This is a genomic window from Demequina sp. (assembly GCA_024707205.1).
In the GTDB taxonomy this organism is placed as follows: domain Bacteria; phylum Actinomycetota; class Actinomycetes; order Actinomycetales; family Demequinaceae; genus Demequina.
In genome coordinates, this window is record JANQAD010000001.1 from 1421473 (window position 1) to 1644514 (window position 223042).

The window sequence follows — 223042 nt, forward strand, 5'->3', positions numbered from 1 at the left end:
TCGCGGTGGTGCGAGCGCTCGCGAGCTGCTTGACCTCGCGGCGCACGTGCAGGACGCCGTGGCCCGGGCGTGGGGGATAGCCCTCACGCCCGAGCCGGTGGTCGTTCCCTAGCCGTCGGCGGCGATTGCCTGGAGGATGTCCAGGCGGGACGCTCGCCACGCGGGCCAGATGGCCGCGAGGACGCCCGCGATGGCTGCGAGCACGGTGTAGACCGCCAGCCAGACCCACGGGATCGCAACGCGATCGAAGCCCTGATCCTTGAGCGACAGCACCAAGGCGGAGCCAAGGCCGACGCCAAGGATCATGCCCAGGATGGTGCCGAAGATCGCCATCACCATGGATTCGATGGTCACCATCCGCCACACGGAGCTGCGCTTCACACCCACAGCGCGCAGCAGGCCGATCTCGCGGGTGCGCTCAGTGACGGACAGCAGGAGCGTGTTCGCCACGCCGAGCAGCGCGATGAGCAGCGCCACCATCAGAAGCGCGGAGATGGTCGCGAGGATGAAGTCGATCGCCGTGGACGCGAGCTGAGCCAGCTGGTCGGGCCGTTGCAGGATCACCGTGGGGAAGTTCTCTGAGAGCGCGTCCGTGAGGGTGGTCTGCATCTCGTCCACATCGGTGCCGTCATCGAGCTTGACCTGCGCCTGGGCGATGTCGACGTCGCCGACGAGCGACTCACCCGTGTCCCAATCGACGAAGAAGTTCGCGTCGCCGTCGGCGTTGTACAGGCCCTTGACCTCGAGGTCTTGGGTGCCCGCCTCACCGGTGAGCTCCACGTGATCGCCGACCTTGACGCCGAGCGCCTGGATGGTGGAGTCGATGAACACGCCGCCCTTGACAGCAGTGAACTCGGGTGTGGTGTCGTAGTCGAACACCTGCACGGCGAGGTCGGGGTCGGTGATGCCGACGGAGTACGTCTCGCCCTCGTACTTGACGTAGCCGAGCCCAAGCGGCGCGACGAAGTCGACGCCGGGCGTGTCCTCGACGAGCTTGACCGCGTCCGGCGACACGAAGCCCTGCGCGTCAACCATGAAGAATTCGGCCTTGATCTGGCTGAACTCGCTCGTGACGAGCGACTTGAGGGACTCGGTGAAGGTAGCCGTCAGCGCGAGCAGCATGACGCCGATCATGAGCGCCGCCGCCGTGTTGGAGGAGCGTCGCGGCTCGCGGTGGATGTTGTTCGCCGCGAGCTTGCCGTCGACGCCCATCCACGCGGTGAGGACGCCCCGCAGGCCAAAGGCGAGCGGCACCAGTACCTGCGCCGCGAGCAGCGTGGCACCGAGGATCAGCAGCACCGCGCCAACGCCCACATAGATGTAGGGCCGGTCGAGCGAGGCGTACAGGCCCGTCGCCACCGCGACCGCGCCGAGCAGGAGCATCGCCCCGCCAACGATGTTGCGCCGTCCAAGCGGCTTGCGGGAGTCCGTGGCGGCCTCTCGCAGCGCCTCCATGGGGGAGATCCGCGAGGCATGGATGGCCGGCGCGATCGCCGCGCCGATCGTCACCAGCATGCCGAGCACGTAGCTCCACAGCACGCCGGCCACAGGCAGCCCAACCGCGCCGAAGATGTCGGCGCCCAGCAGCTTCACAAGCGCCGTGGCGCCCAGGGCGAACAGGTAGCCGATGCCGATGCCAACGGTGGTCGCCACGATGCCCACGATGACGGCCTCGAGCAGGATCGTGGTGCGCACCTGGCTGCCCGTGGCGCCGATCGCGCGCAGCAGCCCGAACTCCCGGGTCCGCTGCGTCACGATGATGCGGAACGTGTTGACGATGATGTACGCGCCAACGAAGAGCGCTACGAGGGCGAACACGATCGCGAAGATGTTGATGTAGTTGAAGATCGTGTCGAACTGACTCATGAGGTCGTCGGCCTTCTGTCGGCCCGTGACAGCGTGTGTGCCCTCCGGCAGCACCTTGGTGATCGCGGCGGCGACCTCCTCATTGTCGGCGCCGTCCTTGGTGACGATGCTTATCCCCTGGAAGCCGGGCTCGCCCGTGAGCGTGTGCGCCGCGGCGTCCGTGATGTACGCGAGGGTCGCGCCCTGAAGGTTGTTGTCGTCCCCAAATCGGACGGTGCCCACCAACGTGAACTCGTGGACGCCGTCGGACGCAGCGACCCTAACCGCGTCGCCTATCGCGTACCCGAGCCGCGTGAGCGAGTCGATGTCCATGACGATCTGGTCGTCCGCCTCGGGCCCGTGACCGTCGACGATCGTGGAGCGATCCAGCTGTGGGTCGCCAGACCAGTTGAAGAGCTGGGTGGGTCCGCCGCCAAAGGTGGGCGCAGCGTCGGGGTCCTTAGGCATGATGGTCGCCTGCACCTGCACGGAACCGACGGCCCTCTCGACGCCGTCGACCGCCTGCACGGCGGCCACGTCGTCGGCTGTGAAGATCGCGTCACCCTCCTGGAAGGGCTGATCACCGCCAACGCTCGCGTTGGGGTCCTGCTCCACGATGATGTCCTGACCGGCGTAGATGTCCGTGAAGAGCTTCGTGAAGCCATTGCGGAGCGAGCCGGTGAACGTGAAGGTCGCGGCCACGAGTGACACGCCGAGCGCCACGGCTATCGCGGTGAGGATGAGCCGTCCCGGCTTCTGCCGGACGGACTTGACGGCAAGTCTGAACACGGGTCAGCGCCCCATCTGCTTCATGCGGTCGAGGACCTTCTCGGCGGTCGGCTCGCGCATCTCGTCGACGATCACGCCGTCGACGAGGAACAGGATGCGGTCGGCATACGACGCCGCGGTCGGGTCGTGCGTGACCATCACGATGGTCTGGCCGAACTCCTTGACGGCACGGCGCATGAACCCGAGCAGCTCCGCGCCGGAGCGCGCGTCGAGGTTTCCGGACGGCTCGTCCGCGAAGATGATCTGCGGGCGCGAGACGAGCGCGCGCGCCACCGCGACGCGCTGCTGCTGCCCACCGGAAAGCTGCGCGGGCAGGTGGGTGAGACGGTCCCCGAGCCCCAGGATGCCGATGATCTCGTCGAACCACTCGGGGTCCACCTTGTTGCCTGCGATGTCGATGGGCAGAGTGATGTTCTCCTTCGCGGTGAGCGAGGGGATGAGGTTGAAGGACTGGAACACGAAGCCGATCAGGTCGCGGCGCACCTGGGTGATCTGCGCCTCGCTCAGCGAGGTGATGACCGTGCCCGAGATCGTGGACTCGCCGGCGGTGAGCCGGTCGAGGCCCGCGAGCGTGTGCAGCAGCGTGGACTTGCCGGAGCCAGAGGGGCCCATGATCGCCGTGAACTCGCCTTTGGCCATGTCCACGTTGATGCCGTTGAGGGCGCGAACCGCCGCTTCGCCGGAGCCGTAGTCCTTGTACCCGCCGCGCATGCTCGCGGCGATCTCGATCTGTGCTGGTGCGCTCATCAGAAACTCCTCTTGTGGTGTGCTGCGTCAAGTCTGTCCGACGCCGTGCCCGCGGGCTATCGTCCGCGGGGATGGTTCACCGATCGTTCGCATGGGGGACGCCCCCCAAGGGATTCGCGCCTTGCGCTACGCGCCCGGAACCACAATCCCCGACTCGTACGCCTCCACCACCGCCTGCACGCGGTCGCGCACGCCCAGCTTGGTGAGGATGTGGCTCACGTGCGTCTTGATGGTGGTCCCGGACACGAACAGCTCGCTCGCGATCTCGGTATTGGACAGCCCGCGCGCCATGAGCCGCAGCACCTCCAGCTCGCGATCGGAGAGGTCGCCTATTTCTTGCGCTTGGATGGGCACACGGCCCGACGCTGTGGTTGAGAACCGCTCGATCACTCGCCTCGTGACCTCGGGAGCGAGCATCGCCTCACCGCTCGCGACCACGCGGACCGCGTTGACCAAAGTGTCGCCGTCCGCGCTCTTCAGCAGGAAGCCCGAGGCGCCAAGCTGCAGCGCCTCGTAGACGTGCTCATCGTCGTCGAAGGTGGTGAGGATGACGACGCGCACGTTTGGGCACTCGGCGAGCACGGCTCGCGCGGCGGAGATGCCGTCGAGTTCCGGCATGCGGATGTCCATGAGGATCACGTCGGGGTGGGTGGAGGTCGCGAGCGCCACGGCCTCTGTGCCGTCCCCTGCCTCGCCGCAGACGGTGATGTCCGGCTCGGACTCGAGGATCATGCGCAGGCCCGCGCGCACCATCGCCTGGTCGTCCACGAGCCCAACGCGGATCACGACTCACCCCCAGTGAGAGTGCCGACCTCGCGGGTCTTGCCTGGCAGCGGCCGCATCGTCGGCAGCAGGGCCCTCAGCCGGTAGCCGCCGCCCGCCGCCGGCCCAATGTCGAAGGCGCCGCCGAGCGCCTCCACGCGCTCGCGCATCCCCACCACGCCGTGCCCTCCCGAAGGCGAGGGATCCGCGGAGGCGCCCCGGCCGTCGTCCCGTACCTCGATGGTGACGGAATCGGGGGCCTTGCGCACCTCAACGGTGGCGGAGGCGCCAGGGCCGGCGTATTTCAGCGCGTTCGTGAGCCCCTCCTGGATGATGCGGAACGCGTTGAGCTCCACGCCCGCGGGCACCGCGGCGTCGCCCGTGATGACGAGCCGCACGGGCATGCCGGCCTCGCGCACCTGGCGGGCGAGCGCCGGGACGTCCGCGAGCGAGGGGGCGGGCGTCAGGCCTTGGGTGCCGGCGGCGTCGGCCCTGAGCACCCCGATCATGCGCTGCATCTCATTGAGACCGCTGCGGCCGGCCGCGGAGATGGTGGTGAGCGCCTCGGCGATGCGGGGGTCGGCGTCGGCGGCGAGGCGGCGAGCGCCCTCCGCCTGGAGCGTCATGACGGTCATCTCGTGCGCTACGACGTCGTGGAGCTCCCGCGCGATGCGGGCGCGCTCGGTCGCGACGGCAGTGCGGGCGGCGTCCGCCGCGGCCTGCTCCTGGCGGGCGTGCACGCGCTCCAGCTCCGCGGTTCGCTCCGCGCGGTCGCGCTCCACGAACCCGAGCAGCAGCGGCAGCACGGTGCCGAACGCGACCGACATGAGCGCAGGCCACGCGACGGTGTCCGTGAACACCAGGCCGACCCCGGTCCACCCGAGCAGCAGCGCGCCAATGACGCTCGCCTGCACGATAGCCGCGCGCCTGGGCAGGTAGGCGGCGAGCCCGTAGATGCCGATGAATGGCGCTATCACCGCGAGTGAATCGGGGTAGCCGAGGCCCTGGACCACGATCCAAACGGCGGTGGTGCTCCACGCCACGGCCTTGGGGTAGCGCTGGCGCCACACCAAGGGCAGCACCTGGACAACGATGAGCACGACCCCCAACGCGTCCCACTCACGCTGCCCACCCTGCGGCTCGGAGGTGCGCGCCACGATGCTGACCGCCGTCAGCAGCAGCACGCTCGCCGCGATGAGCGCGTCCGCGAGCCGCGGGATCTTCACTCTCACCGCCTCAGCCTAGGCGCGGCCGCGTCAGCGGTCCTCTGGGCGCTGCCAGCGGAACGTGCGCACCGCCCAGATGGTGCCGACCACGAACCACAGCAGAAGGACCACCGCCGTCATCCCGTGCTGCCAGCTGCCGCTCGCCTCGGCCGTCTCGAACTCCGGTGGCAGAAAGACCGAACGCATGCCCTGTGCGAGCCACTTGAGCGGGAACACTGAGGCCACGTGCTGCAGGAACGTCGGCACCTCGGTGAACACGATGAATACGCCCGAGATGAATTGCAGGAACAGGGTGACCGGCGTGAGGATCGCGGAGCCGGCCCGAGCGTTGCGCAACAGCGAGCTCATCGCTATGCCGAGCGCAACCGACGCCGCCGTGCCCAGCAGGAACACCCAGGTGAAGGTGACCCAAGCGTCGGCCGTCGTTGGCAGATCCACGTCGTAGAACGCGACCCCAACCCAAATCAGCGCGGCGAGCTGCACCACGGAGATGAACAGCACCTGCGTCAGCTTGCCCGCGAAGAACGCGGTGGTGGGAAGCGGGGTGCCGTGCAGTCGCTTGAGGATGTCGGCGTCGCGGTCGGTGGAGAGTCCCAGCGCGAGCGACTGGAAGCCGGTGTTCATGATGCCGCTCGCGATCATGCCCGCGAGGAAGTACTGGCTGAAGCTCACGCCCTCGCCCACGTCCTGGCTGCCGAAGATCGACCCGAACACCACGAGCAGGAACACGGGGAACGCGAAGATGAAGATCATCTGCTCGCGCGAGCGCAGGAACTCCTTGAGTTCCACGCGCGTGCGGTCCACCGCGATGGACGTCCAGGTTGGGCGGCTCATTCGGCACCCCCGATGATCTCGAAGTAGACGTCCTCGAGGCTCGGCTTGGTGACGCTGAGTTCCGCGACCTCGCCAGTGGTGCGCGCGAGGAGCTCGCGGAGGGTTGCCGTTGGGGTCGGTGTCACGGCCCGACGCTGCTCGCCGTTCTCCCTCCACGTCACCACCGCGTCGGTTGCGCGGGCGCGAAGGCCCGCCGGGGTGTCGAGCGCGGCAACTTTGCCGTCGTTGATGATCGCGATGCGATCCGCGAGGTGCTCGGCCTCGTCGAGGTAGTGGGTGGTCAGCACGATCGTGGTGCCGCCCTCCCTGAGCGACTCGATGAGGGTCCAGAACTGGCGGCGGGCCTCCGGGTCAAAGCCGGTGGTCGGCTCGTCGAGGAACACGAGCTCGGGGCTGCCGACCACCGCGAGAGCCACGTCGAGGCGGCGCCGCTGTCCGCCGCTGAGGGTGCGGGGCTTCGCGTCCGCCTTCTCCTCGAGGCCAACGGCGTGCAGCAGCTCGCTTGCGTCCTTGGGGTTCGGGTAGAGGCGGCCCATGTGCGTGATGGCCTCGCGGGGCGTGAGCGCCAACTGGTCCGAGGTGGTCTGCAGCATGATCCCCAGCCGCTCGCGCCACTCGCGGACGGGCTTGGCAGGGTCGTGGCCCAGCACGGCGACGTCGCCGCCCGAGCGCTGCCGGAAGCCCTCAAGGATCTCGACCGTGGTGGACTTGCCCGCCCCGTTGGGCCCAAGGAGCGCGAAGACCTCCCCTTGGCCGATGCTCAGATCAAGCTCATCGACGGCTGCCTTGTCGCCGTACTGCTTGCGCAGCCCAGTGACCTCAATTGCGGTTGTCATAGGTCCGACGCTATCGGGGCTTTGGCGCAACCGTCGTCGTCCGCACGGGTGATTCGCAGCTCGTTCTACTGGCCGATCGCTGACCTACCGCGCGCGACCGCGCTGGTAGTTTCTTCGCATGCCCCAAGACTCTCAGCAGGAGCCTCGGGGCGGACTCGGCTGCCTGTGGGTGGTGCTCCTCGTGAGCGCGCCGTTCGTGCTGCTGGTGGCAATCGCGGTGTTCATACAGAGCGACGACGCTGCCTGGCGCCTTTGGGCGCTTGCGCTGCTCGCGCTCGCGCTCGCGGCTGCGCTGGGCTCCGTGTGGGTGCGGCGCATTGCGATGCGGCGGGCGAGCGATAGGCCTGCCGACCCGGCGGCGCGGCTGCGCAAGACGTTTGGCTCCAAGCGGCTGCAGGCCACCGTTGCCGCGCCCAACCCTGTTGGCGGTTCGCTCGCGCCCGCCTACGTGAGCGCGCCCTCTTCGTCCGATCTCACCACCGTTGGGGGCATCGCGGCCGGCGATGGGCGCATTCCGCGGGGACTGACAGTGGGATGGGTTCAGAATGGCGCGGAACTGCCGCGGCTCGACCTCTATTCGGCGAGCTTCGACGTCGAGCTGGCCCGCGCCGTGTCCGGCGAACTGGTGCCGGTGCAGCACGGCGACCTCATCGACGCCTGGCTCGTAGGGGCGGATCAGGCGGGCGCGCTCGCGCGCCTGATGGGGACCCTCTGCTCGCGGCCCTCAACACTCACGGCGAGCGGGCCATCGCGATCATCTTTGACGGGTGGGGCGTCACCTCGTTCTCCGACGACCCCGACGAGTTGGACCCGCTAGAGGCCATCGGCACGGCGGTGGGGATGCGGGGCGCGCTGCCGGATTCGCTGTACCGGCGCCGCGACGGTGCGGCGGAGCGCGACCCCGTGCTCGCGGGGCTCAGCGCCAAGACGGCCAGGCGCACCGCTGCGCTCGGCGCGCTCTCCAGCGAGGGCAGTGTCAAGGCGCAGTGGCAGGGGCTGACGATGGCGGGAGTGTTCCTCACCATCTTCTGCGTGGGCGCCCTGGGCGCGCTGTTGCGCGAGTCCGGAAATGCGGCCACGGGGACAATCGCAGCGCTGCTCTGCGGTGTCTTGGCCGGCGGCGCGCTCGCCGCAGTGTCGATCGCGGCGACGGTGAGGCTGGATCGGCGTCAGCGGCGGGTGGCCTATGAGGTGCGTCGTGCCGCGCGGGAACTCTCTGCTCGCTACCGCGCGCGCATGGTCTCCGGCGAGGAGGGATGGTCCCGCCCCCGTTCGGATCCATCGCTCGGCTGATCGCCTCTCCGGGCGCGGCGGGAACCCTCGACGGCATGGCGTTCGGCATGGCCTTCATGTCCGGCGATGTGGGCGTCGGTCGGCTCAGGGCTCGCACCTTCACGTCGCGCGTGGTGTGGGTGGAGGTCGAGCGACCCCTGCCCCCCGTGACATTCGTGCGGGAGGGGCTCTCGGAGCGCATGCTCGCGATCCTCGGCGGAGCGGATGTTGACGTCGAGTCGGCCGCGTTCAACGCGGCGTGGAGGGTGCGCGCTCACGACCCCCGGTTCGCGCACGCGATGCTGCAGCCAACGTTGATCGAGATGCTCGTTGGCGTGACCGAGCCGGGCATCGCGTTCCACATCGACGGCAACCGTGTGGCGGTGTGGGATGACGCGACCGTTGGCGAAGCCGACCTCGTCGGGCGCGCGCGGCTCGTCAGCGAGTTCGCTTCCCGCGTCCCTGCGTTCGTGGCGCAGGACTGGAACGCGGACCGCGCCTGACCGCGTGCTGTCGCGTCGTCTTCCTGCGTCCGCGCGAGCGGATCGCAAGACCGCCCTCAACCCTCCGCGAGAAGCCGCTGAATGCGCGCGACACCCTCAACCAGGTCGTCGTCGCCGAGCGCGTAGCTGAGGCGCACAAACCCGCTGGGGCCGAACGCCTCGCCGGGGACCACGGCGACCTCAGCCTCCTCGAGGATGATGGTCGCGAGGTCCGCGCTCGAGGTGACGTCGCGGCCGCAGATGGTGCGGCCGATGAGGCCTTCGACGGAGGGGTAGGCGTAGAAGGCGCCCTTGGGGGTGGGGCAGACCACGCCGTCGATCTCGCGGAGCATGTCGACCATGGTGGTGCGGCGTCGGTCGAAGGCCTTGCGCATGAGGTGGACGTCCTCAAGGCCGCCCTCGAGCGCCGCGATAGCCGCGCGCTGTGAGACGTTCGCGACGTTGGACGTGAGGTGGGACTGGAAGTTGGCGGCGGCCTTGGTGACGTCGCTGGGCGCGATCATCCAGCCGACGCGCCATCCGGTCATCGCGTAGGTCTTGGCCACGCCGTTGAGCACGACGGTCTGGTCCGCGAGTTCCGGGACCAGCTTGACGATGGGGGAGAAGACGGCGTCGTCGTAGGTGAGGTGCTCGTAGATCTCGTCGGTGAGCACCCAGATGCCGTGCTCGAGCGCCCACTCGCCGATCGCCTTGGTCTGCTCCGGGGAGTAGACCGCGCCCGTGGGGTTGCTTGGAGAGCAGAAGAGGAGGGCCTTGGTGCGCTCGGTGCGCGCGGCCTCGAGCTGCTCCACAGTGACGAGGTAGTCCTGGTCTGCGCCCGCGAAGACCTCTACGGGGGTGCCGCCCGCGAGCGCGATCGCCTCCGGGTAGGTGGTCCAGTACGGGGCAGGGAGGATGACCTCGTCGCCGGGGTCAACCACAGCGGCGAAGGCCTGGAACACGGCCTGCTTGCCGCCGTTGGTGACGATGACGTTGGCGGGGTCGATCTCGTAGCCGGAGTCGCGGAGGGTCTTGCGCGCGATGGCCTCGCGGAGTTCCGGGAGGCCGGTGGCGGGCGTGTAGCGGTGGTTCTTGGGGTCCCTAGCAGCCTGCACCGCGGCCTCGACGATGAAGTCCGGGGTGGGGAAGTCCGGCTCGCCCGCGCCGAAGCCGATGACGTTCTTGCCTGCGGCCTTGAGGGCCTTCGCCTTGGCGTCCACGGCGAGCGTGGCGGAGGGCGCTATGGCGGCGAGGCGTGCGGATACTCGGCGAGCAGGAGCGGTCATGCGGCCATTGTTCCACGGGTGCCTTCGTTGATTTCCAAGGGTCTCGGTGACCGAAGTGACAGGTGGGGCATCTTGGGCCCCAAGTTTCGTTCACACTAGTTGCATCCGTCACCGAGACCCTTGATTGTCTTGCGTCCACAGGGGGCTGGGGTCGGGAGGTTCTCCCCAGTTCGCGCTGAGGTTGGTTGTGCCCGCCCCACCGTCCCGGCAGATTCGCTCCCATGGATCCCGTCGCAGTCCTCGCCAGCCTTGGATTGGTCGCAAGGCGCAAGGAGCTGCTCGCGTGCGGCCTGACTGACAAGGATCTGATGGCGGCCGTGGCCGCCGGCAGGGTGCTGCGACCACACCGTGGCTGTTTCGCACTTCCGGACGCATCCTGGAGCCGCATCAAGGCGAAGGTCATGTCGGCTCAGCTGACATGCCTGAGTGCGCTGCGCGCGCTCGATCTCCCGCTCCTTGAGCCCTACACGGGACTGCATCTCGCCATTCCCCCACACCGGGGATTCGTCCAGGGCGACAAGCGCCTTCGCGAGGGGCTGCGGTTTCATCGGACCGATAACGCGGTGAGTCCGGGAGTTGTCGCGCCAGTCGCGACCGTGTTGGACCACCTCGGCCTCTGCGCTGCCCCGCTCACTCAGTTGGCCGCTATCGATGCTGCGATGCACGACGGTCTCCTGACCGAGCCGCAGCTCGCGGCCTTCTCGGCTACGCCGCTGCACAGACTGCGTTGGCTGGAACGTCACGCCGAGCCAAGAACGCAGTCACCCCGCGAAACGAAAGTGCGACTTGAGCTCTTGGCGGCGGGACTCGCAGTGGAGCCCCAAGCCGAGATTCCGGGCCTCGGCCACGCGGACCTTCTCGTGGAGCACGTCGTGGTTGTCGAGTGCGACGGGTTTAGCTTCCATGGCAATGAGGCCGCATTCAACGAGGACCGCAGGCGAGACCGGGTATGCGAGATGCTCGGCCTCAGTAGATTGCGGTACACCGGTGCGGAGGCATTGGCCTCCAAAGGCGAGATCGCCGCTGACGTGAAGCGCATGCTCTCCCTGCGCCAGCGACAATCAAGGGTCTCAGGGACTGGAGTGGCGGGTGTTGACTGACCTGGCCCCAATCAGGTCCCAACCTCACCTTCAGTCCCAGCGCCCCTTGATTGTCAGACCCCCGTTCGCATCCAGCCCCAAAACCACGTACACTGGCAAGTCGGCGATTGACATTCGTCATGATGGTTCGCGCCCTTGCGAGCCCCGTGACACGTGAAGAGAGCCTCGGGGCCCAACCCCCGAAGGGCAGTGGCGCAATTGGTAGCGCATCGGTCTCCAAAACCGACGGTTGGGGGTTCGAGTCCCTCCTGCCCTGCGTTTGCGGGCGATTCCCGCAGAGCAACTCAGCACAAGCAAAGGACGTTCGGTGAGCGAGAGCGCTGTTACGGAACACGAAGAGAAGGGCCCGCACCGCAAGCACAGCGAGCGCCGCAACATCTTCGGACGCATCGCGCTGTTCGTGCGCCAGGTGATCGCCGAGCTCAAGAAGGTCGTCACCCCGTCGCGCGAGGAGACGCTCCGCTACATCTGGATCGTTCTCGGCTTCGTGCTGGTGATGATGCTGATCGTCGGTGTTTTCGACTTCGTTCTCGGCTTCCTTGCCGACAAGGTCTTCGGCGGCTAAGGCCGCCGACTGTTAGGAGAGATTCGCGTGTCTGACCAGACTGCAGACGGCGTCGTGGACGTCGAGGATGTCGTCACCGACGATGTCGTCACCGACGATGTCGTCACCGACGATGTCGAGACGCCCGACGCTGCCCCCGAAGAGGTCGTCGAGACGCCCGACGCTGTGGCTGAGGAAGCCGCCGACGTCGCCGAGGCTCCGGCCGAGGAGGCCGCCGACCCCGCCGCTGAGTTCCTCGCCGAGCTCCGCGCTCGCGAAGGCGACTGGTACGTGGTGCACAGCTACTCGGGCCACGAGAAGCGCGTGAAGCAGGCGATCGAGCACCGCATCGAGTCGCTCCACATGGAGGACTACATCTTCCAGGTCGAGGTCACGATGGAGCAGGTCACCGAGATCAAGGGCGGCCAGCGCAAGCAGATCACGCGCGTGCGTATGCCCGGATACGTCCTGGTCCGCATGGACCTCACGGACGAGTCGTGGGGCGCCGTGCGCAACACGCCTGGCGTGACGGGCTTCGTGGGTCACGCCCACCAGCCGGTGCCGCTCACCCTCGACGAGGTCGTCTCGATGCTGGCCCCGCCGGAGGTGCAGGCCTCCGCCCAAGGTGAGGAAGCGTCGGCCGCCGCGAAGACGATCGAGGTTGACTTCCAGGTCGGCGAATCGATCACCGTCATCGACGGCCCGTTCGCGACGCTGCCCGGCACCATCTCCGAGATCTCGGTGGAGTCCCAGAAGCTCCACGTTCTCGTCTCAATCTTCGGCCGGGAGACTCCGGTCGAGCTGTCCTTCAACCAGGTCCAGAAGATCTAGTCGAGACAGCGCCACCGCGGCCGCCAGCCGCGACAGCTAAGAAAGTAAGGACCCAAGAATGGCACCCCCCAAGAAGAAGGTTGCCGGCCTGATCAAGCTCCAGATCCAGGCTGGTATGGCGAATCCCGCCCCGCCCGTCGGCCCCGCACTGGGCCAGCACGGCGTGAACATCATGGAGTTCTGCAAGGCCTACAACGCGGCCACCGAGTCGCAGCGCGGAAACGTGATCCCCGTGGAGATCACGGTCTATGAAGACCGTTCCTTCACGTTCATCACCAAGACCCCGCCGGCCGCAGAGCTCATCAAGAAGGCCGCTGGCGTCGCCAAGGGCTCCGGTGTCCCGCACACGCAGAAGGTCGGCTCGCTGACCGAGGCGCAGGTGCGCGAGATCGCCGCCCAGAAGATGGAAGACCTCAACGCCAACGACATCGACGCCGCCGCCAAGATCATTGCCGGCACCGCGCGCTCGATGGGCATCACGGTCTCCTAAGGCCGCACCCAAGAGAAAGAAAGTGGACGGGTCGCGCTGACCCACTGCCCACGACTGCACAGGAAAGAGAAGCAGATGACCAAGCGCTCCAAGGCTTACAACGACGCCGCACAGCTCGTTGACCGCAGCCAGCTCTACACCCCGCTCGAGGCCGTTCGCCTCGCGCAGAAGACGTCCTCCAAGAAGACCGACTCGACCATCGATGTCGTCTTCAAGCTGGGCGTTGACCCTCGTCACGCGGACCAGATGGTCCGTTCCACCGTCATCCTTCCGCACGGCACCGGCAAGACCGCTAGGGTCCTGGTCTTCGCCAACGGCGAGAAGGCAGACGCCGCCCGCGAGGCCGGCGCCGACATCGTCGGTGGCGACGAGCTCATCGATGAGGTGGCCGGCGGCCGTCAGGACTTTGACGCCGTTGTCGCCACCCCGGACCTCATGGGCAAGGTCGGCCGCCTCGGCCGCGTGCTCGGTCCGCGTGGCCTCATGCCGAACCCCAAGACGGGCACCGTGACGATGGACGTGGCCAAGGCCGTGTCCGACATCAAGGGCGGCAAGATCGAGTTCCGCGTCGACAAGCACGCCAACCTGCACACGGTGCTGGGCAAGGCGTCCTTCGGCGACGAGAAGCTGCTCGAGAACTACAAGGCCGTCCTCGACGAGGTCCTGCGCGCCAAGCCGTCCTCCTCGAAGGGTCGCTACATCATCAAGGCGGCGATCTCCGCGACGACCGGCCCCGGCATCCCCGTGGACGCGCTCGCCAAGGCGGAGTAACCAGAGCTGCAACGCTTGAGGCCCGGCCCCTGCTCTTGGGGGGCCGGGCCCTTGCGTTTCCCGTGCGAGGCCCGACGCCGTGGCCGGCCCGCGGTGGCGACGCGCTGGTTGCCGACGCACCCCAGCGTCGGGTAAAGTAGACGAGCCCAAGACCGCCGGTCGTCGGGCCCAGGCAACTGGGAACGGCCGAAGTTCTGAGAAATCAGAAGTCCTGCGTAGGTGAACCGAAGTGCCCAGCTGGCAACAGCGTCGGGCATACACGGCCTCGCCTGCGCGAGGCCTTTTGCATTTCCTGGAGCGGGCAGGCGGTCAACGTCCAGGAAGGATAACTATGGCGACGCCAGAAAAGGTGGCCGCGGTAAGCGAGCTCGCGGACAACTTCCGCAACTCGACCGCCGTGCTGGTCACCGAGTACCGCGGCCTGACCGTCAAGCAGCTTGCATCGCTGCGCGGCCAGCTTCGTGGTACCGCGACCTACGCGGTTGCGAAGAACTCTCTGACGGCGCTCGCGGCCAAGGACGCCGGTGTTGAGGGAATTGATCACCTCTTCGTCGGCCCCACGGCCATTGCATTCGTCACCGGTGACCCGGTGGAGGCTGCAAAGGGTCTTAAGGCTTTTGCCAAGGGGAACGACAAACTCGTCATCAAGGGCGGCGTTCTCGAAGGCAAGGCGATCTCTGCTGAAGAGGTCCTCAAGCTGGCCGACCTCGAGTCCCGCGAGGTTCTGCTCGCCAAGGCTGCAGGCGCTATGAAGGCGTCGCTCTTTGGTGCTGCATACCTGTTCCAGGCGCCACTGTCGAAGGCAGTGCGCACCGTTGACGCCCTGCGCGAAAAGCAGGATTCCGCGGCCTAACGCCGCGCGGCGCAAGCCGCACCCCAGAACCCACTGCTTTCACGCAGGCAACAAGTAAAGGAAACACCATGGCTAAGCTCAGCACCGCCGAGCTCATCGACCAGTTCAAGGAGCTTTCGCTCATCGAGCTCTCCGAGTTCGTGAAGGCGTTCGAGGAGACCTTCGAGGTCACCGCCGCCGCTCCGGCCGCCGTTGCGGTTGCCGCCCCCGCCGGTGGCGGCGCGGACGCCGAAGAGGTTGAGGAGAAGGACTCCTTCGACGTCGTTCTGGCCGCCGTTGGCGACAAGAAGATCCAGGTCATCAAGGAGGTCCGTGCCCTCACGAACCTCGGTCTTGGCGAGGCCAAGGCGCTCGTCGACGAGGCCCCCAAGACGGTTCTCGAAGGCGCCAAGAAGGAAGACGCCGAGAAGGCCAAGGAGGTCCTCGAGGCCGCCGGCGCCACGGTCGAGCTCAAGTAACTTCAGCTCTGCTTCAGAGGCCGGGTCGCTCCGATAGGGCGGCCCGGCCTTTGCGTTCCCCACGGGTTGACTCTCAAGGGTCGCGGTGACGCATGTGACGCATGTGAAGGAGTTGGGTTGGGGCGCCGCCCCATCCGCACCACCCGTCCCAGCGACCCTTGTTTGTCTCTCAAGACGGCCCGACGCTGGGGTGGGCTTATCCACAATCGTTGCCACAGCGTCGGGCTGGGGGAGTAGGCTTGTGCGCTAGGCGAGAGCCTCTCGGCGTGGCGACTGGACGATGGAGTCCAGGGCTGGACAATGCCGCGCGCGTCGGGTAGGCTAGCGATTTGCGCTGTCTAATGCCCTGCCCTCATATGCCTACCTTGCGTGCGCCTGCTATCTGGCAGTAACGCCCTGGGATCCGGTGGAGCCGTGGATTCGACTCGTGTCTCGCACGAACAAAAGGGAAGGACCCCCCCCTTGGCTGCCTCGCGCACCGCTACCGCCACTGACAACCGCACCGCTTCAAACCGCGTTTCCTTCGCGCAGATCTCCGAACCCATCGAGGTTCCAAATCTGATCGGTCTGCAGACCGAGAGCTTTGACTGGCTCCTGGGAAACACCGCCTGGAAGGCTCGCGTCGCCGCCGCCAAGAAGGCGGGCCGCAACGACGTTCCAGAGGTCGCCGGCCTCACCGAGATCTTCGAGGAGATCTCCCCGATCGAGGACTTTGGGCAGACGATGTCCCTGTCCTTCCAGGATCCGTACTTCGAGGAGCCCCGCCACACTCCCGACGAGTGCAAGGAGAAGGACTTCACCTTCGCCGCGCAGCTCTTCGTGACGGCGGAGTTCATGAACAACACCACGGGCGAGATCAAGTCGCAGACCGTGTTCATGGGTGACTTCCCGCTCATGACGGACCGCGGCACGTTCATCATCAACGGAACCGAGCGCGTCGTCGTGTCGCAGCTCGTCCGCTCGCCGGGCGTGTACTTCGAGCGCACCGCGGACAAGACGAGCGACAAGGACATCTTCACCGCGAAGATCATCCCCTCGCGCGGCGCATGGCTCGAGTTCGAGATCGACAAGCGCGACGCCGTCGGCGTCCGCGTGGACCGCAAGCGCAAGCAGTCGGTGACCCTGTTCCTCAAGGCGCTCGGCATGAGCGACGAGGAGATCGCCGAGGAGTTCAAGGACTTCCCTTCGGTGCTCGAGACGCTGTCCAAGGACACCGTTCACGGGCACGAGGAGGCGCTCGTAGACCTCTACCGCAAGCTGCGCCCGGGCGAGCCGCCAACGGTCGAGGCCGGCCAGAACCTGCTCGACAACTTCTACTTCAACCCCAAGCGCTACGACCTCGCGAAGGTGGGCCGCTTCAAGCTGAACAAGAAGCTCGGCGTCGGCAAGGAGCTCGGCGACTCTGTGCTTGGGCTCGACGACATCGTCGCGACCATCAAGTACATCTCCGCCGCGCACGCTGGCCACACGACGCTCGCCGCCAAGTCCGGTGACGTGCGCGTGGAGACCGACGACATCGACCACTTCGGCAACCGTCGCATCCGCGCCGTGGGCGAGCTCATCCAGAACCAGATCCGCACGGGCCTCTCCCGCATGGAGCGCGTTGTGCGTGAGCGCATGACTACGCAGGACGTCGAGGCGATCACGCCCCAGACGCTCATCAACACCCGTCCGGTCGTGGCCGCGATCCGTGAGTTCTTCGGTACGTCGCAGCTCTCGCAGTTCATGGACCAGAACAACCCGCTCGCGGGTCTGACCCACAAGCGTCGCCTCAGCGCGCTCGGCCCCGGCGGTCTCTCTCGCGACCGTGCGGGCATGGAGGTCCGTGACGTTCACCCGTCCCACTACGGCCGCATGTGCCCCATCGAGACCCCTGAAGGCCCCAACATCGGCCTCATCGGCTCGCTGGCGTCGTTCGGTCGCATCAACCCGCTCGGTTTCGTGGAGACCCCGTACCGCAAGGTCGTCAAGGGCAAGGTCACGGACCAGGTCGACTACCTCACGGCCGATGACGAGGACCACTTCGTCATCGCTCAGGCCAACGCGGCGCTCGACGCGAAGGGCTCCTTCTCGGAGGCCCGCGTGCTCGTCCGCTCCCGTGGCGGCGAGGTCGAGTTCGTGCCCGCAGAGGCCGTGGACTACATGGACGTCTCCCCGCGCCAGATGGTGTCGGTCGCGACGGCCCTGATCCCGTTCCTCGAGCACGACGACGCCAACCGCGCCCTCATGGGCGCGAACATGCAGCGCCAGGCCGTGCCGCTCGTCCGCTCCGAGGCGCCGCTCGTCGGCACCGGCATGGAGCGTCGGGCCGCCGTGGACGCCGGTGACGTTGTCATCGCCACCAAGGCTGGCGTCGTCACCGAGGTCTCCTCTGACCTCGTGACGGTCGCGAACGACGACGGCACCACCGGCTCGTACCGCATCGCCAAGTTCGAGCGCTCCAACCAGGGCACGAGCTACAACCAGCGGGTTGTCGTCGACGAGGGTGACCGCGTCGAGGTCGGCTCCGTGATCGCCGACGGCCCGGCCACCGACAACGGTGACCTCGCCTTGGGCAAGAACCTGCTCGTGGCCTTCATGTGCTGGGAGGGTCACAACTACGAGGACGCGATCATCCTGTCGCAGCGACTCGTGCAGGACGACACCCTCTCCTCGATCCACATCGAGGAGCACGAGGTCGACGCCCGCGACACGAAGCTCGGCCCGGAAGAGATCACCCGCGACATCCCGAACGCCTCCGAAGAGGTCCTTGCGGACCTCGACGAGCGCGGCATCGTCCGCATCGGCGCGGAGGTTCGCGCCGGTGACGTCCTCGTCGGCAAGGTGACGCCGAAGGGCGAGACTGAGCTGACCCCTGAGGAGCGCCTGCTTCGCGCGATCTTCGGCGAGAAGGCGCGTGAGGTGCGCGACACCTCGCTCAAGGTGCCCCACGGCGAGTCCGGCACGGTCATCGGCGTGCGCGTCTTCACGGAGGAGGACGGCGACGACCTCCCCGCGGGCGTGAACCAGCTGGTGCGCGTGTACATCGCTCAGCGACGCAAGATCCAGGAGGGCGACAAGCTCGCCGGCCGCCACGGCAACAAGGGCGTCATCTCGACGATCCTGCCCGTGGAGGACATGCCGTTCCTCGCGGACGGCACGCCGGTCGACGTCATCCTCAACCCGCTCGGTGTGCCCGGACGCATGAACGTCGGCCAGGTGCTCGAGACCCACACGGGTTGGGTTGCCAAGAACGGCTGGGACGCGACGGGCGCCAAGGGCGAGTGGACCAAGAAGCTCCCCGCCGGCGCGGTCAAGTCGGAGCCCGGCACGCCGGTCGCGACCCCCGTGTTCGACGGCCTCGGCGAGGACGTTCTCGAGGGCCTGCGCGCCCACGTGAACCCCAACCGCGACGGCGACCGCCTCGTCGGCGACGACGGCAAGGCGCTCCTGTACGACGGCCGCTCCGGCGAGCCGTTCCCGGAGCCCGTATCCGTTGGCTACAAGTACATCCTGAAGCTCCACCACCTGGTGGACGACAAGATCCACGCCCGCTCCACTGGCCCGTACTCGATGATCACCCAGCAGCCGCTCGGTGGTAAGGCGCAGTTCGGCGGTCAGCGATTCGGCGAGATGGAGGTGTGGGCACTCGAGGCGTATGGCGCCGCCTACGCGCTCCAGGAGCTGCTCACCATCAAGTCCGACGACGTTCCCGGCCGCGTGAAGGTCTACGAGGCGATCGTCAAGGGCCAGAACATCCCCGACCCCGGCCTGCCAGAGTCGTTCAGGGTGCTCATGAAGGAGATGCAGTCGCTCTGCCTGAACGTCGAGGTGCTCGGCGTTGATGGCCACGTCATCGACATGCGCGAGACCGAGGAGGACGCCTACCAGGCGGCCGAATCGCTCGGCATTTCCCTGTCCAGCCGCCCCGATGCTTCCAGCGTCGACGAAATCTGACAAAGACTTAAGAAGAGGAATTCCTAAGAATGCTTGACGTCAACGAGTTCGGCGAACTGCGCATCGGCCTGGCGACCGCGGAGGAGATCCGCGAATGGTCGCACGGCGAGGTGAAGAAGCCTGAGACGATCAACTACCGCACCCTCAAGCCGGAGAAGGACGGTCTTTTCTGCGAGAAGATCTTCGGTCCCACCCGTGACTGGGAGTGCGGCTGCGGCAAGTACAAGCGTGTCCGCTACCGCGGCATCATCTGCGAGCGCTGCGGCGTCGAGGTGACCCGGTCCAAGGTGCGCCGCGAGCGCATGGGACACATCGAGCTTGCCGCTCCCGTCACCCACATCTGGTACTTCAAGGGCGTCCCGTCGCGCCTTGGCTACCTCCTTGACCTGGCGCCGAAGGACCTCGAGAAGGTCATCTACTTCGCCGCGTACATGGTCACCGAGGTGGACGAGGACGGCCGCCACGAGGACCTTCCGCAGCTCCGCAACGAGCTCGAGGTCGAGAAGAAGCGCATCGCGAATGCGCGCGACAACGACATCAACACCCGCGCCGAGAAGCTCGAGAAGGACATCGCCGAGCTTGAGGCCGAGGGTGCGAAGGCCGACGTCAAGCGCAAGGTCAAGGACGGCGCGGAGCGCGAGATGGCCAACATCCGCAAGCGCGCCGACGGCGAGATCGAGCGTCTCGATGCGGTCTTCGACCGCTTCGCGAACCTCAAGGTCCAGGACCTCGAGGGCGACGAGCTGCTCTACCGCGAGCTCTCGCGCCGCTACGGCTCCTACTTCAAGGGGTCGATGGGCGCGGAGGCCATCCAGAAGCGCCTTCAGGACTTTGACCTCGAGGCCGAGGCCGAGAGCCTGCGCGACATCATCGCCAACGGCCGTGGCCAGCGCAAGGTGCGTGCCCTCAAGCGCCTCAAGGTGGTCAACGCGTTCCTGACGACCACCAACAGCCCCGTTGGCATGGTCCTCGACGCCGTCCCGGTGATTCCGCCGGACCTGCGCCCCATGGTGCAGCTCGACGGTGGTCGCTTCGCCACGAGCGACCTGAACGACCTCTACCGCCGCGTCATCAACCGCAACAACCGCCTCAAGCGCCTGCTGGACCTCGGTGCCCCCGAGATCATCGTGAACAACGAGAAGCGCATGCTGCAGGAGGCCGTTGACGCGCTGTTCGACAACGGCCGTCGTGGCCGCCCTGTCACGGGACCCGGCAACCGTCCGCTGAAGTCGATCTCCGACATGCTCAAGGGCAAGCAGGGTCGCTTCCGTCAGAACCTGCTCGGCAAGCGCGTCGACTACTCCGGCCGTTCGGTCATCGTGGTCGGCCCGCAGCTGAAGCTGCACCAGTGCGGTCTGCCAAAGCAGATGGCGCTCGAGCTCTTCAAGCCCTTCGTCATGAAGCGCCTCGTCGAGCTCAACCACGCGCAGAACATCAAGTCCGCCAAGCGCATGGTGGAGCGCAGCCGCCCCGAGGTGTGGGACGTCCTCGAAGAGGTCATCACCGAGCACCCCGTGCTGCTGAACCGCGCCCCCACCCTGCACCGTCTCGGCATCCAGGCGTTCGAGCCTCAGCTGGTTGAGGGCAAGGCCATCCACCTGCACCCGCTCGTGTGTGGCGCCTTCAACGCCGACTTCGACGGCGACCAGATGGCCGTGCACCTTCCGCTGTCTGCGGAGGCGCAGGCGGAGGCCCGCATCCTGATGCTCTCGAGCAACAACATCCTCAAGCCGTCGGACGGCCGCCCGGTGACCATGCCCTCGCAGGACATGATCATCGGCCTGTACCACCTGACGCTTGCCAAGGATGGGGACAAGGGCGAGGGTCTCGCGTTCACGTCCGAGGCCGAGGCCATCATGGCCTTCGACGCCGGCCAGATCACGCTGGGCTCCAAGATCACCCTTCGTGTCGACGGCGAGACCGTTCCGCCCGTAGAGGTGGAGCTTCCCGCCGATCACGTCGAGGGCGAGCCGTTCCTCCTCGAGACGACGCTCGGTCGCTCGCTGTTCAACGGCCTGCTCCCGGTGACGTACCCGTACGTCAACCGCAACGTGGACAAGAAGGTGCTTGGCGACATCGTCAACACCCTCGCCGAGCGCTACCCCAAGGTCGAGGTTGCCGCCTCGCTTGACGCGCTCAAGTCCGCCGGCTTCCACTGGGCCACGCGCTCGGGTGTGACCATCGCCATCGGCGACGTCGCTACGCCCCCGAACAAGCAGCAGATCCTCGACCGCTACGAGGGTCTGGCCGCAAAGGTCCAGGACCAGTACGACACCGGTCTGATCACCGACGACGAGCGCCGCCAGGAGCTCATCGAGATCTGGACTCAGGCGACCAACGAGGTCGACCGCGCCATGCGGGAGAACTTCCCCGAGCACAACACGGTGTACACCATGGTGGGCTCCGGTGCTCGTGGAAACTGGATGCAGGTGCGTCAGATCGCCGGTATGCGCGGCCTCGTGGCGAACCCGAAGGGCGAGATCATCCCGCGCCCCATCAAGTCCAACTACCGCGAGGGCCTGTCGGTGCTCGAGTACTTCATCGCCACCCACGGTGCCCGCAAGGGTCTCGCGGACACGGCGCTGCGTACCGCTGACTCCGGCTACCTCACGCGTCGTCTCGTGGACGTGTCCCAGGACGTCATCGTGCGCGAGGAGGACTGCGGCACCGAACGCGGCCTCGCCATGCCGATCGTCGAGCCGGGTACCACCACCGAGCACGAGCGTGTGGCGACCTCCGTGTTTGCCCGCACCCTGGCGTCGGACGTTGCCGACGCCAAGGGGAACGTCATCGCGAAGGCCGGCTCGGACATCGGAGACGTGATCCTCGACGCGCTCATCTCCGCGGGCGTCACCGAGGTCAAGGTGCGTTCGGTGCTCACGTGTGAGTCCGCCGTCGGGACCTGTGCCAAGTGCTACGGCCGTTCGCTCGCCACCCGCGAGCTCGTCGACATCGGCGAGGCCGTCGGCATCATCGCCGCGCAGTCCATCGGCGAGCCCGGCACCCAGCTGACGATGCGTACGTTCCACACCGGTGGTGTGGCTTCGGCCGACGACATCACGCAGGGTCTGCCGCGTGTCCAGGAGCTCTTCGAGGCCCGCACCCCAAGGGTGAGGCCCCGATCTCCGAGGTCACCGGCGTGCTCAAGGTCGACGACTCTGAGGCGACCCGTCGCCTCGTGGTCACGCCCGACAACGGCGACGACCCCATCGAGTACCCCGTGACCAAGCGCGCGCGCCTCATCGTTCAGGACGGCGAGCACGTGGAGGTGGGCCAGCAGCTCATCGCCGGTGCCGTCGACCCGAAGAACGTGCTGCGCATCCTCGGCCCGCGTGCCACGCAGAAGCACCTTGTTGACGAGGTGCAGAACGTGTACCGCTCGCAGGGTGTCGAGATCCACGACAAGCACATCGAGGTCATCGTGCGGCAGATGCTGCGTCGCGTGACCGTGCTCGACTCCGGCGACACCTCGCTGCTGCCGGGAGAGCTCGTGGAGCGCTCGCGCTTCGAGGACGCCAACCGCGCAACGGTCACGGCAGGCGGCAAGCCCGCGTCGGCCCGTCCGGAGCTCATGGGCATCACGAAGGCGTCGCTCGCGACCGAGTCGTGGCTGTCCGCGGCCTCCTTCCAGGAGACCACGCGCGTGCTCACCGAGGCGGCCATGTCCGGCCGTTCGGACTCGCTGCTGGGCCTCAAGGAGAACGTCATCATCGGAAAGCTCATCCCCGCCGGTACGGGCCTTGCCCACTACCGCGGTGCGACCATCGAGCCCACCGAGGAGGCGAAGGCCAACCTCTTCCCGACCTTCGGGTACGAGGAGTGGGACGGCCAGTTCTTCTCCGAGGGCACCGGCGAGGCGGTTCGCCTCGAGGAGTTCGACTTCCCGCGCGACTAGTTCCCGCTGGATGCGCAAAGGCCCGGCCCTGGTTCTCCAGGTGCCGGGCCTTTCGCGTTGCACGGCCCGACGCTGCGGCTAGCTCCCCGCGGCCCTCACCATGGGTGGGGAGGTGAGGTCCTGGGTGATCCACAGCCGCTCAGTGGTCGAGTCGCTCGCGTCGAGATCCACGTCCCCGGACTCGGCGCCCACCGGGCAATAGACGAAAGCCGCGTCGGCCTCATCCACCGAGGCCCCCACTGTCGCCCGCCAGCAGCCGCCGAGGTTCGCGGGGAAGCTGAAGTCAAGGGGCAGGGGATCTGCCCCTGCTTCGGTGTCCGGCGGGAACACGTAGATCGGGCCGCCGGAGGCGTCGGAATCTGAGACGGTCACCGTCGGCAGGTCCACCGTGACGCATCCCAACTCGTCCGCCTCGTCCACCGGGCACCAGTCGCCATTGGCCGCCGCAAGCCCCACAGGTGCCGGAGTCCCCAAACTCGACGACGGCGTCGGGCTCGCATCAGGCACGGGCTCGAGGCCGAACTTCACCACCCACCACGCCACGCCCGCCACGCCGGCAAGAACGGCCAGCACGCCGACCCAGCCCACCCAAGGCCGCAAACCCCCGTTGGTTGCCATGCGCCCATTCAACCGTATGCCCGACGCTAGGGTTGGGTCATGCCCGCGCGTTCCGTCAAAGTTCCGGTTCGGTGGGGAGACCTCGACGCGTACGGCCACGTGAACAACGTCGCGATCTTGGGGCTGCTCGAGCAGGCGCGCGTGCAGGCGTTCTGGGACCCGGGCGCTCCCGTGCTGCCGCCCCTCGCCGCGGGCACGCCCGTGCAGGTGGTGGTGGCGGACGCCCACGTCACCTATCGGCGCGCCATTCCGTACGTGCAGGCTGTCGACGTCGCCGTGACGGTGCCGCGGATCGGCGGGGCGAGCTTCGTGATCGAGTACGAGATCACGCTCAACGGCGAGGTCGCGGTGACTGCGACGACCACCTTGGCGCTCATCGACGTCGCCACGTGGAGGCCCTTGCGCCTCGACGCGGAGCAGCGCGAGCGGCTCTCCGCGTTCGCTCCAGGGCCGATGCCGTAGAATAGGTGAGCCGGAAACTTCGGTGAGCTAAGCGTCGGGCGTGCTAGCACGCGCCCATTACTTTGACGTTCAGGCGCGTCGCGGGTATCGTAGATACTCGTGCCCGCGCCGTCGGGCTCTCGCGCGCGCCCTCGCCGGTGCGCCACCACCAAGGTGCGACACGCCCGGGCGCGGGGGTCGTACACACGACAGATTTGCAACACATACGAACACGGAGAAGTAGTGCCTACGATTCAGCAGCTGGTCAGGAAGGGTCGCCACCCCAAGGCGTCCAAGACCAAGACCCCGGCCCTTCAGGGCAGCCCGCAGCGCCGTGGCGTGTGCACGCGTGTGTACACGACCACGCCGAAGAAGCCGAACTCGGCGCTTCGCAAGGTCGCGCGCGTGCGCCTCTCGCACGGCGTTGAGGTCACGGCCTACATCCCCGGTGAGGGCCACAACCTGCAGGAGCACTCGATCGTGCTCGTCCGCGGCGGTCGTGTGAAGGACCTCCCCGGTGTGCGCTACAAGATCGTGCGCGGCTCGCTCGACACGCAGGGCGTGAAGAACCGCAAGCAGGCTCGCAGCCGCTACGGCGCGAAGAGGGAGAAGAAGTAATGCCTCGCAAGGGACCGGCGCCTCGTCGTCCGATCATCAACGACCCGGTGTACGGCGCCCCCGTCGTCACCCAGCTCATCAACAAGGTGCTGCTCGATGGCAAGCGCTCCGTGGCTGAGGCCATCGTGTACGGCGCCCTTGAGGGTGTTCGCGAGAAGTCGGGGCAGGACCCCGTCGTCGTGCTCAAGCGCGCGCTCGACAACATCCGCCCCGCGCTCGAGGTGAAGAGCCGCCGCGTCGGTGGCGCCACCTACCAGGTGCCGGTCGACGTTCGCCCCATTCGCGCGACGACCCTCGCGCTGCGCTGGCTCGTCGACTTCGCGCGCAAGCGTCGCGAGAAGACGATGACCGAGCGCCTCATGAACGAGATCCTCGACGCCTCCAACGGCCTTGGCGCCGCTGTGAAGCGTCGCGAGGACATGCACAAGATGGCCGAGTCGAACAAGGCGTTCGCGCACTACCGCTGGTAGTCGCCGCCTCGTTCGACTTACCGAACAACTTTAGGAGAACCCCCAGTGGCACAGGACGTGCTGACGGACCTCAAGAAGGTCCGCAACATCGGCATCATGGCGCACATCGACGCCGGCAAGACCACCACGACCGAGCGCATCCTGTTCTACACGGGTGTCAACTACAAGATCGGTGAAACCCACGACGGTGCGTCGACGACGGACTGGATGGAGCAGGAGCAGGAGCGTGGCATCACGATCACGTCCGCTGCTGTGACGTGCTTCTGGGCCAACAACCAGATCAACATCATCGACACCCCCGGTCACGTGGACTTCACGGTCGAGGTGGAGCGTTCGCTCCGCGTGCTCGATGGCGCCGTTGCCGTGTTCGACGGCAAGGAGGGCGTTGAGCCCCAGTCGGAGACCGTGTGGCGTCAGGCCGACAAGTACGACGTGCCGCGCATCTGCTTCGTCAACAAGATGGACAAGCTGGGCGCGGACTTCTACTTCACCGTCGACACCATCAAGTCTCGCCTTGGCGCACGTCCGCTCGTCATCCAGCTGCCCATCGGCGCTGAGAACGACTTCGTGGGCGTCGTCGACCTCGTCGAGATGCGCGCCCTCGTGTGGCCCGGCGACGCCAAGGGCGACGTGACCATGGGCGCCAAGTACGAGATCGAGGCCATTCCTGCGGACATGCAGGCGAAGGCCGAGGAGTACCGCGCCGAGCTCATCGAGGCCATTGCCGAGTCGAGCGACGAGCTGCTGGAGAAGTACCTCGGCGGCGAGGAGCTCACGGTTGAGGAGATCAAGGCGGGCATCCGCAAGATGGTCATCGCCTCCGAGATCTACCCCGTGCTGTGTGGCTCCGCGTTCAAGAACCGTGGCGTCCAGCCCATGCTCGACGCGGTCGTGGACTACCTGCCGTCGCCGCTCGACGTTCCGGCGATCGAGGCGCACGACCCCCACGACGCCGAGAAGGTCATCGAGCGCCACGCCGACGCCGCGGAGCCTTTCTCCGCTCTCGCCTTCAAGATCGTCGCGCACCCGTTCTTCGGCCGTCTGACGTACATCCGCGTCTACTCGGGTCACCTCGAGTCCGGCGCGCAGGTCGTCAATGCGACCAAGGGCAAGAAGGAGCGCATCGGCAAGATCTTCCAGATGCACGCCAACAAGGAGAACCCGGTCGACTCCGTGACCGCCGGCCACATCTACGCGGTCATCGGTCTCAAGGACACCACCACTGGTGACACCCTGTCGGACTCCGCGCACCAGGTCGTGCTCGAGTCGATGACCTTCCCTGAGCCCGTCATCTCGGTCGCGGTTGAGCCCAAGACCAAGGGCGACCAGGAGAAGATGTCGACGGCCATCCAGAAGCTCGCCGAAGAGGACCCCACGTTCCGCGTGCGCCTCGACGAGGAGACTGGCCAGACCATCATCTCCGGCATGGGCGAGCTGCACCTCGACATCATCGTCGACCGCATGAAGCGCGAGTTCAAGGTCGACGCCAACGTCGGCAAGCCGCAGGTCGCGTACCGCGAGACCATTCGCAACAAGGTCGACAAGCACGACTACACGCACAAGAAGCAGACGGGTGGCTCCGGCCAGTTCGCCAAGGTGCAGATCTCGCTCGAGCCGCTTGCTGCCGATTCCGAGGTTCAGTACGAGTTCGTGAACGCCGTCACCGGTGGTCGCGTGCCGCGCGAGTACATCCCGTCTGTCGACGCCGGTATGCAGGACGCGATGCAGGTTGGCGTTCTCGCCGGCTACCCCATGGTGGGCATCAAGGCCACGCTGCTCGACGGTGCGTACCACGAGGTCGACTCGTCCGAAATGGCGTTCAAGATCGCCGGCTCGATGGCCTTCAAGGAGGCCGCGCGCAAGGCGAACCCCGCGCTGCTCGAGCCGATCATGGCCGTCGAGGTCCGTACGCCCGAGGAGTACATGGGCGACGTCATCGGCGACCTCAACTCGCGCCGTGGCCAGATCCGTTCCATGACGGATGCTGCGGGCGTGAAGGTTATCGATTCTTTGGTGCCGCTGTCCGAGATGTTCGGCTACGTCGGCGACCTGCGTTCCAAGACGCAGGGTCGCGCGGTGTACTCGATGCAGTTCGACAGCTACGCCGAGGTTCCTCGCAACGTTGCCGAGGAGATCATCGCAAAGACCCGGGGCGAGTAGTCCCACCGGTTGAAAACAAGAAACAATAACGACCAGTAGGATTGACGCCCCGTAGGCGCCACAAACTACCCGAGTCTCAGAACAGAGAAATTCCAGGAGGAACCCATCATGGGCAAGGCCAAGTTCGAGCGGACCAAGCCGCACGTGAACATCGGCACCATCGGCCACGTTGACCACGGCAAGACCACGCTGACTGCCGCGATCTCCAAGGTGCTGCACGACAAGTACCCGGACCTCAACCCCTTCACGCCTTTCGAGGACATCGACAAGGCTCCCGAGGAGCGCGAGCGCGGTATCACCATCAACATCGCCCACATCGAGTACGAGACCGAGAAGCGTCACTACGCTCACGTGGACGCCCCCGGCCACGCCGACTACATCAAGAACATGATCACCGGTGCCGCTCAGATGGACGGCGCGATCCTCGTGGTCGCGGCGACCGACGGCCCGATGGCCCAGACGCGTGAGCACGTGCTGCTCGCCCGCCAGGTTGGTGTTCCCTACCTCCTCGTGGCCCTCAACAAGTCCGACATGGTCGATGACGAGGAGATCCTCGAGCTCGTCGAGATCGAGGTGCGCGAGCTCCTCTCCTCGCAGGGCTTCGACGGCGACAACGCCCCCGTTGTGCGCGTGTCCGCCCTCAAGGCGCTCGAGGGTGACCCCGAGTGGACCAAGACGGTCCAGGACCTCATGGACGCCGTGGACGAGAACGTCCCCGAGCCCGTCCGTGACATGGACAAGCCCTTCCTCATGCCGATCGAGGACGTCTTCACGATCACCGGTCGTGGCACCGTCGTCACCGGCAAGGTGGAGCGCGGCAAGCTGAAGATCAACTCGGAGGTCGAGATCCTCGGCATCCGCGAGCCGCAGAAGACGATCGTCACCGGCATCGAGATGTTCCACAAGAGCATGGACGAGGCGTGGGCCGGCGAGAACTGCGGTCTGCTTCTCCGTGGCACCAAGCGCGAGGACGTGGAGCGCGGCCAGGTTGTGGTTCAGCCCGGCACCACCACGCCCCACACGCAGTTCGAGGGCAAGGTCTACATCCTGGACAAGTCCGAGGGTGGCCGCCACAACCCCTTCTACACGAACTACCGCCCGCAGTTCTACATCCGCACCACGGACGTGACCGGCGTGATCTCGCTGCCCGAGGGCACCGACATGGTCATGCCCGGTGACACCACCGAGATGACGGTTGAGCTCATCCAGCCCATCGCGCTGGAAGAGGGCCAGGGCTTCGCGATCCGTGAGGGTGGCCGCACCGTCGGCTCCGGCACGGTGACCAAGATCCTCAAGTAACTTCCCGTTACTGACGCGCGAGGGCTCCCGGCTTAGGCCGGGGGCCCTCGTTGCGTTTGTCATCCTGCGCGCAGTCGCAGGACCCCCGTGTAGCTTGTCATCCCGCGGCCGCGGAGCGGATCGCAGGACCGGCCATCGTACCCGACGCTGTGGTAGCGTCCGATTTGTCGGTTACGACCGGCACGGGGGACCCAAGGGGGGTCTCGCGGACATTCATGTAAAGGGGGCGTAATGTCATTGCGACACACACGCACATATCGCACAGGGGGGGGCGTGCTCACTGGCGCCGCGGTCCTGTGTTAGTTGGGCTTGACGCCGGCGTCGGCCGACGAGCCGGATCCGCTTGACGCGGTTGCCGCCATAGCGCCAACGGTGTTCACGGACGCAATCGTTGTGGAGACCGACGAGGTGACCGCAGTCGACCAGGTAGATGTGGTGGTTCCTTCGGACCCAACGGACGGTATCTCGCTCGACGCGCAAGGATCCGGTGTTTTCAGCATCGGCTTGCCATTCGCCGACGATGCCCGACTGGTCCCTGACGGCGAGCACCCGTACTTCGACAACGGCAACGGCAGTTCCACGGTGCCGCTGGTCAAGGACGACGGCACCGTCCAAATTCTGACCACGATCGACAACTCGGACGCGCCGTCAAGCTTCTCCTCCCAGCTTGACCTCCCCGCAGGGGCAACTCTCACGCTCACCCGCAATGGTGGGGCCAAAGTGGTCACCGACAACGGCGTTGTCACCGCGACAATCGCTGCCCCGTGGGCACTCGACGCGCGCGGTCGTGCCGTCGAGACCCACTACGCAGTCGTGGGCCAGACCCTCGTCCAGGTACTTGACTTTGACTCGGACACCGTGTTTCCCGTCGTTGCTGATCCCAAGGTCACGAGTGGAATCATCTCGGGCACTTCGTACTACAACAAAGCCGAAACTAAGTCGATCGCGCAGGCACAGACGACGGGCGTAATCGCAGCTTGCATCGCGGCGGGTGCCGCCGGCGGCCCAATTGTGGCTGCTGTCGTCGGAGTGAAGTGCGCCACCGTGGTGGTTCCCATGCAGTACACCGCGAATCTCGCGGTGAACAGCAACAAATGTCTCGCGATGAAGATCTACTACGGTACGACTATCCTGACGTTCAGCACGTACTCGGGAGGTAACTGCAAATGACAAGCGAGAGACCGTCACCCCCGCCGTATCGTGGGCTTCATGTTCGGCCACTCTTCCAAGGTCCTCTGAAGGCTTGTGTCACGAGCGTGTTGGTTCTTGCCACGATCGTGGGACTGGCAACGGCATTACAGGGCTCGTCGGTGGGGAACGCTATCGCCACCGCGGCTGGCCTCCTCCTCTTCGGTTGGGTCATCATGCTCCAGCGCCGAGAATACGTTCGACGCGGATTGAGGTGGCCCGCGTAGTGCACGAAGGGATGCGACACCACCGAGATGACGGTTGACCTCGTCCAGCCCATCGCGCTGGAAGAGGGCCAGGGCTTCGCGATCCGTGAGGGTGGCCGCACCGTCGGCTCCGGCACGGTGACCAAGATCCTCAAGTAACTCCCCGTTACTGACGCGCGAGGGCTCCCGGCTTAGGCCGGGGGCCCTCGTTGCGTTTGGGGCCATCCTGCGACCGCGAAGCGGATCGCAGGACCCCCGCGCGGGTTCCTGACGGACGATCGCCCCGGTGGTCCATCACGAAGCAACAAGGGTAGGTCCCTGACGGACGGATGGAGCATTCTCCCGCAACTGCGGGCAGCCGGCCGCGGCCTCGGGCGGAACGCAAGCCCCCGCGGCCTCCGCCCGACGCTGTGCTAGCGTCACGTTTGTCGGCTTTGGTCGACCTTTGGGGACTCTACGAGCCAGCGGCTCAGGAGCGGGGGTATTCAGGTGACCATTTTCGGCATCGCGTTGAGCCTTGCCCTTTGTCTGATCTCGGCAACGCTTCAGAACATCTTGCCGTTGCGGGGATTCGTCTGGCGGCAGGAACATGGGCGGCCGATCATGGCGGCGCAAGGGGTGATGACGCTGGTGCTCGTTGCCGGGCTCTTGTGGAGTGCGGAAACTGAGTTCGCGGCGCTGCTCATGGCCGGGTGGCTCGGCGGTCTCGTCATCGGGTTCCTCATAGCGGCGTTGCGTTCGCTGCGCTCTGGAGAGCCCGGCGGACAGGTGGCCGCATCTTCGGCTCCGGCGCGGTGACCAAGATCCTGAACTAACGTCGCTTGCTGACGCGAGGTCCCCAAGCTGCGGCCGACGACCTCGTTGCGGTTGGGGTCGTCCCGCGGACGCGAAGCGGATAGCAGGACCCGCCGAGTGGCCCGGTGTACGTTGGCGCCAAGCAACAAAGGGGGTCGTGATGGACGCCGAGACGTGGCGCAGGTTCGCGAATCAGGCGGGGCTGTGGTTGCTAACGGTATTCGCGGCGTACGGGGCGTTGTTCTACGCGGGTCTCGCCATGCCGTCGCTGCCGATGGCGCTGCTCACGGTGGCGATCGGATGGGTCGGCACCTGGGTTGCGCTCAGGATCAACCCCACCTACTACGATCGCAATCGCGCCACACGCGAGCAGCGCACCAACTGATACCGGCGTCGGGCATGCCCGACGCCTCGGTGCCTCAAGAGGGGGAGCCATGATTCGCGGCCTGTTGGGCGGTTCGTTCTGGGTCCGCGCCGCCATCGACGCGTGCATCACCGTGCTTTGTGCCTTCGCCGTCCAGGGCTTCATGTACACGATCGGCCATCCATGGCCGTCGGACAAGCTGCTGTGGGTGGCGGTCCTGACATGGCTGGTGACGGAGTTCAAGCGCCTTGCCGACGTCGTCTCCAAGCGAAGGGGCGCGGCGGGCGCTGACTGACACCAGCGTCGGGCATGCCGACGCTGTGGTCACCCTGAGCGCCCGACCCGCGGTTTGCGCACGCACGCCCGTTCTGGCACAATATTCAGGTTGCCCTTTTGGGCGGCCACCACTCACCCACGAATCGCCGTGAAAAACCGGCTGGGGTGTGCGCGCGTCGATGATGCGCGACACGCCCGAGCGCGGGGGTCGGGGGTGAGGACCACAGCTTTACGAGAGAAAAGGCAGGCACGCCATGGCGGGACAGAAGATCCGCATTCGGCTGAAGAGCTATGACCACGAGGTCATCGACTCTTCCGCCCGCAAGATCGTCGAGACGGTCACGCGCGCTGGTGCGTCGGTGGTGGGCCCCGTCCCGCTGCCCACGGAGAAGAACGTGTTCGTTGTCATCCGTTCTCCCCACAAGTACAAGGACTCCCGCGAGCAGTTCGAGATGCGCACCCACAAGCGCCTCATCGACATCGTGGACCCCACGCCCAAGGCTGTCGACTCGCTCATGCGTCTCGACCTGCCCGCGGACGTGAACATCGAGATCAAGCTCTAAGCCCGTAAGGACTACATCACCATGACTACCACTTCCAATGCCCAGCGCGCCGTGACGGCGCTGCTCGGTACGAAGCTGGGCATGACTCAGGTGTGGGACGAGGCTGGCCGGATTGTTCCGGTCACCGCCGTCCAGGTTGACACCAACGTCGTGACCCAGGTGCGGAACGCAGACCGCGACGGCTACGAGGCCGTGCAGCTCGCGTTCGGCGCTGTCGACCCGCGCCGCGTGACCAAGCCGCTCGTGGGCCACTTCGAGGCCGCCGGCGTCACGCCGCGTCGCCACGTTGCGGAGGTTCGCACCTCCAACGCGGCCGACTACTCGCTCGGCCAGGAGATCGCTGCGGACGTGTTCGAGGCCGGCCAGAAGGTCGACGTCACGGGCACCACCAAGGGAAAGGGCACCGCGGGTGTCATGAAGCGCCACGGCTTCAAGGGCGTCAGCGCCTCCCACGGTTCGCACCGCAACCACCGCAAGCCGGGCTCCATCGGTGGCGCGTCCACGCCTTCCCGCGTGTTCCGCGGCCTCAAGATGGCCGGCCGCATGGGCAACGAGCGCCGCACAATCCAGAACCTCACGATCCACTCGGTTGACGCCGAGAAGGGCCTCGTGCTGATCAAGGGCGCCGTCCCCGGCGCCAAGGGCGGGATCGTGCTGATCCGCTCCGCCGTGAAGGGTGCGTGATCTCCATGGCTGAACTCACGATCGACGTGGTCGACGCGAAGGGCAAGAAGACCGGCACCGCCGACCTTCCCGCCGACATCTTCGACGTTGACGCCAACGTCCCCCTGATCCACCAGGTTGTCGTGGCGCAGCGTGCGGCCGCCCGCCAGGGCACGCACTCGACCAAGACGCGTGGCGAGGTCTCCGGCGGTGGCCGCAAGCCGTACAAGCAGAAGGGCACCGGCCGCGCCCGTCAGGGCTCGATCCGTGCGCCCCAGTTCGCCGGCGGTGGCACCGTTCACGGTCCCCAGCCGCGCGACTACTCGCAGCGCACCCCCAAGAAGATGAAGGTCGCCGCCCTCCGCGGTGCCCTCTCCGACCGGGCCCGCGCCGGCCGCGTGCACGTCCTCAAGGACGTCGTCGCCGGTGACGTGCCCTCCACCAAGTCCGCCCTCGCCGCGATCAGTGCCCTCACGGCCGGTCGCAGCGCCCTCGTGGTGCTCGAGCGCTCCGACGCGGTCGCCTGGAAGTCGCTGCGCAACGCGGCCGACGTCCACGTGCTCGCTGTGGACCAGCTCAACACCTACGACGTGCTCGTGAACGACGACACCGTGTTCACGGCCGGCGCGCTCGAGGCTTTCGTTGCCGGTCCCGCGAAGGGCAAGTCCGCGAAGGCCGTCGCGACCGAGTCCGAGGTCGAGGAGGCCTGAGATGACGCAGATCAACAAGAACCCCCGCGACGTTCTCATCCGACCCATCGTGTCGGAGAAGAGCTACTCGCTCATGGACGAGGGCAAGTACACCTTTGAGGTGGCTCCGGGCTCCAACAAGACCGAGATCAAGATCGCGGTCGAGAAGGTCTTCGGTGTGAAGGTCCAGTCCGTGAACACCATCAACCGCAAGGGCAAGGTTCGCCGCACCCGCTTCGGAATGGGCAAGCGCAAGGACGTCAAGCGCGCCATCGTCACCCTCGGTGCCGGTGAGACCCTCGACATCTTCGGCCAGGTTGGCTAGGTAAGGAACAGACATGGCTATTCGCAAGTACAAGCCGACGACGCCGGGCCGCCGTGGCTCGTCCGTCGCCGACTTCGTCGAGGTCACCCGTTCGGAGCCCGAGAAGTCGCTGACCCGCCCGCTGCCCAAGAAGGGTGGCCGCAACAACACCGGTCGCATCACCACCCGTCACCAGGGTGGCGGCCACAAGCGCGCCTACCGCGTGATCGACTTCCGTCGTCACGACAAGGACGGCGTGCCCGCGACCGTTGCGCACATCGAGTACGACCCCAACCGCACGGCGCGCATCGCCCTTCTGCACTACGCGGACGGCGAGAAGCGCTACATCATCGCCCCCGACAAGCTCGGCCAGGGCGACCGCGTTGAGGCCGCCCCGGTGCCGACATCAAGCCCGGCAACAACTTGCCGCTGCGCAACATCCCCACCGGTACGGTCATCCACGCGATCGAGCTCAAGCCGGGCGGCGGCGCGAAGATCGCCCGCTCCGCCGGTGCGTCGGTGCAGCTCGTCGCCAAGGACGGCCCCTACGCCCAGCTGCGCATGCCGTCGGGCGAGATCCGCAACGTCGACGCGCGCTGCCGCGCCACGATCGGCGAGGTTGGCAACTCCGAGCAGTCCAACATCAACTGGGGCAAGGCCGGCCGTATGCGCTGGAAGGGCAAGCGTCCTACCGTGCGTGGCGTCGTCATGAACCCGGTGGACCACCCCCACGGTGGTGGTGAGGGCAAGACCTCCGGTGGTCGCCACCCGGTCAGCCCGTGGGGCAAGCCCGAGGGCCGCACCCGCCGTCCCAACAAGGAAAGCGACAAGCTCATCGTGCGTCGCCGCAAGACCGGCAAGAACAAGCGATAGGGAGCCCTGTTATGCCACGCAGTCTGAAGAAGGGCCCCTTCGTCGACGACCACCTGCAGAAGAAGGTGGACGTTCAGAACGAGGCCGGTACCAAGAACGTCATCAAGACCTGGAGCCGTCGGTCGGTCATCACGCCCGACTTCCTGGGTCACACCTTTGCCGTGCACGACGGCCGCAAGCACGTCCCGGTGTTCGTCACCGAGTCGATGGTCGGCCACAAGCTGGGCGAGTTCGCCCCCACGCGCACGTTCAAGGGCCACGTCAAGGACGACCGCAAGGGCCGCCGCTAGGCGCCCGCGCGAGAGAAATAGGAGTCAGATATGGAAGCCAAGGCGCAGACGCGGTACCTCCGCGTGACCGCCCAGAAGGCTCGCCGCGTCGTGAACCTGGTCCGTGGTCAGAACGCTCTCGAGGCAGCCACCGCGCTGAAGTTCCAGCCGCAGGCCGTCGCGACCGACGTGCGCAAGCTCATTGAGTCCGCCGTCGCCAACGCGCGTGTCAAGGCCGACGCTGCCGGCGAGCGCTTTGACGAGCGTGACCTGGTCATCAAGGAGATCTTCGTTGATGAGGGACCGACCATGAAGCGCATCCAGCCGCGCGCTCAGGGCCGTGCCAACCAGATCCTGAAGCGTTCGAGCCACATCACTGTTGTCGTCGCGACCCCGGTCGCCGTCAAGGAAGGGGCCAAGTAATGGGTCAGAAGGTCAACCCCCACGGCTACCGCCTGGGCATCACGACCGACCACCGTTCGCGCTGGTTCGCCGACTCGACCAAGAAGGGCGAGCGCTACCGCGACTACGTGGACGAGGACGTCAAGATCCGTCAGCTCATGGCCAAGGGCCTCGAGCGTGCCGGCGTGTCCAAGGTGGAGATCGAGCGCACCCGCGAGCGCGTGCGCGTGGACCTCCACACCGCGCGTCCCGGCATCGTCATCGGTCGCCGCGGCGCCGAGGCGGACAAGCTGCGCGCGAGCCTCGAGAAGCTCACGGGCAAGCAGGTTCAGCTCAACATCCTCGAGGTCAAGAACGCCGAGATGGACGCTCAGCTCGTTGCCCAGGGCATCGCCGAGCAGCTCGCTTCGCGCGTCTCTTTCCGTCGTGCCATGCGCAAGGGCATCCAGTCCGCGCTTCGCGCCGGTGCCAAGGGCATTCGCGTGCAGTGCTCCGGCCGCCTTGGCGGCGCTGAGATGTCGCGCTCCGAGTTCTACCGCGAGGGTCGCGTGCCGTTGCACACGCTCCGCGCGAACATCGACTACGGCTTCTTTGAGGCCCGCACCACGTTCGGCCAGATCGGCGTGAAGGTGTGGATCTACAAGGGCGACATGACCGAGAAGGAGTGGGCTGCCGAGCAGGCCAAGGCCCCGCGCCCGCAGCGCACGGGCCGTGGCGAGCGTGGCGACCGTCCCGCTGGCCGTGGCGCTCCCCGTCGCGACTCCGCTCCCCGTGCCGACGAGGCCCCCGTGGCCGAGGTCGCCGCGGCCGACGCTGGCAAGGAGGGCTAAGCCATGCTTATTCCCCGTCGAGTCAAGCACCGCAAGCAGCACCACCCGGGACGTTCCGGCGCTGCGACCGGTGGCACCCAGGTGACCTTTGGCGACTTCGGCATCCAGGCTCTCGAGCCCGCGTATGTCACGAACCGTCAGATCGAGGCGGCTCGTATCGCCATGACGCGTCACATCAAGCGTGGCGGAAAGGTGTGGATCACCATCTACCCCGACCGCCCGCTCACCAAGAAGCCCGCCGAGGTCCGCATGGGCTCCGGTAAGGGCTCCCCCGAGTGGTGGATCGCCAACGTCAAGCCGGGCCGTGTCATGTTCGAGCTTGCCGGCGTGCCGGAGGAGCTGGCCCGCGAGGCCATGCGCCGCGCCCAGCACAAGCTGCCCATGAAGACCCGTTTTGTGACCCGTGAGGGTGGTGACATCTGATGGCTATCGGTACTAAGGACCTCGCTCCGGCCGAGCTCGACGTCATGGACGACGAGCGCCTCCTCGAGGAGCTCAAGAAGTCGAAGGAAGAGCTGTTCAACCTTCGCTTCCAGTCCGCAACGGGCCAGCTCGAGAACCACGGCCGCCTCAAGGCGGTCAAGCGTGACATCGCCCGCATCTACACGATCCTGCGCGAGCGCGAGCTCGGCATCAGGACCGCGCCGAGCGCGAAGGCCGAGTAAGGAACACACATGGCTACCAAGAAGCACACGACGGCCACGACCGAGCACCGCGCGTATCGCAAGACGCGCCGCGGTTACGTGACGTCAGACAAGATGGACAAGACCATCACCGTGGAGATCGAGGACCGCGTCAAGCACCCGCTCTACGGCAAGGTCTTGCGCCGTACCAGCAAGATCAAGGCCCACGATGAGGCCAACACCGCCGGCATCGGCGACCTCGTTGTGGTGATGGAGACCCGCCCGCTGTCCGCTTCCAAGCGGTGGCGCCTGGTCGAGATCGTCGAGAAGGCCAAGTAACTAGGTTCGACCAGGCTCGCTCGACACGAGCGAGAACCAGACGACAGGAGACACAGACATGATTCAGCAGGAGTCGCGACTTCGCGTCGCCGACAACACGGGTGCCAAGGAGATCCTCTGCATCCGTGTGCTCGGCGGCTCGCACCGTCGCTACGCCGGCATCGGCGACACGATCGTTGCCACCGTCAAGGATGCAATCCCTGGCGGCAACGTCAAGAAGGGCGACGTGGTCAAGGCCGTCGTCGTGCGCACCACCAAGGAGCGCCGCCGTCCCGACGGTTCCTACATCCGCTTCGACGAGAACGCAGCGGTGATCCTCAAGAACACTGATGGTGACCCTCGTGGCACCCGCATCTTCGGCCCGGTTGGCCGCGAGCTGCGCGACAAGAAGTTCATGAAGATCATTTCGCTCGCGCCGGAGGTGATCTAGTCCCATGGCGAAGATCAAGAAGGGCGACCTCGTTGTCGTCATCGCGGGCAAGGACCGCGGTCAGCAGGGTCGCGTGCTCGAGGTCCTCAAGGACTCCGACCGCGTGATCGTCGAGGGTGTTCAGCGCGTCACCAAGCACATCAAGCCGGGTACGCGCCGTGACCAGCAGTCGGGCGGCATCGTCCACATCGAGGCTCCGATTCACGTCTCGAACGTCATGCTGGTTGACCCGTCGACCAAGAAGGGCACCCGCGTCGGGTACCGCATCGAGCAGGTCGAGCGTGACGGCCGCACGCGCACTCAGCGCGTCCGCGTCGCCAAGCGCTCGGGTAAGGACGTCTGATGGCTACCGCGACTACCACCCAGCCGCGCCTCAAGGCCAAGTACCGCGAGGAGATCGCTCCCGCGCTCATCTCCGAGTTCGGTCACTCCAACGTGAACCAGGTCGCCGGTCTGACCAAGATCGTCGTCAACATGGGTGTCGGCGAGGCCGCGCGTGACTCGAAGCTCATCGAGGGCGCCATCGCCGACCTCACCGCGATCACCGGCCAGAAGCCGCAGGTCACGAAGGCCCGCAAGTCCATCGCGCAGTTCAAGCTGCGTGAGGGTCAGCCCATCGGCGCCCACGTGACGCTGCGCGGCGACCGCATGTGGGAGTTCCTCGACCGACTGCTGTCGATCGCGCTTCCCCGCATCCGTGACTTCCGTGGCCTGAACCCCAACCAGTTCGACGGCAACGGCAACTACACGTTCGGTCTCAACGAGCAGTCGATGTTCCACGAGATCAACCAGGACAAGATCGACCGCGTGCGCGGCATGGACATCACCATCGTCACGACCGCGACCACGGACGACGAGGGTCGCTCGCTGCTCACGCAGCTCGGCTTCCCGTTCAAGGAGAAGTGACATGGCAAAGACTGCCCTCAAGAACAAGGCGGCCAAGAAGCCCAAGTTCCCCGTTCGCGGATACACCCGGTGCCAGAAGTGCGGTCGCCCGCACTCGGTGTACCGCAAGTTCGGCCTTTGCCGCGTGTGCTTCCGCGAGATGGCGCACGCCGGCGAGCTGCCCGGAATCACCAAGAGCAGCTGGTAAATCACAACGCCGCAGGTCCCCAGGGAAACCACGGCGAGAAAGAGTTCAACACTCATGACAATGACTGACCCGATCGCAGACATGCTCACGCGTCTGCGCAACGCAAATTCGGCGTACCACGACACCGTGTCGATGCCTCACTCGAAGCTCAAGGCGAACATCGCCAAGATACTCGAGGCCGAGGGCTACATCGCCGGCTCGTCTGTGGCCGACGCCGAGGTGGGCAAGACGCTCACCCTCACCCTCAAGTACGGCCCCAACCGCGAGCGCTCGCTCGCCGGTGTGCGCCGCGTCTCCAAGCCCGGCCTTCGCGTGTACGCGAAGTCGACGAACCTTCCCAAGGTTCTCGGCGGTCTCGGTGTTGCCATCCTGTCCACCTCCTCCGGTCTGCTCACGGACCGCGAGGCCGAGAAGAAGGGCGTCGGCGGCGAGGTCGTCGCGTTCGTCTGGTAAGCGGGAGGCACACACATGTCGCGCATTGGAAAGATCCCCGTAGCGGTCCCCGCAAGCGTGGATGTCACGATTGACGGCTCCGAGTTGACGGTCAAGGGCCCCAAGGGCACCCTGACGCACACGGTCGCCGCCCCGATCACGGTCGAGAAGTCCGAGCAGGGCCTCGAGGTGAAGCGTCCTAACGACGAGCGCCTCGCGAAGTCGCTGCACGGCCTCACTCGCACCCTGGTCGCCAACATGGTCACGGGCGTGACCGACGGCTACGAGAAGAAGCTCGAGATCGTCGGCACCGGTTACCGCGTGGCGCTCAAGGGCTCGGACCTCGAGTTCGCCCTTGGCTTCTCGCACCCCGTGGTCGTCACGCCGCCCGCGGGCATCACCTTCGCTGTGGAGAGCCCCACCAAGTTCTCGGTGGCAGGCATCAGCAAGCAGCAGGTGGGCGAGGTTGCGGCCAACATTCGCAAGATTCGCAAGCCTGAGCCGTACAAGGGCAAGGGTGTCCGCTACGCGGGCGAGCAGGTTCGCCGCAAGGCCGGAAAGACGGGTAAGTAGCCATGAGCATCACAGTCAAGGGCAAGGGCAAGGCGATTCAGCGTCAGCGTCGCCACTTCCGCCTGCGCAAGAAGATCTCCGGCACGCCGGCTCGTCCCCGTCTCGTCGTGACCCGCTCGTCGCGTCACATGTTCGTGCAGGTCGTCGACGACACGCTGGGCAAGACCCTCGCGTCGGCCTCGACGCTCGAGGCGGACGTGCGTTCGCTCAAGGGCGACAAGACGGCCAAGGCGAGCAAGGTCGGCCAGCTGGTCGCCGAGCGCGCGAAGGCCGCCGGCATCGAGGCCGTCGTGTTCGACCGCGGTGGCAACAAGTACCACGGCCGCGTTGCGGCTGTGGCCGACGGCGCCCGAGAGGGCGGTCTGTCCCTGTAGGGGCGGGCCGGAACAGGTTTAGAGGAAAACTATGGCTGACAACAACACCGGTCGCCGCGACAACAATCGTCGCGGCCAGGAGCCGGAGAACAAGTTCGTCGAGCGCGTCGTCACCATCAACCGCGTCTCCAAGGTCGTGAAGGGCGGTCGCCGCTTCAGCTTCACCGCCCTTGTGGTCGTTGGCGATGGCGAGGGCAACGTCGGCATCGGCTACGGCAAGGCGAAGGAGGTGCCTGCCGCCATCTCGAAGGGTGTCGAGGAGGCCAAGCGCTCCTTCTTCCGCGTGCCGCGCATCCAGGGCACCATCCCGCACGCCGTGCAGGGTGAGGCCGCGGCCGGTGTCGTGTTCCTGCGCCCCGCGTCCCCCGGTACCGGTGTTATCGCCGGTGGCCCGGTGCGCGCGGTGCTCGAGTGCGCTGGCATTCACGACGTGCTGAGCAAGTCGCTCGGCTCGTCGAACGCCATCAACATCGTTCACGCGACGGTCGACGCGCTCAAGCGCCTCGAGCGTCCCGAGGCCGTGGCCGCGCGCCGCGGCAAGAGCGTCGAAGAGGTCGCCCCCGCGGCGATGCTGCGCGCTCAGGCTGCAGGGGTGAAGTAATGGCTCGCCTGAAGATCACCCAGAAGCGTTCAATCATCGGCGTGAAGCCCCAGCACCGTGAGACCGTGCGTTCGCTCGGCCTCAAGCGCATTGGGGACATTGTCGTGAAGGAGGACCGTCCCGAGATTCGCGGGATGGTCAAGGCGGTCAACCACCTGGTTGCCGTGGAGGAGGTTGACTGATGGCTGAGGAGAAGACCCCCGCCACCAAGAAGGCGCCGGCCAAGAAGGCCGACGCTGCCAAGGCTGACGCTGTGAAGGCTGAGAAGCCCGCTGCCAAGAAGGCGCCGGCCAAGGCTGCCGCTGACAAGGCTCCGGCGAAGGCTGCCGCCCCCAAGGCCGCTGCTGAGAAGGTCGCTGCCCCCAAGGCTGCCGCTGCCAAGAAGCCCGCTGCTAAGGCTGAGCCCAAGGCCGAGCCGAAGGCTGCTGCCAAGGCGCCTGCAGCGTCGGCCGCTGCCAAGAAGCCGGCTGCTGCGAAGAAGCCTGCTGCCAAGCCCGCGGAGGGCGAGGACAAGGCTTCGACGCTCAAGCTGCACCACCTGCGTCCCGCCGCTGGCGCGCACACCAAGAAGACCCGCGTGGGTCGTGGTGAGGCGTCCAAGGGCAAGACGGCCGGTCGTGGCACCAAGGGCACGGGTGCCCGCTACCAGGTGCCCGCGCACTTCGAGGGTGGGCAGACGCCCATTCACATGCGCATCCCCAAGCTGCGTGGCTTCAAGAGCCCGTTCAAGGTCGACTACCAGGTCGTCAACGTGGGTCAGCTCTCCGAGCTGTTCCCCAAGGGCGGCAAGGTGACGAAGGCCGACCTCGTCGAGAAGGGCGCCGTGCGCAAGAACCAGCCCGTCAAGGTGCTGGGCGACGGCGATATCTCGGTCAAGGTGACCATCGTCGACGCTGACCGCGTTTCGCAGTCCGCGAAGACCAAGATCGAGGCCGCGGGCGGCGCGGTCAACGAGGGCTAGAGTCGGATGCCGGGCCCGTCCCACTGATGGGGCGGGCCCGCACCGGCACCTCGGTGCCCCAAAACTGGAGGATTCATGTTCAGCGGTTTCATCAGTGCGTTCCGCACGCCGGACCTGCGCAAGAAGCTGCTGCTCACCCTTGGCATCATCGCGATCTACCGCCTCGGCGTCGCGATCCCCACGCCGGGCGTCAGCTACTCGAACGTCCAGTACTGCGCCAGCACCTCCGCTGGAAACTCCGCGCTCGACATCCTCAACCTCTTCGCCGGCGGGGCGCTGTTGCACCTGTCGATCTTCGCGCTCGGCATCATGCCGTACATCACCGCGTCGATCATCGTGCAGCTGCTGCGCGTGCTCATTCCGCGCTTCGAGACGCTGTACCGCGAGGGCCAGGAGGGTCAGGCGAAGCTGACCCAGTACACCCGCTACATCACGGTTGGCTTCGCGGCCCTGCAGTCCGCGGCCTACGTGACGATGGCGCGTAACGGCGTATTCTTCCCCGGCTGCGCGCAGCCCATCATCCCCGACGAGTCGTGGCAGACCATCACGGTCATGGTCCTCACGATGACCGCCGGCACCGTGTTTGTGATGTGGCTCGGCGAGCGCATCACTGAGCGCGGCGTCGGCAACGGCATGTCGCTGCTGATCTTCACGTCGATCGCCGCGGCCTTCCCGCAGAACATCTCCGCCATCTGGCACTCCTCGAACGGCCCCATGAACACGCTGCTCCTCGCGCTGCTGCTGTTCGTGGTCATCTCGGTTGTGGTGTTCGTGGAGCAGAGCCAGCGCCGCATCCCGGTGCAGTACGCCAAGCGCGTCGTCGGCCGCCGCACCCTTGGCGGTTCGTCCACCTACATCCCGTTGAAGATCAACATGGCTGGTGTTATCCCCGTGATCTTCGCCTCGTCGCTGCTGACGCTGCCTCAGGTCATCTCGCAGTTCTCGGGGCAGGACCCCGCCGACTGGGTGGTGTGGATGAACAACAACATCGCCGACCCCAAGTCGCCGTGGCACATGCTGCTGTACATCCTGCTGATCATCTTCTTCGCGTACTTCTACACGGCCATCACGTTCAACCCGGACCAGGTTGCCGACGACATGAAGAAGTACGGCGGCTTCATTCCCGGCATTCGCCCCGGAAAGCCGACGGCCGACTTCCTCGAGTACGTGCTGTCCCGCATCACCGCGGCAGGCTCGCTCTACCTGGCCATCGTCGCGCTCGCGCCCATGCTCGCATTCGTCATGATGGGGGTGTCCACGAACATCCCGTTCGGCGGCACGTCGATCCTGATTCTCGTCGGCGTGGGTCTCGACACGGTCAAGCGCATTCAGTCGCAGCTTGAGCAGCGCCACTACGAAGGGTTCCTCAAGTAATGCGGGCCATCCTTCTTGGCCCCCCCTGGAGCGGGCAAGGGCACTCAGGCGGCACGCCTCGCAGAGCGCTACGGCATCCCCGCGATCTCCACGGGAGACATCTTCCGCGCCAACGTCAAGGGCGGCACCGAGCTGGGTCAGGAGGCCCAGAAGTTCATGGACGCGGGCCAGCTGGTCCCGGACTCGGTGACGAACGCCATGGTGCGCGATCGCCTCGCTCAGCCCGACGCTGCGGCTGGCTTTCTGCTCGACGGTTACCCGCGCACTTCGGACCAGGCCGTTGAGCTCGACGCGATGCTCGCGGACCTTGGCACGCGGCTCGAGCGGGCAATCGAGCTCACCGCTGACTTCGACGTGGTGACCGAGCGCTTGTTGAAGCGCGCGGAGCTCGAGGGCCGTTCCGATGACACCGAAGACGTGATCCGCACGCGGCTCGAGGTCTACGCGACGGCGACGGCCCCACTTACCGCGTACTACTCGGGCCGTGGCCTCCTCGTGCAGGTGGACGGCATCGGCGAGGTCGAAGACGTCACCGCGCGCATCATCGCCGCGCTGTCCTGATGGGCATCCAGTACAAGACTGAAGACCAGATGCGCACCATGGTGCGCGCCGGTCTCGTTGTTGAGGCCGCGCTCGCGGCCGCCCGCTCCGCGGCCGTCGTTGGCGCCACCACCGCCGATGTCGACGCCGCCGCCGCGCGCGTGATCGCCGAGCGCGGCGCCACCAGCAACTTCCTCGGGTACCACGGGTTCCCGGCGACCACCTGCGTCTCCGTCAATGACGAGGTGGTGCACGGCATCCCCGGCGATCGCGTCCTCGCCGACGGCGACGTAGTGTCGATCGACTGCGGCGCGATCATCGACGGATGGCACGGCGACAGCGCGATCACCGTGGTGCTCGGTGACGCCCCGGACCCCGCGGACGTCGCGCTCAGCGACGCGACGCGGACGGCGCTGTGGGCGGGTATCGCGGCGCTTTCCACCGCGAAGCGGCTCAACGAGGTGGGCGCCGCCATCGAGGACGTCGCCGACGCGGCCGGCCTGTACCCCATCGAGGGCTTCGTCGGCCACGGCATCGGCACGGAGATGCACCAGGAACCCGATGTCATGAACTACCGCGTCCGGGGACGTCTCGCCAAGGTGCAGCCGGGCATGTGCCTCGCGATCGAGCCGATGTTCATCCGTGGCACCGATCAATCGCTAACCCTGGCCGACGAGTGGACCGTCGTCTCCGCGGACGGCTCGCGCGCCGCTCACTGGGAGCACTCCGTCGCGATTCACGAGGACGGCATCTGGGTGCTCACCGCGTCCGACGGCGGGGCGGAGGGCCTCAGCGCGTTCGGCGTGGTTCCGGTCCCGATCCCGTAGCGGCGCTGCGCTGCGCGCCCACCCGCGCCCACCCGCACACCGGCCCCGCTTCAACAGCCCTGACCACTCAGAGGCACTGTGACCTGGCCCAGGGGCGCCGAAGGCCCTCTGAGTGGTCAGGAGTGTTGGAGGCGGCGCGATTCGGTCGATGTCGGATAGTTCACAGCCCCACCCTTGTTAACACGCCGGTTACCTGGGGTGGCGCCCCCCGCAATAACCCGGCCCTAGCGTCGGGCATGCAACGGGGCCTCAACCCGAGGCCCGCGCGTTTGGGGGCCGAGATGGCACGAGGATTCAACTACGCACCGGGAGCGAGCGCCGAGGTGCAAGAGGCGTCGATGTCCACGCTCGACAAGCAGCGCATCGGCGAGCTGGGCTCGAGCCGCAACGCGCTCGTCAGGGCCGCGATTGCCGCGCGAACGGACTGCCCGCTCGGGCTCATGGTCACGCTCGCCCATGACTACTCGGCGGAGGTGCGGGCGGCGATCGCCCGCAACGGCTCGGCGCAGCGGACCGTCATGGCGTACCTCAGCGCCGACCGTTCGGTGGAGGTCGTGACGGCGCTGCTGGAGAACCCCAGGCTTCCGGCAGAGATCCTCGAGGAGCTCGCGTTCCACAGAAAGTCGCAGATCCGCACGGTTGCGGCGGCGAGACTGGATCGGGGGCTCGCGGAGCCCCAGGTGTCGACCGAGGACTCCCACACCCCTGAGCTCGCCGAGCACGTGATCCCCGTGCAGCAGCGCCTCACGGCGGATGGCATGCCGATTCCCGAGTTCGAGCCGGTCAACGTGGTTGACATTGCCACGAGGACGCCGGTCCTGGCGACCCCGACAGCCGCCCCGACGCGCACGGCCCCGGTGCGAGGGTTCAAGCCCAAGGAGTGACTGATATTCGCGCGCGATTCCGGGGCATGCGAGCGCGATCTGTGGGACTATCAGAGGGTGGCGACTGAGTGGCTGGCTGAGGCGGGACGAGCCCCCGTCGATCTCGATTTCGGAGCCCTCGCGAGGGCCAAGGACCCGTCCGTTCCGGCAAGCGAGTTGCTGTCGCTCGCGGTGAGCCGCGACTCCTCCGTGCGCGCCGCGGTCGCGGCGCGGCCAGACTGCCCTGCTGGCGCGCTCATCTCGCTCGGTCACGATCACCGACCTGAGGTGCTGCTCGCGCTCATTTCCAACCCGCGCACCCCGTCGTCTGTGGTGCGCAACCTCGCGGATCACCGCGTGCAGCAGGTCGCCGACGCGGCAGAGCAGCGGCTTCGCAGTATCTACGCCTAGCGGCCCACGGTGCCGCCTGAGCGCGGCTAGCACGAATCGTGCGTCTGGGGCAAATACCCGTTCTGTGAGTCGCATCACATTTCCGCGACCGGCGCGTAATCCGCTGTTAATGTCATCCCTGCGGACCTGCGCGACATGCGCACCGAAGCTGAGGGCTCGTACGAAATTGCGTTTGAGGGAACGTCGTGCGAGTTGGCGGATTGAACCTAGAAACTGAGGACAACTCACATGAACAAGACAACTAAGGCTGCCGTGGCTACGGCCACCGGCATCGTACTTCTCCTGGGCGGCGCTGGCTCGCTCGCGTACTGGACCGATACGGCCAACACCGGCGGCTCCGCAACCACCATCAACGCGGGAACTCTGCAGCTCACGGCCGTTAACGTCGGCACGTGGACTAAGAGCTTCAACGGCGGTGCCTCGAGCACCGTCACGCCGGGCACCTTCCTGATGGTTCCGGGAGACACGCTCGTCTACACCCAGACCTTCAATGTCAACGCTCGAGGCCAGGACCTGATTTTCACGATCGCGCCGACCGACCCGACTCTGGGTGGCGCGCTCGGCACCTCCACGGCCGTGACGAAGACCTTCTCGCCCCCCGTCTTTACGAGCTCTGACTCGTCCATCACCGGCACCGCCGGCAAGTACACGATCGCGACGGCTGCCAACGGGATCGGCACCGGAACCATCACCGTGACGTGGACCATCGCGTGGCCGTTCGCCAACGCGCCCGCGACCGACAACGGGCTCAAGAGTGCGGCGCTCACGCTGACTACCGGCGCGGTCGTCCTGACTCAGGTCGCTTCCTAGCATCGACGTGGTGTGGGGTCCGCCTCGGCGGGCCCCACACCCGCTAGTCATTTCCAGCTCGTACTGAGGCCAGAGGTGGAGTTTCCGATGAAACCGGACGCATCGTCGTGCGGTGAGGGTAGCGGAACGGGGGAGGGGGCCGCGGCCCACCGCCGAAAGTTCCGTGCACCCCGCGCACGCTCGCTCTTGGCGACGTCCGGCGCGCTCGCTGGCGGGGTGTCACTAGCGGTGCTCGGCGCCGGCGTCAGTTTCGCCTACCTCAACTCGGCCGCCACGTCCGGACAGGCGACGACGGTTACGGCGGGCAGCTCGGGCCTGAACCTGCAATACGGCTCTGGCACGGCCGGGTCATCAGTGACGATCCCCGCATCCGCCTTCCAGAACATGCTTCCGGGGGACGTCGTCGGCGTGCAGATCAACGTCATCAACGTTGGCCAGGTTCCCCAGACGATCGGCGCGGCAGTCAGCGCCACCAACGCTTGGGAGATCAGGATCGCCGCGGGCACGTGCCCGGCGACGGTGATTGCCGGCGCGGCACTGACCACCACGAGCGCTGGCGCAATTCCGCTCGCCCTGGGGGCCACCCAGTCCATTTGCGTGCAGGCGGCCCTGCCGTCGGGCGCAGCCTCAGGAAGCGAGAACACCGCCGTCACGTTCACTGTCAACTTCACCGGAACGCAATCGCCAACGTGAGCATCCTCTCCAAGCTGAACCGCCGCGTCGCTGCCGTGGCGGCCGTTGGCGTGTTCGCCGCATTGGCGGGGGCGTCGGCCTCTTGGGGGTACTGGACCACGCAGGGAGCCGCGACTGTAACGGTGGACTCCGCGGACCTCACCATCACGACCGCGAACTTCTCCACCGTGAGCAAGACATTCGGCAATCAGACGCTCGTTGGCACCGGCAGCGTGACGGTCACCAACTCCACTGTCAGCACGAGTGCGCAGAAGGGAGTGGTGACACTCAACTTCAGCGCCGCCGGCTCCACCGCCGCGCTGCGCGGCAACTTCAGCTTCGTCGTCTGGCTCTCGACTACGGCAAACCCCTGTACAGACGCGGCCACTGCAGGCACCGCCCTGGTGACGAGCAACTGGAACACGGGAGGTTCATACACGACGGGTACGGCCGGAGCATTCAGCGTCGGCGAGTCCCGAACGTACTGCGTGCGCACCACGATCGCGAACCCGGCGACCGCGTGGCCCTCAACCGGGACTGTGACCATTACCCCGCGGGTAGCGGGGTCCATCGCGCTGGGGAACTACTCCGGCGCTGCGACGGCGCTCACCGCTACACAGACCACCCAGTACCTCTTCCCGGTGACGACTCCGAACACGGCGTCAACCGCGTGGTTCTACATCCACCGCGTATTCACCAACGCCGCGGCAACCAACTACTGCGCGGACCTCGAGGGCGGCGACGGGCCTAATGGGATCGGGTGGCCGTGCAAGACGGGCGGGACCACGAACCAGTCCTGGGGCTTTGAAGCAGTGAGCGGCAAGGCCGGTTACTACACGATCAGGTCCAACATCACGGCCGCAACGGTGCTGCAGCAGAACTCCACCGGTGTTCCCGTAACGTCCGCTTCCTTCGCGAGCGGACAGGTCAACCAGCAGTGGATGCTTCAACAGACCGCTACCAACTATGTGGGCGCCACGGCGACCCGCGCGTTCTACCAGATCGTCAACGCGTCCACCGGTCAATGCCTCACCTACGCTGCCGTCAACGGCACCACCGCTGCGCTCAACCAGTTGCAGATGGCGAATTGCGATGGCACCGCCTCGCAGCAGTTCCTCGTGGTACGGACAATGTTCTCAGCTGTGAATGGCGGCACGAATACCGTGTCGTGTGCCTATGCGAATCCGAATTTCACCGTGACGTTCAGCGCAGCCACGCCTGGCATGCGCTACGAGATGCGGCGCGGGACCACCGTGGTGAGTTCCTCGACCTTCGGCGCGGGGGGCACCGGCACCGTCGTGGTCTCGTTCGATGATGCCGCCGATGGGGCCTTTGACATCTACGAGGACAGTAACGCTACGGGAGATGCCGGGACCCTCGTTGCAAGCGGCACCATCAATAAGGGCAACAGGGCCAGTTCCGGAACTAACGCCTGCACGGTCACCGGCCTGGGGCAATGACCCAACTCGCCCGCACTGTCGCGAACGCTGCGGCGCTCGCGGCCTTGGCGGTGATCGTCGCGCTGCTAGCGATCGTGCTCGGCGCGCCGACCGCGTCTGCCGCCAACCCGCCCATCGCGATTTCCGACGACGGAGTCGCCTACGGCGACTCGTTCCCCGGCAATCTCTACGACGGCGTCCTCCTGATCCCCGGAGCGTCGGCCTCACGGGCGTTCTGGGTCATGAACACGGGCCCGAGCAGCGCGAACCTAGCGATCAAGCTCATCGGCGTGGAGTCCGCGAGCCCCGACTTCCTTGCAGCGATCACGATCACGGCGAGCGCGGGCAGCCACACGGGCAGCGCTCTGTTCTCGAGTGCGGGCGACTGCGTGTCTCTGATCCACGGCGTGCACTTGGCGCCCGGAGAGAGCGCCAAGGTCAGCACCACTCTCGCGATGTCGAACGTCTCAGGGACCACGGGTCAGGGCGCTCAAGCGGCGTTCAACCTGGGCGTCAACCTCACGAGCGACGATGTGCCCGCGCCCACCGGCTGCACGGCCAGCCCCAACCCCACCCCCAACCCCAGCCCGGCGCCAACGCCGGGTCCCACCTCCGGCGGGCCGGACTCTGGAGGAGGCGGGACGGTTGTCATTCCTGGCCTGCCAACGCAGCCGACAGACCCCGGGGCGACCCCAACTGCGACGCCTACGCCATCCGTGTCGCCCAGCCCCAGCGCCAGCCCCGAGCCCGGCGAGCCGAGCGAACCGGGCAGCGGCGACGTCCCCTGGAACACAAAGCGGCTATATCAGGAGTGGTTCGTGGCGGCTTGGGTGATCGAGTTCATGCTTGGTGGATACTTCGCGTGGAGGCATGCGCGCAGGCGAGAAGGCGAAGGGATCAGGTCATGAGCGAAGAGGTGGCGCCGAAGAAGGGGGGCAGCATCTTCAAGGGCATTGCTCAGGGCATCAGCTGGGTGGTGCTGCTGTTCCTGATCGTCGTGGCGATGGCCGTCATCGTGGTGCCCGCGCTCACGCACTCAACGCCCTACACGATCCTGACGAGCTCGATGGTCCCCACCTACCCGCCCGGCACGCTCGTCATCGTGCGGCCGGTGGCCGTCGACGACATCCACATCGGCACAGTCGTCACATATCAGCTTGAATCCGGCAAGCCTGAGGTCGTCACGCACCGCGTGGTCGCGATCAATCAGCCGAATGTCCCCGACGGCGAGGCCACCTTCATCACCAAGGGAGACGCCAACGACGTCGCGGACGAGAACCCCGTTCAATACGTGCAGATTCGGGGCGCGGTCTGGTACTCGGTGCCGTACATCGGCTGGATCAACAATGTCGTGAACGGAGACATGCGCTCTGTGGCCATCCCCATCATCGCGGGCCTGCTGTTCATCTACGCCGGCTACCAATTCGTGAGCGGGCGCATCGAGCGCAGCCGAGAGCGGAAGGCCGCAAAGGCGACCGATACGGCCGACTAGGCCCAGCGTCGGGCCCGACGGCGGGCTTGAGCCGTGCGGGAAAGTGCCGTATAGTGGTCGGTCGGGCCATTTTCGTGTGCCCACATTCCCAACCAACAACGTTAGTGGAGTCATGGCCAAGAAGGACGGCGTCATCGAGGTTGAGGGCACCGTGGTCGAGGCACTGCCGAACGCGTCATTCCGTGTGGAACTGACGAACGGTCACCTCGTCCTCGCTCACATCTCGGGAAAGATGCGCCAGCACTACATCAGGATCCTCCCCGAGGACCGCGTAGTGGTGGAGCTCAGCCCCTATGACCTGTCGCGTGGCCGCATCGTCTACCGCTACAAGTAAGAAAAGAACCATGAAGGTTAAGCCCAGCGTCAAGCCCATCTGCGACAAGTGCAAGGTGATCCGACGGAATGGCCGAGTGATGGTCATCTGCGAAAACCCGCGCCACAAGCAGCGTCAGGGCTAGACAACAACTGAAGACCTCGCTTGAGGCAAGGCAGTGACCCTCGGCTCGGAGGCCGAGGCCCGCGCAAGACCAGCGGGACGCCTCAAGCGTCAGACCTCCGACTACTGATTGGTATCAGAGAGAAAAATGGCACGCATCGTCGGCGTCGATATCCCGCGCGAAAAGCGCATGGAGATCGCGCTCACCTACATCTACGGCATTGGCCGTACCCGTTCACAGCAGATCCTGGCCGCTACCGGCATCAGTGCTGATCTGCGCGTCAAGGACGCCACCGACGAGCAGCTCGTCGCGCTCCGTGACTTCATCGAGGCGAACTTCACCGTTGAGGGTGACCTGCGCCGCGAGGTTCAGGCCGACATCCGCCGCAAGGTCGAGATCGGCAACTACCAGGGCCTGCGCCACCGTCGCGGCATGCCCGTCCGTGGCCAGCGCACCAAGACCAACGCGCGCACCCGCAAGGGCCCCAAGAAGACCGTCGCCGGAAAGAAGAAGTAAGCCATGGCCGCTCCCACGCGCAAGCCGCGCAAGAAGATCAAGAAGACCGTCGCTCACGGTCAGGCGCACATCAAGTCCACGTTCAACAACACGATCATCTCCATCACGGACCCCTCGGGTGCCGTGGTGTCGTGGTCGTCCTCCGGTCAGGTCGGCTTCAAGGGTTCGCGCAAGTCCACGCCCTACGCCGCGCAGATGGCCGCCGAGGCTGCCGCCCGCCGCGCCCAGGAGGCCGGCATGAGCAAGGTTGACGTGTTCGTGAAGGGCCCGGGCTCCGGTCGCGACACCGCGATCCGCTCGCTGACGGCCGCCGGCCTCGAGGTGACGTCCATCAAGGACGTCACCCCTCAGGCGCACAACGGCTGCCGCCCGCCCAAGCGTCGCCGCAACTAGTTTTTTTCCGGACGTCCGACGCTGTGGTCACCACAGCGTCGGGCCCCGGCTTTTCCCACAACCTCATAGTGAACCCGCGGGACGGATCCCCCGCGGGTGCGAGCATCAAATAGTGGATGCTCGGAAAGGAAACAACCGTGCTTATTGCACAGCGTCCCACCCTGACCGAAAAGGTTCTCTCGGACAACCGTTCGCAGTTCTCGCTGAAGCCGCTTGAGCCCGGCTTTGGCTACACCCTCGGCAACTCCCTCCGCCGCACCCTGCTCTCCTCGATCCCCGGCGCCGCGATCACCTCGGTGCGCTTCGAGGGCGTGCTGCACGAGTTCACGACCATTGACGGCGTCAAGGAGGACGTGACCGAGATTCTTCTTAACCTGAAGAACCTCGTTGTCTCCTCCGAGCACGACGAGCCCGTGACCCTCTACCTCCGCAAGTCGGGTGCTGGTGCCGTGACCGGCGCCGACATCGCCCCGCCTGCCGGCGTTGAGGTGCACAACCCTGACCTGCACATCGCCACGCTGAACTCCAAGGCGAAGTTCGAGGTGGAGCTCACGGTTGAGCGCGGCCGGGGCTACGTGCCGGCCGCCCTGAACAAGAGCTACGACGCGGAGATCGGCCAGATCCCCGTCGACTCGATCTACTCGCCCGTGCTGAAGGTGACGTACAAGGTTGAGGCGACGCGTGTTGCGCAGCGCACCGACTTCGACGAGCTCATCCTCGACGTCGAGACCAAGAACTCGATCACGCCTCGCGACGCGGTCGCGTCGGCGGGTTCCACGCTTGTGGAGCTGTTCTCGCTCGCCAAGGGCCTGAACGAGTTCGCCGAGGGCATCGAGATCGGCCCGTCGGACACCGACGAGGCGCTCGAGGAGGACTACAACCAGCCCATCGAGGAGCTGAACCTCACGCAGCGTTCGTACAACTGCCTCAAGCGCGAGGGCATCCACACCGTGGGTGAGCTCACCGCCCGCTCCGAGGCGGACCTCATGGACATCCGCAACTTTGGCCAGAAGTCGATCACCGAGGTCAAGGAGAAGCTCGCCGAGCTCGGCTTCGCGCTCAAGGACGGCGTCGTGGACTACGACCGCTCGTCCGCCGGCGTGTACTTCTCCGGCTCCGAAGACTAAGACTCACACCCCTTAAGGAACTACTGAAATGCCTACCCCCACCAAGGGTGCCCGCCTCGGCGGCGGCCCTGCCCACGAGCGTCAGATCCTGGCGAACCTCGCGCAGAGCCTGTTCGAGCACGGCCGCATCACCACCACCGAGGCCAAGGCCAAGCGCCTGCGTCCCTACGCCGAGCGTCTCGTGACGATCGCCAAGCGTGGCGACCTCGCGTCGCGCCGCCGCGTCCTGGGCACCATCCCCGACAAGGGCGTTGTGCACAAGCTCTTCACCGAGATCGCTCCCGGCTTCGCCGAGCGTGACGGCGGCTACACGCGCATCACGAAGGTCGGCAACCGCAAGGGCGACAACGCTCCCCTCGCGGTGATCGAGCTCGTCGAGTTCGGCGCCCCCGCCAAGAAGGCCGTTGTCAAGGAGGCCTCGAAGGCCACCGCCAAGGCTGCTCCCAAGAAGGCCGACGCTAAGAAGGCCGACGCTGTCGCGGAGGCTGCCGCTCCGGTCGCCGACGAGGTGGTTGAGGAGTCCGTGGACGAGCTCATCGCCGAGGAGTCCAAGACCGGCGCTCACTCCGACGCTCCCGCCGAGGGTGCCGAGGACGTGGCCGAGGAGGTCGCCGAGACCACCGAGTCCGCCGCCGCCCCCGCTGAGGGTGCGGACGACGAGGCCGACGAGAAGTAACAGCTTCACCACAGAGCGAGGCGGGTCCCATGACTGAACAGGTCGTGCGGGCCCGCCTCGTTCTTGCGTATGACGGCACGGACTTCGCAGGCTGGGCCGCGCAGCCTGGGTTGCGGACGGTGCAGGAGACGCTCGAGGGTGGCCTGGCGCAAGTGCTGCGGGTGCCGCAGTTGCGCGTGACGGTCGCCGGGCGCACGGACGCCGGCGTGCACGCTCGCGCACAGCAGGCGCACGTTGACGTGCCCTTCGATGCGTGGGAGCGCATGCCGGGGCGCGCGGACCGTTCGCCCGCCGAGGGGCTGCTGTCGCGCCTCAACGGGGTGTTGCCTCAGGACGTTCGGGTGGCGTCGGTCGTCGAAGCGCCTCCCGGGTTCGATGCCCGCTTCAGCGCGATCGAGCGCCGCTATGTCTACCGAGTCACGGATGGCGTTCCGGACCCCCTGACCCGTCGCTTTGCACTCAGCCACCCGCGAAGGCTGGATGTGGGGGCACTGAACGCAGCGTCGGGCCTGCTGTTGGGCCTGAGGGACTTCGCCGCGTTCTGCCGCGGCCGCGAGGGCGCCACGACCATCCGCACGCTCACCGAGCTCTCGTGGGTGCGCGAGGGCGACCTTGTGAGCGCCACCGTGCGCGCCGACGCCTTCTGCCACTCGATGGTGAGGTCGCTCGTTGGCGCGCTGCTCGCGGTGGGGGACGGGCGGCGTGACCAGGCGTGGCTCGAGGAGGTCGCGGACTCCCCGGTGCGCGCGCAGGGGATCTCGGTGGCGCCCGCGCACGGACTGTGTCTTGAGGAAGTTGTCTACCCCCCTGACGACGAGCTGGAGGCCCGGGCAGACGTCACGCGAGCCCGCCGCGCGCTCTAGAGCCGGCGTACGCACATGAGCGTCGGAAAGTTGCTCGGATCCGACGCCCATGTGCGTACGGGGCGTGGGCCATGACGCTCATGTGCGTACGGGTGGACGGCGCGCTCTAGAGCGGCACGATGTAGCTGTCCACCCTCGCGATGAGGCCGCCGCAGAACTCGAACCAGTCGGAGAAGGAGAACCGGAACTCCTCTCCGCCAGCAAGATGCCCGACGCCAGTGCCGGCTGTTACCACCACGTCACCTGAGAGGAACTCGCGCTCCACGGTCAGGACGGGTCGGCCCTCGAAGGCTGGGTTCTCGATCTCGCTGTCGAACTCCTCGAGCCCGCGCGCGGTGCGCACGCCGACGACGTTCCACACCACGTCCTCGGTGAGGAGCGCGAGGATCGTCTCGTGGTCGCCGGCGCGGAAGCCCTCGAAGTAGGCGGCGACTGCGGTGAGATGATGGTCCATGGTTGTCATCCTCCCGCACGGCGCGGACTGACCCCAGATTGACCAGGGCACTCTCGCGCCGGTATGATTGACCCTCGTTGTGCGTTCCACGTGGACAGGCGCCTCCCACTCGCCGCCGCAGGACCCGCCGACCGAACCTCGCGGTGACTAGTTGCCGCTCACACTTCAGGATAGATAAGGCTTTACAGTGCGCACGTTTACTCCCAAGCCGGGTGACATTACCAAGAATTGGTATGTCATCGACGCTACTGACGTGGTCCTCGGTCGCCTGGCCTCGCAGGCCGCTACGCTGCTTCGCGGCAAGCACAAGGCGACATTTGCACCCCACGTCGACGGTGGCGACTTCGTCATCGTCATCAACGCTGAGAAGGTTGCCCTCACCGGCAAGAAGCTCACCGACAAGATGGTCTACCGTCACTCGGGCTACCCGGGCGGCCTCAAGGAGATGCCCATCGGCGAGCTCCTCGAGAAGCACCCCACGCGCGTCATCGAGAACGCGGTCAAGGGCATGCTCCCCAAGAACAAGCTTGCCGCCACGCAGCTGACCCACCTCAAGGTCTACGCGGGCTCCGAGCACCCCCACGCCGCGCAGCAGCCGCAGGCTTTCGAGATCTCGCAGGTCGCGCAGTAAGCGCGGGAAATAAGGACTGACAACTGTGACTGACGTGACTGAGACCGTCGACATCGACATCGACGAGACCGACGCCCCCACCGAGTACACGAGCGAGACTGCTCCCGTGCGCGGCAAGGGCAACTCCGCGGTGAACCCCGGCGCCGGCCTCGGCCGCCGCAAGGAGGCTGTCGCCCGCGTCCGCCTGGTGCCCGGCACCGGCAAGTGGACCATCAACGGCCGCGACCTTGAGGGCTACTTCCCCAACAAGGTGCACCAGCAGCTGGTCAACTCCCCGTTCGCGCTTCTCGACATCGAGGGCCGCTTCGACGTCCACGCCCGCATCCACGGTGGTGGCACGTCCGGCCAGGCCGGCGCCCTGCGCCTCGGCGTGGCTCGTGCTCTCAACGGGATCGACGAGGAGAACAACCGTGCAGCCCTCAAGAAGGCTGGCTTCCTGACCCGCGACGCTCGCGCCGTGGAGCGCAAGAAGGCCGGTCTCAAGAAGGCCCGCCGCGCCCCGCAGTACTCGAAGCGCTAAGTTCGAGCGCATGACGCGCTTGTTCGGCACGGATGGGGTCCGTGGCGTAGCGAATCGCGACATCACCGCGGAACTTGCGGTTGATCTCGCGGTGGCCGCCGCACACGTCCTCGCCGAGCGTGGCGAGTTCTCCGGGCACCGCCCGCGAGCAGTCATCGGCCGCGACACCCGCATCTCAGGTCAGTTCCTGAGCGCGGCGGTCGCGGCCGGACTTGCTTCCGCGGGTGTTGACGTCCTCGACGTGGGAGTCCTGCCCACCCCCGGCATCGCCTACGTGACGGCGTCCACCGAGGCCGACCTCGGCGTGGTCCTGTCCGCCTCGCACAACCCGGCGCCGGACAACGGCATCAAGTTCTTCGCTCGCGGCGGCCACAAGCTGGACGACGCCGTGGAGGAGGCCATCGAGGCCCGCCTCGGAGAGCCGTGGGAACGCCCGACGGCCGGGGCAGTCGGCACGATCGTCCCGTCTCCCGAACTCGCCCAGGAGTACGTGGATCACGTGGTCTCTGCGGTCGCCTCGTTCGCGGGAATCGACAAGCCCCTGGCCGGCGTGAGCATCGTGGTCGACACCGGGCACGGCGCCGCGTGGGACGTTGGCCCGCGGTCGCTCGAGGCGGCGGGCGCGGACGTCCACGCGATCAACACCGCACCTGACGGACTGAACATCAACGACGGCGTGGGCTCCACCCACCTCGACGGCCTTCGGGCTGCCGTGGTGGAGCGCGGCGCCGACCTTGGCGTCGCCTACGACGGCGACGCTGACCGCTGCCTGGCCGTGGACGCGGCGGGCAACGTCGTCAACGGCGACCAGATCATGGGCCTGCTCGCGCTCGCGATGCAGCGGGCCGGTGCGCTGTACCACTCGACGCTCGTCGCCACGGTGATGAGCAACCTGGGCCTACACCGCGCCATGAAGGCCGCGGACATCACGATCATCGAGTCCGCAGTTGGCGACCGCTACGTGCTCGAGGCGATGCGCGAGGGCGGCTACACCCTTGGCGGTGAGCAGTCCGGCCACGTGATCCTCACCGACTACGCCACCACGGGTGACGGCATCCTCACGTCCCTGGTGCTTGCGGCGCAGGTGGCCGCGCAGGGTTCGCTCCAGGAGCTTGCCGCCGGCATCCAATCGCTGCCACAGGTGCTCGTCAATGTTCCCAACTGCGACCGCGCCCGCGTCCACACGGACCGCGACCTTGGCGACGCCGTTGCCAAGGCGCGCGCAGAACTCGGTGACGGGGGACGGGTGCTGCTGCGGCCGTCGGGCACTGAACCGCTGGTGCGCGTGATGGTGGAGGCGACCACCGCAGAGGACGCGCAACGGCATGCCGACGCGCTGGCCTCGGTGGTGCGGGAGCGGCTCACGCTGTCATGAACTGGGGGGATTGGATTGTCCACTTCTCCTCGCATCTTGAGGACGCGATTCTCGCCGCAGCCGAGTCGTACTGGATCTACTTCTGGCTGTTCGCGATGTCGCTCATCGACGCCGTGTTCCCGCTGGTGCCGAGCGAGACGATCGTCATCGCCACCTCGACGTTGTGGAAGCAGACCGGATCGCCGCTGCTGCCCTTCATTTGGCTGTGCGCGGCCGTTGGTGCGTGGTGCGGCGATCAGCTGACGTATCTGATCGGATCCCGCATCCACATCCGCTCCTTCCGGCTGTTCCGGGGTCCTAAGGGTCAGCGCACGCTGGACTGGGCCGAGCACGCCCTCAAGCATCGCGGCGCGGCGTTCATCATCGCGGCGCGCTTCATTCCATTTGGCCGCGTGGCCGTGAACCTCTCCGCGGGCGCCCTGGGCTTCAACCACCGGCGCTTCATGGTGATCGACGCGATCGCCGTGTCCATCTGGGCCACGTATGGGGTGCTGATCGGCATCACCGCCGCCGAGATCTTCGAGAACAACCTGCTCGTGTCCATCGTGGTTGGCGTTGCCGGTGGCTTGGTGCTCGGTTGGCTTGTTGACCGGATCCTGGCTCGCTTTGGGGTCAAGGTGCCCGACGCTGACGAGGCTCCCGCGCAAGAGGCGGCTGAGTAGGCGGTGCTCCCGCGGCAAGAGTGCACAGAGCGACTCCGATTGCGTGCTTTGCGGCGTAGCAGTACGTTCGTCCCACCTGGCATCGCGGCCAGGGGGACTTTGGGTGGGGTGCGCGTGGCTGCTCGGCGTTTGTCGTTGGTGGTTTCGGGGGTGTGTGTTGGTGTGATGCTTGTCGGGTTGGGCACGCCAGCGCCGGCGGTGTCGCCGTCGCCTGAGCCGGGTGCGCCAGTTGCGGAGACTCCTTCGGTGGAGACTTCGGTGGAGCCGTCGCCGAGTCCAAGCCCTACCACCGTTCCCTCGCCGGAGCCGTCTGTTTCGCCGACACCTTCGGCCGAGGCGCCGGACCCGGTCGATAATGATATGCCTGGTATTTCGGCGACGGTGCAGCATCCGAGCCCTGCGGGGCCCTCTGGGGAGCACCTGGTGGTCACCAGCCCAACGGTAGAGCTTCTGTCCGGCCCCCCGTTTTTTGGTCCACTTTGACTGTGGTGTTCTCATGAGCATGACGGGCACGGTGGAGTGATCATGGCTGCTGCGAAGCGGTACTCGGTGGAGCAGATCATCGCGAAGCTGAGGGAGATGGAGAAGTTGCAGGCGTCAGGGGTGTCGATCCCTGCGGCGGCGAAGAAGCTGGGGATCTCGGATCAAACCTTCTATCGGTGGCGCCTGAAGTATGGGCAGCTGAAGGAGGACGAGGCGCAGCGTTTGAAGGCGCTCGAGGCGGAGAACTCGCGTTTGAAGCGGATCGTCGCGGACCAGGCATTGGAGATTTCGATGTTGAAAGAGGTCTCACGGGGAAACTGGTGAGCCCGGCCAAGCGTCGGGCGGCCGTGAAGCGTCTGATGCGGAAGTACGGGGTTTCGGAGCGCAGGGCGTGCGCCGTGGTGGGTCAGTATCGGTCGACGAACCGGTATCGACCGGTCCCGTCGGACTTTGAGGCGCGCTTGGTGGCGGCGATGACGCAACACGCGGAAGCGCATCCGCGGTATGGGTATCGGCGTGTCCATGCGCTACTGGTGCGCGATGGGTGGAGTGTCAACGTCAAGCGGGTCGAGAGGTTGTGGCGGGGGGAGGGTTTGAGGGTTCCTGCCAGGCATGGTCCTAACGGGCAGAAGGCGCTGGGAGCGGATGAGAACTCCGCGTGGGCGTTGCCGGCGGTGCATCTGAATCACATCTGGTCCTACGATTTCGTGTCGTTCCGCACCCGCAACGGTTCCAAAGTGCGCGTCCTGAATGTCGTGGACGAGTTCACCAGGATCGCGTTCGAACCCAGGGTGGCGCTCTCGATTGGCTCCAACGACGTCATCGCCCACCTTGAGCAGCTGTTCGCCGCTCACGGCTGCCCGAGCATGATCCGGTCGGACAATGGGCGGGAGTTCACCGCAGAATCGGTCCAGACCTGGCTGAAGGGTCAGGGTGTTGACCCGGTGTTCATCGCGAAAGCCTCGCCTCAGCAGAACTGTTACGTCGAACGCTTCAACGGGTCCATGCGGGACGAGCTGCTCCACGGTGAAGTGTTCCACACGATCACCGAAGCGAGGGTCCTGATTGCCCAATGGGTTGAGCAGTACAACACCACCCGGCCTCACCGGGCGCTCGGGATGCGCACGCCTTGCGAGTTCGCGAACGACTTCACGGCATGATGAGACATGAGTCTTGTGAGAGGGGTGAGCGTCGTTGACTACCACCACTCTTCCTGGACCAGTTCGGGACCGCCAACCGGCGGCCCCCAAGTGGAGACCACCACACACGAACTGGACCAAACCACGGGGGCAGGACACAATGAAAAGTTGGAGGCATACCGGAGTGATCCTTGGGCCTATGACAACAAGGGTCACCTCGCGAATGCATCGACCACCGAGATACAGCAAGCGATTATTGCGGGTCGAATCAACAAACTTGAGGTCGAGATTCGAGGATTCCAGAACCAAATAGACCTCATCAATGGAGCAGGATGATGTCCAATCAAATTGGTGTCGAGGTTCAATTCCTGGAGGACGTGTTCGAGATCCTTATTAGGCACCTCCGCGCCATTCACGGTCAGTCTGTGGAACTCGAAGACGACGAATTCTGGCAGGTGCCGCTGGATCGGATGTACGATCTAGCTCGACTCCCGGAAGATCTCGATGTTGGGCGGCTCGCTGACTCCCTTGAATGGCTCACGCTAGTCGTAGCGGAGCCCGAAAAGTCGTTGGCCTTTCACCTTGTGTACTTTGCCGATGTCCTGAGAGCGATTGGTCAGTCGGTCGTCAGATGACGGTTGGCAACTATCTCTGTCTCTGTAATATGTCGGGTCCCCTTTAATCGGGCTTTGCGTGCATCTCTCTTATCGAGAGCGGCGCTTCTTTCGAACGAGGCCAGGCTTCGAGTTGGTTGAGAATTCCGACGGCTCGGGACGTGCAGTTCTTGGATCGCGGCATGACGATTAGTAGTGTTTACGACTCGAACTAGTGGCTACGCGGGACCTGGCGTCGAAAGCAGGCCGGGCGGGCGCGGAAACGCTCACCAGCGCGGGATGGTTTCGCCACCCGTTTCACGGCAACTGCTTGTCTCAGACGATGAGAAGGCGTGCGTCATGCTCGGTGATCCTGCCTGTGCTCCCGCCTCTTAACCAAGTTTGACTTTCGCATTGACTCGTGTACTACGTCTGGACGGCGGTTTGCCGTCATTGGCGACGGCTTCTCCTACGGAGGTTCGTAGACTCGCCCTCATGGCCGACGAACTCGCAGGCGACGACATCGCGATTACCTGGGACGACGCGCGCGCCGCGAACCTCGCCAACTGGAACGACCGGGTGCCCATCCACACCGGGGGCGGTTATGACGTTGACGCCTTCCGCCGCGATCCTGCGCACATCTCCCAAGTGGTCCGCACGGACCTGGCCGTCATCGAGCGCTTCCTGACTGACGGCGTGGCCGGGCTGGGCCTGTGCCACCTGCAGTGCCACATCGGCACGGACACCCTGTCGTTCGCGCGCAAGGGCGCCCGGGTTGTTGGCGTGGACTTCTCGGCACCCGCACTCGAGGCCGCGGCGGCGCTTGCCGGCGAGTTGGGTCTCGAGGCCGAGTGGGTGTGCACCGATGTGCTTGACGCCCGCGCTGCCGTGACCGCTCAATGCGGCCCGGACAGCACCTTCGATCTCGTCTACACGAGCATCGGCACCGTGTGGTGGCTCAACGACCTCGCCCGCTGGGCGGCTCAAGTGGAAGCGCTGCTGAGACCGGGCGGTTTGTTCTACATCCGCGACGGCCACCCTGCGCTCTACGCCGTGGACGAGCGGTACCAGGAGCTCGTCAGCGTGTATCGGTACTTCCCGAACGGGCTCGCGCAGGCGTGGGACGGCGACACCTCGTACATCGGCGAGGGCACGGTTACGAACACTCGCACCTACGAGTTCCCCCACCCGCTGACGGAGATCCTCCAATCACTGATCGGCGCCGGCCTCGAGCTCGTGTGGCTTGACGAGGGCAAGACGCTCCCGTGGCGGTTCTCGTCCTTCATGGTCGAGCGTGGGGACGGCGACTTCGAACTGCCCGAGGCCCAGCGGGACATCATGCCGCTGACCTTCACGGCGGTGGCGCGCAAGCGCGATAGGTGAGCCGCGCAATCACTGGCACCAGCGTCGGGCCTCAAACGGTGGATCCTGCCAGGTTTCACGCCCACAGTTTCCTGCTGGTGGATGCCGCCCGAATACTCGCCCGAACCGGGCAGAATCCACCATCAGGAACGAGGTGCGCGCGAACTGGGCAGAATCCACCATCAGGAGGCCATCGTGTCCGCAAGCGCGCCTAGAGCTTCCGCAGGCTCACCGATTCCACGTGGTGGTCCGGCCCCTTGCGCAGGATGATCGTGGCCCTCGACTGCGTGGGCGCGATGTTTCGCATCAGGTTGGGCGCGTTGATCGTGTCCCAGATGTACGACGCTCGGGCTACGGCCTCGTCGTCGCTCAGCGCCGCGTAGGTGTGGAAGTAGGAGTCGGGCCGTGAGAAGGCGGTGCGGCGCAGCTCAAGGAACCGGTCGATGTACCAGCGGCGAGCGTCGTCGGGCTCTGCGTCCACGTAGATCGAGACGTCGAAGTAGTCGCTGATCGCGTGGCTGAGCCCGCCCTCGGCTCTGCGCATCGGCGGAGCGAGCACGTTGAGGCCCTCGACGATGAGGATGTCCGGCCTGCGCACAGTCACCGAGGCGCCGGGCACGATGTCATAGGTGATGTGCGAATACACGGGGGCGGTCACCTCCGCGACACCGCTTTTCACCGCCCACACAAAGGACCGCAGCGCGCGCCGGTCATAGGACTCGGGGAAGCCCTTGCGCTGCAGCAGCCCTCGCTGCTCGAGCACCGCGTTCGGATACAGGAAGCCGTCCGTGGTGATCAGTTCCACCCGTGGCGAACCGGGCCAGCGGGCCATGAGCTCGCGCAAGACGCGCGCGGTGGTGGACTTTCCCACCGCGACCGACCCCGCGATGCCGATCACGAACGGCGTGCGCGAGGTGCGCTCGCCAAGAAAAGCCGAGGTAGCGTCGTGCAGGCGCCCAACGGACTCCGAATAGAGGTCTAGCAGGCGCGATAGTGGCCTATAGACAACGTCAACCTCGACCAGGTCGATGGGGTCGCCAAGGCCGCGGACGCGCGCGATGTCCTCTTCAGTGAGAGGCAGCGGCGTTGAGTCGGCGAGAGCGGCCCATTCCTCGCGGTCGAGCGTGATGAAGGGGCTCTCAGGGCGCGCGGACACGGCACCATTCTGGCGCACGTGAGGCGAACGGCGGGCCCATGCGGGGCGCCAACTAGACTTGGGCCCATGTGTGGAATCGTCGGGTACGTAGGTTCGGGTGCGGCAAGTGGACGTTCGCAGGGCGTGGTGATGGGGGGCTTGGCGCGCCTCGAGTACCGCGGATACGACTCCGCGGGCATCGCCGTGGTCACCGAGGACGAGGATCGGCTCGACGTCGCCAAGCGCGCGGGCAAGCTCGTCAACCTCGCCAAGGCGCTCGCGGAGGACCCGCTGCACGACGGCACGGCCGCTATCGGCCACACCCGGTGGGCCACGCACGGCGCGCCGACGGACGCCAACGCCCATCCGCACCTTGCGGCGGGCGGCCGCATCGCGATCATCCACAACGGCATCATCGAGAACTTCGCCGCCCTGCGCGCGGACCTCACCAAGGACGGCGTGATCTTCCAGTCGGAGACGGACACCGAGGTGGCAGGCCACCTGTTGGCGCGCGAGGTGGAATCCGGGAAGACCCTCACGGAGGCGATGCGCTCTATCGTGGGCCAGCTGGAGGGCGCTTTCACGCTGCTTGCCGTGGACGCTCGCGAGCCGCACGTGGTGGTCGGTGCCCGGCGCAATTCGCCCCTCGTGGTGGGTCTCGGTGAAGGAGAGAACTTCCTCGCCAGCGACGTGGTCGCGTTCATCGAGCATACGCGTGACGCCCTCGAGCTTGGTCAGGACGAGGTCGTGGAGATCACCCCCGAGGGCGTGATCGTGACCGACGCGAACGGCACCGTCGTGGAGCGCGAGCCGTACCACGTGGACTGGGACGCGGAGGCGGCCCAGAAGGGCGGCTTCGCCACCTTCATGGAGAAGGAGATCTTCGAGGAGCCGGCCGCCGTCGCAGACACCCTGCGCGGCCGAATCGACGCCCGCGGCAAGCTGCAGCTGGACGCGGGCCGCGTCGACGAGGCCGTCCTCAACTCGGTGGACAAGATCGTCATCATCGCATGCGGCACCGCCGCCTACGCGGGCCACGTGGCCAAGTACGCGATCGAGCACTGGACGCGCATCCCCGTGGAGGTGGAGCTCGCCCACGAGTTCCGCTACCGCGACCCCGTGGTGAACCTCCGCACCCTCGTGGTCGCGATCAGCCAGTCCGGCGAGACGATGGACACGATCATGGCCGTGCGCCACGCGCAGCAGCAGGGCGCCAATGTCATCGCCATCGTGAATGCGCAGGGCTCGACGATCGCCCGCGAGGCCGACGCGGTGCTCTACACCCGCGCGGGTCCCGAGATCGCCGTGGCCTCGACCAAGGCGTTCGTGGCGCAGATCACGGCCGCCTACCTGCTCGGCATCTACCTGGCCGAGCTCCGCGGCAACAAGTTCCCCGACGAGATCGCCGCGCTGCTCTCGCAACTCGGCGACATCCCAGCGAAGATCCAGTGGATCATCGACTCCTCGGAGACCGTGCGCTCCGTGGCACGAAGCCTCGCGGACGAGCGCACCGTCCTGTTCCTAGGGCGCCACGTTGGCTTCCCCATCGCCCTCGAGGGTGCGCTCAAACTCAAGGAGCTCGCATACATCCATGCGGAGGGCTTCGCGGCAGGCGAGCTGAAGCATGGCCCCATCGCGCTCGTCGAGGACGGCCAACCCGTCATCATCATCCTGCCCAGCCCCCGCGGTCGCGAGTCGCTGCACTCCAAGGTGGTCAGCAATGTGCAGGAGGTCCGCGCTCGCGGCGCCCGTACGTTCGTCATCGCCGAGGAGGGCGACACCGTCGCGGCCGACTACGCCGAGCAGGTCTTCTACGTGCCGCAGGCGCCCGTGCTCATGCAGCCGCTCCTCGCCGTAGTGCCCCTGCACCTCTTCGCTCTCGAGCTCGCCACGGCGAAGGGCCACGACGTGGACCAGCCTCGCAACCTCGCCAAATCGGTGACGGTCGAGTAGTGGCGATCCTGGGCCTGGGCATCGACGTGGTGGCGATCTCCCGCTTCGAGGAGTCGATCGAACGCTCGCCCGGCTTCCTCGAGCGCGTCTTCACCCCCGCAGAGCGCGACCGCTCCACCGCGAGCCTCGCCGCCCGCTGGGCCGCCAAGGAGGCCCTCGCCAAGGCGCTCGGAAGCCCGGGCGGGCTCAACTGGCAGGACGCTGAAGTGGTGAGCGAGCCGTCGGGCCGCCCGACGCTCGTGGTGAGGGGGACGGTAGCGGCGAGAGCCGCGGAACTCGGGATAGCGACGTTCCACCTGTCGCTGTCGCACGACGCGGGCATCGCGTCCGCCGTGGTTGTAGGGGAGGGCTGATGAGCAGGCTCGCGATTCGAGTGGACTACGACGCGATCACGCGCAACGTGGAGGAGTTGGCGCGGCGCGCCAACGGCGCCCAGGTGATGGCCGTGGTGAAGGCCGACGCGTACGGGCACGGCCTGGTGGAGGCGGCGCGGGCCGCTCGCGTTGGGGGCGCAGCGTGGCTCGGGGTCGCGCAGCCCGACGAGGCGCTGCAACTTCGCCAGGCGGGCGACGAGGGGCGCATCCTCACGTGGCTCTACGGGCCGGAGCTGCCGGCCGCGCGGCTGCTCGCCGCCGGGGTTGACCTGTCCGTTGGTTCTCCAGAAGTGCTTGGCAAGATTCTTGCCGTGGCGCGCGAGACCGGCCACGTGGCGCGGCTCCACCTGTGCGTGGACACGGGGCTCGGCCGCGAGGGCGTGCAGCCGGCACGGCTCGACGGGCTCATGGAGCTCATCGCCGCCGCCCAGGCGGAGGGGCTCGTCAAGCTCGTCGGCATCTGGTCGCACTTCGCGTGGGCCGACCAGCCAGGGCACGCGACCATCGACGCACAGGCGGAGGTGTTCCGCGCGGCCGTGGTGCGGCTCGAGCAGCATGGGCTCGAGGTGGAGCTGCGGCACCTCGCGAACTCGGCCGCCACGCTGACCCGCCCGGACCTGCACTTCGACCTTGTGCGCCCCGGAATCGCCGTCTACGGCCTCCCGCCCGTTCCCGACCCGTCCGGCGCGAACTGGGGCCTCACGCCCGCGATGTCCGTCACCTCGGAACTCGTACTCGTCAAGGACGTGCCGGCGGGCCAGGGCGTGAGCTATGGCCACGAGTACGTGACGCGCATCCCCACCACGCTCGGCCTCGTGGCCGCCGGGTACGCGGACGGACTCATGCGCGCCGCAGGCAACGTGTGCGAGGTGTCCATCCGCGGGCGCCGCTACACCATCGCGGGCCGCGTGTGCATGGACCAGTTCGTGGTGGACCTCGGCCCCGTCACCGAGTGCGTCGTTGGCGACGAGGTGGTGTTGGTTGGCGCGGGCGGGCCAAGCGCCCGCGAATGGGCCGACGCTCTTGGCACCATTGACTACGAGGTCGTCTGCCGCTTTGGTGGGCTTCGTCCCAAGGCGGCCTGATGGCTCATGTGATCTCTGACGGCGACGCGATGAGGTCGTTCGCCGCCTCGGTGGTCGCGCCCTTGGTGCGTCCGGGGGATCTGCTGCTCCTTACCGGCGACCTGGGAGCGGGGAAGACCACCTTCACTCAGGGACTTGGGGAGGCGCTGGGGGTGCGCGGGCCCATCGCGAGCCCCACCTTCATTATCGCGCGCACGCACCCCTCGCTCGTAGGGGGTCCGTCGCTGATTCACGTGGACGCCTATCGGCTCTCCTCGCTGGCGGAGCTCGACGACCTTGACCTCGACGCGACGCTCGAGGACTCCGTGACGGTCGTGGAGTGGGGCGACCCGGCCGCTGCGCTGTCCGATGACCGGCTGCACGTGACGATCTCGCGCACCCGCGGCGGGGACATCGATCCCGAGGCGCCTGACGGCGGTGACCGGGTGGTGACGCTGTCGGGTCACGGGGAGCGCTGGGCCGGGGTGTCCTTTGGGGGCGACCAGTGATTCTCGCGATTGACACGTCTGGGGCCATTGCGGTGGCGGCGGTGGCTGACACGGGCGAGGTCCTTGCCGAGCGCACCGAGTATGCGCCGCGCGGCCACGCCGAGCTGCTCGCCGGCATGGTGGACGCGGTGCTGCGCGACGCCGGCGGCCGGAAGCCATCGCGGATTGTCGTTGGCACCGGGCCCGCGACCTTCACGGGGCTGCGCGTTGGGCTCGTGACGGCACGCACGCTCGGCTACGCGTGGGGCGTGCCCGTGGAGGGCGTGTGCTCTCTCGACGCGCTCGGCGCCGAGTTCGGCACATGCACCGCGGTGACCGACGCCCGCCGCCGCGAGGTGTACTGGGCGCGCTACGAGGACGGGGTTCGCGTCGCGGGTCCCGAGGTGGCCTTTCCCGGCGACGTTGACGTCGCCGGCCGCGTCGTAGGACGCGGCGCCGCGCTCTACCCGGACGTCTTCACGGACGCAACCGCCGCCGACCCCAACCCCGCACTGCTGGTGCGCGTGGCGGATGGCGCGAGAGCGTCGGGCCTCGCCATGCCAACGGAACCTCTGTACCTGAGGCGACCGGACGTGCACGGGGTGCCGGGCGCGTGACGGACTCGGGGCCGATCGAGCTGCGCGATCTGAGCGAGGCGGACCTGCCCTGGGTCGCCGAGCAGGAGCAGCTCATCTTTGGCGCGGCCGCGTGGTCGCTAGCGCTCATCCGCGATGACTTTGCTTTCGGCGGGAAGCGCTATCGCGGCGCCTACGTGGTCGACGAGCTGGTGGGTTACGCGATCTACGGGTACGACGGCGACGCGTTCAGCCTCATGAACATCGCTGTGGTGCCCGCGGCACGGCGGCTGGGGATAGGGCGCGCGTTCATGGAGGACTTCCTCGCGGAGGCAACGCGACTGGGCGCGCGGGAGGCGTGGCTCGAGGTGTCGGTGGCGAATCCCTCTGCCCTGGCGCTGTACCGGGCATACGGGTTCGAGGACGTGCGGATTCGGCCGCGCTACTACCAGCCGGAGAACGAGGATGCGCTCGTGATGCGACGCGCGATGACGGATAGGGTGACGTGATGCTGGTCCTGGGAATCGAGTCGACGTGCGACGAGACCGGCGTTGCCCTCGTGCGCGGCACCGAGTTGATCGCTGACGTCACCGCCTCCTCGATGGACGAGCACGCGCGGTTCGGAGGGATCGTGCCGGAGGTTGCCTCGCGCGCGCACCTCGAGGCCTTCGTCCCGACGCTGGATGAGGCGCTCTCGCGCGCGGGCTTGGGCCTGGGGGACGTGGACGCGATCGCCGTTGCGGCGGGACCTGGGCTTGTCGGCTCGCTGACCGTTGGTGTGTCCGCGGCGAAGGCGCTGTCCCTGGCGCTGAACCGGCCGCTCTACGGTGTCAACCACGTCATCGGGCACGCGGTGGTCGACGAACTGGTGCACGGGCAGTTCCCCGAGCGGACCATGGCGCTCGTGGTCAGCGGCGGCCACACGTCGCTGCTGCTGTTCGAGGGCGGCGTCACCAACGTCACCGAATTGGGCCACACCCTCGACGACGCCGCCGGGGAGGCGTTCGACAAGGTCGGCCGCCTCCTGGGCCTGCCGTACCCCGGCGGCCCGCACATCGACCGCCTCGCGCGCGAGGGCGACCCCAAGGCCATTCCGTTCCCCCGCGCGCTCACCGCGCCGAAGGACCAGGCAAAGCACGCCTACGACTTCTCCTTCAGCGGACTCAAGACCGCGGTGGCGCGGTGGGTGGAGAACTGCCGCGACTCCGGTCGCGAGGTCCCGGTGGCCGACGTTGCCGCGAGTTTCGCGGACGCCGTCGCCGACGTCCTGGTCGCCAAGACGCTGCGCGCGTGCGAGGAGCATGGCGTTTCCACCTTGGTTATCGGCGGGGGGTTCAGCGCGAACTCGCAGCTGCGTGAGCTCGCCGCCGCCCGTGGGTCCTCGGCTGGCATCGACGTGCGCATCCCGCCGATTCGCTACTGCACGGACAACGGTGCGATGATCGCGGCTCTCGGTTCGGCGCTGGTGCGGGACGATGCGCAGCCGTCTTCGCTCGGCATCGGTGTCGACTCCTCGATGCCGTTGAGTACCGTGCTTGTATGAAGCCGCTGACGCGCTGGGTCATCGGCGCGATCGTGGCCGTGTACGCCGTCGTCGCGGTGGGTATCGCGGTCACGGGCAACCTCGATCCCAACCCGTCGGCCAACCAGCGCCCAGCGGCGACGCCGAGCGAGAGCCCGGCCACGCCGTCGGGCCTGCCAAGTGCCAGCCCGAGCCCCAGCCCCAGCCCCAGCCTGCCGCCGAGCGAATGGGAGGCCGCGCTCGCGGATGCGCGGGCGCTCCCCGTGGACATCGCTGCTGGGACCGTCATCATGGCGAGCGTCACGACCACGTCGAAGTCGGCCGCGACCGCGCTTGTGGGCGAGCAGCACGTCGGCGGCGTGATCCTCATGGGAGGCGCTGTCACCGGCAGTGAGCAGGTGACCAAGCTCAATGCGGCTATCGCGGCCGCTGACCCGGAGCGTGCGTGGCCCGTGATGATCGCCACGGACGAGGAGGGCGGCACCGTCCAGCGGCTGCGGCCGGCCGTGCGCTACGTGTCCGCGTTCGCGGCGGCGGGCGCGAACGGCGACGAGTGGCAGATTCACGAGTACTACGCGGCGCTCGGCGCGCAGATGGCGCAACTGGGATTCACGATGAACCTTGCGCCCGACGCCGACGTCACGATCGGCCTCAAGGACCCGACGATTCGGACGCGTTCCGCGGGCTCCTCGCCGACTGCCGTTGCGGGCGTCGTGAATGCGGCGTGGGAGGGGTTCGAGGACGGGGGAGTGACGCCGGTCATCAAGCACTTCCCTGGCCATGGCTCGGTGACGGCGAACTCTCACGACACGCTGCCGGTGCAGCACTCGTCGATAGGCGAACTCGAGGATCGGGACCTGGTGCCCTTCCGCTCCGCCATCTCCGAAGGGGTGCCCGCCGTGATGGTGGGTCACATCCGCGTGGCTGGTTGGGGGTCGCTGCCCGCTTCCGTGAACCCACGCGCGTACGCGTACCTCCGCGACGAGATGGGCTTCACGGGGCTGCTCATGACCGACGCGATGGACATGGATGCGATCACGGACCGGTTTGGGCCCGGCGCCGGTACGGTGGCGGCGCTGTCCGCGGGGGCCGATCTGGTGCTCATGCCCCCCGATCCCGCGGCGGCACGGCGCGCGATCGTGCGAGCAGTCGGCTCTGGCGCCCTCTCGCGCGAGCGGCTGGACGATGCGGCCGCCCATGTGATCCTGGCGGCTCGCGAGCAGGCGGCTCTGGTTCCAGGGACTGCCGACGCGCGGCCGCGCGAGTTCGCGGAGGGCTCGGTCGTGGTCGCCGCGAAGGACTGCTCCTCTTTGGTGGGTTCAAGCGTGCATATCGTCGGGGGAACCCGGGACCAGCGGGTGGCGCTCAAGGTCGATCTGGCCGCCGAGGGGATCGGGTGGTCATCGGAGGGCACGAAGATCGCCCTGGTCGACGGCGATCGCGGCCATGCGGATGCCGACGTGGTGGTCGCGACAGGCGGGCCGTGGGGCTTGCCGGCGTCGAATGCGCGCGTCTACGTGGCCCTATGGGGCGACGGCGCGGAGCAGCTTCATGCGCTTGCGAAGGTGCTCTCTGGTGCGCTGCCCGCGCGGGGCACGTGGCCGGTGAAGGTGACGCTGCCGTACGGGGTGTGCGACTAGCGCGATGCGCGCAACGGTCGGGCCGCCTCCTCGATGTGTGTGGCCACGGAGTCAAGGAGGTCAGAGGACGCGCGCCACTGTTGCCAATACAGAGGCACGGCGACCGGCTCTCCCCCCAAGAGCTGGAGACCCGCCGAGTGGTCGTGCCCCTCGATCGTGATAACCATGCCCCACCCAAGGCCCATCCTGATGGCGTGCGTCATGTCGGAGGTACTGGGGATCCGGTGGCGCGGCGGTGCCGCTGGGTCAGCGCCCATCGCCTTGAGCCACAGCGACTGGAGTTCGTCTCGCCGATCAAAGTCGACGAGCGGGGCACTCTCGAGGGCGGAAGGTGTCGGGCCTCCGGCGAGCCAGCGTCGGGCATACGATGCCGAGGCCGCGGCGCGATAGGTGATCGCCCCTAGGGGCCGCACCGAGCAGCCGGGAACAGGCTCCGGCTGGGAGGTCACGGCCGCAAGGACGACGCCGCGTTCGAGCAGTTCGAGTGTGTGCTCTTGGTCATCGCGATGCAGATCAAAGGTGATCGAGCTCGAGCTTGCGAGCTTCGTGAGCGGAGCGAGCAGCCAGGTCGCGAGCGAGTCCGCGTTGACGCCGATGGGGATCGAGACGGAACGTCCGTGGAGTCCAAGCTCTTGACGGGTCACGGAATCGAGGTGCTCCACCTGCCGTGCGAAGCGCAGCACGGCAAGGCCCGCCGCGGTGGCCTGCACCGGGCGGGAGCGGATCAGCAGGACCTGGCCCGTGACGTGTTCCAGCTGCCGAATGCGCTGGCTTACCGCGGGCGGCGTGATGTGGAGGGCGGTCGCCGCGGCGTCGAGTGAGCCGTGATCGACCGCGGCAGCGAGCGTCGCAGCGAGGTGCACCGGAATATTCACATAAGCAATGCTACAGAAACTGTAGAAATGCTAAATGGCACTTCCGACATCACAGACCTAGTCTTGCGATCATGACCTCGTACCTCGCGGGCCTTGGGCTGATGCTCTCGCTCATCGTCGCCATTGGCGCGCAGAACCTCTTTGTGCTGCGCCAGGGCGTGCGGCGCGAGTTCGTGTGGCTGGTGGTGGGGATCTGCGCCGTGTCCGACGCGGTGCTCGTGTGCGCAGGGGTCGCGGGCGTTGGCGCGGTGGTGACCTCGCATCCGGCAGTGCTCACGGTGGTGCGCTGGGCCGGCGCCGCGTTCCTCCTGGTGTACGGGCTGTTGGCCGCCAAGCGCGCGTGGCGGCCGGCGGTGCTCGACGCCGACTCCGACGCGCCGGTAGCGGCGGCCAGCGCCGCGTCTGTGGCGGCGGCGTGTCTCGCAATCACGTGGCTGAACCCGCACGTGTATCTGGACACGGTATTCCTGGTGGGCACCGTCGCGTCCACGCACGCGCTTCCGTGGGTGTTCGCTGCCGGGGCGATCACCGCGTCGGTGGTGTGGTTCACGGGGCTGGGCTTTGGCGCGCGGGCGCTCGCGCCCGTGCTCGCCACGCAGCGGGCGTGGCGAGTGCTGGATGCGCTGATTGCCGTGGTGATGATCGCGCTCGCGGTAGGGCTGGTCCTCAGCGCGTAGTTACGCCGCGGCGGTGAACCGGATTTCGCGCAAAATCCGGCGGACCGGGCCCAGATTGGCGGGATCTGAGGTTGCCAGCCGTGGTCGCTAGACCGGCCGCGCGATCAGCGCCACTCGCTTCCCGCCGGCCCGGGTCAGGATCACCGTCGCGGACTCGCTGCCGCGCAGCTTGAGCTGAGCCCGCAGCTTCTCCGGCACCACGTCCACGCCGCGCTTCTTGATCTCGACGGTCCCGACGCCGCGCCCCCGCAGTGCGGACGTCAACTTCTTCACGTCAAAGGGAAGCACGTCCTCTACCCTGAACCACCGCGCGAACGGCGACTCAACGACCGCGTCCGCGGTGAGGTACGCGATGGTCGGGTCCAGCAGGCCCGCGTCGAGCTCGTCCGCGAGCGCCCCAACGAGCCCGGCGCGGATCACCGCACCGTCCGGCTCGGCAACGAATTCGCCAAGCGAACGCACCTCGCCCCGGTGCAGGTCCCCCGCCAGCTCATGAGCCACGCCATGCCTGATCACGAGCGCCGCGTGCCCCTCGCGCCGCGCCAGGGGCCCGCACCACACGCCCACCTCCACGACATCGCCGTCCACACTCACCCATTGGCACTCGGCGTCGCCTGGCAGATCGGCGTGAGGCACTCCCGGTCCCAGCTTCAGGCCCAGCGCGGGGAACTGATCCCGCAGCTCCAGCACCGAGTCCAGAGGTGGAAGGTAGTCGGCAGGGAGTGTCGGCGACCACCCCCGGACCGGCGCGCCGGATCCGCGAACACGCCGTCGACCTCCACGCCGCGCACCGTCGTCATCGAGTCCGCGTGAACCACCACGGCATCCGGCCAGTGCCTGAGGTTGTGGTCGCACAGCACCGCCGCGGCCTCGTCGCTCTCGAACGCGACCACCCCGACGCCGAGCGCCGCGAGCGCCATCGCGTCGGCCCCCAAACCCGCCGTGAGATCGGCGACACGTCGAATACCAGCCTCGACATAGCGTCGGGCATGCAGGGCCGCAACGGTAAGCCGGGTCGCCTGCTCAAGCCCCTCCTGACTGAACGCCATGCCGGCCGCGAACTCGCCGAACTTCGCGCGCGCGGCCGCGCGCAGCCGGGCCTGGGTGAGGGCCGCGGCGACAAGCTGGGGCGGCACGCCCTCGGAACGCAAACGCTGCCCGACGCTCAAGGCGGCCTTCGCGTCGTACTCGCCGATAGCGTCGGTAAGGGCGCGGCAATCGGCGGATACGACGAGGCGTGCTTCGGCGGCGTCCATGGCGCCATCGTTTCACGCCGCGCGAACAGCGGTGGGCGCGTTAGCACTCTCAGGGTGAGAGTGCTAGATTGGACGTGCTCCGCAAGGAGCGATAGCCCCGGAAATGACCCCCGCGACGGCATGGCCGGGCACCCCAGTTTCGTGAACAACAAGTGGAAGGTGAGGTCCGCAGTGTCGGTCTCGATCAAGCCTCTTGAGGACAAGGTTGTGGTGAAGGCTGCTCAGGCAGAGACCACCACGGCTTCTGGCCTCGTGATCCCGGACACCGCCAAGGAGAAGCCCCAGGAGGGCGAAGTCGTGGCAGTGGGCCCGGGTCGCATTGACGACAACGGCAACCGCGTCCCCCTGGACGTCCAGGTTGGCGACAAGGTGATCTACAGCAAGTACGGCGGCACCGAGGTCAAGTACGCCGGTGAGGACTACCTGATCCTCTCCGCGCGCGACCTGCTCGCCGTGGTGAGCTAAACGCCGCAACAACGCAGTCGACGAAGGCCCCGGTCACTGACCGGGGCCTTTCTCGTCTCTCAGCTGGCGCGCTTGAGGCGACCGGCGAGCAGGGCGTGACGCTCGTCCTCGCTGAGGCCACCCCACACGCCAAAGGGCTCGCGTGCCTCGATCGACCGCTCGCGGCACATCTCCATGACGGGGCAGCGGGCGCAGAACTTCTTGGCTGCTTCGGCTCTGCGGCGCCTTGCGGACCCTCGCTCACCCTCTGGGTGGAAGAACAGTTCCGGATCTGCTTCTCTGCATGATCCCTCGTACTGCCACTCCCACTGGTCCTGAGTTGGTGCTGGCAACTTGGCCACCGAGTCCATCAAGTCCCCTATTGGTTTAGGGCTCCCGGCGGCGCCATTGCCTCCGGTCGCAGTGTTCTTCGACATCCCGCAGCGGTTGCTTCGCCAGGAGTAAATCCTCGACGTCGCGGACCACCTAGTGCCATTCTTACCGCGTCCTGGCGCGCTTGGGAACCCCAATTTCCAGCGCTTCTAGGGGACTGGACGGGACTGTAGAATCGTGCAATGATGCCCGCCCCGAATGACCCCTTCGGCTACACCGGACTCACCTACGACGACGTTCTTCTGCTTCCTGGAGAGAGCGACGTCATCCCCTCAGAGGTCGACACGACCACCCGCCTAACCCGCGAACTGAGCATCCACCTCCCCCTCTTGAGTGCCGCGATGGACACCGTGACGGAGTCCCGCCTCGCGATCGCGCTGGCCCGCCTCGGCGGCATCGGCGTGCTCCACCGGAACCTGTCCATCCAGGACCAGGCCCACCAGGTCGAGATCGTCAAGCGGTCCGAATCCGGCATGATCACGGATCCCGTCACCGTGGGCCCAGACGCCACGCTCGCTGAGCTCGACGCCCTGTGCGCCAAGTACCGCGTGTCCGGGCTGCCGGTGGTCGCGCCGGACCGCACGCTGCTTGGCATCATCACCAACCGCGACCTGCGGTTCGTGAACCCGGCCGAGTTCGCAACCCGTCGCGTCTCCGACCACATGACCCCCATGCCACTCGTCACCGGACACGCGGGCATCGCCAACGCCGACGCCGCCGAGCTGCTCGCCAAGCACCGCGTGGAGAAGCTGCCGCTGGTCGACGCCGATGGCCGCCTCACGGGCCTCATCACGGTCAAGGACTTCGTCAAGACGGAGAAGTACCCGCTCGCGTCAAAGGATGGCGAGGGTCGGCTCTTGGTCGCCGCGGCCGTCGGCTTCTATGGGGACGCATGGGAGCGCGCAACGTCCCTGGTAGACGCCGAGGTAGACGTGCTGGTGGTGGACACCGCGCACGGCCACGCGCGCGCCATGATCGACATGATTCGCCGCCTCAAGGCCGATCCCGCAACCTCACACGTGCAGGTCATCGGCGGCAACGTGGCCACGCGCGACGGCGCCGCGGCGCTCGTCGAGGCGGGCGTCGACGCGGTCAAGGTTGGCGTTGGGCCGGGCTCCATCTGCACCACCCGCGTGGTCGCCGGGGTTGGCGTGCCGCAGGTGACCGCGGTGTACGAGGCAGCGGTTGCTGCCTCTCCCGCAGGCGTGCCCGTGATCGCCGACGGCGGCCTTCAGTACTCCGGAGACATCGCCAAGGCGCTGGTTGCCGGGGCATCATCCGTGATGCTGGGCTCGCTCTTCGCGGGCGTCGAGGAGACCCCTGGCGACCTTGTGCTGGTCAACGGCAAGCAGTTCAAGAGCTACCGGGGCATGGGCTCGCTTGGGGCGATGGCCTCACGGGGTCGGGTCTCGTACTCGAAGGACCGGTACTTCCAGGCCGACGCTCCAAGCGACGACGACCTCATTCCTGAGGGCGTCGAGGGCCGGGTTCCCTACAAGGGGCCGCTGTCCTCCGTGGTGCGCCAGCTCGTTGGCGGGCTTGGGCAGTCGATGTTCTACGTGGGCGCGCGAACGATCCCTGACCTCCAGGCCAAAGGTCAGTTCGTGCGGATCACTCCCGCGGGGCTCAAGGAGTCGCACCCGCACGACGTGCAGGTGACGGTGGAGGCGCCCAACTACTCCGGGCGGAGCTAGAAAGCACTCAGTTCAAGCAACTGCGCCATCGACGCGCGCACCGCTCGCAGGTCGAGAGGGTCAATCTTTCCGATGCGACGAATGAGGCGGGTCTTCGCGACCGAGCGCAGGCCCTCCGGCTGCACATAGCTGGTCCGTGACAGCCCAGAGAGAGCAGTGGGTTCGATCTCGACGTGGAGCTCAATGCGACGGTGCGTGGTCGTCATGGGAGCGACGATAACGACGGGAAAGTGTCTGCCGAAGTCGCTCGGTGGACCAACGACGAGGGCTGGCCGCGTGTGGGCAGGTTCGGACGGGAACGGCTCGCCGAAGTCGACGAGCCAGACGTCACCAATCGAGGTCATGGCCTGCAGACAGGTCGAGGTCGGCGAGGTAGTCTGCCCACGCCTCGGGGTCGGAGCGAAGGGCATCCATCTGCTCGACGATCGTTTCGGCGAACTTGCGGGCGAGCAGCGCCTCGAGGGCGTCCTCCAACACGGACCCGAGCGACTTGCCGGTGGCCTCGCTGAGCTCGACGAGCTTGCTGTGCGCCTCCCGCGAGACGCGAATGGTGGTGGTGTCAGCCATACCTCGACGGTACGCCGATGTAGACAAAACGTCTACATCCTACGGATACAGTCCTCGCAAGCGGTGCGCTTCGGTCACCCGCTGCACCGCGAGCACGGTTGCGGCCTCGCGATACGTGAGCTCCCGATCGGAGGAGAACGCGACCACGTCGCGCCACGCCTTGGTCATGCGCTCCTTGAGGCGGCCGTTCACCTCCGCCTCTGTCCACTGGTAGGCCATATTCGCCTGCACCCACTCGAAGTAACTGACAATGACGCCGCCAGAGTTCGCAAGGATGTCCGGCACCATGAGCACACCGCGGTCGGTAAGGATCTGATCGGCCTCCTTGGTGGTGGGACCATTGGCGCCCTCGACCACGATCTTCGCGCGCACTTTGTCCGCGTTCTCGCCCGTGAGCACGCCCTCAAGGGCGGCGGGGACCAGCACGTCGACGTCCAGCGTGAGCAGGTCCGCGGGAGCGATGGGCTCCGATCCCTCGAAGCCCACCACGGTGCCGGTCCGGTCAACGTGCTCACACAGCGCGAAGATGTCGAGCCTGTGCGGGTTATAGATCGCGCCGTCGATGTCGGACACCGCGCGCACGGCGACCCCAGCGTCGTCCAGGAAGCGAGCGGTGTCGCGACCCACCTTGCCAAAGCCTTGAACGGCCGCGGTGGCGGTGCTCGCCGCGAGGCCGTGGGACTCCATCGCGAGTACCGCGATGTGCGCCCACCTCGCGACGTCGCCGCCGCGCGGCCAAGTGAGCCGCCGAGGCTCTGGGCTTGCCAGTCACCACTCCGGGCACGGTGTGACCCATGGCCGTGGAGTAGGTGTCCATGATCCAGGCCATGGTCTGCTCGTTGGTGCCCATGTCGGGCGCGGGGATGTCCACCTCGGGGCCGATGATCGGCAGGATCTCGCTCGTATAGCGCCTGGTGACCCGCTCGAGTTCAAGCTGCGTGTGGGCTCGCGGGTCTATCGCGACGCCTCCCTTCGCGCCGCCATACGGCACGTCGACGAGCGCGCACTTCCACGTCATCCACATGGCGAGCGCGCGCACCTCGTCGAGGTCCACGTTGGGCGCGAACCGCAAGCCGCCCTTCGCAGGGCCGCGGCTGAAGTTGTGCTGCACCCTGTAGCCCAGGTAGATGGACGTGTGCCCATCCTCGTGGCGCAGGGGAATGCTCACGGCCATTTCGCGGCGCGGAGTTGCGAGCATTTGGTGGGTGCCATCGTCGTAGCCAAGGTGGCCGACGGCGTTGGCGAGTTGGGCGCGAGCGTCGGCAAGGGGGCCCTCACCGACGGGAGCAGACCACGTCATTGTGACCTCTTTCGTCACTGACGAATCTACTACGGCGTGACCAGGGCGAACGCACGAACGGGGAAGGTTCCGAAGCCCTCGACGGCGGGCGGCGCCGCAAAGAATCGCGCGCCGGAGTCCGGCAGCGCCCCGAGGTTCGTCAGGTGCTCCACGACGTGCACGCCCGCCGCGAGCAGGCCGCTGTGCGCTGGCCGTTCGCCGCCCGCGTACGTGTCGTCGATGTTGACCGAGTCGATCCCGACCAGGACCGCGCCCGCCGCTACCAGCCATTCCACGCCGTCGGCCGCGAGGAACGGCGCCGGGTCGCCGTACGCCGGCGTCCGAAGTGCACGTCCCAGCCGGTGTTCAGCAGCACCGCTTTGCCCGCAACGTCGCGGCCCTCGAGGTGCGCGGCGGAAATCCCGCGGCTCTCACCCAAGACCGCAGCCGGCAGCCGCACCACCTCCGTGGGGAGGTCCACGAGAGTCTCTAGAGCCAGACCCGCCAGATCCGCGCCGCCCACATAGCGGTGGAACGGCGAGTCGAGGTAGGTGCCGGTGTTGCCGATCATGGTGATCATGTCGAGCGCGAACTCGGTGCCGGGCGCGTAGTGGGCGCGGGAGTCCTCACGGGTCAGCCACGGAGAGAAGGAAACGGCGGGGTGGCCAGGGTAGGTGACGAGGCCGTCCCGGATTCGCTGGCTGAGGTCAATGACGCGAGACACGCTCAGAGCCTAGTCACGGAGGGCGCTCAGTACCGGCCGGCCACACGTGCGGACAGCTCGTGCGCCGCGCCCGCGACGGCGGCCCCGAGCGTCGCCCACGTGTCCTCGGCGGCTCGCTCCCGATTGAAGGTGAGACCGATGGCCGCGACCGGCATGCCATTGCGGTCCACTGCGGCCGACGCTGTGGAGCCGTAGTCGCGCACGATCTCGCCATCTTCGGTGGCCCAGCCACGTGTGCGCGCCTGAGCGATCACGGTGGCCAGTTCCTTGAGCGCCTCCGCTCCCGTGGTGTCGCGCATGGAGAAGCCCGCGGCGTGGGGATAGAGCGCGCGCACCTGAGCGGGTGCGAGCAGAGAGAGAAGAGCACGCCCTGTTGCGGTGAGATGTGCGGGCAAGCGCACGCCGATGCTCGTGACCGTGGTGGGAGCGCGAATCCCCTGCTCACGCGCGAGGTACATCACCTCGGTATCGGACCGCACGGCCAGGTGCGCCACGACCGGCACCGCGCTGCGCTGAACGAGCCGCTCGAGGATGGGCCTGCCAAGCCGCGCCAGCTGATCGGTCCGCTGCGTGGCAAGCCCCAGGTCGCCGAGCAAGGGGGACAGGGCGTATACGCGGTCCTCGGGGAAGTGGACCACGAATCCCTCGTCCATGAGCACGCGGAGCAGGTGATAGACGGACGACCTCGGGAGTTCCAGATCCCGCGCGATGACCGCCGCCCGCGCGGGGGCGGCCACGGCGGCGAGATACCGGATCATGCGCAGCGCCGCTGAAGCGGCGGGAACGTTGCTCGCCATGGATGTCACCTCGCCGACGCGGGACGCAGAATGTCTGGTATCCCAGACACAATATCGCGGACACCCGTGGCCATGAGGGTGGGAGGCGGCGTTCAATGGCGGACAGGCGAAAGGAAGTCCCCATGGCTGCTCAGGTGGAAGCGACGCCCGCGGTTGTCACGATCGGCGACGGCGCACTGACCCCCCGAGATGTCGTTGCGGTTGCACGCCACGACGCCGTCATCGTGCTGTCGGATGAGGCGCACGAGCGCATCGATCGGTCTCGCCGCATCATCGAGGACCTCGCGCAGGACGCGCGCCCGCACTACGGGGTCTCCACAGGCTTTGGGGCGCTCGCGACCGAGCACATTCCGCCCGCTCGGCGCATCGAACTGCAGCGGTCGCTCGTGCGCTCGCACGCCGCGTCTTCCGGCCCCGAGGTCGAGCGCGAGGTGGTTCGCGCCACGATGGTGCTGCGGCTCGCGACCCTGGCCACCGGGCGCACCGGGGTGTCACGGCGGGTAGCCGACGTGTACGTCGCCATGCTCAACGCCGGGATCACCCCCGTCGTAGGCGAGTACGGCTCGCTCGGCTGCTCCGGCGATCTTGCGCCGCTCGCCCACTGCGCGCTCGCCGCGATGGGAGAGGGTGAGGTGCGCCTCGGGACCTCAGGGGCGCCCGGCGAGCTAACGACCGCGGCGGACGCGCTCGCCGCGGCGGGCATCACCCCCATCCTGCTGCACGAGAAGGAGGGCCTCGCCCTCATCAACGGCACCGACGGGATGCTCGGCATGCTGTGCCTCGCGCTCGCCGATCTGGACCGCCTCATGCTGACGGCCGACATCGCGGCCGCGATGAGCATCGAGGGACTCGCGGGGACGGACGCGGTGTTCGCCGCGGACATCCAGGCGCTAAGGCCCCATCCCGGGCAAGCGGAGTCCGCGGCGAACATGCGCGCGGCACTCGCCGGCTCGCCGGTCGTCAGCGCACACAAGGAATCGGGCTTCACGCGCGTGCAGGACGCCTACTCGCTGCGCTGCGCGCCCCAGGTTCACGGCGCCGCGCGCGACACGGTCGCTCATGCCGACGCGGTCGCGCGCATCGAGCTTGCGTCCGCCATCGACAATCCGGTGGTTCTGCCCGACGGCAGGGTTGAGTCGAACGGGAACTTCCACGGAGCGCCACTTGGCTACGTTCTCGACTTCCTCGCGATCGCCGTCGCCGATGTCGCGTCTATGTCGGAGCGCCGCACCGACCGCTTTCTTGACCGCTCCCGCAACGGCGGCCTTCACGCGTTCCTCGCGTCGGACCCGGGCGTCGACTCCGGGCACATGATCGCCCAATACACGCAAGCGGCGATCGTCTCCGAGCTCAAGCGCCTTGCGGTGCCCGCGTCCGTCGACTCGATACCCACCTCGGCGATGCAAGAGGACCACGTCTCGATGGGATGGTCGGCCGGCCGCAAGCTCCGCCGCTCTATCGACGGCCTCACGCGAGTGCTCGCGATCGAGGTGATCACCGCCGCTCGCGGGATCGAGATGCGCGCCGAAGGCAGCGCCCCCGCCATCGCTCGCATTCTCGAGATGCTGCGCGAGCGCGTGCCGGGCGTTGGGCCAGATCGCTACCTCGCGCCGGAGATCGCGGCCGCGGTGGAGCTCGTCGCGAACGGCACGCTGGTGAAGGGACTGTACGCATGATCACGGCGCATCGCGGCAACGAGCTGCACACGCTCGGCTGGCAGCAGGAGGCCGCCCTCAGGATGCTGCAGAACAACCTCGACCCCGAGGTCGCCGAGCACCCGGACGACCTCGTCGTCTACGGGGGCACCGGCCGTGCCGCGAGGTCGTGGGAGGCGTACCACGCGATCGTCCGCACGCTCACGACGCTCAAGTCGGACGAGACGCTGCTCGTGCAGTCCGGCAAGCCCGTCGGCGTGATGACCACGCACGAGTGGGCCCCAAGGGTGCTCATCGCCAACTCGAACCTGGTCGGCGACTGGGCGACGTGGGACGAGTTCCGCAGGCTCGAGGCCATGGGCCTCACGATGTACGGCCAGATGACGGCGGGATCGTGGATCTACATCGGCACCCAGGGCATCCTGCAGGGCACGTACGAGACCTTCGCGGCGGTTGCCGCTGCGCTTGCTTCGCGCAGGGGCGAGTCGGCTGACGGAGCGTCGCTCGCGGGCACGATCACGCTGACGGCCGGCCTCGGCGGCATGGGCGGAGCACAGCCGCTCGCCGTCACCATGAACGGGGGTGTGGCGATCTGCGTCGATGTGGACCAGTCACGAATCGATCGGCGGATTGAGCACGAGTACCTCGACGTGCAGGCGAAGAGCCTCGAGCACGCCCTCGAACTCGCTTACGGGGCCAGAGACCGCAAGGAGGCACTCTCGATCGGAGTCCTCGGGAACGCGGCCATCACTCACCCGCGCCTGCTCGCGATGGGCGCCGAGATCGACATCGTCACCGATCAGACCTCGGCTCACGATCCCCTCGCGTACCTTCCCGCGAGCGTGGCCTTCGACGACTGGGTCGAGGCCCGCAAGGATCCGGGCTTCGCCGATCTAGCGCGCGAATCCATGGCGCGGCACGTGGAAGCGATGGTCGGCTTCCAGTCTGCGGGCGCGGAGGTCTTCGACTACGGCAACAACATTCGCACGGAGGCGAAGGCCGCGGGCTTCGCCGATGCGTTCGCCTTCCCCGGATTCGTGCCCGCCTACATCCGGCCGCTGTTCGCGGAGGGCAAGGGCCCCTTCCGCTGGGCCGCCCTCAGTGGGGATCCCCACGACATCGCCGTCACCGACCGCGCGATCCTGGAGCTCTTCCCGGAGAACGAGTCGCTCGCGAGGTGGATTCGCCTCGCGGAACGCAAGGTGCGCTTCCAAGGTCTCCCGGCCAGAATCTGCTGGCTCGGCTACGGGGAGCGGGATCGCGCGGGCCTGAGGTTCAACGAACTCGTAGCGGCAGGCGAGATCTCCGCCCCCATCGTCATCGGGCGCGACCACCTCGACTCCGGCTCCGTGGCGTCTCCCTACCGCGAAACCGAGGCCATGCTCGACGGTTCCGACGCGATCGCAGACTGGCCGCTGCTCAACGCCCTAGTCAACACAGCGTCGGGCGCCACCTGGGTGTCAATTCACCATGGCGGGGGCGTCGGAATAGGTCGTTCCCTGCACGCCGGCCAGGTGACGGTCGCCGACGGCACGGAACTCGCGCAGCAGAAGCTTGCGCGGGTGCTGTCCAACGATCCTGGTATGGGCGTGATCCGTCACGTTGACGCGGGTTACGAGCGAGCCGCGGAGGTCGCCGCGGAGCGCGGGGTGCGGATCCCCATGACCGAGGCGCCATGAGCTTCCTCCCACCGGTGTTGAGCCGAGCGGGCATCGGCGCTGACGGCTCCGTGAACAGGGCTTCGTTCGGCGAGGCCGACCTCGAATGCCGCGCCTGGTTCGGTGCGCGGGCCGACGAGCTGGGCCTGATGCTTGAGGTGGATCGCAACGGCAACCAGTGGGCGTGGTGGGACGAGCACCTCCCGGGAACGGCGGTCGTGGTGGGGTCTCATCTCGATTCCGTGCCCGACGGGGGAGGTGGGATGGCCCGCTGGGGGTGGTGGCTGCTTTCGCCGCCGTCGGCGAACTGCGCTCGCGGGGATTCGCCCCCACCCGGCCGATAGCGGTGGTGAACTTCACGGAGGAGGAGGGTGGGCGCTTTGGGCTTGCCTGCCTGGGATCGCGGCTCATGACGGGGGCCGTCGACCGCTCGCGCGCGCTCGCGCTCGCGGATCGCGATGGCGTCACCCTCGAGCAGGCGATGACCGCCGCCGGCCTGGAGCCTGCTCGCGTCGGCGCGGACCCCGATCGGGTCCGCCGCATAGGCGCGTTCGTGGAACCGCACATCGAGCAGGGACACCTGCCGGTGATCGGCTCGTCGCCGGAGGTGCGCGGGCTGGCCGCCGCCGGTGCGCCGCTCGGGGTGCTGACCGAGATCTGGGCCCACGGCCGGTGGCGCGTCGACATCCCGGGAACCCCCAATCACGCCGGGACCACGGCGCTCGAGGACAGGGACGATCCCGTGCTCACCATGGCGAGGGGAATCCTCCTGGTCAGGGAGATGGCTCACGAGCTGGGCGTCATCGCAACGGTGGGCAAGGTCTCCGTGGTGCCCGGAGCGGTCAACGCGATCGCCTCGCTCGCCACGATGTGGATCGACGCCCGTGGTGCCGACGCGGAGAGGGTGCCGTTGCTCGCCGAGCGCGTGGCTGCGGCGCTCGGCGTGAGCGCGGTGCTCGAGAGCTGGACCGCTGCCACGCCGTTTGATGAGGGGCTCTCCGACGCTCTCGCGGGCGCCGCGCAAGCGGCGAGCGGCGTACCGGCACCGCGCCTGCCGTCGGGGGCAGGCCACGACAGCGGCGTGCTCGCGGAGGCGGGAATACCTGCGGCAATGCTGGTTGTGCGCAATCTTGACGGCACGTCGCACGCCGCGGGCGAGCACGCGGATGACGCTGACGCGCACCTAGCGGCCGTGGCCATCGTCTCGCTCCTTGAGGCGTTGCGATGACTCGACTGCATCTCGAAAACGCACTCGTCGACGGCAAGGTACTCGCCGACGTCGCGGTGGACGTCGACGCCGACGGGCGAATCACGGCGGTGTCCCCGGGCACGGCGAGGACGGCGGACCACGTGGCGCTCGATGGCCTGGCCCTGCCCGGCTTCGCCAACGCCCATTCGCATGCCTTTCACCGCCTCCTGCGCGGACGCACGGACGCGGACGGCGACGACTTCTGGGCATGGCGGGACCTCATGTACCGCGCGGCCGGCCGCCTGGACCCGGATCGGTACCACTCGCTCGCCCGCGCCCTCTTCGCGGAGCTCCTCGAAGCCGGCTACACCGCCGTCGGCGAGTTTCACTATCTTCACCGCCGCCCGGACGGCGCAGCGTATGCGCCCCACGGGGCGATGGCCCAGGCGCTCGCCGACGCGGCGCGGGGCGTGGGGATCCGGTTGACGCTCCTCCACACCGCGTATCTGCGTGGCGGGCTCGACGAGCACGGCAACCCGTTGACGGGCAGCGACGCGCAGCGCCCCTTCCTCGACACGGCACGCGAGTGGCGTGACCGCCACGAGGAGTTGGCCGCGATCACCGGACCGCTGGTGAGGAGGGGAGCGGCGCTGCATTCGCTGCGCGCGGTGGATCCCGCTGATCTGCCGGCCCTCCTCGAAGCGGCGGACTCCGACGAGCCGCTCCACGCGCACGTCTCCGAACAGCCGGCGGAGAACGCTCAGGTTGGCGCGGCGTACGGTGCGTCACCCGTCGAGGTTCTCGCGCGGGCCGGGGGTGCTGTCGCCGCGATTCACCGCGGTCCATGCGACCCACCTCAGCCCCGCCGACGTCCGCCTGCTCGCCGAATCAGACTCGATGGTGTGCATGTGCCCGTCAACGGAGCGCGACCTCGGCGACGGCATCGGCCCCGCGCGCGAACTGGCAGATGCGGGGGTCGGACTCGCCGTTGGCTCCGATCAACACGTCGTCGTCGACCCGTTCGACGAGTGCCGCCAACTCGAGGGCCACGAGCGCCTTGCCACCGGGCGGCGTTCGCGCTTTAGCCAGGAGGAGTTGCTCGCGACCGGCACGCTTGGGGGGCTATCGAAGCCTCGGCTGGCAGGGCGGCGAGATCGCCGTCGGAGCGCTTGCGGACCTCGTCGTCATCGACCCGGCGTCGGCCAGGACCGTCGGCACCGACCTTGCGAGGTCGTGGCTGTCCGCCACGGCGGCGGACGTGCGGCATACGGTTGTCGGAGGCACGGTCGTAGTGCGAGACGGTGCACACACAGCTGGCCCCGCGCGCGATGCGCTGCGCGCGGCTATCGAGGAGGTGTGGACGTGAACTCGACGCTCCTCACGGGTATCGGGGAGCTGACGACTCACGAGGACGAGCGTCCCGTCCGCACCAGCGCCGCGATCGTCATCGACGAGGGCCTCGTCGCGTGGGTCGGCGACGCGGCTGCGGCACCCGCGGCGGACAGCGCCGTCGACCTCGACGGCGCGGCCGCGCTTCCCGGTTTCGTCGACTCGCACACGCACCTCGTCTTCGCGGGGGACCGCGCTGGCGAGTTCGTGGCCCGCATGGAAGGCGCCCCATACGAGGCAGGTGGCATTCGCACCACGGTGGCGCGCACCCGCGCCGCGTCAGACGATGAGCTCCTCGCGAACCTGCGCAAGCTCGTCGCGGAGGCCCTGAGGCAGGGAACCACCACCATCGAGGTCAAGTCCGGCTATGGGCTCGACCTCGCCACTGAGGAGCGCTCGGTGAGGCTCGCGGCGCAGGTCACTGACGAGGTCACCTTTCTGGGGGCCCACGTGGTGCCCGCGGACGCCGACAGGGATGAGTACCTGTCGCTCGTTACCGGGCCGATGCTCGACGCCTGCGCGCCCCATGCGCGGTGGATCGACGTGTTCTGCGAGGAGGGCGCCTTCACCCGCGACGAGTCGGAGAGGGTGCTGAGGGCTGGGATCGCGAAGGGACTGGGCGTGCGCTTGCATGCCGCCCAGTTGGGGCCGTCCGACGCGATCGCGCTCGCGGTCGAGCTCGACGCGGCCGCGGTCGACCACGCGAGCTTCCTCTCGGACGCGGACATCGAGATGCTCGCGCGTTCTCGAACGGTCGCGACGCTGCTGCCCGGCGTGGAGTTCTCCTCCCGGCTGCCCTGGACGGACGCACGCAGGCTCCTCGACGCCGGTGTCACGGTGGCGCTGGCGTCGGACTGCAACCCTGGGTCGTCGTTCACGACATCGATGCCCATGGTCATCGCGTGGGCGGTGCGCGAGATGCGCATGACGCCTGCCGAGGCGATCTGGGCGGCCACGGCCGGTGGAGCCCAGGCGCTGCGCCGCGACGATGTTGGCCACCTCTCTCCCGGTGCCCGCGCGAACATCGCGGTGCTCGAAGCGCCCTCGGCTACGCACCTCGCGTACCGCCCTGGCGTGCCGCTCGTCACCCGCGTGTGGCAGGACGGGGTCGAGCGCACTACAGCTCGGAAGGCTCCATCCGCGTAGTTGCAGGGGCCGAGACGGGCCACAGCGGACTGGGAAGGTCCTCGGTGATGCCCTTGCCCGCGAGGTAGCTCGCGAAGTGCAGGGCCCACACGCGGTGCGCCTCAACCTGCTGGTCGTGAAGATCGTTCAGCGCCACCTGGCCGAGCGTCGGATACCGAGCCGCGATCGCGCGCACCAGATCCAGCGTGGCGAGCACGTCCGCATCGGCGGCGTGCAGGGCGTCGGGGTTGACGCTCACGCCATAGGTCTCGCACATGTCGATGAGCTTGCGCTTGCCGCGGCGGTAGCGGTCGAGGTGGCGGTCAAGGACGAGCGGATCCACGATGGGTCGAATCCCGCCGGGCAGCCGCTCAGCGAGGGTGGGCAGTCCGTTGCGGGCAAGCTCCGTCTCCAGGATCGAGAGGTCGTACTGCACGTTGAAGCCGACCACCGGAATCCCGGAACCCAGCGCGGAGGCGAGGAGCTCCGCGATCTCGGCCAGAGCGTCGGCCGGTGTTTGGCCCTCAGCGCGGGCCCGCTCAGTGGTGATGCCGTGCACCTCCGTTGCCCGCGCGGGGATGGGAATACCAGGGTCGATGAGCCACGTGCGCTGCGTGGGCTCGCCGTTTCCCGTGCGCGTGATGAGCGCCGCGGTCACGATGCGGTCGGTGGCGGTGGACACGCCCGTTGTCTCGGTGTCGAAGCCCACCATCGGTTCGTCTAGCCAGGTCATGGGGCAACTCTCCCACGGGCCGGTGACATCGGCCCGACGGTGTGGCTGGTGAGCGCTCGGGCCACCAAGGCGCGCGCCGGTAGGCTGGGTGGGTGAGCAACGAGATCGAGATCGGCCGCGGAAAGCGCGGTCGCCGCGCCTACTCCTTCGACGACGTGGCCATCGTGCCCAGTCGCCGCACGCGCGACCCCCAGAACGTGTCTCTGCGCTGGCAGATTGACGCCTTCGAGTTCTCCATTCCCGTCATCGCCGCTCCCATGGACTCGGTGATGTCCCCGGCGACCGCCATTGACCTGGGTCGCCACGGCGGCCTCGGCGTGCTGGACCTTGAGGGCGTGTGGACCCGCTACGAGGACCCAACGGCGCAGCTTGAGGAGATCGCACAGCTGGACGGCGCGGACGCCACCAAGCGCATGCAGCAGATCTACGCGGAGCCGGTGAAGGAGGAACTCATCACCGCGCGGCTCCAGGAGATTCGCGCGGCGGGCGTCACCGTCGCCGGCGCCCTCAGCCCGCAGCGCACCCAGGAGTTCTACGGCACGGTGCTGAAGGCCGGGGTGGATCTCTTCGTCATTCGCGGCACCACAGTCAGCGCGGAGCACGTCTCCGCCGGCGAGGAGCCCCTCAACCTCAAGAAGTTCATCTATGAGCTGGACGTGCCCGTGATCGTCGGCGGCGCGTCCACTTACCAGGCATCGCTGCACCTCATGCGCACGGGCGCCGCGGGTGTGCTCGTTGGCTTTGGCGGCGGGGCCGCGCAGACCACGCGCACCTCGCTCGGCATTCACGCGCCCATGGCCACGGCGGTGGCCGACGCTGCCGCCGCCCGCCGCGACTACCTCGACGAGTCCGGGGGCCGGTACGTGCACGTCATCGCGGACGGCGGCGTTGGCCGCAGCGGCGACATGGTCAAGGCCATCGCGTGCGGGGCCGACGCTGTGATGGTCGGCGCCGCGCTCGCTCGTGCGGAAGAGGCGCCGGGCGCGGGCTACCACTGGGGCCCCGAGGCGCACCACCCGGAGCTGCCCCGCGGCGAGCGGGTGCACGTGGGAACGGTCGGCACGCTCGAGCAGATCCTTCAAGGCCCCGCGACCACCGCGGACGGCACCACCAACCTCATGGGCGCGCTGCGCCGGTCCATGGCCACCACGGGCTACAGCGACCTCAAGGAGTTCCAGCGGGTGGACATCGTCGTCAGCCCGTACCAGCCGCACTAGGAACCTCCCGCGCAACGCTTGCACGAAAACGTTTTCCATGCCAGCGTTTGGCTGAGGGCAACGGCGCCCTCCACTATGACGGGGTGATCATGAGGCAACTAGATCGGAAAGCGCGAATTGCGGTGGGGGCAATCCTTCTCGGCGTGGCTCTGCCCGCGGTGGCAACGGCCGCCTCAGCCGGAAGTTGGAGCGGATAACAGAGTTGCCCCATCAGCACCGTGGTCAAGGCCACCGGACACAAGGGAAATTCGGGCACCATCAAGGTGGTGGCGGGTGGAAACTCATACACCGACACGACGCCCGGCAGCGGATACAACGTCACGGTGCCGAGCGCCTCGTCGTCTGCGAACTGGTCTGTCACGGGTGCCGGCGCGACATCGGGCTACGGTTACTGCGGAACCTGAGTGTGCGCGTCGTCGCAATTCGTCGGGCCCTCTTCGCGGTTGGACTGGGCGCCGGGCTGCTGATACTTGCCGCTGGGTGCACGACACCGGCTCCGGTGCTCTCTGTTGCTCCGCAATGGGAGGAGCCAGGATGGATGGCGGACGTCCGACAAGAGAGCGAGCAATTCCAGAACGGGCAGATCGCTTGTTACGCCGAGTACGGACTTCACGCGGTTAAGAACATGGCTGGCAGTGTTGGGTTCGTCAATCTCCCACAAGATCCTGCGACTCAGGCGCTGTTGGAGAAGGCCTCCGCGGACTGCAATGCCAGATTTCCACTGCCGAGTTTCCTGGCCGACAAGACGTTGACGGACACGGCCTATGGGCGAATGATCGACACTCGGGACTGCATCGTCGCACACGGCTTTGAGGTACCGGAGCCGCCTAGCGCGGAGACGTGGAAGGACTCTGACTGGCAGTCGGCCTGGAACCCCTATGACGATTTGGTCGTTGGCCAGAACGCGCTCGCCCAAGACAAGTTGTTCGCGCTCGCCCAGGCATGTCCTCAACCGGGACCCAACTTCCAAATACTCGCACCCACATCGGACTATTGAGCGTGGCAACTGCTGAGGCGCGGAAGTCGGCCCGACTCTGGGGCGCGTGGCCATGGGTCCTCGCCTTGGTCGTCGCGTTGGCTCTTGGCCTGGTCTTCGGAAGGTGGGCGTTCGCGCCTCCGCTTGTAGATGGGGCCGCTGACGCGCCTGCGACGGTCGAGGTCGCTGAGACGACCGTGGGCCAGTCAATACCTGTGGCCGTCGCCGCAACATGGGTCGCCCGCCCGTTCGGGGTTGGCGCGGCGTCGGGAGTGCTGACGTCGCTCGTGGTCGCGGACGGTGACACCGCCCGCGTTGGCGACCGCCTGTACTCGGTAGACCTGCGACCAGTGGTGGCCGCGGTCGGCACAGTTCCCGCGTTCCGCGACCTGTCCCAGGGGACCACGGGGCCGATGTTGCGCAAGTGCAGCGCTTTCTCATTGACCTTGGCTACCTCGACGGCGCCGCTGACGGCGACTTTGGCCCGGTCACGAAGCAGGCGGTGCGGGCGTGGCAGGCGAAGCTCGGCGTGGAGAAGGACGGGATTGTGCGCGCCAGCGACATAGTCTTCGCTGCGAGGCTGCCGGCGCGGGTGCGGGTGGCCGATGACGTTCAGGTGGGCAAGCGCCTCAGCCCCGGAGACGTGGTGCTGTCGGTGCTCGACGGGGAGCCAGAATTCACCGCCACGATCACCTCGGGCTCCACCTATGACCCGTCGCTGCCCATCGAGGTGACCTTCGGTGACGAGACGGTGCAGACGGTGGTTGCGAGTTCCCAGGTAGATCAGTCGAACAACACGATGTTGACGCTGAGGCGGCAAGACGGCACGTCCGTGTGCGCCGACGAATGCGAACAGGTGTCGTTGAACCCCGCCGAGGCCGTCTACCCCGCACAGCAGATCCTGATCCCTTCGGTGACGGGCCCCGGTGTGCCTGCCGCCGCGGTGTGGTTCACCGCCGCCGGAGACCCCTACGTTGTGCTTGTGGACGGTACCCAGGTGCCGGTGACCATCCTGGGCCAAGGTCAGGGCAGCGTCGTGCTCGGTGGGGTGGAGGACGGCACCACAGTGGTCCTGGCTGGCACGCCGGCGTCGCCGACCGAGGGCTCACCCGCCGAGTCGCGGACGCCGGCGCCATGAGCGTGGCCGCCGGTGACGCGGCCGGTCCGGAAGCGCGAGCTGCCGTCGGCGCTCGTGGCCTCAGCTTCGCCTACCGGTCGAGCGTGGCTGCCGTCATCGAGAATCTGACGGTGGACATTCCGACCGGCGCGGTCACGACCCTCACAGGGCCCTCGGGCTCCGGTAAGTCGACCCTGCTGTACCTGCTCGCGCTGATGATCCGGCCGTCGGGGGGCGAGGTCGTCTGGAATGGCACCGCGGCCTCGAGCCTGCCGGACGCCGCCCGGTCGAGGCTTCGTGCCGCTCAAGTAGGGTTCGTCTTTCAGGACGCCCTGCTCGATCCCTCCCGAACCGTGCTGGCCAATGTCTGTGACTCCGGCCTCTTCGCGGGCATGTCACACGCCGACGCCGCCAGCAGAGCGCGCGCGATGCTGACCCGCTTTGGCGTGGAGCATAGGGCCGACCACCGGCCTGGAGAGATTTCCGGGGGCCAGGCCCAGCGCGTCGCAGTCTGTCGCGCCCTCCTCACCGACCCGCGCGTCGTCTTCGCGGACGAGCCCACGGGCAATCTCGACGATGACTCGGCCGAGGTCGTGTGGCAGGCGCTGGTGGGCCGCGCGGCACGCGGCGGAACCGTGATCCTCGCAACGCACGACAGAACCCTTGCGTCCCGCTCCGACCACGAGATCCGGCTCACCGCAGACGGCGGAGCCCAGTTGCACTCGCGGGTGACCGCATGACATCGAGGACTCGCGACATGGAGGCGACTGGGCCGTGGCCAGGAGTTCCGCGATTCGCGGAGCTGATCAGAGACGCTGGCACCGGTGCCCGCGCCCAGGTGGCGACCACGCTCACTCTCGTCTTGGTGCTGGCCACCGTGAGTTTCTCGGTCCTGGTCACCACGGGCCAGGCCGCAGCGAACGAGGCGCAGGTTGTCGGCCAGATCGATTCCGCCGGGACCCGCCTCATCGTCATCTCGGACGACGGCGGTGCGGCGGGCATTCTTCCCTCGGCGCCTTCCACGCTGGCGAGGCTTTCCGACGTCACGTGGACGCTCGGTCTGGGTCCCGCAGTGGACATGGTGAATCCCGCGCTGCCCGCATCGCCCGTGGGCGCGCGCGCCATGGTGGGTGAGGTCCCGCCGGACTTCATCCTGGTACAGGGCCGTGCGCCCCGCCCAGGGGAGGCGATCGTTGGAGTGAGCGCGACGGGCGCGCTGAACCTAGGCCCCGGCCTGGGCAGAGTCCGCGCGATCGCCGACCCGATCGCCGACCCGGTGGGCGTCGTCGGCGTGTTCCAGGCGACAGGGCCGCTGGCAAACCTGAACGACTCGGTCCTCATCGCGTCGAACCCCGACGACGTGGACACGCTGCGCTACGTGTACGTGCTGGCGAGCGACGTCACCGTCATCGACCGCCTCGAGAGCGTCCTCACGACCTCGACCCCCGCGCTCAATCCCGCCGCACTCACGGTGGAGACTCCCAAGGGTGCGATCGCGCTAAGGGACGTCATCGCGGGCGGCTCGGCGCCGCCTCCCGGCAGCTGATGGCCGTCGTCATGGGCGTCGGTGCGGTGATCATCGCCGTCACCGTGCTCTCCGCCGTCATCTCCAGGCGCCGGGACTTCGGCCGTCGCCGCGCACTTGGCGCCACCCGTTCGGCCCTCGTCGCGACCGTTCTCGCTCAGGCCACGATAGGAGCCATCATCGGGACGGCGCTGGGGATCGGCGCTGGGGTCATGACCCTGGCGGCCACCACCGGTTCGCTGCCCACCTGGCAGTTCATCGCAGGCGTCGCGGGCCTGGCCGTTCTGCTGATGCTCGTCACGAGCACGCCGATCGCCACGTACGCGGCTTTCCGCGATCCGCTGCGAATTCTCCGCGTGCCGTAGTCCCCGAACTCGGGGCTTTCGCACCACCAACCTCATGGGCGCCCTGCGCCGGTCCATGGCGACCACGGGCTACAGCGATCTCAACGAGTTCCAGAGGGTGGACATCGTCGTCAGCCCGTACCAGCCGCACTAGCGAGGGCGCGAACCCATCGCTATACTTGTATAGCAAGGAGGCTGCGATGGCTACCAGGCAGTTCAATCTGCGGCTCGACGCGGCACTCGACGAGCGCCTCGAGGCGCTCGCGGCACGCACGGGTCGCACCAAGGCGTTCTACGCAGTCGAGGCCATCGAGTCATTCCTCAACGACCGGGAGGACTACTACCTCGCCAAGGACGCACTCCAGGAGTTTCGGGACTCTGGCGAGGCTTCGATCAGCGTCGATGAGATCGACTTCGGAAGTCTGGGCTCGTGACCTATCGGGTCGAGATCACCCTCAAGGCACTCAAGCAAGTCTCGAAACTAGACAAGGCGACCCGCCTTCGCATCGAGCGATTCCTCAAGGTGGGGCTCGACCGCGAGAATCCGCGCGCCCAAGGCAGGGCTCTCGTCGGGGAGCCCTTCTGGCGCTATCGCGTGGGCGACTACCGAATCCTGGCGGCGATCGAGGACGGCGTGCTGCTTGTGCTGGTTGTCGACGTCGAGCATCGCCGCAGCGTCTACCGCAGTCGGTGACGCGACACAAACTCGCTAACTGCTTGGTCGCTCGATCGCGGTGATGGTCCCCGAGTACATCCCCATCCGGCATCCATAGGTGTAGGTACCAGGCTGTTTGAGAGTGACGTCGACGGTCGCCGGTCCGCTGACCGCGTCGAAGTCCGGCAACCCGAGTTCGGTGGCGTCGATCAGACTTGCGCACGAGACGACCGACGGATCCACGACCCACTCGATGGGTTCGCCCGCGTACACCACTGTGCTCTTCGGCGAGTAGCCCTTCCCGACGATCTCCACGGTCGCGCGCTGAACCCCGTCCACGTCGACCACGTTCGAGGTGCGCGCGGTGGCGACGATCTGCTCGCCGCTGAGGCCGGGGAACAGCGAATGCAGGGCGCCCGACGCTGTGGTCACCGCGAAGGCCAGGACGAGTACCCCTATGGCCCGGAGGGCTGGGGCGGCTCTGGGTGTGCGGGCGGCCTGCGCGCCAGTCGCGGCCGCGAGCAGGCCAGGGGTTGTTCCCACCGCGAAGGCGCCCATGATGAGCGCGCTCGCGCGCGGGGATCCGGTGGTGAGCGCCATGACCTGCACCGCCTGCGTGAAGCCGCAGGGCAGGAAGAACGTCGCCGCCCCCAACAGCGCGGGGCGTGCCAACCCAACCGCAGCGCCCGACCCAACACCGACGTCGGGCCGCTGCACGCGGCGCGTCCACGAACCCCAGGACGCCGGAAGCGAGAACTGCCAGGCGGCGAGGCGAGGGGACAGGCCGGTGAGGCGAAGGCCGAGCAGGCCCATGACCACTGCGACGACGATCATGGTCGCGGCGAGAGCTGGGCCGCTCGGCGCGAACGCGCGGCCGAACGCGCCGATGAGCGCCCCGAACGCGGCGAAGCCCACGATCCGCCCCGCGTTGAAGGCGAGGTGGGGTCGCATGCGCGCGGCGGCCGGCGCCGAGGCGGCGAGGGAGATGACGAGGCCGCCCACAAGCGCCATGCACGTGGACACGCTCGCGGTGACGCCGAGCATGACGATGAAGAGCAGCGAGCCCGAGCCGGCGTTGCGCGTCACGGACTGCAGCGTCTCGCCCGCCCCGGTGGTGGCGAGCGCGATCGCCGCGAGGCCCACAACGATTCCGGCGAGCGCGACGTCCCGCCACACGCGGCGCTCCTTGGTGAGCCACACGCGGGAACCCAAGGAGTAGGGCGTTCCCGCAAGGGAGCGGGCGAGAGCGGCGTCGGTTGGCAGTGCGTCGCCGGAGATCAGAAGCGTGCCCTGCCGTGCGTGGGCACGGGCTTTGGTGGCGCCTGCCGCCAGCGCCGCGTCGGCGACCGTCTGCTCGCACGCCGCGCAGGTCATTCCCGCGATGCGCACGGTGCGCTCTTCCACGTGGTCAGGCTATGCGGGCCCCGCTGGGCGCGCCCGGGACCTAGGTCTAGTCCTACGCCTGTGCCAAAAAGACACCATTCCGACTTGACATGACACCACAGTGGTGTCAAAGTGGAGCCATGGAACTCGGAACCTATGCTCGCGACCTGCAGCGCCAACTCGTCGACACCGCAGAGGCGGGCGGCGAGGACGCCCGCGAGATCGCGGAGAGACTCGTCTACGGCCTCGACGCGACGGCGCGCCTAGTGCTGCTCGACGCCCTCTCGGCCGCCACGGCCGAGATCACCCGCGACCTGGCGCCGGGATCCGTCGACGTGCGGTTGCGCGGCCGCGACGTGGAGTTCGTCGTGACGCCAGCCGCGGCCGAGGCGGAGGCCGACGAACGCGAGGCCAACGAATTCACCGACGCCAGCACCTCCCGCACCACCATCCGCCTGCCGGACTCCCTCAAGATCAGGGTGGACGACGCGGCGGCCGCCGACGGCATGTCCGTCAACACCTGGATGGTCCGCGCCATCGCGGACGCCCTCCAGCGCAAGCCACGACGCGCCGCAAAGCGCACCGCCCGTACGGGCGACAGCTTCACCGGCTGGGCCGGCTAGCCGGTCCGCCCCACACCTTCAGAAAGGCACCGCCATGCCCACTTTCACCACCACCGGTCCCATCGACGTCGCCATCAAGGTCCCCAGCGGGAGCGTTGACGTCATTGCGAGTGACAGGCCCGACGCTGTAGTCACCGTCAAGCCCGCCAACCCGGGACGCGACCAGGACGTTCGCGCGGCTCGCGAGACCACCGTCGAGTTCGACGGCTCGCGCCTCACGATCGTCGCCCCAAAGCCCAAGGTCGCCGTGTTCGGCACTACCGAGTCCATCGAGGTCACCGTGGAGGTGCCCACCAGCTCGCGCCTCACGGCCGAGGCCAGCGTGGGACCCGTGGGAACGTCGGGCGTGCTCGGTGCCACGCGCATCAAGGCCGCAATAGGAGGCGCCAGGGTGGGCGACACCGGCGATCTGTGGGTGCACGCCACCCACGGCCAGGTGACAGCCGGCCGCGTCGCGGGCGACCTCGATGCCTCGTGCGACCACGGCTCCATCCGGGTCAAGTCCGTCGCGGGCGCGGCCAACCTCAAGTCATCGCACGGCAACATCACCATTGGGGACGTGGGCGGCGAGGTCGAGGCGAAGATGTCCTATGGTGACCTCGAGATCTCCTCTGCTGCCGCCTCCGTCGCCGCAAAGACGGCGTACGGCGCCATCGAGATCGGCGAGGTCAGCTCGGGTGCCATCGAGCTGGAGAGCGGCTTCGGCTCGCTCACCGTTGGCGTCCGCGAAGGCGTGCCAGCGTGGCTGGATCTGTTGTCCAAGAACGGCCACGTGCGCAATGACCTCGCGAGCCAGGACGCCCCTACATCGACCGAAGGGTCGGTCTCTGTGCACGCGCGAACCAACTTCGGTCACATCGCGATCCACCGGGCTGCGTAACCTCGTCAGCGGTGCGTCTGCTCCGATCCCGCGAGGCGCTGCGCCAGGTATATGGGGATGATGGAGACCACGACGAGCACCACCGCGATCACCGCGACGATCGGCGCCTGGTTGGGCCGGAACATGTTGTTGAGGATGAAGATCGGCAGAGTGGTCACGCCGGAGCCGGCGGTGAAGGTCGTGACGATGATCTCGTCGAAGCTGAGCGCGAACGCCAAGAGCCCGCCGGCCATGAGCGCGGAACGCAGCTGGGGGAACGTCACCAGCCGGAACGTGGTCCACACGCCGGCGCCGAGGTCGGCGGACGCATCCTCGAGGTTCACGCCCGTGCGGCGCAGGCGCGCGATGACGTTGTTGAACACGGTGACGATGCAGAACGTCGCGTGCGCGATGACCACCGTCCACAGCGACAGCGGCACCCCAAGGATGGTGCGGAAGAAGTTGTTGAGCGCGATGCCGGTGATGATGCCGGGAAGCGCGATGGGCAGCACGATCAGCAGCGAGATCGCCTGGCGTCCGAAGAACGCGAAGCGCTGCAGGGCGAAGGAAAGCAGCGTGCCCAGCACCGTGGCCGTGGCCGTGGCGATAAGTGCGATGACAACGGAAGTCGCAACAGCGTCGGCCGCCCCCTCGCTTTGGAACGCCTTCCCCCACCACTCGAGCGTGAAGCCGGGCGGCGGCCAGGAGAGCGAAGTGGACGTGGAGAACGAGTTCACGAGCACCACGAACAGCGGCACATAGAGCCCAACGAGGATGAATCCCGTCACCACCGCGAGGGTGACGCGAGCGCCTTTGCCTAGTCGCATGTCACGCCCCTACAGGTTGTCCAGGGCGCCCGTGCGCTTCACGAGCGCGAGGTAGCCGAAGATGATGACGATGGGGATGAGGGCGATCGCGGCGGCGAGGGGCAGATTGTTCGCCGCGCCGACGTTGGTGTAGACGAGGTTGCCGAGCATCTGGCTGGCGCCGCCGACGATGTTGACGGTGATGTAGTCGCCGAGAGAGAGCGCGAACGCGAAGATCGTGCCGGCGACGATCGCGGGGAATGCGAGGGGAAGCACCACCGAGCGCATGGTTCGCGAGGCCGTGCCGCCGAGGTCGGCGGAGGCCTCGAGCAGCGAATCGGGGACGCGCTCCAGGCCCGCGTAGATGGGCAGGATCACGTACGGAAGCCACAGGTAGGACAGCGTGATGATGGTCGCGGGGATGCCGTAGCCGGGGGAGTGCAGCCCAAAGGGCTTGAGGATCCACTCGAGGATGCCGTCTGAGGACAGCACGGAGCGCCAGGCGTAGGCCTTGACCAGGTACGACGCCCACAGGGGCATGAGCACGGCGATGACGAGCAGCCGCTGCGCCCGCGGCGAAGCGACCTTGGCCATGAAGAAGGCGATCGGCAGCGCGATCATGACGTCGATGAACGTCACGGCGATCGCGATGCCGAGGGTGCGCACGGTCACCGTCTGATACAGGGAACCCGTGACGACCGTGATGATGTTGTCGAACGTCCACTCGCGCTGGATCTCACCGGTGAAGGTGTCTACCTGCCAGAACGCGGTGACGAGCAGCAGCGCGAGCGCCACCACGTACACGACGACGAGCCAGAACAGCGGCGCGGTGAGCAGCAGCGTGAGCCGCGTTCGCGGGTGGGTGGACAGGAAGGCGGACGTCTTCCTGGCTGGCGACTGCCGAGGCGGAGCGATGTGCCCCGCCTCGGCAGTCGTGGTGTCGGTTACCGCCAAAGTCAGCCCTTGATCTCCGACCAGGCCTCTGTCCACTTGGCGTAGTCGATGCACTTCACATCGGTGCGGCCGTCGACGCAGTCCGCGATCGGCGTGGTCCAGTACCAGATCTGTGCCGCGTAGTCCGCGTCGCCTGCGTGGTAGGCCTCGCAGTCGTCGCGGTAGTTGCAGGCATCCTGGCTGGACGGGGCCTCACCGAAGTAGGCGGTCGCCTGTGCGTTGACCTCCGGGCTGGCGATCCAGTCGAGCCACGCGTAAGCGCAGTTGGGGCTCTTGGCCTTGGACGCGATCATCCAGGTGTCTGACCACCCTGTTGCGCCCTCGCTCGGAAGCACGGCCGCGGTGTTGCTGACCTCGCCGGCCAGCACGTTCTGGATGACCTGCCACGTGGTCCCCACCACGGAGTCGCCGGACTCGAACGCCTGGATCTCCTTGAGGTAGTCGGACCAGTACTCGCCAACGTGAGCACGCTGATCCTTGAGGAGCGCAACCGAGGCGTCGAACTGCGCCTGGTCGAGCGCGTAGGGGTTCTTGATGCCGAGGTCGGGCTGCGTCTTCATGAGATACAGCGCCGCGTCCGCGATGTAGATCGGCGAGTCATACGCCGTCACCTTGCCGCTGTACGCGGAGGCGCCGTCGAAGACCACGCTCCACGACGTCGGCGCCGGGGTCACGACATCCGTGTTGTACAGCAGCAGGTTGGCGCCGTATCCGTGGGGCACGCCGTAACTGACGCCGTCAACCGAGTTCCACGCCTGGTTCTTCAGGAAGTCGAAGACGCCCGCATAACTGGGGATCAGGTCCGTGTTGACGGGTGCCACGTCCTTCGCCGCGATGAGGCGCAGCGTGGCGTCGCCGGAGGCCGCGACCACGTCGTAGTCGCCCGTCTTCATGAGGCTCACGGCCTCGTCGGAGGTGCCGTACGACTTGGACACGACCTTGCACCCCGTCTTGTCGGTGAAGCCGGTCACCCAGTCCACCGAGGGGTCGTTGCTGCCGTCCTCGACGTATCCGGGCCACGCGAGGATCGATACCGAGTCCTCCATGTCGCCCAGGGCCGTCGCCATTGCGGCTGGCTCGTCGCCACCCGAACTGCCGCAGGCGGTAAGCGCAACGAGCGCCCCCGCGGCAAGGGCGGATGCGACTGCTGCGCGCCGCCCGCGTGTGATGTCTCGCATGGTGTTGTCCTCTCCCAAGGGTTGTCTGGTTTGCCTTAAGTACCAGGTGGGATGAGTGCCACGACATCGTCGTCGTGCCAGCTCACGTGGACCCGGTCCCCCCGGTCCTTGTCCGCCTTCCGTGACCGGTCGTTGTGCTCAAGCACGCTCACTCGCGGCCCTGCATCGAGATCCACCACACGGCGGATGCCGCTGCCAAGGTAGATGGATTCGACGATCGTTCCCTGGGCGCTGCGCATGCCCGACGCTGTGGCGGCTCCTCGCCAAGGGTCAGTTTCTCTGGTCGAACGGAGAACTCGCCGTCGCGGCCCAAGAGGGTGCGGGCGTGCTCCTCGCCAAAGAGGTTGGACGTGCCGACGAAGTCGGCGACGAAGTGGGAACTGGGGCGCTCGTAGAGCTCGAACGGGGTGCCGAGCTGCTCGATGCGGCCGTCGTTGAACACCGCGATGCGGTCGCTCAGGGTCAGCGCCTCTTCCTGATCGTGCGTCACGAAGATGAAGGTGATGCCGAGGTCGCGCTGGATCTGCTTGAGCTCCACCTGCATCTGCTCGCGGAGCTTGAGGTCTAGCGCGCCGAGCGGCTCGTCGAGGAGCAGCACCTTGGGCTGCACCACCGTGGCACGGGCCAGCGCTACGCGCTGGCGCTGGCCCCCGGAGAGTTCGGAGGGCTTGCGGGTGGACAGATGGTCGAGGCGCACGGAGGCGAGGGCCCGCATGGCGCGCTCGTGGCGATCGGCCTTCTTCATGCCGCGCACGCGCAGGCCGTAGGCCACGTTGTCGATCACGTTCATGTGGGGGAACAGCGCGTAGTCCTGGAAGACCGTGTTGACGTCGCGGTCGAACGGCGCGGCGTGGGTCACGTCCTCGCCGAAGAGCTCCACGGTTCCCGACGTGGGCTGGGCGAAACCGGCGATCAGGCGCAGCACCGTCGTCTTGCCGGAGCCGGAGGGTCCGAGCATGGAGAAGAACTCGCCCTCGGCGATCTCCAGGTCGACGTTGTCGACCGCGGTGACAGTGCCGAACTCCTTCGTGAGTCCGGTCAGCCGAATGGCGGCTGTTCGCTCATCGTTCTCCTCGTGACGTCGTTGTCATCGAAACATATAGAACCATATCTAATCGAGTCGGGAGTGTTACAGTCTCGTGAAATATCGCTCCCGGCCCCAGGATCGAGACCGCCATGCCACGCTCCACCGGTCAGCGCGACGCGCACCGCTCGGTGGTCTTCGCGCCGCTGGACGCCACGGGGCGCGCGGAGCTCGTGGCCAGGCGGCTAAGCGACGCGATCATCAGCGGCCTGCTGCACGACGGTGAGAAGCTCCCGAGCGAGGCCGATCTCGCCCGCTCCATGGGCGTGGCGCTCGTCACCGCTCGAGAGGCGCTCGAGGTCCTCCGGGTGAACTCCCTGGTAGAGACCCGACGCGGGCGTGAGGGCGGCAGTTTCGTCACCTACGACAAGGACGCGGCTAGGCGCGTGCTCGAGCAGCGGCTCCAGGGCCACTCGCGGATCGCACTGCGCGATCTCGCCACCCACCTCTCCGCGATCGCGGGCACGGCGGCGGAGCTAGCCGCCCAACGCGCGAGCGACGACGACGTCCACACCCTGCAAGCCATCCACCGCGATGCCGACCTCAGTACGGAAGGAGGCGCGCGTCGGGCCTTGCTGCGCTTCCAACTGGAAGTTGCCGCTATCAGCCAGTCCCCTCGGCTGGTGCGCGAGGAGGTGCGGCTGCAGTCCGAGGCGGGCCCACTTATGTGGCTGTGCCTGCGCGACGAGGAGTACCGACGCCGCTCCGCGCTCGCGCGCGAAGAGGCCATCGAGGCCATCGCCGCGGTGGACGCGGCCGCGGCCAGGGGCGCGATACTTGGGTTGATCGAGGAGGCGATGATGTGGCTCATCGACGAGAAGCTGAGGCTGGGATGAGCGCTGTGAGGTTGAACGACGTGGGGTTGAACGGTGCAACGCTCGCGGCGGCGGAGGTTGCCGCGACCATCGAGGGGCTCGCCGCGGCGGTGGAGGGCTGGCGGCTCGAGCTCGTGGAACACCTTGCCACGGAGCGCCTGCGCACCGCGGCGGCCGTGGATCCGCTCGTCGAGGCTTTCGCTGTCCCTGCGGTGACCGACGGCCCGCTCATCACCGGCTCCGGCTTTGTCGCGGCGCCCGGGCTGCTCTCGGACGCGAAGTGGCATCTTGCCTGGTGGCTCGGCTCTCCAGAGGCCGAGGTTCAGCGACTGGCGACCGTTGACGACGAGGCGGCCGACGGCTTTCGCGACTACACGGCTCTCGAGTGGTGGCGCGTGCCTTTCGGCACGGGCGACCCGCACCTCACCGGGCCGTACGTCGACTACCTGTGCACGCAGGACTACGCGGTCACGCTCACGGTGCCGGTGGTAGTCGATGGCTCGTTTCTTGGCGTTGTTGGGTGTGACGCGCTCGTGAGCAGGCTCGAGGAGCAGCTGCTGCCGGTGTTGCGCCGGCTCGCCGCGCCTGCGGCCGTGGTCAACGCCTCCGCGCGCATTGTGACCGCGACCGACTCCCGCCACGAGCCGGGCGACATCCTCAGGCTCGAGGGGTTGGCCGACGCTCTCTCGCCGTTGCGCGAGACGCGGCCTTCGGCGGTGGACGCGGTCCTGCCGGGAGGGGCCCACGTGCTCTCGTGTGGGGCGAGCTCGCTCGCTCTCGTTGTTGGTTAACGTTGTGTGCGAAGCGTGCGCGCGAGCGTCTCGCAGTTGTCGCCAACAACTGCGGCTCGACCACGCAAGGTTTCAAGTTCCGAGGATGAGCCGGTGGTCGCCTGCGCCTGATCGAGCGCGGCCAGTAGCGCGTCTCCCACACCCTCGGCCATCTCGACGAGCCGTCCCCGAAACCAGTCCGCGTCGACGGCCAGGCTTCCGGATGCGTAGAGCACCCGCTTCGGCGCCAGCGGTCGGAGATTGTACGAGCCGCCAAACCTGAACGCCATCCGCCCGGAGGCAAACGCCGTCTCAGGTGTCTCGAACAGGCCCGCCGAGATTACGTCGTACGCCGGTGCCAGCCGCGCCTCAGAACCGTGAAGAAGCAGCGAGTGGTTCTTGGCGTGACCATCGGTGCCAGCGATGAGCATGTTGAAGGCTTGCAGTAGAGCGAGCTGGTTCAGTGATCGCTCCCTGTCCGCGGGCGTGACGTGGCGTCGGATCGCGTCGGTCACGACCTTGAGCGACGGCCCGCCGTCGAACTCGTACTTGACCGATCGGCTATACCCCAGCATCTGGCAGAAGTCCTCTTGGTGCACTCGCCTCACGGCTCCGTCGGCCACGATGCGGTCGAAGCGCTCGACGATGACGGCCATTCGCCCCTCAAACGTCCCGAGCTCGACACGCGACGCTGCAATGCCCAACGCGGCCGCCGCGCGCATCGTCACGAACTCCGCAATGTCAGAGCCAGGAAGGCCCGGCATGCCTACCTTGAAGATGTGGGTGCTGGGGGCGTCAGCCCGCGGCTCGATCCAGGCGTCGCCATCGCGCGTCAGCGCGAATTTCCCGAACTGGCCCGCAAGCGACCAATGACCGAGCCTGCGTTCGGGGGCGGCGGTCGCGGGGTCCGCGCGGAGCCTGTCTATTTCGCTTGCGATCCGCTCGGAACTCCAGGGGATCCGAGTACTGCTGCGGTCCAGCGACTCACCAGAAGGAGCAAACTGCACGGCCCCCGCAAGGTCGAGGCCCACGTGATGGAGGAGTACGTACGCCGAATCGGTGCGTTCGCCGAACTTCGCGGCCAGGGCGGCACGGAGGCGGTCATTGTCGGGAAGCAGGTTGTCGATCCACCTGGCGGGCGCAGTGCCCAAGTGCTCCTCGTCCCTCAGCGGCATGGACAGTGACAGTGGCGTCGGTCGTGGTTGCGCACGATAGTCAGCGTCGTAGGCGAACCGCACGCGCCCTTCGACGTCGTCAGTCATGACCCCGGCACGGTGTCCGCCCAGGTAGACGTCGAGCGTCATTGTCCGCTGCCCGTGATCTGGTCCAGGGGCTGCCCAGAGACTCCGGGATGACGTCAACGACGAGGCCTGTCCACCTCAGCGCTTGAAGTACCAGGTCGATCCGCGCGGTTGGGGCACCCTTCTCCACGGACACGACCCACTGCCTTGAGGTGCCCACGCGATCGGCGAGTTCCTGCTGCGACCAACCCTTCGCGCGGCGTGCCGAGCGGATCTGCGCGCCGAGGTCCTGTGCATCGAGGGCGATCACCGGGAGCCTCCTGTCAGCTGCGGTTGACATTCCACCTTGTGTCAACTATCGCCGACATTGACGTCTGTGTCAACCATGGATGACAGGTCGACGCGTTCAATTGAGCGATTCACTCAACTCGAGCCAGCGCTCCTCGAGCTCCGCATTCTCGGCTTCGAGTGCCCGCAGGCTATCTGCGAGTTTGCCCACTCCTGCGTAGTCGCTCTGCTCATGGGCCGCCATCTGCTCGTGGAGCCTGCTCACCTCCGAGGCAATGCGCGCCATGCGCCGCTCTACGGCCTGCAGCTCCTTGGTGAGCACCCGCCGGTCCGCCTGCCTCCCGGTTGAGGTAGATGCGGGGTGTTCCGCGGCGGTTTTTCGCCCCGGAACTACCTCAACAGATGCAGGACCGAACGTGCCCACGCCACCGGAACCCCGGCGTCGGGCCCGCGAGAGCGCCACATACTCGTCAACTCCGCCGGGGAGATGGCGCAGCCCGCCGTCGATGACCGCAAACTGCTCGTCGGTGACGCGCTCCATCAGGTAGCGGTCGTGGCTGACCACCACGAGCGTCCCCGGCCACGCGTCCAGCAGGTCCTCGAGCGCGGCGAGCATGTCCGTGTCGAGGTCGTTTGTCGGCTCGTCGAGGACCAGCACGTTGGGCTCGCCCAGCAGCACCACCAGTATTTGCAGGCGCCGCCGCTGGCCGCCGCTCAGCCGCCCGACGGGGGTCTTGAGTTGGGCGCTCGAGAAACCCAGGCGCTCCAACAGTTGGCCAGGGGTGAGCTCGCTGCCGTCGGCGAGGGTGACGCTCGAGTACCGCTTCACGAGGGCTGATACGCGCTCGTCGCGGTGCTCTTCGAGTTCCGCGAGCTGCTGCGAGAGCGCGGCGACGCGGACGGTCTGGCCGCGCTTGACGCGGCCGGAGGTGGGCTCGAGCTCGCCCGTGATGAGCCGCAGCAGTGTGGACTTTCCCGCGCCGTTCTCTCCGAGCAGGCCCACGCGCTGGCCGGGGCCCAGGCTCCAGTCGATCTCGTTCAGCACCCGCTTGTCTCCGTAGCTCACGGACGCGCGGATCAGCTCCACCACGTCCTTGCCCAGGCGGGCTGTGGCCATGCGCTGCAGCTGGATGGGATCGCGCACGGGCGGCACGTCCGCGATCAGCGCGTTGGCCGCGTCGATGCGGAACTTGGGCTTGGACGTGCGCGCGGGGGCGCCGCGCCTAAGCCAGGCCAGTTCCTTGCGCATGAGGTTCTGCCGACGCTGCTCGGTGACGTTCGAGATCCGCTCGCGCTCCACGCGCTGAAGCACATAGGCGGCGTATCCGCCCTCGTACTGGTCCACCTCGCCGTCGTGCACCTCCCACGTCGCGGTGGTGACCTCGTCGAGGAACCAGCGGTCGTGGGTGACGACGGCCAGGCCGGAGCGGGACGCGGGCCAGCGCTGCTTGAGGTGCTCCGCGAGCCAGGTCACGCCCTCGACGTCGAGGTGGTTGGTGGGCTCGTCGAGGATCAGCACGTCGTGCTCGCCAACCAGCACGTGTGCCAACGCGACCCTGCGCTGCTGGCCGCCGGAGAGGGAGCCGACCACAGCGTCGGGCGGGAGGTCTGGGACGAGGCCGGACATGACGTCGCGAATGCGCGGGTCCGACGCCCACTCGTGGGTGTCCGCGTCGCCGACGATCGCCTCGAGAACGGTGAGGTCGGTGTCCACGTGGTCGCTTTGGTCGAGGACGCCTACACGGGTGCCGCGGGCGGAGGTGACCCTTCCCTCATGGGGTGCCATGCGGCCCGCGAGGATCTTCAGCAGCGTGGACTTCCCGGCGCCGTTGGCGCCCACGATGCCGACGCGGTCGCCGTCCTGGAGGCCCAGCGTGACCGATCCGAGCACGGTCCCCATGCCGAAGTCCACGTGGACCGACTCGACGCCAAGGAGGTGTGCCACGGGGTCAAGGGTAGTTGGGGAGGACCCTTGCTCAGTGCCGGGGCCTGGACTCCTTCTGACGCTCACGAGGGGCGAAGGCGCGATACCGTTCCGGCATGAAGCTGAAGCAGGCCGCGGTGGGAGCTGCGGGGCTGGACGTGGCCGCGATCCTGGTCTTCGCGAGCATCGGCCGCGCGAGCCACGAGGAGGGCATCCTCGGCGACAACGGCGTTGGGCTCGCAACCACACTGTGGCCGTTCCTCGCGGGCGCTGCCGTGGGGTGGCTCATCGCTCGCGCGTGGAAGCGACCCTGCGACTGGCGCCGCACGGGCGTGATTGTGTGGGCGTCAACCCTGGTAGTTGGCATGGTCCTGCGCGCGGTCTCCGGCCAGGGCGTCCAGCCCTCGTTCGTCATCGTCGCGGGGCTGTTCCTCGCGCTGTTCCTGATCGGCTGGCGCGTGGTCTCCGGCTGGATCGCGCGGCGGCGCGGACTCAAGGGCTAACAGAGCCGCGGGTCAAGCCCGCCTGAGCAGGATCACGCCATCCCGCAGCACCCCGGGCTCGCCGTCAGGGCTCACAGCATGCCGCTCACGGACGGCAACCTCGATCGGTTCCCACAGCGACCCGTCGAGCGCGAGCGACGCGAGGTCAACCTCGGGAGCCTGGAGCTGCGCGTGATGCTCATGCGCGAGCCCGCTCCACCACGGTGCCTCGGCATGGGTGAGCACAAAGAGGTGGCCTCCCGGCTTCACCCATGACGCCGCCGAGCGCAGGATCTCGATGCGCGGCAGGGCCACGGTCGAGTGCAGGAACGACGAGCACACGAGGTCAACCGGCGCGTCGGGCACCCACTGGGAGAGGTCCGCGGCCACGAACGTCGCCCCAACCACGCCAGCCGCGGCCTCTCGCGCGCTGGATCGCCGTCGGCGAGATGTCCACGCCGGTCACGTTCCAGCCCTGGGACGCGAGCCAGGCGGCATCGGCGCCCTCGCCGCAGGCCAGATCGAGCGCGGTGCCGGGGGTGAGGCCGGAGATCACCGACACCAGCGTCGGGTTGGCGCTTCCCGACCACGCCCGGGTGTTCTCGCGGTAACGCTGCTCCCAGTGCTCCGCCGGATCCTGTTCCCTCATGCGAGCAGGCTAGCGGCGCGGAGGCGCAGCGCGGAATAACTTGACGTGTCAAGTAGTTACCTCTATCGTCACTTGAACACTCAACTTAATGAAGGAAATCATGGACGTCGTATTTCTCATTGCCCGCATCCTCTTTGTGCTCATCTTCGCGACGAGCGCGATCGGGCACATCGTCAAGGCCAATGACATGGCGGGTTACGCCAAGTTCAAGGGCGCCCCCGGCGGCAAGTTCGGTGTGATCTTCTCCGGAATCACGCTCGGCGCGGGCGCGATCATGGTGCTGCTGGGCATCTGGGGTGACGTCGGCTCGCTCCTCATCGCCGCGACCCTCATCCCGATCACGTTCTTCATGCACGCGTACTGGAAGGACGGCGACGCCCAGGCCAAGCAGGGCGACCAGGTCATGTTCAACAAGAACGTGGGCCTCATGGGCGGCGCGCTCGCCTTCTTCCTGCTGTTCGCGGTGACCGCGGCCAACCTCGGCCTCACGATCACGGGACCGCTGTTCCATCTCTCGTAACGACGGAAGGGGAGGCGGGCCGCTTGGCTCGCCTCCCCTTTTCTCTTGCCCAGGCGGCCCGACGCTAGGGTTGCGCAGTCTCTAGGATGGCGCTGTGCGCTGCGACGTCCTTCGCTTTGTTGCCTTTGAGGATCTCGGCACGTGGGAGGCGGAGATCCGCGCCCATGGATACGAGGTGCGATACCTCGAGGCGGGGATTGACGATCCTTCGCCCCTGGCCGACGCTGACCTCGCCTTTGTGCTAGGCGCACCCATCGACGCGGACGACGAGGCGCACTACCCGTGGCTCGCAGATGTGCGCGCGGTGCTCGAATCGCGAATGGATGCCGACCTTCCCACAGTAGGCATCTGTCTTGGCGCGCAGCTCATGTCCCTCGTCCGTGGGGGCGAGATGACCCGCGGCAACAGGGAGGTTGGCTGGGCTCCGCTCGTTCTCACATCCCACGCAGCTGACACCCCGCTGCGCCACCTCGCGGGGGCGCCGGTGCTGCACTGGCACCAGGACGTGGTCTCGGTTCCCGACGGCGCGACGCTGCTCGCGAACTCTCAGCTCAACCCGAATCAGGCGTTCTCTTTGGGGAGGTCGCTCGCGCTGCAGTTCCATCCTGAGGCGGATCCCGAGATGAACGAGCGGTGGCTCGTGGGCCACGCGGGCGACCTTCAGCGCTGGGGATTCGACCTCGGCGACCTGCGCGCGCAGCGCGCCGAGCACGGCGACGCGGCCGCGATGGCCGGAATCTCGATGGTGCGGGAGTACCTCAGGGGCCTCTAGCGCTGGATCCGGCCACGGCGTCGGGCACGTTCTCACAGCGGCGCGGCAGCGACCGTGCGGGAGAATTCACCAGACCGTTTCGGCGGCGATCTTGGGGCGAAACGGCGCGTCGTTAGCGTCGGAACAGCCAACACACGCTGGCTTCACCCAAGAGGAGTCCCCGCATGACGTACGTCAAGCCGCCGGAATTCGCAGCGTCGCTCATCGACGTAGGCGAGTCCAAAGTCCACCTGTCCACGCCCGACACGCTGATCCGCGCCTTCATGGGCGGGGCGCTGCTCACGCTCGCGGCCGCGTTCGCCATCAAGATGGCGGTGGACACCGGTCTGCCCATCGTGGGCGCCATCCTGTTCCCCATTGGCTTCGCCCTTCTCTACCTGCTCGGCTACGACCTCCTGACCGGGGTCTTCGTGCTCGCCCCGCTCGCGTGGGTCGCGAAACGGCCAGGAGTCACCGGGCGCGCGGTGCTGCGCAACTGGGGGCTCGTATTCGTTGGCAACTTCGCGGGCGCACTCACGGTGGCGCTGCTCGTGACCATCTTCGTCACCTACGGATTCAGCACCTCCATCGACGACGCGGCGAATCAGTTCGCGGCCTACGGGCAGAAGCTCGCGGCGATCGGCCACGACCGCACGCTTGGCTACGCCGCGCACGGCGCCGGCGGCTGGCTCGCGGTGTTCACCCGCGGAATGCTGTGCAACTGGATGGTGTCCACCGCCGTGGTCGGCGCGTACATGGCGAAAGACGTCGTGGGCAAGATCCTGGTGATGTGGCTGCCGGTCATGCTGTTCTTCGCCATGGGCTTCGAGCACTCGGTGGTCAACATGTTCCTGTTCCCCGTTGGGATCATGCTCGGCGCGGACTTCACGTGGGTGGACTACTTCACCTGGAACGAGCTGCCGGTGGTGCTGGGCAACCTCGTTGGCGGGCTCACCTTCACCGGTGCCGCCATCTACCTCACCCACTACCGCACGGCGTCCAAGCCCAGTGTGGCCGCCGACCTGCCAGCGGCGGTCAGCGCGAGCGCCTAGACCCCGGCGCGCGAACTCCGGCCCTCCTCCACACAATCGGCGCTGCCCTCAACCCTCCTGCGGGCAAACTGCCTGGTATCTGCCATGCCGGGAACAGCGTCGGGCCAAAATGTGTGGAGGAGGGCCGTTGAGCGCGGGCTGCCCGACGCTGCGAGCGGGTCTGCCCGATAGTGTGAGGGGGCATGAGGCTGGCTTTGATGGGCGCGGGGATGGTGATCCTCGCACTCGCGGGCTGCTCGGCAGCGCACGGTACCTCGCCGAGTCCGTCGCCCAGCTATGCCGGTCCCGCGGCGATCGACGTGCACTGCAACGAGGACCTCAGCATCACTGTCTCGAGCGCCACCGTCGCGGCCACTTCCGGCGGGGTGGTCCTCAATGTCTCGAGCGAGGCGCCAGCGGGTGCGTACCTCAACTATGGGACTGGCGGCGATGAACTCCCGGCGGGTCCGGCCACCTGGACCCTGGGCAACCCGCCTGGGCCGATGACGCTCTCGTGCTCGACTCTCGATGTTGAGGGCGACCCGGTCACCGTCAGTGTCACCGATCCGAATGGTTACTGGTCGAACGCCACTACCGAGGACCTCGGCTGTGTCATCGGCGGCATGCCCGGATGGGCGATCGAGGGTGGCTCCGGTTCCACCCCAGATGACGCACTCGCGGAACTCGCCGCGAACTTCAACGCGGCGACGAACGGCGAGCCGCTGACCACTTGGCGCCCTGCCTCGGCGGGATACCCGGATGCGACGCGCGAGACCTGGGTCGTGGGCACCGCCGAGAAGGTGAAGATCACCGCGATCGTCGTGCAGACGGCCACCGGCTACGAGTCCTACCCGGATGCTCTGTGCGTCGAGGGACCGTGGGCGGACTCCTGACCTCTGCTAATCCAGGTAGGCGATGTAGCCGAAGGCCACCACCGCGGACCACAGCGTCGCGGCGAGCAGCGCCACCAGCACCAGGTTGAACACCCAGCCCGGCGCGTCACCCGGCGAGCGCACGCCAGCGACCCCAGAGATCATGCCTATGAGGGCCGCGAGGAACGTCACCAGCAGACAGATCAGGATTGCGTAGTAGTACACGGGGTCCTGCGAACTCATGTTGTGGTACGCCGAGCCGTGGTTGCCCACGAGCGCATACACCGCCCACGCGACCGCGCCGAAGGATGCGAGCGAGAGCAGCACGCGCAACCAGCCGGTGCCCTTCGAGACGTTAACGATCATCGCTGTACCCAGCTGCCGCGTCGGGCCTACTCGTTGTCGCCGCCGGTCGCTGCCACGGCGTCGACCTTGCCGGCGTCGCCGCCCTCGCCCCGAGCGTCGGGCCACACCCAGTCGTTGACCTCAGGGGTGTCGATGCCGAACTCGCGCGCGTAGCGGCGCGAGTGCAGCCGGGTGTCGAACATCTTCTGGCGCAGCGACGCGGCCCGCGACCCCAGTTCGGGCACGCGATCGATGACGTCGATCACCAGGTGGTACCGATCAATGTCGTTGAGCATCGCCATGTCGAACGGCGTGGTGGTGGTGCCCTCCTCCTTGTAGCCGCGCACGTGTAGGTTGTCGTGGCCGTGGCGGCGGTAGGTGAGGCGGTGGATGAGCCACGGGTAGCCGTGATACGCGAAGATGACCGGCTTGTCGGTGGTGAAGAGCTGGTCGTACTCGCGGTCGGCCATGCCGTGCGGGTGCTCCTTCTCGGGCTGCAGCCGCATCAGGTCAACCACGTTGACCATGCGGATCTTCAGGTCCGGAAGTTCGGTGCGGAGGATGTCGATAGCCGCGAGCACCTCCAGAGTGGGCACGTCGCCCGCTGCGGCGAGCACAACGTCGGGCTCCTCGCCTGCCGGCACGTTGGACGCGAACTCCCAGATGCCAAGCCCGCGGGTGCAGTGGTCGATCGCCTGGTCCATGGTCAGCCACGACGCCTGCGGTTGCTTGCCCGCGACCACCACGTTGACGTAGTCGCGAGAGCGCAGGCAGTGGTCCCATGTGCTCAGCAGCGTGTTCGCGTCGGCGGGCAGGTAGACGCGGACAACCTCGGCCTTCTTGTTGATCACGTGGTCGATGAAGCCCGGATCCTGGTGGCTGAAGCCGTTGTGGTCCTGGCGCCACACGTGGCTGGATAGCAGGTAGTTCAGCGAGGCGACGGGCCTGCGCCACGGCAGTTCGCGCGAGACCTTGAGCCACTTCGCGTGCTGGTTGAACATCGAGTCGACGAGATGGATGAACGCCTCGTAGGACGTGAACATGCCGTGGCGGCCGGTGAGCAGGTAGCCCTCGAGCCAGCCTTGGCATTGGTGCTCCGAGAGCATCTCGATGACGCGGCCATGTTTGGCCAGGTGGTCGTCGTTGTCATAGATCTCCGCCATCCACACGCGGTTCGTGACCTCGAGGGCCGCGCCGAACCGGTTGGACGCAAGCTCGTCTGGAGCGAAGATGCGGAAGTTGTCCATGTTCTGCGCGACCACATCTCGCACCCAGTCGCCGAGCACGCGCGTGGCCTCCACCACCGCAGTACCGGGCACCGGCACGTCCACCGCGTAGTCCCGGAAGTCGGGCAGGCGCAGGTCCCGCAGGAGCATGCCGCCATTCGCGTGCGGCGTCGCGCTCATGCGCAGGTCGCCCTCGGGCGCGAGCGAGGTGTACTCCTCGAGCGGCGTGCCCGCCTCGTCGAATAGCTCGTCCGGCCGGTACGACTTGAGCCAGCCCTCGAGGATGTGCAGGTGCTCCTCGGTGTCGCGGGCCGACGCCAGGGGCACCTGGTGCGCGCGCCACGAGCCCTCCGTCTGCTTCCCGTCGATCTCCTTGGGGCAGGTCCAGCCCTTGGGAGTGCGGAACACGATCATGGGCCACATGGGGCGCTCCATGTCCGGGTTCCGCGCGGCCTCGGCCTTGATCGCGGCAATCTCGTCGAGCACGGTGTCCAGCAGCTCGCCAAAGCGGCGGTGGATGGACTCGTGAGACTCGTCGTCGAATCCGGCCGTGAAGACGTGCGGCTTGTGGCCGTACCCCTTCATGAGGTCAACGAGCTCATCCTCGCTGATGCGCGCGAGCACCGTGGGGTTGGCGATCTTGTATCCGTTGAGGTGGAGGATCGGCAGCACCACACCATCGGTGGCGGGGTTGAGGAACTTGTTCGAATGCCAGCTCGTGGCGAGGGGACCCGTCTCCGCCTCACCGTCGCCCACGATCGTCGCGACGAGGAGGTCCGGGTTGTCGAAGGCGGCGCCGTACGCGTGGCTCAGCGAGTATCCGAGCTCGCCGCCCTCGTGGATGGAGCCCGGCGTCTCCGGCGCCACGTGCGAGGGGATGCCGCCAGGGAAGGAGAACTGCTTGAACAGGCGCTTGATCCCCGGCTCGTCATACGAGATGTCCGGATAGGTGGCGGTGTACGTGCCGTCGAGGAAGCTGCTCGCAACGAGGCCGGGCCCCCGTGGCCGGGGCCGATGATGTACATCGTGGGCTGCTGGCGGTCCGCGATGACGCGGTTGAGGTGCGCGTACAGGAAGTTGAGGCCCGACGTTGTGCCCCAGTGGCCAACAAGGCGCGGCTTCACATGGTCGCGGGTGAGCGGCTCCCGCAGCAGCGGGTTGTCGAGCAGGTAGATCTGCCCGACGCTGAGGTAGTTGGAGGCCCTCCACCACTTGTCGATCTTGGCGATCTCCTCGTCAGAGATGCCGTCCGGGTTGACGCTCCAAGGGGCCGCGTTCATGACTTCCTCCAGGTGGTTGCCGCTCACCCAACCCTATGCGCAAGCGTGTGAACGCACAGCCCGAAATGACCCAGGTACACCGGCTGTTCACCCGCGAAACGCACGAGGTCCCGGCCGCTGTGCGCGACCGGGACCTCGTGTCGGAAGAACTGCTAGTGCGTCATGACCCTGTACGTGTACGTGACCTTGAGGCTGGTGTTGTACACCCACTCGCCCCCGTCGAGGCCAACGTAGACGTAGGTCTTCTTTGACCCCGTGGCGAGCGTCACCGTGCCAAGGCTGTTGGTGCCCGTCTTCAGGTGGCCGCTGCGAACGCTGCCGTAGTCGCCGCCGAGGAGCCAGTCGATCGTGCCCGCCTTCTTGACACCGTAAAGCGTGGCGTTGACCTTAGCGCCGCCGTACGCCTCGGCGCTCACCACGTAGGACGGGACGGAGACCGCGCCCAGGCCGATCAGCGCGTAGCCATCGACAATTGACGCGAACGGCGCCTCACAGTAGCTGTATCCGGACTTGGGATAGTTGATGTAGCAGGCGTTCTCTTCGTACTGGTCGTTGGCGACGTACTTCTTGAACGCCGACGCCGACTTGTAGGTGAGCGTCTTCGTCTTCGTCTTGAGCTTGCCCGAGTCGACCTTGACCGTGGTCGAGGCGGTCTTCGTCGACCCCTCCGGTCCCTTGATGGTGACCTTGACGGTGTAGGTGCCGGGCACGATCTTGCCGTTGACCTTGCCGTCCCACGTGAACTTCTTGGTCGCGGAGGAAGTGAGCGTCCAGGTCTTCACCGTCTTGCCGGAGCGGGTGATCTTGACGCTGCCGGTCGCGGCGAGGGTCGTGCCAGTGGTGGTCGAAGGCTTGACGGTGAACGAGACGGTGTCGCGGTAGTAGTCCTTGTACGGGTAAACCGACGAGGCGGTCCTGGCGAGAGACACGCCCGTCACCCCAGTGGAGATGACATCGATGTCGACCGGGTCAGACTCGTAGTTGGTGCTGCCTCCGAAGGCGTGCACGCTGGCGACGACTGGACCGGTGCCCGCCTTCAGCGCGGTGCCGCTGATCGTGGCCGTGGCATTCGAACCATCCGTCGAAGCGACGGGAGCCGTCGCGGTCTTGCCCCCGACGGTGGCGCTCACGGTGCCCTCGAATGGCACAACTTCGCCGGTCTCGTCCCACGCGTAGACGGTGACGGTGGTGGAGTGCGGCGTGGCGCTCGCGAGGGTGAAGATCGAGTAGGTCGAGAGGTCGGTGAAGACGTCGGTCGGCTCGCCGGAACCGACGGTGAGGCCCGTGGACACGGCGTCGCCGCCAACCGGCGTCGCAACGAGGTAGTAGTTGCCGGCCTCTAGGCCCGCAACGGGAACCGTCACGTCGGCGCTCAGGTCCTCGGCCGTCAGCTCGACGGACGGCAAGGTCTCGACTTCAGCCCAGCTGGTGTCGGAGATCGACAGCGACACGATGGTCGGCGCGTCAGACGTGACCGTCACGTCGGTGCTGTCGCGGACGCCGTCACCCGCGGGGAGCGTGATGATTCCCGCCTCGGTGATGTCGAGGTTCGGGACGACGGGATCGTCATCATCGGCGACGGCGGTTGTGATGCCGACAGAGGCCATCAGGGCGCTCAGGGCTGCTGCGCTGAGAACTCGCGAAACGAGCGGTCGTACCATGGGTTTCCCCCTAATAGATGTTGTTGCGCCACACAGTATCGCCTTGATCGGCGGCGTGTTAACCGGTGTGGTGGACTTCACTTGGCGAGAGGCCACGAACCGGTCGAATCGCCCAAAACCAGCGAAGACGCCCTAAGAAATCGCGGCCAGCGACTGCGCCGCTATCTCGCGCTCCTCATTGGTGGGAACGACCCACACCTGCACCCGTGAGGAATCGGCGGAGATGAGCGTTGGCGCCGTCTTGCGACCCGCATTGCGCTCGGGGTCTATGACGATCCCCAGCTCCTCTAGCCCGGAGAGCGAGTTGAGCCGGACGGCATCGTCGTTCTCGCCAACCCCGGCCGTGAACGTGATGGAGTCGAGGTGCCCAAGGAGCGCGTAGTAGCGGCCCACGTACCCGCGGATGCGCCGGTAGTAGATCTGCAGCCCAAGCCGGGCGTCCTCGTTGCCGGCCTCGGCCGCCGCGTGCACGTCCCGCAGGTCGTTGTATCCGGTGAGCCCCAGCATCCCTGACTGCTTGTTGAGCAGATCGTCGATCTCGTCGATCGTCATGCCGGCCGAGCGGCCGAGGTGCGCCACCACGGCAGGATCGATGTCTCCCGTGCGCGTCCCCATCACCAGACCCTCGAGCGGTGTCAGCCCCATCGAGGTGTCGAACGAGCGACCGCCCTTCACCGCACAGGCCGACGCCCCATTGCCCAGGTGCAGGACGATCTGGTTCAGGTCGCGAACGTCCCTGCCCATAGCGTCGGCCGTTGCCCGCGAGACAAAGTCATGAGACGTCCCGTGGAAGCCGTAGCGGCGGATGGCGTGTTCGGCCGCGACCCTGCGCTCGAGAGCGTACGTGTACGCCTCCGCCGCCATGGTCTGGTGGAAGGCGGTGTCGAAGATCGCCACGTGAGGGATCTCGGGGAACGCCTCGCGGGCCGCGCGGATGCCCGCGGCGTGCCCCGGATTGTGAAGCGGGGCCAAGGCGGAGAGCACCACGATGCGCCGCTCAACGTCGTCATCGATGATCGTCGGGGCGGTGAACTCGTCGCCGCCCTGCACCACGCGGTGCCCGACGACGTCGATCGCGGCGAGCGCCGCGGCGTTCGACGCCTCGAGGCTCCTGATCACCTCGGCGACGCCGGCCGCGTGGTCCGTCACGCGCTCAACGAGGCCCACGGCGAGCGGTTCCTCCGCCGTCGTGTCGATGAGCTGGTACTTGATGGAGCTCGAGCCGCAGTTGAGCACGAGCGCCAGGCCGGGGACGGGCAAGGTGTTGTCTCCTTAGGGAAGCTGCTGCGCCTGGATCGCGGTGATGGCAACAGTGTTGACGATGTCTTGCACGAGCGCGCCCCGAGAGAGGTCGTTCACCGGCTTGCGCAGGCCCTGGAGAACCGGGCCGACGGCGACGGCGCCAGCGGAGCGCTGCACCGCCTTGTACGTGTTGTTTCCCGTGTTGAGATCGGGGAACACGAGCACGGTGGCTCGCCCGGCCACGGGGGAACCCGGCGCCTTGGACGCCGCGACGGAGGGCTCCACGGCGGCGTCGTACTGCATGGGACCGTCAACCAGCAGATCGGGCCGACGCTCCCGCACCAGTTGGGTGGCGAGCCTCACCTTGTCCACGTCGGAGCCCGTGCCGGATTCACCGGTCGAGTACGAGAGCATCGCGATACGCGGCTCGATGTGGAACAGGGCGGCGGTCTCTGCCGACGAGATGGCGATATCGGCAAGCTGCTCCGCGGTCGGGTCAGGGTTCACGGCGCAGTCGCCATAGACAAGCACCTTGTCCGGCAGGCACATGAAGAACACCGAAGACACGATCGACACCCCTGGCGGCGTCTTGATGAGCTGGAAGGCAGGGGTGATGGTGTGGGCGGTGGTGTGCGCGGCCCCGGACACCATGCCGTCCGCGAGCCCCTCCTTGACCATCATGGTGCCGAAGTAGCTGACGTCCTGCACCTGGTCGCGGGCCTGGTCCAGCGTCACGCCCTTCGCGGCCCTCGCCTCGTGATACGCGGCGGCGAAGCGCTCGATGAGCTGCGGGTCGGTCGGCGACTGGATGGTGGCGCGCGCGATGTCGATGCCCAGCTCGCCCGCGCGCCCGCGAATGCTCGCCTCGTCGCCGAGGATCGTGATGTCGCACACGTCTCGCGTCAGCAGGCGCGCGGCGGCGCGGAGGATGCGATCATCGGACCCCTCTGGAAGGACGATGCGGCGCTTCGAGGACCGCGCCCTGTCGATCAGGTCGAACTCGAACATCAGCGGCGTGATAACGTCGGTGCGCGCCACGTCGAGCGCCGCGAGCAGCGCCTTTGCGTCCACGTACTTCTCGAACATCGCGAGGGCCGTGTCCACCTTGACCCGGCTGTCCTGGCTGAGGCGCCCGCGGGTCTTGTACGCCCTGGTAGCCGTCTTGAAGGTGCCCGACGCTGTGCGGAGTACCGGAAGCGGCGAGCGCAGTCCTGCCACCAGTCTGGCGACGGTGGGCGGCGGCTCGAAGCCGCCCGTGAGCAGAATTCCCGCGAGAGCGGGGAAGCCGCCCGCGCTGTGCGCGCTGAGCAGGGCGAGGACAGCGTCGTCCCTGTCGCCGGCCGTGATGACCAGAGCGCCCTCCTCGAGCCGGTCAAGGAGGTGCTCCGTCGTCATAGCGCCGATGAGGATAGAGCGCGCCTCCCGGCTCATGAGGTCGGGATCGCCGGAGATGAACTGGGCCCCCGTGGCCGCGGCGAGCTCGCTCAGCAGCGGCGCCACGAGGATGGGATCCTCAGGGATCGCGCCCATGCGGACGTCGGCGGGAAGCGCAGCGAGGATCGCGTCGAGCTGCGCCGGCTCGCAGCGGTTCGCGAAGATCGCGGCGACATGCGCGTGGTTGGCCTCGAGCTCACTGCGCGCCTGCTCCGCGACCTGGGCGATGTCCGCTGGGCTGCGATCGATGCCGTGGACCACGAGCGCGACCGGCGCGCCGAGGTTGGCGGCGATGCGGGCGTTGAACTCGAATTCGGCGGCGCCGGAGACGTCCGTGTAGTCGGTGCCGACGATCACCACGGCGTCCGAGCGCCGCGCCACGTCGTGATACCTCGAGACGATCGTCGCGAGAGCGGCCTCGGCGTCGTTGTGCACGTCGTCGTAGGTGACGCCGACGCATTCCTCGTACGTGAGGTCGATCCCGTCGTGGGCCAAGAGCAGCTGCACCACATAGTCGGAGCCGTCAGCGACGCGAGCAACCGGCCGGAAGATACCCACCCGGCCAACCGACCGCCCAAGAGCAGCGGTGATGCCGAGCGCGACCGTCGACTTGCCCGAATCTCCCTCGGTGGAGGTGATATAGATGCTCCGCGCCACGCCCCAAGCATTCCACGAACCTCAGGCGAGGTTGCCGCCAAAGGTCCCTGAAGCGTCGGGCCGCGTCACCGAGGCGTCGTGTGCACTGTTCCACAGTCCATTCCCGGCTCAAGCGGTCACCCCTAGACTGCTGGCGGGCGCTACGAGGGAAAGCGCGATGGGCTACCGGTGGGGACAGGCGGCATGGTGAAGCGGGCGCGGGCGTGGTTTCACGCCACATGGCTAACGCTCGCGCGCCTAGGGACGGACGCGGCACGGGCAGACGACGCCCGCGCCATCGCGTCGGCGAACCGGTTCTACGTGCTCGCGATCGCGGCGAACCTGCCCTGGCTGGTGGTGCTCGCGGTCATCGGCGGCCCCACGCCGGCCCCCGTCGCGACCCACGCCGTCATGCTCATCACGTGGGCCGCCGGGCTGTGGCTCAACAAGCTCCGCATGCCGTTGTTGGGGAGCGTGCTCGCGCTGCTCGCGCCGCTCATGCAGTACACCTACCTCACGGACGTCTACTCGCGGCCGGCCGCCTTCCAGCTGCACCTTCTCGCTATGCCCGCGCTGAGCTTTGCGCTCTTTCCCGCCAGACGCTGGGGCATGCGGCTTGGCATCGGCCTGCTTGGTGCGGCGGTGCTCTTCTCCGTGTATCTGTTCCCGGCGTTCGAGGTTCCGAACTTCGAGATCTCCAGTGGCACGATCCACGCGCTCGCCATCTGCAACGTGGTGTCCACCCTTGGGCTGCTGTACACGATCGCGGCGTTCAACAGCTTCTTCTACCAGCGCGAACGCAACCGCAACGAGCTGCTGCTGACCGAGGCGCGCGCCGCGGCTCAGACGGACTCCCTCACCGAATCCCTCAACCGCCGCGGGATCGCCCCGGTCATAGCGTCGGCCGCGCGACAGGGTCAATACGCGCTCGCGCTCGTTGACCTCGACCGCTTTAAGCGGATCAACGACGCGCTCGGCCATGGCGCTGGCGACGTTGTGCTCTCCAACGTCGCGCGGTCAATTGCGAGGTCGATCGGCGACGCGGGCACCGTTGCGCGGTGGGGTGGAGAGGAGTTCCTCATCGTCCTGCCGCAGGTGTCGCTGAATCACGCCCTCGCCGTTCTGGAGCACATGCGGGCCGAGATTGAGGACGAGTATGCGGTGGACGGTATCGCCCAGCCGGTCACCATCTCGGCAGGGGTGGCGCACGGCAGGCAGCTGGCTCCGAAGGAGGAGCTGCTGCGCCTTGCAGACGCCAAGCTTTACGAGGCGAAGGCGGCCGGGCGCAACATCGTTCTAGGTGCCGGACTGGAAGACGCCGTCCGCGACTGACAATCGGGCCGCGGCGTAGGCTTAAGAACGCTGACGCGCGAGGGAGGTGCTGGGTGACCGAGAGGCCAACCGCGCCCTCGCAACGTTCGGGGGTCGGCGGCATCCTGGCCACCTACCTGGAGCGACCCACAGGCGGTCAGACGGGCTCCGTTGGTCGGGCCGCGAGTGCGACAAAGGCATTTCTCGCGTTCTCCCTGGTATTGACCGGCGCGTACACCATCTTCTTCGCCATGTACGACGCGTCGGCGTTCGCGGCGAACATCATCTCCGGAACGGTATCGGTCATCCTTTTCGGGGTCGGTCTGGGGTTCGTCACTAGGGGCCACCAGCTCACCGCGGCGGTCATCGCGGTCTCGGTGGGCACAGCGCAGGTCGCGTTCACCACCACGTACGTTGGTTGGATCGCGGGCTTCCAGCTGTACCTCATCGCCGGAGGCCAGCTGGTCTTCATGCTCTTCACCGACCGTCAACAGATGCTGCGGGCGGCGTACGTCGCGGTGGCGATCGGCGCGTTCTTCTACTGCCAGCTCATCGTGCCGGAGAAGGGGGCTGGTCGAGAGCTTCTCCGCGAAGGCCAAGGGCGTCATGTTCTCCATCAACGCCAGCGTCGCGCTCCTGCTCGTGTACCTCCTTGCGGCTGCCGGCCACGCCGGAGCGGCTCGCGCTCGCGCTCAGGCTGACGGCGCCGCAGCACGCGCGGAGTTCCTGGCCAACACGGACGAGCTCACGGGTCTGTCCAACCGCCGGCCGGTGGTGAAGCGCCTCGAGAAGCTCAGCTCCACCGCGCCGTACATCGTCGCGATCGCGGACCTCGACCACTTCAAGCGCCTCAACGACACCTACGGCCACGAGTGCGGGGACAGGGTGCTCGCCGCGGTTGGGCACAGGCTCCGCGACTCCGTGCGATCCGTGGACACTGTGGGGCGCTGGGGAGGCGAGGAGTTCATCGTCGTCATGGAGCAGTCCACGCTTGCGGACGCCACCGAGGTGGTGGAGCGGCTGCGCGCCCGGATCGCTGAGCCGGTGCCGTGCACCGGCCACTCGCACTCGATCACGGTCTCCGTTGGCCTTACGGACGCTCAGCCGGACGGCACCGCAGCGCGCGCCCTGCAACGCGCAGACGCCGCGCTTTACGAGGCGAAAGCGGCGGGCCGGAACGCGGTCCACGTAGTCCCCGGTCCACCACCCGCGCCCGGCGCCCCGCCGCCCCCGAGGCGGCGGCGTTCATGAAGGCATCCGTCGGCTCACGCGTCGGCGTGGCCCTCGTGGCGCTCCTCGCCGTCGTCGTGTGTGGTGCGCTCGGCCTGTGGCAGTGGAACAGGGCGCAGCAGAAGGCCGTCACCGTAGCACCGGAACCGAGCGTGCCGATCGCTGAAGTGCTCAAGCCCGCGAGTCAGGCAGGCACGGCCATCGGGCGTCAGGTGAGCGTTTCCGGAACCTGGGCGGACGAAGACGCCGTACTGGTCTCCGGCCGCGAGGTCGAGGGCCAGGATGCCGTGCTCTTGGTGCGCGCCTTCACGGTCGACGCGGACGCCACGGGTACGGGCTCGACGGCGACGATCGCGGTGATCGTCGGGTGGCGCCCCGCGGATTCGCCGCAAGGCCCCGATGACGATCCCGCCCACGTCACCCTCGAGGGCTACCTGAGGGCGCCGGAGGAGGCGACCCCAGCGTCGGGCAGCGAAGGCGAGGCGATTCCGGGGACCGTGTGGAACGACACCATCTCGCCGAGCGAGCTCGCGCAGACCTGGCCGCCGCCGCTGTACTCGGCCGTGTTCTCCTCCTTTGATGGCAGCGAGAGTTGGGAGCCGCTGCCACCCCCGCCGCCCGAGGAGCACGTCAACCTCCGCTCGATTCTGTACGCACTCGAGTGGTGGCTGTTCGGCGCCTTCGCCGTGTTCGTCGCGATCCGCTGGCTGCGGGACAATGGCCGCGAGACCCCAAGCCACGAGGAGAGCCACGCGTGACCGACGCTGCCCTTGACCCGCGAGTGAGCGGCGCCCTGACGCGGTACCGCGTCATGGCCGTCATCACCGGAACGTTCCTGCTGCTGGTGTTCACGGGGGTGATCCTCAAGTACGTGTTGAGGATCGACAACCCCACGGTCGTGACGATCACCGGCTATATCGCGATGGTCCACGGCTGGATCTACGTCATCTACCTGATCACGACGATCCACCTCTGGCTGCTCATGCACTGGGGGCTGGGGCGCCTCGTAGTCATGGGCCTCGGCGGCATCGTGCCGTTCCTCTCCTTCATCCTCGAGCACCGCATCGCGCTGGAGGTCAAGGCGGCGCGCGCCGGTACCCTAGACGCGTGAGCACAGCCCACCGTCCCGTCCTTGTTGTCGACTGCGGGGCGCAGTACGCCCAGCTCATCGCGCGCCGCGTGCGCGAGGCGCACGTCTATTCGGAGATCGTGCCCCACTCCATGAGCGCCGCGGCGATGCTCGAGAAGAACCCGGCCGCCGTGATTCTCTCCGGCGGCCCCTCCTCCGTGTACGAGCCGGGAGCCCCCGTCATCGATCCCGCGCTGTTTGAGTCCGGGGTGCCGGTCATGGGCATCTGCTACGGCTTCCAGGCCATGGCGCAGGCGCTCGGCGGCACGGTCGCGCGGACCGGGTTGCGTGAGTACGGGCGCACCCAGGTGCAGGTGTCCGACGCTGGGACGGCTTTGGCGGGCAGCCCAAGCGAGCAGCAGGTCTGGATGAGCCACGGCGACTCGGTGCAGGCCGCGCCTGAGGGCTTCACGGTGCTCGCGACCACCGAGGGCGCCCCCGTTGCCGCATTCGAGGACGTCGCGCGGCGCATGAGCGGGGTGCAGTGGCATCCCGAGGTCAAGCACTCTCCGCTCGGCCAGGCCGCCATCGAGAACTTCCTGTACCGGATAGCAGGCATTTCGCCCGACTGGACCAGCGCGGGCGTGATCGACGAGCAGGTCGCACGCATCCGCGAGCAGGTTGGATCCGCGCGCGTCATCTGCGGGCTGTCTGGGGGAGTGGATTCTGCCGTGGCCGCCGCGCTCGTGCACCGCACCGTTGGCGACCAGCTCACGTGCATCTTCGTTGACCACGGCCTGCTGCGGGCAGGCGAGGCTGAGCAGGTGGAGCGCGACTTCGTAGCGTCCACGGGCGTGAACCTCGTTGTCGCAGACGAGAAGGCACGGTTCCTTGACGCGCTCGCTGGCGTGACCGATCCAGAGACCAAGCGCAAGATCATCGGCCGCGAGTTCATCCGCGCGTTCGAGGAACAGGCGAGCAAGCTTGTGTACAACGCGGCACTGGGCGAGGAGGTGCGCTTCCTCGTGCAGGGAACGCTCTACCCCGACGTCGTGGAGTCCGGAGGCGGCGAAGGTGCCGCGACCATCAAGAGCCACCACAACGTCGGCGGCCTTCCGGACGATCTCAAGTTCGACCTGGTGGAGCCCCTGCGCGCGCTGTTCAAGGACGAGGTGCGGGCCGTGGGGCTTGAGCTTGGGCTGCCGGAGGAGATCGTCTGGCGCCAGCCGTTCCCCGGACCTGGCCTCGGCATTCGCATCATCGGCGAGGTCACTCACGACCGGCTCGAGGTGCTGCGCGCGGCCGACGCCATCGCGCGCGCCGAACTCAGCGCCGCCGGGCTCGACCGCGACATCTGGCAGTGCCCCGTGGTGCTGCTCGCGGACGTCCGCTCCGTTGGCGTCCAGGGGGACGGCCGCACCTACGGCCACCCGGTGGTGCTGCGCCCCGTGTCGTCAGAGGACGCCATGACCGCCGACTGGACGCGCGTGCCCTACGACGTGCTCGAGCGCATCTCCACCCGCATCACCAATGAGGTGCGCGAGGTCAACCGCGTGGTTCTCGACGTCACGTCGAAGCCCCCGGGCACCATCGAGTGGGAGTAGGCGGCGAGCTCAGCGCCGCCCCCTAGCTGTCTTCGGTGCCCGACGCTTCGGCGAGTTGGGGCTCTTCCGTAACCACAGCGTCGTTCATAACTACGGCGTCGTTCATGACTACGGCGTCGGGCTGGCTGTGCACCTTGCGCGGCCTCACCGACGCGAGAGCGGACACCACGAGCCAGCCGCCGAGCACGAACAGACCCACGATCACGACGTTGGTGAGATTGACCTCGGTACCGCTGAGCGCGTACATCGCCGCGACGGCGGCGCCGGTGACAATGAGCCCCCAGAGGGCGCCCGTGACCCGCTGCATGGGGGAGAGTCGAAGCTCCTTCATGATCAGTCCTCCTCGATCCACAGGCTCATGTTGCCCGCGCCCTGGTTGTCGTCGAGCCGCACGGTGAGCACCGGCTTGTCGGAGTTCGTCAGCACCACCGCATCGGTGGCCCCGTAGTTGGTGTCGCAGTTCACGTCTCGGTCCGGCCAGAAGATGGAAGCGCCGGTCGCCCACCCGTTCTCGTCATCGCTCGTGTGGTCCACGACGACGACCCGGAGACTGGTGCCCTCCGGGATGACGAGGCGCGTGTTCTGGGAGGTGACCGTGATGGTCTGGTCCGCGGGCACGCTCGAGAGTCGCACCGTGCCCTCGGTGTCCGGCGTGGCAAGGTCCTCGGTCTGATAGCACGAGCCGCTGATCGCCACCGTCTCGTACGCAAGGAACGCGGCGGAAGGGTCGAAGGCGGGCGGAGGGGTGTAGACGGGCTCTGGCTCGCCGACTGTGACGTCGTGGTACGAGTCCTGCCACCAGATCCGCCAGTCCCCATCGGCGTAGTGCTCGCGCAACTGGGGAGCCATGCCGATCGCCACGCCCACCGGGATCAGGGCGAGCACGGATACGAAGCCGAGAAAGCCGAGCTTGCGGCCCCGGAGCGCCGTGATGACAAGGATCAGTCCGAGCCCCGCAACGTAGATGACGCCGCCGGCCACCACGGGGAACACCGCGAGTCGGTCGGTGCTCCACAGGTAGAGCGTGATCGCCGCGGAGATCGGGAACAGCGCCAGCGCAAGGAGATAGCCGAGCTTGCCGGGGCCGGGCACGTGCGGGCGTGGCTGACGGGGTGGCGCGGTGTAGACGGGAGCGCTCGGCGGCACAAACTGGCCCGACGCCATGGCGGGCATGGCGGCATAGGTGACCGGAGCGTCGGGCACCGTGGCGGGCGCTGGGGACTGTGCTGGCTCGGCGGCGGGCTCGGCGGCCGCGTCGGGGGCTACGTCGGCCGCAGGTGGCGCGGGGATCGTGCCGTCCGGGAGGCGCGCGAAGCCCTGTGCGGGATTGGCGCTCTTCGAGGAGTTGACGGCCCAGATGATGAGCCACACCAGGCCGGCCACAATGGCGAGCGGGATCAGGATGAGGAACACCCTGCCAAGACCTGGGAAGCCGTATCCCGCGTTTCCCATGGCGGGCATGTTCGATAGCCAGCCCCAGCCACCCGAGACCGCATTGCGATCGAGGAAGATGAGGCCGAACACCGTGAGGATGCCGATCACGACAAGCGAGCCCACGTTGGGGCGGCCGCGGCCGAAGTCCTGGATGACGATGCGGCCCTCAGTGTCTGGCAGGAGGGCCCACCCCGCCGCATACGCGAGCAGCACGAGGCCGCCGGTGAAGATGCCGATGAGCACGAAGATGAGCCGTGTGGGGGCCGGGGCCATCCCGATGCGGTTGCCGACGCCGGCGAGCACGCCGCCCATCACTCGGCTGTCCGAGCGAACGATTCCCCACGACCGGATGGTCGAGAAGAACGCCGCCTCTTGGGGGGTTCCGTTGACACGAGTGGCTCCTTTTCTCTTGCCTCGCTGCAAGTGTGCGTGCCGCGGCTTGGCGCCCGCCATGAGGTAAGCCCCTGATTCGGACCCTGAATGAACCCTTGCGTCCGGGCCCTGGCGCCCTGACGTGTGTGACGATTGGCGCGTGACGGCAACCCCCAGAGCTCCGCGCGCCACTCGCGTTGCGCGCCCGCTTGAGCGCCCGTCGGCGCCCAGGCTCTGGTGGCGCGCGCTGGTGGGGTTGGCGATGCTGGGGACGGCCGTGGTGCTGGCGCTGGGCCAGGGCGACGACCTGGCCGTACCCCCGTGGTTGATCCCGCTCATCATCTACTCGGCGGCCGTGGTGCTCGTGTGGAGCCCGCTCGACGCGGTGGTCGCCGCTGACGCGCGACGGCCCGACGTGGTCTCGCTTGTCTCGCGCGACGCGTGGCTGCGGATCGTCATCGGCTGGGTGGCCGCGGCGTTCGCCGTGTGGCTGTTCGCCATCAGCCCGTTCACGACGTCTCCTTTGGTGCGGACCTGGGTGGTTGTTGGGGTGGCCATGATCGCGACCGCCCTCCTGCTCGCCCCGTGGTGGCTGCGGCTCATCCGCCAGGTCACCGTGGAGCGCGAGAGGCGGGTTCGCGAGTTCGAGCGCGCGGAGATCGCCGCCCACCTGCACGACTCCGTGCTGCAGACGCTCACGCTCATCCGCGCGCACGCGACCGAGCCGGAGACGGTCGCCCGACTGGCTCGCGCCCAGGAGCGCGACCTGCGCGCGTATCTCTACCAGGAGCGACGCTCCCCGTCGGATTCGGTAGCTGCCGCCCTCACCGCCGCGATCAACGAGGTCGAGGACGCACTCGGGACTGCCATCGAGGTCGTTACCGTGGGCGACGTGCCCACCACGCCCGCCCTCGCCGCTGCGGTGAGCGCCGCGAGAGAGGCGGCGACAAACGCGGCCCGCCACGGCGTCGGGCCCATCTCCGTGTATGCCGAGGTGACGCCGGGAGGCTACGAGGTGTTCGTGCGCGACGCGGGCCCCGGCTTTGACCCCGAAGCCGTTTCCGAGGACCGCCTGGGGATTCGCAACTCGATCGTTGGGCGCGTCCGGAGGGCAGGCGGCGACGCGTCGGTGAAGTCCGCGCCAGGGGAGCCGACCGAAGTGACCATCTCCGTCCCGCGAGAGGAGCAGAAGTGACCGTGCGAGTAGTGGTGGTCGACGACCACGACGTGATCCGCGTCGGGGTGCGCGAGTCTTTGGATGCCGATATCGAGGTGGTGGGCGAGGCCCGCGACGTCGAGGGCGCGATCGAGGCCGTGCGGGTGACCCGCCCCGAGGTCGTCATTCTCGATGTGCATCTGCCAGGGGGAACCGGCGGCGGGGCGCTCGATGTGCTGGCCGAGGTACTGGGTGGCGCTGGCGCGCCGCGCGTGCTGGCCCTGTCCGTGTCCGATGCCGCGGAGGACGTGGTCGCCGTGGTGCGCGCCGGCGCTCGCGGCTACGTCACCAAGTCCATCTCCGGGCCCGACCTGAGCGACGCGGTGCGGCGCGTAGCCACGGGAGACGCGGTGTTCTCGCCGCGACTGGCCGGGTTCGTTCTTGACGCCTTCAACGCGGCCGGCGGCGAGGTCGCGGCCGCGGACGAGGACCTCGACAAGCTCACCGAGCGTGAGCAGGAGGTCATGCGGCTGATCGCGCGCGGATACACGTACAAGGAGGTGGGGGCGAAGCTCTTCATCTCCGTCAAGACCGTGGAGACCCACGTGGGGAAGGTGCTGCACAAGCTGCAGCTGTCGAACCGGCACGAGCTCGCGCACTGGGCGGCAAGGCGCGGGATCGCGTAGGGCGAGTCCTGGGGCCATCCCCCAACGCGGTTTAGGCAGACTACGCATACCTCAGGCCGACTTTGGGGCTCGCCTAGGCACGTTACGCATACCTTGCGGTCGTGACTCGCCAGCACCACCGCGCGCCCGGCGACAGCTTGTTGTGACTCGCCAAACTCCCAAGGTATGCGTGACCTGCCTAAACCGCGCGACTTTGGTTCCCAAGGTATGCGTGGGTTGCCTAAACCGCGGGGAGCGGTGCGCGGGGCGGCGCGTCAGCCCAGCAGCGACACGGCGCGCGCGATCACAAGCGCAAGGATCACGAAGCCAGAGAGCGCCTCAAGCCCCATGATCGCCTTGGCACGGATGGACAGCGGCATAGAGTCGGACGCGGAGAACGCCATCGCGTTCGACAGCGACGAGTACAGGTAGTCGAAGAACTGCGGCCGCCAGTCATCAGGGCTGAAAGCGGAGGCCTTCTTCACCTCGGGGTCGGTGTCCTTGTCCTCGTCCTGGCTGAAGCGAAGATCGGCGGCGGGCACGGCGCTGCGGGGATTGGACCAGCGCTTGAAGGGTCCGCCGCGGTCCATCTCCCACAGCACCAGAGCCACCGCGATCACGTTGGTGAGCCACACTTGCGCTGCGGTGAGGAGCAGGCGCGGCCCGGAATCGGGATCGGGCTCCACGAGCGCGATCACGAGTGTCACCACCGCCACCTGATTCGCCACGAACAGCACCAGCGCCTGGATGATCGACAGGACGCGTGCCGGTCCCGACTCGTTCTTGAACCTCACCGGGTTCAGCGCGATGAGCGGGATGAGCAGGCCTATCGTCACCGCCACGATGCCCCAGTGCAGCACCGGGTGCAGCAGGTTGGGCAGCATCGCGTAAAGAGTCGCGGCCGCGACCACGGCGATGACGGCGGGCCAGCGATGCTCGCCCGCGGGCAGTTCCTTGACCTTGGGTTTGGTCACGTGGCTCAGGCTATCGCTGCCCGACGCTGGGGTTGCGCAAGCGCGCGAGCTGAGTAATCTGTGGCCATGCCGAGTGACGTATCTCACACTGTGAGCACGCAAAGTGCTGTGCGACACGTGGATGTCGCCTATCTGCCAAGCGCCTACCGTCGCGACGAGGCAGACCCGTTGCGCGCGATCGCCTTCTGGAATGGCCAGCATCAGTACGAGCCGCCCACGGAGAGCGGCGCGCTGCGCATCCGCGAGGCGATCCGCGCGGAGCGCATCGGCGCCCTCGCCGCCCTCGCCCCGCAGCTGATCGGCCTAGCGCGCGACCCGCGTCCGTCTATTCGCGCCGCCGCGGCCACGTGCTTCTCGATCCTGGCCACCGCGGGCCAGGCTCCCGCCGACCGCGAGGCGTGGCGCGCCATGCTCGGACTTGCGAAGTACGACGACGACGCCGAGGTGCGCGCCGCCGCTGAGCGAGCTCTGCGGCACTTCGAGCACTGCGGAACGGTCGCCCTCGCCAGCTGAGGCCGCCCAAGCCGGCAACAGCGCCGTACTAACAACAGCGTCGGGCCTGTGGGAGGCAGGACCTAGACTTCATCGGGTCATGGATGCCCTCTTCTCGGTCGACGAATCTCCCCTCATCGCGGGCCTCAACCCACAGCAGGCGCAGGCCGTGCTGCACTCGGGGAGCCCGCTGCTGATCATGGCCGGCGCCGGGTCCGGGAAGACCCGCGTGCTCACGCACCGGATCGCGCATCTGCTCGAGTCCGGCCGCGCGCGGCCCCACGAGATCCTCGCGATCACGTTCACGAACAAGGCCGCCGGCGAGATGCGCGAGCGCGTCCAGGCGCTCGTCGGCGGCGAGGCGCGCTTCATGTGGGTGGCCACGTTCCACAGTGCGTGCGTGCGGATCCTGCGCAAGGAGCACGAGGCCGCGGGGCTGACCAGCTCGTTCTCGATCTACGACACCGCGGACTCGGTCAATCTCATGAAGCTCGTCATGCGCGAGCTCGACCTGGACCCCAAGAAGTTCACGCCCAAGTCCATCCTGGGACGTATTGGGCGCTTCAAGGACGAGCTCATCTCGCCGGAGGTCGCGCTCGCGGCCGCCGACACGGTGAGCCGCCACAGCATCGACCACGCCGCCGCGATCGCGTACCCGGAGTACCAGCGTCGGCTCGAGGCCGCGAACGCAGTGGATTTCGACGACATCATCGTCAAGACCGTGCGCCTGCTTCAGGAGAAGGACGGGATCGCACACGAGTACCGCACACGCTTCCGCCACATCCTCGTGGACGAGTACCAGGACACGAACCACGCGCAATACGTCCTGGTTCGCGAACTGGTTGGCCCTGCAGACGATCCCGCGCTGCCTCAAGCGGAGCTCACGGTGGTCGGCGACGCGGACCAGTCCATCTACGCCTTCCGCGGCGCGTCCATCCGCAACATCAACGAGTTCGAGAAGGACTATCCGGACGCCGAGGTCATCCATCTTGAGCAGAACTACCGCTCCACGCAGACCATCCTGAGCGCGGCGAACGCGGTCATCGCGAACAACGCCGACCGCCGCCCCAAGAACCTGTGGACCGACTCCGGGGCCGGCGAGCGCATCACCGGCTACGTCGCGGACACCGAGCAGGATGAGGCGCGCTTCATCGCCGACCAGATCCGCGCCCTGGTCGGCTCCGGCGAGTTCGCTTGGTCCGACGTCGCGATCATGTACCGCGCCAACGCCCAGTCCCGCTCCATCGAGGAGCGCTTCATCCGCGCCGAGATTCCCTACAAGCTCGTTGGCGGCACTCGCTTCTACGAGCGCAAAGAGATCAAGGACATGCTCGCGTACCTCGCGGCCGTGGTTAACGAGGACGACGACATCGCCACGCGCCGCGCCATCACCGTCCCCAAGCGCGGCATCGGTGACGTGGCCATCGAGGGTGTGGATCGGCCTGCGGCGCTCAAGGCCCGACGCTGGGCTGAGTTTCGGCAGGGCGTTGCGTTTCGCCTCGGAGGCCGGGATAGCTTCGCGTTCGGTGTCCGCGATCGACGCCTTCGTCGCGCTCATGGACGACCTGCGCTCTCTCGCGGCCGACAACGGCCCCGCGGGTGTGCTCGACGCGATCGCGGACCGCTCCGGCCTGCTGTCCGCGTTGCGCGCTTCCGAAGACCCTCAGGACGCGAGCCGGATCGAGAACATCATGGAGCTCGTTGCTGTAGGCCGCGAGTTCAGCGAGGAGAACCCGGAGGGCACCCTCGCCGACTTCCTCGAGAAGGTGGCCCTGGTCGCCGACGCCGACCAGATCCCCGACGCCGAGGCGGGCGGGGGCGTGGTCACCCTCATGACGCTGCACACCGCCAAGGGCCTCGAGTTCCCGGTGGTGTTCCTCACGGGACTCGAAGACGGCACTTTCCCTCACGTGCGCTCGATCGAGTCCGGGAGCACCAAGGACATGGAGGAGGAGCGCAGGCTCGCCTACGTTGGCCTCACGCGCGCGCGCCAGCGGCTGTTCCTCACCCGGGCCGAGCTGCGCGCGAGCTTTGGCGCTCCGCAGTACTTCCCACCGTCGCGCTTCACCGAGGAGGTGCCCGCGGACCTCGTCGAGTGGTCGCGGTCGCAGACCTCCATGGCGACGCTGCGTGCTCGCTCGGACAGGGGCTCGTCCCGCTCGGGAGCCTGGACGTCGATGGGCTACGGCGTCAACCAGGACCGCGACGACGGCAACGTCTACGGTCGGGCCGGCTCGGTGAGCTCGCGCAAAGTACCCCCAAGCCCACCGGGAAGCGGTGGCGGGGCAGCGTCGGACCTTGGGCTTGAGGTTGGCGACCGGGTCACCCACGACAAGTTCGGGCTCGGCAAGGTGGTCGCGCTCGAGGGCGGCGGGGCGAGCGCGGCCGCGAAGGTGGACTTTGGCGCGGAGGGCGTGAAGCGGCTGCTTCTCAGGTTCAACCCGGTGGAGAAGCTGTAGGGCCCCGCTAGGGCTGGCGCGCATGGAGACCAAGACCTCGAAGGTGTCGATCGTTGGCGCGGGAGCCGTGGGTTCGACCCTCGCGTATGCGGGCCTCATGCGTGGCTTCGCGCGCACCGTGGCGCTGTACGACATCAACACCGCGAAGGTCGAGGCGGAGGCGCTGGACCTGCAGCAGGGCATCCAGTTCATGCCTGAGGCCAGGGTCATCGGCTCGGACAAGGTCGAGGTCGTGGAGAACTCCGACGTGGTGGTCGTCACCGCGGGGGCCAAGCAGCAGCCGGGCCAGACGCGCATGGACCTCGCGGGCGCCACGATCTCCCTCATGGAGAAGGTCATGCCGCCGCTGCTCGAGGCGGCCCCGAACGCCATCTTCATCCTCGTGACCAACCCCGTTGACGTGGTCACCTACGCCGCAATCAAGATGTCCGCCGCGGACCCCGCCCGCATGTTCGGCTCGGGGACCGTGCTCGATTCGTCGCGGCTTCGCCACGAGATCGCGCGCGAGGTCAACGTGGCCGTGGGCAACGTCCATGCGTACATCGCGGGCGAGCACGGCGACAGCGAGGTGGCGCTGTGGTCCTCCGCCTCGATCGGCGGCGTGCCGCTGCTCGAGTGGGTGGACGAGAACGGCGTGGTGGTGATGACGGACGAGGTTCGCCATCGTATCCACAACGACGTGGTCCAGTCCGCGTACACCATCATCGCTGGTAAAGGGGCAACTAACTACGCGATCGGCGCCGCCGGCGCCCGCATCGTGGAGGCAGTGCTCGGCGACCAGCACCGGGTGCTTCCCGTCTCGACCCTCACCGAGTTCCCCGGCGTCGGCGAGGTCTGTATGTCCCTTCCCGCGATCCTTGGCCGTGGGGGCATCGTGCAGCAGGTTGACGTGCGACTCCTCACCGGGAGAGCAGGCCGCGCTTGCGGCATCGGCACGCTCCATCAAGGAGACGGCAAGCAAGTTCGGCGTGGTGTAGCGCGGGGCAAACACGCGCGGCTAGTAGGGCCTACGCAGGTCGGGGAGCATCGTCGGCCTCAGTACAGATGGATCGTCAGCGCGCCAGCAACGATTCCGATTGCGCCGGCGATGATCGCGAAGATCGCGCGCCCGGCCCCGTGCTTGCCCCTCCGCGAGAGCATCAGCGCCCAGACGCCTAGGCCAAGCGCAACGGCGCCAACGATGATCCCTGCCCAGCCAAGGAACGACATCACGAGCGCCGCGATCCCCACGTACCCGGCGGCGATGGCCGCGCCGGACCGGCCAACGGGCAAGAGCCAGTGCTCCGGAGTCTGCGGCCCATGGTCCGAGGCTGGCGCAACCATCTGCGGCGGAGCGCTGGGCGCCAGCGGCGCGATGTGCGCCGTCCACGCGGCGCCGTCCCAGTAGCGCTGGGTCTGCGCCATGCCCGGGTCGGGGTACCAGCCGGCCGGGGGTGTGCTCATGCCCGTTTTCTACCACGGCGAACCCGCGCAACTGGGCAAGCACAGCGTCGGGCCGCAGCTAGTCTTGTCCCTGGCGCATAGAAGCGCAGCCCCCACCGCAAAGGACTGAGGATGGACCTCTTCGAGTACCAAGCGCGCGATCTGTTCGAGAAGCACGGTGTACCCGTGCTGCCGGGCATCGTCGCCACCACCCCCGCCGAGGCACGAGCCGCGGCAGAGACTCTTGGCGGCGTGACCGTCGTCAAGGCGCAGGTCAAGGTGGGAGGCCGCGGCAAGGCCGGCGGCGTGAAGGTGGCTCGCAGCCCCGAAGAGGCCGAGGCGGCCGCCGCCGCGATCCTGGGAATGGACATCAAGGGCCACACCGTGCACCGCGTGATGGTTGCCGCGGGCGCTGCGATCGCCGAGGAGTTCTACTTCTCTGTTCTCCTTGACCGCGCAGAGCGGCGCTACCTGGCCATGTGCTCGGTTGAAGGCGGCATGGAGATCGAGCAGCTCGCCGTTGAGCGGCCCGACGCTCTGGCCAGGGTGGCCGTGGACCCTCTCGTTGGCATTGACGCGGCTAAGGCGGCCGAGATTGTGGCCGCCGCCGGGTTCTCTGCGGAACTTGCAGGTCCCGTCGCCGACGTAATCCAGAAGCTGTGGGCGGTGTACCGCGACGAGGATGCGACGCTCGTCGAGGTGAACCCACTGGTGCGAGTGGAGAGCGGCGAGATCATCGCGCTCGACGGCAAGGTGACGCTGGATGCGAACGCCGACTTCCGGCACCCTGACCACGCCTCACTGGAAGACACGGCAGCTGCGGACCCGCTCGAGGCGAAGGCCAAGGCGCTCGACCTCAACTACGTGAAGTTGGATGGCTCCGTTGGGATCATCGGCAACGGCGCGGGGCTCGTCATGTCCACGCTGGATGTCGTCGCCTACGCGGGGCAGGAGTTCGGCGGGCAGAAGCCTGCGAACTTCCTCGACATCGGCGGCGGGGCGTCGGCGGAGGTCATGGCGAACGGCCTCGACGTGATCCTCAATGACCCTCAGGTCAAGAGCGTGTTCGTCAACGTCTTCGGCGGCATCACCAGCTGCATCGAGGTGGCCAACGGCATCGTCGGGGCGCTCGAGACTCTGGGCGACGAGGCGTCGAAGCCCCTGGTGGTCCGGCTTGACGGCAACGCCGTGGACGAGGGCCGCGCGATCCTCGCGGCCGCCAACCACCCCCTCGTGACCATCGTCGACACCATGGACGGCGCCGCGGCCAAGGCCGCAGAGCTCGCCGCCGCGGCAGCGTAAGGAGTCTGTACCCATGGCAATCTTTCTGACTGCACAGTCCAAGGTCATCGTTCAGGGCATGACCGGCTCCGAGGGCATGAAGCACACCACGCGCATGCTCGCCTCCGGCACCGCGATCGTCGGTGGCGTGAACCCGCGCAAGGCGGGGGAGCAGGTTGACTTCCCTGGGGATGTCACGATCCCCGTGTACGGCACGGTGGCCGAGGCCATCGCCGCCACGGGTGCGGACGTCTCCGTGGTCTTCGTGCCGCCGGCCTTCACCAAGGCCGCCGTAATCGAGGCGGTCGACGCCGGCATGCCGCTCGTGGTAATCATCACCGAGGGTGTGCCCGTCAAGGACACCGCCGAGTTCTTCGAGTACGCGACCGCCCACGGCACGCGGCTGATCGGCCCCAACTGCCCCGGTCTCATCACTCCCGGCCAGTCCAACGTGGGCATCACCCCTGCAAACATCACGGGTGCGGGCCGCATCGGGCTGGTGTCCAAGTCCGGAACGCTGACCTATCAGATGATGTTCGAGCTCAGGGATCTCGGGTTCTCCACGTGCGTCGGCATCGGCGGCGACCCCATCATCGGCACCACGCACATCGACTGCCTCGAGGCGTTCGAGAACGACCCCGACACGGCTGCGATCGTGATGATCGGCGAGATCGGCGGCGACGCGGAGGAGCGCGCGGCTGCGTACATCCGTGACCATGTCACCAAGCCGGTCGTGGGCTACGTTGCCGGATTCGAGGCGCCGGAAGGCAAGACGATGGGCCACGCTGGGGCCATCGTGTCTGGATCGTCTGGGACTGCACAGGCCAAGAAGGAGGCCCTCGAGGCCGCCGGCGTTCGCGTGGGCAAGACCCCTTCCGAGACCGCCAACCTGATGCGGGAGATCCTCACGGCGAACGGCTAAGCCCATCCGCCGCCCCCCGCCAGGGGTTTAGGCACGTCAGTCCTGCTTCCGCGGCGTGGATCCCGTCGTTTAGGCACGTGGGTCCTGCTCCGCACCCTCGACCCCTCGACGCGCGGGCTGGCCCGGTCGCAGCGGCTACAGCCCGCAACTGGCCGTGATCAGGACTGAGCTGCCTAAACCGCGGGAGTTAGGCCCGGGACTCAGGACTGAGCTGCCTAAACCCCCGGGGGCGGGGGTTTGCGCGCGGCGTTACCGCGGCGCTGGCTGGGCTCGGGAGAGTATGAGCGGGTGACCGCCACGCCCCAACAGACGCGCCTCCAGGCCGCGCTCGCGGGCGCGCCCGGCTGGCTCGGCGGCGCGCTCACGGGCGTGCAGGCCGCGGTGATCGGGCTGCTGGTGGTGATGACGCCCGCGTTCGCGGCCGCGGCAGCGGCGCCCACGACAAACGGGTCCGCGGCGATCGACTGGATGGGGATCACCAAGATCTCTGCGCGCCTGTGGCTCCTCGCGCACGGCGTGCCGTTCATCGTCGAGGGCGTCGCCTTCACCCTGGTGCCGCTCGGCCTTACCGCCCTCATCGCCGCCATTCTCGCGTCCATCGCTCGCCGCTTCTGCACCAAGAGCTGGGCCAGTTGGGCGGTGGCGACGGGCACCTACGTGGGGCTGGTGACCCTCGCCGAGATCGCCGCGATGCGCGGCTACCCCGACTTCGCGCGCAACACCGTGCACGCGATCGCGGTCTCCACCGTGGTCGCGGGCGGCTCAGTCGCCGCCGGCATCTGGCGCGCCCACGGCGCGGAGTTCGGCTGGGTCCCGCGGATCCCCATCAATGTGCGCAGAGGCTTGAGGCTGGGGCTGGCGACCTTCGCGCTGACGCTCGGCATCGCCGCACTGCTTGGGGGCGCCTTCACCTATCTGGGCCGGGGCCGTATCGCCGACGCCGCCGCTTCCCTTGGCATCGACCCGCTTGGGGGCGTGGCGCTGGCCTTCGGGCAGGCGCTCTACGCGCCAAACCTCTCGGTGTGGATGCTCGGCTGGATGACCGGGCTCGGCTTCTCCGTAGGCGAGGGGAGCGTGTACTCGCCCGGTGACATTGCGGCCGACGCGGTGCCCGCCTTCCCGCTGTTCGGGGCACTCCCCACGATCTCGGGTGGGTGGCTGATGTGGGCCCCGGTGGGCATTGTGGCCGCCGCCGCGCTCATGCGACTGGCGCTTCGGCGCCGCATCTCGACGTCCGTAGCTGAGCTTCCCGCGCTCGGCGTGGCGATTGTGGTCTCCGGACTGTTGGCCGCGACGGCGGGCGCCGTCGCCTCTGGGGCGCTAGGGCCTGGCCGCCTCGCGTTCGTTGGGGTCGAGGTGGTTCCGGTCGCCGTGCTCTTCGCGCTGCTCAGCGCGCTGGGGTTCGGTATTGCCCACGGGCTGCTGATGCTGGCCCAGCTCGCGCGCGGGAAACGCCAGGGGCCGCTGCTGTCGGTGGTCCCGGACCCGGAGCCGGTGTCTATCCCGTCGTGACCTTGCCGTAGTTCGAGTACTTCTCCATGAGGTCCTCGAGGTCCTTCTGGTATTGCGTCTCGCACTCGCGCCGAGCAGTGTCGGTGATGGCGCGATCGAGGCATGCCTGCAGCTGCTCCTGGGGCACCCGGAACATGACAAGGCTCAGGCCTCCGAGGAGGATCATCCCGCCCATCCCGATGGCGATCCACAGCCAGATGCGGATGCCCGCAACGGCGTCGACTCCCCTCGAGTTGACCAGCGCCGAGATCGCGAACGCCATCGCTGCGGGACCCGTGATGAGCACGAGGAACTGTGTGGGCAGCCCGGTCGCCCACAACAGCGCGCTCACGCCGAGCAGGGCGAAAGTCCACAGCGAATCGCGGCGAAGCTCCCGCGGAAGCGTTGGCCGTTCGGGCGTGGACGTTGGCGTCATGGGACAAGGGTAGGTGGCAATTGCGGCGCACCGTTAGGCTCGTCGCGTGGCCCCAGCTCGCGTCGTCGTCCTCATCTCCGGCGCTGGCTCGACCATGAAGGCCCTTCTCGACGCCGCGGAGAGCCCCGCATACGGCGCCCGCATCGCGGCCGTGATCTCGGATCGCGAAGGGGCGGCCGGGCTCGACATCGCCGCCGCGGCCGGAATCCCCACCGCTACCGTGCGCATCGGCGACTTCCCCGACCGCGCCGTGTGGGACGAGGCGATCGCCCGCACGGTCGCGAGCTTCGACCCCGACCTCGTTGTGCTCGCGGGCTTCATGAAGATCCTCGGCGCGCCCTCCCTCGTGCGCTTCGGCGGTCGCATCATCAACACGCATCCGGCGTTGCTGCCGTCCTACCCGGGCGCACATGGAGTACGCGATGCGCTGGCCGGCGGTGCCAAGGTCACCGGCTGCACGGTGATGATCGTCGACGCCGGGATCGACACGGGCCCGATCGTCGCCCAGGCGGCGGTCGCCGTGGAGGACAATGACACAGAGGAATCCCTGCACGAGCGCATCAAGCTCGTCGAGCGCGCGCTCGTGGCCGACACCGTTGGGCGCATGGCTCGTGAGGGATGGACCGTGGACGGCCGCGCCGTCAGGATAGGCAAGGAGCCCGCATGACCGACCAGATCCCCGTGCGCAGGGCCCTCGTCTCGGTGTACGACAAGACCGGCCTCGAGGACTTGGCCCGTGGCCTTGCCGACGCCAGGGTTGAGATCGTCTCGACGGGCTCAACGGCCGCGACCATCTTGGCCGCCGGGATCGCCGTGACTCCCGTCGAGAAGGTCACCGAGTTCCCCGAGTGCCTCGATGGCAGGGTCAAGACCCTGCACCCGCGCATCCACGCGGGGATCCTGGCCGACCGTCGCCTCCCCGATCACGTCTCGCAGCTCGAGGAGCTCGAGATCGAGCCGTTCGACCTCGTGGTCGTCAACCTGTATCCGTTCGTCGACACCGTGATGTCGGGCGCCACGCAGGACGAGGTCGTCGAGCAGATCGATATCGGCGGCCCGTCGATGGTGCGCGCGGCGGCGAAGAACCACCCGAGCGTCGCCGTCGTGGTAACGCCTAAGGCGTACCGGGACGTCCTGGCCGCGGTAGCGTCGGGCGGCTTCACTCTCGAGCAGCGCAAGCTGCTCGCGGCAGCCGCCTTCCGGCACACGGCCACCTATGACATCGCCGTCGCCTCGTGGATGGGGAACGTCGTTGCGCCCGACGCTGTGGGAGACTTCCCCGGTTGGGTGGGCTTCAGCGCCACTCGCGTTGCGTCGCTTCGGTACGGCGAGAATCCGCACCAGCGGGCGGCGCTCTACACGGACGACTACGGAGCCCCCGGCCTCGCCGGAGCCAAGCAGCTGCAGGGCAAGGAGATGTCCTATAACAACTACGTCGACGCCGACGCCGCGTGGCGCGCTGCGCACGACTTCTCCGAGCCTGCCGTCGCCGTGATCAAGCACGCGAACCCGTGCGGGATCGCGGTGGGCGCGACGATCGCCGAGGCGCATCAGAAGGCGCACGCGACCGATCCCGTGTCGGCGTATGGCGGCGTCATTGCTGCTAACGGCGTGATCACGGCCGACGCCGCACGCTCCATCTCACCGATCTTCACCGAGGTGGTGGTGGCGCCGGGGTACGAGCCTGAGGCGCTCGAGATCCTCGCCGCGAAGAAGAACCTCCGGGTCTTGGAGGTTTCCGGCGGGACCGGTGGCGGGGACGTCAGGCACATCAGCGGCGGCATCCTGCTGCAGAGTGCCGATCGCATCGATGCCCCAGGCGATGACCCAACCACGTGGTCACTCGTTGCGGGGGACGCGGCCGACGAGGCGACGCTCGCGGACCTCGCGTTCGCGTGGCAAGCGTGCCGCTCCGCGAAGTCGAACGCCATCCTGCTCGCCGCGAACGGCGCCGCTGTGGGGATAGGCATGGGCCAGGTCAACAGGGTGGACTCGTGCCGCCTCGCCGTCTCGCGCGCGGGTGACAGGGCGGCCGGAGCCGTGGCAGCGTCGGACGCGTTCTTCCCGTTCGCCGACGGGCTGCACGTTCTCATCGACGGGGGCGTGCGCGCGGTGGTCTCGCCGGGCGGTTCGGTTCGTGACGCGGAGGTCATCGAGGCCGCCGCCGCGGCCGGAGTGACGCTCTACCACACGGGTACAAGGCACTTCTTTCACTGACATGGCGAAGACTCCTGCCGTTACGCCGCTTCGGCTCGCGATCCTCGCGCCCGCTGGCGGGCTGGTCATCGTGCTGTTTGGCGTGCTCGTGAACGCGCGTGCGGCGGTGCTGGTGCTCGGCGCCTTCGCGATCGCCGGCGCCGTGGCGCGCTTCGTCACGCCGGATGTGCGGGCCTTCGTGGTGCGCTCTCGCGGCGTGGATGTCGCGGTGCTCGGCGTGCTCGGCGCGGCGCTCATGCTGCTGGGCATGACAACCCCGCTCACCTAAGCTGCCCCGCGCCCGCGCACCTGCCCCCTCGCCCGCGCGGTCCGTCACAACGGTTGAGCGCGAGTTTGGCGCCAGAACGCCCGCGAAAGCGCGTCTCAACCGTTGTGGCGGACGCGTGCGGCGACAGAACGGCCCATGGGACCGCGCGCAAAGGGGCCCGACGCCGTGGCGTTGGGCCCCTGTCGCGTTGCGGGGGTGCGGGGTTACGCCTCGATGACCTCGATGGTCTCGACGACCTCGATCTCCTCGACCGGGGCGAACGCGCGCCACAGCAGGCCCACGATCGCGGCGCCCACGATGGGAGCCACCCAGAACACCCACAGCTGGGCGAACGCCCAATCGCCGGCGAACAGCGCCGTCGACGTCGCGCGCGCGGGGTTCACCGCGGCGTTCGTGAACGGGATTCCCAGCACCACCATGAAGGCGAGCGCGGAGCCGATGACGAACGGGGCCGCGGCCTTGGAGGCGCTGGGCTTGGTGGCGCCGAGGACCGCGAGCACGAGACCGCCCGTGATGAGCGCCTCGACGATGAGCGCGGCCGTGAGGCTGAACCCGCCAGGCGAGTGGTCGCCGTAGCCGTTGGAGACCGACTCCATGGCGGCGCCCCGATCGGCAACGATCGTCGAGGTGCCCGCGAGGTAGAAGATGGTGAGTCCTGCGAAGAGGCCGCCGATGACCTGGGCGAGGATGTAGGGCACCACATCGCGACCTGGGAACCTGCCGGCGAGCCACACGCCGACCGTCACCGCCGGGTTGAGGTGTGCCCCCGATACGCCGCCGAACACGACTGCGGCGATGATCACCGAGACCCCGAACGCGAGGCCGACGGTGAGGGTGGGTGCAACGACGCTGTAGCCAACGGGCTGGTAGCCCCCGGAGTCGGACTGCAGGAACAGCGTTGACCTTGAGGCGATGCTGAGCGTGATCGCGGTTCCAACGCCAAGCAGCACCAGGATGAACGTGCCGGCCACTTCGGCGAGCATCTTGCTGATGAGACTCGGGCCAGCGGGCTCGTCCGCCCAGATGTCGGCCTCAAGCTCCTCGGTGAACTCCTCTGCGGCGTCTGCCGCTTCGGTCTCAGACATGTCTCCTCCTAGAGATTCGTGAAGCCACAGCCCCACCGCAAGCCATCCTGCCATCTGTACCCAGCGTCGGGCCGGATATGGGGGCCCCAACCGTGGACTAGATTTGTGCCCAGAACCCACGCCCCGCCGCAAGGAGCCCGCATGTCAAAGATCAAGGTTGAGGGAACCGTCGTTGAGCTCGACGGAGACGAGATGACGCGAATCATCTGGCAGGCCATCAAGGACCGCCTCATCAACCCGTATCTGGACATCGACCTCGAGTATTACGACCTGAGCATCGAGTCGCGCGACGCCACCGACGACCAGATCACGATCGATGCAGCGAACGCGATCAAGCGGCACAACGTGGGCGTCAAGTGCGCCACCATCACCCCTGATGAGGCGCGCGTTGAGGAGTTCGGGCTGAAGAAGATGTGGGTGAGCCCCAACGGCACCATCCGCAACATCCTCGGCGGGGTGGTCTTCCGCGAGCCGATCATCATCTCCAACATCCCGCGCCTCGTGCCCGGCTGGACCAAGCCCATCGTGATCGGCCGTCACGCGCACGGCGACCAGTACAAGGCGACCAATTTCAAGGTGCCCGGCGCGGGCCAGCTGACCATCACCTTCACGCCCAAGGACGGCTCCGCGCCCATCGAGCACGTCGTCGCCAACTACGGCGAGGACGGCGGGGTCGCCATGGGCATGTACAACTTCAACGACTCGATCGCGGACTTCGCGCGGGCCTCGTTCTCATACGGCCTGCAGCGCAACTACCCCGTGTACCTCAGCACCAAGAACACGATCCTCAAGGCCTACGACGGCGCGTTCAAGGACATCTTCCAGGATGTCTTTGAGCGCGAGTTCGCGGACCAGTTCAAGGCGGCGGGCATCACGTACGAGCACCGCCTCATCGACGACATGGTGGCCGCGGCGATGAAGTGGGAGGGCGGCTACGTCTGGGCGTGCAAGAACTACGACGGCGACGTGCAGAGCGACACCGTGGCCCAGGGCTTCGGGTCTCTTGGATTGATGACGTCCGTGCTCATGACCCCGGACGGCAAGACGGTCGAGGCCGAGGCGGCGCACGGCACCGTGACGCGCCACTACCGCCAGCACCAGGCGGGACAGCCCACGTCGACCAACCCCATCGCGTCCATCTTCGCGTGGACGGGAGGCCTCAAGCACCGCGGCAAACTTGACGGCACCCCGGAGGTCACGGGCTTCGCCCAGACCCTCGAGGACGTCATCATCAAGGCCGTCGAGGACGGTCACATGACCAAGGACCTCGCGCTCCTCGTTGGCCCCGACCAGGGCTGGGGAGACCACCGAGGGCTTCCTCGCCACCCTCGACGAGCGCCTCGCGGCACGGCTCGCATAACTCACCACCCCTGCAACGGAGCATTCCCATGACTACCCCCGTGAATGTCACAGTCACCGGCGCGGCCGGCCAGATCGGCTACGCCCTGCTGTTCCGCATCGCCTCCGGCGCGATGCTCGGCCCCGACACCAAGGTGCGCCTGCGCCTGCTCGAGATCCCTGCGGCGGTGAAGGCCGCGGAGGGCACCGCGATGGAGCTCGAGGACTGCGCGTTCCCGCTGCTTGACGGCGTTGACATCTTTGACAGCCCGACGCCGGCTTTCGCGGGCGTCAACGTGGCACTTCTCGTTGGGGCGCGTCCGCGCGGGGCCGGGATGGAGCGCGGTGACCTGCTCGCGGCGAACGGCGGCATCTTCGGCCCGCAGGGTCAGGCCATCAACGCGGGCGCGGCCTCCGATGTGCGGGTGCTGGTCGTGGGCAACCCGGCGAACACCAACGCGCTCATCGCGTCCGCCCACGCACCCGACGTTCCCGCCACGCGCTTCACCGCGATGATGCGCCTCGACCACAACCGCGCGCTGGCCCAGCTCGCCGCGAAAGCCGGCGCGAGCGTCGGCGATGTTCGCAACGTGACCATCTGGGGAAACCACTCCGCGAAGCAGTTCCCGGACACCAACTATGCGCGCATCGGCGCGCGCAGGGCCGAGGACGTCATCGCCGACGACGCGTGGATCGACCAGAAGTTCATCCCCACCGTCGCCAAGCGCGGCGCGGCGATCATCGACGCGCGAGGGGCATCCTCCGCCGCGTCGGCGGCGAACGCGGCCATCGATCACGTCCGCGACTGGGTGCTCGGCACCCCCGCGGACACCTGGGTGTCGGTTGGCATGGCCTCTGACGGCTCCTACGGCGTGCCCCAGGGTCTCATCTCCGGCTTCCCCGCCACCTCCAAGGGCGGCGAGTGGGAGATTGTGCAGGGGCTCGAGTTCACCGAGCACGGGCGCGGGCTGCTCGACGCTTCCGTTGGCGAGCTCGTCGAGGAGCGGGACGCGGTCAGCGAACTCGGCCTCCTCTAGGCCCGCAACGAGGCCCGCGAGATCGGCACCCCCGGCCCGATGACGCGCACCACGGTCCGCCAGCACGGCGAGACCGTGAATCTTCGCCTGCACGGGGCGCGGCCCGACGCCGTTGTCGCCTCCGCGCCGGACGGCACCGACATCGAGCTCCCCTCTAGGGACGGCGAGTGGCTCATTGAGCTCTCGCGGTTCGCGCGGACGGGGCAGACCTGGCGCGTGCGGGCGCGCAAGGGCGCCGTGTGGCTCGAGTGGCCGCAAGCGCTTGAGGGAGATCCGCTCGAGCCGTGGGTCGAAGGTGGCGCCTGGGCGCTTGTCACGCTCGAGGGCGGCGCGCGGCCGGCGTTGGTCATCGCCACGTCTGCGACAACGGGACAGCTCGAGGTGCTGGCGCCCAGTGTGCGAGCTTCGCGCTCCGGGCTGACGCTCGAGGCGACGGCGCTGCTCGGGCCGCACGGGGGCGCTCGCATCCGCGCCGTGTGGGAAGACGACAAGCACCGGGTGGTGGCGAACTCCTCTCAGGCTCCCGCGTCGGCCACGGGGCCATGGCGCGCGGTCCGCCTGCAGGCAACCGTGCCGTGGACGGAGCTCGCGGGCGGGCGCAGCTGGACCGCCTCCGTGATGGCGGAGTTCGCGCACGGGGAGGTGACGCGTCGCGTCGCGATGCCGACGACGTGGCGGGCGCCCAACGTGAGGCGGGTACGTATGGGGGAGCGTCAGGTGTTCTTCGAGCCGCGCGCGTCCTACAAGCTGCGCCACCTCGGAGTGCGAGTGGGGGCGCTGTCTCTGGAGACGTGGTCCGTGCTGCGGCGACCGGCGGGCGCGCGCGAGCGCTCGTCCGCCCCGCTGTGGCTCATCGGCGAGCTTCCCGACCGCGCGCAGGACAATGGGCTCGCGCTGTTCCGCCACGTGCGCGCGCACCACCCGGAAATCGACGCTCGCTACGTCATCACCGCGGACTCGCCGGACCGGCAGAAGGTTGAGGCCCTCGGTCCCGTGCTGCTCCACGGGTCCACGGACCACGCCCGCGCCGTGCTCGCGGCGGATCGCATTGCCTCGAGCCACCACCCGGACTACCTCTTTCCCCTGCGGACCCCGTGGATGCGTCGCCGCGTGAAGGCGACGCGGGTGTTCCTCCAGCACGGCGTGCTCGCTGCCAAGTCGGTCGCCGACATCTACGGCGCGCGCGCGGCAAGCTTCGAGACCGACCTCTTCCTCGTGAGCTCCCCTCGCGAGCGCGACGCCGTGGTCAGGGACTTCGGCTATGCGCCGGAGCGCGTCAAGGTCACCGGCCTGCCTCGCTTCGACGCGCTCCTCGCTGAGTCGGGCACGCGCGAGCTGGTGCTCGTTGTTCCCACATGGCGCCCATGGATCACCGCGGGAACCGAGCTCGCGGACTCTGACTTCCTGGCCCAGTGGCGCTCGCTGCTCGGCGACCCGCGGCTCGTCGAGGCACTGACTGGGCGGGAGACGGTGGTGGTGGCGCACCCCAACATGGCGGCCCTGGCCACCGAAGGCCTGGAGGGCACGCGCGCCGTGAAGCGGGGCGAGGATCTTCAGTCGCTGATCAGGCGCGCGGCGATCGTCGTCACGGACTACTCGTCCATGGCCGTCGACGCCGCGCTGCTGGGCAAGCCGGTGGTGTACTTCCCGTTCGATAGGAACCGCCTTCAGGGCCGGACGGGCGGGCACAGCAGCGAACTCCCAGGGCGCGAAGCCCTCACGGTGGACGCCGCAGTCGAGGCGATCGTCGACGCCGCAGCGGGAGGCTTCCAGGCGGGAGAGGCGCAGTCGCGCATCGCCTCGAGCTTCTTCCCTGCCGGCGACACAGGCTCGGCGGAACGCGTTGTCGCGGCCATCGCGGGCGCGTCGCACTCCCGCCCTGGGCGCCTGCGGACCCGCCTGGCGGCAGCTCGGCGACGGGCGTGGAGTCGCGCTGCGCGCTCTCGCGCGCGCGTGGCGGTCGTGCGAACCGTGTACGAGGGCGCGCGCCTCCTCCCCCTCGGAGCGGCGCGGTCCTGTTCGAATGCTCGTTCGGCCGGCAGTACGGCGACTCTCCACGTGCGATCTTCGAGGAGCTTCGCTCCTCGAGACCCAACCTGACCTGCACCTGGGTTGGCGTGCGCGCCCCAGACGCCGCCACCGTCGGGCGCATGACGCCGCGCTATGCGTGGGAACTCGCGACCGCGGGCACCCTCGTGGCCAATCAGAGTTTCCCGCATTGGGCGCGCACGCGCCGATCGCAAGTCTGCCTGCAGACGTGGCACGGAACGCCCCTCAAGCGCATGCTGCACGACCTCCCGCATATCACCGGCCGCGACGCCGGCTACGTCACCAGGGCCAGCAAGGGCGCCGCGCAGTGGACGGTCCTCGTGTCGCCGAACGCGCACACGACAGCCGCGATGGCGTCGGCGTTCAGGCATCGCGCGCGCGTGCTCGAGGTTGGCTATCCCCGCAACGACGTCTTCTTCAGGCCCGACGCTGCGGAGAGGGCCGCTCGCACGCGGGCAACGCTCGGGATAGCTCAGGGAAAGGCCATGGTGCTGCACGCGCCGACCTTCAGGGACGAGGGGCTCGGGGGAGCCGGTGTGTACGTGCCGACGGAGGCCATCGACATGGCCCGATTCGCCGAACGCTTCGGCGACAGGGCCGTGCTGGTGCTGCGGCGGCACATCCTGGACCGGACGCCAGCGCGGATTCCTCCGGTCGCGGCGCACTGCGTTGTCGACGCGACAGGAGTCGATGACGCCCAGGATCTGCTGCTCGCGGCCGACGTGCTCGTTACCGACTACTCGTCCGTCGCGTTCGACTTTCTCAACACGCGCAGGCCCAGCGTGTTCCTTGCGCCCGACATCGACTCGTATCGTGACGACGTGCGCGGCTTCTACCTCGACCCTACGACGGAGCTCCCGGGACCGGTGGTGCGGACCCAGGACGAGTTCTTCGCGGCGCTGTCCGAGGCACTCGACACGGGTGCCGTCGCCGGCTTTGACCTCGAGGCACTTGCCGCTCGCTACTGCCCGCACGGCGACGGCCACGCGGCGGCGCGGGTCGTCGCCGAAGTGTTCACGGTGGGATAGCCGTGGTCTTCACCTCCACGACGTTCGTCTTCGTCTTCCTGCCGCTCGCGCTCGGCGCGTTCTACCTGTTTCCCGCGCGCTGGCGTGCCGTGCCGCTGCTCGCGGCGAGCGCCGTGTTCTATGCGTGGGGCGAGCCCGTGCTGGTGCTGCTTGTGGCCGCGACCGCCGTGGTCACGTATGCGTGGGGCGCATGGATGGCGCGCGCCGTGCGGGGCCGACGCGCGGTGCTCGCCGGGGGTATAGCCGTGGTGCTGGTGCCCCTCGTGTATCTCAAGTATTCGACGTTCATCGCGGGAGTGCTGGGCTTCGACGAGTGGGCGCGCGACACGACGCTCGTGCTGCCCATCGGCGTGTCGTTCTACACGTTCATGGCCGTCGGCTACCTGATCGATGTCTACCGCAGGCGCGAGGACAGGGCCCCGCGGCTGCTCGACTTCGCGGCGTACCTCATGATGTTCCCGCACCTGGTTGCCGGGCCCATCGTGCGGTGGACGCACGTTGGCGACCAGTTGCGCTCGCCGCGACTGCGACCGGGGATGTTCGGCTTTGGCGCGGTGCTGATCAGCACGGGCCTCGTGAAGAAGGCGGTGCTCGCCGACTCGCTCGCGCCGCTCGTGGACGAGCTCTTCGCCACGGGGGAGCCGGCGTCCGTTGGCGGCGCCTGGCTCGCCGCCGCCCTCTACTCGCTGCAGATCTACCTTGACTTCTCTGCGTACTCGGACATCGCGATCGGCCTCGCCGCGATGCTGGGAATCCACTTCCACGAGAACTTCAGGTTCCCGTATCAGGCAAAGAACGCGCGCGAGTTCTGGCAGCGCTGGCACATCTCGCTCGGATCCTGGTTCCGCGATTACGTGTACTTCCCTCTCGGCGGCTCGCGAGCGAGGCCGGTCGTGGTGTGGCGCAACCTGATGGTGGTGTGGGCGCTTACGGGACTGTGGCACGGCGCGGCCTGGACCTTCGTGCTGTGGGGGCTCTACTACGGGGTGCTCATCGGTCTGGAGCGCTTCGTGTGGGGCAGGGCGCTGGAGCGGGTTCCGCGGGTGTTTCAGCACCTCTATGGCGTCCTCGTCGCGGTGCTCGGATGGGTGCTGTTCCGTTCGGTCGACATCGCGCAGGCCGGCTCGTACTACCGCACCATGTTCGGCGCGGCCGACGCTCCGCTGTGGGACCCCGGAGCGAACCTCGCGTGGCAGCGCGGGTGGGCGCTCGCGGCAATCTGCGTGATCCTCGCCGCGGGTGCCGCCGATCCGCTGATGTCTCGCCTCCGACGCCGCTCCATGCCGCCAGCCGACCCCGCCCAAGGCGGTCACGTCGACACCTCGGTCCCACCCCCTGAGCCGATGACGGCGGTTGGTTCGTCGACAATGGTGGTGATCGTGATCGTCTGCCTCGCGCTGGCGACGGCGTTCATGGTCTCCGTCGCATACTCCCCGTTCATCTACTTCAGGTTCTGATATGTCCGAGTCCTCGCGATTGCAGTCGCTGCTCCGGGTAGCACCGGGGCTGACGCTTGCCGTGGTGACGGCGGTGGCCGGCTTCTGGGCGCTCCAGCACGGCGAGCCGCGGCCGTCGGTCATCGATGGCCGCGAGAAGGCTGAGCTCTCCAGTCCCACCGCCGCGAACGTGCGCTCTACCGACTGGATGGCTGCGGTTGACACCTACATGGACGAGCGCCTGCCCGGTCGCGACTCGCTGCTCGCCGCGCATGCCGGTTTCACCACGGTCGCGTTTCGGGATCCGGTTCTTCACGACGTGTACGTCGACGGGCCAAACGGGCAGCTCCTCGAGAAGCCGCCCGCGATCTCGGTGAGGGCCACCCTCGGTGACGAGGCCGCCCAACTTGCCGCCTCCGTCGGGCCTGCTCCGGTGCTGTGGGTGTACGCGCCCCGCAAAGAGGAGATCTATGCCGACGCGCTCCCTGCGTCGTGGGCCAACCCGTACGCCGAGATCCACAAGGAGCTGATCGCCGACTATGCGGCGGCCGGGAGCGTGCTCGATCTCACCGGCCTGATGCGCGATCGCCGCGCGCTCGGCGACGACTACTTCCGTACGGACCACCACTGGACGCCCGACTCCGCGAAGGCGGCTGCGGATGCCATCGCGGACGAACTGACCCAAGCCGGCGCGCCAATAGGCACGGATACCAGGGAGTATGCAGAGAGCACGGGTACCTTGCCGTTCTACGGGTCCACGGGCCGGATCGTGACGCTCGGTGCTACGTCAGCGGACACCGTGAGCGTGCCGGTGCCAGTCGGCGGCTTCACGGCGACGATGTGCGCCGGAGACGATTGCGGACTGCCGACCTTCAACCGCGATTGGCTCGACAAGGGCTCGCTCTACGGAAACCGGTACCGCGCGTTCCTCGGCGGCAACCACGGTCTCGCGGTCATCACGAACGACTCGCCGAGCGCGAGCGGGAGGTGCTGCTGCTCACCGACTCGTTCGGAAATGCGGTCGCGACGTACCTCGCAGAGAGGGTCGCGCAGCTCATCGTCGTTGACGAACGACAGTACGACGGCGTGCCGCTCAACCAGCTCGCCGCCCAGTTCCAGCCGGACTCCGTCGTGGTGCTGCACAACCCGCAGACGCTTCTCACGCCCAGCTTCAAACCGGCGGTGTGGACCACGAAGGGCGATGTGGACGTCGCCGCCCCGCCGGGAACACGTACGAGAGGGCCGTCTACGACAAGGTCGCGGTCGCCGCGGACGACGGCCTGCTGCTCCTCAACAATCACAATCAGAAGCTCGACTCGACCCTCGGCGCGGACGCCAAGACGCTCGCCGATGCGATCTCGTCCACGGGGGTGCCGCAAGTGTGGCTCTACGCCCCGCGCAAGGAGGAGGTCTACGCGGATCTCTTTCCCAAGCAATGGGACAACCTCGTTGCCGACAAGCGAGAGCGGGTGCTCGCGCTGCTGGGCAAGGGGCACGACGTTCTGGACCTCACGCCGTTGCTCTCGGACCCGACGAAGCGCGATTCGTACTTCTATCGCACGGACCACCACTGGACGCCGGCGGGCGCGGAGGTTGCCGTGGACCAGATCGTCGCCGAACTCGCGAAGCAGGGTGTGGACATTCCTCACGACTCGCGAGTGTGGCGCAGGGTTGACGGCCCGCTCGCGTTCGCGGGTTCGGAGGCTCTTGAGTTGCCCAAGTCCGCGCCGAGCGTCACCGAGCCGATGTGGTACCTCGCTCCCGACGGCGGGTTCCGTGCGCGGCTGTGCTCGGATGACGCGTGCGATGAGCCTGGCCTTCAGGAGCAGTGGCTCAACAACCCCGACCCGCTCGCCAATCGGTATTACGCGTTCCTTGGCGGAGGCTTCCGCACGCAGCACCTGCACAACGACAGCCCCAGCGCGCACGGCACGGTAGTGATGCTCAAGGACTCGTTCTCACATCCCGCAGCGCTGATGCTCGCCGAACGCGTGACGGACCTCTACCTTGTCGACGAGCGCGGCTACGACGGCGAGGCGCTCGCGGAATTCATTGGCGAGGTCGACGCCGACGCGGTCGTGGTGCTGCACAACCAGGTCACGCTGCTGTCCCAGGCCTTCAACAGGGACGTGTGGCGCGACGCAGCGGGCTAGTTGGGCAGCTCGTGGGGGATGTACCAGGCCCAGACGTCGACGACCTTGCGAGAGCGGAGCCAGACGCCGCGATCGGGATGACCCTTGCCGTCGGACGTGTTGCCCTCAACGGTGAAGATCGAGGCGCCCGAGTGGCCGCGAACGAGTCCGGAGTGGGTGGGGTTGCCGGTCTGCCAGTCGTAGAGCACGATCGCCCCTACCGGCGGGGTGCCGGAGTAGTGGAGCTTGCCAGACGCCTTGAGCGTCGCGATGAAGCTGGCGTAGGTCTTCTTCTTGGGCACCCAGGTGGAGTTGCCGGACGCCGTGCCCACCCATGACTGGAACACGCTGCACCACGCACTGGAACCGCCCACCCACGCGTTGAACTTGTTGTGGCGCCACGAAGGCTCCTTGTAGTTCGCCTGCGAGATGGCCGTGGCGATCAACTCGGCCTCGGGCACGGTGGCGTACGCGACGAACGCACCGGGCTTGTTGGAGTTCTGGTAGATCGCCCCGCCGGTGAACCGCTGCACGCAGCCGCCCTCGAGGAGCCCGCACTTGGCGTCGCGCATCGGCAGCCCGAGCTTGCCGCCCCACGAGCCCGTTGACTTGTACGACGACCCAATGCGGTCGTACACCCACCACGTGCGGGTCTTGGACGAATCGGTGACCTCCACGAGGGTGCCCTTGGCGAACACCTGGTAGCGGGCAGACGTCACGCCGGAAGGCAGGTCGCCGTCGGCAACATTCTTTGGGGAGCCCGACGCCGCGCCAGTGACGCTCGACATGATCGCCGCGCGCTGCTCGAGCGTGCGGTCGCCCTCGTGAGCCTGGACGGTCACAGGCGCCGACCGCGCGGGCGCACCGTTGTAGGTGACGCGATAGCGATACGTGGTGAGGGGATTGATCTTGAACGTGTAGCCGCCGTTTGAGGACGACTTTGCCGTGCCAACGGAGGTCCATGTGGACGAACCGATCCGCGCACGCTGAACCGTCAACGCGGCGCCCGCGTATGCGGAGCCACTCTTGTAGACAGTGCCGCGAATCCACACGAGTTCGCCATAGATGTAGTCCGAGGATGAGAAGGACGCAGTGACCGCGCGGCGCGCGGTGTCTTCCATGGATATCGCGAAGATCCTGCTGGTGCCGCCGACATCCGCCGTGACCTTGAAGGTGCGGCTCGCCGTCAGCTTGACCTTCGTGCTTCCGGAGCCGTTCGAGATCGCGATCGGCGAGCCCCAGGCCTGCCACTCGCCTGCTGCGGACCGCGTGTACAGCGTGGCCGTTCCGTTGTGACCCGCCTGCGTCGTGACCTTGATGGTGGCCGTTCCATTGGAGACCACTTTCGAGGGTGCGCTCACCGTCACGTCGACGGGCGCCGCGGTCGCCACCCGAACGGTTGGGGCTGTCGCCGCCTCGCTTGCGCTCGCGAGGATCAACGCTGCGATGGTGGCGACAGCGGTCGCGACCAGGAGGCGCGCGCGGCTGCGGGGGGCTACTTCTTGGTGATGCATCGGGGGACTCCGTCCGGTTTGTCCGTGTCATGGTAACCCGGGCGCGCGGGGGCCCCGCGGGTGCTCTTAGTGGGTGTGACGCATTCCACCGGCGGGTTGGTTGTAGCGCCCGCTGAGCACGAGGTTTGTTACAGGCAGGTAACTTTTCTTGCTCGAAACGTTTGAATGAGTTGCGGAGGGTTTGTTCGTAACCTTTACTAACAAACATGACTACGGAGTCGATGCGGCCAAGCGCGGCCGATGGTGCCGAGGAAGGCACCGAGCGCCGCAGCCCCAGCAACCGCGCCTGGGCTGCCGCCGTGCGTCCCGGAGCCCGCGTCCTTCCCGAGCACGCGAGGGCCCACAACCGGGTGCTGGTGCTGCAGGCGCTCTACCGCGCCGCCGGACTCAGCCGCGCCGACCTTGCCCGCGAGGTGGGACTCACGCGCGTCACCATCTCCGACCTCGTCGCCGACCTCATCGCCGAGGGGCTCGTCCTCGAACTGGGGATTCGCAACGACGCGCGGCCGGGCAAGCCCGCGACGCTGCTCGACATCAACCGCACGGGATTCGCGATCGTCGGGATCGACCTCAGCTACGACTCGATCTTCCGCGGCGCGCTCATGGATCTCGACGGCACCGTGCTGCATCGCGAGCAGATCGACGTCGCGGGCGTGTCCGGCGACTCGGCCGTCGACGCCGTCACCGAGCTCCTCGACCGCCTCGTGCAGCGTGCCACGGTGCCCGTTCTCGGCGTCGGCGTCGGGTCTCCCGGTGTCGTGACGGCCGCCGGGACGGTGCTCTCCGCTCCAAACTTCGAGTGGACCAACGTGCCGCTCCAGGAGCGACTCGCCACCCACTCCGGCCTTCACGTGCAGGTCGCGAACGACGCGAACGTCGCCGCGCTCGCGGACCGGACCTTCGGTGGCGGCTCAGCGGACATGATGCTGATCCGTGTGGGCCGTGGTGTCGGTGCCGGCGTCGTCGTCGCCGGGCAGCTGGTCCAGGGATCGCGCTCCGCCGCGGGCGAGATCGGTCACGTCGTGGTCGGCACCGACGGCGGCGCGCGCTGCGCGTGCGGCAAGGACGGCTGCCTCGAGACCTGGCTCGCGATCCCGCGCCTCCAGTCACGCTTGGATGCGGCCGACGGCGGCTCGGCCCGTGAGCACATCCTCGCCGAGGCGGGGGAACGGCTTGGCATCGCGATGGCCCCGGTCATCGCAGCTCTGAACCTGGGAGAGGTAGTCCTCTCCGGGCCCCTTGATCTTCTCGACGGAACGCTGCTCGCCAGCACCGCCGAGACGCTCCGCAATCGAACGATGGCCGACTTCCACGGCGATCTGACGATGCGGATGACCACGCTCGGTCGCGACATCGTCGTGCTGGGCGCCGCGGTCATGGTCCTTACCGGCCAGCTGGGGATCTCATGATCTCCCGCACAGGACGTGACCGCGCGGGTCACGCACACCACTCAAAGGAAAAGGAAATCGGTATGAAGAAGACGATGCTTGGCATCTCCGCATTTGCGGTTGCCGGTGCGCTCATCCTCGCTGGTTGCTCGTCGTCAGACGACGAGACCACCAGCGCCGCGCCGTCGGCGACTGGCCCGGTTCAGGGCGAGGACATCACGCTCTGGCTCATGGGCGCGCCCGACACCCCCGCAGACCTCGTCACCTACCTGGTGGACGAGTACAAGAAGGAGTACAACGCCACCCTCACCGTTGAGGCCGTGGCCTGGGGCGACGCTCTCGCGAAGCTCACGACGGCTCTTCCCGACGCTGCGAACACCCCCGATGTTGTCGAGATCGGCAACACCTGGGCCCCCACGTTCACCTCGGTGGGCGCGTTCTCTGACGTTTCCGACATGTACGAGGAACTGGGCGGCGCTGACCTGCTGCAGTCCTTCGTCGACGTGGGCTCCGTGGACGGCAAGCAGTACGCGCTGCCGTACTACTTCGGCTCGCGCAACGTCTGGTACCGCAAGGACCTGTACGAGAAGGCTGGCGTTGAGGTTCCCACCACGCTCCAGCAGTTCACCGACATTCACAAGACGATGAAGGACAAGGGCATCGCTGGTGCCTACGTTGGCGGCCAGGACTGGCGCAACGCGATCTCGTGGATCTTCGCCAACGGTGGCGACCTTGCCAAGAAGGACGGCGACACGTGGAAGTCCACGTTCTCCGACGCCAACTCGATCAAGGGTCTCCAGCAGTGGCAGGAGCTGTTCAAGACCGCGTCGGTCGCCAAGTCGAACGACACGGACGCGAACAACTACTTCATCATCAACGACGGTCAGCTGTCTGGCCTGCCCGCCGCATCCGCGATGGCTCCCACGTGGGCGTCGTGCTGCATCGGTGACCCCGTCAAGAACGACGACGGCACCGAGGGCACCAAGTGGAACGACGAGACCGACGGCGCCTACGCGCTGCCCGGTGTTGACGGTGGCATCGCCCCCGTGTTCGCCGGTGGCTCGAACATCGGCATCTCGGCCGCGTCGACCCACCAGGACTCCGCCCGCAACCTGCTCCGGATCATCTTCTCCGACGAGTACCAGAACATGCTCGGCGAGAACGGTCTCGGACCGGCCAAGGTGAGCGCCAAGGACTCCTTCGTGACCGACGACTTCCGTCAGATCGCGTGGGACACCGCTCAGGGCTCCAAGCTCACGCCGGCCGCGCCGGGTTGGGCTGCCGTCGAGGGCTCCGGCCTTCTCGAGGAGTTCTTCCAGAAGGTCGCAGAGGGTGGCGACATCACCGCCCTCGCCGCCGAGTACGACTCGAAGATCGACGCGCTGCTCAACGGCTGATCGCTCTTCACGTTCGCAAAGGGTCGGGCCGTGGTCTTGAGACCGCGGCCCGACCTGCGAACAGGCTCAACCCGTAAGACACTCACACTAGAAAGGAGCGTTGCGTGAGCACTCCCATCGTTACCGAAGAGCGTGCCGAGGCGAGCATCGACACCGCGCGCTACCTGTTCGGAAAGCGCGGCCGCGTTGGCCGCCGCGGCAACAAGACGCCGTACCTGCTCGTCATCCCTGCGATCGTTGCGCTGCTCGTCGGCACCGGCTACCCGGTGATCTGGCAGGTCCTCACCTCCTTCCGCGAGTTCGGCCTCGCGCAGCAGTTCGGGAAGCCCGCGCCGTTCGTGGGTCTGCAGAACTACATCGACCTCATCACGGGTGCCGACTTCTGGACCATCGCGCTGAGGTCCCTCGTCTTCTGCGTCGTGACCGCGTTCGCCACGATGATCCTGGGCATCGGCGTAGCGCTCGTGATGCGCGCCGTGTCTCGCGTGCCCCGGATCATTCTCCAGATCGCACTGCTGCTCGCTTGGGCCATGCCCATCGTGGCGCAGATGACCGTGTGGACGTGGCTCGTCGATGACCGCAACGGCATCCTCAACTTCATGCTAAGCAAGCTGCCGGGCGTGGACATGATCGGTCACAACTGGCTGGTCAATCCGCTGAGTTTCTTCTTCGTGGCGAGCGTCATCATCACGTGGGCATCGGTGCCCTTCGTGGCGTTCTCCGTCTACGCGGCCTTCACCACCGTGGGTGAGGAAGTGATCGAGGCCGCCGCGATCGACGGCGCCACCCGGGGCCAGCTGCTCCGCAGGATCATCCTGCCCATCATCCGGCCCGTTCTCGGCATCGTGCTGCTGCTGCAGCTCATCTGGGACATGCGCGTGTTCGCGCAGATCAAGCTGCTGCAGGACGCCGGATCGTTCGGCTCCCAGTACGACCTTCTGGGCACCTACATCTTCAAGCTCGGCACGGGCTCTCAGGACTTCGGCACGGCCTCTGCCGCCGCCATGATCGTGATGTTCCTGACGCTCGGCATCAGCATCGTCTACATCCGTCGCATGCTCAAGGAGGACGAAGAGTCATGAACAAGAGAACCTCGGCAACGCGGCGCTGGCTCGGTGGCGCCGGCGCGATCCTGCTCGCTCTCGTGTGGGCGTTCCCCGTCTACTGGATGATCAACTCGTCCTTCCTGCCAACGAGCACCCTCACCGCCCTCACGCCAACGTTCTTGCCGTTCGGCGGCTCCTGGGCGAACTTCAACGCCGTGCTGTTCCACTCCGGCTTCGCCAGGGCGCTCGGCTGGTCCATCGCGATCACGTTCATCACGCTCATCGTCGCGATCGGCTTCGCCTTCGTCGCGGCGCTCGCGATCTCGCGCTTCCGCTTCCGCGGACGCCGCTCCTTCGTGCTCGCAGTGCTGCTGGTGCAGATGCTCCCGGCGGAGGCGCTGTTCATCGCGCAGTACCAGATGATCTCCTCGCTCCACCTGCTCAACACCGTCATCGGCGTCTCGATCATCTACATCGCGATGGTCATCCCGTTCACGGTGTGGATGCTGCGCGGATTCGTCGCCGGCATTCCCGTTGAGCTCGAGGAGGCCGCCATGGTCGACGGGCTGAGCCGCAACAAGGCGTTCATGAAGATCACCTTCCCGCTGCTCGCGCCGGGCCTCGTCGCCGCCGCCGTCTACGGATTCCTGCAAGCGTGGAACGAGTTCTCGCTCGCGCTGATCCTGCTCCCTGACGGCGACAAGCAGACGCTGCCGCTGTGGCTGCGCACGTTCATCCAGTCGTCTGCCGTGCAGACGACGAACTGGGGACAGGTCATGGCAGCGTCCACCTTGGTGGCAGTGCCTGTCATCGTGTTCTTCATGTTCGTGCAGGGCCGCATGACGGCCGGGCTCGTCGGTGGAGCGGTCAAGGGATGAGTTCCGCGCTGCTGCTGCCTGGATTCACGGGCACCACGCTGCCCGCGTGGCTCGACCGGCGGCTTCGTGATGGCCTTGGCGGCGTCTGCCTGTTCGGCATGAACATCGTGTCGCGAGAGCAGCTCGCCGAGCTGTGCGCCGCCATCTATGCCGCGAATCCCACGGCGATCATCGCTATCGACGAGGAGGGTGGCGACGTCTCGCGCCTGTACCAGGCACAGGGCTCCCCCTTCCCTGGGAACGCGGTGCTCGGGCGCCTGGACGACGCTGAGCTCACCTCTCGCGTTGGGGCGCAGGTCGGGTGGGAGTTGCGTCAGGCGGGGGTTGGATTGACGCTCGCACCGGACGCGGACGTCAACTCCAACCCGCTCAACCCGGTGATCGGTGTCCGCTCCTTCGGCGCCGATCCCGCCGATGTCGCGCGCCACGTCTCGGCGTGGACGCGCGGCATCGAGGCGACTGGGGTCGCGTCGTGCGCGAAGCATTTCCCCGGCCACGGCGACACGGCGGCGGACTCGCATCACGCCCTTCCCGTCATCGAGGCGGATGAGCCGACGCTCCGGGCGCGCGAGCTGGTGCCCTTCCGTGCCGCTATCGAGGCCGGCGCGCGGACGATCATGACGAGCCACATCGTCGTGCCCGCTCTGGACCCCGTTAACCCCGCGACCTTCTCGCGCCGCATCCTCGGGGACCTGCTGCGCGACGAGCTCGGCTTCGAGGGCGTGATCGTCACCGACGCGCTCGACATGGCGGGCGCGAGCGCCGATCGCGGCATCCCTGCCGCCGCTGTCGCCGCGGTCGCCGCGGGCGCCGAGTTGCTGTGCATCGGCACGCGGAACACGGACGCTCAGCTCACCGACATCCTCCTGGCCCTGGACGCGGCCGTCTCGAACGGCACTCTCCCTTCCGACGTCATCGAGACGGCCGCGGTCCACGTTCGCCAGCTGGGAGAGGAGCTCGCGCGTGAGCGCAGCGAGATCCCGATCCCTGACGCCCTGCTTCCCGGCGCGGTCCCGGGACTCGACAGCCACGCTGTCGCCGGGTCGTTCTATGTCTCGGCGGCGGCTCGCGAGGTCCTGGCTCGTAGCGCGGACCGGCCACTCGCGTGGGTGAGGCTCGCGACCACAGCCAACATGGCCGTCGGCGATGCGCCGTGGGGCCCCTTCGCGGCCGGCGTTCCGGAGGCGACGAGCAATCCGGAGGGCGCGCTCGCGATCGCCGTCGGCAAGGACCTGCAACGGCATCCGGCCGCGCGCGAAACCATCGCTAAACTGCGTTCGCAAGGGGATGTGCTGGTCGTCGAGATGGGCTGGCCGGATTCGAGCCTCGAAGATGTTGACGTTGCCACGTACGGCGCATCGCGCCTGGTAGGCGTGGCCCTTATGGAGTTGATTGGACGTGACACGTGCGTCTGGGAGTAGACATCGGCGGCACCAAGACTGACGTCGTGCTCGTGCACGCAGGCGCGATTGTCGCGCGCCACCGCACGCCGTCCGGCTTTGGGCCCGACGCTGTCATCGCCGCGGCGACCAGCGCCGTCGACGTCGTGCTCGCCGAGGGCGGCGTCACGTGGGACCGCATCGAGGCCATTGGCATCGGCGTGCCAGGGGAGTAGCCGACGGCGTGGTCACCTATGCGCTCAACCTGGGGCTTGAGCGGCTGGACCTTGCCGGCGCTCTCGAATCGGCGTGGGGCGTGCGTCCCGCGATCGACAACGACGTCAACGTGGCCGCCCTTGGGGCGTGGGTGCTCCGCGGCCGCACGCCTTCATCGCTCGCCTACCTCAACCTCGGAACCGGGCTCGCCGCCGGGCTGATCCTCAACGGGCAGCTCTGGCGCGGAGCGCGGGGAACGGCGGGCGAATTGGGGCACATCAGTGTGGACCCCGCCGGTCCGCTCGACGCCGACGGTCTGCCGGGTGCGCTCGAGACGTATGCCTCCGGCTCGGGCCTCGTCCGGCAGTGGGACGCCGAGGGCGCCATCGCCCGGGATGTTCTCGACGCCGCCGAGCGGGGCGATGCGCGCGCGGTCGCGATCCGCGACGGCCTGTTCTTTGGAGTGGCGTCCGCCGTGCGGGCGCTCGTCCTGATGCTGGACGTAGAGAAGGTCGTGCTCGGCGGCGGCCTCGCGAGCTACGGTGAGCCGCTCGTCGAGGGCACGCGCAGACACCTTGCGGACTGGTCCGCGCGCAGCCCATTCCTCGCGTCGCTCGCGGTTGCGGACCGCATCGAGCTGCTGGACCCCGAGGTGCCCATCGCGGCGCTCGGCGCCGCTGACCTCGCCGAACAGGGGAGCGAAGCGCATGGCTGAGGTGCTCGTCCTCGAGTCTCCGGAGGCCGCAGGCGAGTTCGTCGCCGCCCACATCGCTCGCGAGGCGACGCAGAACCCTCGCTTCACTCTGGGGGTCGCGACGGGCTCCACCCCGCTGCCCGTGTACGAGGCGCTTCGAACGCATGCCGCTCGAGGCGTCGACTTCTCGCGAATGGCCGCGTTCGCGCTCGACGAGTACGTGGGGCTGCCCGCCGGCCACCCGGAGAGCTACCGGGCGGTCATCGACCGTGAGGTGGCGGCGCCGCTCGGGATGGACGCCGCCTCCGTGCACGTGCCGGACGGTTCCCTCGAGGGGATCGAGACCACAGGCGAGCGGTACGAGCGGGCCCTCATCGACCACGGCGGCGTGGACCTGCAGCTCCTCGGCATCGGTCGCACGGGTCATTTGGGCTTCAACGAGCCTGGCTCGTCCTTCGGGTCGCTCACGCGGGTCAAGACGCTGACGGAGCAGACGAGGATCGACAACGCCCGCTTCTTCAGCAGCCTCGACGACGTTCCGATTCACTGCGTGACGCAGGGCCTCGGCACCATTCTCCGTGCCCGCCACCTCGTGCTGCTCGCCTTTGGCGAGGGCAAGTCCCACGCGGTCGCCGCCGCCGTGGAGGGGCCGGTCACGGCGTCTATGCCGGGAAGCGCGATCCAGCTCCATCCCCACGTGACCGTGGTGCTCGACCCGGCGGCAGCGTCGGGCCTCGAATACCGCGACTACTACCGGCTCGCGCAAGAGCGCAAGCCCGGCTGGCAGGGGATCTAGGCTCTGCGTATGAGCGGCTACCTCGACATTCACTGTCACGGAGGTGGCGGGCACGCGTTCGGCGACACCGACGCGGGCACCAGGGCCGCGTTCTCCGCGCATCACGCGCACGGCACCGAGGAGCTGGTCGCGTCCCTCGTCTCGCTGCCGCTCGACGAGCTTGACAGGGCGATGGACGTGATCCGCGTGGCGATGACACATCAGCGGGGCATCATCGGCGTCCACCTCGAGGGCCCGTTCCTCGCTCCCCAGCGCCGTGGCGCCCACGACCCGGCCGCGCTCGCGGAGCCGACCCCGGAGCTGGTCGGCGACATCCTCGACATCGTCGGTGACGATCTCCGCCAGATCACCATCGCCCCCGAACTGCCGGGCGCGATGGATGCCATTCGCGCCTTCACCGCGGCCGGTGCCGTGGTGGCCGTGGGCCACACGATGGCAGACGCGGAGACGACGACGGCCGCGTTCGAGGCCGGCGCTTCCCTGCTCACCCACGGCTTCAACGCGATGGCCGGCATCGGCGCCCGCGAGATCGGACCCGTCGGCGCCGCCATCGCCGATCCTCTGGCACACATCGAGCTCATCGCGGACGGCATCCACGTGAGCCCAACGCTCATTCGCACCCTCTTCTCCGTGGTGCCTGACCGCATCGTGCTCGTGACCGACGCCATGGCGGCCGCGGGATCGGCTTCGGGCCGCTACCGCCTAGGCTCCCTCGACGTCGAGGTGACGGACGACGGCCGTGCGGTGCTTGCGGGCACCGATACCCTCGCGGGATCCACGCTCACGCTCGACAGGGCGGTGGAGGTGTGTGTCGCGGCGGGGGTGCCGCGCGCGCAGGCGGAGACGGCGGCCAGCACCACGCCGCGACGGCTGCTCGGCGTCTAGCAGGCTATTTGAAGACGATGGTGCGGTGGCCGTCGATGAGCACGCGGTGCTCAGCGTGCCAGCGCACGGCTCGGGCAAGCGCGCGTCTCTCCACGTCTGCGCCGATCGCCGTCAGCGCCTCCGGCGTATGGGCGTGGTCCACCCGCTCAACGTCCTGCTCAATGATGGGGCCCTCGTCGAGGTCGCTCGTGACGTAGTGCGCCGTGGCGCCGATGAGCTTGACGCCGCGATCATGCGCCTGGAAGTACGGCCGGGCTCCCTTGAACGATGGCAGGAATGAGTGGTGGATGTTGATCGCCCGCCCGCGCAGCGCCGCGGCGAGCTCGGGTGACAGGATCTGCATGTAGCGCGCAAGCACCACGAGCTCAACGTCGAGCTCCTCGACCATCGCGAGCAGCGCGGCCTCGGCGTCTGCCTTCGTGTCCGGCGTCACGGGGATGTGGACGAACGGCTTGCCGTAGAACCTGGCGAGGTCCTCAAGGGCGGAGTGATTGCCCACCACCGCGACCACATCGATGGGCAGCGTGCCGGCGCGCTCTCGGAACAGCAGGTCGTTGATGCAGTGCTCCGCTTTCGACACGAGCACCAGCGTGCGCATCTTGCGGCCGGCGGTGTCGAGGTTCCACGTCATGCCGAATCGCTCCGCGATGGGAGCGAGCGCGGCCCTCAGCGTGTCCTCAGAGGCCCCGGCCTCAAGTTCTACCCGCATGAAGAACTGACCCGTGTCTGCGGCCCCGAACTGCTGTGACTCTGTGATGTTGCCGCCGAGCCCAGCGATCGCTCCGGACACCGCGTGAACGATGCCGGGGCCGTCGGGGCATGACAGGCTGAGCACGTACGCCGCTGGTGCCGCTGCATGTGGTGTCACCGCGTCCTCCATTCGCCAGCCAATCCTAGAGGGCTAGATGACCGGCGGACGTCCCAGCTTGGTCATGGTCCACACCGCGCGCCACGACAGCGGCCGACGCCGTCCCGCCTCCTCGCGGAAACCCTCCTTGGCGCCAGCGCACCAGGCGGTCAAATCAGACGGGTGGCGAGCGTGCCGTACAACGGTCACCGCGGACCAGTTGGCCACGTAGCCGATGCCGAGCAGCAGCGGGAGGTTGCGCCGCGCGAGCCACACGCGGTTGCGCGAGTCGTGGCGAAGGTGATCCGGGTGCCGGTCGCGGGACGTGAGCGGGTGTTCGGCCGCGAGGCTCGCGTCGTAGGCGACGCGGAAGCCTGCGTCCCATGCCCGCCACGCGAGTTCTATGCCCTCGTGGGCGTACCGAAAGCGACCCGCCCACCCGTCGGTGGCCGCGAGCGCCGACCGCCGCACCGCGACCGCGCCCTCGACCACCGTGACCACAGGTGATGAGCGCTCGGGGTTCTTGTCGGCGAGCCGGGGGACCCAGCGTCGGGCCGTGACGCCGTTCGCGGACCGAATGCGGATCTGCACCACGCCGAGCCCTGGGTCGGCGGCGAACTCCCTCCCAAGCGCTGCGAGCGTCTTCGGTTCGGGGAGGGTCGCGTCGTCGTCGAGGAAGAACAGGAGATCCGCCGTCGCCGCTGCGAAGCCTCTGTTGCGGCCGCCGGGCGCCCCTACGTTCTCGCTCACCGCGACCCCGATGACCCCCGTGGGGAGATTGGCTGGCTCCCAGCCGTTTCCCACCACGATCACCTCGAGATCCGCGTCCTGCTGGGCCATGACGGAAGCGAGCGCACGGCTCAGGGCCTCCGGTCGATCGCCCTGAGTGACGATCACCACCGACCACGCGGGGAACGTCACAGGCTAGCCCTCGTCATCCCTGATAGCCGTGATGATCTCGGTCGTGGAGACGCCCTCAGTGCGCGGCAGGTACACGACCCGCGCCACGTCCGCGAGGTCATCGAACGCACCCTGCCAGTCGGCGCCCATCACCAGGATGTCCGCCCCGTGCTCGACCACGTAGTCCCGCTTCGCCTCGAGCGATTCCTCGAGGAACACTTCGTCCACGCACGCGAGGCTCGCGACGATCGCGAGCCGGTGGTCCTGCGGGTAGACGGGCAGGCGGCCCTTCTTCCTTTCGTTGAGTTCGTCGGAGGACACACCCACGGTCAGATGGTCGCCGAGGTCGTGGGCTCGCAGCAGGAGGTTCACGTGGCCGATGTGCAGCACGTCGAAGGTGCCGAACGTGATGACCTTGCGGGTCATGGCGCGAGCCGCGGCGAGGTGAGCGCGGAGGCAATGTGGCCAACGATGACGATCGGCGTCACGATGAGCAGTGCGACCATGAGCCAGGCAAGCGCCGACGGCACCCAGATCGCGACGATGAAGCCCACGAGATACAGGTGCGCCTGCTCCACCGAGTGGTACACCCGGTGAATAGGCACCCGTCTCGCCGCGGCACGCAGCGTGCGCACCGCGCCGGGTGCGGGCTCCCGTGACGCCGCGGAGTCCGGCAGCCGCGGCAGTCCTGCGGACGCGCGCGCAACCGCGACGGCGTCGTTCACCGACTTGTTGATGAGGACCAGCACCGCGAGCGCAAGACCTGCGGCTGCCCAGCGTCCAGCATCCTCCGGGTTGGCGAGCGCAAGGCCGACGCCGAGGCAGGCGGGCAGGGAAGCCTCCGTCACCGAGTGGGCAAGGTGGTCAAGGAACACGCCGCGCGCAGACGCCGTCCTGCGCCACCGCGCGACCTCGCCATCGGCGGCGTCGAGGAGCATCTGGAGGTGTGCGAACAGCACGGCAAGGAGCGCGCCCCACACCGAACCGAGCAGCAGACTCGCGGAGGCGGCAAGGCCAGTGGCGATCACCAAGGTCGTGACAGCGTCGGCGCTCATGCCCCATCGAATGGCGAGTGCGGCGACGTGCGAGGAGTAGCGTCGCCACAGGAGGTCGGCGCTCCAATGCTCAGCGTTGGCGCGCTCGCGAATCGCGGCGGGTTGGCCGTCGCGCCTCACCTCCGCCGCGGCTACGCGAAAACGGCCACGCCGCGGTGCCTGGTCCATGCCGCCTCATCGTAGCCCGCAATCGAAGGGCACGATTCGGTCACGTCGCGCCGAGCCTGGCTCCCTACGCTGTTTGCGTCTGCCACGATGGACCCATGGCCGATGAGCAGCTCCGCATCGACGTCGTGACCCCCGCGGACGCGGGGAGCTCCTCACGGTGCGCCGCGCCGCTTTCGTCACCGAGGCGCAGATCTTCAACGACCCCAACATTCCCGCGCTCACGCAGACGCTGGAAGAGCTCGTGGTGGACCTGCAGTCCGGCGACGTCGTCACGCTTGGCGCGTGGAGCGGGCCTCGCCTGGTTGGCTCGATCCGCGTGGGCATCGAGGACGACAAGGCGACCATTGGGCGCCTTGCGGTGGTCCCGGACCTGCAGGGCAAGGGAATCGGCACGCAACTGCTGTTCGCCGTGCTCGGCTACCTCCCGGAGAACACCAAAGAGGTGTGGGTCTTCACGGGGCAGAACTCCAAGCACAACATCGCGCTGTACAACAGGGCGGGGTACGAGCACCAGTTTGACCAGGTGGCGGGCGATCTCACGTATGCCTACCTGCGCAAGGTTCTCGAGGCGGGCGCCATCGTCGACGACGACGATGACGTCGCGGTGCGCGGCGACAACTAGCCGCTGGTCGTGTCCTTCAGCACTGCCATGGTGCTGACGCCGGCATCAACGCGGCGGAACTCCGGCCAGCGCGCAGTCCATCCCTCGAGGATCTCCTGCTCCGTATCGCGGTGAATGTCATCGAGGGCGACGACCGCCCCCGGCCGCAAGGCCCCTCGAAGCACCTCGAGTGCCGGTCGGCGCGCGAAGGGTCCAGTCGCCTCGGGAGGCCCGTCCACGAGCAGGAGGTCGATGCCGGCAAGGCCCTCAAGGGCGGTCTCGTCGTACCACGGGGCATCCTCGCCGCGGTCCGCAAGTGGGGCCAAGCGGACCTCGGCGACGTCCGTCAACGAGTGCAGGGCAAGCTGCCTGCGGGTGGCCTCCGCGTAGTCGCTGTCGTGGTCGATGGACACGATGCGTCCGCCGGTCTGCTTCAGCTGCTGCGCGATCCAAACGGTGGAGGTGCCGGAGCCGAGCTCGACCACAAACTGGGGTCGCTCGCGCCGGATGAGGTCCCTGAGCTCGCCGAGAGCACGAGCGTCAAGGGCGAAGCCTCCCGACGGGGGCAGCAGCGGGTGATCGCCTGACCGAGGAAGCACCTGCAGGAGGGCCTCAACCTGCTTCGTCTGCTCGCGGAGGTCTTTCGTGATCTCCCAACGGAGCTGTTCCTTGGTTCGCGACACGTGCCTCGACAGCGCCTCGATCTCACGCTTGAGAGACTCGCCGGACGCCTGCTTGCGTTCCACCCGCGCGAGCCGGCTGCTCGCGCCGCGGGCGGTGTCCCACGCGCCGAACGCCAGCAGGGAGGCGAGGCCAGCGAGCACGGCCGTCGCGCCCATCGCCAACTCGAGGTTCTCGGCCGCCGCCGCCCCAACGGCCACCGCCACGATGATCGCCGTAGCGCCCCAAACCGCTGCCTTGCGGCGACCGAACCGAGCCACGGCATCTCCCTCATTGGATACTCAGTGCACTGGTCGCACACCCTACCGCTTGGCCCCAGTTGCGTTGGTAGACTTGGCGCAGTCGCGACTGGCGCACGTGGTGTCACCACGAGGGAGCGGCAACCTTAGGACTGTTGGTCGTTCGCCTGGGCCAAGGTCACCGGAAACCGCCGGCGGCCGCGTGCCGCCCGCCCAACAGGTAAGGAACGCCATGAGCACCGATTCCAGCGCCACCGCAGCCGTCATGAACGCGACGCTGCAGGACTTTGACCCAGACATCGCCCAGGTTCTCGATCGTGAGCTGAACCGTCAGCGCACGTACCTCGAGATGATCGCCTCCGAGAACTTTGTGCCGCGCTCCGTGCTGCAGGCGCAGGGCTCCGTCCTCACCAACAAGTACGCGGAGGGCTACCCGGGCCGCCGCTACTACGGCGGCTGCGAGGAGGTCGACGTAGCGGAGTCGATCGCCATCGAGCGGGCGAAGGCCCTGTTCGGCGCCGCGTATGCGAACGTCCAGCCCCACCCGGTGCCACCGCCAATGCGGCTGTGCTGCACGCGCTCATCAACCCCGGCGACAAGATCATGGGCCTGTCTCTCGCCCACGGCGGCCACCTGACGCACGGAATGAAGCTCAACTTCTCGGGCAAGCTCTACGAGGTCGCCGCGTACGGCCTCGACGAGGCCACGTACCGCGTGGAGATGGAGACGGTTCGCAAGATCGCGCTCGAGGAGCGCCCGGACGTCATCATCGCGGGCTGGTCGGCCTACCCCCGCCACCTCGACTTCGCCGCCTTCCGCTCCATCGCAGACGAGGTCGGCGCCAAGCTGTGGACGGACATGGCGCACTTCGCGGGACTTGTCGCCGCTGGCCTGCACCCCTCGCCGGTTCCCCACTCCGACGTGGTCTCAACCACCGTCCACAAGACGCTCGGCGGCCCGCGCTCCGGCCTCATCGTGTCGCGCGACGAGGAATACGCGAAGAAGCTCAACTCCGCCGTCTTCCCCGGCCAGCAGGGCGGCCCGCTCATGCACGTCATCGCCGCCAAGGCGGTGGCGCTCAAGGCCGCCGCTCAGCCCGAGTTCAAGGAGCGCATGGAGCGCGTCCTCGAGGGTGCCCGCATCCTCGCCGATCGCCTCACGGCGCCCGACGCTGTGGCCGCGGGCGTCAACGTGGTCACGGGCGGCACGGACGTCCACCTGGTGCTGGCCGACCTCCGCAACTCGCCGCTCTCCGGCCAGGACGCAGAGGACCTGCTGCACGAGGTCGGCATCACCGTGAACCGCAACGCGGTGCCTTTCGACCCCCGCCCCCCGATGGTCACCTCCGGCCTGCGCATCGGCACGCCCGCGTTGGCTTCGCGCGGCTTCGGTGCCGAGGAGTTCACCGAGGTCGCCGACGTCATCGCCACGGCCCTCAAGGGCGGTGCCGACGTGGACGCTCTGCGTGCGCGTGTGGCCAAGCTGGCCGACGACTTCCCGCTCTACGACGGCCTGCAGCAGTAGGCGACCACCATGGTGGCGCAGGTATTGGATGGCCGGGCCACAGCGTCGGCCATCAAGGGCGAACTGACGGCCCGGGTGGCGGCGCTGCGCGAGCGCGGTGTGGTGCCCGGCCTTGGCACGCTGCTGGTGGGCTCCGATCCGGGGTCTATCTGGTACGTCAACGGCAAGCACGCGGACTGCGCGGAGGTTGGCATCGCGTCGATTCGCGAGGATCTGCCGGAGACGGCCACGCAGGAGGAGATCGAGGCGGCGATTGCGCGGCTGAACGCCAACCCGGAGTGCACGGGGTTCATCGTGCAGCTGCCGTTGCCGCAAGGGATCGACACCAACAGGGTGCTCGAGCTCGTTGACCCGGACAAGGACGCCGACGGCCTGCACCCCACCAACCTCGGCCGACTGGTGCTGCGCATGAGCGAGGAGATCACCTCGTCGCTGCCGTGCACGCCCAAGGGCATCATCGAGCTCATCGAGCGGCACGGCGTCTCGCTGCGCGGCAAGGAGGTCGTGGTGATCGGCCGCGGTACGACGGTGGGGCGCTCCATCGGGCTGCTCCTCACGCGCCGCGCGGTCAACGCGACCGTGACGCTGTGCCATACCGGGACCGCGGACCTCGCCTCACACACGCGCGCTGCGGACGTGATCGTGGCCGCCGCCGGCGTGCCCGGGCTCGTGACTGGGGACATGGTCAAGGACGGCGCAGTGCTCATCGACGTGGGCGTCTCCCGCATCACCGACCCGGAGACCGGCAAGTCTCGCGTAGCTGGGGACATCGCGCCGGAGGCTCTCGAGAAGGCGTCCTGGTACTCGCCCAATCCCGGCGGCGTTGGGCCCATGACGAGGGCGATGCTGCTGTCGAACGTGGTGGAGTCAGCCGAGCGCTCACTGACGTAACCCGGCGCCGCGCCGGCACAAGGTGTCGGCGGCCCCGGTTAGGCTCGTTCCATGCGAATTGCCACCGTGAACGTCAATGGCGTGAGGGCCGCCCTGCGCAAGGGAATGCTCGAGTGGTTGGAGACCGCCAAGCCCGATGTCGTGTGCATGCAGGAGGTGCGGGCGCCCGACGACGTTGTCCGGGAGGCGTTCGCCGGCGAGTGGCATGTGGCCCACCAGGAGAGCGAGCAGAAGGGCCGGTCTGGCGTCGCGATCCTGTCACGCACGCCCCTTGAAGACATCAAGGTGGCTGTCGACGTGTTCGGGCCCGCAGGCGCGGAGGCGACCCACACCGGCCGGTGGGTAGAGGGCACGGTGGCGAGCCCCGCGGGGCCGGTGCGCGTGATCTCCACCTATGTGCACTCCGGTGGGGTGGGCACGCCCAAGCAGCAGGACAAGTACTGGTTTCTGGACCTCGTGACCCTGCGCCTCGCAGAGCTCTCCCAGGCGCACGAGCTCGCGGTCGCGATGGGAGACGTCAACATCGCCCACACCGAGCGCGACCTGCGCAACTGGAAGGGCAACCTCAAGACGGCCGGCTTCCTGCCGGAGGAGCGCGCTTACCTCGACTCGTGGTTCGGCGCCGGTTGGGTGGACGTGCACCGCACGCTCTCGGGAGACATCGACGGCCCGTACACGTGGTGGTCGCAGCGCGGAAAGGCGTTCGACAACGACGCCGGCTGGCGCATCGACTACCAGATCGCGAGCGCCAAGCTCGCGGCGCTCGCGACCACCGCCCGGGTTGACCGGCAGGCGTCGTGGGACACGCGCTGGACGGACCACGCCCCGCTAGTCGTTGACTACAGCCTCTAGATCATGCTGAAGGTGGGCGCCTGGTGCCCCGCGGCCACCATCGCCTCGGAGATCAGCCGCGCGGTGCTGTCCGCCTGAGCCCTGCGAATGAGCGCAACGGCCGCGCCGCCAAACCCTCCCTCGACGAGCCGCGCGCCGAGGGCGCCGGCCCTGAACGCGCCGTCGACCACGGCGTCGAGCTCCGGGTTCGAGAGCTCGTAGTCGATCTCCATCGAGGCGTGCGAGCGGTAGAGGGCCTTGCCGATTGTCACAAATCGCTCGTGGGCCGGGTCGGTGCCGGAGAGTTCCGCGCACACGATGCGCACCCGCTCGATCTCGGTGACGACGTGACGCGCGCGTCGGCGCAGGAGTGGGTCCTCGATGGTCTCGAGGCGCTTCAAGGCGTGCGGCGCGTCCGCAATGGAACGCAGCCGAGGCACCCCTAGCGCGGCGCTCGCCGCGGCGACCTGGTCCCAGCGTGACGCGTACTCCGCGAGCGTGAGGGTATTGGGTTTGCCCGTGTCGATGAGCAGCAGCGCGAGCCCGTATTCGGGGAAGTACAAGGGCTGATACGTCACGCGTGGCGGGGTCTCATAGAAGTCGAGCAGCATCGCCTGGCCAAGGGGGCAGCGGAGGATGGTGTGCTGAACCATCCCCGCCGTCGGGACCCCGGAGAAGCCCATCTCGGCGTCGACGCATACCGCCGCGAGCCGAACCCTGCCCTGGCCGGTGTCGAGGCCAAGCCCCCACAGATCCTGGATGAGGAGGGCGACTGCCGCGAGCACGGAAACGCCCTGGGCGAGACCAGAATGCTCCGGCACGCAGGTGGTGATCGCGATGTCCACGCCGCGACCGCTGTGGCCGCGCTCGGCGAGGGCCCACAGGATGCCGAGAGTCTTGACGCCGAAGTCGCCGGGGAGGCTCGGCCGCGCGTCATCGAGGACGCCGACCAGTTCCCGCCGCTCGCCGCCGGAGGTAAGCCACACGACGCGCACCACGTCATCGGTCCGTGCGGCACCCGCGGCGTACGTGGCCTGGCGGGTGGTGGTTGTGAGCGAGACGCCCCCGCTGTAATCCGTGTGCTCGCCGACTATCGTCACCCGGCCGGGCGCGGAGGACACGGCCGCGGCGTCGTACCCGAAGGCCTGGGCGAAGAGCGCGCGAGCGTTGGCGCCACCCTCCTCTGGCGTCCACACGGGACTCCAGACGGGACCCTCAGCGGCTGTCCGTTCCGACACATTTGTCATTCTGCCAGCACAATCCCTGCGCGCTTGGTGGCGGAGCGGGGTCGTACGATGGCAACGAGGCCCCAGGGCCATCCCGCACCAGGAGGAAACATGCCCCGCACGCCAGCCAACAGTGCTTCAGAACCCGAAGAGCCGGCCGTCGCCGCTGCCCCTGAAGTCATCGTCGAGGAGACCGTCATCTACGTGCCCGCGCCGTCGTACCTTGACCGCGTTCGCGCCAATCGCATGGGACCGCTTGCCGCCGCGCTCGTGATTGGCGGCCTGGTGGGACTGCTGCTGTCGATGCTGGTCCCGAACCCTTCGAACGTGTGGGCGCTCATGCTCCTCGGCACGCTCGTGGCGGCCGCCGTCGGGTTCGGGGTGCGCTACCTGTCACTGACTCGCGGGTGGACGGCGTGGGTGCCCGCCCTCGTCGGCACCGTGTTTGGCGTTCACCTGATGGCGGTGACAGGCACCGTGAACGGCATCGCGTTCGACGGGCTCCCGGACTTCCTGAAGATCTCGGGCCCCGGCTTCGATGACGCGCTGCTCGCGGCGTTCGCGACGCCCGCCGTGTCGATGGGAACGATCCTCGCGGGACTCATCGCGGCGATCATCGCAGGCTGGGGCCCGCGCGACGACGCCTGAGCGGGCCCGACGCTGGGGCTAGCTCCGTACGGGCGTCACGCCGAGGCTGCGGCCGGCGAGGCCACGCTGCCTGCTCGCGAGCGACCTGGCGATGCGGCGCAACTCGACGGCCGCTGGGCTCTCGGGGTCCCGGATCACGGCCGGCACGCCCTCGTCGCCGGCCTCGCGCGCAGCGATGTCGAGGGGGATCTGACCCAGGAGCGGCACCGGTGTTCCCAGGGTCGCGCTGAGGCGCTCGGAGACGCGCTCGCCGCCGCCCTCGCCGAACAGGTGCAGGCGAGTGCCGTCCGGCTGATCCAGCCACGCCATGTTCTCGATCACGCCAACAACGTTCTGGGAGGTCTGCGTGGCGATCGCGCCCGCGCGCTCCGCGACCCCCGAGGCCGCGGCCTGCGGCGTGGTCACGACGACGATCTCCGCGTGCGGAAGCAGTTGCGCCACCGAGATCGCAATGTCGCCGGTACCAGGGGGAAGGTCCAGCAGCAGGATGTCGAGGTCCCCCCAGAACACGTCCGCGAGGAACTGCTCCACGGCGCGGTGCAGCATCGGCCCGCGCCAGACCACCGGCTGTCCCTCCGGCACGAACATGCCGATCGAGACGGCCTTCACCTCGTGGGCGATGGGCGGCAGCAGCATGTCGTCGATGCGCGTGGGCTGGCCCTTCACGCCGAGCATCCCAGGGATGGAGAAGCCAAAGATGTCCGCGTCCAGCACGCCCACCTTGAGCCCGTCCGCGGCCATCGCCGCCGCCAGGTTCGCGGTGACGGTTGACTTGCCAACGCCCCCCTTGCCCGACGCTATGGCATAGACCCGCGTCAGGTTTCCTGGTTGCGTGAAGGCGATGACCGGATCCGGCTTGCCGCCGCGCAGCTTGGAGCGCAGCCCGAGGCGCTGCTCCTCGCTCATGACTCCCAGCTCGATGCGCACGGACTCGACGCCGTCTGCGCGCAGCGCCGCATTCTCCACGTCCGTGGTGATGCGCTCGCGCATCGGGCAGCCCTGGGTGGTCAGGTCAATGCCGATGATCGCCGTTGCGCCGTCGATGTCGACTGAACGCACCATGCCGATCTCCGTGATGGGGCGACGAATCTCCGGGTCTATGACCTTGGACAGCTCGTCGCGCACGAGATCGGCTGTTGGCATATGTCAATCGTAGGCGGTAGTGCGAAGGCCCTTCGCCGCGGGTTTGTCACTCTGGGTTGCCCTCGCCGACCGTGCTCGCTAGCCTCGGCTCGCGCAGACAGCGCAGAGATCAAAGGAGATCACAGTGACGGACAGCCCTGAGGCAGCAGGCGCACCCGCCGAGACCGTTCCCCCTGCGGAGGCGAGCGTCGAGGCACAACCCACCCAAGCGTCGGACCTGGGCGCCGCCGTCGAAGGCGACGCGGCCTTCGACCGCCCCACAGCTCCTCTGCCGCCATCGAACCTTGCCGTTGGCCTCGTGGCCGGAGTTGGGCTGGGTCTTGTCGCCGCCATGATCTACGCGGCGGTGGCGATCTTCGGCGATCGTGAGTTCCTCGCGCTCGGGCTGCTGATCGGCTTCGCGGTGGCGTTCGGCTTCCACCGCTTTGGCCACACTCGCGGCATCGTGCCCGGCATCATCGCGGCGGTGGTCGCGCTCGTGCTCTACTTCCTGGCGATCTACGTCGAGGGGGCGGGCGCTATCGCCAGGGAGAATGGGGTCGGATTCATGGACGCACTGCGCTTCGTCATCGAGAACAACGCCGAGTTCCTCAAGTTCTACTTCTCCGACGCGCTCTCTTACGTGTTCCTCATCGTGAGCGTTGGCGCGGCGTTCTTCTACGCCTACGACGCGAAGTCCCAGAGGTTCGATCGCGCCCACGGGCGCTAGCGGTTACTTGCTTGACCGGGAGGCCGGCCGTGACTCACTGTCGCGGTCGGCCTCTTCGTCTTCCTTGAGCTCTTCCAGCAGCGCGCGCAGCTCGCCGCGCACGAAGTCGCGAGTGGCGACCTCATTGAGGGCCTGGCGCAGGGCGGCCACCTCGCGGGCGAGGTACTCGGTGTCCGCGAGCGAGCGCTCGGCCCGCTGCCGGTCCTGCTCGGCGGCGACCCGGTCGCGGTCCGCCTGACGGTTCTGCGCGAGCAGGATCAGCGGGGCGGCGTAGGAGGCCTGGAGCGAGAGCATGAGCGTCAGCGCGACGAAGCCCCACTCGTCGAAGCGCAGGTTGACGGGCGCGAGCGTGTTCCACAGGATCCACGCCACCACGAACAGCGTCAGCCAGACGATGAAGCTGGGCGTGCCGAGGAAACGCGCGATCGACTCTGCCCATTCGCCCTCGCGTTCGGGATTGCGGCGCGCCCGACGCCGGATCCGCAGCGAGCTCTTCTCTCCCTTGGGGCGGTCGAGATCGCGCTCAGCCACGGCTCGCCTCCTCGGCGCGCTCTGCCGACGCCACGTCATCGTCCTCGAGGTGCTCTCGCCAGTCGCTCGGGAGCAGGTGGTCGAGCACGTCGTCGATCGAGATCGCGCCGCGGAGGTGATGCTGCTCGTCGACCACCGGCAGGGCGAGGATGTCGTACGCCGCCATGCGGCGCGCCACGGCGGCGAGATCGTCGTCCAGATCGAGCGGCTCGATCGCGCTGTCAACGAAGTTGCCGACGGACTCGTGCGGCGGCTCGCGCAGCAGTCGCTGAATGTGGACGAGCCCCAGGTAGCGGCCCGTTGGCACCTCGAGCGGGGGACGCACCACAAACACCATCGAGGCGAGCGCTGGCGCGAGCTCCTGGCGCCGCACCATGGCGAGGCACTGCGCGATCGACGCCTCGGGCCCCACGATGATCGGCTCGGTGGTCATGAGGCCGCCCGCAGAGTCGTCCGCGAAGCCGAGCAGCTGGCGCACCTGGGCTGCGTCCTCGGGATCCATCAGCTCCAGGAGCTCTTGCGCCCTGTTGACCGGCAGGTCGCCCAGCAGGTCAGCGGCGTCGTCCGGCTCCATGGCCTCGAGAACGTCGGCCGCGCGGTCCGCCTGCAGCGTGTTGAGCAGCGCGATCTGGTCTTCCTCTGGCAACTCCTCGAGCACGTCGGCGAGCCGCTCGTCGTCAAGCGCGGCGGCGATCTCGGCCGAGCGCGACGGCGCCATCTCCATGAGCGCGGCCGCGAGGTCGGCAGGCTTGTGGTCCACGAACTGCTGGATGATCATCGCGGCGCCCTGGTTCTTGTCGCGCTGAGCCAGCCCCGTGACCTGGTCCACGTCCACGACAACGGCCTCGCCGCGTCGGCTGAATCCGAGCACCCCCTTGCGGCGTTCCGCTTTGCGCACGTAGAGCTTGGTCACGACCCATTGCTTGGTGCGGTCCGGCTCGATCGCGATGTCCTCGATGTAGGCCGTGGACTTGTCCTCCTTGAGGCGCACGGAGCGCTCGAACAGCTCCGCCATGGCAAGGGTCTCCGAGGTGCGCGCCTGGAACCGTCGCAAGTTGACGACGCCGTTGCAGATGACCTGGCCCGGCGCGATCGACGTCACACGGGTCAGTGGCATGAACACACGTCGGCGCCCAGGAACCTCTACGACAAGGCCCGTCGCGACCGGCTTGGCACCGCGTCTCATGAGGATCACGACATCGCGTACGCGGCCCACGGCGTCGCCGATGGGGTCGAACACGGACGTGTTCACCAGGCGCGCAACATACACACGCTCGCTCGTCGTGCTCATGGGTCAAGGGTAATGCGGTGCCACGGTGGTCCCGGTTAGGCGCGCACCGTCATCCAGACCCGCACGGGCGCCGCCATGGAGGTGGACGGCGCCCGCGCGCTTGCAGGGGGCTCAGCCTCGCAACTGTCCCCACACCCTGAGCACGGCCGACGCGCTGGCGGCTACGTCGTCCGCGGTGGTGGCGGCGTCGCTCACCGAGATGCGCATGGCCTTCCGGCCATGCCACAGGGTCCCGCCCGCCCACATGGTGCCTTCGGCCTGGACTCCGGCGATGACGGCGTCGGTGATCGCGTCGTCGCCGAAAGCGATGAGGGCTTGGTTGAGGGTCACGGGAGCGAGAACCTCGGCCCCGCCGTCGTGGAGGAGCCGGGCGAACTCCGCAGCGTGATCGCTCGTGCGGTCGATGAGGTCCGCGACCCCGTCCCGGCCGAGGGCCGCGAGCAGCGCCCAGGTCTCCACGCCGCGAGCCTTTTGCGACATGTGGGGCGTGAGGTGGATGAGCGGCCGTGCCTCGTCGGTCTTGAGGTAGGGCGCCTCGATCTTCATCGCGCGGCGCAGGTCCTCGTCGCGGCGAACGATCACGATGCCGGAGTCGTATGGCGCGTTGAGCCACTTGTGCGCGTCTGTTGCCCATGAATCGGCGAGCTGAACGCCCTCGACGAGGTGGCGTCGGGCAGGCGACGCGGCCGCCCACAGGCCAAAGGCGCCGTCCACGTGAACCCAGCCGCCGCGTTCGCGAATACCAGGGATGATGTCGGCAAACGGGTCGCTCGCGCCCGTGTTGACGTTGCCCGCCTGGAGCAGCACAAGGGTCAAGCCGTCGGTGTCGGTGGGGAACTCGTTGGCGATGACGGCGCCGTTCTCGTCCGTGGGAACGCGGTCCACCTGTCCGGGACCGAAGCCAGCCATCCGCAGCGACTTGAGCGCGGAGGCGTGCACCTCGTCGCCGACGATGACCCGGATGCGCGGGGCGCCGAAGAGGCCGTTCTCGTTGACGTCCCAGCCCGCGCGGGCGAGGAGGGCGTCGCGTGCGGCGACGATCCCGGTAAAGTTCGCGAGCGTCGCGCCCGTGGTGAAGGTCGCGACCGCGCCCTCAGGCATGCCGAGCAGGTCGAGCACCCAGCCGCCGCAACCTCGTCGAGGACGGCGGCGGAGGGGGACGTGATCGCGAGGCCCGGGTTCTGGTCCCATGCGGTCGCGAGGATTGCGGCGCCCGCGGCTGCCGGCTCGACGCCGCCGTTGACGAAGCCGAAGAAGCGGCCGTGGTTCTGGACCACGGTGGCGGGGGAGCCGAAGGCGTCGAGCTCGGCGAGCACCTCGCGGGCGGGGATGGGCACGTCCTGGAGGGGGCGGCGGAACACGTCGAGTGCCTCGACTGCATCCCGCGTTGGCGCGATGGGCCTGAACGGCGCGTTCGCGATGAAGGAGCCCGCGCGGCGCGCGGCCTCGGTGGTGATGGCGATGCGCTCGCGGATGCGGGCGTTCGAGGCCGGGTTGGTGTGAACTCGGTCAAGGGCGGCGGTGCTGCCGTGTTCGGTGCTACTGGTTTCTGTCGTGGTGCTCATGCGGCGAGTCTGCTCCCAACTGGCCCCTGACATCTAGTGCCAGATTTGAGGACACTGGCACTTGTTCGCCGGTGCCAGTTTGCGGTGAGATGGACCCATGCGCACCACTGCAGATCAGCTCGCGGCCGTCCTCGATCACTGGCAGTCGGGCACGGGCCCGCTGTACCAGCAGCTCGCAGGAGCCATCGTGTCCCTTGCCGAGTCCGGCTCCCTCGAGTACGGCACGCGCCTGCCGAGCGAGCGCTCGCTCGCCGACTGCCTGCACCTGTCCCGCAACACCGTCACCGCCGCGTACCAGCAGCTTCGCGACGAGGAATGGCTCGACGTGCGCCCGGGCGCCGCGCCGACGCTGGGGTCGCGTGCGCGCGGCATCGAGGGCTTGAGCGCGCAGGACCGCTTTGCCAAGATCCTGCACGCCGGACCCGGCCCCATCGTCGGACTGTCGGGAGCGTGTCCGCAGCCGGCGCCCATAGTCATGGACGCACTCCGCAACCCCGCGGCAGACCTCGACTCTATGGTGCTGAACGGCAACGGCTACGCATCGCTCGGGGATCCCGAGCTCATCGCCGCGATCATGGACCTGCTGCGCCGGGACGGCATCAACGCGCAGCCAAACGAGATAGTCGTCACGGCGGGCGGCCAGCAGGCGGTGTGGCTCGCGGTCACGGCGCTCGCCGGGCCGTCGTCGCCTGTGGCGGTCGAGGCCGTCACGTACCCGGGAGTCTTCGACGCGATCAGCGCGTCCGGCTCGCGGACCCTCGGCCTGCCGATGGGACCGGACGGACTGGACACCGTAGCGTCGGCCAAACTGCTGCGCGCTGCGCGGCCCGAGGTGCTCTACATGAGCACCTTCCAGAACCCCACGGGCACCGCACTGGAGCCGGAAGACGCGCTGCGCCTCATCGCCGCCGCGGACGAGTGCGGCACCACGATCATCGACGACCGGATCATGGCCGACCTCCCTCTCGACGGTCGCAAGCGCCCTCCGCTCGCGGCGCTGCGGCCAGACTCGTGCATCATCACGATCGGCGGCCTCTCGAAGACCTTCTGGGGCGGGCTACGCATTGGCTGGCTGCACACCAACCCGACGCTCGCCGAGCGACTGCGCCACCGCAAGGCCGCGATGGACTTAGGGAGCCCGTCGTTCTTCCAGCACCTCGCGACGCGTTTCATCCGTGACCACTACGACTCGGTGGTCGCGTGGCGCACCGAGCAGCTGCGCGCCTCGCTCGACGCGACGGTCGCGGCCCTCGCCGAGCACGCGCCCACGTGGGAGTACTGCCTGCCCGCTGGCGGCCCGTCGCTGTGGGTCAAGGTTCCCGGCGTGAACGAGGATCGCTTCGCGGACCGAGCGGCAGCTGCCGGGGCGCCGGTGGCGCCGGGGTCTGCGTTCGAGGTGCTTCCGGGTGCGGGTGCCGGGCGGTTCCGACTCCCGTACTACCTGCCGCCAGAGGACATGCGGTTGGGCGTCAAGATCCTGGCGGCGGCGGCTTAGGTCGTGGGGGCTATGCCGGCCCGACGCTGGTTTGGCTCACGCGCCAGGGCTCGCGACGCACAGGCCGATGGACTGGCACGCCCGGATCATCGCCTTGTCGTAGGTGACGACCTCGGAGAGTGTTTCGCGGGCCGCGTCGGCGCTCGCAACGTGGATGGCGTCGAGAGCACGCAAGCCCAGACGAGCGCCAATGTCGGCTGCTCTGCTGCACAGGTCCGACGTCAGGGGCAAGCTGAGGACCGCAACTCCCGGAAGCGCTAGCCACCCTCGGCTCGCCAGTGCGCGTTCTGCCAGCGCTACACCGGCACGCGAGAGGGCGATTGCTACCTCGGTAATCGCCACAGCGCTTGTGACTGCCGGTTCTGGGTGACTGTCAACGAAGGTCGCGAGTGCCGTTGACTCCGCCTCCAATACGCCTAACTTGACCAGAGCGCTGGCATCGAAATACCTCGTCATGGCTCGTCGTAGTAGCTGGCTCGGTCCTCCATCAGGTAGTCGCTGGCACTCTTCTCGCCCGGCGCAACTGGCGGTGCGGGTTGCCAGGTGGGATCGATGCGCGGCGGGTTGAAAGGGTCGACACCCTGGGCGATGAGCTCCTGGTACATCGCCTGCTCGAACACAGACAGCGGACTGATGCGTGCGACGGGCCGGCCGTCGCGAGTAACGATCACGCCGGAAGTTTCGGCGGGCAAGTAGTCGAGGACCTTTGCCGTCTCCCGCGAGAGCGTGCGCATGGTGATAGTAGCCATGTCTGACAGTTTACACCTTGTGTCAGACACCCAGCAGTGGACTGTGGATGACTGCTACGCCCTCAGCCGCGCCATCAGTAGTAGTTCGCGCGTCGTCCTCGACGCTCACGCCTCTCTTCGCGGTTACTCCGACGGTGAGTCGCTGGGAGTGCACATCGTGAATCCTGGATCGGTTCCGTGATCACGGATGTCATCGCTCGCGATGAGGTTGATCTCATACCCAGTGGCATCCTCATCCACGTCGTAGCCCCGATCGATGAGGCACTGGCGTACGTCGGGATTGTCGTAACCCTCATAGAGGATCTCTTGGCTCCTAGGTTGGTCCATGTAGGCGGACTGTGCGTATGCGATGAACTTCGTGCTGCACTCGTCCATCACGGCCCCGGCGGCAACGTCATCCATACCTTCGGGCTGGACCGCGACGTACCCAGGCATAGTCATCGAACTGCCAACTTGGACTTGTTCCATGCCCACGTCGGTAACACGAAAGCCAGCGTCGGCGAGGCAGTCCTCAACCCGTGAGTTCAGATCGACGATTTGCTCGATCGTGACCGCACCGTTCGTGAGCGCCTGCTCCAAGACATCGACTTGCTCCGCAGCTGCGCCGTTGGTCCTAGCCCACTCGAGTTGCTGTTCAATCGCCACTCGGTTCAGCGAGGGCGTCGGATCTGGCGCGGTAGCAGAGCAAGCGGCGGTGCACGTCGCTACTGCCATCAACCCAATCGCGACTCGTAGAAAGCGCGCGATACCCACCCTAGATCGGCAGGATCTTCGACGTCGGGTTGCCCAAGTACGACCAGTAATGTTGGGACTGGTTCATCGTCGCGGAGTACGGTCGCGTATGCGTTCCCGATCCCGTCCCGTAATAGACGGTGGTGCTCCAACCGTAGGCTCCGCCTCCGACGTAGGTTTTTGCGCGCATACCGACGTCGCCGCAGGTGCCGTCGCTCGTAGTGCTGCTGTGTGAGGTAGTCGAGCCGTTGGAGTTCGTGATGGGCTCGTTGCCGTTGAGGCAAGTGATGTACCCCGACCCTGCGGTTGCGGGCGCTGCGACGCCCAGGGCGCCGCCACTGCGACCAGCGCGACGATGAGTGCGCCAGTGATTCTCTGCTTCACGGTCATGAGATTCCTCCTGTGACGACCGGGAGGCGTCGTTGCCTCCTCCGCCACCGTACGAGTACGTCCGAAAGGGGACAAGCCCCCATTTACGGGGGTAGTGGGAAGTGGTAGGCCATGCGACGAGCTTCGCTCTCCCGGGGGAGGTTCTGCGAGCCGTTGCGCGGCCGCCGGGTGACGGTGGATCCCGCGACTATCGCGCGGGATGACGCAGCCGCGCCATCCAGGCGACCACAGCGTCGGGCTCGCGGGGCAGCGCCGCGGAGAGGTTCTCCGCGCCATCCGCCGTCACCAGCACGTCGTCCTCGATGCGCACGCCGATGCCGCGCAACTCCTCGGGCACAAGGGTGTCGTTGGGCTTGAAGTACAGCCCTGGCTCGATCGTGAAGACCATGCCAGGCACCAGCTCGCCCTCCATGTACAGCTCGCGCTTCGCGGCCGCGCAGTCGTGGACGTCCAGCCCAAGGTGGTGCGACGTCGAGTGCACCATCCAGCGTCGGTAGAGCCGCGCATCCTCATCCTCGGCGGGCGGCACGATGCCCCACTCGTTCAGCCGTCGCTCGATGACCTCCATGGCCGCATTGTGCACGTCGATGAACTTCGCACCCGGCCGGGTGACCGCGAAACCCGCGTCCGCCGCCTCGAGAACCACCTGGTAAACCTTCTGTTGCACAGAAGTGAACTCGCCGTCGATGGGCAGCACGCGCGTGATGTCGGCCGTGTACAGGCTCTCGACCTCGACGCCGGCGTCCAGCAGCAACAGGTCGCCGCGCCTCACCTGGCCGTCGTTGCGGATCCAGTGCAGCGTGGTCGCGTGGGGGCCCGACGCTGCGATCGTTTCGTACCCAACGGCGTTCCCCTCCTCCCGGGCATGGCCGTCGAAGCTGGCCTCTACGACGCGCTCGCCGCGCTTGTGCTCGATCGCGCGCGGCAGCTCGCGGACCACCCGCTCGAAGCCTGCGATGGTCGCATCGACGGCGTCGCGGAGCTGCTGGATCTCGTAGGCGTCCTTGACCATGCGCATCTCGCTCAGGACGCGCTGCACGGCCTTCGTGGGGTGGTTGTGCAGGCGCAAGCCCGCAGGCAGGTCCGTGAGCGGGGCCGTCCTGAGACCGGTCATCGCAGCGAACTCGGCCAGCCCCGGCCGTCGGCCGATCAAAACTCGCCCGAGCGCGGGTCCGCGTAGAAGCCCTCGTCCCCCGCGCCGGCTGGAGGGATCAGGTACAGCGTGGAGGCATGGCCGCCGGCGCCGTTGTTGAGCGCAGCGTCGGGCTCCATGACGAGCACCGCACCGGGCTCGAAGTCCGCGCCGAGCCCCGTCAGGTAAGCGAAGTCGCTCAGCGGCCGGAAGCGGTAATCCGTGTCGTTGGCGCGCACCTTGAGGTCGCCCGCGGGCGCCACGATGCGCACCCCGGGGAACTTCGCGGACAGCCGGGCGCGGCGCTCGGCGGCGTACGGGGCAGCAGCCGTGAGCGTGCTCGCCACGTCCGTCGGCTCCGCCCAGCCGCTCGCTATGAAGTTCTTGAACTCTTCGGACGAGGGCCGCGTGGAGCGCGCCTCGTTCTTCTTCTTGGGAGTCTCATCAGTCACTCGCCCATCGTCGCACGCGCCTAGGCTGGCCGCGTGCGCATCGACCTCCACACCCACTCGACCGTCAGCGACGGCACCGAGCCGCCCGCGGAGGTCATGCGCGCCGCTGCCGCGGCGGGTCTGGACGTGGTCGCCCTCACGGATCACGACGCGGTGACAGGCTGGGACGAGGCGAGCGCCACTGCGGGGGAGGTGGGCGTGGCCTTTGTCCCTGGTATCGAGGTGAGTTGCCGCCACAGCGGCATCTCGATCCACCTGCTCGGGTACTGGCCGGATCGCGATTCGGCGGCCTTCCAGGGCATGATCGCTCAGACGCGTGAGGCCCGCGTAGACCGCGCCCGCAAGATCGTCACCCGCATCAATGCCGACTACCCGCTCACGTGGGAAGAGGTGCTGGTCCATGCCACGGCGTCGGACACCGTTGGCCGGCCGCACATCGCCGACGCGATGGTCGCGCGCGGACACTTCGCTACCAGGGACGATGCCTTCGCCGAGGTATTGGCGGGCAACTCCCGCTACTACGTGCCGCACTACGCGCCCGACGTCCTGGACGCCATCGCGACCCTGCGCGCGTGCGGCGGTGTGGCCGTGTTCGCCCACCCGGGAGCGGACGCGCGGGGGCGCGTGGTCCCGGATGCGGTGATCGTCGAGATGGCCGACGCTGGGTTGGCAGGTCTCGAGGTTGACCACCGTGACCACTCACCCGAGCAGCGCGAGCGCCTCTCGGCGCTCGCGGCCCGGCTGGATCTGATCCGCACTGGCTCCTCGGACTATCACGGAGCGGGCAAGCTCAACCGGCTGGGCGAGAACCTGACCTCGCGGGAATCATTCGCCGCTCTCGAGGCGCAGCGGGGCTAGGACTCCGAGGTCGGAGCCGCGCCGCCACCGGAGCGGCGGCGACGACGGTTGCGGTTCGCCTTGGGGGCCTCGCCAGACGCTGCGGCCGGCTTCCCGCCCTGCTGGCCGGAGCGCGGTGCACCGCCAGAGCGCTGACCACCGCCGGAGCCGCCGCGACCACCCGAGCCGCCAGAGCGTCGGGCACCATCACGCCCGCCGTCACGTCCACCGTGACCCCCATGCCCACCACCGGAGCCGTGCTTGTGCCCGGTCTCGCCGAGGTCCTCAAGCGTCTCCGCCTCAAGGCCCTCGCGGGTGCGCGCGGACTGCGGCAAGCGGCCCTTGGTGCCCGCGGGGATGTTCAAGTCCGAGAACAGGTGCGGCGACGAGGAGTAGGTCTCGATGGGCTCGGGGAAGCCGAGGTCGAGGGCCTTGTCGATGAGGCCCCAGCGCGGCATGTCGTCCCAGTCGACGAACGTCACGGCGATGCCGGTCTTGCCCGCGCGGCCCGTGCGGCCGATGCGGTGCAGGTAGATCTTCTCGTCCTCGGGGCACTGGTAGTTCACCACGTGGGTGACGTCATCGACGTCGATGCCGCGCGCGGCCACGTCGGTCGCCACGAGGATGTCGATCTTGCCGTTGCGGAACGCGCGCAGCGCCTGCTCGCGAGCGCCCTGGCCAAGGTCGCCGTGGATCGCGCCGGCCGCGAAGCCGCGGTCGCGGAGCTCGTCGCTGACCTTGGCCGCCGTGCGCTTGGTGCGCGCGAAGACCACGGTAAGGCCGCGGCCCTCCGCCTGCAGCAGGCGCGCGAGCACCTCGACCTTGTCCAGCGCGTGGGCCCGGTAGACGAACTGGGCGGTCGCCTTGACGGTGGCGCCGTCATCATCGGGATCGGCGGCGCGAATGTGCGTCGGCTGGGTCATGTAGCGGCGCGCGAGCGCAACAACGGCGCCGGGCATCGTCGCGGAGAAGAGCATCGTGTGGCGGGAGGCGGGGGTCGCCGCGAGCAGCTTCTCCACGTCGGGAAGGAAGCCGAGGTCGAGCATCTCGTCGGCCTCATCGAGCACCACGGTGCGCACAAAGCGCAGGTCGAGGTGGCCCTGGTTGAGGAGGTCGATCATGCGCCCAGGGGTGCCGACGATGACGTCGACGCCCTTGTTGAGCTGCTCGATTTGCGGCTCGTACGCGCGGCCGCCGTAGATCTGCGCGATGCGCACGGAGCGCAGTTTGGACGCGGTGGCGAGGTCGCCGGCCACCTGCACCGCGAGTTCGCGGGTTGGGGCCACGACGAGCGCCTGCGGCTTGCCGGTGGCGTCGCCAAGCACGTCGTAGCCGTCCTCGCCGGGAGCGACGACGGCGTTGAGCAGCGGCACGCCGAAGCCGAGCGTCTTGCCCGTTCCCGTCTTGGCCTGGCCGATGATGTCGTGCCCGCTGAGCGCGACCGGGAGGGTCATCGCCTGGATGGGGAAGGGGCTGGTAATTCCCGCATTGGCGAGCGCCTCGGCGATCAGCGGGTTGATGGGGAAGTCTGCGAAGTTGCGGTCGGCAACGTGCACGCTTGAGTGCGTTTCGGTCATGAAGCATCCAAAGATGTTGTGGGCGCGGGGGGCGCCGATTCGGCGGGCAGCCGATCGCGCTCATCCTCGTTGCGACGCTTTCGCCGCGCTTCACATGACGACCGGTCAACCTAGGTCGTAGCCATTCTACCTGGTGCGCCCCCTACCCTTGGGAGCATGCACGTAGTGGTCATGGGAGTGACGGGTTCCGGCAAGACGACCGTGGGCCTGCGGCTCGCGGCTGAGATCCGCGCCCAGTTCGCGGACGGCGATGAGTTTCATTCGCCCGACGCTGTTGCCAAGATGGCGACCAACGTCCCCTTGACGGACGACGACAGGCTGCCGTGGCTCGAGCGGGTTGGCGAGTGGCTCGCGGCGGGTGATGACCGCGTCATCGCGTGCTCGGCGCTCAGGCGCTCATACAGGGACATCATCAGGGCCTTCGCGCCGACGGCGGTGTTCATCGAGCTCTGGGCCGACCAGGGGCTGCTCGAGGACCGGGTGCGCACGCGATCGGCAGCCACGGGCCACTTCGCGGGGGCGGGGCTACTCGACTCGCAGTTCGCGACTTTCGAGAAGCTTCAGCCCGACGAGCTCGGCGGAAGCATCGACGTTGGCCGCCACACGCCCGAGGGCGCCGTGCTCATGGCGCGCGCCGTTCTCGACGCGGCCAAGGAAAGCGGCGCGTCGTAGCGGCCGCTCCATGTACGCACATGGGCGCTGGATTGCGCGGCTGCCTGGCGGGGATACGCACATGAGCGTCGGATCCTCGCCCGAAAATGACGGTCATGTGCGTACGGCGCGAGGGCGCGCTGCGAGAGTCGCGCTCATGTGCGTACGCCAGCGCAAAGCGCCACTGCGCCCAACGTCGGCGCTACGCCCCACTGTGCCCAACGTCGGCGCTAAGCGCCGAACCCAACCCGGCGTCGTTCCTCTTCGCCGATCTCGACGTAGCCGATAGCGCCCGCTGGCACGATCACGCGGCGACCCTTGACATCGGTGAGGTCGAGCGCGGCGCCAACCATCGCGTCGGCCACCTTCTTCTCGATGTCCGCGGACGTGAGATCCGTCTCAATGACGACCTCGCGCGACACGTTCTGCACGCCGATACGGATCTCCACGCTTGCCTCCTGGGCTCTGGTCACGAGTACTGCGTCTATCGTAGGCACATGGCTCGCGGTCCCTTCCGGCTGTTCGCGGGCAGGAGAATCACTCTCACCGGTGTGCTCGTGACCATCGCGACCGTCTTTGTCGCGTTCGGTGTGGGAATCGCCGCGGGCTGGGCGACGAGCCTCATCGCGAGCAACCTCAGCGCCACGGAGCCCACGGACACGGGAACCGCGTCCGCCTCCCCGTCTCCGACCCCCTCCATGACTCCCTCCGGTGACGTGTCCGTTCCCCCGATGACGCCCGTGACGCGCGAGATCGACGACGACGACAAGGCCGCGGGCCTGCGCACCCTCGACTTCCCGTACCAGGCGGACGGCACCTTCACGCCGGTCCCCGTCAAGACGGAGGCGACACCGCCTGCAGACGGCCTCGCGCAGTACGTGCGCATCGATGTGGAGGACGGGCTCGCGATGATCGATGGAACGCTCTCGACGTTCGTGATGAGTGCCCTCAACGATCCGCAGGGCTGGGGCAAGGACGGGCCGACCACGTACCTGCAGACCGACGGCGCACCGGACGTCCGAATCATCTTCGCGAGCCCGTACACGGCGGCCGCCCTGTGCCCAACGCCGCACGAGCCGGCGAGCCTCACGCCTGCGGCCAGCCCATCGCCATCGCCGTCGCTGACGCCGCCGACCGGGTTCGCCGTGCAGTGCGCCGAGCAGGGCGCGATCGTGGTGAGCGTCTACAACTGGATTCAGGGGCTCGAGGCGTTCGGTGAGGACCGCACGGCCGCCCGGGTCTACTTCCTCAACCACGGCCTTGGCCACGTTCTGGGCAAGCCTGACACCACGTGCTCCAAGGGAGTCGCGGACGTCATGGTGAATCAGGCTGAGCTGCCCGCCAAGTGCACGGCCAATCCCTGGCCCTTCCCCGCGACCAACTGAGTTTCCCTGCAGCGCGGCGACAGGGCGCGTGTCGGTCCCGTCTGGTCGAATGTGCGTGTGACCTCGCTGCTTCAACCGCCCGCGCCGCGCGCGCTGCCGCAACCCGACCAGGGCCAGCGGCGCGCGCTGGACGCGATCGCGGCCGGTCACGCCCTCGTCACCGGAGGTCCGGGCACCGGCAAGTCGACAGTCGCGGTGTGGGCGATCGTGGAGGCTGTCGAGCGCGGCATCGCCCCCGAGCGCACCGTGCTCATCGCGCCGACTCGCGTAGCCGCCTCCGGGCTGCGCGACCGCGTCTCGCTCGCCGTCAAGCGACCCACCGGCGTGCCGCTCGTGCGCACGGCCGCCTCGTTGGCCTTCGAGATCCTCACGACCTCAGCGCAGCTGGCGGATCGCCCGGCCCCCAGCCTCATCACCGGCGCGGAACAGGACGTGATCCTGCGGGACATGATGGAGCTGCACATCGAGAGCGGGGACATCGACTGGGGCGGGCTGCCCGCGGAGTCGCTGCGCATGCCGGCCTTCCGCGATGAGCTGCGCTCGGTGCTGATGCGCGCTGCCGAGGCGGACCTCACCGCCGCGGAGCTGGCGGAATTGGGACAGCGGGCGGGGATCGTGGCCTGGGAGGCCGCGGCCGCCATCTACCAGGAGTATCTGGATGTGATGACCCTGCGATCCTCCCCGGGCGACCAGGGGCAGCGCTTTGACGCCGGCTCCATCGCGGCAAGGGCGGCCGACGCTGTGGCCCAGTGGGGGCACGGCGCGCCTCCGCGGTGGGATCTGGTTGTCGTCGACGACTACCAGGACGCGACGGCCGCCACGACGTCGCTGCTCGCGGAGCTGCGCCGTGGCGGGGCGCGCGTGGCACTCATCGGCAATGCGGACCAGGGCGTTCAGGGCTACCGCGGGGGGCTGCCCGGGGGGCTCGAGCGCGCCGCCGCGAGCGGCGCTTTCCCTGCGGTCATCGAGCTGGACGTGGACCACCGGCAGTCGGCGCTCGCCGGGGTAACGTCCGCCGTGGCGCAGCGGATCGGCGTGAAGGGCGCTGGCAGCGCGCGAGCGGCGGCCCGCGCGGCCGCGAACGTGGACCCCGCCGCGGTGAGCGTCATGGTGCTCCCACACCGGTATGCGCAGTCTCGCGCGATCGCCCCGCAGCTGCGGCACGCTCGCCACCGCGAAGGGATCGAGTGGCGAGACATGGCGGTCATCGCGAGGTCGCGCGCCCAACTGCGGGCGCTCCGCTCCGACCTGCTCGCCGCCGACGTCCCGTGTGAGTCGCTCGGCGACGGCGTTGCGCTGCAGCACGAGAGCGCGGTTGCGCCGCTGCTGACCCTGTTGCGCGTCGCGGAGGGCGAGGCATGGACCGAGGAGCTCGCGACCGAGGTCGCGCTGTCTCGGGTCGTCGGCCTCGATCCCGTTGGGCTTCGCAGGGTGCGCCGTGCGCTCGTGAAGGAGGACCGCGAGGGCGGCGGCGTGGCCACGGCGAGTGAGCTGGTCGTCGATGCGCTCGCGCTCCCATCCAGGCTCGCGACGCTGCGGGGCCCCGAGGCCCTCGCGCTGACGAAGGCCGCGGGGGCCGTGACGGCCGCGAGGGCGCGGGCGGCCGCGCCGGACGCGACCGTGGGCGCGGTCGTCTGGGCGGCCTGGGAGGCGCTCGGCGTTGCCGAGTCGTGGAGGGCGGCCGCGCTCGCGGGCTCCGCCCGCGACGACGCAGACCTCGACGCGATCATCGCCCTGCTGCGCGCGGCGCAGAACTTCGACGAGCGGCTTCCCGGTTCCACGGTGACCGCGTTCCTCGACTACCTCGAGGGTCAGGAGTTCGCCGTCGACTCGCTCGGGGCGCGCGGCGGAAGCGGCGACGCGGTGGCATTCCGCACCCCAGCGTCGGCCGCCGGCGAGCAGTGGGAACTGGTGGTGGTTTCTGGGCTCGAGGAGGGCGTGTGGCCCGATCTGCGCCTGCGGGACTCCGTGCTCGGCGCGCAGCGGCTCGCCGAGGTGCTCGCCGAGGGCTGGGACGGCGCCGCGACGCGCGCCCTTCCCCAGCGTGACCTGCGTCAGGCGCGACGGGACGTGCTCGATGACGAGACGCGCGCGTTCCTCGTCGCGGTCTCGCGGGCGCGCACCAGGCTGGTGCTCACCGGGATCGAAGACGGCGATACGCGCCCGTCTCGCTACCTGTCCGTGGTGGAGGCGGCGGCGGGGGTCGAGCGGCAGGATTCGGTGTCGGCGTCGGTCGCCGATCTGCGCGGGGCCGTGGTCGCGTTGCGCCGGTCGCCGGTGAGCGAGCAGTCGGCGACCGCGCTCGCCCTGCTCGCGGACGGCGGGGAGGCGGGGGCGGACCCGGCGCAGTGGCACGGTGTGCCGGAGCCGAGCACCGAGCAGCCGTTCTGGGATGAGGACGCGACGGTGAGGGTCTCTCCCTCGCGGATCGACGCGGTAGCCACGTGCCCCCTGCGCTGGGCGCTCGAGAGCTCCGGCGGGCGCGCATCCAGCTCCGACGCGCAGAACACCGGGCTGCTGATCCACGAGATCGCCGCCGAGCACCCGAACGGGGGCCTCGCGGAGTTGCGCGCGGCGCTCGCCGAGCGGCTGTCGCCAGGCTCCACGTGGCTCGAGAGGCGCGCCTATCAGGACGCGCAGGCCATGGTGGACCGGCTCGCTGGCTATCTCGGCGGCAACCGACCGGAGCGGGTCGACGTGGAGCAGCCGTTCCGGGTGGAGCTCGGCCGCGCCCTCGTGAGCGGCATCGCGGACCGCGTGGAGGTGGACGGCGAGACCGCGCGCATCGTGGACCTCAAGACCGGGGCGAAGGTCACCGCGGCGCAGGGGGAGGAGCACGGCCAGCTCATGCTCTACCAGCTCGCCGCGAACCACGGCGGGTTCGAAGGGGTGAGCGGAGCGTCGGGCGCCGCGCTGGTGTTCGTGGGAAAGGACGCGGCGAAGGAGGGGTCGGTGGTGCGGCAGGCGCCCATCGACGACGACGTCGCGATGGCGCGACTCGGCGACGCCGTGGAGACGATGACGGGCGCCACCTTCTTGGCCATCATCAACGACATGTGCCCCGGCTGTCCCGTGAGGCGATCGTGCCCGGCGCAGCCCCAAGGAGACCAGGTGGGGGAGCGATGACGGGCACGGACGGCGTCGTCGTCGGCGAGGCGCGGCCGCTCGCGGAGCTGTATCGGCTCGTGACGGGCCGAGCGGAGCCGACGCCGGAGCAAGGGGCGATCATCGCGTCGGGCACCGCCCCGCATCTCGTGGTGGCTGGCGCGGGGTCTGGCAAGACGGAGACCCTGTCGCTGCGCATCGTGTACCTGCTCGACCACGCCCGCGAGCTGTTCGGCAGGGACATCGGCCCGGACGAGATCCTGTGCCTCACCTTCACTCGCAAGGCGGCGGCGGAGATCGCCAAGCGCACCCAGGAGCACATCGCGCGCGTGTGGGGCGATGCCGACGAGGCCGAGCGGCCCGCGCCCGTCGTCGCCACCTACAACGCATACGCGGCGAACCTCGTGAGCGAGCACGGCCTGCGCGTGGGCGCGGACCCGGACTCCACTCTGCTCACCGACGCGTCGCTGTGGCAGCTCGCGAGCAAGACAGTCGAGGAGTGGGAGCCGTGGCTCGAGACGGGCGCCGCGATCTCGACGCTCGTGGGCGAGCTGCCGTCGTTCGCGGCGCAGATCCGCGACCACGCGCTCACGCCGCTCGCGCTGCGCGACCACCTCACCGAGATGATCGCCGCGATCGAGGCGCTGCCCAAGAAGGTGGGCGACGCCGTTCCAGGGCAGATGACGCAGGTGCTGCGCGGGAAGATCTCCGCCCTGTGGAAGCTGCGCGACCTCGCGGACCTCGCGGACGCCTACGACCGCCGCAAGCTCGCCGCGTCCGCCGTCGACTTCTCCGACCAGGTGTCGCTCGCGTGCCGGCTCGCGACCCTGCCTGCGGTCCAGACCGCAGAGCGGTCCCGGTACGTGGCGGTGCTGCTCGATGAGTTCCAGGACACGTCACCGCCCCAACTGCGCCTGTTCGCGGACCTCCTCGGCGACAGCGTGTGCGTGATGGCGGTCGGCGACCCCAACCAGGCCATCTACGGCTTCCGCGGGGCGTCCGCGGCCGCCCTCGCGGACTTTGTGCAGACCTTCGGTGGGCCCGGCGCTGTGGTTCAGTCCTCGCTGAGCGTCTCCTGGCGCAACGAGGCCTCGGTGCTCGCGGCCGCGAACCTCGTTGCCGCGCCTTTGCGTGAGCGCGCCCAGGTCGCGGTCGCCCAGCTGCGTTCGCGCGGCGAACATCTTGGCGCCGCTGAGCCGGAGCGCCCGGCCCCTGGCGTCGAGGCACACATGGCCGTGGATCTGTACGCGGAGGCGGAGCGCGCCGCAGAGTGGATCCTCGAGCGCCGCTCAGAGCTGGGCGCGGGAGCCACCGCCGCCGTCCTGTGCCGCCGCAAGGCCCTCTTCGGTCCGGTCGTGGAGGCACTTCGGGAGGCCGGGATCGCCTACGAGGTCGTTGGGCTCGGCGGGCTGCTCGACACCCCCGTGGTCGCGGACCTGCTCGCGCTGCTCGAAGTGGCGCACGACCCCTCGCGCGGCGACTCCCTCATGCGGCTCCTCACGTCGTCCCGCGTGAACCTCGGACCCCGCGACCTCGCCGCCCTCAACGACTGGGCGGAGGTCCTCGCGGGACCAAGGGGCACGAGGGAAGAGGCTTCGAGCATCGTGGACGCGCTCGCGAGCCTGCCCCCGGCGGCGTGGGTGTCGCACGAGGACCGCTCACTGAGCGACGCTGCGCGGTCGCGGCTCGAGCGGCTCGACGCCGCGGTGCAGGCGATCAGGGCGCACGCGTACCTGCCGCTCACCGAGCTCGTGGTGTTCGCCGAGCGCGTGTGGCAGCTCGACATCGAGGCCGCCCTCGCGGACGCGACGGGCCGCGCTCGGCGCGACGTTGACGCGTTCCTCGACGCCGTCCGCACCTTCTCCGCCTCCGCGGAGCGGCCCACGCTGGGCGCGCTGCTCGGCTGGCTCGCCGCGGCGCGGTCGGAGGAGGGCGGGCTCGAGGCTCCCGTGAAGGACCCAGAGCCGGGCGCCGTGCAGGTCATGACGGTGCACGCGGCCAAGGGCCTCGAGTGGGACATCGTCGTCGTGCCTGGCATGTCCGCCGAACGGTTCCCCTATGTGTCCCGCTCCGGCGGCGAATACGTGGACTCCGGGTGGCTCTCCGGCTCGGCCTCGCTCCCATGGGAGCTGCGGCTCGACGCCCCGCGGCTGCCTCGCTGGGAGTGGCAAGGGGCGCGGGACCACACGGAGCTGGCGGACTCGATCGCCGAGTTCCGCTCGAAGGCGGGCGCGCACGCCCTCGACGAGGAGCGGCGGCTGTTCTACGTGGCCCTCACGCGAGCACGCAGCCACGTGCTGCTGAGCGGTTCGTGGTTCGGAACGGGCAAGCGGGCCGTGTCGGTGTCGCCCTTCATCACCGAGCTCCTCGCCGCGGGGATCGTTACCGACGTTGGCTGGGCGCCAGAGCCGGAGGCCGACGCGGTCGCGGCCCCGCGCGACTACCCACCCGGGCTGTGGCCCAGGGTGCCGTCCACGTCGGACCGGGAGCGCAGGGGACTCGCCGCCAAGGTCGAGGCGGCACGGGGAACCCAAGCCGAGTGGGCGTCGCTGCCGCACGGTGAGATCATCGCGGCGATGCTCGCGGAGCGGGCGCAGCGTCGGGCAGCCAATGCCGTGGTGACGCTTCCCTCCCACCTGTCCACGTCCGCGCTCGTGGCGCTGCGGAGGGACCGCGGCGCGTTCGCGGCCGCCGTGCGCAGGCCCATGCCGGTAGAGCCGACGGCCGCCGCCCACCGGGGCAGCGCCCTCCACGCCTGGATCGAGTCGCAGTTCGGCAAGGTGCCGCTTCTCGGAGCGGACGACTGGGGGCCCGGGGAGGAGGAGGGCGACCTCGCGCGGCTCAAGGAGGTGTGGCTCGCGTCGGAGTGGGCGGAGCGCATCCCGAGTGACATCGAGGTCGACGTCGAGGTGCCGATCGGCGCCGTCACGATTCGCTCGCGCATCGACGCCGTGTTCCCGCCTGGGCGCGGCCTGGACAGGGTGACGGTGGTCGACTGGAAGTCCGGCAGGCCCCCGAGCGATGCCGAGGAGAAGGCCGCTCGAGAGGTGCAGCTCGCGGTCTATCGCCTGGCGTGGGCGGACTGGAAGGGGCTCGACGTTCAGGACGTGGACGCGGCGTTCTACTACGTCGCGACGGATCAGACCGTGAGGCCGCAGAAGCTGTTGACGCGCGCCGAACTTGAAGGGCTGATCGGGGGCTAGGCCTGATCCTGGTCGTCGAACAGGAGCGCCTCGAGGTCGAGCATCATCCCCTCGCCGTCCTCGATCACCCCGGGATTGTCGGTGCGCACGCCGTACATGAGCCAGCGCAAGAGTGCGAGCTCGGACGCAAGGCGCGCGCGGTCAAGGAGATGCGGATCCCGCAACTCGCGGCGGCCGAGCGTGTACGCCTCGAAGATGGAGTCGAGCACGTCTTGCGGCGCGGCGGCGGCGAGCCACGAGAGGTCGTCGGCCGGGTCCGCGACGCGAGCGTCCATCCAGTCGACGATGCCGCTGACCTGGCCTTCCGTCACCAGCAGTTGGTGCTCGCCCATGTCGCCATGGACGACGGTCGGCTCGAAGCGCCACCACGACACGTTCTCCAGCTGGCGCTCCCACCGGTCGGCGAGGCGTGGCGGTACGCGGCCCGTCTGGATCCCCGCATCGAGCTCGGCAAGCCTGCGCTCGCGGTACTCCTCCGCCGAGTAGGTGGGCAGCCCCTGCTCCTCGATGAGGGTGGTCGGCAGCTCGTGGATCTGCGCCAGGGTGGCGCCGATGCTCTCCGCGAGGCCGGGCCCTGGCTCCACGCCCGCGAGCACGAGCGGCGATCCGCGGACCTCGCTGTAGACGATCACGCGGCCCTCGTCCGCGCCGAGCTGCGCGGATCCGCGTGGCTGCGGCACCTCGAAGCGAATGAGCCCGTTCTCGCGCGCGTGCCCCAGCGCCGTGAGCAGCGCCTGCTCCGCCTCAAGCGCGGCGCCCGCGGCTGGCCGGCGAGGGGCGCGAACGATCCACCGAGCGCCCGTCGCGTCCTTGACGACAACCACATCGAAGTCGCTGTCGGCGTGGGGGCTGCGAAGCACGTCGTAGACGTCAAGCCCCGGCACGGCGACGGACGCAAGCGCGGCAAGAGCGAGCGGTGAACGTGGCACGGTTTCACGCTACGGCCAAACAAGGGCCGACGCCACGCTCCACGCCGCGCCCCGGTCACGCCGCGTGGGGCTTAGGTTTGGGTTGTGCCCCTTCCGTGGATGCTCACCGAGCCGCTGATCGTCGACAGGGCCGCCGAGAGGCGCGACTTGGACATGGCCCATGCGTATGCCGTGGTGGTCAGGGATGGGGCCGTGCTCGCCGCGGGCGGGCGGCTTGTGGAGCTGCCGCCGAGCGCCCGGCCCGAGGCGTCGCTGACGGTCTATCTCGGTGCCGACTCCGGCCGCGACATCGTTGCCGTCGTGCCTACCGACCCTGCGTTCGGCGCTGCGGACGACGGCATCGGATCCGAGCGGTTGATGGGGCTGCGCGACCTTCTGCGCGCGTTCGCCGAGCGCGGCGACGAAGGCGCCGCACGAGACCGCGAGCTCGCCTCCACCGCGGTGGCGATCGCCACGTGGCATGCGAATCATCTGCGCTGTTCGGTGTGTGGGGCACCCACGGTGCCTACCCGCGGCGGGTGGGTGCGCCGCTGCGACGTCGATGGGCGCGAGCACTATCCGCGAACCGATCCCGCAGTCATCGTCGCGATCACCGATCCTTTCGACCGCCTGCTCGTTGCGCACGCGTCGTACTGGAGTGAGCGCAGGTACTCGCATCTGGCCGGGTACGTCGAGCCGGGCGAGAGCCTCGAGCAGGCGGCTCGCCGCGAGGTGGGGGAGGAGGCGGGACTCGTCTTGGCGAGCCTCACCTACGTGGCGTCCCAGCCGTGGCCGTTCCCGGCGTCGATCATGGTGGGCTTCAGGGCGACCGTGGAGGACTCTGCGCTGCGCCTCGACAACGACGAGATCACCGACGCGCGCTGGGTCACGCGTGAGGAGCTGCCTGGATTGGTGCGGGATGGCGAGGTCATTCTCCCTCCGGGAGGTTCCATCGCGCGCTGGATGCTCGACGACTGGCTAGGAGCCTGACCCAGGCCCCCGCCCCTGCGGTTTAGGCAACCTGCGCATACCAAACTGGCGAAAGTGCCGCCATTTAGGCAGACCAGTACTACTTCGCGTGCTTTGGACGGGCGTGGCACGCTGCCAGGTCTAGGGGACAGCGTGTTGCCCTGCGGACACCCAAGGTATGCGTGAGTTGCCTAAACGCCGCCTCGGTGGCGCTCCAGGTATGCGTGAGCTGCCTAAACCGCGGGGCTGTGGACAGGGCGACCTTGTGTCGGCGGGGGCTGACACAATGCATCTGATGTCCGCCGACGAGATCCTCGACGCGCTCGACCCAGAGCAGCGCGAGGTAGCTACCGCCCTGCACGGTCCCGTGTGCGTGCTCGCGGGCGCGGGCACGGGAAAGACTCGCGCCATCACGCATCGCATCGCCTACGGGGTGCGCGTGAATGCCTATAACCCGCACTCGGTCCTCGCCGTGACCTTCACCGCCCGTGCGGCCGGAGAGATGCGGCAGCGCCTACGCGGGCTCGGCGCGGGCGGCGTCCAGGCGCGGACCTTCCACGCGGCCGCCCTGCGACAACTGAGCTACTTCTGGCCAGAGGTGGTCGGGGGCCAGCTACCGCAGATCCTGGAGCACAAGGCGCAGCTCGTGGGGCGTGCCGCAGCAGGGATCGGCCTGCGGGTGGACCGCCTCACGGTTCGCGACCTCGCGAGCGAGATCGAGTGGGCCAAGGTCTCGCTCGTGGACCCCGACGACTACCAGCGCAAGATCGCGGACATCGGCCGCCCCCTCCCCGCTGGTCTCACGGCGCAGCAGGTGGCCGACGCCATGCGCGCCTACGAGCAGGCGAAGACCGACGCCGTGGTCCTGGATTTCGAGGACATCCTCCTGCTGCTCGCAGACATGATCGGCCGTCACGCCGAGGTCGGCGAGCAGATCCGTCGCCAGTACAAGCACTTCGTTGTGGACGAATACCAGGATGTTTCCCCGCTCCAGCAGTTCGTGCTGGACCAGTGGCTCGGCGGGCGCCGCGAGCTGTGCGTGGTGGGCGACCCCGCTCAGACCATCTACTCGTTCGCCGGCGCGAGCCCCAGGCACCTGCTGGACTTCCGCAGGGAACACCCCGACGCGACGGTGGTGCGGCTTGTCAGGGACTATCGCTCCACCCCGCAGGTCGTCACCCTCGCCAACGCCCTCACGAAGACGAGGGCTGGAGCGTCGAACGACAGCGCATTCTCCTCCGTGGAGCTCGTGGCGCAGCGCCCCAACGGGCCCGCGCCCGTCTACACCGCGTATGACGATGACATTGCGGAGGCCAATGGCGTGGCCTCGCGCATCGAGGCGCTCACCGCTCAAGGAGTTCCGGCACGCGAGATCGCCGTCCTCTATCGCACGAACAGCCAGTCGGAGGCTCTCGAGGAGGCGCTCGCGCAGCGCGGCATCGGCTACCTGGTGCGCGGCGGTCAGCGCTTCTTCGATCGCGACGAGGTCAAGCGCGCGATCATCCTGCTCAGGGGCGCCGCCGTCGGCGCGGCTTCCTCAACGGGGCCCGACGCTGGCTTGGGTGAGGCCGTCCGTTCCGTCCTGCTTGACGCGGGTTGGGCAGAGCAGCCCCCCGCGGCGCGGGGGCGGTTCGCGAGCGCTGGGACTCGCTCCAGGCCCTCGCCGAGTTGGCCGACGATGTGGACGCCGACGCGGGGGAGGCGCGACCCTCCGGGAGTTCGTCGAGCACCTCGCGGAGCGCGCGCAGGCGCAGCACGCTCCGTCTGTGGACGGGGTGACGCTGACGACGATGCACGCCGCGAAGGGACTCGAGTGGGACGCGGTGTTCATCGTCGGCTGTTCGGAGGGTCTGTTGCCGATCTCGCTCGCCGACTCTGCCGACGCGGTCGAGGAGGAGAAGCGCCTGCTGTACGTCGCGATCACGCGCGCTCGCGAGCATCTCGCGCTGAGCTATGCGCGCGCTCGCAGAGAGGGAGGCAAGGCCACGCGCAAGCGCACGCGCTTCCTCGAGTCACAGTGGCCGGACGCGCGCCCCACCACGGTGAAGCGGCAGCCCGTGTCCGCGGCCCTTGGCGAGCTCGACGCCGGGCAAGTGAGGCTCTTCGAGGAACTCAAGGACTGGCGACTCGGCATCGCGAAGTCCACGTCGAAGCCCGCGTTCACCGTGCTCGTCGACGTGTCGTTGGTGCAGATCGCCCGCGACCGGCCGCGCACGCTGGGCGACCTCGCGCGGGTGAACGGGATTGGGGCGTCGAAGCTCGAGTCGTATGGCGCGGACATCCTGGAGATCGTGGGCAGGCACTAGCCGACGGGCGCGGGCCACAGCGCCCGCCTGGCGGCGAGCTCGTCGCCTATGGGCCCAAACGCGCCGCATCCGCACTCCCGCTGGGGCTCGAGCTCCTCGACGGTCAGGGCGCCATCGGCGTCGACGCGCTCCGCGACACCCGCATCGCCCCCGTCGAGCCATCGCCACACCCTTGAGGCGACCCGTGCGGCGCACGTGATCGTGGCGAGCCGGGACGCTGCGGGGCGCCTTCCAGCGGTCCCCGCGCCGCCGAGCTGCAGGGTGAGGAACGGCCATGCGGGATCGGCGCGCGTCAGCGCAATGCCCCTGCACGTGGCGCACGCGGTGGCGCCGGGGACCACCACGTGGGAGACCCAGACGCTCTCGCCGCTGCACACGATGAGCACGTGCGGCACGTCGTCTCGCATCCACGCGGCCGTCTGGACGGGATCCGGCGCCCCCACGCACAGCTCGACCCCGAGGCGCTCGCCGCCGCCACCGACGCGCACGTCGAGGCCCCTGGACGACAGCGTGGCCGCAGCCGCGCCCGCACACGTCACAGCGCCTGTAGATAACACAGCACCGCCCGCGGCATACGTGTGCGCGGGCTCCACCAGCACAGGGGCCTCGTCGCGGAGACCAACGTCGAGGCCGAGCCCGGCCAACACCGCGGCGATCTCCATGCCGAGCGCTCCCGCCCCGTGCACGGCGACCGCGGCCGCCCTTGGCGGCCGCGCGGCTGGCTCCCACGCCCCTGCCGCGGTGAGGAGGGATACCACCTGGGGGAAGCGTCGGGCCTCCGCGGGCGAGACGGGCCTGCCGCCCTCAAGCGACTCGAGGAAGGCGCGTTCCCTGACGCCGAGATCCCGCAGCACCGTGGGGCGCGCTATCCCCACTTGGTACTCGATCCCGTTGGCCGAGGGGCGGGCGAGCACGGGGCAGGTCGCGGGCAGTCGCATGCCCTAACCGTGCCAGGTGCCGAGAGCTACCCTGCCGTTATCCACAGGGCGACACAAAGCGGCCGCCCTCTCGAGAGAGGACGGCCGCTTCAGTGAGCTTGCTTAGGCCTTGCCGAGGATGCGGTTGAGCTTGGTGCCGCACACGGGGCACTCGGCCTTCGCCATTCGGCGACCGTTCTCGGAGATGACGACCTTGCCGGTGGCCTCGCGCTTGGCCTTGCACTTCACGCAGTAGAACTCGCCAGAGTACGTCTCGTCAGCCATGTGGCTCTCCTTTGATTTGTGCGTGCCTCAGCACGCGCTTGTTGGCCACACGGGCCTCTTGCGATAAAGCCTAGACGGGCTTGAGCACGATTTCGCGCCAATTGGGCCTCGTCGTGTCGGATCAGTTTTCTGGGGCGTCGTCGGACGCCGGTCCCGGTTCGCCCTCGAGCATGCGCTGGAGCTCCGCATCGACGTCGTCCTCGCGCCCGCGAGAGTCGATCCAGGCCTGCCAATCGGCCAGCTGATCCGGCCGCGGCGGAAGGTCCGGGTGGGACCAGATGGCGTCGCGCGCGTCCGGCCCGACGGAGCGGGTGAGAGCGCCCCACATCGCGGAAGCGTCGCGGAGGCGTCGCGGCCGCAGATCGAGGCCCAGCAGGTTCGCGAAGGCGTCCTCTGCAGGGCCACCGGCCGCGCGGCGGCGGCGCATCATCTCCCGCAGCGCGCCGATCGCGGGCAGGTGCGGCGCGGCGGCCACGGTCGTGACCTCGTCGACCCAACCCTCGATGAGGGCGAGCCACGTCTCGATCTGCTCGAGCGTGGCCGCCTGGTCCTCGGTGTGGTGGCTCGCGAAGATTCCGCGAGTGAGAGCCTGCTGGAGCGCCGCCGGGTCCCCGGCCCCAGCGTCGGACACCGCGCGATCTAGCGCCTCAAGATCGATGGTGATGCCGCTCGCATAGCGCTCGATGGCCGCGTGGAGTTGGCCAGCGAGCCACGGCGCGGCGGCGAAGAGGCGAACGTGGGCCGCCTCGCGCAGCGCGACGAAGTCGAGCACTTCGGCCGCCGGCACGTCGAGCCCCGCCGCGAATCCCTCGATGACACTGGGGACCAGCGCCACGCGGGGCTGCGGCAGCAGCGGGATGCCGAGGTCGGTGCCCCCAAACGCCTCGAGCGCGGCCTGTCCCGCCGCTTGGCCCATGTGCATCCCGCACACGGTGGGCGGCACGGACCCGAGCAGCGGGCCCATCTCTCCCTCGGCCTCCGCATGCAGCACGGAGCCCAGCGCGGCGGACACGCTCACGGCGACCGGACCGGCGAGCACCCGCCAGGTCGGCAGAGTCGCCTCAACCCACTCGGCGCGGCTCCCACGTGCGGCTCGCGGCGTGACGGGTCGAAGTCCGTCGCCGCATCCAGCCACAGTTCCGCTTTGCTCACGGCCTGTCGATACTCGCTGGCCTTGGCCGCGCTGACCGTGGGGTCGCCTCCCTGCGCCGCGACCCCGCGCGCGACGTCGTGCGCAAGGGTCCAGTTGACGTCCTCGCCCTGGGACTGGGTCATGAGCGAGCGGATCTGGCCGAGCACGTGATCGAGCATGGCGGGGGACGCCGCGAGACCTGAGGCCTCCGCGATCTGCTGTGGGTCAAGCCCCATGCGCTCAAGCTCCTCGAGCGCGCGCTCTGCATCCTCGCCAAAGAGCTCCCTGAGCAGGCGCATCCACGGGGTGTCGTCGTCGGTCACTCGGCCTCCATTGCGTGCGGCGAACGTTCACCAACGTAACGCTCGGCGCGACCGTTCAGTAGGCGCGTTCGCTATGAGCATGGGAGTGCATCGGCGATGATTGTCCTCGTGAGTGACGATCTGGTGACGCCGGGAGCGCCGAACGACCTGGAAGAGCCCCTTCGACGCGCAGGCCGCTCGCAGGGCGTCCGTGCTGTCCGTCGCGGGTCTCGCGGTGTCCATCCTCATCGCGGTGCTCACGGTGATGCCGCCGCGTTCGCGATCGGCGGCCCTGGGCCCACGTTCGACACCCTTGGCGAGAAGGACGGCAAGCCGCTCGTCAGCATCGACGGCGCGCCCACCTATGACTCCAGCGGGGAGCTGCGCCTTACGACCGTTTCAGTGGCCGACGCTGGGGGCACGCCGTTCACGATGGGCCGGGTTCTCTCGGCGTGGTTCTCGCAGAAGGAGTACACGGTTCCGCGCGAGCTGGTATTCGGCACCCCAGAGGAGCAGGACGCGGTCAACGAGCAGTCGCGCACCGATTGGATCACCTCGCAGGAGAGCGCGACGGTCGCAGCGCTCGAGGAGCTCGGCCACCCGGTGCCCGCCGAGATCACCGTCGCCGAGGTTCCGGACGACTCGAATGCAGCTGGCCACCTGCAGGAGAACGACATCATCGTGGCAATCGACGGGACGGACATCGAGACCTACGAGGACCTCAGCACCGCGATGGGAGCGAAGAGCCCCGGCGACCCGATCACGGTGACCGTGGTGCGCAAGGGTGCGCGCGTCGACGAGACGTTCGACACCACCGACGACGGCGACGGCAACGCGATCATGGGCATCTACGTGGACCCGACCTTCGACCTGCCCATCGACGTCACCGTCGCGATCGACAAGGTGGGCGGACCAAGCGCCGGCCTGATGTTCTCGCTCGGCATCATGGACAAGCTGACCCCGGAGGACGAGCTCGACGGCGCGAAGGTCGCCGGCACGGGAACCATCAGCGCCGCAGGCGATGTTGGCCCCATCGGCGGCATCCGCATGAAGATGTGGGGCGCGCTAGACGCCGGGTCGCGGTACTTCCCTTGCGCCCGTGGAGAACTGCAAGGAGGTCAAGGGCAACATTCCCGAGGGCCTGAGCGTTTTCTCAGTCGATACCCTCGACGACGCTTACCAAGCCATCATGGCGATCGGCAAGGGTGACACCTCGTCCCTGCCTACCTGCTAGATATGGCACCCTGAAGTCCCAGACCGCCGCAAAGGATGTGCCCCGTTGACGTTTGACGCCGACCGCAGCGCCGCCTCGCCGCGCCCAGTTCCCGCGCGCAGGCGCTCGCCCGTGGCCGTCACTGCCGTGGCCGCAGGCATCACGATCGTCCTCGCGATCGCCGTGGCGAACGTGTGGACGGAGTGGCAGTGGTACTCGCAGGTCGGGTATCTCGAGGTGTGGCGCACGCAGTGGGTCGCCCGCCTCGTGACCTTCCTGGTATTCGCCCTGCTCGCGGGGGGCGCCGTCTGGCTGACGCTGTGGTTCGCGCGGCGCGTCCGCCCCGAGCGCGGAGCGCGGCCGGCACTCGACCGCTACCGCGACCAGGTGCGCCCGCTCGAGCGCGCGGTCATGTGGATCGCCCCGATCTTCGTTGGCGCGATCGCAGGAGTCGCGATGTCCTCGCGGTGGCAGGAGCTGCTCGCGTGGCTCAATGCGACCGACTTCGGAAATAAGGACCCGCAGTTCGGTCTCGACGCGTCGTTCTATGTGTTCACCCTTCCTGTGCTCCACGCGCTCGTCGCGTTCTCGCTGACGATCCTGATCCTGTGCACCGCGCTCGCGGCGTTCGTGCACCTGCTGTACGGCGGAATCTCCGGCGGCGGGCGATCGTTCGTGGCCTCGCGCGGTGCGCGCATCCAGCTCGCCGTCATGGGCGCGCTGGTCATGGTCGCCATCGCGGCAAGCTACTGGATTGGGCGGTATAGCCTGCTCAACAAGGAGGGGGAGAAGTTCTACGGCGCCTCGTACACCGACGTCAACGCCGTCCTCCCTTCGCGCGGAATCCTCGTGGGGATCGCTCTCATCGTTGCCGTCGTCTTCCTGCTGGTGATCTGGCGTCCCGATTGGCGCATCCCGGCGGTCGGCGTCGGCCTGATGCTCGTGGCGGTCATCGCGATCGGCGGCGTCTACCCCGCGATCGTGCAGCGTTTCCAGGTCACGCCGAACGCGCCCGAGCGGGAGGCGCCGTACATCAAGCGCAACATCGAAGCCACCCGTTACGCCTACGGGCTCGACAAGGTCGAGGTGAAGCAGTACAACGCGAAGACCGAGGCCGACGCCAACCTGCTGCGCGCGGACGCGGACACGACGACGCAGATCCGCCTCCTCGACCCCAACATCGTCGCCCCCGCCTTCCAGCAGCTGCAGCAGAACAAGCAGTACTACAACTTCGGCGACACGCTCCAGGTGGATCGGTACCGGGTTGGCAGCGACATCCGCGACACCGTGATCGCCGTCCGCGAGCTCAACCTGGACGGCCTGAGCGACGCGAACCGCAACTGGGTCAACGACACCACCGTCTACACGCACGGCTTCGGCGTCGTCGCCGCCTTCGGCAACCGCGTCAACCCCGATGGGCAGCCCACCTTCTGGGAGGGCGGCATCCCTTCCCAAGGCGACATGGGCGAGTACGAGCCGCGCGTCTACTTCGGTCAGAAGCTACCGCTCTACTCGATCGTCGGCGCGCCCGCAGGCACGCCGCCCTGGGAGCTGGACTACCCGGACGACAGCTCAGCGACGGGCCAGGCCAACACCACCTTCACGGGTGACGGCGGCCCCAAGATCGGCAGCCTGTTCGCGAAGGTCATGTACGCGATCCGGTTCGGCGAGGAGCAGATCCTCTTCTCGGACCGCGTGACGAGCGACTCTCAGGTGCTGTACTACCGCGATCCGCAGGAGCGTGTGCAGAAGGTGGCGCCGTATCTGGCGCTCGACCAGACGACCTACCCGGCCGTCGTCGACGGCCGGATTGTGTGGGTCGTGGATGGCTACACGACTACGTCGCAGTTCCCGTACTCGGCCGCGGTGCCGCAGAGCGGAATCTTCTATGGCACCGCAGCGGCAGCAGCGTCGGGCGTATCGCCCTCCTCGCTGAACTACGTACGCAACTCCGTGAAGGCGACCGTGGACGCCTACAGCGGCGAGGTGACCCTGTACGCGTGGGACCCCGAGGACCCGATCCTGCAGACGTGGGGAGAAGGTCTTCCCCGCCTCCTACAAGCCGATCTCCGACATCAGCGCCGACCTGATGAGCCACCTGCGGTATCCCGAGGATCTGTTCGCCATCCAGCGCTACCAGCTGCAGGCTTATCACGTCACGGACCCCGTCTCGTTCTTCTCCGGCGCGGACTTCTGGAAGATCCCCGCGGACCCCACCGCCGAGGCGCAGAACCAGCCCCCGTACTACCTCAGCCTGCAGATGCCGGACCAGGACGCGCCGTCGTTCACGCTCACGGGCAACTTCATCCAGGGTGGAACCAACCCGCGGAACATTCTCACCGGCTACATGGCGGTGGATTCAGAGACCGGCAACACGGCCGGCAAGGTCGCCGAGGACTACGGCAAGCTGCGCGTGCTCGAGATGCCCCGCGACACGACCATCCCCGGCCCCGGCCAGGTGCAGAACAACTTCTCCACCGATCCGGAGGCACAGCAGGTGCTGAACCTGCTGCGGCAGGGAGACTCAACTGTCATCAACGGCAACCTGCTGACGCTTCCCGTTGGCGGCGGCCTGCTCTACGTGCAGCCCGTGTACGCGCAAGCGAAGTCGGGCACCAAGCTGCCGCTGCTGCAGAAGGTGTTCGTGGCGTTCGGCGACGAGGTGGGCTTCGCCGACACGCTCCAGGGCGCGCTCGACCAGGTGTTCGGGGCGGGGGCGTCGGACGGCACGGACGACGGCAATGGCCCCGACGACGACAATGGCTCCGGCACGAACGAGCCGAGCACGCCCGGTCAGCAGGAGGCCCAGCAGGCGCTCGACACGGCCCTCACCAAGGCGCAGCAGGCCATCAAGGACGGCCAGGATGCGCTCGCGAAGGGTGACTTCGCCGCCTACGGCCAGGCCCAGGAGCGGTTGGCGGCCGCGCTCGAGGATGCCGTGACGGCGTCGCGGAGGCTCGCGGGCGAATCCGCGACGGCGAGCCCGGACGCCTAAGCGCCGGTCGGGCTCGGCTCCGCGTGGCGGGCCGTCGCCTTCCGGATGATGACGGCGAGGAAGACCCAGGAAACCGTGAGGAGCGCCGCCATGCTCCACGAGAGCGGCGCCATCGTGTCGAGCACCTCGGGGTGCACCAGCTTGCCGCTCTCGAGGTCGATTGCGCGGAACTGCGCCGTGACCACGAGAGGCTGGATCACCCACGTGAGGCAGAACGGGATCCACCAGCCGAGTAGCAGGCCAACGCCCACGAGGCGACGCGTGATCGCCCGCATGCCGAGATAGGGCAGCACGAAGTCGGCGACGGGAATGAACCAGCCCCACCACTCGACGGCCGGAGGGCCGCCTGGAGTCTCGCCGAGTGCGGTGCGGTTGGAGCGCAGCCGCGACATCCACAGCGCAAGAAAGACGAACGACGCGATCGCGATCACGTTGCCGAGCAAGCCGAGAGCCAATGAGCCGACGTCGAAGCTCGCGTTGTCCGGATCCGCCAGGGTGTCCTTGAGTTGTTGAATCGTGTGCGGGGTGAGTGCGGCGGAGATCACCGAGAGCGCCGTGTATGAGCCTGTGAGCACGATCGCGGCGGTCGCGAAGCCGCCGAGGGGCAGCGTCGGGGCTGCTGCGAGGGGGAAGCCGTAGGGAGCGGGCGGGGGCGGCACCGCGGGCTGTGCGCCGTCCGGAACGAGGATCCCGGGAGGGGGCGTGTACTGGCTGTCGTCGGTCATGGAACCACCCTAACCAAGGGGGATTTGGCCGGGTACGTGGCGTCGGGTAAACTTAACTCTTGCCGACGCGGGGTGGAGCAGCTCGGTAGCTCGCCGGGCTCATAACCCGGAGGTCGCAGGTTCAAATCCTGTCCCCGCTACGAATGTGATGTGTCGGGACATCGTTGACAGATGTCTCGGGGCATCGTTGACAGGCCCCTCCTTCGGGAGGGGCCTTTGTCATTTCTTGGGGTGGTAGTCCAGGTCGGGGTTGAGGGTGTGTTCGGCGATGATTTCGCCGGTTTCGTGGTCGATGACGAGGGTGTCGTTTCCTGCGACGAGGAGCACGATGCGGCGGTGGCGGTGGGGGCGGCCGATGGCGAGGTGGCGGAGTTTCCCGGCCCAGCGCAGGGTGATCACGCCGACGGTGTCGACGGTGTCGTGGCGCACTCTCCAGGACCGTCCTAGGGCTTCGATGCGGGGTGTGTCTTTGGGGAGGGCGGTGTAGGCCTCGTGGGGGGTGCGGCGGTTCAGGGAGCGGTGGGGACGGTCAACGTTGTAGGTGCTGCGGAAGTGGTTCAGGAGTTCGTTGAGGCTGGTCAGGTCGGCAGCGTCGGGTCTGGCTCGCAGCCACTGTTTCAGGGTTTGGTGGAACCGTTCGATCTTGCCCTGGGTTTGGGGGTGGCCGGGGTGTCCGTTCTTCTGGACGATTCCTAGGGCGGCGATGACGTGTTCGAAGTGGTTCGGTCCGCCTTTGCCGTGGGCGAAGCGGGTGGTGAAGATCAGACCGTTGTCGGTCAGTGTTGATGCTGGTAATCCGTGGTCGCGGCCTGCTTGGAGGAAGGTTTCGGTCACGATGGGGGCGGTGACGATGGGGTGAGCGGACAGGTGTGTCACGAACCGGGAGTGGTCATCGAGCCAGGTGATGATCTCGATTTTGCGGGAGCCGGACAGGTGCCAGTGGGTCATGTCGGACTGCCAGCAGCTGTTGGGGGAGGGTGCTTCGAATCGGGTCCATGACGAGCGTGGTCGCTTGTGAGGTTCGGGGGTGACACGGTCGTGGGAGTGCAGGATCCGGTAGATCGTCGACGACGATGGTGGGGTCAGTCCGGAGCGGGTCAGGCGGTCACGAATCGACTCCGCGCCGGCGTCGAGACCCTCGCGGCCAAGGTCATCGCGCACGGAGACGATCTGTTCGCGTAGCTCGTCACTGAGTCGACCTGCCGGTGTGTGGGGTGCGCGGGACTGGGGTTCAAGTGCCGCCAGCCCACCCTCGCGATATCGCGCCAGGAGCCGATGAATCCACTGCCGCGTCACCCCGAAGCGCCGTGCCGCATCCGCGACCGACAGGCCACCCTCCACGATCGCGACCACGATGACCCGGTTCTTGTCTGCATCCGCCATGGCCCATCGTCGAGGCAGGCCGGGTGTAAACGATGCCCCGACACATGTGTAAACGATCAGCTGACATCAGACACTGTCCCCGCTACGAACGCAAGCGAGGCCCTCACCGGAAGGTGAGGGCCTCGCTTCGTCTATCCGGCGCCGCGCTAGCCCGGCCGGACCACGGGCTCGAGTCCGGCGACTGGGTGCTCGCGCTCGAGCGCCGAACCCTCCACATCAACATTCGGCAGGATCCTGTCGAGCCACTTCGGCAGCCACCACGCGCCGTCGCCCACGAGGTGCAGCACGCTCGGCATGATGACCATTCGCACCACGAACGCGTCGAACAGCACTCCCGCCGCGAGCCCGAATCCCATGGGGCGGATCATCGCGATGTCGGAGAAGATGAACCCGCCGAACACGGAGATCATGATGATCGCCGCGGCGGTGACGACGGCCCGGCCGTGGCGCAGTCCGGCCACGACGGCCTCGCGCGCCGGCAACCCGTGCACGTACGCCTCTCGCATGCCCGACGCTATGAACAGCTGGTAGTCCATCGCGAGTCCGAACAGGATGCCGGTGAGCATGATCGGCAGGAAGCTGAGGATGGGCCCTGGGTCGTGGACACCGGAGATGGTGCCACCCCATCCCCACTGGTACACCGCCGTCACGGCGCCAAGGGCCGCGAAGAGACTCAGCACAAAGCCCGCCGTGGCGATGACGGGAACCAGGATCGATCGGAAGACCAGGATGAGAATCAGGATCGAGAGGCCCACGACGACGACCAGGTAGACCGGCAGCGCGTCGGCGAGCTTCTCCGAGATGTCGATGTTGCCGCTGGCCTCTCCCGCAACGCCGATGACGGTGCCGTCTGCAAGCGGCGACGCATCACGTAGCGAGTGCACGAGCGTCTCCGTGGACTCGGAGGATGGCCCCTCGGCGGGAATCACCTGGAAGGCGAGGAAGTCGTTGTCCGCTGAGGTGGCCACGGGTACCACTGCGACCACGTCGTCATACGCCATGATCGCGTCGCTGACCTTCACCTGGGCGGCGAGTAGTTCGTCGTCAGAGACGGGGGAGGGCAGTGTGGCGGTCACGAGCAGCGGGCCGTTGATGCCCTCGCCGAAGTCCTCGTTGATGGTGGTGTACGCCTTGTACTGCGTCGAGTCCGCGGGCTCCTGGCTGCCGTCGGGCAGGCCGAGCCGCATCGAGGCCGCGGGGATCGCGACGATGCCGAGCGCGACCACGGCCGTGCTCAGTGCGAGCACCGCCCGGCCGGTCCCCATGGCCTTGACGGGGGTCTCCTCGTGCTCGGGGGCGCCAACCGTGGCGCGCGCCTTCTTGCCGAGCGTCCGCATGCCGATGAGGCCCAGGAGCGCCGGCGTGAGCGTGATCGCGATCAGCACGGCCACGGCCACGCAGAACGCGGCGACCGTGCCCATGATCCCCATGAACGGGATGCCCGTGATGTTGAGCGCGAGCAGCGCGATGAGCACGGTGGAACCGGCGAAGACCACGGCGTTGCCCGCGGTTCCGTTTGCCAGCCCGACGGACTCGGTCACCTCCATGCCGCGCTTCAGTTGGGTGCGGTGTCGGTTCACGATGAAGAGCGAATAGTCGATGCCGACGGCGAGGCCGAGCATCACGCCGAGCACGGGTGTCACGGACTGCATGTCGACGACGCCAGAGAACGCGAGGGCGGTCGCGACCCCGATGCCCACGCCGACGCCGGACGTCACGATGGGAAGCAAAGCGGGCAGCAGCGCGCGCATCATGACGATGAGCACCACGAGCGCGAGCGCAACGCCGATGATCTCGCCGGCGCCGAGGATGCCCTCGGGCCCGGAGACGAATTCGGCGGAGAAGTACGCGTTGACCCCGGCGGGAACCGCCGCCTCGATGCCCGCGACCACGGCGTCCTTGTCATCCTGCGGCACGCCGTGAACCTCGGTGTCGAACTGCACTACCCCGAGCGCCGTTGCGCCATCTTCGGAGACCGTGGTGAGGGCCGCGGCGTTGGCGGCGAGCTGCTCGCCGGCCGCGAGCTTCGCCTCCGCGGCATCCAGCTGCGCGGTGGTGTCGTCGAGGGCCTGCTGCTGGGCGGCGAACTGGTCGGCCATGGCGTCGTGCAGCCCTGCGGCCTTCGCCTGCGCTATCCCCTCGTCAAGCTGCGCTTGGCCCTGGGCAACTTGGTCGCGCCCCTGGGAGAGCTGGTCCTTGGAGTCCTCGAGCTGCTGAGCCTGCTGCTCGCGCTGCGCCTGCGTGGCGAAGGGATCGACAACGCCGGTGACGTGCTCGACGCTCGTGGCAGTGGCCAGCGCGGCCGTGACCGCGGTCTGCTGGTCGGGTGTGAACGTCGAGCCGTCTGCGGTGGTGAACACCACGCGCGCGCTGCCGCCGTCGAGTCCGCTGATCTCCTTGTTCATCTCCTCCGTGACGCGCTGCGTCTCCGTTCCGGGGATGGAGAAGGTGTCGGCGAGCTTTCCGCCGAAGGCGAGGTACGCGCCCGCCGCCGCGACGAGCGCGAGCACCCAGACGATGATGGCGATGAAGGGGCGGGCTGCGGATCCGCGACCGATGCGGAACAGGAGATGTGCCACGTGGAGAGCCTTTCGGGCTGAAGTTCATAGGGGAAGTGGCGACGCTGCCGGATTCCAGTGTAGGCGCAAGATGCCCATTTGCGCGACAGATGTTGAATAAGTCATGGCGATGGGCCACAATGTGACCGTGGACCCCCGAATAGCCAAGACGCGAGCACGCCTCCAGAACGCGCTCTTCGAACTCGCGCGGGAGCGCGGGATAGAGGCCGTGTCCGTCACCGACATCGTGCAGCGGGCCGCCGTGAACCGGACCACGTTCTACTTGCACTACTCGGACAAGGAGACGCTCCTCGCCGACGCGCTTGACGGCGTCGCGGAGCGTGCGGGCGCGAGCATCCGCGACATCGACATCGAGGCCCACGAGCCGCCCGCGGCGCTCACCGACTTCCTCGTTCACGTCGACGAGCACGCGGATCTCTACCGTCGCGTCTTCAACGAGCCGGGCTACTCGGTGGCACTGTCGCGACTGCGCGATCGGCTGGGGCAGGCGATCCAGCTGCACATCGACGAAGTGGGCGAGCAGCCCGTACGGGACGTCCCCACGCGGTTCGTCATCGCGAGCATCGTCGGCTCGATCCTGGGCATGATCAGCGAATGGCTCAACCAGGAGCCGCATGCCGACGCAACCGAAGCGGCACTGTGGATCTGGACCATAGCCCGCCCGCCGTCGGGCCCCCAGACCTAGCCAACCGCGGCGGCGAACGCCGCGTGATCAGCAACCGTGAGATCCGCGTAGGCCACCGCGAAGTCTCCCACCGCCTCGGCAAACTCGACGCCCGTGCCGAGGTACGCCGAGATCGCGATGCGGTCGCCGCCGCGCGCGTGGGCCCTGGCGAGCGTCCACGCGCACAGTCGCCCGTAATTGGTGAGCGCCGCCGGATCAAAGTCCCCCGTCTCCACCGAGTACTTCCAGTCGCGCAGCTGCCGCACGTAGTAGTCGACGTAGGCGTCCTCGCGGTGCGTGCGCTGCCAGCCGAGCAGCACGTCCGACGCTGCCTGCATGATGCGCTGCCCGGCGACGACCCTCTGGCCTTGGTTCTCGTACTCGGACTCGCCAAGATAGTCAGCGAGCACGGAGCGAGTGGCCTCCTTCGCCTGCAGCAGCAAGGGCTCGAGGCCGTCGTGGGCCTCCATGAGCATGACCCACGCGCGCAGTCCAACGGAGCCGACGCCAACGACCTTGCGGGCGGCGTGGGTGAGCGTGAAGTTCTCGATGAGCAGCCGCCGCTCCGGTGCGAGCGACTCCGAGTACTGGCCGACGAGCGTGCGCATCCACCCGTAGAGATCCTCGATGTCCTGCAGCTGGTCGAGCTCCTCCGCGGGGACAAGCAGCGGCGGGTCCGGCACAAAGCGGGGGTGCCCGTCGACCTCCTCCGTGAGCTTGGCGAGAGCATGCAGCGCGGTGCGCTTCCTCGCCGTCTTCATGCTCCTGGTGAGCGCCTTCACCACCTTCTTCTTGGCGCTGTCTGCGATCAGCTGCAGCTGCTCGTCCGCATCGATGCGCGAGTACCAGACGGCCAGCATGGGCTGGGAGGCGAACTGGTTCATCGCCATCTGGTAGGCGCGCGTGGTCGACACCGCGGTCTCCCTGGCCTCCGCGTCGGAGTGACCGTTGTCTCGCGACGCGACCACCATCGACGCCGCCAAGCGCTTCACGTCCCACTCGAATGGCCCGGGCAGGGTCTCGTCGAAGTCGTTGAGGTCGAAGACGAGCCGACGCTCGGGAGAGCCGTAGGCGCCGAAGTTCGCCAGGTGCGCGTCGCCGCACAGCTGGGTCGTGAGGGCGCTGTGGGGAAGCGCGGCGAGGTCGTCGGCCATCACGAGCGCGGTTCCGCGGAAGAAGGTGAACGGAGACTCGAGCATGCGCTCATGGCGCACAGGGACGAGCTCCTGAACCCGCGTCTCCTCCTGCTTCAGGAGCAGCGCGACGGGTTCCCGGCGGCGGGAGGAAGCAAGCCTCGCGTGCGAAGCGAGCGGGGCGCGGTCGCGCGCCGCGAGGCCCGCCGCTACGGACGCGTCACGCGTGGGGGAGAAGTCCGGCAGCCGGCTCGTGGGCACGAGTCGCATGCTACTCGCGCCCACGCGTCTCTAGACGATGCGGCCCTGGTGCTCGGAACCCGTGGCGCGTGAGCCGGTGCCCACGAAGGTGGGGTCGTCCTCGGCGACGAGGTGGCCGTCGGCGAGGCGCACCGTCGCGTCCGCGATGTCCATGAGCGACTGGTCGTGCGTGGAGATCAGCGCGGTCATGCCTTGGCTGGCGATGACCTCGCGCAGGAGGCCCATGATCGCGGTGCCCGTGTCGGCATCCAGCTGGCCGGTCGGCTCGTCCGCGATGAGCAGCTGCGGATCGTTCGCGAGGGCCCGCGCGATCGCGACGCGCTGCTGCTGTCCGCCGGAGAGTTCGGAGGGCCGCTGGTTCATGTGCTTGGAGAGGCCGACGAGGTCGAGCAGCTCCGCGACCCGCTTGTCGCGCACGGACGTCTTCGCATTGCGCAGCCGCATCGGCAGACCCACGTTCTCGGCCGCGGAGAGCATCGGTACCAGGCCAAACGTCTGGAAGACGAAGGCGACCGTGTCCCTGCGAAGCCCCGTGCGCGCCCGCTCCGAGAGCTTCGTGACCGTGATGTCGTTGACGATGATCGTGCCTGCGGTGGGGCGGTCCAGGCCGCCGATGCAGTTCAGCAACGTCGTCTTGCCGGACCCCGAGCGGCCAACGAGAGCCACGAGCTTGCCCCGGCCAACCTCAAAGCTCACCGCATCGAGCGCGGTGACCTTCCCCGTGCCGGAGCCGTAGGTCTTGGTGACCTCCTGCACGGTCACCATGGGCGTGTCAGTCATCGCTGTTCTCCTTCGGCAGCCACGGCGCGCGCGGCGGGGGCCCGACGGCGGGCCAGGGGGCGGCGTCGGCGTTGCGGGCGCCTCGTCCTCCTGTGTCGGCGGTGCGTAGGGGTCCTGTGCCTCCGGCTCTGCCTCTGGGGGGCTTGGGGGGAGCGGCGACCCGCGGCACGTACGGGACCTCGTCCTCGCCCTGGAGCGGCGGCGCATACGCGGAGAGGTCCGCATAGGGGCTCGGGCGGTAGGTGGGCTCGGCGCCAGGCTCGGGCTCGGGCAGGGCCTCAGCCTCAGCCTCAGCCTCAGCCTCAGCCTCATGTGTCGGCTCGGGTTCTGGTGCCGATACGACCGGGATGGCGCCCGTGACGGCCGGGGGCTTCGAGGGGCTCTCCACCACGTGGCGCTCAGACGCGTCCTGGGGAGGTCCTGCGATCGGCTCCGCGGGCGCCTGGGCAACCGGAGCGGGAGGCTCGTGGCGCACCTTCTTGACGGACCCGTCGGGCCAAACGCCGATGTGGTCATTCTCGAGCTCGAGGCGCACGCGGTCCTTGAGGCCGAGCGATGTGCGGTAGTCGCGCGGCAGCTGCATGCGGCCCGCGCGGTCCAGCACGGCGTACTCCTCGTGGATGGTCTGGGTCACGCCCTCCGAGTCCACGTGGGTGCGGCGCACAACCTCCGTGGCGGTGCGGCCGTCCCTGATGGCTACGGTGCGCTGCACCTGCGAGCTCACGGCGTGGTCGTGGGTCACGACGACCACGGTTGCGCCGAGGTCCCTGTTCGCGGCGCGAAGGGCCTCGAAGACGTCGTCTCCTGTGGCGGAGTCAAGCTCGCCCGTGGGCTCGTCGGCGAAGATCACCTCTGGGTTGTTCGCGAGCGCAACGGCAATGGCCACACGCTGCTGCTCGCCGCCGGAGAGCTGGCCGGGGCGCCGAGCAGCCTTGTCCTGCATGCCCATCGCCGCGAGCAACTCCATCGCGTGCTCGGCCCGCTTCTTGCCGCCTACGCCGGCGAACGCCATGGGCAGCATGACGTTCTCCTTGGCGCTGAGGTAGGCGAGCAGGTTGCGGCCCGTCTGCTGCCACACGAAGCCGACGACGGAGCGGCGGTACGTGAGCCGGTCGCTGTGCGTCATGCGCAGCAGGTCCCAGCCGGCGACGCGCGCTGCGCCCGCGGTGGGGACGTCGAGCCCGGAGAGCACGTTGAGCAGCGTCGACTTCCCTGAGCCGGACTGACCGACGATCGCGATCATCTCGCCCTTGTCCACGAGCAGGTCGAGGCCTTGGAGGGCCTGCACCTCGATGTTCTCCACCTGATAGATGCGCACCAGGTTGTCGCACACGATGAGCGCGTCGGCACCGTACTCGACGGTGGGTGCCGTCAGCGTCTCTGCGGTCAGGTTTTCGGTTGTCAGATCTTGTGATGTCACAGTGCCTCCCTCATCGGGACTCTCCCCAGCGAAGCACTTCGCTGAGCTTGTTGCGGCGGTGCGCGAGCACCTCGACGGCAACCGCGAAGAACAGCAGCACGAGGATGCCGCCTCCCACGATTGCGAGGAACGTCCAGTTTGCGGTCAGCGGCGGGTCGCTCAGGCCGCCGGACAGCAGCTTGAGCCCGAGCGTGTCGGCCAGGAGCCACATGATGCCGACGCCTGCGATGGCACCACCGAACACCGCGGACAGGGTCAGGGGAGCGAGCTCCGAGAGTGCGAGCCACCAGCCGTAACCGGTGCCCATGCCCTGGGTGCGCAGCATCGACAGCGCGCGGCCACGCTCGCGAACCCCGCGCAGCACGGTCACGAGGAGCGCGACTGCGGCGAGCAGGCCAACGGCGATGACCGCGATGAAGATCGCGCGCTCCACCCCGCCGATCAGGGCGGAGTCCTGCATTGACGTGAGCCACGCATCCCGCGTGGTCACGCTGCTCTGGTCGATCCCGGCGAGGTTGGTGACGGCCTCGGCCGCGCCATCGCCGGAGACGAGGGCCACGTTGGTGAGCACGGGCTCGTCGAACGAGCTCGCCAAGAGCTGTTCGAGCGGCATCATGAGGTACGGCGGACCCTCCGTCCAGCCGTCCGGGGTGACTGTTGCCACGCCAACGACGTCGAACGGCACGTAGACGCGCCCAACATAGACGGTTGAGGTGTCGTGAACGTCGACGTCGATGATCGACTGCGAGGCCAGCGCCGGGATCTCATCGCCTGGTGCCACGGTTCCGGCCTCGTCGTACATCTTCTGCAGCGAGGAGACATCCTCCACCCCCGACATCCGCAGGATCTCTGGGTAGTTCTTGTCCATCGCAATGAGGTTGCCGTCCGCGTACTCGGAGCCGAGCAGGATCGTGGCCTCCTCCTTGATGAGGCCGCGAGAGACGACGAGGCCCTGCGCTTCGAGCGCCTGAGCCTGTTCCTCCGTCACCTCGGAGTCGATGCGGACGTCCGCGCCCACGCGCTCCCACGACGCCTGCTCCTGGCCGGCGTGGACGGTCGACACGAGCAGGCCTCCCGACACGGCGATCGCGATGGCGAGAGTCAGCCCAAGAAGGGGAAGCACGGGGATGCGCTCGCGCGACTTCGCGAGGGAGATCACACCCGCAACGCCGCGCGTGCGCTTGGCGAAGAACTGGATGACGGCCATCGGGATCGGGTAGACGCGCACCACGATGACCACGACCGCGAGCGCGATGAGCACGGGCGCCGCGGCGAGGAACGGGTCGATGCCGTGCGTGACGGTCTGGAGGACGCTCCGGCCGCGGAGGCTGACCACGGCCGCGACGGCGACGACGATCGTGAGCGCCTCGAGCGTGAGCCGGCGCGCACCGCGGGCCTTGGCCACTTTGGCGCGGTCCTGGCGGTTGGCCGCCTCGCGGCGACCGGTCCACATGCCGCGTGCCTGGAGCGAGCCGAGCACGGGGGAGCTCAACGCCGCGACGAGCGCGACCACCCGCAGCAGGCCGCTCGAGAGCTCCGCGTTTGGTGCGACAGCGACCGTCACCCCCATGCCGATGGCGAGGCCCACCGCAGTCACGAGCACCGACTCGAGCAGCAGGCGAAGACCGATCGCGGCCACGGATGCGCCGCGCGCGCGCTCGAGCGCCAGGTCGTTCTGCCGTCGCGTGAGCACGAGCGAGGCCATGAGCGCGATGACGACGGCGGCGACGGACACGACTCCCGCGATGATGACGGACATCTGCGCGAGCGCCGCCCGGGCGCGCGCCGGATACTCGGAGAGCGCCTCGTCGAGTCCGGTCTTGACGACGACATTCACGCCCTCGATGTCGTCTCCAGTGAGCTGCTTCGCGTCGGTGGACAGCCCCTTGACCTCCTTGGCGACCGATCCGGCGAGGCTCAACGTGAGCGCGTCTGGGTCGACCTGGATGCGCACGGTGCCCGCGAACGGGGTGCGGAGAGCGCTCGTCACGCCTTGGAACGTCTCCGCGGACACCATCACGGTGCCGCGGCGCAGGTTCACCCCGCCGCCACCTTCGGCGAGGGTGGGATCGGTGAACTCGGGGAAGTGCTCCCAGACCGCGGCGTCGGGGTCTTTGGGCTCCACGATCCCCACGATCTCGAGGATGAGGCTCTCGCCAACCGAGGTCGTCACCTGGACGCGGTTGCCGATCCCAAGGTCGAGAGCGTCGGCCACCTCCTGGCTGATGGCGATCTCGGTTGGCGGCACCACGGCGCCAGGGGCGGTCGAGTCCTGAGGGTTGGGGGGAGGGCCGGGCAGCTCGCCATCGACGAGGGTGACCTCCGCGTCGTCGGAGTACCCGAACTGGAAGACGTCTCCGACGCGGGGATCCTTGGTGAGGTCACCGCCATCCTTCTCCTGGGCGGCAATCGCCTCCGGCGTCGCTGACCAGCCCAAGGGCACCCCGGATGACAGGACCCACGAGTCAAAGTCCTTGACCACCGACTTGGTGTGCGGCGGAAGGTTGTCCACGACCGTCTGGCCGAGCCCAGCGAAGGCCTCCACGGGGACGCCGCGAATCGAGCTGACGTTGTCGCCGCCCGGGTTGCCGACCGGCACCGTGACGTATATGTCTGCTGAGGGTCCTGCCGCCGTCACCGCGTCCGCGGCGCCGTCGTCGATGGTGCGGCTGACCAGCTCCGGTCCCGCGAGGGCGAGCACGGTCGCGAGCGCGACGATGAGCGCGGAGCTGACGACGAGCCAGCGGTCGCGCCACATTCGGCGGCGAACCAGCAGACCGAGCCCGCCGAGCAGTCCGTTACCGCCGCTCGGTGGTCCGGCCGCGGGCGCTACGTCGATCATCATGGAGTCGCTCATCGCTCATCTCCAAGCCGCAGCATCTCGGCGGGCTTGATGCGCCGCAGCATCAGGCTGACGATGACGACGGACACCGCGAGGACCACCGCGACCTCGAGCGCGAGCAGTCCGACGGCGTCCCACGGGATCGCCACGACGACGGCTGGGAGCGGGGGCTTTCCGTCGGGTCCAACCGACACCAGCGGGGCTACCAGGTACGACAGCGCGATGCCGAGGCCCACACCGAACAGCAGGCCGAGGAACGACAGCAGCGCGTTCTCGGTGGCGACGATCCGCAGCAACTGCGCCCGCAACACGCCGATGGCGCGCATCTGCGCGAGCTCGATCTCCCTCGCGCGCACGGTCACGATCGCGTGGACGGCGAAGCCGAGAGCGGCGAGCACGACGGCGGCGCCGGTAACGAGCCACAGCGCGGCGATGATCGCGACGCGCAGCGGATCCGTCTTGAGTTCCGCCGCGAGTCCGGCCTGCGTGGTCACGGTCGCGCCCTCCGGCGCGTCCGCGATATACGCCGCGGGGTCCGTGTCGCCCAAGTCCGTCCACCACTCGCTCGGCGTGATCACGTTGCCTCCCGACTGGATCACCGCCACCTGGAGGTCCGCGATGTTGGCGACGATCGCGGCCTTGCCGAGCGTGTCGCCCGCGAGCGCCGGAACGCGATCGGCGATGTACGCGGACACGCGCGTGTTCTCCACCTCGAACGTGACATCGGTGTCCGGCTCGAGGTTCGAGTCGTTGAGCGCCGTGCCGTTCGCGACGACCCGCACGGGGGTCGCGCGCTCCGCGGCGGTCAGCACGAGCCCAACCGGCGCCCGCACCACGGAGCTCGACGTCGTGATGACGCGCATGTGAATCTGGTCGCCGTCGGGCTGGAGCGTGTCCACGCCGACCCCGTTGTTGCTCGCCGTCCAGTCGAGCTGCGCCGGGACGTCGAGCGCCGTCGAGTCCTCGACGCTCGGGACGCCCGGAACGGGCACCACGAGCGTGGGCGTCACGGCGGAGAGGTTGTCGATGGAGACCACGAACGCGAGCGGCTGGGTGTCGTCGATGACGGCTCCCTCGCCCCCGTCGAGCGAAATCCACGTGGCCTGCACGGCAACGAGGTACATCGGCTCGGAGTAGTTATCAAGATCCGCCGATGTGGCGACGGTGCCCGCGAGGTGGTGCTCCTCGCCGTCGAGCTTGATCTGGCCCATGGGGATGGTCTGGTAGTCGCCGTGGTCGTTGCGGATCACAGCGCGCAGCACGAGCTGCACGTCGCCGACGTTCTGTGAGGTCCGCGCGACCACGTCCATGGTCAGCTGCTGCGGCTTGCCCGGGATCTCGATCGGGTCGGTCTCCGCGGGGGCGTCGCCGCCCAGCGTCGAGGGCACGCGCGCTCCTGCGATCTCGTTGAGCCGGCCAACGCCGTACGTCTTGAGGCCCGCGTTGTCCGTGGCCACGAGCGTGACCGCCGCGCCCTGGAAGTCGTCTCGCCGGAATCCCTCTGGCGTCTGGCCCAGTTTCGCCGGTTCGTTGACTACGGCCGACGCTGTGGCCGGGTCGTCGCCGATCTGCACTTGGGAGCGCTCGCCGAGCCACGGCCCGTCAACATGGGTCACGATCGCGTCCGGCGGGTGGCGGTACAGCGCCTGGTCGTCCTGGGATTGGTGCCAGGTGCCCAGGAAGGTGACGGCGAAGGTGCCGATCGACACCGCGAGGGTGAGCAGCAGGATGGCAGAGATCGCTCTCGCCGAGCGGCGGCCGACCTCCCACGCGGCGAGCGGCATCACGGCCTTGCGACCCCTCGCGGCCACCGCCTCGAGAACCTTTGAGGCAGGCGGGATGAGCCTCACGGCCACGAGCGCACCCGCGAGCAGCGCGAGCGCCGGGCCCGCGGCGAGCAGCGGGTCCACCTTCGCCACGCCGCCGCCGGCAAGAACGGGGGAGCGATAGTTCTTGAGCTGCCAGTACGCGAGCGCTGCCAAGGCGAGAACCGCGATGTCGAGCCCAGAGCGCTGGAAAGCCGCGCGTCGGCCGGGCCGTGAGCGGGCCTGTTCCGCGTCGACGAATGTGCCTTGGCGCCGCATGAGCGGGGCGACGAGCACGGTGATCAGGATCACGCCGACGATGCCGGCGACCACCCAGGTGCGCGGTGGAATACCAGGGTCCACGTCCATGCCGGCGTCCTGCATAACCGGTGTCTGCGCGAGGCCGAGATAGGTGAGGCGGGCGAGAGGGGCGGCGACGAGGGTCGTGATCGCGCCCAGCACCACGGCCTCGATGAGTCCCAAGCGGAACAGCTGCCTTCCGGAGCCGCCACGCGCGACCATCAGGTGCTGCTCGGCGTAGCGGCGCTCGGCCATGAGCCGCGCCGTCTGGCTAAGAGCTGCGATGGCGAGCACCAGGAGGAGCAGGCCCGTCACGAGGACGCTCGACCGGGTGACCGCGAGCGAGCCGGCGACCCCGCCAAGCGTGGTGTCGAGGTTCGATGAGACAGCCACAGAGTCCGCCGCGTCCCCGATGTTGCGAACCGTCTTGGTCTCGAGGCCGTCGGTCCGTGCGAGCACCTCGCTTACCTCGCTGAGCGAGGTCGCAGAGAAGTCGGGCGTGTAGGTGACGGCGACCTGGTCGAGCGGCGCCGTCTCGACGTCTTCGTGGGTCGTGAAGAGCGGTCCGTACCCGTCCGTGGTCACGCGGCCTGCGGTGAACGGGACGATCGTGCTCGGGTTGTGGGTGGCGCCGAGGTAGCGGTCGAACTGCCACGCCGGGTCCTCGATGTCGGCGACCGTGTAGGTGCCGACGATGAGGTAGTCGTGCAGGTCCTCTGACGTCGAGTAGGGGGCGAGGGTGACGGTGTCGCCCACCTTCGCGTCGATGTCATACAGCAGCGAGGGCGGGACGAGCACCTGGACCGGACCGCCGTTGGCGGGCTCGGGCGCCCTTCCCGTCCGAATGGTGACGAGGTCCTCAAGCGTGTCCGCGTAGCCGAGGTATGCGAAGGCGATGGGGCGGTCCTCGCGCGGGACTGCGAGATAGGCGCCTTGGGCGTGAACGGTGCGCGAGTACGGGACGTCGCCGAACACGCCCTCCGCGGTCTCGTCCGTGCCCTCCAGGATGTCGTCGAGGCTGCCGTTCGGCACCACGGTGATGCTGAGCGACATGTCCTCGGGCGCGGCGTCCATGAGGGCGGCGCGGGCGGCGAAGGTCTCGGTCGCGGCGGACAGGAGATAGAGGGTCGCGAGCAGAGTGGCGGCGAGGATGGACACCGCGAGGACCACCGCGAGAAAGGCCCATTGAATGCGTGAGCGCCGTGCAGCAAGGCGAACTCGCCAGGGTCTCACGCGCTCAACACTCCTTCGCGTTGCGGCTGCGACCCGGAGGGGCCGCGCGGAGTTCCATCCTCGCGTGCCCCGAAGGAGCTTCCGACCCTCCGGCTGGGCCGTTATCGAATCGTTATGCTAGCGCGCCAACCAGTCGTCGGCGGAGTCGAGCTCCTGCGCCAGCCCCTTGACCACGGCCTCGACGACGACCTTCTCGACCATCCCGCCCACGAGCGGAATGGACACCTTCACCTCGCCGGTGGCGAGGAACTCCGTGGTGTCTCCGTACGGCGCGAGTCCCACCGCTCCCGCCGCATGCCCGGGCGCTCCCTGAATCTCCACCGCGAACGTGCCGACCCTGTCGGCGCCAGACGGGGCTCCCACACTTCCGTGTAGCGCACGTGAAGGTCGCGGCCAACGAAGGAGCGGAACTCGGCGGGGATGGTCTCGGAGGCGACGACGCGCCTGATCGACACCGTGAAGGCGCCGTCCGCGGTGCCGTCGACCCATGACTCACCGTCTCCGGTGCCGATCCCCGCCGAACGCTGCGCAACGAACTCCGGATCGGCGAACATCCCCACCACCCGGTCAAGACTTGCGGCGAATACATGCCGATGTGTGAACTGCATTGCACCTCCCGCGCCAGGCTACCCTGCGCGGCGCTTTACGCTTAAGGGGTGGCCACCCTGCGAGAGACCGCCGAACGATACGGGCCCCTCACAGATGAGGAGGCCGAGTGGCTTGCGTCGCTGGTCGCGGACTGGCAGATCGTCGCCGACCTTTCCTTCGCTGACCTCATCCTGTGGCGCTCCGTGGACGAGGGCTTCGTCGCCGTAGCGCAGTGCCGTCCCTCAACTGGACCCACCGTCCACCTTGACGATGTCGTGGGCTCAACCGCAGCGTCGGGCCGTATCGCCCACCTGCAGCGGGCGCTCGACGAGGGCGGAATCGTCGCCTCGCGGGAGCCGCGCTGGGACGAGACGTACGCCGTCAGGGAGGACGCGCTGCCCGTGGTGATGAACGGGCGCCCCATCGCGGTACTGACGCGAGAGGTGTCGCAGGCCGTGTCGCGCTCGTCGAGCAGGCTCGAGCTCAACTACAAGGGCGCCGCGGACGACATCCTGCGGATGATCACGCGCGGCGAGTACCCCATGCATACCTCGGTCACGGGGCCGCGGCGGGGCGCGCCGCGCGTGGGCGACGGCGTGCTGCGGCTCGACGCCTCGGGCCACGTGGCGTATGCCTCGCCGAACGCGCTGTCCTGCTTCCACCGGCTCGGCGTGCACGGCTCGCTCATGAACCGATCGCTGCCGCAGGTGACGAGCGAACTCGTCACGGACAAGGGACTCGTCAACGAGACGCTCGCCATGGTGGTGATGGGACGCGCGGCGTGGCGCACCGACCTCGAGGCGAACGGCGCCTGCCTGTCCCTGAGGGCGCTGCCCGTGCTGGACCGCGGGGCCCGCGTTGGCGCGCTGCTGCTATGCCGCGACGTGACGGAGCTGCGCCGCCGCGAGCGCGAGCTCATCACCAAGGACGCGACGATTCGCGAGATCCACCACCGCGTCAAGAACAACCTGCAGACGGTCGCGGCGCTGCTGAGGCTGCAGTCGCGGCGCGTGGAGGCCCCGGAGGCGAAGGAGGCGCTCGCGGAGGCGATGCGCCGCGTCTCCACCATCGCCCTGGTCCACGAGACGCTCTCGGGGACGCTCGATGAGCTCGTCAACTTCGATGACCTCGCGGCGCGGGCGATGCGGATGGCCGCGGAGGTCGCCTCGCCTGGCGTGCAGGTGCAGATTGTGCGTGAGGGCGACTTTGGGCTGATCCCCGCCCAATACGCGTCAAGCCTCGCTCTCGTCATGACCGAGCTCATCACCAACGCCGTTGAGCACGGCTTCGAGGGTCGCGAGCGAGGCACCATCACGGTGACCGCTCGGCGCGACGGCGACCAGGTGCACGTCACGATCGCCGACGACGGGGTGGGGCTCACGCACGAGCCGACGGGCCTTGGCTCGTCGATTGTGCGCACGCTCGTGGAGAACGAGCTTGGCGGTCAGATCACGTGGGCGGGAGCGCCGACGGGGTCGACAGTGGAGCTGTCGGCGCACGTCAGCGACGGGCGCTAGGCCGGGGTCATCCTGCGCGAAGTCGCAGGACCTCGCCTACTTGGCGGCGCGGCGAGCCCGGGCGGCGCGGCGCTTGAGAGAGCGGCGCTCGTCCTCGGAAAGGCCACCCCACACACCAGAGTCCTGGTTGTGCTCCATGGCCCACTGCAGGCAGGTCTCGCGGACGCTGCAGGAGTTGCAGACGGCCTTGGCCCGCTCAATCTGCACGAGCGCAGGCCCCGTATTACCGACCGGGAAGAACAGTTCGGGGTCGTCAACGTCAAGGCAAGCAGCGCGGTCGCGCCAATCCATGGGGTCTCCTTAGGAGATTGAGCAAGGCGCGGCACAGCCAGGGCCGGTCAGACTGGGGCTGCGTTCGCGCACTCGCGATTGCACTTCATCTAGGTTCTCACAGGTTACGAACGTGTGACAAGGGTTCTCTTTTGTGTGTTGTCTCACAAGTCGCACTCGGTATGTTTAACGCTGTGCCCGGCCAATTTGCTCCCCGATCGGCCGCGCGGACGGTTGCCGCGGCCGTCGTGGCCGTTGAGTGCGGTGTCATCGCGCTTGGGGCGCTCGCGTACGTGGCGCTCGGCATAGTCGGTGACGACTCCGGCACGCAGGCTTCCCTCGCGCTAGCGGGGGTCGGCGCGCTTGCCGCGGCGGGCCTGTTCGTTCTGGCGAGAGGGCTGTGGCATGCCCGACGCTGGGCCGTCTCTCCCTCCATCACCTGGCAGCTTCTCCAAGGGTTTGTTGGCGCGTACCTCATCACGGCGGGCCAGCCGGCGTACGGTGCGGCCGCGCTTGGGGTCGCGGTGATTGGCCTCGTTGCGCTCATGGCCCTCGCCCGCGGTGCGGGCTCAGCCGGGCAGGACCTGGACGGCGAGCGCGGCGCCGTCGACGATCGCGACGCACCGTAGCCGCACCGGCGCGGGCTCGATGAGCCCAATCGCGCGGTCCCCTACTCACCTCCCGCAGGGTCTTCGCCGTGGGCTTGACGCACACGACGGTCCGGGGGTCGGCTGACCGGGCATGCCGAGCGCGAACCCGGTGTCTGCGATCAGGGGCTCGTGCCCGCTCGCCATCGCCACCCTGCGGGCCACGATGTCGCGCTCGTCGCCGGGCGGGCCGATCACCGCGGCCGGCGCCTGAGGCAACACGATGGGGCGCGCCTGATCACCCCCGATCCCCAGCGCCGCCTGCGGGAGCGGTCCCGCGACTGATTCAGGCAGTTCCTCTACCGGCGCGGTTGGCGTGAAGGGAGCGGGCACCGAGAGCTGGGTCTCCGCCCATCCGTCTGCCCTGCGTACGCGAGCGCGACCGGCCGCCCGGGGGATCCCGCGAAGCTCGCTCGGCACGCCCCATGCGGCGTCGTCCTCAACCGGCAGTCCGGTGAGGATTGCCACGAGCCCCGCGCCCGCGACGAGGCGGTGGTTGGCCCACGCGGGCGGCACGACGAGGGCGGCGGCCCCGCGGCGCAGACACGCGAGGAGCAGGTCGATTGCCTCCGGCTCCGCCGTCGACGCGGCCGCGAGGGTCCGTTCTGCGTCGTCGAGTAGTACGAGCGCACGTGGCTGATCGGCCGCGAGGGCGAGCGTCCTGGCCGCACGGCGCGGGTCCGGCGGAACCCACATGGGTGTGAAGCCGCCCTCCGCCGCACGCGCGGCCACGGCGAGCAGCACGGCCGTTCGCCCGGAACGGGGTGGGCCGGCGATGACGAGCGGGCCGGCCGCCGGGTCCCACGTCACCGACTCGCGAGCGCGCCGCTCGGGGAGATCCGCCACGCCGAGGACGAAGCCCTCGCCGGCCGAGGGCGCTAGGCGCTCCGGGAGTGGTGGCAGCCACAGGGCGGCCGTCTTGGCCGCTCCGGGAGACCCGGAGTGACGCCGCGCCGCGGCATCGACCAACTGCAGCCCCCGTGACGCCCCGGCCTCGGCCAGCCGCACGGAGGGCGGCGGTTCCGCTGAAGGCAGCGCAACCTGAACTGAGTCGGGAGGGCCAGCGCCGCGCGATAGCACCGCTCGCCCTGGCAGCGAGGGAGGGATCGCGGCGGCCACAGGTGAACCGACGAGGTCGCGGGACTCCGCCTCGGTGGCAGTCCTCAGGGCGAGGGTCGTCGAGATATTCGCCCGCACGTCCGCGCTCACCGCGCCCGCCGGTCGCTGAGTCGCGAGCACCAGGTGGATCCCGAGCGAGCGTCCCTGGGCCGCGAGCCGGGTGAGATGCGGCATGAAGTCCCTGTCGATCGCCGCCATTTCCTGAAACTCGTCGATCACCACCACGAGCCGGGGCGGTGGCGAGGCCCACTCCTCATAGGAGCGCACGCCCGCACCTGCGGCGGCCCGCTTGCGGTCGCCGAGCTCGGCCGCGAGCGCGAGCAGGCAACGCCGCGCGAGGTGCGGCTCGAGGTCGGTCAGCACGGACGTCACGTGAGGCAGCGCGGCGCACGGGCCAAGGCCCGCCCCGCCCTTGAAGTCGATGAGGGCGAACGTGACGGCCGCGGGGGAGTGGTCGTGAGCGAGCGAGCCGATGATGGTCCGCAGCGCCTCCGACTTTCCTGAGCCGGTGGTGCCCGCGACGAGGATGTGCGGGCCGTCGGCGACGAGGTCGAGGCTCACGGGCCCGTGCTCGCCAACGCCGAGCCGCGCCCTGAGCCCTCCGGGCGGAGGCGCGGGAAGCTCCGCCCACGTCACGGTGGCGGGGATCGCGGCGTCGGCCGCGGAGCTCGCGATGCGTCGGGCGGCGGCGTCGGCGAGTTCGGCGCTCACCAAGGGCAGCGGAGCGGACACGGTGGCGCCATGGGCGGTCATCACGAGCCGCCCGGCCCGTTCCGCGAACACCACCTCGGCCCACGAGGGCGGCTCCTCGCCGTCGGCGATCCACCGCACCTCCCGCTGCGAGTCGGGCAGGTGCGCCATCCACTCCTCCCATTGGGGTGAGCCGCGAGGCGGACGGCCCGTCGCGAGCGTGACCGCCCGCATGAGCCCGCGCGGCCCGATCACGCACGCGGGGCCGTCCGGGAGCGGACCAAGCGCGAGCGTGCCCGTGACGTCGAGCAAGGGCGGGACCGGCGCACGACGCCTTCCGCGCAGCAGCGACACGCCCACGGCAACCCCGGGCACCGCGAGCGCGACGAGCGCGAGCGGCCAGTGACCCGTCGCGACCGCGAAGATGGCCATCGATGCCCCGCCCGTGAGCCACGTGGCCGCTCCGCGCAGCGCGGGCAGGCGGGTCTCGGTTGCCGCCTCGCCCGCGAGTGGGTCGCGCAGCACGATCGCGGTGGCGCCGAGCTCAAGAAGCTTCCCCGGCGCGATGGCCGCGCGGCCGCGAACGCGCGCCCCGCCCACCCTGATGCCGTTGCGCGAGCCGCCGTCGTGCACCCGCGAGCCCGCGAGGCGCGCATGATCCTCACTGACCGTGACGTCCGTGAGCCGCAGGGTCGCCTGCTCGCCCCGCCCGATGCTCAGCCCCTCGCTCACCGTCGCGATCGCCCCCGCGTCCGGCCCGCCAACCACGGCGAGGTGGGCGCCCGGCCGGGGACGAGCGTCGGGCCCAGGGGCGCGCGTGAGGCGAGCGAACGCGACAAGGGGAGCGAGGCCCGCCGCGTGGTCCGGCATCAGCCGGGCGGGGCCGCACCAGGGCCGCTCGGGCAACTCGACCCCGACTGCGCGCGCGAAGGCGACGACCTCGCTCACGGGCGCGCCGTGCCTCACCTCAAGCTCGAGCCCCTCCGCCATGATCCGCACCCGCCAAGCATGGCGAGCGCGGCCCGACGCTGGGGCGGCCCTGTGGATAACGGCTAGTTGGACTTGGGCGAGATCGAGATCTGGCGAGCCGTTGCCACGCGACCCTCGGAGTCCGCGACGGAGTAGAAGGCGCTCACGCCCACCGGGCCGTCCGCGGGCGTGAAGGTCACCTTCCCGTCGACGACGGCGAATGTGCCCTTGTCCGTGGCCAGCTCCTGCTGCACGCCCGCCGTGTCGGGATCCAGGTCGATGCTCGCCACATCGAAGGTGGCCGGGGCGTACACCTTGTCGTTCGCGAGGATGTCGATCGTGGCGCTGCCGTCCGCAGCGGCGAACGCAAAGTCGTTCTCCGCGATGGGCCCGAACTCGCTGAAGTCCACTCCCTGGCCAACGTGCAGCGACCAGTTCGAGACGAGGTCGCATGACGGCCCCGGGCACTTCTGCGTGAACCCGACGCCGTCGGGCGGCTGGGCGATCGACGACGCGGGCTGCATCACCCAGAAGTGCGATCCGTCGCCGCCCGCGTCGTAGAAGTGGGTGAGCCAGTCATCGAAGACGAGCATGCGGTTGTCGAGGTCAACCCACCCGTACTCGCCGATGTAGTACGGCTTGTTGGCGTCCGCGGCGATCGCGCCCTGCGTGTCGATCCACCACGAGCCCCAGTCCTGCCAGTCGCTCGTCGGCTCGGTCGGCTCCCAGTGGTACGGGTAGATGTGGATGCCGTGGATGTCGATGTCCTCGAGCGCGAGTAGGGCGACGGGGTCCGCGCTCTGCGTGCAGTTGGTGAGCCAGTCGCTGCCGCCCGGGTCCGTGCACAGGAAGCCCTCGCCGCCGAAGCCGATGAGGTGGTTGGGGTCCGCCGACTTCACGTACTGCGACATCTCGTCGGCCCACGTCACGAGCATGTCTGAGCCGCAATCCGGGCTCGAAGGGTAGGGGCCGCTGCTCGAGCAGCGCAGCTCGTTGCCGAGCTCCCAGGCCAGGATCGTGGGATCGTCCTTGTACTTGACGCCGGTGATGGTGTTGGTGCGGTTGAGCAGGTGCGTCACCCAGTCCTTGTACCAGCCTTTGATCGTGTCGTTGGTGAAGAAGTCGTCGTGGTACTGCCCGCCGCCCACCGCACGTACTGGTCGATTCCCCCGAACGCTGTCCAGTTGTTGACGAGCGGCATCACGAGGCGGATGCCGTCCTTCTGCGCGGCCGCGACCACCGCGTCGAGGTGTTCGAGTCCCGTTTCGCCGTCGTTGAATGCGGGAGCGTTGGCCTCGGTGTCCCAGTAGTGGAAGTAGATGCTGCGGTTGTTGATCTCGACGTTCCCGTCGCCGTCCGCGGTGCCCTGGTCCCAGAAGCCCCACGTGCGCAGGACCGTCAGGTTCGACTCCTTTGCGGTCTTCATGTACACCGCGAGCGACGGCGGGGCCTCGAACATCAGCGTGTACGCGTTCGCGCCCGCGTAGCGGAATTGCTCACCGTCGAGCATGAGGTCCTGGCCGTCCGCGGTGACGAAGCTCGCCGGCTTAGCGCTGGGGCTGGCCGACGGCGTTGCCGAGGGGCTCTCAGAAGTTTGGGGGGCGGTGTCGTCGCCTTTGATGAACAGGCCGTCGGCGAGGGCGCCGACGGCGAGCAGCGCCCCGATGACGAGCAGAACCGTTCCGACTCGTCGCACCCCACGGTGTTCGTCAGACATCGCCACCTCGCTCTGTGCGGGCCCCGGTGCCCGCTTGCGCGCCATTCTAGGGGTCTACGCGAATCGTTTTGTGTGGCGCTGTGTCAGGGCGCGATGGGGGAGAGCGAGCCGTCGTCGTTGACGAGGCCCGCGTACCACTCGTAGTCCCTGTCGAAGTAGGTGTGCGGGATTCCCTGGAGTTGGTAGCCGGCCTGCCTGACGACAGACGAGACGACGATCTGGGGGTCCTCGTCCCACGCGAACCAGCTGGTGTCGCGGGTCAGCACCACCGGCGTCTCGCCGAAGATCTCCTTGATCTGGGCGAGCGACTTCTGCGTTGGCTCGCTCAGCGCGAGGACAACGGGCTCATCGCACATCACGCGCAGAGATCCGAAGTGAGACGCGGTGCCGGCGAGCACGATCGGGTGGCCGGGGGCGACGTCGCACAGCTCCTCGAGTTGGGAGAGCGACCCGCCCATCTCGCGCACCACCAGGGGGTTGCGCCGCGAATCCAGTAGTTCACCGAGGGGTCGACGATGATCCACGACGCTATGGGCAGGAGCGCGGTCACGCACACCGCCCAGGTGATGGCGAGGCGTCGACGCCGTGGCTCGGCGATTCGCTTGGCGAGCCAGATCGCGGCGAGAGTCGCGGCCATCGCGAACGCGGGGATCGTCATCGGCTCGAAGCGGCGAATGGCCCATACCTGGTCGGGGACGATCTCCGGCTTCCAGAAGTACAGCAGCGAAGGCGCGAGGGTCGCGCCGAGGAAGATCGCCCACTCCCCGCGGCCCTTCACGGCCCGATAGGTGGCCAGGCCCAGCCCCAGGAAGGCGAGCAGCACGATCGGCCACGTGAGGTAGTAGCTCACCCAGGACACGGTCGATTCGGCGTAGGTGCGCGTGGGGTCGATCGGCAAGCCCTGGGACTGCTGGAAGGACTGCACCACCGAGTTGGTGAAGATGTCCACGGGGTCCGTGGTGCCGCGGTGAACCGTGGTCCACAGCGGTCTCGAGGCGAGGACGAGCATGGCGAACACCATCACGCCCCCGAGCGCCTTCGCGCCGGTTTCGTCGATCGCCTTGAGCGGGGCCGAGAGCACCCGGTCCGCCTTGAGCGGCGCTATCCACGCGACGACCCACACCAGGAGGATGCCGGCGAGGAGGGTATAGATGTGGATGAGCGAGTGGGTCTGCTCTCCGAGGCGATCGGCATACGCCTTGCTCCAGTGCCACAGCGACCAGTAGCCAAAGGCGACCGCCGCGGCCTGAATACCCACCGCGAGAACGGCCGTGCGCACGCGCCAGGCCCTCCCAGCGTCGGACAGCGCCAAGGCGACCACGATGCCAACGAGAGCCCCCGCCGCAAAGAGGGCGCCATCGATGCGAATGAGCGTCGTCGCCCCCGTCACGAGAGCGCCCGCGACGACGAGGGGCGCCGCGCGCTCCCGGAGACCCCGCCAGGCCCACAGCACGCCCGCGATCACGAGCAGCTCGGTGAGGGGCTCCGAGTAGGCGGAGCGGGACAGCGCGATGTGGGCCACCGTGAGGCCGAACGCGGCCATGGGGGCG

At 68.2% G+C, this 223042-nt stretch carries 227 protein-coding genes, 2 tRNA genes, 14 pseudogenes and 1 riboswitch (2 of these 244 running past the window's edge); of the genes and pseudogenes, 161 read left to right on the top strand and 82 right to left on the bottom strand.

Annotation, left to right across the window (positions count from 1 at the left end):
- Nucleotides 1–112: the 3' portion of a UDP-N-acetylmuramate dehydrogenase gene (locus tag NVV57_07280; GenBank protein MCR6712493.1), read on the top strand. 923 nt of this gene lie to the left of the window's left edge; 112 of the gene's 1035 nt are visible here — the last part of the coding sequence; its start codon lies off the left edge, out of view; its stop codon occupies nt 110–112.
- On the opposite strand, the gene NVV57_07285 is transcribed toward NVV57_07280, so the two are convergent.
- The 6 genes from NVV57_07285 to NVV57_07310 form a co-directional block, all read right to left on the bottom strand.
- The gene (locus tag NVV57_07285) at nt 109–2634 is read right to left on the bottom strand and encodes an ABC transporter permease (protein ID MCR6712494.1); all 2526 of its coding nucleotides are present in this window, start codon (nt 2632–2634) and stop codon (nt 109–111) included. The genes NVV57_07280 and NVV57_07285 overlap by 4 nt on opposite strands.
- A gap of 3 nt (nt 2635–2637) precedes the next feature.
- Nucleotides 2638–3381 carry an ABC transporter ATP-binding protein gene (locus tag NVV57_07290; protein MCR6712495.1) on the bottom strand — a complete coding sequence of 248 codons (744 nt, stop codon included), beginning with the start codon at nt 3379–3381 and terminating at the stop codon, nt 2638–2640.
- A 126-nt stretch (nt 3382–3507) separates the two neighbouring features.
- Nucleotides 3508–4167 carry a response regulator transcription factor gene (locus NVV57_07295; GenBank protein MCR6712496.1) on the bottom strand — a complete coding sequence of 220 codons (660 nt, stop codon included), beginning with the start codon at nt 4165–4167 and terminating at the stop codon, nt 3508–3510.
- Nucleotides 4164–5375 carry a sensor histidine kinase gene (locus tag NVV57_07300; GenBank protein MCR6712497.1) on the bottom strand — a complete coding sequence of 404 codons (1212 nt, stop codon included), beginning with the start codon at nt 5373–5375 and terminating at the stop codon, nt 4164–4166. Before NVV57_07300 ends, NVV57_07295 begins: the two co-directional genes overlap by 4 nt.
- Before the next feature lie 24 nt (nt 5376–5399).
- Nucleotides 5400–6203, bottom strand: a complete 804-nt coding sequence (locus NVV57_07305; GenBank protein MCR6712498.1) for an ABC transporter permease — start codon at nt 6201–6203, stop codon at nt 5400–5402.
- Nucleotides 6200–7039, bottom strand: a complete 840-nt coding sequence (locus NVV57_07310) for an ABC transporter ATP-binding protein (GenBank protein ID MCR6712499.1) — start codon at nt 7037–7039, stop codon at nt 6200–6202. Before NVV57_07310 ends, NVV57_07305 begins: the two co-directional genes overlap by 4 nt.
- A 118-nt stretch (nt 7040–7157) precedes the next feature.
- On the opposite strand from NVV57_07310, the gene NVV57_07315 reads away from it, so the two are divergent.
- Genes NVV57_07315 through NVV57_07325 form a run of 3 tightly spaced genes read left to right on the top strand, consistent with a single transcriptional unit; the run spans nt 7158 to nt 8814 of the window.
- On the top strand, nt 7158–7856 hold the full coding sequence (locus NVV57_07315) for a hypothetical protein (protein ID MCR6712500.1): 699 nt from the start codon (nt 7158–7160) through the stop codon (nt 7854–7856).
- Complete coding sequence (locus NVV57_07320; protein ID MCR6712501.1) at nt 7844–8332, top strand: hypothetical protein; 489 nt, start codon at nt 7844–7846, stop codon at nt 8330–8332. The genes NVV57_07315 and NVV57_07320 overlap by 13 nt, the downstream gene beginning before the upstream one ends.
- On the top strand, nt 8296–8814 hold the full coding sequence (locus tag NVV57_07325) for a hypothetical protein (GenBank protein MCR6712502.1): 519 nt from the start codon (nt 8296–8298) through the stop codon (nt 8812–8814). The genes NVV57_07320 and NVV57_07325 overlap by 37 nt, the downstream gene beginning before the upstream one ends.
- A gap of 56 nt (nt 8815–8870) precedes the next feature.
- Here NVV57_07325 and NVV57_07330 read toward each other — a convergent pair whose 3' ends face one another.
- Nucleotides 8871–10079, bottom strand: a complete 1209-nt coding sequence (locus NVV57_07330; protein ID MCR6712503.1) for a pyridoxal phosphate-dependent aminotransferase — start codon at nt 10077–10079, stop codon at nt 8871–8873.
- A gap of 221 nt (nt 10080–10300) precedes the next feature.
- Here NVV57_07330 and NVV57_07335 point away from each other — a divergent pair, with 221 nt between their 5' ends.
- The 11 genes from NVV57_07335 to NVV57_07385 all read left to right on the top strand — a co-directional run bounded on the left by NVV57_07335 (nt 10301) and on the right by NVV57_07385 (nt 22957).
- Nucleotides 10301–11179: a hypothetical protein gene (locus NVV57_07335; GenBank protein ID MCR6712504.1), complete on the top strand. Its 879-nt coding sequence runs from the start codon at nt 10301–10303 to the stop codon at nt 11177–11179.
- Nucleotides 11180–11362: 183 nt separating this feature from the next.
- Nucleotides 11363–11435, top strand: a tRNA-Trp gene (locus NVV57_07340).
- A gap of 51 nt (nt 11436–11486) precedes the next feature.
- A complete protein-coding gene (secE, locus tag NVV57_07345) occupies nt 11487–11744 on the top strand; it encodes a preprotein translocase subunit SecE (protein ID MCR6712505.1) in 258 nt (85 codons plus the stop codon).
- Between the two features lie 27 nt (nt 11745–11771).
- A complete protein-coding gene (gene nusG, locus NVV57_07350; protein ID MCR6712506.1) occupies nt 11772–12554 on the top strand; it encodes a transcription termination/antitermination protein NusG in 783 nt (260 codons plus the stop codon).
- A gap of 58 nt (nt 12555–12612) precedes the next feature.
- Nucleotides 12613–13044: a 50S ribosomal protein L11 gene (rplK, locus tag NVV57_07355; GenBank protein MCR6712507.1), complete on the top strand. Its 432-nt coding sequence runs from the start codon at nt 12613–12615 to the stop codon at nt 13042–13044.
- Nucleotides 13045–13119: 75 nt separating this feature from the next.
- Complete coding sequence (gene rplA, locus NVV57_07360) at nt 13120–13815, top strand: 50S ribosomal protein L1 (GenBank protein MCR6712508.1); 696 nt, start codon at nt 13120–13122, stop codon at nt 13813–13815.
- A gap of 331 nt (nt 13816–14146) precedes the next feature.
- The gene (rplJ, locus tag NVV57_07365; protein MCR6712509.1) at nt 14147–14668 is read left to right on the top strand and encodes a 50S ribosomal protein L10; all 522 of its coding nucleotides are present in this window, start codon (nt 14147–14149) and stop codon (nt 14666–14668) included.
- 68 nt (nt 14669–14736) lie between these two features.
- On the top strand, nt 14737–15126 hold the full coding sequence (rplL, locus tag NVV57_07370; GenBank protein MCR6712510.1) for a 50S ribosomal protein L7/L12: 390 nt from the start codon (nt 14737–14739) through the stop codon (nt 15124–15126).
- Nucleotides 15127–15588: 462 nt separating this feature from the next.
- A complete protein-coding gene (gene rpoB / locus NVV57_07375) occupies nt 15589–19062 on the top strand; it encodes a DNA-directed RNA polymerase subunit beta (protein ID MCR6712511.1) in 3474 nt (1157 codons plus the stop codon).
- Nucleotides 19063–19091: 29 nt separating this feature from the next.
- The gene (locus NVV57_07380; protein ID MCR6712512.1) at nt 19092–22286 is read left to right on the top strand and encodes a DNA-directed RNA polymerase subunit beta'; all 3195 of its coding nucleotides are present in this window, start codon (nt 19092–19094) and stop codon (nt 22284–22286) included.
- Nucleotides 22202–22957, top strand: a complete 756-nt coding sequence (locus NVV57_07385; GenBank protein MCR6712513.1) for a hypothetical protein — start codon at nt 22202–22204, stop codon at nt 22955–22957. The genes NVV57_07380 and NVV57_07385 overlap by 85 nt, the downstream gene beginning before the upstream one ends.
- A 78-nt stretch (nt 22958–23035) precedes the next feature.
- On the opposite strand, the gene NVV57_07390 is transcribed toward NVV57_07385, so the two are convergent.
- Nucleotides 23036–23575 carry a hypothetical protein gene (locus NVV57_07390; protein ID MCR6712514.1) on the bottom strand — a complete coding sequence of 180 codons (540 nt, stop codon included), beginning with the start codon at nt 23573–23575 and terminating at the stop codon, nt 23036–23038.
- A gap of 39 nt (nt 23576–23614) precedes the next feature.
- Between NVV57_07390 and NVV57_07395 the strand changes: the two genes are divergently transcribed.
- The 48 genes and pseudogenes from NVV57_07395 to truA all read left to right on the top strand — a co-directional run bounded on the left by NVV57_07395 (nt 23615) and on the right by truA (nt 53851).
- Nucleotides 23615–24037 carry an acyl-CoA thioesterase gene (locus NVV57_07395; GenBank protein ID MCR6712515.1) on the top strand — a complete coding sequence of 141 codons (423 nt, stop codon included), beginning with the start codon at nt 23615–23617 and terminating at the stop codon, nt 24035–24037.
- 222 nt (nt 24038–24259) lie between these two features.
- A complete protein-coding gene (rpsL, locus tag NVV57_07400; GenBank protein ID MCR6712516.1) occupies nt 24260–24634 on the top strand; it encodes a 30S ribosomal protein S12 in 375 nt (124 codons plus the stop codon).
- On the top strand, nt 24634–25104 hold the full coding sequence (gene rpsG / locus NVV57_07405) for a 30S ribosomal protein S7 (protein MCR6712517.1): 471 nt from the start codon (nt 24634–24636) through the stop codon (nt 25102–25104). Before rpsL ends, rpsG begins: the two co-directional genes overlap by 1 nt.
- Nucleotides 25105–25149: 45 nt before the next feature.
- Entirely contained in the window at nt 25150–27264 is a 2115-nt protein-coding gene (gene fusA / locus NVV57_07410; protein ID MCR6712518.1) for an elongation factor G, read from the top strand.
- A 108-nt stretch (nt 27265–27372) separates the two neighbouring features.
- Nucleotides 27373–28563 (top strand): elongation factor Tu, encoded by a 1191-nt coding sequence (gene tuf, locus NVV57_07415; protein MCR6712519.1) that lies wholly within the window; start codon nt 27373–27375, stop codon nt 28561–28563.
- A gap of 309 nt (nt 28564–28872) precedes the next feature.
- Nucleotides 28873–29733: a hypothetical protein gene (locus NVV57_07420; protein MCR6712520.1), complete on the top strand. Its 861-nt coding sequence runs from the start codon at nt 28873–28875 to the stop codon at nt 29731–29733.
- Nucleotides 29734–29993: 260 nt separating this feature from the next.
- Nucleotides 29994–30116: pseudogene (locus tag NVV57_07425) on the top strand (elongation factor Tu).
- 444 nt (nt 30117–30560) lie between these two features.
- A complete protein-coding gene (locus NVV57_07430) occupies nt 30561–30755 on the top strand; it encodes a hypothetical protein (protein ID MCR6712521.1) in 195 nt (64 codons plus the stop codon).
- 157 nt (nt 30756–30912) lie between these two features.
- Complete coding sequence (locus NVV57_07435; protein ID MCR6712522.1) at nt 30913–31137, top strand: hypothetical protein; 225 nt, start codon at nt 30913–30915, stop codon at nt 31135–31137.
- Between the two features lie 49 nt (nt 31138–31186).
- The gene (locus tag NVV57_07440) at nt 31187–31411 is read left to right on the top strand and encodes a hypothetical protein (protein MCR6712523.1); all 225 of its coding nucleotides are present in this window, start codon (nt 31187–31189) and stop codon (nt 31409–31411) included.
- A gap of 235 nt (nt 31412–31646) precedes the next feature.
- Nucleotides 31647–31955, top strand: a complete 309-nt coding sequence (rpsJ, locus tag NVV57_07445; GenBank protein MCR6712524.1) for a 30S ribosomal protein S10 — start codon at nt 31647–31649, stop codon at nt 31953–31955.
- Between the two features lie 21 nt (nt 31956–31976).
- Nucleotides 31977–32639, top strand: coding sequence for a 50S ribosomal protein L3 (rplC, locus tag NVV57_07450; protein MCR6712525.1), 663 nt, complete (start codon nt 31977–31979; stop codon nt 32637–32639).
- A gap of 5 nt (nt 32640–32644) precedes the next feature.
- Complete coding sequence (gene rplD / locus NVV57_07455; GenBank protein MCR6712526.1) at nt 32645–33328, top strand: 50S ribosomal protein L4; 684 nt, start codon at nt 32645–32647, stop codon at nt 33326–33328.
- A 1-nt stretch (nt 33329) separates the two neighbouring features.
- Complete coding sequence (rplW, locus tag NVV57_07460; GenBank protein MCR6712527.1) at nt 33330–33632, top strand: 50S ribosomal protein L23; 303 nt, start codon at nt 33330–33332, stop codon at nt 33630–33632.
- Between the two features lie 13 nt (nt 33633–33645).
- Nucleotides 33646–34484, top strand: a pseudogene (gene rplB / locus NVV57_07465) (50S ribosomal protein L2).
- Between the two features lie 11 nt (nt 34485–34495).
- On the top strand, nt 34496–34774 hold the full coding sequence (gene rpsS, locus NVV57_07470) for a 30S ribosomal protein S19 (protein MCR6712528.1): 279 nt from the start codon (nt 34496–34498) through the stop codon (nt 34772–34774).
- Nucleotides 34775–34804: 30 nt separating this feature from the next.
- Nucleotides 34805–35176: a 50S ribosomal protein L22 gene (gene rplV / locus NVV57_07475; GenBank protein MCR6712529.1), complete on the top strand. Its 372-nt coding sequence runs from the start codon at nt 34805–34807 to the stop codon at nt 35174–35176.
- Nucleotides 35176–35985, top strand: a complete 810-nt coding sequence (gene rpsC, locus NVV57_07480; GenBank protein ID MCR6712530.1) for a 30S ribosomal protein S3 — start codon at nt 35176–35178, stop codon at nt 35983–35985. Before rplV ends, rpsC begins: the two co-directional genes overlap by 1 nt.
- Before the next feature lie 3 nt (nt 35986–35988).
- Nucleotides 35989–36408 carry a 50S ribosomal protein L16 gene (rplP, locus tag NVV57_07485; GenBank protein MCR6712531.1) on the top strand — a complete coding sequence of 140 codons (420 nt, stop codon included), beginning with the start codon at nt 35989–35991 and terminating at the stop codon, nt 36406–36408.
- A 44-nt stretch (nt 36409–36452) separates the two neighbouring features.
- The gene (gene rpmC / locus NVV57_07490; GenBank protein MCR6712532.1) at nt 36453–36650 is read left to right on the top strand and encodes a 50S ribosomal protein L29; all 198 of its coding nucleotides are present in this window, start codon (nt 36453–36455) and stop codon (nt 36648–36650) included.
- 9 nt (nt 36651–36659) lie between these two features.
- Nucleotides 36660–36947 (top strand): 30S ribosomal protein S17, encoded by a 288-nt coding sequence (gene rpsQ, locus NVV57_07495; protein ID MCR6712533.1) that lies wholly within the window; start codon nt 36660–36662, stop codon nt 36945–36947.
- A gap of 58 nt (nt 36948–37005) precedes the next feature.
- On the top strand, nt 37006–37377 hold the full coding sequence (gene rplN / locus NVV57_07500; protein ID MCR6712534.1) for a 50S ribosomal protein L14: 372 nt from the start codon (nt 37006–37008) through the stop codon (nt 37375–37377).
- 4 nt (nt 37378–37381) lie between these two features.
- The gene (gene rplX / locus NVV57_07505; protein MCR6712535.1) at nt 37382–37720 is read left to right on the top strand and encodes a 50S ribosomal protein L24; all 339 of its coding nucleotides are present in this window, start codon (nt 37382–37384) and stop codon (nt 37718–37720) included.
- Complete coding sequence (rplE, locus tag NVV57_07510; protein MCR6712536.1) at nt 37720–38283, top strand: 50S ribosomal protein L5; 564 nt, start codon at nt 37720–37722, stop codon at nt 38281–38283. Before rplX ends, rplE begins: the two co-directional genes overlap by 1 nt.
- A gap of 1 nt (nt 38284) precedes the next feature.
- Entirely contained in the window at nt 38285–38470 is a 186-nt protein-coding gene (locus NVV57_07515; protein MCR6712537.1) for a type Z 30S ribosomal protein S14, read from the top strand.
- A 54-nt stretch (nt 38471–38524) separates the two neighbouring features.
- A complete protein-coding gene (gene rpsH / locus NVV57_07520; protein ID MCR6712538.1) occupies nt 38525–38923 on the top strand; it encodes a 30S ribosomal protein S8 in 399 nt (132 codons plus the stop codon).
- 15 nt (nt 38924–38938) lie between these two features.
- On the top strand, nt 38939–39475 hold the full coding sequence (gene rplF / locus NVV57_07525) for a 50S ribosomal protein L6 (protein MCR6712539.1): 537 nt from the start codon (nt 38939–38941) through the stop codon (nt 39473–39475).
- A gap of 2 nt (nt 39476–39477) precedes the next feature.
- Nucleotides 39478–39849: a 50S ribosomal protein L18 gene (rplR, locus tag NVV57_07530; GenBank protein MCR6712540.1), complete on the top strand. Its 372-nt coding sequence runs from the start codon at nt 39478–39480 to the stop codon at nt 39847–39849.
- Nucleotides 39850–39880: 31 nt separating this feature from the next.
- A complete protein-coding gene (gene rpsE / locus NVV57_07535; GenBank protein MCR6712541.1) occupies nt 39881–40450 on the top strand; it encodes a 30S ribosomal protein S5 in 570 nt (189 codons plus the stop codon).
- Complete coding sequence (gene rpmD / locus NVV57_07540; protein ID MCR6712542.1) at nt 40450–40632, top strand: 50S ribosomal protein L30; 183 nt, start codon at nt 40450–40452, stop codon at nt 40630–40632. Before rpsE ends, rpmD begins: the two co-directional genes overlap by 1 nt.
- Complete coding sequence (gene rplO / locus NVV57_07545; protein ID MCR6712543.1) at nt 40632–41411, top strand: 50S ribosomal protein L15; 780 nt, start codon at nt 40632–40634, stop codon at nt 41409–41411. The genes rpmD and rplO overlap by 1 nt, the downstream gene beginning before the upstream one ends.
- Nucleotides 41412–41486: 75 nt before the next feature.
- Nucleotides 41487–42785 carry a preprotein translocase subunit SecY gene (gene secY / locus NVV57_07550; protein ID MCR6712544.1) on the top strand — a complete coding sequence of 433 codons (1299 nt, stop codon included), beginning with the start codon at nt 41487–41489 and terminating at the stop codon, nt 42783–42785.
- Between the two features lie 15 nt (nt 42786–42800).
- The gene (locus NVV57_07555) at nt 42801–43346 is read left to right on the top strand and encodes an adenylate kinase (protein MCR6712545.1); all 546 of its coding nucleotides are present in this window, start codon (nt 42801–42803) and stop codon (nt 43344–43346) included.
- Nucleotides 43346–44152: a type I methionyl aminopeptidase gene (gene map / locus NVV57_07560; GenBank protein ID MCR6712546.1), complete on the top strand. Its 807-nt coding sequence runs from the start codon at nt 43346–43348 to the stop codon at nt 44150–44152. The genes NVV57_07555 and map overlap by 1 nt, the downstream gene beginning before the upstream one ends.
- 281 nt (nt 44153–44433) lie before the next feature.
- Nucleotides 44434–45036: a hypothetical protein gene (locus tag NVV57_07565; GenBank protein MCR6712547.1), complete on the top strand. Its 603-nt coding sequence runs from the start codon at nt 44434–44436 to the stop codon at nt 45034–45036.
- 57 nt (nt 45037–45093) lie between these two features.
- Nucleotides 45094–45426 carry a hypothetical protein gene (locus NVV57_07570; protein MCR6712548.1) on the top strand — a complete coding sequence of 111 codons (333 nt, stop codon included), beginning with the start codon at nt 45094–45096 and terminating at the stop codon, nt 45424–45426.
- A gap of 228 nt (nt 45427–45654) precedes the next feature.
- Nucleotides 45655–46236 (top strand): alternate-type signal peptide domain-containing protein, encoded by a 582-nt coding sequence (locus tag NVV57_07575; GenBank protein MCR6712549.1) that lies wholly within the window; start codon nt 45655–45657, stop codon nt 46234–46236.
- A gap of 186 nt (nt 46237–46422) precedes the next feature.
- A complete protein-coding gene (locus NVV57_07580) occupies nt 46423–46929 on the top strand; it encodes a hypothetical protein (GenBank protein ID MCR6712550.1) in 507 nt (168 codons plus the stop codon).
- Nucleotides 46926–48368, top strand: a complete 1443-nt coding sequence (locus NVV57_07585) for an RICIN domain-containing protein (GenBank protein ID MCR6712551.1) — start codon at nt 46926–46928, stop codon at nt 48366–48368. The genes NVV57_07580 and NVV57_07585 overlap by 4 nt, the downstream gene beginning before the upstream one ends.
- A complete protein-coding gene (locus tag NVV57_07590; protein ID MCR6712552.1) occupies nt 48365–49255 on the top strand; it encodes a hypothetical protein in 891 nt (296 codons plus the stop codon). The genes NVV57_07585 and NVV57_07590 overlap by 4 nt, the downstream gene beginning before the upstream one ends.
- Nucleotides 49252–49839: a signal peptidase I gene (locus NVV57_07595; protein MCR6712553.1), complete on the top strand. Its 588-nt coding sequence runs from the start codon at nt 49252–49254 to the stop codon at nt 49837–49839. Before NVV57_07590 ends, NVV57_07595 begins: the two co-directional genes overlap by 4 nt.
- A gap of 112 nt (nt 49840–49951) precedes the next feature.
- Nucleotides 49952–50173, top strand: coding sequence for a translation initiation factor IF-1 (gene infA / locus NVV57_07600; GenBank protein ID MCR6712554.1), 222 nt, complete (start codon nt 49952–49954; stop codon nt 50171–50173).
- A gap of 10 nt (nt 50174–50183) precedes the next feature.
- Nucleotides 50184–50297, top strand: a complete 114-nt coding sequence (rpmJ, locus tag NVV57_07605) for a 50S ribosomal protein L36 (protein ID MCR6712555.1) — start codon at nt 50184–50186, stop codon at nt 50295–50297.
- Between the two features lie 126 nt (nt 50298–50423).
- Nucleotides 50424–50792 carry a 30S ribosomal protein S13 gene (gene rpsM / locus NVV57_07610; protein MCR6712556.1) on the top strand — a complete coding sequence of 123 codons (369 nt, stop codon included), beginning with the start codon at nt 50424–50426 and terminating at the stop codon, nt 50790–50792.
- A gap of 3 nt (nt 50793–50795) precedes the next feature.
- Nucleotides 50796–51185 (top strand): 30S ribosomal protein S11, encoded by a 390-nt coding sequence (gene rpsK, locus NVV57_07615; GenBank protein ID MCR6712557.1) that lies wholly within the window; start codon nt 50796–50798, stop codon nt 51183–51185.
- 137 nt (nt 51186–51322) lie between these two features.
- The gene (locus NVV57_07620) at nt 51323–52312 is read left to right on the top strand and encodes a DNA-directed RNA polymerase subunit alpha (protein ID MCR6712558.1); all 990 of its coding nucleotides are present in this window, start codon (nt 51323–51325) and stop codon (nt 52310–52312) included.
- A gap of 28 nt (nt 52313–52340) precedes the next feature.
- Entirely contained in the window at nt 52341–52988 is a 648-nt protein-coding gene (gene rplQ / locus NVV57_07625) for a 50S ribosomal protein L17 (GenBank protein MCR6712559.1), read from the top strand.
- 29 nt (nt 52989–53017) lie between these two features.
- Entirely contained in the window at nt 53018–53851 is an 834-nt protein-coding gene (gene truA / locus NVV57_07630) for a tRNA pseudouridine(38-40) synthase TruA (protein ID MCR6712560.1), read from the top strand.
- Between the two features lie 106 nt (nt 53852–53957).
- Here truA and NVV57_07635 read toward each other — a convergent pair whose 3' ends face one another.
- Complete coding sequence (locus tag NVV57_07635; GenBank protein MCR6712561.1) at nt 53958–54305, bottom strand: nuclear transport factor 2 family protein; 348 nt, start codon at nt 54303–54305, stop codon at nt 53958–53960.
- Between the two features lie 187 nt (nt 54306–54492).
- Between NVV57_07635 and rplM the strand changes: the two genes are divergently transcribed.
- The 8 genes from rplM to NVV57_07675 all read left to right on the top strand — a co-directional run bounded on the left by rplM (nt 54493) and on the right by NVV57_07675 (nt 61091).
- The gene (gene rplM / locus NVV57_07640; protein ID MCR6712562.1) at nt 54493–54936 is read left to right on the top strand and encodes a 50S ribosomal protein L13; all 444 of its coding nucleotides are present in this window, start codon (nt 54493–54495) and stop codon (nt 54934–54936) included.
- Between the two features lie 34 nt (nt 54937–54970).
- The gene (gene rpsI, locus NVV57_07645; protein MCR6712563.1) at nt 54971–55456 is read left to right on the top strand and encodes a 30S ribosomal protein S9; all 486 of its coding nucleotides are present in this window, start codon (nt 54971–54973) and stop codon (nt 55454–55456) included.
- Between the two features lie 10 nt (nt 55457–55466).
- Nucleotides 55467–56831: a phosphoglucosamine mutase gene (gene glmM, locus NVV57_07650; protein MCR6712564.1), complete on the top strand. Its 1365-nt coding sequence runs from the start codon at nt 55467–55469 to the stop codon at nt 56829–56831.
- Nucleotides 56828–57493 (top strand): DedA family protein, encoded by a 666-nt coding sequence (locus NVV57_07655; protein MCR6712565.1) that lies wholly within the window; start codon nt 56828–56830, stop codon nt 57491–57493. The genes glmM and NVV57_07655 overlap by 4 nt, the downstream gene beginning before the upstream one ends.
- Nucleotides 57494–58018: 525 nt before the next feature.
- On the top strand, nt 58019–58300 hold the full coding sequence (locus NVV57_07660) for a transposase (protein MCR6712566.1): 282 nt from the start codon (nt 58019–58021) through the stop codon (nt 58298–58300).
- A gap of 35 nt (nt 58301–58335) precedes the next feature.
- Nucleotides 58336–59136, top strand: coding sequence for an IS3 family transposase (locus NVV57_07665; protein ID MCR6712567.1), 801 nt, complete (start codon nt 58336–58338; stop codon nt 59134–59136).
- A 311-nt stretch (nt 59137–59447) separates the two neighbouring features.
- Complete coding sequence (locus tag NVV57_07670; protein MCR6712568.1) at nt 59448–59750, top strand: hypothetical protein; 303 nt, start codon at nt 59448–59450, stop codon at nt 59748–59750.
- A gap of 453 nt (nt 59751–60203) precedes the next feature.
- Nucleotides 60204–61091, top strand: a complete 888-nt coding sequence (locus tag NVV57_07675) for a class I SAM-dependent methyltransferase (GenBank protein ID MCR6712569.1) — start codon at nt 60204–60206, stop codon at nt 61089–61091.
- A 190-nt stretch (nt 61092–61281) separates the two neighbouring features.
- Here the strand turns inward: NVV57_07675 and coaA are convergent, their stop codons facing one another.
- Nucleotides 61282–62244, bottom strand: coding sequence for a type I pantothenate kinase (gene coaA, locus NVV57_07680; protein MCR6712570.1), 963 nt, complete (start codon nt 62242–62244; stop codon nt 61282–61284).
- Nucleotides 62245–62292: 48 nt separating this feature from the next.
- On the opposite strand from coaA, the gene glmS reads away from it, so the two are divergent.
- The 8 genes from glmS to NVV57_07720 are packed head-to-tail and all read left to right on the top strand — an operon-like array spanning nt 62293 to nt 69821.
- Nucleotides 62293–64158 (top strand): glutamine--fructose-6-phosphate transaminase (isomerizing), encoded by a 1866-nt coding sequence (glmS, locus tag NVV57_07685; protein ID MCR6712571.1) that lies wholly within the window; start codon nt 62293–62295, stop codon nt 64156–64158.
- Nucleotides 64158–64511 (top strand): holo-ACP synthase, encoded by a 354-nt coding sequence (locus NVV57_07690; protein ID MCR6712572.1) that lies wholly within the window; start codon nt 64158–64160, stop codon nt 64509–64511. Before glmS ends, NVV57_07690 begins: the two co-directional genes overlap by 1 nt.
- A complete protein-coding gene (gene alr, locus NVV57_07695; protein ID MCR6712573.1) occupies nt 64511–65617 on the top strand; it encodes an alanine racemase in 1107 nt (368 codons plus the stop codon). Before NVV57_07690 ends, alr begins: the two co-directional genes overlap by 1 nt.
- On the top strand, nt 65617–66105 hold the full coding sequence (gene tsaE / locus NVV57_07700; protein ID MCR6712574.1) for a tRNA (adenosine(37)-N6)-threonylcarbamoyltransferase complex ATPase subunit type 1 TsaE: 489 nt from the start codon (nt 65617–65619) through the stop codon (nt 66103–66105). The genes alr and tsaE overlap by 1 nt, the downstream gene beginning before the upstream one ends.
- Nucleotides 66102–66701, top strand: a complete 600-nt coding sequence (gene tsaB, locus NVV57_07705; GenBank protein ID MCR6712575.1) for a tRNA (adenosine(37)-N6)-threonylcarbamoyltransferase complex dimerization subunit type 1 TsaB — start codon at nt 66102–66104, stop codon at nt 66699–66701. Before tsaE ends, tsaB begins: the two co-directional genes overlap by 4 nt.
- A complete protein-coding gene (rimI, locus tag NVV57_07710; GenBank protein MCR6712576.1) occupies nt 66698–67168 on the top strand; it encodes a ribosomal protein S18-alanine N-acetyltransferase in 471 nt (156 codons plus the stop codon). Before tsaB ends, rimI begins: the two co-directional genes overlap by 4 nt.
- Nucleotides 67168–68202, top strand: coding sequence for a tRNA (adenosine(37)-N6)-threonylcarbamoyltransferase complex transferase subunit TsaD (tsaD, locus tag NVV57_07715; protein ID MCR6712577.1), 1035 nt, complete (start codon nt 67168–67170; stop codon nt 68200–68202). The genes rimI and tsaD overlap by 1 nt, the downstream gene beginning before the upstream one ends.
- Nucleotides 68199–69821 (top strand): hypothetical protein, encoded by a 1623-nt coding sequence (locus NVV57_07720; GenBank protein MCR6712578.1) that lies wholly within the window; start codon nt 68199–68201, stop codon nt 69819–69821. Before tsaD ends, NVV57_07720 begins: the two co-directional genes overlap by 4 nt.
- On the opposite strand, the gene NVV57_07725 is transcribed toward NVV57_07720, so the two are convergent.
- The gene (locus NVV57_07725; protein ID MCR6712579.1) at nt 69818–70696 is read right to left on the bottom strand and encodes an ArgP/LysG family DNA-binding transcriptional regulator; all 879 of its coding nucleotides are present in this window, start codon (nt 70694–70696) and stop codon (nt 69818–69820) included. The genes NVV57_07720 and NVV57_07725 overlap by 4 nt on opposite strands.
- Before the next feature lie 71 nt (nt 70697–70767).
- Here NVV57_07725 and NVV57_07730 point away from each other — a divergent pair, with 71 nt between their 5' ends.
- Nucleotides 70768–71373 (top strand): LysE/ArgO family amino acid transporter, encoded by a 606-nt coding sequence (locus NVV57_07730; protein ID MCR6712580.1) that lies wholly within the window; start codon nt 70768–70770, stop codon nt 71371–71373.
- Between the two features lie 87 nt (nt 71374–71460).
- On the opposite strand, the gene NVV57_07735 is transcribed toward NVV57_07730, so the two are convergent.
- Both NVV57_07735 and NVV57_07740 read right to left on the bottom strand, forming a co-directional pair.
- Nucleotides 71461–72063, bottom strand: coding sequence for a hypothetical protein (locus tag NVV57_07735; protein ID MCR6712581.1), 603 nt, complete (start codon nt 72061–72063; stop codon nt 71461–71463).
- Nucleotides 72024–72629 (bottom strand): class I SAM-dependent methyltransferase, encoded by a 606-nt coding sequence (locus NVV57_07740; protein ID MCR6712582.1) that lies wholly within the window; start codon nt 72627–72629, stop codon nt 72024–72026. The genes NVV57_07735 and NVV57_07740 overlap by 40 nt, the downstream gene beginning before the upstream one ends.
- A gap of 171 nt (nt 72630–72800) precedes the next feature.
- On the opposite strand from NVV57_07740, the gene groES reads away from it, so the two are divergent.
- Nucleotides 72801–73094, top strand: coding sequence for a co-chaperone GroES (gene groES, locus NVV57_07745; GenBank protein MCR6712583.1), 294 nt, complete (start codon nt 72801–72803; stop codon nt 73092–73094).
- Between the two features lie 59 nt (nt 73095–73153).
- Here the strand turns inward: groES and NVV57_07750 are convergent, their stop codons facing one another.
- Nucleotides 73154–73444, bottom strand: coding sequence for a WhiB family transcriptional regulator (locus tag NVV57_07750; GenBank protein ID MCR6712584.1), 291 nt, complete (start codon nt 73442–73444; stop codon nt 73154–73156).
- A 204-nt stretch (nt 73445–73648) separates the two neighbouring features.
- Here NVV57_07750 and guaB point away from each other — a divergent pair, with 204 nt between their 5' ends.
- Nucleotides 73649–75160, top strand: coding sequence for an IMP dehydrogenase (gene guaB, locus NVV57_07755; GenBank protein ID MCR6712585.1), 1512 nt, complete (start codon nt 73649–73651; stop codon nt 75158–75160).
- On the opposite strand, the gene NVV57_07760 is transcribed toward guaB, so the two are convergent.
- The 6 genes and pseudogenes from NVV57_07760 to NVV57_07785 all read right to left on the bottom strand — a co-directional run bounded on the left by NVV57_07760 (nt 75157) and on the right by NVV57_07785 (nt 78527).
- On the bottom strand, nt 75157–75504 hold the full coding sequence (locus NVV57_07760; GenBank protein ID MCR6712586.1) for a type II toxin-antitoxin system PemK/MazF family toxin: 348 nt from the start codon (nt 75502–75504) through the stop codon (nt 75157–75159). The two genes, guaB and NVV57_07760, sit on opposite strands and share 4 nt — an antisense overlap.
- Nucleotides 75488–75727, bottom strand: a complete 240-nt coding sequence (locus NVV57_07765; GenBank protein MCR6712587.1) for a hypothetical protein — start codon at nt 75725–75727, stop codon at nt 75488–75490. The genes NVV57_07760 and NVV57_07765 overlap by 17 nt, the downstream gene beginning before the upstream one ends.
- A 39-nt stretch (nt 75728–75766) precedes the next feature.
- A pseudogene (locus NVV57_07770) lies at nt 75767–77027 on the bottom strand (Glu/Leu/Phe/Val dehydrogenase).
- Between the two features lie 29 nt (nt 77028–77056).
- A complete protein-coding gene (locus NVV57_07775) occupies nt 77057–77302 on the bottom strand; it encodes a hypothetical protein (GenBank protein MCR6712588.1) in 246 nt (81 codons plus the stop codon).
- On the bottom strand, nt 77287–77730 hold the full coding sequence (locus NVV57_07780; protein ID MCR6712589.1) for a cyclase family protein: 444 nt from the start codon (nt 77728–77730) through the stop codon (nt 77287–77289). Before NVV57_07780 ends, NVV57_07775 begins: the two co-directional genes overlap by 16 nt.
- A 26-nt stretch (nt 77731–77756) precedes the next feature.
- Nucleotides 77757–78527: a helix-turn-helix domain-containing protein gene (locus NVV57_07785; protein MCR6712590.1), complete on the bottom strand. Its 771-nt coding sequence runs from the start codon at nt 78525–78527 to the stop codon at nt 77757–77759.
- 122 nt (nt 78528–78649) lie between these two features.
- On the opposite strand from NVV57_07785, the gene hutH reads away from it, so the two are divergent.
- From hutH to hutI, 7 genes are read left to right on the top strand one after another with little or no spacing between them, the layout of a single operon-like run.
- The gene (gene hutH / locus NVV57_07790) at nt 78650–80203 is read left to right on the top strand and encodes a histidine ammonia-lyase (protein ID MCR6712591.1); all 1554 of its coding nucleotides are present in this window, start codon (nt 78650–78652) and stop codon (nt 80201–80203) included.
- Nucleotides 80200–81861, top strand: a complete 1662-nt coding sequence (locus NVV57_07795; protein ID MCR6712592.1) for a urocanate hydratase — start codon at nt 80200–80202, stop codon at nt 81859–81861. Before hutH ends, NVV57_07795 begins: the two co-directional genes overlap by 4 nt.
- Nucleotides 81858–82184: a hypothetical protein gene (locus tag NVV57_07800; GenBank protein MCR6712593.1), complete on the top strand. Its 327-nt coding sequence runs from the start codon at nt 81858–81860 to the stop codon at nt 82182–82184. The genes NVV57_07795 and NVV57_07800 overlap by 4 nt, the downstream gene beginning before the upstream one ends.
- Nucleotides 82121–83068 carry a M20/M25/M40 family metallo-hydrolase gene (locus NVV57_07805; protein MCR6712594.1) on the top strand — a complete coding sequence of 316 codons (948 nt, stop codon included), beginning with the start codon at nt 82121–82123 and terminating at the stop codon, nt 83066–83068. The genes NVV57_07800 and NVV57_07805 overlap by 64 nt, the downstream gene beginning before the upstream one ends.
- Entirely contained in the window at nt 83065–84114 is a 1050-nt protein-coding gene (locus tag NVV57_07810) for an amidohydrolase family protein (protein MCR6712595.1), read from the top strand. The genes NVV57_07805 and NVV57_07810 overlap by 4 nt, the downstream gene beginning before the upstream one ends.
- Nucleotides 84115–84143: 29 nt before the next feature.
- Nucleotides 84144–84395 (top strand): amidohydrolase family protein, encoded by a 252-nt coding sequence (locus NVV57_07815; protein ID MCR6712596.1) that lies wholly within the window; start codon nt 84144–84146, stop codon nt 84393–84395.
- Nucleotides 84392–85564 carry an imidazolonepropionase gene (gene hutI / locus NVV57_07820; GenBank protein MCR6712597.1) on the top strand — a complete coding sequence of 391 codons (1173 nt, stop codon included), beginning with the start codon at nt 84392–84394 and terminating at the stop codon, nt 85562–85564. Before NVV57_07815 ends, hutI begins: the two co-directional genes overlap by 4 nt.
- On the opposite strand, the gene NVV57_07825 is transcribed toward hutI, so the two are convergent.
- The gene (locus NVV57_07825; protein ID MCR6712598.1) at nt 85536–86276 is read right to left on the bottom strand and encodes an exonuclease domain-containing protein; all 741 of its coding nucleotides are present in this window, start codon (nt 86274–86276) and stop codon (nt 85536–85538) included. The two genes, hutI and NVV57_07825, sit on opposite strands and share 29 nt — an antisense overlap.
- Before the next feature lie 92 nt (nt 86277–86368).
- Between NVV57_07825 and NVV57_07830 the strand changes: the two genes are divergently transcribed.
- From NVV57_07830 to NVV57_07870, 9 genes are all read left to right on the top strand, one after another.
- The gene (locus tag NVV57_07830; protein MCR6712599.1) at nt 86369–87493 is read left to right on the top strand and encodes a GuaB3 family IMP dehydrogenase-related protein; all 1125 of its coding nucleotides are present in this window, start codon (nt 86369–86371) and stop codon (nt 87491–87493) included.
- A 218-nt stretch (nt 87494–87711) separates the two neighbouring features.
- Nucleotides 87712–87897, top strand: coding sequence for a hypothetical protein (locus tag NVV57_07835; GenBank protein ID MCR6712600.1), 186 nt, complete (start codon nt 87712–87714; stop codon nt 87895–87897).
- Nucleotides 87898–88031: 134 nt separating this feature from the next.
- Nucleotides 88032–88490, top strand: a complete 459-nt coding sequence (locus NVV57_07840) for a hypothetical protein (GenBank protein MCR6712601.1) — start codon at nt 88032–88034, stop codon at nt 88488–88490.
- A gap of 403 nt (nt 88491–88893) precedes the next feature.
- Nucleotides 88894–89607, top strand: coding sequence for a peptidoglycan-binding protein (locus NVV57_07845; protein ID MCR6712602.1), 714 nt, complete (start codon nt 88894–88896; stop codon nt 89605–89607).
- Nucleotides 89604–90326, top strand: a complete 723-nt coding sequence (locus NVV57_07850; GenBank protein MCR6712603.1) for an ABC transporter ATP-binding protein — start codon at nt 89604–89606, stop codon at nt 90324–90326. The genes NVV57_07845 and NVV57_07850 overlap by 4 nt, the downstream gene beginning before the upstream one ends.
- Entirely contained in the window at nt 90323–91132 is an 810-nt protein-coding gene (locus NVV57_07855) for a hypothetical protein (GenBank protein ID MCR6712604.1), read from the top strand. The genes NVV57_07850 and NVV57_07855 overlap by 4 nt, the downstream gene beginning before the upstream one ends.
- On the top strand, nt 91132–91476 hold the full coding sequence (locus tag NVV57_07860) for a hypothetical protein (GenBank protein ID MCR6712605.1): 345 nt from the start codon (nt 91132–91134) through the stop codon (nt 91474–91476). Before NVV57_07855 ends, NVV57_07860 begins: the two co-directional genes overlap by 1 nt.
- 179 nt (nt 91477–91655) lie before the next feature.
- Nucleotides 91656–91889, top strand: a complete 234-nt coding sequence (locus tag NVV57_07865) for a TraY domain-containing protein (GenBank protein ID MCR6712606.1) — start codon at nt 91656–91658, stop codon at nt 91887–91889.
- Nucleotides 91886–92149 carry a type II toxin-antitoxin system RelE/ParE family toxin gene (locus NVV57_07870; protein MCR6712607.1) on the top strand — a complete coding sequence of 88 codons (264 nt, stop codon included), beginning with the start codon at nt 91886–91888 and terminating at the stop codon, nt 92147–92149. The genes NVV57_07865 and NVV57_07870 overlap by 4 nt, the downstream gene beginning before the upstream one ends.
- Nucleotides 92150–92164: 15 nt before the next feature.
- Here NVV57_07870 and NVV57_07875 read toward each other — a convergent pair whose 3' ends face one another.
- The gene (locus NVV57_07875; protein ID MCR6712608.1) at nt 92165–93514 is read right to left on the bottom strand and encodes a sulfite exporter TauE/SafE family protein; all 1350 of its coding nucleotides are present in this window, start codon (nt 93512–93514) and stop codon (nt 92165–92167) included.
- Between the two features lie 119 nt (nt 93515–93633).
- On the opposite strand from NVV57_07875, the gene NVV57_07880 reads away from it, so the two are divergent.
- Together NVV57_07880 and NVV57_07885 are read left to right on the top strand one after the other, a co-directional pair.
- Nucleotides 93634–94116: a histidine kinase gene (locus tag NVV57_07880; protein MCR6712609.1), complete on the top strand. Its 483-nt coding sequence runs from the start codon at nt 93634–93636 to the stop codon at nt 94114–94116.
- Nucleotides 94117–94150: 34 nt separating this feature from the next.
- On the top strand, nt 94151–94996 hold the full coding sequence (locus NVV57_07885; GenBank protein MCR6712610.1) for a DUF4097 family beta strand repeat-containing protein: 846 nt from the start codon (nt 94151–94153) through the stop codon (nt 94994–94996).
- Between the two features lie 5 nt (nt 94997–95001).
- Here the strand turns inward: NVV57_07885 and NVV57_07890 are convergent, their stop codons facing one another.
- Genes NVV57_07890 through NVV57_07910 form a run of 5 tightly spaced genes read right to left on the bottom strand, consistent with a single transcriptional unit; the run spans nt 95002 to nt 98871 of the window.
- Nucleotides 95002–95802 carry an ABC transporter permease gene (locus NVV57_07890; protein ID MCR6712611.1) on the bottom strand — a complete coding sequence of 267 codons (801 nt, stop codon included), beginning with the start codon at nt 95800–95802 and terminating at the stop codon, nt 95002–95004.
- 9 nt (nt 95803–95811) lie between these two features.
- Complete coding sequence (locus NVV57_07895; protein MCR6712612.1) at nt 95812–96735, bottom strand: ABC transporter permease; 924 nt, start codon at nt 96733–96735, stop codon at nt 95812–95814.
- A gap of 2 nt (nt 96736–96737) precedes the next feature.
- Nucleotides 96738–97913 carry an ABC transporter substrate-binding protein gene (locus NVV57_07900; GenBank protein ID MCR6712613.1) on the bottom strand — a complete coding sequence of 392 codons (1176 nt, stop codon included), beginning with the start codon at nt 97911–97913 and terminating at the stop codon, nt 96738–96740.
- A gap of 35 nt (nt 97914–97948) precedes the next feature.
- Entirely contained in the window at nt 97949–98152 is a 204-nt protein-coding gene (locus NVV57_07905) for a TOBE domain-containing protein (GenBank protein ID MCR6712614.1), read from the bottom strand.
- On the bottom strand, nt 98062–98871 hold the full coding sequence (locus tag NVV57_07910; GenBank protein MCR6712615.1) for an ABC transporter ATP-binding protein: 810 nt from the start codon (nt 98869–98871) through the stop codon (nt 98062–98064). The genes NVV57_07905 and NVV57_07910 overlap by 91 nt, the downstream gene beginning before the upstream one ends.
- A 218-nt stretch (nt 98872–99089) precedes the next feature.
- On the opposite strand from NVV57_07910, the gene NVV57_07915 reads away from it, so the two are divergent.
- Nucleotides 99090–99833 (top strand): GntR family transcriptional regulator, encoded by a 744-nt coding sequence (locus NVV57_07915; GenBank protein ID MCR6712616.1) that lies wholly within the window; start codon nt 99090–99092, stop codon nt 99831–99833.
- 20 nt (nt 99834–99853) lie between these two features.
- Nucleotides 99854–100603 (top strand): hypothetical protein, encoded by a 750-nt coding sequence (locus NVV57_07920; GenBank protein ID MCR6712617.1) that lies wholly within the window; start codon nt 99854–99856, stop codon nt 100601–100603.
- On the opposite strand, the gene NVV57_07925 is transcribed toward NVV57_07920, so the two are convergent.
- The 3 genes from NVV57_07925 to NVV57_07935 all read right to left on the bottom strand — a co-directional run bounded on the left by NVV57_07925 (nt 100600) and on the right by NVV57_07935 (nt 104056).
- Nucleotides 100600–101844 (bottom strand): HipA domain-containing protein, encoded by a 1245-nt coding sequence (locus tag NVV57_07925; GenBank protein MCR6712618.1) that lies wholly within the window; start codon nt 101842–101844, stop codon nt 100600–100602. The two genes, NVV57_07920 and NVV57_07925, sit on opposite strands and share 4 nt — an antisense overlap.
- Nucleotides 101837–102163: a helix-turn-helix domain-containing protein gene (locus tag NVV57_07930; GenBank protein MCR6712619.1), complete on the bottom strand. Its 327-nt coding sequence runs from the start codon at nt 102161–102163 to the stop codon at nt 101837–101839. The genes NVV57_07925 and NVV57_07930 overlap by 8 nt, the downstream gene beginning before the upstream one ends.
- Before the next feature lie 66 nt (nt 102164–102229).
- Nucleotides 102230–104056 (bottom strand): ABC-F family ATP-binding cassette domain-containing protein, encoded by a 1827-nt coding sequence (locus NVV57_07935; GenBank protein ID MCR6712620.1) that lies wholly within the window; start codon nt 104054–104056, stop codon nt 102230–102232.
- 95 nt (nt 104057–104151) lie between these two features.
- On the opposite strand from NVV57_07935, the gene NVV57_07940 reads away from it, so the two are divergent.
- Nucleotides 104152–104538, top strand: a complete 387-nt coding sequence (locus NVV57_07940) for a DUF3054 domain-containing protein (protein MCR6712621.1) — start codon at nt 104152–104154, stop codon at nt 104536–104538.
- Nucleotides 104539–104550: 12 nt separating this feature from the next.
- Here NVV57_07940 and NVV57_07945 read toward each other — a convergent pair whose 3' ends face one another.
- A complete protein-coding gene (locus NVV57_07945; GenBank protein MCR6712622.1) occupies nt 104551–104907 on the bottom strand; it encodes a hypothetical protein in 357 nt (118 codons plus the stop codon).
- Nucleotides 104864–105166: a TPMT family class I SAM-dependent methyltransferase gene (locus NVV57_07950; protein MCR6712623.1), complete on the bottom strand. Its 303-nt coding sequence runs from the start codon at nt 105164–105166 to the stop codon at nt 104864–104866. The genes NVV57_07945 and NVV57_07950 overlap by 44 nt, the downstream gene beginning before the upstream one ends.
- Nucleotides 105167–105254: 88 nt before the next feature.
- On the opposite strand from NVV57_07950, the gene NVV57_07955 reads away from it, so the two are divergent.
- The 4 genes from NVV57_07955 (at nt 105255) to NVV57_07970 (ending at nt 108361) form a co-directional block, all read left to right on the top strand.
- The gene (locus NVV57_07955) at nt 105255–105686 is read left to right on the top strand and encodes a DoxX family protein (GenBank protein ID MCR6712624.1); all 432 of its coding nucleotides are present in this window, start codon (nt 105255–105257) and stop codon (nt 105684–105686) included.
- Nucleotides 105687–105780: 94 nt separating this feature from the next.
- The gene (locus tag NVV57_07960; protein ID MCR6712625.1) at nt 105781–106458 is read left to right on the top strand and encodes a glutamine amidotransferase; all 678 of its coding nucleotides are present in this window, start codon (nt 105781–105783) and stop codon (nt 106456–106458) included.
- A gap of 164 nt (nt 106459–106622) precedes the next feature.
- Nucleotides 106623–107489, top strand: a complete 867-nt coding sequence (locus NVV57_07965; GenBank protein MCR6712626.1) for a formate/nitrite transporter family protein — start codon at nt 106623–106625, stop codon at nt 107487–107489.
- 182 nt (nt 107490–107671) lie between these two features.
- Nucleotides 107672–108361 (top strand): hypothetical protein, encoded by a 690-nt coding sequence (locus tag NVV57_07970; protein ID MCR6712627.1) that lies wholly within the window; start codon nt 107672–107674, stop codon nt 108359–108361.
- Between the two features lie 6 nt (nt 108362–108367).
- Here the strand turns inward: NVV57_07970 and NVV57_07975 are convergent, their stop codons facing one another.
- The 5 genes and pseudogenes from NVV57_07975 to pta all read right to left on the bottom strand — a co-directional run bounded on the left by NVV57_07975 (nt 108368) and on the right by pta (nt 116185).
- Entirely contained in the window at nt 108368–108706 is a 339-nt protein-coding gene (locus NVV57_07975) for a hypothetical protein (GenBank protein ID MCR6712628.1), read from the bottom strand.
- A 26-nt stretch (nt 108707–108732) separates the two neighbouring features.
- Nucleotides 108733–111191 (bottom strand): annotated as a pseudogene (locus NVV57_07980) (phosphoketolase family protein).
- Nucleotides 111192–111343: 152 nt separating this feature from the next.
- Nucleotides 111344–112852 carry a hypothetical protein gene (locus tag NVV57_07985; GenBank protein ID MCR6712629.1) on the bottom strand — a complete coding sequence of 503 codons (1509 nt, stop codon included), beginning with the start codon at nt 112850–112852 and terminating at the stop codon, nt 111344–111346.
- A 132-nt stretch (nt 112853–112984) separates the two neighbouring features.
- On the bottom strand, nt 112985–114112 hold the full coding sequence (locus tag NVV57_07990) for an acetate kinase (protein ID MCR6712630.1): 1128 nt from the start codon (nt 114110–114112) through the stop codon (nt 112985–112987).
- A 12-nt stretch (nt 114113–114124) separates the two neighbouring features.
- Entirely contained in the window at nt 114125–116185 is a 2061-nt protein-coding gene (gene pta / locus NVV57_07995; protein ID MCR6712631.1) for a phosphate acetyltransferase, read from the bottom strand.
- A gap of 183 nt (nt 116186–116368) precedes the next feature.
- Between pta and NVV57_08000 the strand changes: the two genes are divergently transcribed.
- The 6 genes from NVV57_08000 to guaA are packed head-to-tail and all read left to right on the top strand — an operon-like array spanning nt 116369 to nt 121378.
- Nucleotides 116369–117496 carry a GGDEF domain-containing protein gene (locus NVV57_08000; protein ID MCR6712632.1) on the top strand — a complete coding sequence of 376 codons (1128 nt, stop codon included), beginning with the start codon at nt 116369–116371 and terminating at the stop codon, nt 117494–117496.
- A 53-nt stretch (nt 117497–117549) separates the two neighbouring features.
- Nucleotides 117550–118176, top strand: a complete 627-nt coding sequence (locus NVV57_08005; GenBank protein MCR6712633.1) for a hypothetical protein — start codon at nt 117550–117552, stop codon at nt 118174–118176.
- The gene (locus NVV57_08010) at nt 118082–118726 is read left to right on the top strand and encodes a GGDEF domain-containing protein (protein MCR6712634.1); all 645 of its coding nucleotides are present in this window, start codon (nt 118082–118084) and stop codon (nt 118724–118726) included. Before NVV57_08005 ends, NVV57_08010 begins: the two co-directional genes overlap by 95 nt.
- Nucleotides 118723–119463, top strand: a complete 741-nt coding sequence (locus NVV57_08015; GenBank protein ID MCR6712635.1) for an SURF1 family protein — start codon at nt 118723–118725, stop codon at nt 119461–119463. The genes NVV57_08010 and NVV57_08015 overlap by 4 nt, the downstream gene beginning before the upstream one ends.
- Nucleotides 119460–119816 carry a DUF3817 domain-containing protein gene (locus tag NVV57_08020; GenBank protein ID MCR6712636.1) on the top strand — a complete coding sequence of 119 codons (357 nt, stop codon included), beginning with the start codon at nt 119460–119462 and terminating at the stop codon, nt 119814–119816. Before NVV57_08015 ends, NVV57_08020 begins: the two co-directional genes overlap by 4 nt.
- On the top strand, nt 119813–121378 hold the full coding sequence (gene guaA / locus NVV57_08025) for a glutamine-hydrolyzing GMP synthase (GenBank protein ID MCR6712637.1): 1566 nt from the start codon (nt 119813–119815) through the stop codon (nt 121376–121378). Before NVV57_08020 ends, guaA begins: the two co-directional genes overlap by 4 nt.
- Nucleotides 121379–121400: 22 nt before the next feature.
- Here guaA and NVV57_08030 read toward each other — a convergent pair whose 3' ends face one another.
- Together NVV57_08030 and NVV57_08035 are read right to left on the bottom strand one after the other, a co-directional pair.
- Entirely contained in the window at nt 121401–121709 is a 309-nt protein-coding gene (locus tag NVV57_08030; protein ID MCR6712638.1) for a hypothetical protein, read from the bottom strand.
- A gap of 2 nt (nt 121710–121711) precedes the next feature.
- Entirely contained in the window at nt 121712–123265 is a 1554-nt protein-coding gene (locus NVV57_08035; GenBank protein ID MCR6712639.1) for a PspC domain-containing protein, read from the bottom strand.
- Nucleotides 123266–123344: 79 nt separating this feature from the next.
- Between NVV57_08035 and NVV57_08040 the strand changes: the two genes are divergently transcribed.
- Both NVV57_08040 and NVV57_08045 read left to right on the top strand, forming a co-directional pair.
- The gene (locus NVV57_08040; protein MCR6712640.1) at nt 123345–124379 is read left to right on the top strand and encodes a histidine kinase; all 1035 of its coding nucleotides are present in this window, start codon (nt 123345–123347) and stop codon (nt 124377–124379) included.
- Nucleotides 124376–125026 carry a response regulator transcription factor gene (locus tag NVV57_08045; GenBank protein MCR6712641.1) on the top strand — a complete coding sequence of 217 codons (651 nt, stop codon included), beginning with the start codon at nt 124376–124378 and terminating at the stop codon, nt 125024–125026. Before NVV57_08040 ends, NVV57_08045 begins: the two co-directional genes overlap by 4 nt.
- Nucleotides 125027–125280: 254 nt before the next feature.
- On the opposite strand, the gene NVV57_08050 is transcribed toward NVV57_08045, so the two are convergent.
- Complete coding sequence (locus NVV57_08050) at nt 125281–125979, bottom strand: hypothetical protein (GenBank protein ID MCR6712642.1); 699 nt, start codon at nt 125977–125979, stop codon at nt 125281–125283.
- 117 nt (nt 125980–126096) lie between these two features.
- Here NVV57_08050 and NVV57_08055 point away from each other — a divergent pair, with 117 nt between their 5' ends.
- The 3 genes and pseudogenes from NVV57_08055 to NVV57_08065 all read left to right on the top strand — a co-directional run bounded on the left by NVV57_08055 (nt 126097) and on the right by NVV57_08065 (nt 129907).
- Nucleotides 126097–126492, top strand: coding sequence for a hypothetical protein (locus tag NVV57_08055; protein MCR6712643.1), 396 nt, complete (start codon nt 126097–126099; stop codon nt 126490–126492).
- A 79-nt stretch (nt 126493–126571) separates the two neighbouring features.
- A pseudogene (gene pcrA, locus NVV57_08060) lies at nt 126572–128930 on the top strand (DNA helicase PcrA).
- 22 nt (nt 128931–128952) lie between these two features.
- A pseudogene (locus NVV57_08065) lies at nt 128953–129907 on the top strand (L-lactate dehydrogenase).
- A gap of 58 nt (nt 129908–129965) precedes the next feature.
- Here the strand turns inward: NVV57_08065 and NVV57_08070 are convergent.
- Nucleotides 129966–130334 carry a DUF2510 domain-containing protein gene (locus tag NVV57_08070; protein ID MCR6712644.1) on the bottom strand — a complete coding sequence of 123 codons (369 nt, stop codon included), beginning with the start codon at nt 130332–130334 and terminating at the stop codon, nt 129966–129968.
- A gap of 150 nt (nt 130335–130484) precedes the next feature.
- On the opposite strand from NVV57_08070, the gene sucC reads away from it, so the two are divergent.
- The 3 genes from sucC to NVV57_08085 all read left to right on the top strand — a co-directional run bounded on the left by sucC (nt 130485) and on the right by NVV57_08085 (nt 134067).
- A complete protein-coding gene (gene sucC, locus NVV57_08075) occupies nt 130485–131654 on the top strand; it encodes an ADP-forming succinate--CoA ligase subunit beta (GenBank protein ID MCR6712645.1) in 1170 nt (389 codons plus the stop codon).
- A gap of 13 nt (nt 131655–131667) precedes the next feature.
- Complete coding sequence (gene sucD, locus NVV57_08080) at nt 131668–132555, top strand: succinate--CoA ligase subunit alpha (protein ID MCR6712646.1); 888 nt, start codon at nt 131668–131670, stop codon at nt 132553–132555.
- Nucleotides 132556–132843: 288 nt separating this feature from the next.
- Entirely contained in the window at nt 132844–134067 is a 1224-nt protein-coding gene (locus NVV57_08085) for a DUF6350 family protein (GenBank protein MCR6712647.1), read from the top strand.
- Here NVV57_08085 and NVV57_08090 read toward each other — a convergent pair.
- On the bottom strand, nt 134054–134482 hold the full coding sequence (locus NVV57_08090) for a hypothetical protein (protein ID MCR6712648.1): 429 nt from the start codon (nt 134480–134482) through the stop codon (nt 134054–134056). The genes NVV57_08085 and NVV57_08090 overlap by 14 nt on opposite strands.
- A 46-nt stretch (nt 134483–134528) precedes the next feature.
- On the opposite strand from NVV57_08090, the gene purN reads away from it, so the two are divergent.
- From purN to NVV57_08105, 3 genes are read left to right on the top strand one after another with little or no spacing between them, the layout of a single operon-like run.
- Nucleotides 134529–135149 (top strand): phosphoribosylglycinamide formyltransferase, encoded by a 621-nt coding sequence (purN, locus tag NVV57_08095; GenBank protein MCR6712649.1) that lies wholly within the window; start codon nt 134529–134531, stop codon nt 135147–135149.
- Complete coding sequence (gene purH / locus NVV57_08100) at nt 135146–136699, top strand: bifunctional phosphoribosylaminoimidazolecarboxamide formyltransferase/IMP cyclohydrolase (protein MCR6712650.1); 1554 nt, start codon at nt 135146–135148, stop codon at nt 136697–136699. The genes purN and purH overlap by 4 nt, the downstream gene beginning before the upstream one ends.
- A gap of 1 nt (nt 136700) precedes the next feature.
- Nucleotides 136701–136967 carry a DUF3017 domain-containing protein gene (locus NVV57_08105; protein ID MCR6712651.1) on the top strand — a complete coding sequence of 89 codons (267 nt, stop codon included), beginning with the start codon at nt 136701–136703 and terminating at the stop codon, nt 136965–136967.
- 203 nt (nt 136968–137170) lie between these two features.
- Here NVV57_08105 and NVV57_08110 read toward each other — a convergent pair whose 3' ends face one another.
- A complete protein-coding gene (locus NVV57_08110) occupies nt 137171–138052 on the bottom strand; it encodes an aquaporin (GenBank protein MCR6712652.1) in 882 nt (293 codons plus the stop codon).
- Nucleotides 138053–138193: 141 nt separating this feature from the next.
- Between NVV57_08110 and NVV57_08115 the strand changes: the two are divergent.
- The 5 genes and pseudogenes from NVV57_08115 to NVV57_08135 all read left to right on the top strand — a co-directional run bounded on the left by NVV57_08115 (nt 138194) and on the right by NVV57_08135 (nt 144961).
- Nucleotides 138194–139412 (top strand): annotated as a pseudogene (locus NVV57_08115) (NADP-dependent isocitrate dehydrogenase).
- A gap of 28 nt (nt 139413–139440) precedes the next feature.
- Entirely contained in the window at nt 139441–140427 is a 987-nt protein-coding gene (locus NVV57_08120; GenBank protein ID MCR6712653.1) for a malate dehydrogenase, read from the top strand.
- Between the two features lie 39 nt (nt 140428–140466).
- A complete protein-coding gene (locus NVV57_08125) occupies nt 140467–142527 on the top strand; it encodes a CDP-glycerol glycerophosphotransferase family protein (protein MCR6712654.1) in 2061 nt (686 codons plus the stop codon).
- Nucleotides 142443–143504, top strand: a complete 1062-nt coding sequence (locus tag NVV57_08130) for a CDP-glycerol glycerophosphotransferase family protein (GenBank protein ID MCR6712655.1) — start codon at nt 142443–142445, stop codon at nt 143502–143504. Before NVV57_08125 ends, NVV57_08130 begins: the two co-directional genes overlap by 85 nt.
- 2 nt (nt 143505–143506) lie before the next feature.
- Nucleotides 143507–144961, top strand: a complete 1455-nt coding sequence (locus NVV57_08135) for a hypothetical protein (GenBank protein MCR6712656.1) — start codon at nt 143507–143509, stop codon at nt 144959–144961.
- An 882-nt stretch (nt 144962–145843) separates the two neighbouring features.
- Here NVV57_08135 and NVV57_08140 read toward each other — a convergent pair.
- Nucleotides 145844–146083 (bottom strand): hypothetical protein, encoded by a 240-nt coding sequence (locus NVV57_08140; protein ID MCR6712657.1) that lies wholly within the window; start codon nt 146081–146083, stop codon nt 145844–145846.
- 41 nt (nt 146084–146124) lie between these two features.
- Here NVV57_08140 and NVV57_08145 point away from each other — a divergent pair, with 41 nt between their 5' ends.
- Complete coding sequence (locus NVV57_08145; protein ID MCR6712658.1) at nt 146125–147093, top strand: hypothetical protein; 969 nt, start codon at nt 146125–146127, stop codon at nt 147091–147093.
- On the opposite strand, the gene NVV57_08150 is transcribed toward NVV57_08145, so the two are convergent.
- A complete protein-coding gene (locus tag NVV57_08150; protein MCR6712659.1) occupies nt 147090–148586 on the bottom strand; it encodes a carboxypeptidase-like regulatory domain-containing protein in 1497 nt (498 codons plus the stop codon). The genes NVV57_08145 and NVV57_08150 overlap by 4 nt on opposite strands.
- A gap of 206 nt (nt 148587–148792) precedes the next feature.
- Between NVV57_08150 and NVV57_08155 the strand changes: the two genes are divergently transcribed.
- The 9 genes from NVV57_08155 (at nt 148793) to NVV57_08195 (ending at nt 157265) form a co-directional block, all read left to right on the top strand.
- Nucleotides 148793–149995, top strand: coding sequence for an ROK family transcriptional regulator (locus NVV57_08155; GenBank protein MCR6712660.1), 1203 nt, complete (start codon nt 148793–148795; stop codon nt 149993–149995).
- Between the two features lie 62 nt (nt 149996–150057).
- Nucleotides 150058–151371: an extracellular solute-binding protein gene (locus NVV57_08160; GenBank protein MCR6712661.1), complete on the top strand. Its 1314-nt coding sequence runs from the start codon at nt 150058–150060 to the stop codon at nt 151369–151371.
- A 104-nt stretch (nt 151372–151475) separates the two neighbouring features.
- On the top strand, nt 151476–152453 hold the full coding sequence (locus NVV57_08165; protein ID MCR6712662.1) for a sugar ABC transporter permease: 978 nt from the start codon (nt 151476–151478) through the stop codon (nt 152451–152453).
- Nucleotides 152450–153295: a carbohydrate ABC transporter permease gene (locus tag NVV57_08170; GenBank protein ID MCR6712663.1), complete on the top strand. Its 846-nt coding sequence runs from the start codon at nt 152450–152452 to the stop codon at nt 153293–153295. The genes NVV57_08165 and NVV57_08170 overlap by 4 nt, the downstream gene beginning before the upstream one ends.
- Nucleotides 153292–154716: a hypothetical protein gene (locus NVV57_08175; GenBank protein MCR6712664.1), complete on the top strand. Its 1425-nt coding sequence runs from the start codon at nt 153292–153294 to the stop codon at nt 154714–154716. The genes NVV57_08170 and NVV57_08175 overlap by 4 nt, the downstream gene beginning before the upstream one ends.
- Nucleotides 154701–154910: a hypothetical protein gene (locus tag NVV57_08180; GenBank protein ID MCR6712665.1), complete on the top strand. Its 210-nt coding sequence runs from the start codon at nt 154701–154703 to the stop codon at nt 154908–154910. The genes NVV57_08175 and NVV57_08180 overlap by 16 nt, the downstream gene beginning before the upstream one ends.
- 8 nt (nt 154911–154918) lie before the next feature.
- On the top strand, nt 154919–155605 hold the full coding sequence (locus tag NVV57_08185; GenBank protein MCR6712666.1) for an ROK family protein: 687 nt from the start codon (nt 154919–154921) through the stop codon (nt 155603–155605).
- Complete coding sequence (locus NVV57_08190; protein MCR6712667.1) at nt 155598–156380, top strand: glucosamine-6-phosphate deaminase; 783 nt, start codon at nt 155598–155600, stop codon at nt 156378–156380. The genes NVV57_08185 and NVV57_08190 overlap by 8 nt, the downstream gene beginning before the upstream one ends.
- 9 nt (nt 156381–156389) lie before the next feature.
- On the top strand, nt 156390–157265 hold the full coding sequence (locus NVV57_08195) for an N-acetylglucosamine-6-phosphate deacetylase (GenBank protein ID MCR6712668.1): 876 nt from the start codon (nt 156390–156392) through the stop codon (nt 157263–157265).
- 4 nt (nt 157266–157269) lie between these two features.
- Here NVV57_08195 and purU read toward each other — a convergent pair whose 3' ends face one another.
- The 4 genes from purU to NVV57_08215 are packed head-to-tail and all read right to left on the bottom strand — an operon-like array spanning nt 157270 to nt 160235.
- The gene (gene purU, locus NVV57_08200) at nt 157270–158145 is read right to left on the bottom strand and encodes a formyltetrahydrofolate deformylase (protein MCR6712669.1); all 876 of its coding nucleotides are present in this window, start codon (nt 158143–158145) and stop codon (nt 157270–157272) included.
- Between the two features lie 21 nt (nt 158146–158166).
- Nucleotides 158167–159033 carry a glycosyltransferase gene (locus NVV57_08205; GenBank protein ID MCR6712670.1) on the bottom strand — a complete coding sequence of 289 codons (867 nt, stop codon included), beginning with the start codon at nt 159031–159033 and terminating at the stop codon, nt 158167–158169.
- Between the two features lie 3 nt (nt 159034–159036).
- Nucleotides 159037–159438 (bottom strand): adenylyltransferase/cytidyltransferase family protein, encoded by a 402-nt coding sequence (locus tag NVV57_08210; GenBank protein ID MCR6712671.1) that lies wholly within the window; start codon nt 159436–159438, stop codon nt 159037–159039.
- On the bottom strand, nt 159435–160235 hold the full coding sequence (locus tag NVV57_08215) for a CDP-alcohol phosphatidyltransferase family protein (protein MCR6712672.1): 801 nt from the start codon (nt 160233–160235) through the stop codon (nt 159435–159437). The genes NVV57_08210 and NVV57_08215 overlap by 4 nt, the downstream gene beginning before the upstream one ends.
- 95 nt (nt 160236–160330) lie before the next feature.
- Here NVV57_08215 and NVV57_08220 point away from each other — a divergent pair.
- A pseudogene (locus NVV57_08220) lies at nt 160331–160857 on the top strand (GNAT family N-acetyltransferase).
- Here the strand turns inward: NVV57_08220 and NVV57_08225 are convergent.
- Nucleotides 160854–161777, bottom strand: a complete 924-nt coding sequence (locus NVV57_08225; protein ID MCR6712673.1) for a class I SAM-dependent methyltransferase — start codon at nt 161775–161777, stop codon at nt 160854–160856. The pseudogene NVV57_08220 and the gene NVV57_08225 overlap by 4 nt on opposite strands.
- A gap of 74 nt (nt 161778–161851) precedes the next feature.
- A riboswitch (ZMP/ZTP riboswitch) is annotated at nt 161852–161936 on the top strand.
- An 85-nt stretch (nt 161937–162021) separates the two neighbouring features.
- On the opposite strand from NVV57_08225, the pseudogene NVV57_08230 reads away from it, so the two are divergent.
- The 3 genes and pseudogenes from NVV57_08230 to NVV57_08240 all read left to right on the top strand — a co-directional run bounded on the left by NVV57_08230 (nt 162022) and on the right by NVV57_08240 (nt 165023).
- Nucleotides 162022–163280, top strand: a pseudogene (locus tag NVV57_08230) (serine hydroxymethyltransferase).
- Nucleotides 163281–163289: 9 nt separating this feature from the next.
- The gene (locus NVV57_08235) at nt 163290–164171 is read left to right on the top strand and encodes a bifunctional methylenetetrahydrofolate dehydrogenase/methenyltetrahydrofolate cyclohydrolase (protein ID MCR6712674.1); all 882 of its coding nucleotides are present in this window, start codon (nt 163290–163292) and stop codon (nt 164169–164171) included.
- 51 nt (nt 164172–164222) lie between these two features.
- On the top strand, nt 164223–165023 hold the full coding sequence (locus NVV57_08240; GenBank protein MCR6712675.1) for an exodeoxyribonuclease III: 801 nt from the start codon (nt 164223–164225) through the stop codon (nt 165021–165023).
- Here the strand turns inward: NVV57_08240 and NVV57_08245 are convergent.
- On the bottom strand, nt 165020–166240 hold the full coding sequence (locus NVV57_08245) for a galactokinase (GenBank protein ID MCR6712676.1): 1221 nt from the start codon (nt 166238–166240) through the stop codon (nt 165020–165022). The two genes, NVV57_08240 and NVV57_08245, sit on opposite strands and share 4 nt — an antisense overlap.
- A gap of 99 nt (nt 166241–166339) precedes the next feature.
- Between NVV57_08245 and NVV57_08250 the strand changes: the two genes are divergently transcribed.
- Nucleotides 166340–166876 (top strand): hypothetical protein, encoded by a 537-nt coding sequence (locus NVV57_08250; protein MCR6712677.1) that lies wholly within the window; start codon nt 166340–166342, stop codon nt 166874–166876.
- A gap of 18 nt (nt 166877–166894) precedes the next feature.
- On the opposite strand, the gene NVV57_08255 is transcribed toward NVV57_08250, so the two are convergent.
- Nucleotides 166895–168019, bottom strand: a complete 1125-nt coding sequence (locus NVV57_08255; GenBank protein ID MCR6712678.1) for an Mrp/NBP35 family ATP-binding protein — start codon at nt 168017–168019, stop codon at nt 166895–166897.
- Nucleotides 168020–168143: 124 nt separating this feature from the next.
- Between NVV57_08255 and NVV57_08260 the strand changes: the two genes are divergently transcribed.
- Nucleotides 168144–168728 (top strand): hypothetical protein, encoded by a 585-nt coding sequence (locus NVV57_08260; protein ID MCR6712679.1) that lies wholly within the window; start codon nt 168144–168146, stop codon nt 168726–168728.
- A gap of 3 nt (nt 168729–168731) precedes the next feature.
- On the opposite strand, the gene NVV57_08265 is transcribed toward NVV57_08260, so the two are convergent.
- The 3 genes from NVV57_08265 to NVV57_08275 all read right to left on the bottom strand — a co-directional run bounded on the left by NVV57_08265 (nt 168732) and on the right by NVV57_08275 (nt 171669).
- On the bottom strand, nt 168732–169259 hold the full coding sequence (locus tag NVV57_08265; protein ID MCR6712680.1) for a DUF1003 domain-containing protein: 528 nt from the start codon (nt 169257–169259) through the stop codon (nt 168732–168734).
- Nucleotides 169252–170550 carry a CBS domain-containing protein gene (locus NVV57_08270; protein MCR6712681.1) on the bottom strand — a complete coding sequence of 433 codons (1299 nt, stop codon included), beginning with the start codon at nt 170548–170550 and terminating at the stop codon, nt 169252–169254. The genes NVV57_08265 and NVV57_08270 overlap by 8 nt, the downstream gene beginning before the upstream one ends.
- Nucleotides 170551–170661: 111 nt before the next feature.
- Nucleotides 170662–171669, bottom strand: coding sequence for an aminotransferase class V-fold PLP-dependent enzyme (locus tag NVV57_08275; GenBank protein MCR6712682.1), 1008 nt, complete (start codon nt 171667–171669; stop codon nt 170662–170664).
- A gap of 42 nt (nt 171670–171711) precedes the next feature.
- Here NVV57_08275 and NVV57_08280 point away from each other — a divergent pair, with 42 nt between their 5' ends.
- Together NVV57_08280 and NVV57_08285 are read left to right on the top strand one after the other, a co-directional pair.
- The gene (locus tag NVV57_08280; protein ID MCR6712683.1) at nt 171712–172053 is read left to right on the top strand and encodes a hypothetical protein; all 342 of its coding nucleotides are present in this window, start codon (nt 171712–171714) and stop codon (nt 172051–172053) included.
- Nucleotides 172054–172212: 159 nt separating this feature from the next.
- Nucleotides 172213–173610: a PLP-dependent aminotransferase family protein gene (locus NVV57_08285; protein MCR6712684.1), complete on the top strand. Its 1398-nt coding sequence runs from the start codon at nt 172213–172215 to the stop codon at nt 173608–173610.
- Nucleotides 173611–173646: 36 nt separating this feature from the next.
- Here NVV57_08285 and NVV57_08290 read toward each other — a convergent pair whose 3' ends face one another.
- The 5 genes and pseudogenes from NVV57_08290 to NVV57_08310 form a co-directional block, all read right to left on the bottom strand.
- On the bottom strand, nt 173647–174066 hold the full coding sequence (locus NVV57_08290) for a type II toxin-antitoxin system VapC family toxin (GenBank protein ID MCR6712685.1): 420 nt from the start codon (nt 174064–174066) through the stop codon (nt 173647–173649).
- Nucleotides 174063–174359: a type II toxin-antitoxin system prevent-host-death family antitoxin gene (locus tag NVV57_08295; GenBank protein MCR6712686.1), complete on the bottom strand. Its 297-nt coding sequence runs from the start codon at nt 174357–174359 to the stop codon at nt 174063–174065. The genes NVV57_08290 and NVV57_08295 overlap by 4 nt, the downstream gene beginning before the upstream one ends.
- 123 nt (nt 174360–174482) lie before the next feature.
- Complete coding sequence (locus NVV57_08300) at nt 174483–175004, bottom strand: hypothetical protein (protein ID MCR6712687.1); 522 nt, start codon at nt 175002–175004, stop codon at nt 174483–174485.
- A 664-nt stretch (nt 175005–175668) separates the two neighbouring features.
- A pseudogene (locus tag NVV57_08305) lies at nt 175669–176508 on the bottom strand (M24B family metallopeptidase).
- A gap of 122 nt (nt 176509–176630) precedes the next feature.
- Nucleotides 176631–177065, bottom strand: a complete 435-nt coding sequence (locus NVV57_08310) for an aminopeptidase P N-terminal domain-containing protein (protein MCR6712688.1) — start codon at nt 177063–177065, stop codon at nt 176631–176633.
- A 33-nt stretch (nt 177066–177098) separates the two neighbouring features.
- Here NVV57_08310 and NVV57_08315 point away from each other — a divergent pair, with 33 nt between their 5' ends.
- Nucleotides 177099–177923 carry a PHP domain-containing protein gene (locus tag NVV57_08315; GenBank protein ID MCR6712689.1) on the top strand — a complete coding sequence of 275 codons (825 nt, stop codon included), beginning with the start codon at nt 177099–177101 and terminating at the stop codon, nt 177921–177923.
- Here NVV57_08315 and NVV57_08320 read toward each other — a convergent pair.
- A complete protein-coding gene (locus NVV57_08320; GenBank protein ID MCR6712690.1) occupies nt 177920–179479 on the bottom strand; it encodes a DEAD/DEAH box helicase in 1560 nt (519 codons plus the stop codon). The two genes, NVV57_08315 and NVV57_08320, sit on opposite strands and share 4 nt — an antisense overlap.
- 156 nt (nt 179480–179635) lie before the next feature.
- On the opposite strand from NVV57_08320, the gene NVV57_08325 reads away from it, so the two are divergent.
- Nucleotides 179636–180151, top strand: a complete 516-nt coding sequence (locus NVV57_08325) for a gluconokinase, GntK/IdnK-type (protein ID MCR6712691.1) — start codon at nt 179636–179638, stop codon at nt 180149–180151.
- Between the two features lie 209 nt (nt 180152–180360).
- Here the strand turns inward: NVV57_08325 and NVV57_08330 are convergent, their stop codons facing one another.
- The gene (locus tag NVV57_08330) at nt 180361–180579 is read right to left on the bottom strand and encodes a DUF3107 domain-containing protein (protein MCR6712692.1); all 219 of its coding nucleotides are present in this window, start codon (nt 180577–180579) and stop codon (nt 180361–180363) included.
- A 48-nt stretch (nt 180580–180627) separates the two neighbouring features.
- Here NVV57_08330 and NVV57_08335 point away from each other — a divergent pair, with 48 nt between their 5' ends.
- Genes NVV57_08335 through NVV57_08345 form a run of 3 tightly spaced genes read left to right on the top strand, consistent with a single transcriptional unit; the run spans nt 180628 to nt 187823 of the window.
- Nucleotides 180628–181515 carry a DUF3152 domain-containing protein gene (locus NVV57_08335; protein MCR6712693.1) on the top strand — a complete coding sequence of 296 codons (888 nt, stop codon included), beginning with the start codon at nt 180628–180630 and terminating at the stop codon, nt 181513–181515.
- A gap of 57 nt (nt 181516–181572) precedes the next feature.
- Nucleotides 181573–184641, top strand: coding sequence for an ATP-dependent helicase (locus NVV57_08340; protein ID MCR6712694.1), 3069 nt, complete (start codon nt 181573–181575; stop codon nt 184639–184641).
- Nucleotides 184638–187823 (top strand): ATP-dependent helicase, encoded by a 3186-nt coding sequence (locus tag NVV57_08345; GenBank protein ID MCR6712695.1) that lies wholly within the window; start codon nt 184638–184640, stop codon nt 187821–187823. The genes NVV57_08340 and NVV57_08345 overlap by 4 nt, the downstream gene beginning before the upstream one ends.
- Here the strand turns inward: NVV57_08345 and NVV57_08350 are convergent.
- Nucleotides 187820–188752: a phosphotransferase gene (locus NVV57_08350; protein ID MCR6712696.1), complete on the bottom strand. Its 933-nt coding sequence runs from the start codon at nt 188750–188752 to the stop codon at nt 187820–187822. The two genes, NVV57_08345 and NVV57_08350, sit on opposite strands and share 4 nt — an antisense overlap.
- A gap of 357 nt (nt 188753–189109) precedes the next feature.
- On the opposite strand from NVV57_08350, the gene nudC reads away from it, so the two are divergent.
- The 3 genes and pseudogenes from nudC to NVV57_08365 all read left to right on the top strand — a co-directional run bounded on the left by nudC (nt 189110) and on the right by NVV57_08365 (nt 192006).
- Nucleotides 189110–189721, top strand: coding sequence for an NAD(+) diphosphatase (gene nudC, locus NVV57_08355; protein ID MCR6712697.1), 612 nt, complete (start codon nt 189110–189112; stop codon nt 189719–189721).
- Between the two features lie 274 nt (nt 189722–189995).
- Nucleotides 189996–191153, top strand: a pseudogene (locus NVV57_08360) (ATP-dependent helicase).
- Between the two features lie 313 nt (nt 191154–191466).
- On the top strand, nt 191467–192006 hold the full coding sequence (locus NVV57_08365) for an HRDC domain-containing protein (protein ID MCR6712698.1): 540 nt from the start codon (nt 191467–191469) through the stop codon (nt 192004–192006).
- Here the strand turns inward: NVV57_08365 and NVV57_08370 are convergent.
- The 4 genes and pseudogenes from NVV57_08370 to NVV57_08385 form a co-directional block, all read right to left on the bottom strand.
- A complete protein-coding gene (locus NVV57_08370) occupies nt 192003–192944 on the bottom strand; it encodes a hypothetical protein (GenBank protein ID MCR6712699.1) in 942 nt (313 codons plus the stop codon). The genes NVV57_08365 and NVV57_08370 overlap by 4 nt on opposite strands.
- Before the next feature lie 102 nt (nt 192945–193046).
- On the bottom strand, nt 193047–193208 hold the full coding sequence (locus tag NVV57_08375) for a DUF5679 domain-containing protein (GenBank protein MCR6712700.1): 162 nt from the start codon (nt 193206–193208) through the stop codon (nt 193047–193049).
- Nucleotides 193209–193329: 121 nt separating this feature from the next.
- A complete protein-coding gene (locus tag NVV57_08380) occupies nt 193330–194343 on the bottom strand; it encodes a zinc-dependent metalloprotease (GenBank protein MCR6712701.1) in 1014 nt (337 codons plus the stop codon).
- A pseudogene (locus NVV57_08385) lies at nt 194310–194483 on the bottom strand (zinc-dependent metalloprotease). Before NVV57_08385 ends, NVV57_08380 begins: the two are co-directional and overlap by 34 nt.
- Before the next feature lie 288 nt (nt 194484–194771).
- Between NVV57_08385 and NVV57_08390 the strand changes: the two are divergent.
- A complete protein-coding gene (locus NVV57_08390; protein ID MCR6712702.1) occupies nt 194772–195851 on the top strand; it encodes a PDZ domain-containing protein in 1080 nt (359 codons plus the stop codon).
- Between the two features lie 136 nt (nt 195852–195987).
- A pseudogene (locus tag NVV57_08395) lies at nt 195988–198850 on the top strand (UPF0182 family protein).
- Here the strand turns inward: NVV57_08395 and NVV57_08400 are convergent.
- Nucleotides 198847–199575 carry a DUF4328 domain-containing protein gene (locus NVV57_08400; GenBank protein ID MCR6712703.1) on the bottom strand — a complete coding sequence of 243 codons (729 nt, stop codon included), beginning with the start codon at nt 199573–199575 and terminating at the stop codon, nt 198847–198849. The pseudogene NVV57_08395 and the gene NVV57_08400 overlap by 4 nt on opposite strands.
- Before the next feature lie 66 nt (nt 199576–199641).
- On the opposite strand from NVV57_08400, the gene NVV57_08405 reads away from it, so the two are divergent.
- Nucleotides 199642–199715 (top strand) — tRNA-Met (locus NVV57_08405).
- A 79-nt stretch (nt 199716–199794) separates the two neighbouring features.
- Here the strand turns inward: NVV57_08405 and NVV57_08410 are convergent.
- Together NVV57_08410 and NVV57_08415 are read right to left on the bottom strand one after the other, a co-directional pair.
- Nucleotides 199795–200958 (bottom strand): IS481 family transposase, encoded by a 1164-nt coding sequence (locus NVV57_08410; protein MCR6712704.1) that lies wholly within the window; start codon nt 200956–200958, stop codon nt 199795–199797.
- A gap of 146 nt (nt 200959–201104) precedes the next feature.
- Nucleotides 201105–203537, bottom strand: coding sequence for an MMPL family transporter (locus NVV57_08415; GenBank protein MCR6712705.1), 2433 nt, complete (start codon nt 203535–203537; stop codon nt 201105–201107).
- A gap of 127 nt (nt 203538–203664) precedes the next feature.
- On the opposite strand from NVV57_08415, the gene NVV57_08420 reads away from it, so the two are divergent.
- A complete protein-coding gene (locus NVV57_08420) occupies nt 203665–204222 on the top strand; it encodes a TetR/AcrR family transcriptional regulator (protein ID MCR6712706.1) in 558 nt (185 codons plus the stop codon).
- Here NVV57_08420 and NVV57_08425 read toward each other — a convergent pair.
- The 6 genes and pseudogenes from NVV57_08425 to NVV57_08450 all read right to left on the bottom strand — a co-directional run bounded on the left by NVV57_08425 (nt 204219) and on the right by NVV57_08450 (nt 214338).
- Nucleotides 204219–205595 (bottom strand): DUF2252 domain-containing protein, encoded by a 1377-nt coding sequence (locus NVV57_08425; GenBank protein MCR6712707.1) that lies wholly within the window; start codon nt 205593–205595, stop codon nt 204219–204221. The two genes, NVV57_08420 and NVV57_08425, sit on opposite strands and share 4 nt — an antisense overlap.
- Before the next feature lie 30 nt (nt 205596–205625).
- Entirely contained in the window at nt 205626–206375 is a 750-nt protein-coding gene (locus NVV57_08430) for an ABC transporter ATP-binding protein (GenBank protein MCR6712708.1), read from the bottom strand.
- A 490-nt stretch (nt 206376–206865) separates the two neighbouring features.
- Nucleotides 206866–207765 (bottom strand): annotated as a pseudogene (locus tag NVV57_08435) (ABC transporter ATP-binding protein).
- 40 nt (nt 207766–207805) lie between these two features.
- Nucleotides 207806–210652 carry a hypothetical protein gene (locus NVV57_08440; protein ID MCR6712709.1) on the bottom strand — a complete coding sequence of 949 codons (2847 nt, stop codon included), beginning with the start codon at nt 210650–210652 and terminating at the stop codon, nt 207806–207808.
- On the bottom strand, nt 210649–213975 hold the full coding sequence (locus NVV57_08445) for an FtsX-like permease family protein (GenBank protein MCR6712710.1): 3327 nt from the start codon (nt 213973–213975) through the stop codon (nt 210649–210651). Before NVV57_08445 ends, NVV57_08440 begins: the two co-directional genes overlap by 4 nt.
- A gap of 117 nt (nt 213976–214092) precedes the next feature.
- Entirely contained in the window at nt 214093–214338 is a 246-nt protein-coding gene (locus NVV57_08450) for a DUF2505 domain-containing protein (protein MCR6712711.1), read from the bottom strand.
- A gap of 293 nt (nt 214339–214631) precedes the next feature.
- On the opposite strand from NVV57_08450, the gene NVV57_08455 reads away from it, so the two are divergent.
- Complete coding sequence (locus NVV57_08455) at nt 214632–216080, top strand: PAS domain-containing sensor histidine kinase (protein MCR6712712.1); 1449 nt, start codon at nt 214632–214634, stop codon at nt 216078–216080.
- Nucleotides 216081–216116: 36 nt separating this feature from the next.
- On the opposite strand, the gene NVV57_08460 is transcribed toward NVV57_08455, so the two are convergent.
- Nucleotides 216117–216371, bottom strand: a complete 255-nt coding sequence (locus NVV57_08460) for a WhiB family transcriptional regulator (protein ID MCR6712713.1) — start codon at nt 216369–216371, stop codon at nt 216117–216119.
- Between the two features lie 173 nt (nt 216372–216544).
- Between NVV57_08460 and NVV57_08465 the strand changes: the two genes are divergently transcribed.
- A complete protein-coding gene (locus NVV57_08465; GenBank protein ID MCR6712714.1) occupies nt 216545–216979 on the top strand; it encodes a hypothetical protein in 435 nt (144 codons plus the stop codon).
- 45 nt (nt 216980–217024) lie between these two features.
- Here NVV57_08465 and NVV57_08470 read toward each other — a convergent pair whose 3' ends face one another.
- From NVV57_08470 to NVV57_08490, 5 genes are all read right to left on the bottom strand, one after another.
- Entirely contained in the window at nt 217025–219796 is a 2772-nt protein-coding gene (locus NVV57_08470; protein MCR6712715.1) for an FtsK/SpoIIIE domain-containing protein, read from the bottom strand.
- A gap of 62 nt (nt 219797–219858) precedes the next feature.
- Nucleotides 219859–220923, bottom strand: coding sequence for a cellulase family glycosylhydrolase (locus NVV57_08475; protein ID MCR6712716.1), 1065 nt, complete (start codon nt 220921–220923; stop codon nt 219859–219861).
- Nucleotides 220851–221492, bottom strand: a complete 642-nt coding sequence (locus NVV57_08480; GenBank protein MCR6712717.1) for a hypothetical protein — start codon at nt 221490–221492, stop codon at nt 220851–220853. Before NVV57_08480 ends, NVV57_08475 begins: the two co-directional genes overlap by 73 nt.
- 83 nt (nt 221493–221575) lie before the next feature.
- Nucleotides 221576–221848 (bottom strand): hypothetical protein, encoded by a 273-nt coding sequence (locus NVV57_08485; GenBank protein ID MCR6712718.1) that lies wholly within the window; start codon nt 221846–221848, stop codon nt 221576–221578.
- Nucleotides 221848–223042, bottom strand: partial view of a hypothetical protein gene (locus tag NVV57_08490; protein MCR6712719.1) — the 3' portion only. It continues 89 nt past the right edge of the window; only the last 1195 of its 1284 coding nucleotides appear in the window; its start codon lies beyond the right edge, outside the window; it ends in the stop codon at nt 221848–221850. Before NVV57_08490 ends, NVV57_08485 begins: the two co-directional genes overlap by 1 nt.

What these genes read in the sequence shown, in the direction of transcription:
- NVV57_07865 (MCR6712606.1), top strand. Translation starts at nt 91,656, where the DNA reads ATGGCTACCAGGCAGTTCAATCTGCGGCTCGACGCGGCACTCGACGAG.
- NVV57_07595 (MCR6712553.1), top strand. Translation starts at nt 49,252, where the DNA reads ATGAGCGAAGAGGTGGCGCCGAAGAAGGGGGGCAGCATCTTCAAGGGC.
- NVV57_07850 (MCR6712603.1), top strand. Translation starts at nt 89,604, where the DNA reads ATGAGCGTGGCCGCCGGTGACGCGGCCGGTCCGGAAGCGCGAGCTGCC.
- NVV57_07785 (MCR6712590.1), bottom strand. Translation starts at nt 78,527, where the DNA reads ATGGCGAGCAACGTTCCCGCCGCTTCAGCGGCGCTGCGCATGATCCGG.
- rpmD (MCR6712542.1), top strand. Translation starts at nt 40,450, where the DNA reads ATGGCTCGCCTGAAGATCACCCAGAAGCGTTCAATCATCGGCGTGAAG.
- NVV57_08125 (MCR6712654.1), top strand. Translation starts at nt 140,467, where the DNA reads ATGACGCGCACCACGGTCCGCCAGCACGGCGAGACCGTGAATCTTCGC.
- NVV57_08090 (MCR6712648.1), bottom strand. Translation starts at nt 134,482, where the DNA reads ATGACGCCAACGTCCACGCCCGAACGGCCAACGCTTCCGCGGGAGCTT.
- rpmJ (MCR6712555.1), top strand. Translation starts at nt 50,184, where the DNA reads ATGAAGGTTAAGCCCAGCGTCAAGCCCATCTGCGACAAGTGCAAGGTG.
- NVV57_07975 (MCR6712628.1), bottom strand. Translation starts at nt 108,706, where the DNA reads ATGATCGTTAACGTCTCGAAGGGCACCGGCTGGTTGCGCGTGCTGCTC.
- NVV57_07905 (MCR6712614.1), bottom strand. Translation starts at nt 98,152, where the DNA reads ATGCGCAGCGCCCAGGGAACGATCGTCGAATCCATCTACCTTGGCAGC.
- NVV57_07325 (MCR6712502.1), top strand. Translation starts at nt 8,296, where the DNA reads ATGGTCCCGCCCCCGTTCGGATCCATCGCTCGGCTGATCGCCTCTCCG.
- NVV57_08110 (MCR6712652.1), bottom strand. Translation starts at nt 138,052, where the DNA reads ATGTCTGAGACCGAAGCGGCAGACGCCGCAGAGGAGTTCACCGAGGAG.
- rpsH (MCR6712538.1), top strand. Translation starts at nt 38,525, where the DNA reads ATGACAATGACTGACCCGATCGCAGACATGCTCACGCGTCTGCGCAAC.
- glmS (MCR6712571.1), top strand. Translation starts at nt 62,293, where the DNA reads ATGTGTGGAATCGTCGGGTACGTAGGTTCGGGTGCGGCAAGTGGACGT.
- purH (MCR6712650.1), top strand. Translation starts at nt 135,146, where the DNA reads ATGACCGACCAGATCCCCGTGCGCAGGGCCCTCGTCTCGGTGTACGAC.
- NVV57_08240 (MCR6712675.1), top strand. Translation starts at nt 164,223, where the DNA reads ATGCGAATTGCCACCGTGAACGTCAATGGCGTGAGGGCCGCCCTGCGC.
- NVV57_07390 (MCR6712514.1), bottom strand. Translation starts at nt 23,575, where the DNA reads ATGGCAACCAACGGGGGTTTGCGGCCTTGGGTGGGCTGGGTCGGCGTG.
- NVV57_07515 (MCR6712537.1), top strand. Translation starts at nt 38,285, where the DNA reads ATGGCAAAGACTGCCCTCAAGAACAAGGCGGCCAAGAAGCCCAAGTTC.
- NVV57_08345 (MCR6712695.1), top strand. Translation starts at nt 184,638, where the DNA reads ATGACGGGCACGGACGGCGTCGTCGTCGGCGAGGCGCGGCCGCTCGCG.
- rplX (MCR6712535.1), top strand. Translation starts at nt 37,382, where the DNA reads ATGGCGAAGATCAAGAAGGGCGACCTCGTTGTCGTCATCGCGGGCAAG.
- NVV57_08195 (MCR6712668.1), top strand. Translation starts at nt 156,390, where the DNA reads ATGAGCGGCTACCTCGACATTCACTGTCACGGAGGTGGCGGGCACGCG.
- rplO (MCR6712543.1), top strand. Translation starts at nt 40,632, where the DNA reads ATGGCTGAGGAGAAGACCCCCGCCACCAAGAAGGCGCCGGCCAAGAAG.
- NVV57_08460 (MCR6712713.1), bottom strand. Translation starts at nt 216,371, where the DNA reads ATGGATTGGCGCGACCGCGCTGCTTGCCTTGACGTTGACGACCCCGAA.
- NVV57_08325 (MCR6712691.1), top strand. Translation starts at nt 179,636, where the DNA reads ATGCACGTAGTGGTCATGGGAGTGACGGGTTCCGGCAAGACGACCGTG.
- NVV57_07860 (MCR6712605.1), top strand. Translation starts at nt 91,132, where the DNA reads ATGGCCGTCGTCATGGGCGTCGGTGCGGTGATCATCGCCGTCACCGTG.
- NVV57_07930 (MCR6712619.1), bottom strand. Translation starts at nt 102,163, where the DNA reads ATGTCAACCGCAGCTGACAGGAGGCTCCCGGTGATCGCCCTCGATGCA.
- NVV57_07730 (MCR6712580.1), top strand. Translation starts at nt 70,768, where the DNA reads ATGACCTCGTACCTCGCGGGCCTTGGGCTGATGCTCTCGCTCATCGTC.
- NVV57_08285 (MCR6712684.1), top strand. Translation starts at nt 172,213, where the DNA reads ATGCGCACCACTGCAGATCAGCTCGCGGCCGTCCTCGATCACTGGCAG.
- NVV57_07720 (MCR6712578.1), top strand. Translation starts at nt 68,199, where the DNA reads ATGAAGCCGCTGACGCGCTGGGTCATCGGCGCGATCGTGGCCGTGTAC.
- rplE (MCR6712536.1), top strand. Translation starts at nt 37,720, where the DNA reads ATGGCTACCGCGACTACCACCCAGCCGCGCCTCAAGGCCAAGTACCGC.
- NVV57_07590 (MCR6712552.1), top strand. Translation starts at nt 48,365, where the DNA reads ATGACCCAACTCGCCCGCACTGTCGCGAACGCTGCGGCGCTCGCGGCC.
- NVV57_08215 (MCR6712672.1), bottom strand. Translation starts at nt 160,235, where the DNA reads ATGGACCAGGCACCGCGGCGTGGCCGTTTTCGCGTAGCCGCGGCGGAG.
- NVV57_07855 (MCR6712604.1), top strand. Translation starts at nt 90,323, where the DNA reads ATGACATCGAGGACTCGCGACATGGAGGCGACTGGGCCGTGGCCAGGA.
- NVV57_08160 (MCR6712661.1), top strand. Translation starts at nt 150,058, where the DNA reads ATGAAGAAGACGATGCTTGGCATCTCCGCATTTGCGGTTGCCGGTGCG.
- rpmC (MCR6712532.1), top strand. Translation starts at nt 36,453, where the DNA reads ATGGACGACGAGCGCCTCCTCGAGGAGCTCAAGAAGTCGAAGGAAGAG.
- NVV57_08400 (MCR6712703.1), bottom strand. Translation starts at nt 199,575, where the DNA reads ATGACCGACGACAGCCAGTACACGCCCCCTCCCGGGATCCTCGTTCCG.
- rpsJ (MCR6712524.1), top strand. Translation starts at nt 31,647, where the DNA reads ATGGCGGGACAGAAGATCCGCATTCGGCTGAAGAGCTATGACCACGAG.
- NVV57_08290 (MCR6712685.1), bottom strand. Translation starts at nt 174,066, where the DNA reads ATGACGAGGTATTTCGATGCCAGCGCTCTGGTCAAGTTAGGCGTATTG.
- rpsS (MCR6712528.1), top strand. Translation starts at nt 34,496, where the DNA reads ATGCCACGCAGTCTGAAGAAGGGCCCCTTCGTCGACGACCACCTGCAG.
- NVV57_08485 (MCR6712718.1), bottom strand. Translation starts at nt 221,848, where the DNA reads ATGTGCGATGAGCCCGTTGTCCTCGCGCTGAGCGAGCCAACGCAGAAG.
- NVV57_07840 (MCR6712601.1), top strand. Translation starts at nt 88,032, where the DNA reads ATGGCGGACGTCCGACAAGAGAGCGAGCAATTCCAGAACGGGCAGATC.
- rplA (MCR6712508.1), top strand. Translation starts at nt 13,120, where the DNA reads ATGACCAAGCGCTCCAAGGCTTACAACGACGCCGCACAGCTCGTTGAC.
- NVV57_08250 (MCR6712677.1), top strand. Translation starts at nt 166,340, where the DNA reads ATGCCCCGCACGCCAGCCAACAGTGCTTCAGAACCCGAAGAGCCGGCC.
- hutH (MCR6712591.1), top strand. Translation starts at nt 78,650, where the DNA reads ATGGCTGCTCAGGTGGAAGCGACGCCCGCGGTTGTCACGATCGGCGAC.
- NVV57_07950 (MCR6712623.1), bottom strand. Translation starts at nt 105,166, where the DNA reads ATGAGGGAACAGGATCCGGCGGAGCACTGGGAGCAGCGTTACCGCGAG.
- rplN (MCR6712534.1), top strand. Translation starts at nt 37,006, where the DNA reads ATGATTCAGCAGGAGTCGCGACTTCGCGTCGCCGACAACACGGGTGCC.
- NVV57_07885 (MCR6712610.1), top strand. Translation starts at nt 94,151, where the DNA reads ATGCCCACTTTCACCACCACCGGTCCCATCGACGTCGCCATCAAGGTC.
- NVV57_07655 (MCR6712565.1), top strand. Translation starts at nt 56,828, where the DNA reads ATGAACTGGGGGGATTGGATTGTCCACTTCTCCTCGCATCTTGAGGAC.
- NVV57_07965 (MCR6712626.1), top strand. Translation starts at nt 106,623, where the DNA reads ATGACGTACGTCAAGCCGCCGGAATTCGCAGCGTCGCTCATCGACGTA.
- rplC (MCR6712525.1), top strand. Translation starts at nt 31,977, where the DNA reads ATGACTACCACTTCCAATGCCCAGCGCGCCGTGACGGCGCTGCTCGGT.
- NVV57_08150 (MCR6712659.1), bottom strand. Translation starts at nt 148,586, where the DNA reads ATGCATCACCAAGAAGTAGCCCCCCGCAGCCGCGCGCGCCTCCTGGTC.
- NVV57_07740 (MCR6712582.1), bottom strand. Translation starts at nt 72,629, where the DNA reads ATGGACGCCGCCGAAGCACGCCTCGTCGTATCCGCCGATTGCCGCGCC.
- rplW (MCR6712527.1), top strand. Translation starts at nt 33,330, where the DNA reads ATGACGCAGATCAACAAGAACCCCCGCGACGTTCTCATCCGACCCATC.
- rplQ (MCR6712559.1), top strand. Translation starts at nt 52,341, where the DNA reads ATGCCTACCCCCACCAAGGGTGCCCGCCTCGGCGGCGGCCCTGCCCAC.
- NVV57_07635 (MCR6712561.1), bottom strand. Translation starts at nt 54,305, where the DNA reads ATGGACCATCATCTCACCGCAGTCGCCGCCTACTTCGAGGGCTTCCGC.
- rplK (MCR6712507.1), top strand. Translation starts at nt 12,613, where the DNA reads ATGGCACCCCCCAAGAAGAAGGTTGCCGGCCTGATCAAGCTCCAGATC.
- guaB (MCR6712585.1), top strand. Translation starts at nt 73,649, where the DNA reads ATGATGCCCGCCCCGAATGACCCCTTCGGCTACACCGGACTCACCTAC.
- tsaD (MCR6712577.1), top strand. Translation starts at nt 67,168, where the DNA reads ATGCTGGTCCTGGGAATCGAGTCGACGTGCGACGAGACCGGCGTTGCC.
- NVV57_07575 (MCR6712549.1), top strand. Translation starts at nt 45,655, where the DNA reads ATGAACAAGACAACTAAGGCTGCCGTGGCTACGGCCACCGGCATCGTA.
- rpsC (MCR6712530.1), top strand. Translation starts at nt 35,176, where the DNA reads ATGGGTCAGAAGGTCAACCCCCACGGCTACCGCCTGGGCATCACGACC.
- NVV57_07330 (MCR6712503.1), bottom strand. Translation starts at nt 10,079, where the DNA reads ATGACCGCTCCTGCTCGCCGAGTATCCGCACGCCTCGCCGCCATAGCG.
- NVV57_07670 (MCR6712568.1), top strand. Translation starts at nt 59,448, where the DNA reads ATGATGTCCAATCAAATTGGTGTCGAGGTTCAATTCCTGGAGGACGTG.
- rpsE (MCR6712541.1), top strand. Translation starts at nt 39,881, where the DNA reads ATGGCTGACAACAACACCGGTCGCCGCGACAACAATCGTCGCGGCCAG.
- NVV57_07940 (MCR6712621.1), top strand. Translation starts at nt 104,152, where the DNA reads ATGAAGCTGAAGCAGGCCGCGGTGGGAGCTGCGGGGCTGGACGTGGCC.
- NVV57_08480 (MCR6712717.1), bottom strand. Translation starts at nt 221,492, where the DNA reads ATGTCTGACGAACACCGTGGGGTGCGACGAGTCGGAACGGTTCTGCTC.
- NVV57_07955 (MCR6712624.1), top strand. Translation starts at nt 105,255, where the DNA reads ATGAAGGAAATCATGGACGTCGTATTTCTCATTGCCCGCATCCTCTTT.
- secY (MCR6712544.1), top strand. Translation starts at nt 41,487, where the DNA reads ATGTTCAGCGGTTTCATCAGTGCGTTCCGCACGCCGGACCTGCGCAAG.
- NVV57_08120 (MCR6712653.1), top strand. Translation starts at nt 139,441, where the DNA reads ATGACTACCCCCGTGAATGTCACAGTCACCGGCGCGGCCGGCCAGATC.
- NVV57_08190 (MCR6712667.1), top strand. Translation starts at nt 155,598, where the DNA reads ATGGCTGAGGTGCTCGTCCTCGAGTCTCCGGAGGCCGCAGGCGAGTTC.
- NVV57_07660 (MCR6712566.1), top strand. Translation starts at nt 58,019, where the DNA reads ATGGCTGCTGCGAAGCGGTACTCGGTGGAGCAGATCATCGCGAAGCTG.
- tuf (MCR6712519.1), top strand. Translation starts at nt 27,373, where the DNA reads ATGGGCAAGGCCAAGTTCGAGCGGACCAAGCCGCACGTGAACATCGGC.
- NVV57_07880 (MCR6712609.1), top strand. Translation starts at nt 93,634, where the DNA reads ATGGAACTCGGAACCTATGCTCGCGACCTGCAGCGCCAACTCGTCGAC.
- NVV57_07395 (MCR6712515.1), top strand. Translation starts at nt 23,615, where the DNA reads ATGCCCGCGCGTTCCGTCAAAGTTCCGGTTCGGTGGGGAGACCTCGAC.
- rpsK (MCR6712557.1), top strand. Translation starts at nt 50,796, where the DNA reads ATGGCCGCTCCCACGCGCAAGCCGCGCAAGAAGATCAAGAAGACCGTC.
- NVV57_08000 (MCR6712632.1), top strand. Translation starts at nt 116,369, where the DNA reads ATGGTGAAGCGGGCGCGGGCGTGGTTTCACGCCACATGGCTAACGCTC.
- NVV57_07310 (MCR6712499.1), bottom strand. Translation starts at nt 7,039, where the DNA reads ATGACAACCGCAATTGAGGTCACTGGGCTGCGCAAGCAGTACGGCGAC.
- NVV57_07440 (MCR6712523.1), top strand. Translation starts at nt 31,187, where the DNA reads ATGATTCGCGGCCTGTTGGGCGGTTCGTTCTGGGTCCGCGCCGCCATC.
- NVV57_08010 (MCR6712634.1), top strand. Translation starts at nt 118,082, where the DNA reads ATGTTCTCCATCAACGCCAGCGTCGCGCTCCTGCTCGTGTACCTCCTT.
- alr (MCR6712573.1), top strand. Translation starts at nt 64,511, where the DNA reads ATGAGCAGGCTCGCGATTCGAGTGGACTACGACGCGATCACGCGCAAC.
- NVV57_07760 (MCR6712586.1), bottom strand. Translation starts at nt 75,504, where the DNA reads ATGACCTCGATTGGTGACGTCTGGCTCGTCGACTTCGGCGAGCCGTTC.
- NVV57_07985 (MCR6712629.1), bottom strand. Translation starts at nt 112,852, where the DNA reads ATGGTACGACCGCTCGTTTCGCGAGTTCTCAGCGCAGCAGCCCTGAGC.
- glmM (MCR6712564.1), top strand. Translation starts at nt 55,467, where the DNA reads ATGACGCGCTTGTTCGGCACGGATGGGGTCCGTGGCGTAGCGAATCGC.
- NVV57_08335 (MCR6712693.1), top strand. Translation starts at nt 180,628, where the DNA reads ATGGCTCGCGGTCCCTTCCGGCTGTTCGCGGGCAGGAGAATCACTCTC.
- tsaE (MCR6712574.1), top strand. Translation starts at nt 65,617, where the DNA reads ATGGCTCATGTGATCTCTGACGGCGACGCGATGAGGTCGTTCGCCGCC.
- NVV57_07890 (MCR6712611.1), bottom strand. Translation starts at nt 95,802, where the DNA reads ATGCGACTAGGCAAAGGCGCTCGCGTCACCCTCGCGGTGGTGACGGGA.
- NVV57_07335 (MCR6712504.1), top strand. Translation starts at nt 10,301, where the DNA reads ATGGATCCCGTCGCAGTCCTCGCCAGCCTTGGATTGGTCGCAAGGCGC.
- NVV57_08410 (MCR6712704.1), bottom strand. Translation starts at nt 200,958, where the DNA reads ATGGCGGATGCAGACAAGAACCGGGTCATCGTGGTCGCGATCGTGGAG.
- nudC (MCR6712697.1), top strand. Translation starts at nt 189,110, where the DNA reads ATGGGGCTGCGCGACCTTCTGCGCGCGTTCGCCGAGCGCGGCGACGAA.
- NVV57_08210 (MCR6712671.1), bottom strand. Translation starts at nt 159,438, where the DNA reads ATGACCCGCAAGGTCATCACGTTCGGCACCTTCGACGTGCTGCACATC.
- NVV57_08295 (MCR6712686.1), bottom strand. Translation starts at nt 174,359, where the DNA reads ATGGCTACTATCACCATGCGCACGCTCTCGCGGGAGACGGCAAAGGTC.
- NVV57_07290 (MCR6712495.1), bottom strand. Translation starts at nt 3,381, where the DNA reads ATGAGCGCACCAGCACAGATCGAGATCGCCGCGAGCATGCGCGGCGGG.
- NVV57_07910 (MCR6712615.1), bottom strand. Translation starts at nt 98,871, where the DNA reads ATGCTCGGACCCTCCGGCTCCGGCAAGACGACGGTGCTGCGCCTGATC.
- NVV57_07315 (MCR6712500.1), top strand. Translation starts at nt 7,158, where the DNA reads ATGCCCCAAGACTCTCAGCAGGAGCCTCGGGGCGGACTCGGCTGCCTG.
- NVV57_07435 (MCR6712522.1), top strand. Translation starts at nt 30,913, where the DNA reads ATGGACGCCGAGACGTGGCGCAGGTTCGCGAATCAGGCGGGGCTGTGG.
- infA (MCR6712554.1), top strand. Translation starts at nt 49,952, where the DNA reads ATGGCCAAGAAGGACGGCGTCATCGAGGTTGAGGGCACCGTGGTCGAG.
- NVV57_08270 (MCR6712681.1), bottom strand. Translation starts at nt 170,550, where the DNA reads ATGAGCACGACGAGCGAGCGTGTGTATGTTGCGCGCCTGGTGAACACG.
- NVV57_07970 (MCR6712627.1), top strand. Translation starts at nt 107,672, where the DNA reads ATGAGGCTGGCTTTGATGGGCGCGGGGATGGTGATCCTCGCACTCGCG.
- NVV57_08375 (MCR6712700.1), bottom strand. Translation starts at nt 193,208, where the DNA reads ATGGCTGACGAGACGTACTCTGGCGAGTTCTACTGCGTGAAGTGCAAG.
- NVV57_08175 (MCR6712664.1), top strand. Translation starts at nt 153,292, where the DNA reads ATGAGTTCCGCGCTGCTGCTGCCTGGATTCACGGGCACCACGCTGCCC.
- NVV57_07305 (MCR6712498.1), bottom strand. Translation starts at nt 6,203, where the DNA reads ATGAGCCGCCCAACCTGGACGTCCATCGCGGTGGACCGCACGCGCGTG.
- sucD (MCR6712646.1), top strand. Translation starts at nt 131,668, where the DNA reads ATGGCAATCTTTCTGACTGCACAGTCCAAGGTCATCGTTCAGGGCATG.
- NVV57_08320 (MCR6712690.1), bottom strand. Translation starts at nt 179,479, where the DNA reads ATGACCGAAACGCACTCAAGCGTGCACGTTGCCGACCGCAACTTCGCA.
- NVV57_08255 (MCR6712678.1), bottom strand. Translation starts at nt 168,019, where the DNA reads ATGCCAACAGCCGATCTCGTGCGCGACGAGCTGTCCAAGGTCATAGAC.
- NVV57_07765 (MCR6712587.1), bottom strand. Translation starts at nt 75,727, where the DNA reads ATGGCTGACACCACCACCATTCGCGTCTCGCGGGAGGCGCACAGCAAG.
- NVV57_07675 (MCR6712569.1), top strand. Translation starts at nt 60,204, where the DNA reads ATGGCCGACGAACTCGCAGGCGACGACATCGCGATTACCTGGGACGAC.
- NVV57_08105 (MCR6712651.1), top strand. Translation starts at nt 136,701, where the DNA reads ATGGCGAAGACTCCTGCCGTTACGCCGCTTCGGCTCGCGATCCTCGCG.
- NVV57_08030 (MCR6712638.1), bottom strand. Translation starts at nt 121,709, where the DNA reads ATGAAGGAGCTTCGACTCTCCCCCATGCAGCGGGTCACGGGCGCCCTC.
- NVV57_08235 (MCR6712674.1), top strand. Translation starts at nt 163,290, where the DNA reads ATGGTGGCGCAGGTATTGGATGGCCGGGCCACAGCGTCGGCCATCAAG.
- map (MCR6712546.1), top strand. Translation starts at nt 43,346, where the DNA reads ATGGGCATCCAGTACAAGACTGAAGACCAGATGCGCACCATGGTGCGC.
- NVV57_08035 (MCR6712639.1), bottom strand. Translation starts at nt 123,265, where the DNA reads ATGGCGGGCGCCAAGCCGCGGCACGCACACTTGCAGCGAGGCAAGAGA.
- NVV57_07825 (MCR6712598.1), bottom strand. Translation starts at nt 86,276, where the DNA reads ATGACCTGGCTAGACGAACCGATGGTGGGCTTCGACACCGAGACAACG.
- NVV57_07915 (MCR6712616.1), top strand. Translation starts at nt 99,090, where the DNA reads ATGCCACGCTCCACCGGTCAGCGCGACGCGCACCGCTCGGTGGTCTTC.
- NVV57_08070 (MCR6712644.1), bottom strand. Translation starts at nt 130,334, where the DNA reads ATGGCGCAGACCCAGCGCTACTGGGACGGCGCCGCGTGGACGGCGCAC.
- NVV57_07565 (MCR6712547.1), top strand. Translation starts at nt 44,434, where the DNA reads ATGGCACGAGGATTCAACTACGCACCGGGAGCGAGCGCCGAGGTGCAA.
- NVV57_07810 (MCR6712595.1), top strand. Translation starts at nt 83,065, where the DNA reads ATGACTCGACTGCATCTCGAAAACGCACTCGTCGACGGCAAGGTACTC.
- rplJ (MCR6712509.1), top strand. Translation starts at nt 14,147, where the DNA reads ATGGCGACGCCAGAAAAGGTGGCCGCGGTAAGCGAGCTCGCGGACAAC.
- NVV57_07750 (MCR6712584.1), bottom strand. Translation starts at nt 73,444, where the DNA reads ATGGACTCGGTGGCCAAGTTGCCAGCACCAACTCAGGACCAGTGGGAG.
- rpsM (MCR6712556.1), top strand. Translation starts at nt 50,424, where the DNA reads ATGGCACGCATCGTCGGCGTCGATATCCCGCGCGAAAAGCGCATGGAG.
- NVV57_07925 (MCR6712618.1), bottom strand. Translation starts at nt 101,844, where the DNA reads ATGACTGACGACGTCGAAGGGCGCGTGCGGTTCGCCTACGACGCTGAC.
- rplD (MCR6712526.1), top strand. Translation starts at nt 32,645, where the DNA reads ATGGCTGAACTCACGATCGACGTGGTCGACGCGAAGGGCAAGAAGACC.
- NVV57_07380 (MCR6712512.1), top strand. Translation starts at nt 19,092, where the DNA reads ATGCTTGACGTCAACGAGTTCGGCGAACTGCGCATCGGCCTGGCGACC.
- NVV57_08430 (MCR6712708.1), bottom strand. Translation starts at nt 206,375, where the DNA reads ATGACTGACACGCCCATGGTGACCGTGCAGGAGGTCACCAAGACCTAC.
- NVV57_08470 (MCR6712715.1), bottom strand. Translation starts at nt 219,796, where the DNA reads ATGGCGGAGGGGCTCGAGCTTGAGGTGAGGCACGGCGCGCCCGTGAGC.
- rplP (MCR6712531.1), top strand. Translation starts at nt 35,989, where the DNA reads ATGCTTATTCCCCGTCGAGTCAAGCACCGCAAGCAGCACCACCCGGGA.
- NVV57_08155 (MCR6712660.1), top strand. Translation starts at nt 148,793, where the DNA reads ATGACTACGGAGTCGATGCGGCCAAGCGCGGCCGATGGTGCCGAGGAA.
- rplL (MCR6712510.1), top strand. Translation starts at nt 14,737, where the DNA reads ATGGCTAAGCTCAGCACCGCCGAGCTCATCGACCAGTTCAAGGAGCTT.
- sucC (MCR6712645.1), top strand. Translation starts at nt 130,485, where the DNA reads ATGGACCTCTTCGAGTACCAAGCGCGCGATCTGTTCGAGAAGCACGGT.
- rplR (MCR6712540.1), top strand. Translation starts at nt 39,478, where the DNA reads ATGAGCATCACAGTCAAGGGCAAGGGCAAGGCGATTCAGCGTCAGCGT.
- purU (MCR6712669.1), bottom strand. Translation starts at nt 158,145, where the DNA reads ATGGAGGACGCGGTGACACCACATGCAGCGGCACCAGCGGCGTACGTG.
- NVV57_07800 (MCR6712593.1), top strand. Translation starts at nt 81,858, where the DNA reads ATGAGCTTCCTCCCACCGGTGTTGAGCCGAGCGGGCATCGGCGCTGAC.
- rpsG (MCR6712517.1), top strand. Translation starts at nt 24,634, where the DNA reads ATGCCTCGCAAGGGACCGGCGCCTCGTCGTCCGATCATCAACGACCCG.
- rplF (MCR6712539.1), top strand. Translation starts at nt 38,939, where the DNA reads ATGTCGCGCATTGGAAAGATCCCCGTAGCGGTCCCCGCAAGCGTGGAT.
- NVV57_08170 (MCR6712663.1), top strand. Translation starts at nt 152,450, where the DNA reads ATGAACAAGAGAACCTCGGCAACGCGGCGCTGGCTCGGTGGCGCCGGC.
- NVV57_08015 (MCR6712635.1), top strand. Translation starts at nt 118,723, where the DNA reads ATGAAGGCATCCGTCGGCTCACGCGTCGGCGTGGCCCTCGTGGCGCTC.
- NVV57_07900 (MCR6712613.1), bottom strand. Translation starts at nt 97,913, where the DNA reads ATGCGAGACATCACACGCGGGCGGCGCGCAGCAGTCGCATCCGCCCTT.
- NVV57_07430 (MCR6712521.1), top strand. Translation starts at nt 30,561, where the DNA reads ATGGCGGCGCAAGGGGTGATGACGCTGGTGCTCGTTGCCGGGCTCTTG.
- NVV57_07795 (MCR6712592.1), top strand. Translation starts at nt 80,200, where the DNA reads ATGATCACGGCGCATCGCGGCAACGAGCTGCACACGCTCGGCTGGCAG.
- rplV (MCR6712529.1), top strand. Translation starts at nt 34,805, where the DNA reads ATGGAAGCCAAGGCGCAGACGCGGTACCTCCGCGTGACCGCCCAGAAG.
- NVV57_08440 (MCR6712709.1), bottom strand. Translation starts at nt 210,652, where the DNA reads ATGAGCGACTCCATGATGATCGACGTAGCGCCCGCGGCCGGACCACCG.
- NVV57_08370 (MCR6712699.1), bottom strand. Translation starts at nt 192,944, where the DNA reads ATGCGACTGCCCGCGACCTGCCCCGTGCTCGCCCGCCCCTCGGCCAAC.
- rpsQ (MCR6712533.1), top strand. Translation starts at nt 36,660, where the DNA reads ATGGCTACCAAGAAGCACACGACGGCCACGACCGAGCACCGCGCGTAT.
- truA (MCR6712560.1), top strand. Translation starts at nt 53,018, where the DNA reads ATGACTGAACAGGTCGTGCGGGCCCGCCTCGTTCTTGCGTATGACGGC.
- NVV57_07665 (MCR6712567.1), top strand. Translation starts at nt 58,336, where the DNA reads ATGCGGAAGTACGGGGTTTCGGAGCGCAGGGCGTGCGCCGTGGTGGGT.